The sequence below is a fragment of the Cupriavidus pampae genome, from assembly GCF_914271485.1.
Taxonomy (GTDB): domain Bacteria; phylum Pseudomonadota; class Gammaproteobacteria; order Burkholderiales; family Burkholderiaceae; genus Cupriavidus; species Cupriavidus pampae.
Map to the genome: position 1 here is coordinate 517,623 of NZ_CAJZAG010000002.1, position 229,760 is coordinate 747,382.

Below are 229,760 nucleotides of genomic sequence, written 5' to 3' on the forward strand. Positions count from 1 at the left end.
GCGGCACGCAACCGTCGGCGATCATCGAAGGCACCACGGCGGCGAACACGCTCAACGGCAGCGCCGGCGATGACCGCATGTATGGCTATGCGGGCAACGACACGCTGAACGGCGGCGGCGGCAACGATCTGCTGCGCGGCGGCGCGGGTAACGACACGCTCAATGGCGGCGCGGGCAACGACATCCTGATCGGCGGCAGTGGCAACGACACGCTGACCGGTGGCACCGGTGGCGATGTGTTCCTGTGGGAGGTCGGCGCCGCCGACAACACCGGCGGAAACGGCAGCGACGTCATCACCGATTTCGTGGTGGCAACCGGACCCAACCAGCCCGGCGCGGACCGAATCGATATATCGGCACTGCTGGTCGGATACACGGCCGATGCCGATGGTCCCGCGCATTACGTCAACGGCGTGGCCACCATCGACGCCGGCGACTCGATCCGCAACTTCCTGAGCGTGACCAACGTCAACGGCAACACCGTCATCGCCATCGACCGCGACGGCACTGGCGCGGCCTTCGCGTCGCAGACGCTGGTCACGCTGAATAACGTGACGACCAACCTGGAGACACTACTGGCGAACCACCAACTGGTGGTGTGAGTGTGATTTGCTCCCCGCTCCGCGTGGGAACGGGCCACACCGGTGACGCATCAAACGCCGTCGGTTTGCTCCCCGCTCGGCGTGGGAACGGGCCACACCGGGGGGCGCGTCAAACGCCGTCGGTTTGCTCCCCGCTCCGCGTGGGAACGGGCCACACCGGTGACGCATCAAACGCCGTCGGTTTGCTCCCCGCTCCGCGTGGGAGTGGGCCACACCGGTGGCGCATCAAACGCGGTTGGTTTGCTCCCCTCTCCCCTTGGGGAGAGGGGCCGGGGGAGAGGGGTATTGATCTCACTCCAGTGTTTTCTCCCCTCTCCCCTTGGGGAGAGGGGCCGGGGGTGAGGGCAGCCACCCTTAACTAACCGATATCAACAAGACAATTGCCCAACATCCGTCCAACCGGTATCAACCCAAAACATGCAGCAATCTGCTGCGCGCTAGCGCTGGCATCGGCCACGGCAACCGCCGCCCCACCGGAGCTGATGCTATCGCCGCTGGCATCGCCCCCACCTTCCCCGATAGCCGACACCAGTGGCATGCGCCACATCCAGATGCAGGGCATCGGCATCCGTGAAGCCATCGGTCTCGCCATCTCCCGACACCCCGACATCAGCCGCGCCAACGCCGTGATCGCGCAAAGCAACTCGGAGATCGCCGTAGCCAAGGCCGCGTGGTACCCCAAGCTCGAATACGGCGTGCGCCCCGGCTACGGCGCCACCTACGGCACTGGCGGCAATCTCGCCGGCGTCCGCGGTTCGCTCGGCGTGAGCCAGCTCGTGTACGACTTCGGCAAGACCCAGAGCCGCATCGCGGCAGCCGATGCCCAATTGAACCGCAACCGGCATCTGCTCACCGACACCATGGAAACCATCGCGCAAAACACCGCCGCGACGTTCGTCGAGCTGGCCGCCAGCCAGGAGATCGTGGCCGCGGCACAAAGGCAGGTAGACGCCCTCACCGCCACGCGCAGCAAGATCGGCGATCGCGTCCGCGCGGGCCTGTCCGTCAACTCGGACCGCAATATGGCCGACATCGCGATCCAGCGCGCGAAATCCGACCAGCTCCGCGCGCGCAGCCGTTTCGACGTGGCGGCCTCGCGTCTGGCCGAGCTCATCGGCATCAAGCCCGAGCAGGTCGAAGACCTCACCGGCACTAACGGCGACATCAACCAGCTCGGCGACGAGATGGGTACCGTAGAGCAAACGCCCGCGGTACTGGCCGCAGGCGCAGCCGTCGAAGCCGCCCAGGCCCACGTCTCGCAGGCCCAGGCCGAGCAGTACCCCTCGGTGAGCGTGGGCGTCAGCCGCACGGTCTCAACCGGTCCCTCCAGCGCGTACGACGACACCTGGGTTGGCGTGTCGATCTCCGGCGACTTCTCGCTGGGCCGCCTCAACCAGCACCGCATCGCCGCCGCGCAGGCCGAACGCCGCGCCGCGCTCGACGCGCTCGACAATCAGCGCCTGATCGCCCGCACCGCCTTGCGCGCGTCGTCCACCGAAGCCGCCGGCGCGATTGCGCGCAAGGACAGCTACGAGCAGATGATCACCCTGCTGCGCGCCTCGCGCGATCTGTACTGGCAGGAATACATCCTCAACAAACGTACCCTGACCGACGTCCTGAACCCCGAGCGCGAGATCTTTATCGCCGAGCAGGAATGGGTCAGCGCCATGGCCGACGCCACCGTCGCACGCGTGCGCGCGCACGTCGCAGTCGGCCGCTTCGTCGATCTGCTGCGCGAGCAGGAACTGGGAGTCGACACCGCCCCAGAAACGAGAGCGAGAGCCAAACCATGAGCGCCATTCCCGAACCGACGCCAGCGGAGACGCCAGAAGCAGACGGCGCCCCCCTCGAACGCTGGACCGAGGCCATCCTGATGGCCGCGCGCCATCTTGGCCTCACCAATTCGCCCGAACTGATCCGCGGTGCCTCCGCCTGGGCCGACCGCGCCGACGGCGAGCGCACGGTGATCGAAATGGCCGCCGCCGCCGGCATCACCGCGCAGTTCGCCGACGTGAGGCCACAAGACCTGTCGGACGTCCTGCTGCCCGCATTGGTGCCCATCGACGACCGCCACGTCGGCCTGATCGTCTCGGTATCGCACGGCAAGGCGATGGTGCAACTCGCCACCGATGGCGGCAGCGTCGAACGCACGCCGTTGCTCGAATCGCTCCTGCGCCCCGGTCACCAAGGAAAACTCCGCGTTCTGCTGCTACGCGAGCGCGAAACCCAACGCAGCGACCGCCTCGACGCGTATATCGCCATGCAGCCCAAATCGTGGCTGGCCGGCGCATTCACCGCCAACTGGCGCACCATGCTCGAACTCGGCCTCGGTTCGCTGTTCGGCAACCTGCTCGCGGTCGCCACCTCGCTATTCGCCATGCAGGTATGGGACCGTGTGGTCCCGGCACGTTCGACCAACACACTGTGGGTACTGACCGCCGGCGTCGCGCTCGCATTAGTGCTGGAACTCGCCATCCGTACCGCACGCGTAGCCATCGCCGATCATTTCGGCAAACAGGTCGACCTCAAGCTGTCCGCCATGTTCTTCGCCCGCGTGCTCGATATCCGCAACGACGCGCGCCCGCAATCCCCCGGCACGCTGATCTCGCAACTACGCGACCTCGAGCAACTGCGCGAACTGCTCACGTCGAGCTCGCTAGGCGTGTTGATCGACCTGCCCTTCGTGGTCGCGTTCCTGTTCATCATCTGGCTGCTGGGCGGCTGGCTCGTGCTGGTGCCATTGGTGGCCATTCCGCTGCTGATCCTGCCCGGCCTGCTCGCGCAGTTTCCACTCGCGCGCCTGTCCACCGAGGGCATGGCCGAATCCGCGCTACGCAACGCGATTCTGATGGAATCGATCTACCGCGCCGAGGACATCAAGTCCCTGCAGGCGGAACCCCGCTTTCGCAAGCTGTGGCAACACGTCAACGAGGTCAATGGCGAGATCGGACTCAAGCAACGCTTTATCGCCGGAATGCTCGTCAACTTCTCGCAAACCATCCAGCAGGTGGCGTATATCGGCGTGATCGTGGGCGGCGTGTATGGCATTCTCGACGGCAACCTGTCGTTCGGCGCGGTGCTGGCATGCTCGATCCTCACCAGCCGCACCATCGCCCCGCTCTCGCAGATTCCAGCCGTGCTGGGCCGCATCCAGAACGCGCGCGTCGGCAAGAAGGCGTTGGACAAACTACTCGATCTGCCACTCGACCATGAACCCGGCAACGATGCCTACCATCGTCCCGCGCTGGTCGGCCGCTATCGCTTCGAAAGCGTGGTCTACGGTTTCGACCCACAAGAGAAGCCCGCGCTCGTGATTCCGCAGTTGCGCATCGAACCGGGCGAACGCATCGCGATTCTCGGCCGCGTGGGCGCCGGCAAATCGACCCTGCTGCGGCTGATGGCCGGTCTGGCCACGCCGGTGCAAGGGCGCGTGATGTTCAACGAAACGCCGATGGGCCTGATCGACACCGCCGACATCCGCCGCGATGTCGGCGTGGTCATGCAGGAATCGAACCTGTTCTACGGCACGCTGCGCGACAACCTGCGCATCGCCGATCCGCTCGCTACCGACGAGGCATTGCTGGAAGCGCTGCATCTCGCCTGCGCGGACCAGATGCTGTTGAACCAGCCGCATGGGCTCGACCTGCGCATCCGCGAGAATGGCGTGGGTCTCTCGGGCGGCCAGCGTCAGGCGGTGGTACTGGCACGCACGCTGCTGCGCGCACCCAATGTGCTGCTGCTCGACGAACCGACCGCATCGCTCGATGAAGCCACCGAACACAGCATCATCGAACGCGTGGGCGGCTGGCTTGGCAATCGCACGCTGGTAGTGGCGACGCATCGCTACGCAGTGCTGGCTCTGGTCGATCGCATGATCGTGCTGGACGGCGGCCGCATTGTGCGCGACGGCCCCAAGGATGACGTGCTGGCCAGCCTGCGGCGCAACGCCGCCTCGCCCGCCGCGCATATGCGGCCGGCATCGGCTACGGGAGGTGCGATATGAACACGTACACGATGTGGATGCGTACAGGCCGCCACCATGCCAGCGGCCCTCGCTACCTGCTGTGGCTGATCATCGGCGCGCTGGCCATCTTCCTGATCTGGGCCGGTTTCGCGCAGCTCGATGAGGTAGCGGTCGGCGAAGGCAAGGTGACGCCAGCGTCGAAGGGCCAGATCATCCAAAGCCTTGAAGGCGGCATCGTGTCGGACCTCGCCGTGCGCGAGGGCGATGTGGTGCAGGCCGGCCAGCAACTGGCCACGCTCGATCCGGTGCTGGCACGCTCGTCGATGGAAGAAGCCCTCGAGAAGATCGTCGCGCTTCAGGCACGCGCGGCGAGGTTGCAGGCCGAAATGAACGATGCACCGAGCGTGAAATTCCCGGCCGAACTGGCGAAGGAGCAGGCGGTCGTCGAACGCGAACGACAGGCCTTCGACACCAACCGCCGCGCGTTTCGCGACAACGTCGGGAATTTGCAGAAGCAGTTGAAGCTGGCGCAGGACGAGTTGCAGATTGCATTGCCGCTGCTGCGCACGGGCGCCACCAACGAGGTGGAAATCCTGCGTCTGCGGCAGAAGGTGGCCGAACTCTCGACCAAGCTGTCGGCCACCTCGAGCGAGTACTACGTCGCGCTGAAATCCGACTACGCCACCACGATGGGAGATCTCGGCCCGCTGCTCAAGGTGCGCGAGGGCCGCGCCGACCTGCTGCGGCGCACGGCCATCACGTCGCCATCGCGCGGCATCGTCAAGGACATCCGCATCTCGACCATCGGGGGCGTGGTGAGTCCGGGCGGTGTGCTGATGGAAATCGTGCCCCTCGGTGACCAATTGCTTGTGGAAGCACGGCTGAGCCCGCGCGACATTGCCTTTATCCATCCGGGCCAGGCCGCCACGGTCAAGATTTCGGCGTACGAGTCATCGGTGTACGGCACGCTGCCCGCCAAGGTGGACCGCATCTCGCCAGACACGATCGAAGACCAGGTCGACAAGCGCGTCTACTATTACCGTGTGTACGTGCTGACTGATCACGCCTATCTGGAAACGAGCGATGGCAAGCGGCACCCGATCCTGCCGGGGATGGTCGCCACCGCTGAAATCCAGACCGGTCACCGCACGGTGTTGCAGTACCTGTTGAAACCGCTGAACCGCGCGGCCGAAGCCTTGCGCGAGCGGTGAGTTGCCTCACCCCCAACCCGCCAACACCTTGTCCAGCGTAATCGGATACTCCCGCACCCGTACGCCACACGCGTTGTACACCGCGTTGGCTACGGCGGCCCCGACCCCGCAGATACCCAGTTCGCCAACGCCCTTGGCCTTCATCGGCGACGACATCGGGTCCACCTCATCGAGGAAAATCACCTCCTGGTGAGGAATGTCTGCATGCACGGGCACCTCGTATCCGGCGAGGTCGTGGTTGACGAAGAACCCGCGTCGCTTGTCGATCGCCAGTTCTTCCATCAGCGCCGCTCCCACCCCCATCGTCATCGCGCCAATTACCTGACTGCGCGCCGACTTCGGATTGAGGATCCGCCCCGCCGCGCAGACCGCGAGCATCCTCCGTACCCGAATCTCACCGGTGGCGGAATCCACGCCGACCTCGACAAAGTGCCCGCCGAACGTTGACTGCTGATACTTCTTGCCGAGGTCGCCATACTCCATCGTGTCCTCGCCAACGAGCTCGCCATCGGAAGCCACGGAAGTCAGCGGCACCGTGCGACCACCGGACGACACCTGCCCATTGGCAAACACCGCATCGCCCGCATTGAGCCCCGCGCGCTTCGCCACCGCCTCACGCAACTTGACGCACGCCGCGTACACGCCGGCCGTCGAGCTATTGCCGCCCCACTGACCACCCGACCCAGCGGACACCGGATAAGACGAATCCCCAAGCCGCACCGCCACTTTCTCGATCGGCACACCCAGCATTTCCGCCGCGGTCTGCGCGATGATCGTGTAGCTGCCGGTGCCGATGTCGGTCATATCGGTCTCGACGATCACCATGCCCGAACGATCGAGCTTCACGCGCGCGCCGGACTTCATCACGAGGTTGTTGCGAAACGCCGCCGCCACGCCCATACCGACCAACCACTGCCCGTCGCGCACCGACCCCGGCTGCGCCTTGCGCGCGCTCCAGCCAAAGCGCTCCGCACCCCGGCGCAGGCATTCATTGAGCTGGCGTTGCGAGTACGGCCGCTGCGGATGTTCCGGATCGACCTGCGTGTCATTGGCCACGCGCAGCGCGATCGGATCCATCTTGAGTTTCTCGGCCAGCTCATCCATGGCGATCTCCAGCGCCATCAAACCCGGCGCCTCGCCGGGGGCGCGCATCGCGTTGCCCTCTGGCAGATCGAGCGTCGCGAGCCGCATTGCCGTCATGCGATCCGCGCCCGCATACAGCAGACGGGTCTGTTGCACGGCCGTCTCTGGCCCACCGCCGGGCAGATCGCCCGACCAGCTCTCGTGCCCGATGGCCGTGATCTTGCCGTCCGGCGTGGTCCCAATGCGAATGCGCTGAATCGTCGCGGGCCGGTGCGTGGTGTTGTTCATCATCATCGGCCGGGTCAGCGCGACCTTCACCGGTCGCTTGGCCGCCCGCGCGCCCAACACCGCAAGCAGGCATTCCGCGCGAAGAAACAGCTTGCCGCCAAACCCGCCGCCGATAAACGGCGAGATGATGCGCACTTTCTCTTTGGGAATGTTCAACGTGGCGGCCATATCCTGCACGCCCCAGTCGACCATCTGGTTCGCAGTCCAGATCGTCACCTTGTCGCCCTCCCATGCGGCCAGCGAGGCATGCGGTTCCATCATCGCGTGCGACTGGTCGGGCGTGGTGTAGATCGCGTCGAGCTTGACCGGTGCCTTGGCAAAGGCCTCGACGAAATTGCCCACCGCGGTGTCAGGTTCGTCGGACTTGGGCTTGACCGCGTTGGTGCGCGCATTGTGCAGATCGAATGCACCGGGCTTGGCGTCGTACTGCACGCGTACGAGGTTGGCCGCCGCCCGGGCCTGCTCGAAGGTATCGGCCACCACCAGTGCCACCGCCTGATGGTAGTGCTGGATCTCGGGTCCGCCGAGCAGCGCGGCGGTATTGCGCTTGCCCTTGCCAAGCTTGCCGGCGTTCTCGGCCGTAACGATCGTGATCACGCCCGGAGCACGGCGGGCCTCGGCGAGGTCCATCGACACGATGCGACCCTTGGCGATACCGGCATGCACGACGTAGCCGTAAGCGGGATGCGCCGCCACATCGTGGCGTTCATACGCATACGGCGCCGTGCCGCACGCTTTCATCGGTCCGTCGATGCGATCGAGTGGCTGGCCAACTACCTGCAGGCGGTCGATCGGATTGTCGGTAGCGGGGGAATCGAATTTCATGGCTCAGCTCCTCGCTTGCGTCAGGACGGCCGCCAGCGTGCGCTGGGCCAGCAGGATCTTGAAGCGGTTCTCTTCGGTCGGCATCGCCTCAGCGAACAGGCGGTCGCTTACCACCTTTGCCCCGCGCGGCAACTCCGCCTCGGCGGCCTCCACGCGCCAGGGCTTGGGTGCCACCCCGCCGAGCGCCACGCGCCCGGTGCCATCGCGCTGCACGATCGCGGCCACCGATACCAGCGCAAACGCATACGATGCGCGGTCGCGTACCTTGCGATAGATCTGCGCCCCACCGAGCGGCGCGGGCAGTGTCACCGCAGTGATCAGCTCGCCCGGTACCAGCGTGGTCTCGGCCTGCGGCGTGTTGCCTGGCAGGCGATGCAGATCCACGATAGGAATCACGCGCCGCGTGCCATCGGCACGCACCGTCTCTACGCTGGCGTCGAGCACGCGCATGGCCACCGCCATATCGCTGGGATGCGTGGCGATGCACGACTGGCTGCCGCCGACGACCGCCAGTTGCCGGCTTACGCCGCCCAGCGCGCTACACCCGCTGCCGGGCTGGCGCTTGTTGCACGGCTGATTGGTGTCATAGAAATACGGGCAACGCGTGCGCTGGAGCAGATTGCCAGCGGTAGTCGCCCGGTTGCGCAATTGTCCGGATGCGCCGGCCAGCAACGCGCGCGACAGCACGCCGTAGTCGCGCCGCACACGCGAGTCCGCGGCCAGATCGGTATTGCGCACCAGCGCGCCGATGCGTAGCCCGCCCTGCGGCGTCGCTTCGATCTTGTCGAGGCCGAGCCCATTCACGTCGATCAGATGCGCGGGCTGTTCGATCTCGAGCTTCATCAGGTCAAGCAGATTAGTGCCGCCAGCGATAAAGCGCGCGCCCGGCGTACGCTCGGCGGCCGCGGCCGCTGCGGCGGGACTCTGCGCGCGTTCGTAGGTAAAGGCTTTCATGTGCGGCTCCCTCCGGTCGTGACCGGGGTTGCGTTCGCAGCCTCCACGATCGCTTCGATGATGTTCGAGTACGCGCCACAGCGGCAGATATTGCCGCTCATACGCTCGCGGATCTCGGCCTCGGTCAGTTGCGGGCGCGCGGTCAGGCTGGCGCTGACATGGCTGGGGATGCCGGCGCGAATCTCGTCGAGCACCGCCACCGCCGAACAGACCTGCCCGGGCGTGCAGTAGCCACATTGATAACCGTCATGCCTGACGAACGCGCGCTGCATCGGGTGCATGCGCTGCGGCGTGCCGAGACCTTCGACGGTCGTCACCTTCGCGCCCTCATGCATGATGGCCAGCGTGAGGCACGAGTTGATGCGCCGCCCATCGAGGTGCACCGTGCAGGCACCGCACTGGCCGTGGTCGCAGCCTTTCTTGGTACCGGTCAGATGCAGATGCTCGCGCAGTGCGTCGAGCAGCGTGGTACGGGTATCGAGGTCGAGCGTAACGCGCTGCCCGTTGACCTCGAGCGTGACTTGAGACATTGAGGGTTGACTCCTGATGGCGGGGGCGGCTGGCGCGGCGGGCGTGCCCTGAGCGGAAGCCAAAGGCGGAATCGCCGCTGCGGTTGCCGCCGTGGCACTCGCCTTCAGCAGGTCACGCCGCGTAAGCGTGAAAACGTTGACGTCGTCCATTGTTCGTATCCTTCTTCCAGACGGAGATCGATCGGAACAGATGGCTTGCCGGGCGTTTGTGGGGAGGGAGATCAGGCGGACAGTCCTGGCCGGCAAGGCCAAAACATGGAGATACGCAAGAAGCGTGCGGGGACGAACATCACCGCGATTGGGGGGAGAGGGCCTCCCCCCGTCGGTAAAAATTACTGCGCCGTACGATGAATCGACAACGGCCCAAACGACTGCGTCACCGGCATCAACTCGATCACGTTGATATTCACACGCGCCGGCAGCGTCGTCGCCCAGAACACGGTTTCCGCAATATCGTCAGGCGTCAGCGCATCGGCGCCCTCATACACCTTGGACACCCGCGACTCATCGCCGCCAAACCGCACGGCCGAAAACTCAGTGCCACCCACCAAACCCGGCGCCACGTCCGTCACGCGCACCTTCGTGCCCGTCAAATCCGCGCGCAGGTTCAGCGAGAACTGGCGCACAAACGCCTTGGTACCGCCGTAAGCATTGCCACCCGGATACGGATACTCACCGGCGGTCGAGCCAATATTGACCACATGCCCGCGATTGCGCGACACCATGCCCGGCAGCACCGCGCGCGTCATGTACATCACGCCCTTGATATTGGTGTCGACCATCTGATCCCACTTGTCGAGATCCGCCGCCTGCGCGGGCTCCAGCCCAAGCGCGAGGCCCGCGTTGTTCACCAGCAGATCGATCTCGGCAAACGGCGCCGGCAGCGCGTCGATCGCGGCCTGCACCGCATCGCGGTCACGCACGTCGAGCACCAGCGGCAACACCTTGTCGCGGCCAAGCTCGTCCGCCAGTGCATCGAGTCGTTCCTGACGCCGGCCCGCGGCGATCACGCGATGACCCGCGGCAACGAAGCGTCGTGCGATGGCGATGCCGAATCCTGCCGTGGCGCCCGTGACTAGTACATTCATATCCGTTTCCTGCTGTGCTTGTAGTGGTGGAAATTCACGCATCGCCCTCCTTCACGTACTGCGCGATGCCGTTACCGAACGACCAGTCCTCGCGGCCATTCGGCGACAACTGGATCTGGACGTCCTCCCGCCGCAGTCCCGGGCTGCGCGCGAGGCGATCAGCCACGGCCCGATACAGCGCCTGCTTGGTCTGCGTGTCCCGCCAGTTGCTCTGCAGGATATTGATGAAGACCACGTCGTCGCTGCGGTGTACGCCGAGATAGTCGGCATCGTAGATGAATTCGTCACGATCGTGCTGATGGATCAACTGAAAGCGGTCGTCGACGGGCACATGGAAGGTCTCGACCAGCGCCTCGTGGACGCCGTCGGCGATGGCGCGGACATAGGCGGGCGACTTGCCCTTGAGCAGGGAGATGCGAACGAGCGGCATGGTGGACTCCTTGATGGACGTGGTTGACGTTCCCAAGATAGCCGCCAATAATGGTTCTGAAAATCAGAAATATTCAAAGCATCACTTTCGTTTTATCGAATCATTCCTACGTGCCACCATCCCATCATGACGCGCACCAACCTCGACATGGATGTTCTGCGGACGTTCGTCACCGGCTTCGAACTCGGCAGCTTCGCGCGGGCGGCGGACCGACTGGGCCGCTCACAGTCGGCCATCAGCACGCAGCTCCGCAAGCTCGAAGACCAGATCGGCCTGCCGCTGGTGCGGAAATCGGGCCGCGGGCTGGCGCTGACGCCCGCGGGCGAGGCGCTGCTCAGCTACGCGCGGCGCATGCTCGAGCTCAACGACGAGGCCGTGGACACCGTGCGCGGCGCCGATCTGGAAGGCTGGGTGCGACTGGGCTTGCCACAGGATTTCGCCGACTCGCTGCTACCGGCGGTGCTGGGTCGCTTTGCCCGCGCCCATCCGAAGGTCCGCGTCGAGGTTCAGGTCGATCGCAGCGTGCCGCTGGCCGAAAAGACCTTGCGCGGCGAACTGGACATGGCGCTGGTGTGGGGCGATGGCATCGACATGCCGAACTTCCCGAATGGCGAGCGCGTCGCCGACGTGCCGATCGTGTGGGCAGGCACGCCTGAGTGGGTCACGCACCGGCTCGCGGCGCCAGCCGAACCATTGCCGCTGATCGCCTTCGTACCGCCCTGCACGTTCCGGGCAGCCGGCATTGCCGCGCTCGATGCCGCCGGCATGCCCTGGCGACTGGCGTTCACGAGCCCAAGCCTGTCCGGCCTATGGGCCGCCGCCGAAGCCGGCCTCGGCGTCACGCCACGCACCCGCGTCAGCCTGCCGCCCAACCTGACCGCCCTGGACCCCCGCGCGACGGGCCTGCCGCCACTCCCCACCGCCCCCCTCTCCCTACACCGCGCCGAAGCCGACCCCAGCGCCGCCGTACAACGGCTAACCACCATCGTCCTCGAAACCGTCCACGAAGCCCTGAGCAGCCCAGCAGCCGCGTTCGCCCAGCTCCCTTGAGGGAAACGCCGCAGGTCAACGCCGGCGCAAACGCATCGCATGCCAGCAGATTCCCCTCTCCCTTGAGGGAAACGCCGCAGGCCAACGCCGGCGTAAACGCATCGCATGCCAGCGGTTTGCTCCCCTCTCCCTTGAGGGAGACGCCGCAGATCAACGCCGGCGTAAACGCATCGCATGCCAGCGGATTCCCCTCTCCCTTGAGGGAAACGCCGCAGGTCAACGCCGGCGCAAACGCATCGCATGCCACCGGATTCCCCTCTCCCTTGAGGGAAACGCCGCAGGTCAACGCCGGCGCAAACGCATCGCATGCCACCGGTTTGCTCCCCTCTCCCTTGAGGGAGAGGGGTCGGGGGAGAGGGTGAATCAAATCCCTATTGTTTTCTCCCCTCTCCCTCAGGGAGAGGGGCCGGGGGAGAGGGTCTCCGGCGCATCAAATCGCCCAATCAGCCAGCAGCAAACCGATCCGTAGCCGCAATCAACTGATCCAAAATCCCCGGCTCCGTCCACGCATGCCCAGCGCCCTCGATCACATGCAACGCCGCCCCCGGCCACGCCGCCTGCAAGGCGTACGCATACCGCACCGGGCACGGCATGTCATACCGCCCATGCACGATCACGCCCGGAATCTCCCCCAGCCGATGCGCATCGCGCAGTAACTGCCCATCCTCGAGCCAGCACCGATGCGTGAAGTAATGGTTCTCGAGCCGCGCGAACGCCAGCGCGAAATGGCCATCGTCGTGCTTGGCCGTGTTATCCGGGTTCGGCAACAGCGTAATGGTCTCCCCCTCCCAGACGCTCCACGCCCGCGCGGCTTCAACCTGCTTCGCAACGTCATCCCCAGTCAGCAGCTTGCGATACGCGGCAATCATGTTGCCCCGCTCCGCCTCCGGCACCGGCGCCTGAAAACGCGCCCACTTCTCCGGATGCATCTCGGAGACGCCGTATTGGTAGTACCAATCCAGCTCCGCCTGCGACACCGTATAGACCCCACGCAGCACCAGCTCAGTCGTCCGCTCGGGAAACTTCTCCGCATAGGCCAGCGCCAGCGTGGAACCCCACGACCCGCCGAACACCAGCCAGCGCTCCACCCCGGCCAGCACGCGCAACCGTTCGATGTCATCGACCAGATGCCACGTGGTATTGGCCTCCAGCCCGGCATGCGGCGTGGAGCGACCACAACCACGCTGGTCGAACAGCAACACGTCGTAGCGCGCCGGATCGAACAGGCGCCGATGATCGGGCGAGATACCACCGCCCGGCCCCCCATGCAGGAACACCGCCGGTTTGGCGCCCGGCGTGCCCACGCGCTCGTAATAGATCGTATGGCCGTCCCCGACATCGAGCATGCCGGCGTCATAGGGTTCGATGGCGGGATAGAGCGTACGCATGGTCATGGCGGTTCAGATCTCCGTGGCAATCGCCGGTGGCAACCCCAAAATTCTACGCCGGCCAACGATTTCAGCGATTCTTACAGCGTTGCTTACACGTATTAACATCTGCTCACCATCGCATAACCCACTGTAAGGATTAGTGGTGCATCATGAACTCCATCAACAAAGGCCAGCGAATCTGGCCGACCACAGCCCCGAAGGAGCTCACGATGCGCAAGTCCATCCGATTCACAGGCATTGCCCTGCTCAGTGCCGCGCTGCTCGCCGCCGGCCCGGCGTCGGCGCGTGACTATGATCGCGGTCACGGGCGCTATCACGGTGGTGGCCATGGCGGCGGTGGTGGCGGTGGCGTAGCGCTGGCCATCGGCGCGCTCGCGGGCCTGGCGATCGGTGCCGCGGTCCTCAGCAGCAGCGCGGCAGTCGCCGCGCCCGCGCCGGTCTACGCGGCCCCGCCGCAAGGGGTCACCTACGTCGAACAGGGCTACTCGTCGTATGAACAACCGTATCAGCAGCAATACCAGCAGCCCTATCAGCAACCGTACCAGCAACAGGCCCAGCCGTACGCGCAGGTGCCCCCGGGCTACTGCTACCGCGCCAGCGACCGTGCCTACGTCCCGTGCGCCCAGCCGGCGCAGGTCAACTACTATGGGTACTGATCCCTGCTGACTGTTCCAATTCGCACGACATCATGAGCGCGCGCCGCATCGCAATGTTGCTACGGCGCGCGCATACACATTGAGATACATCGAATCGGCACCGGCGACATATCGGCGATACATCGTCAGGGACAAATGGGCACTGCACCCCGTCCCCGTAGGAAACAACGATGAAAACCGTCCTCGCCGTCTCGCTCGCCCTGGCAGCCGCCTCCGCGCTGTTCACGCTTCCCGCTCTCTCCGCTGACAAGGCCGCGGCCAAATCCGCGCCCCAAGCCAACCCCGATGCCTCGCCGATCTACGGCGTAACGATCCCCAAGGGCTATCGCCAATGGGAATTCGTCGCGCCCGCGCTCGAGAAAGAACCGCTCAACGAATTGCGCACCGTGGTCGGCAACAAGATCGCGATGGACGCCTACAAGAAGGGCAAGCTGCCCTTCCCCGACGGCTCGATTCTCGTGAAGCTCGCGTACAAGTACACGCAGTCGCCGGATTTCGAATCTGCGCTCGTACCGGACCACCCGACCACAGTCCAGGTGATGGTCAAGGACTCGAAGAAATACGCGGCCTCGGGCGGCTGGGGCTACGGCCGCTTCATCAACGGGAAACCCGTCGACGAGGCCCAGCACCAGACCTGTTTCGCCTGCCACGCGGCACGCGTGAAGGATCGCGATTACGTGTTCACGCGACTGGCGCCATAAGTACCGTCAGACCGCTGTGCAGCATGTAAAAACGACAATTTTTACCTGCTGCTACGTGCAACCGTCCGCGCCGCGCATCCTGTAACATACGAGTTCTCCGCAGCCTTCCGACACCCGTCGGCGGCTGCGTTTTGCCTCGCTATTACGTGTTTATCGCGCTTATTTGCGTAGCTAAATTGCGTTGATCAATTTGCGGACATTGCGTGACTGGACAACCGACTCACCTCGAGACCCCCCATGACGTGCTGGCCGCGCTGCGCGGCGCCACCGCCGCGCGGCACGCCACACTCGATCGCTCGATGCCGCTCTCGCAGCCGGAGCCGGCGCTGCGCGATTACCGCGATCATCTGCTGCTGATCCGCGCCTGGCTCGCGCCGCTCGAAGCGTGGCTCGCACAATTCCACGATGGCCCGCAAGACCCCTCCGTGCTGCCCGTCGTGCGACGCCTGCCCGCGCTCGATGCCGACCTCAACCATGCCGCGGTCCCGCCCGGCGGAACTGAAGTCCCGTCGATAGACGCCAGCACGCTCCCCACCGACGCCGCCTATCGCTGGGGCCTGTGCTACGTCATCGAAGGCTCGCAGCTCGGCGGTGCTGTGCTCTATCGCCAACTGGCCGAACGCTTCGCGCCACACCCGCTTCAATACCTGGGCCCGCAATCGCCGGGACCGCGCTGGAAACAATTCCTCGATGCACTGCGCGCCAACGTGCGCAGCGAGGCCGACATCGCCGCCGCATGCGCGGGCGCATGCCGCGCGTTTGACGACCTGCTGGCGCGCGTCAGCGCCGTGGACGGAATCGCCTCGTGAGCAGCGCGTTCGATAACGCCGAACCGAACCCGACCCACCGCGCGGCCAACGACGCCACGCGCACCAACACCCCCCACGCGCCCGTCGACACCGCGTATCTGTTCGAGGTACTACCCGACGCCTACCTGATTCTCGACGCGCGCAATATTGTGCTGCACGCCAACGCCCGGTACCGCGCGATGACGGGCCGCACGCTTGCCGAAGTCGTCGGCAAGTCGGTCTACGACATCAATCAGGACGGCTCCGCCGCGCAACGGCAGGCCCGCGCCGAGTGGCTCGATGCCACGTTGCGCGACCTCGCCCCCGGCGAAGAGCGTCTGTCGTCGCTGATCCGTTACGACATGAGCACGCACGGCAAGTTTGTCGAGCACTACTGGCAGGTCCGTGCATCGCGCGTGGAGGCCTCGGCGGCCGGCGACGCGCTACTGTTGCTTCAGGTGATGGACGTCACGAAAGAGGTGGCCGAGGGCGAGGAGAACCGCCGCGAGCGGGCCAAGCTGCGTTCGCAGGCGCGGCTACGCCAGGTGCTCGTGGAAGAAGCCAATGCGGAACTGCGCCAGAATCAGGCGCAGCTCGCCGAGGTGCTGTCGTTTGCGCGCGTGGGCGCGTGGGAACTGGACCTCGCCACGGGCTATATGGTCTGCACCGATCAGTGCAAGGCCAACATGGGCCTGCAGCCCTCGGACGTGCTCGACCAAGGGCGGCTGTTCAGCGAACTGATCCAGGCGGACGATCGCGAACGTGTGCGCGCGGCCATCGATGCCAGCGTCGCCGCGCGTGCGCATTTCGAGGTGGAATACCGCGTCACGTGGGCCGACGGCAGCGTGCACTGGCTGATGTCGCGCGGCGCGGGCCGCCACCTCGGCGACGGCTCGGCGCAGACGCTGATCGGTTTCACCATCGACATCACCGCGCGCAAGACCAGCGAACTGCGCAGCCAGGCCTTTGCCGCCGAGCAGCAACGCGCGCGCGAGCAAAGCGACCGCGCGGTGCGAGCGATGGATCATTTCGTGGCGGCAGTCAGCCACGAACTGCGCTCGCCGCTGCATGCGATTCTCTGGTGGACCACGCTGCTGCAGCGCGCCAAGGACATGGCGCATGTGGAACGCGCCACCGAGGTCATCGAACGCAATACCAACCAGCTTGCGCGCATGGTGGACGACCTGCTGGACAGCGGCGCCATCGCCACCGGCAAGCTCTCGGTGGAACTGCGCGCGCTCGACCTCGCCGCGCTCGCCAGCTCGGTGGTCGAGGACATTCGCGTCGGCGCAGAATCGAAGGGGCTGATCGTACGCGCGGAAGCGCTGACGCCGGTTCTGGTCATGGCCGATCAGAATCGCATGCGTCAGGTCATGTGGAACCTGATGACCAATGCGGTCAAGTTCACCGAACGCGGCACGGTGGAATTGGTCGTGGCCACGGATGGCGCGCACGCGGTAGTGACCGTGCGTGACACCGGCACGGGCATCGAGGAAGCCGCGCTACACCGGATCTTCGAACGCTTCGAGCAGGCGCGCGGCGAAGGCACCGGTCGCACCGCGGGGCTTGGACTCGGGCTATGGATGGTGCGGAATCTGGTGCAGGTGCACCGTGGCACCGTCACCGCGCACAGCGATGGCCCCGGCAAGGGCGCGCTGTTTCGCGTGGAGCTGCCGCTGGCCGGCCCGGACGACCTCCGGCGCGCGGCCCTGCAGGACGACGGCCAGCGCTAGATCGCTAACCTTCGTTTCAGCCCTCGATCAAGCCTTGTAAGGCGGCGGCTCGTTGAGCACCGCCCAGAACACGCCAAGGTCGTTGATTGCAGCCATAAAGTCGTCGAACTCCACAGGCTTGACCACATACGCGTTGACGCCGAGGTCGTAGCTGCGCAGCAGGTCGCTCTCCTCGCGCGAGGACGTGAGCATGACCACAGGAATGCGCCGCAGCCGCTCGTCGTCGCGCACGGCCTTGAGCACCTCGTGGCCATCGATCTTCGGCAACTTCTTGTCGAGCAGGATCACCGCGGGATTTTCTTCCACGCGCCTGGCGTACTTGCCCTCGCGGCGCAGGAAATCAAGCGCCTCGGCACCGTCGCGCACCGACACCACCGGGTTGGCGAGTCGGGACCGCTCGAGTGCGATCAACGTCAGTTCAATATCGTCGGGATTATCTTCAACCAGCAGGATCGGCCTCAGCACGATCGTCCTCCACTTTCTTCGTATCTTTGAAAACCGGTCGGTACGGCTGCCCGGATGATACCGCAGCCAGTCGTGCCGCCGCCTCGATGACCGTCTCGTGCACCGGCGCGGCCTCGGACGCCTGTTCGCGCGGTAGCGAGAACGAGATCGAGGCACCGCGCTCGAGCTCGCCTTCCGCCCAGGTCTCGCCGCCATGGCGTTCGATGATACGACGCACGCTGGCCAGTCCGATCCCCGTACCGGGAAACTCCTCGAACCGGTGAAGCCGCTGGAACACGCCAAATAGCTTGTCCGCATAGCGCATATCGAATCCCACGCCGTTGTCGCGCACTGTAATCACATCCTGACCGGCGAATTTGCCTTCGCCCGGCGTACGCGTGATCGCGATAAACGCAACCGTCGCACCATCGACACCAGTACGCGTGCCCGTGAACTTTATCGCGTTCGAGATCAGGTTTCGCAACACCACGATCAGCAGCACCGGATCGGCATTTACCATACCAAGCTTGCTGTTGCCCCACTCGATCGGACGGTCGCCCAGCTCGCGCGTCTCGTCGGCCACCACCCGCGCGACCAGATCGTCGAGGTCGATGGCCTGCACGCGCAGCGCGGCGCGGCCCATCTGCGAGAACGACAGCAGGTCATCGACGAGCTTGCCGCCAAAACGCGCCTGCGCGATGATGCGCTCGACGAAATGCTTGCCGCGGTCCGACAGCCGTGACAGCTCCATTTCCCGCAGCAGGTCCGCGTAGCCCACGATATGGCGCAGCGGCGCGCGCAGGTCATGCGAGACCGTGTACGAAAACCCTTCCAGTTCGCGGTTCACGCGGCCCAGTTCCAGCGCCAGTTGCGCCAGTTCCTCGGCGCGGCGCAGCACGAGGTTCAGCAGCGCGCCGCGGAAGTCGCTGGCGATCTCGACCTCGGCCGGGCGCCATGGCGCCGAGCGCTGACGCACGGTCTGCGTCCACACGTCGAAGCTTTCGCGTGGCGACAGCGATGGTGACAGCCCGGATAGCTTGGCGCGCGGATCGCCGGCCCAGCGGATCGAGCGCACTACCTCGGGCCGGAACCAGATCACGTAGTTACGGAACAGGCGCGACAGCGATACCACCAGCATGCCCGCGGTGGAGGAAGATCCTTCGCCAAGAAAGTCGTTGTACTCAGGCCAGGTCTCGGCGAGGTTGTCGGTGGCGAACACATCCTCGGTGCGCGTGTCGAACCAGCTTACGAGGCGCTCAATAACGCTGGCCTCGGGCGCGTCGCCCAGGCGTACCACGCGACCTTCGAAGACGATGGCGGCGCCAGTCGCGCCGGGCAGGTCCAGCAGATCGCGCGGATCAGCCGCGATCGCATCGATAAAGTCGTCCGCATTGGCCATTGCCGCGAGCAGCCGCGCCTGACGCCGGCGCAGTTCCAGCCGATAGTCGGCTTCCGCGTGATCTTCCTTCGCTTCGATCTGCAGCGACAGCACCTGCGCGATATGTTCGCACGCGGTGCGCACCTCGAACGGCGGCACGCGCGCGCTGTCGTGATGGCACGAGATCAGGCCCCACAGCCGGCCCCGCACGACGATCGACATCGACATCGACGACCATGTGCCCATGTTCTTCATGTACTGCACGTGCACGGGGGAGATGCTGCGCAGGGAAGCGAATGTCAGGTCCGTGGTGCGGCCCGTGGCTGGATGTCGCGCCGGTACCAGCGGTGCTGCCACGTAGTCCGCGTCCGCGATCAGCCGGATGCGATTGCGCACGTACAGCGCGCGGGCCTGCGGGGGAATATCGGAAGCGGGGAAGCGTTGACCGAGATAACCGGCATAGCCCGGCGAGAGCGATTCGGCAATGACATGGCCGTGACCCTCGTCATCGAACGAATACACCATGGTGCGACCGAAACCGGTGATGCGATGCACCTCGCGCGCGGCCAGCACCGCCAGCGCGTCGGTATTCTCCACTTCCTGCAGGCTGTTGATGAAGGTGCGTACCAACGGGTACATCGATGCGAACACATCCGCGGTGCCCCGCGCGGGCTCGAGTTCGACGATGGCCACGCCATCGTATCGGTGGACGACGAGCGCCAGCGGCGAATGCCCGCCACCACGCGGATCGTCGATCGATCCCGCATAGAGTGGAATGCCTTCGGTATCGAGCTCGCTCAATGCCTGCAGCACGAGTCCGGCAGCGCGCTCGCCAAGCACCACCTCGAGCGGCTGACCCAGCAGCGCCTCTGCGCCACCACCCGTCAGCGCGCCAGCATTCGCGCTGACCTGCACCACATGCCCCGCCGCATCCACGCTCAGTAGAAAACCATGCGGCTGAATACCACCTGGAATATGAATCGGCTCGCGCGCGCAATCCGCTTCAATGGCATGCGTCTCCTGCGTCGGGCTTTGCGTCGGGGTTTGCGTCGGGGTGTGCGTCGGGGTGTGCGTCAACTCATCGGCCATGTCTGCTCCGTCAGAGAACTGCCGATTCTCTCACAGGGTCTCTTCCCCCGCGCATTGCAAAAATTGCACATGCGCCGGCACAGGGCAACCCCCGTTTGAGCCATTCCTGCCATTGGACTATGCTCGGAGACTATCGCGTCACGAAAACGAGAACAACATGATGAACACGAACCTATCGCCCTGGCGCCGTCTCCTGCTGCGCGCTGCCGCCACGATCGTCGCCCTCGCCGCCACCGGCCTGCTGGCCGCCTGCGTCACCGACGACGATGACGACAACCTGCCGCCCGCCAACACCCCCGGCGGCGTCCAGCTGCAGATCGTGTCGTTCGGCGACAGCCTGTCCGACGTCGGCACCTACGCCCCTTTCGCCAGCACCCTCGGCGGTGGCCGCTTTACCACCAATCCGGGTCAGGTGTGGACCCAGCTGGTCGCCACCTATTACGGCGATACCCTCATAGCCGCCCAGACCGGCGGCTATTCCATACCCGTGGTGAACAATCCCAATGGCTATGGTTATGGACAGGGCGGCGCGCTTGTCACGAATCCCCAGGGCAACGGCTGGGCGCCCAACGGCACCGCCGCGCTGACCGTGCCCGTGGCGACGCAGTTGCAGAATTACCTGTCTGGCCACGGCAACTTCCGCAACAACCAGCTCGTGCTGATCCAGGGCGGCCCCAATGACGTGATCCAGGCCGCCAACAGCATCGTTGCCAATCCCGCCAATACCGCCGCCGCAACCTCGAACGTCCAGGCCGCCGGCGTGGCGCTGGCCAAGTTGGCACAGAACGCCGTGCAGAGCGGCGCCCGCTACGTGGTGGTGGTGAACGCGCCCAACCTCGCCGACACCCCGCTGACCATGTTGTCGGTGAACCCATCGGTCACCGGCACCCTGTTCAATTCGTTGACGCAGGCCTTCAACACCGCGCTCGCCAATCAGCTCATCAATGACGGCGTCATGCGACTGGTGGTGTTTATCGACGCGGCAACGTGGTTCCACAATGCGCTGGCCAGTTACCAGTCGCAAGGCTTTACGGTGTCGAACACCGGCACCGCCTGCAACCTCACCGCCATGGCCCTGAGTCCGCCGCCGGCATTCCAGTCGAATCCGCTCGGGTACGCGACGTCGCTGTTCTGCTCGTCGGCCAATTTCACGGTAGCGGGAGCGGACCAGACCTACATGTTCGCGGACCTGGTCCATCCGACCACGCATCTGCACGCGCTGTTCGCACAGACCGTGGAACGCGCGATCGCGGCCTCGGGCGTGGGCCACTAAGCCAGGCGGCTCAGCCCGTCTCCCACGCGGCTTCCGCGCGCAGCACGGGCCGCGCCTTGACGTAGGTCTTCAGCAGCGCGTGCTGGCTCGCGGGAATCTCGTATTCCCAGCCGAACATGCCAAGCTGCAGGCTGCTTGCGATGCGCAACGCCGGCCGCACGAACTCGGCCGCCACCACGTCATCGAAGGTCTCGTGCGCGGTGGCCACGAACAGTTCGATCCAGCGATCGAAATGCCTGCCTTCGACGCCGGCCAGCGTCAGATGCTTGGCCAGCACGTGGCCACGATAGCGTTTGGTCCCCAGCACGATGCTCGACCAGAAGTCGTCCATCTTGCCAAGGTGCGCATCCCACGCGCCCGCCAGCGCGCGTTCGAACAGCGGGCCAATCAGCGCATCGCCACGCACGCGGCCATAGAATGCCCGCACGAACGCGGCCACGGCTTCCTCGCCAGGCAAGGCGGGGCGATACGTCGAAGGAGGAAATTCAGGGGAACGAGAGACGTCACTCATGGCACGGTCCGGCGTTTAAACATGTAGAAACTATACACCTTTTAACACCCTTATGGCGCCCCGCGGTTTACGCCCCCGCGCGAGACGAGATGGTCTTGATCGGAATGCGCGCCAGCGCGGCATGGTCGTCCAGCACCCGCTGCAGCGCGTTGGGCTTGCGGATCAGATCCTCGAGCGTGTGCTGGTCCAGCACATCGAAGTAGGCCTGCAGGGCGTCGCGCAGCACCCCCTTCAGCCCGCACACCGGTGTAATCAGGCATTCGTTGCCGGTGCGGAAGCATTCCACCATGCCGAAATCCGGTTCCATGGTGCGAATCACGTCCCCTACCCCGATCTTCGAGGCCGGCCGGTTCAGCTGGATCCCACCCGAGCGGCCGCGCAGCGTATGCAGAAACCCTTCCTGCCCAAGCCGGTGAACGATCTTGACCAGGTGATTCTTGGGAATCCCGAAGCTGTCGGCGATTTGCTGGATGGTCGCGAGCCGGTCCGGGTGCACCGCGATATAGATCAGCGTGCGCAGCGCGTAGTCGGTGTAGTCGGTGAGTTTCATCGTCGCAGCCAGCAGGTGGTCATTTAATGTACGCGTAGCATACATGTTTTGAGGAGACCTTTCCCGCCGCGCCGCGATATGCAACCCAATGTCCACCGCACGCGCCAATAACGTGCATTGTCCAGCACTGCGAACACTATGTTTCGCGCTGCACATTTCACGTACCTTCGCGGCGCACACTCCCTATACTGCAGGCTGTCCTCGCAAAAACCACGAGTCCGGGACCGACCCGGCTAGGAGTGTCCTCATGGTGAATGTCAGCCGCCGACAGTTCCTGAAGATCACGGGAGCTTCGCTGGCGGGTTCCAGCCTCGCACTACTTGGGGTCGCCCCCGAGACCGCGCTGGCCGAGGTGCGCACGTACAAGCTCGCGCGCACCACCGAGACCCGCAATACCTGTCCCTACTGCTCCGTCGCCTGTGGGCTGCTGATGTACAGCCTTGGGGACGGTGCCAAGAACGCGCATGCCTCCGTCATCCACATCGAGGGAGACCCCGATCATCCGGTCAATCGCGGCACGCTGTGCCCGAAGGGTGCCGGCCTGATCGACTTCATCCACAGTCCGCAACGCCTGCAGTACCCCGAGTACCGCGCGCCCGGTTCGGACAAATGGCAACGCATCAGCTGGGACGACGCGCTCGACCGCATCTCCAAGCTGCTCAAGCAGGACCGCGACGCGAACTTCATCGAGAAAAACGAGAAGGGAGAAACGGTCAATCGCTGGACGAGCACGGGCATGCTGGCGGCTTCGGCCGCGAGCAATGAAGTTGGCTATATCACGCACAAGACTGTCCGCAGTCTTGGCATGCTGGGATTCGACAATCAGGCACGTGTCTGACATGGCCCGACGGTGGCAGGTCTTGCCCCGACGTTTGGCCGTGGAGCGATGACGAACCATTGGGTCGACATCAAGAACGCGGACGTCATCCTGATCATGGGCGGCAATGCCGCCGAAGCACACCCGTGCGGCTTCAAGTGGGTGACCGAAGCCAAGGCACACAACAAGGCGCGACTGATCGTGGTCGATCCGCGCTTCACGCGCTCGGCTTCGATCGCCGATGTGTACGTGCCGATTCGCACCGGCACCGATATCGCGTTCCTGGGCGGCGTGATCAGCTACCTGCTGGCCAACGACAAGATCCAGCACGAGTATGTGAAGTCGTACACCGACTTCTCGTTTATCGTGCGCGAGGACTTTGCGTTCGAAGACGGTCTGTTCTCCGGCTACGACGCGGAGAAGCGCTTCTATGACAAGTCCACGTGGGACTACGAGCGCGGCGACGACGGTTACGTAAAAACCGATCCGACCCTCGCCCACCCGCGCTGCGTCTACAACCTGATGAAGGCGCATTACGCGCGCTATACGCCCGAGATGGTCGAGCGTATCTGCGGCACGCCGCGCGACAAGTTCCTCAAGGTATGCGAGATGATGGCCTCCACGGCCACGCCGACGCGCGCCATGACGATCATGTATGCGCTCGGCTGGACGCAGCACTCGATCGGCTCGCAGAACGTGCGTTCCGGCGCGATGGTGCAGTTGCTGCTGGGCAATATCGGTGTGGCGGGCGGCGGCATGAACGCGCTGCGCGGCCACTCGAACATCCAGGGCCTGACCGACCTCGGGTTGCTGTCCAACTCGCTGCCGGGCTATCTGACGCTGCCCGGCGAGGCGGAGCAGGACTACCAGAAGTACATCGAGTCGCGCTCGCCCAAGCCTCTGCGCCCCAACCAGCTCAGTTACTGGCAGAACTATCCCAAGTTCCATGTCAGCCTGATGAAGGCATGGTGGGGCAACGCCGCCACGGCCGAGAACAACTGGGCCTACGACTATCTGCCCAAGCTCGACAAGCCGTACGACATGCTGCAGATGTACGAGCTGATGACGCAGGGCAAGATCAACGGCTATATCGCCCAGGGCTTCAACCCGCTCGCCGCCGCGCCCAACAAGAACAAGGTGCTGCGCGCGTTCTCGAGCCTGAAGTTCATGGTGATCATGGACCCGCTGGCGACCGAGACCTCGGAGTTCTGGCGCAATGCCGGCGAGAGCAACGACGTGGAGAGCGCCAAGATCCAGACCGAGGTGTTCCGGCTGCCGACCACCTGCTTCGCCGAGGAGAACGGCGCGCTCGTGAACTCGTCGCGCTGGCTCCAGTGGCACTGGCAGGGGGCGGATCCACCGGGCGAGGCGCGCAGCGACATCGAGATCATGTCGGCGCTGTGGCTGCGCATGCGCAAGATGTACCAGACCGAAGGCGGCAAGTATCCGGACCCGATCGTCAACCTGACGTGGCCGTACGCGGTACCGCACTCGCCAACACCAGAGGAACTCGCCAAGGAGTATTCGGGCCGCGCGATCACGGACCTGGTCGATCCCAAGGATTCGACCAAGGTCATCCGCAAGGCCGGCGAGCAGCTCGACAGCTTTGGCCAGTTGCAGGCCGACGGCAGCACCAGTAGCGGCTGCTGGATCTTTTGCGGCGCATGGACGCAGGCCGGCAACCAGATGGCCAAGCGCGACAGTTCGGATCCCACCGGCATCGGCCAGACGCTCAACTGGGCGTGGGCATGGCCAGCCAACCGGCGGGTGCTGTACAACCGCGCCTCGTGCGATGTCAGCGGCAAGCCGTTCAATCCGGACCGCAAACTGATCGCCTGGAACGGCAAGAGCTGGACCGGTTTCGACACGCCGGACTACAAGCTGGACGAGGATCCCGCCCATGGCATGGGCCCGTTCATCATGCAGCCGGAAGGCGTCGCGCGTTTCTTCGCGCGCGCCAATATGGTCGAGGGGCCGTTCCCCGAGCACTACGAGCCGTTCGAGAATCCGCTCGGGCGCAACCTGCTGCACAAGTCGCAGCAGGCGGTCAGCAATCCGGCCGCGCGCGTGTTCAAGGGCGACTGGGAGCAGTTCGGCAAGGCCGATGCGTTCCCGCATATGGCCACCACGTACCGGCTGACCGAGCACTTCCACTTCTGGACCAAGCACGCGCGCATCAACGCGGTGCTCCAGCCACAGCAGTTCGTGGAGATCGGCGAGGACCTTGCGAAGCAGGTCGGCGTAAAGGCCGGCGACCGCGTCAAGGTGTCGTCCATGCGCGGCTATATCAAGGCCGTGGCGCTGGTGACCAAGCGCATCAAGCCGTTCGTGATCGACGGCAAGCCCGTCCATCTGGTCGGGGTGCCGCTGCACTGGGGCTTCACGGGGCTGACGAAACCGGGGTTCATCACCAACACGCTGACGCCATTCGTTGGCGACGGCAATACCCAGACGCCGGAGTTCAAATCGTTCATGGTCAAGGTTGAAAGGGCATAGGGGGCGCGATGGCACTACAGTCTCTCGATATCGTGCGGCTATCGGCCACCACCACGCCCATGCCAAGCGTGCGGCAGCCGATCACCGGCAGCGTCGCCAAGCTGATCGACACCACCAAATGCATCGGCTGCAAGGCTTGCCAGGCCGCGTGCATGGAATGGAACGACCTGCGGGGCGATGTGGGCGTGAACGTCGGGGTGTACGACAACCCGGCGGACCTCGACGAACATACGTGGACGCTGATGCGGTTCTCGGAGTACGAGAATCCCAACGGCAACTTCGAATGGCTGATCCGCAAGGACGGCTGCATGCACTGCGAGGATCCGGGCTGCCTCAAGGCGTGTCCGTCGCCGGGCGCGATCGTGCAGTACGCGAACGGCATCGTCGATTTTCACGAGGAAGCGTGCATCGGCTGCGGCTATTGCGTGGCCGGCTGCCCGTTCAATATTCCTCGTATCTCCAAGACCGATCACAAGGCCTACAAGTGCACGCTGTGCTCTGACCGTGTGGCGGTGGGGCAGGAACCCGCGTGCGTGAAAACGTGCCCGACCGGCGCAATCGTGTTCGGCACCAAGACCGACATGATCCAGCACGCGGAGGAACGCATCGTCGACCTCAAGTCGCGTGGCTTCGAAAAGGCGGGGCTGTACGATCCGACCGGCGTCGGCGGTACCCACGTCATGTACGTATTGCACCACGCCGACCAGCCACAGCTCTACCACAACCTGGCCGAAGATCCGCATATCAGTCCGCTGGTAAGCCTGTGGAAAGGCATCGCCAAGCCACTCGCGGTAGCGGGCATGGCGGTGGCGGCGATCGCTGGGTTCTTCCACTACATCCGTGTGGGTCCGAACGAGACCGGTCCCGAGGACGAAGCGGCGGCCGAGGACGAGATCGTGCGCTGGGGCCGCGACAATCCGAAGCCGCAAGGCATGCCTGCCGGCGCCACGCCACCCGAGGAGGAGGTCCGCGATGAGGAACGCAGATAGACAAGGAGACAAGCGCCGGCCCGCGATGATTCACCGCTACAACGCCGGGGAACGCACCAACCACTGGATCGTCGCGTTCACGTTCGTGTTGCTGGCACTGTCCGGGCTCGCCTTGTTCCATCCGTCGATGTTCTGGCTGACCAACCTGTTCGGCGGCGGCACGTGGACACGCATCCTGCATCCGTTCGTCGGGGTGGTGATGTTCGTCTCCTTCGTGGTGCTTGCGCTGCGGTTCTGGCAGCACAACCTGCTGACGCGCAGCGATGCCGAATGGCTGCGCCACGCTGACGATGTGGTCAACAACCGGGAAGAGAACCTGCCCGAAGTGGGCCGCTACAACGCGGGACAGAAGCTGCTGTTCTTCCTGATGATCGGCTGCCTGCTGTTCCTGCTGCTGAGCGGTATCGTGATCTGGCGCGCGTACTTCGCGATGTACTTCCCGATCTGGGCGATCCGGCTCGCGGCGGTGGTCCACGCCATTTGCGCGTGGGGTCTGATTTGCGGCATCATTGTGCATATCTATGCCGCCGTCTGGATCAAGGGTTCCGTGCAGGCCATGACGCGCGGCACCGTGACGCCGGGCTGGGCGTGGAAACATCACCGCGCCTGGTTCCGCGAGACCTTCCGGCCAGGCGACAAGGGCTAGGACCGCAACAACAGGACCATCGATGGTGCAACGCATTCTGCAGCCGCAGGAAATTGAATCGACCGATCACGTCACCATCGCGCGCCTGAGGTTGCCTGAACGAACCGCGGTCTTCGGCACGCGCGCGCAGCGTTTGCGCGCGCTGTCGATCGATAACCCGCTCGGGGCATCGTTCGGTCCGTACCTCGCGCTGATGGCCGACGTGGTGCAGGCTCAGCAGACCATTGCCAGCACACTCGAACTTCCCCCGCCCACCGAAGCCGCGATCGAACGCGCGCGCGCGCATCGCATGCCGTTGTTCGCGGCGATGGACGACGACGCGCGCGAGGGCTGGCTCGCCCCCGCCAATGCACTGATCGCGCATCTGATTGCGCTCGGCACCCTGCCCGCCGACGCGTTGGCCGCGCTGCAGACGCTTACGCCCGAACGGCTCGAGGAACAGGCACACGCATTGCTCGGCTTGGGCGATCTGCCTGTCGATGCCATCGCGGCGCCCTTCGTCATGGCCGCGCTGCAACTGCATCGCACCGTGCTCGCTTCGCAGTTGCGCGAGTCGGATGTGCCCGCGCTCGACGTCGCCACGGTCTGCCCGTGCTGCGGCTCGCTTCCGGTGGCCAGCATCGTGCGCATCGGCGGCCGTTATCAGGGCCTGCGTTATCTGCAATGCGGACTCTGTGCCACCGAATGGCATATGGTGCGCGTCAAGTGCAGTCATTGCGAATCGACCGAAGGCATCAGCTATCACGTCGTGCAAGACCACTTCGAGGCCCTTAAGGCCGAGACGTGCGAGCAGTGCCACAGCTATCGCAAGATCGTCTACATGGAGAAGGACGCCACGGTGGAACCGTTGGCCGACGACCTCGCCTCGCTCGCGCTCGACGTGATGATGGCCGAGGCCGGCTATGGACGCGCCAGCGGCAATCCGCTGTTGTGGTTCCCCGATGAGGATGACGGTGGCGACAGCATCGATGACGAGCATGGCGACCTGGCGCCATGAACGATAGCGTCTCGACGGCGGCTCGCCCCGCCGATATTCCATCGGTCGATCGCCTGCTGAACCAGCCCTTCCTGCAGCCATTGATCGTGCAACACGGCCGCGCGCTCGCCACGGCTGCCTTGCGCCGACTGCTTGACGGCCTGCGCGCGGAAGCGGTGGCCGGCCGCCTGACGCAACAGGCACTGGCCGATACGGCCCTGCACGAGGCACTGGCCGAAGCGCTGGCGCGCGACAGTGCGCCGCGCCTGCGCGCGGTCTTCAACCTGACCGGCACCGTGCTGCACACCAACCTCGGCCGCGCGTTGCTGCCCGACAGTGCGGTGCAGGCCGTGGTGCGCGCAATGACCAGTGCGGCCAATCTCGAGTTCGACCTCGACGATGGCAGCCGCGGCGATCGCGACGACCTGATCGACGATCTGCTGTGCGAGCTTACAGGCGCGGAAGCGGCCACCGTCGTCAACAACAATGCCGCGGCGGTGCTGCTGATGCTCAATACGCTCGCGCAGCGCCGCGAGGTGGTGGTGTCGCGCGGCGAGCTCGTCGAGATCGGCGGCGCGTTCCGCATTCCGGACATCATGCAGCGCGCGGGCGCCAAGCTCGTCGAGATCGGCACCACCAATCGCACGCATCCGCACGACTACGCCAACGCGATTGGCGACCGTACCGCGATGCTGATGAAGGTCCATTGCAGCAATTACGAAATTACGGGCTTCACGCGCAGCGTGGACGTGGCCGAAGTGGTCGGCATCGCGCGACCGCATGGCGTGCCCGTGGTGGTGGACCTCGGCAGCGGTACGCTGTGCGACCTCACGCAGTGGGGCCTGCCGCGCGAGACCACGGTGCGCGAGACCATCGCGGCCGGCGCGGATCTGGTCACGTTCAGCGGCGACAAGCTGCTGGGCGGGCCACAGGCCGGACTGATCGTGGGCCGCGCGGATCTGATCAAGAAGATCAAGAAGAACCCGCTCAAGCGCGCGCTGCGCGTGGGCAAGCTCACGCTGGCGGCACTCGAGCCGGTGCTGCGCCTGTATCGCGATCCCGATACGCTTGCACAGACGCTGCCCACGCTGCGGCTGCTCACGCGTCCCGCGGCTGCCATGGCGAGCATGGCGGAGCGTCTGCTGCCGCAACTGCAACCGGTGCTCGGCGATGCATGGCGAATCGACGCGGTGCCGACCGTGAGCCAGATCGGCAGCGGCGCGCTGCCTGGCGGCCAGTTGCCGAGCTTCGGACTGGTGATGGCGCCAGTCGCAGCGGCCACTGGCAAACGTGGCGGCGGCCGGCAATTGCAGCGGCTGGAAGCCGCGTTGCGCGCGCTGCCACGGCCTGTCATCGGCCGCGTCGGCGAGCAGGCACTGTGGCTCGACCTGCGCTGCCTCGAGGAAGCCGACGAAGCGGACTTCATCGCCCAATGGACGCAGCTCTCTGACGCACTCAGACAATGATCGTCGGCACCGCCGGGCATATCGATCACGGCAAGACCACGCTGGTCCGCACGTTGACCGGCGTGGATACCGATCGCCTGAAGGAAGAAAAGGCGCGTGGGATTTCGATCGAACTCGGCTATGCGTACACGCCGCTATCCAACGGTGACGTGCTTGGCTATATCGATGTGCCGGGGCACGAGAAGCTGATCCATACCATGGCCGCCGGGGCGAGCGGCATCGACCTTGCCCTGTTGGTGATCGCCGCCGACGATGGGGTCATGCCGCAGACACGCGAACATCTTGCAATCGTGCAGCGGCTGGGCGTGCCGCGCGCGGCCGTGGCACTGACCAAGGCGGACCGCGCGGACGCCGCGCGGCTGGCGGCGGTGGAGCAGGAGGTGGCGGCGCTGCTGGCGGACACGGTCTACGCCGAGGCACCCCGCTTCGCGCTCGATGGCACCGATGCCGCGCATCCGGGTGTGGTCGCGTTACGCGCGTATCTGCACGATGCCGCGATGCAATTGCCCGCGCGACACGAGGCCGGGCTGTTTCGTCTGGCGGTGGACCGCGTGTTCACGCTGGCCGGCCACGGCACGGTGGTCACCGGGACGGTTTTCAACGGGCGCGTGCAGGTGGGCGACACCATGCGGCTCGCCCCGGTCGGACTGCCGGTGCGCATACGCAGCATCCACGCCCAGCAGCGCGCGGCGGAGGTCGGCGTGGCGGGCCAGCGTTGCGCGCTCAATCTTGCGGGCATCGACAAAGATGCGATTCGCCGTGGCGACTGGATCATGGACGCGGCGCTGCTGCCACCCACACCCGTCACGCGGCTCGACGTTGCGCTCGAGGTTGCATCAACCGTGAGCCCCGACGCGGACATCCGTCTGGCGCACTGGACGCCGGTGCACGTGCACCTCGGCGCCACCCATCGCACCGCCAACGTGGTACTGCTCGATCGTGAGACGCTGGTGCCGGGTCGATCCGACCAGCGCGACAGTCGCGACAGCACCGCCCTCGCCCAACTGGTTTTCACCGCGCCCGTCTGCGCGCAGGCTGGCGACCGGCTGATTCTGCGCAATGCGCAGGCCACGCAGACCATTGGCGGCGGTATCGTGCTCGACAACGTCGCGCCCGAACGTCACCGCCGCACGCCCGCGCGACTGGAATGGTTACGCGCCATCGAAGCGATGCTCGCCGGTGCGGGACTCGCACCGCTGCTGATACAGGCGCCCTACGGCATCGCGCATGCGCGGCTGGTGCGGCTGACCGGGCTGCCGCCAGAGGCGTGGGACGTGCCCGCCGACGCATTGTCGTTCGGGCACGCAGGCCACGAACAATGCCTGATCCTCGCGCCAAACCTGCTGGCGCTGCGCCGGAAGGTCCTCGACACCATGGCCGCGTTCCACGCGCGGCTGCCTGACGAACCGGGCCTCAACGCCGGCTCGCTGCGTCGCCTCGCATTCGCGGGTACCACGGTCCCCGACGCGCTATGGTCCGCGCTGCTCGAAGCGCTGCTCGCGGATGGCGAGCTCGAACGCCATGGCGGCTGGTTGCGGCTGCCCACGCACGAGATCGTGCTCACCGCTGCCGAGCGCGCGCTGGCGGACAGGCTGCTGCCGCGCGTGCTGGCCGGTGGCTTTGACCCGCCATGGGTGCGCGACCATGCGACCGCGCTGAACGTGCCCGAAAGCGAGGTCCGCACACTGCTGCGCAAGCTCGCGCGCCAGGGTGCGATTCATCAGGTGGTGCGCGATCTGTTCTACGCGGCCCCCACCATCGATACGCTCGCCGCGCAGGTGGCCACACTGGTGCACGCGCATACGCGCGTCGAAGCCGTGCATTTTCGCGATGCAGTGGGCCTGGGGAGAAAGCGAGCGATCCAGATTCTGGAATTCTTCGACCGCGCGGGATACACTCGGCGCGTGGGAAATGGGCGCATGCTGCGCCCGGACAGTGAATGGAGCCATCCAAAGGAAGGCACGCGCATCCGGTGATGCGGCCGGACTTCAAATCCGGTTGGGGGCGTCAGACGTTCCCAGGTAGGTTCGACTCCTGCTGCTTTCCGCCAGTCTTTGGCAACACTTGCATTGCGATTCTCCCGCCAGACCTTGCCCGCGCGACCTACCATGCATGAGCAGCGGTTAGGCATGTTTCGAGTTTCGAACAAAGGGATCATCATGGATCGACGCGCTTTCCTGCGGCTCGGCGCCGCATTACCTGTCTCCGTCGGCGCAGCCGGCATTCTTCCCGCCCACGCGGCCACCCCTCCCAGCGCGTCATCCGGTGCGCTGCCCGGCGTCCGCGCGGGCGATGTGCAAAGCGCCGCGGGCTGGCGCGTCTATGAGATGACCACCGAGGTCACGCTGCCACCCAGCGCGGCACCGGCCCGGATCTGGTTACCCGTTACCGCGCAGCAGGTCGGCGACTATCAGCGTACGCTCGCCACCGAGTGGAATGCGCCCGGCGCCCTCACCCGCGCGGCCACGGTCAGCGGCTATGACGTGCGCATGGTCGCCATCGAATGGCCCTCGGCGCCCGATGGCGGACCGCTCAAGGCTTCGCTACTGAACAAGGTGGCAATCCGCGATCGCGACGTCGATCTCGGTGCCGCACCATCGCCTCGCGCACCGCGCGAGTCCGCCGCCACGCTACGCGAATATCTCCGCCCGACGCAACTGATGCCGACCGACGGTATCGTGCGCGACACCGCGCTCAAGATCACTGCCGGGCTCGACGACGACATGACGCGCGCGCGGGCCATCTACCAATGGGTGGTCGACAACACCTGCCGCGAAGCCAGCGTGCGGGGCTGCGGCACCGGCGACGTGGTGGCGATGCTCAACCATACCGTCAAGACCGGCGGCATCATGAACGGCAAGTGCGCGGACATCAACGGCCTGTTCGTCGCACTGTCGCGTGCCGCTGGCATTCCCGCGCGCGATGCGTATGGCGTGCGCGTCGACACCTCGGCGCTGGGCTTCAAGGCCCTCGGCAAGGCCGGCGATATTTCCAAGGCGCAGCACTGCCGCTCCGAGTTCTATACCGCGGGCTATGGCTGGATTCCGGCCGACCCGGCCGACGTGCGCAAGGTCGCCCTTGAAGAAGTGCCAGGTGGCCTGCCGATGACCGACAGCAAGGTGCGCGCCGCGCGCGCGATGCTGCTGGGCGCGTGGGAAGGCAACTGGGTCGTGTACAACCACGGGCATGACGTAGCGCTGCCTGGCGGCACGCTGGCTCCCGTGCCATTCCTGATGTATCCGAACGGCCAGACCGTGGCGGGCACGCTCGACAGCCTCGATCCCGACAAGTTCGGCTATCGCATTTCTTCGAAGAGGGTCGCATAAATGGCGGAGGCATCAATGCGCGACGGGCAGCCCCGACTGACGTCGCTGGCGCACGGTGGGGGCTGCGGTTGCAAGATCGCGCCCGCCGTGCTGTCGGAAATCCTGCGCAATGCACGGCATTTTCCGGCACCGCCGGCGCTGCTGGTCGGCATCGAGACCAGTGACGACGCCGCGGTGTATCGGCTCAACGATACCCAGGCGCTCGTCGCGACCACGGACTTCTTTATGCCCGTGGTCGATGACCCGTTCGACTTCGGCCGCATCGCGGCGACCAACGCGATCTCCGACGTGTATGCGATGGGCGGCACGCCGATCCTCGCGCTCGCGCTCGTTGGCATGCCCGTCGACAAACTCTCGCCCGAGGTCATCGGCAAGATTCTCGAGGGCGGCGAGTCGGTCTGCGCGCAAGCCGGCATCGCCATCGGCGGCGGTCACACCATCGATTCCGTAGAGCCGATCTATGGCCTCGTGGTGATGGGCCTTGTGCATCCGGACCGCATCAAGCGCAACCGCGACGCGCGCGCGGGCGACGTGCTGATCCTCGGCAAGCCGCTTGGCGTAGGCGTGTATTCGGCAGCCATCAAGAAAGACCTGCTCGACGCCGACGGCTATCGCGAGATGATCGCCAACACGACCCAGCTCAACACGCCGGGCAAGACGCTCGGCGACCTCCCCGGCGTGCATGCGATGACCGACGTCACGGGTTTCGGCCTGCTCGGGCACCTGCTCGAGTTGTGCCGTGGCAGCCAGCTCGCGGCCCACGTCGACCTGTCGCGCGTGCCGCTGCTGCGCGGCGTGGCCGCGCTCGCCGAGGCGGGCGCGATCACGGGCGCATCGAAGCGCAACTGGGCCAGCTACGGGCACGAGGTGTCGCTATCGCCGGGTATCTCCACGGTTCAACAGGCGCTGTTGACCGATCCGCAGACCAGCGGCGGCCTGCTCGTGGCGTGCGCGCCCGATGCGGCCGAGGACGTGCTGGCATTGTTCCGCCGCGAAGGTTTCGCCAACGCCGCGGTGATTGGCGAGATGGCCGAGGGCTCGCCGCAGGTCGTGGTGCGCTGAGCTTTTTTTCAAATTCGCACCGTTTCGGTCAACGCTTTCGCGCTTTGTACGTGCGTCGATACAAAACCGAAAGAACCGGACACAAACCAGACAACGCCTCCCTTCAGAATCTTGCCCAGGGCCCATGCGGGCTTGTCTTGCCCGCATGTCACGACTTTGTACATCCCCTGGAGAACACGATGGAGACCTCACAAGAAAGTGGAGGCGGCGGCTGGACGCGCCTGCTTCTGCTGCTCCCCTATGTCGCGCTGCTGTGGCTGCCGTTCTATAACGACACGCAACCGGCGTTGTTCGGCTTTCCGTTCTTTTACTGGTACCAGTTCCTCTGGGTGCCGATTACCTCGTTGATCCTGTTTATTGTGTATCGGAGCATGAAATGAGCGAGCCGAGCGCAATCAACAGCACCGCAATGGCGGTCTTTATTTTCTTCTTCGCACTCGTGACGGTGCTCGGCTTTGTGGCCGCGCGCTGGAAACGCGGCGATCTGACGCAACTGCACGAGTGGGGCCTGGGTGGCCGCCAGTTCGGCACGCTGATCTCGTGGTTCCTGGTCGGTGGTGACTTCTATACGGCGTACACCGTCATTGCCGTGCCCGCGCTGGTGTACTCGGTTGGAGCGTATGGCTTCTTCGCGCTGCCGTACACGATCATCGTCTATCCATTCGTGTTCGCGGTCATGCCCAAGCTGTGGGAGGTGTGTCATCGCAAGAACCACATCACCGCGGCGGATTACGTGCAGGGCGAGTTCGGCGGCAAGTGGCTGCCCGCGGCGGTGGCACTGACCGGCATCATCGCCACGCTGCCGTATATCGCGCTGCAGCTGGTGGGTATGCAGGTGGTGATCAAGAGCCTGGGCGTCACCGGCGAACTGCCGCTGGTGGTGGCGTTCGCGATCCTGGCCGTGTACACGTACTCGAGCGGCCTGCGCGCGCCGGCGATGATCGCGTTCGTCAAGGACATCATGATCTACATCGTCGTGATCGTCGCGGTGTCGATCATCCCGAGCAAGCTTGGCGGCTACGCCTCTCTGTTCGACGCCGCGGACAAGTTCTTCCAGACCAAGGGCGGCACCACCGGCATCATCCTGCATCCGTCGCAGTTCATGGCCTATGCCACGCTCGCGCTTGGTTCGGCGCTCGCGGCCTTTATGTATCCGCACACGATGACCGCGGTGCTGTCCTCGTCGTCGGCGAAGACCGTGCGCAAGAACGCGATCATCCTGCCGGCTTACACGCTGCTGCTGGGCCTGATCGCGGTGCTCGGCTATATGGCCATTGCCGCCAACGTGCACGTGACCTCGGCGTCTGACGTGGTGCCTACGCTGTTCCTCACGCTGTTCCCGTCGTGGTTCGTTGGCTTTGCCGCCGCGGCCATCGCGATCAGCGCGCTGGTGCCGGCGGCCATCATGTCGATCGGTGCGGCCAACCTGTTCACGCGTAATCTGTACAAGCCCCTGTTCGCACCGAACGTGACGCCCGAGAAGGAAGCGAAGAGCGCCAAGCTCTTCTCGCTGGTGGTGAAGTTCGGCGCGCTGCTGTTCATCATCGTGCTGCCCACGCAGTACGCGATCGATCTGCAACTGCTCGGTGGCGTCTGGATTCTCCAGATCTTCCCCGCCGTGGTGTTCTCGCTGTACACGCGTCGCCTGACCACTACCGGTCTGTTCGCGGGCTGGATCGTCGGCATCGTGCTCGGCACCGGTCTGGCCGCGGTGATGGGTCTCAAGCCCGTGTACACGCTGCATATCGGCGGTGGCGCGTATCCGACGTACATCGGCCTGATCGCGCTGGCGGCGAACATCGTCGTGTCGTTTGTCGTGTCGGCGCTGACGCAAAGTCAGCGCGTGGTGGCACGCGCCGCGCATTAAGGCGGCGTAGCACCGTTGCCCCCTCTCCCAAACGGAGAGGGGGGCGCCGCGAAGTGCATTCGCGCGCAATCCCGGCCGGTCTTAAAACACACCGGCCCGGCCTCCCCTACAGTTCACCTTTTGCTCGCCAATAACAAGAGGGGAACCACCATGCCGCAGCTTCGCATTCATCCGCGCATCAAACCGCTGCTCGCCGCCGTCGTCATGATGGCCGCGGCGCATGCCGCCAACGCACTCGAACGTTGGCAAACCCTGCCGCCCACACCCGCGCCGGTCAAATGGACCCAGGAACGTCACAGCGAACTGCGTGGCATCCGCCTCTACAACGCCGAAGTCGGCCGCGGCTCGCCGGTGATCGTGCTGCACGGCGGCCTCGCCAACTCGGATTACCTGGCCAATCAGGTCCGCACGCTGAGCCGCAACCATCGCGTGATCGTCGTCGACTCCCGCGGCCACGGCCGCAGCACGCGCGACGCCACGCCCTATGGCTACGACCTGATGGCCGACGACGTGATCGCGCTGATGGACCAACTGAAGATTCCCCGCGCCGATATCGTCGGCTGGAGCGACGGCGCGATTCAGGCGTTCGATATCGCCATTCGCCATCCAGAGCGCGTCGGCAAGATCGTCGCCTTCGGCGTCAACACAAAGACCGACGGCCTGATCCCGGACTTCGACAAGAACCCGGTGTTCGCGGCCTATATCGAACGCGCCGGCAAAGAATACGCGAAGCTTTCGCCCACGCCGAACGACTACGACGCCTTCGTCGCGCAGATTGGAAAGATGTGGGAGACGGAGCCGAACTGGACCGATGCGCAACTGAAGACCATCCGATCACAGGTGCTTGTGATGGACGGCGACCACGACGAAGGTATCCAGCGCACGCACACGGAATACATCGCAAAAACGATTCCCCACGCGCGCATGCTGATCCTGCCGAACGCCAGCCATTTTGCGTTCATTCAGGATCCGAAGAGCTTCGACGCGGCGATCGTGAAGTTCCTCGACGGCACGCGCTAGAGGCTAGCAGCTACTTCTTGAGCGGCGGCTCGCCTGTGCTGGGATCCGGCGTGGCAGCCACCGGCGGTGTGTAGGCACCCGGATTGGCGCAGGCGGCAGCCTGCGCTGGCGGGCGTACGTCCTTGCCGCGTGCCTTCATGTCGCTGAAGTAATGCGCGGCAACCTTGTCCTGCGCATTGCAGAGCTGATACGCCGCCACCTTGTCAGCCCACGCGGCGCGTGCCTTGGTGTCTTCCGCCTTGGCCTTCTGCGCGTCGGTTGGCGGGGGCAGCTTGGCAAGTACCGTCTGGGCGCTGCCGCACGCCGCGGCCAGGACGATGAGCATCGCGATGCATTTCATGGTCGGGCTCCATCATGGAGACGTGATCGGGGGGACGCGATTGGGGGGGAAGTCGGCGATCCGAGCATCTCAAGCCTCACCGGGTCGGGGCCGACGCGAAGGCTCCGCACCCGGCGGGGTCGATCGCTGAGCCGGAATCTTGCCGGCCTTGATATCGTCGTACCACAATTCGTGATGCTCCTTGGCCCACGCCTCGTCCACCCAGCCGTGGCGCATGGCGCGATACGCGCCCTCCATGCCGATGGTGCCCATATAGATATGGCCGAGCGACATGGCCATCATCAACACGGCGGCAATACCGTGCACGACGTTTGCAATCTGCATGGTGGCGCGGTAGTAATCGAGCCCCGGCACGATCATGTCCAGCACCCACCCCGATGCGGACAGGATGAGTCCAAAGAACACCAGACCGCCCCAGAACCACAGCTTTTCGCCGGCATTGAAGCGGCGGCTCGGCACATGCTCGCCGCTCACCATGCCGCCCATGCTCTTGAGCCAGCGGATGTCCTCGCGCCCGGGGAAGTTGTCGCGCACAAAGAACACGAATCCAACAATGATCGCAAACGTGAAGATCGGGCCGACGAGGTTGTGAACGTTCTTCAGCAGATACGTCAGCCAGCCGAACAACGTATGCCCCATGATCGGCAGCAGGAAATGCTTGCCGAACAGCATGATGATGCCCGAGACCGCGAGCAGCACAAACGAGATCGCCATGGTCCAGTGGACGATGCGTTCGATCGGCGTAAAGCGCTCGATCAGCCGTCCCGTGCGCGGCTCCCGCAGCGGGATGGTGCCCCGCCATGCGAAGAACGCGAGAATGGCCAGCGGCACGACCACCAGCAGCCAGCCACCCCATACGGTAATCACGCCATTGCGAAACAGGCGCCATTGCTGACCCGTGCGCTGGATCAGCACGCCGGCTTCCTTGGCCGGCAGGCTGCTGTAGTGGGCCTGGTCGGAGTTGACCTCACGCCAGACCGGCGCGTTGTTGCCGGGCTGGGTCACCGAACGTTGTTGCTGGCTGCGCGCTTCGTCGGCAATATCGCGGCGCGGCACATTGAAGATATTCTCCGATGCCACGCCGGCGAACGGCTGCACGGGATGGGTGGCCGGATTGTTCGCATCCGCCGCTGGGGCGGCCTGCGGCGCGGAGGCCGGCGCCTGCGCGGCAACGCCACCGCTGGCCAGTGCCAACACAGCCAGCGCGGCGGCGGCAAACCATGCTCGCCAGCCATACGTATTCTGCGTGGGGCTCATATACGTTCCTCCGAATCGCTCCGACCGGTTTGCCACGACCTCATGGCGAGCGGACGTATTCGTTCTGGTACTGGTTGCGCTCGCGGATCTGATTCTGCCAACTGGTCTTGTCACCCGGCGTCCACCCCTTGGCAACGAACGGATCGCCGGGCGCACCCTCGTAGGCGGGCGTATCCGCCTTCGCGTGCGAGCCACCGATGGTCTGCGGCTTCTCCCCACAGGCGACCAGCAGCGCGCCCGCCACAACCAGCGTGGCCACCGTCGAAATGCGCGTCATGATGGTTTTCCTCCATTGGCTGGCTTGGGACCCGCAGGCGCGGCCGGAGCGACCGGCGCCGCCGCCTGGCCACCGTTCTTGCCATAGGCGGTCCCCCAGCCAAACACATCCGCGCCCGCACCGCGTTTGATCACGCGGTTGCGCAGGATGTCGGCAATCACATCCCCATCGCCGCCCAACAGCGCCTTGGTGGAGCACATCTCCGCGCACAACGGCAGCTTGCCTTCAGCCAGGCGGTTGCGCCCATACTTCTCGAACTCCGCCTCGGAGCCGTTCTTCTCCGGCCCGCCCGCGCAGAAGGTGCACTTGTCCATCTTGCCGCGTGCGCCGAAGGTACCCGTGGATGGGAACTGCGGCGCGCCGAATGGGCAGGCATACGAGCAGTAGCCACAGCCGATGCAGACGTCCTTGTCGTGCAGGACTACCCCGTCGTCGGTGCGATAGAAGCAGTCGACCGGGCAGACCGCCATGCAAGGCGCGTCCGAGCAGTGCATGCAGGCCACGGAGATCGATTTCTCCGCGCCTTCGATGCCATCGTTGACGGTGACGACACGGCGCCGGTTCACGCCCCACGGCACCTCGTGCTCGTTCTTGCAGGCAGTGACGCAGCTATTGCACTCGATGCAGCGCTCGGCGTCACAGATGAATTTCATGCGGGCCATGATGTCGTCCTGGTGTTAGATGTCGAGCGTTCAGGCAAAGCGTTCGATCTGGCAGATCGTGGTCTTGGTTTCCTGCATCATCGTCACCGAGTCGTAGCCGTAGGTAGTCGCAGTGTTGACCGCCTCGCCGCGCACGATGGGCATCGCGCCCGCCGGGTAATAGTCCTTCAGATCCTTGCCTTCCCACCATCCCGAGAAGTGGAACGGGATGAAAGCGGTGTCCGGGCCCACGCGCTCGGTCACCAGCGCGCGCACCTTGATGCGGGCACCGGTCGGTGTCTTCACCCAGCAGAAGTCACCATTGCGGATACCGCGATCGGATGCCGCGCGCGGATTGATCTCCACGAAGTTCTCCTGCTGCAGTTCGGCCAGCCAGGGGTTGGAGCGGGTTTCCTCGCCACCGCCCTCGTACTCCACCAGTCGGCCGGATGTCAGGATGATTGGGAACCTCTCGTAAACCTTGTTCTCGATATTGCGCTGCTGAACGGTCTTGTACAGCGTAGGCAGGCGCCAGAACGCCATCTTGTCGTCATGGGTCGGGTATTTGGCCACCATGTCGGGACGCGTGGAATACAGCGGCTCGCGATGCAGCGGAATCGGGTCCGGGAAGTTCCATACCACCGCGCGCGCCTTGGCGTTGCCGAACGGATGGCAGCCATGGTTTTTCATCACCACGCGCTGGATGCCGCCGGACAGGTCGGTCTTCCAGTTCTTGCCTTCGGCCGCCGTCTTCTCCTCGGCGGTCAGTTCATCCCACCAGTTCAGCTTCTTGAGCAGCACGTGGTCGAACTCGGGATAGCCCATCGTAATTTCCGCACCGAGCGAGCAGGAACCGTCTTCGGCCAATAGATTGACGCCATCGCGCTCCACGCCGAAATTGGCACGGAAGTTACCGCCTCCGTCCATCACATGCTTGCCGGTGTCATACAGGTTCGGCGAACCCGGGTGCTTCAGTTCCGGGTTGCCATAACATGGCCATGGCAGGCCGAAGTAGTCGCCGGTCAGGTCATAGCCGGTGGCGGCATCCTTGCCGCCCTCGCAGCGCAATGTCTTGGCGTTGAACTTCTCCATATTGCGCATGTGGGCCTTGAGCCGTTCCGGCGACTGCCCGGTGTAGCCGATGGTCCAGTGGCTGCGGTTGATCTCGCGCAGAATGGACTCGGGCTCCGGCTCCATCCACGTGCGGCCCGCGCGCTTGACCTCGATCATCTTGTAGTTTTTCGACAGCTCCTTGCCGAAGCCCAGCCTGTCGGCAAACGCCTGCATGAGCGTATGGTCGGGCATCGATTCAAAGAGCGGCTCGATGACCTTCTCGCGCCATTGCAGCGAGCGGTTGGAGGCCGTGCACGACCCTGACGTCTCGAACTGCGTGCAGGCGGGCAGCAGATAGACCGCGCGGTTGGGGTTGACCTTCTCGCCCTCGGCCGGTGGCATGTTGGCCATCGCCGCGGTTGCCGACGGATAGGGGTCGACCACCACCAGCAAGTCCAGCTTGTCCAGCGCCGTTTTCATCTCCAGCCCGCGTGTCTGGGAGTTCGGCGCATGGCCCCAGAAGAACACGCCGCGCACGTTGTTGTCCTGATCGATCAGGTCGTTCTTCTCGGTGACGGTATCAATCCAGCGGGACACGGTGGCGCCCGACTTCTCCATCATCGCCTGCGAGGCGAACTGTTTCTTGATCCATTCATAATCCACGCCCCAGACGGCCGCGTAGTGCTTCCATGCACCCGTGGCCAGCCCGTAGTAGCCCGGCAGCGAATCGGGATTTGGCCCCACGTCGGTGGCGCCCTGCACATTGTCGTGCCCGCGGAAGATATTGGCGCCACCACCGGACACCCCGATATTGCCCAGCGCCAGCTGGACGATGCACGAGGCGCGCACGATGGCATTGCCGATGGTGTGCTGGGTCTGGCCCATGCACCAGACCAGCGTGCTGGGCCGGTTTTCCGCCATGACCTGGGCGACCATCTTTACCTGTGCCTCCGGCACACCGCACACCTCCTCCACCTTGTCCGGCGTCCAGTTGGCGAGCACGTTCTCCTTGACCTTGTCCATGCCATACACGCGATCGTGCAGGTACTTGGGATCTTCCCAGCCGTTCTGGAAGATGTGGTACAGCACGCCGAACAGGAAGGCGATATCGGTGCCCGAGCGGATGCGCACATAGTGCTCGGCCTTGGCGGCGGTGCGCGTATAGCGCGGGTCCACCACAATGATCTTGCAGCCGTTCTCCTTGGCATGCAGCAGATGCAGCATCGACACCGGGTGGGCCTCGGCCGCGTTGGAGCCGATATACAGCGCCGCTTTCGCGTGCTGCATATCGTTGTACGAGTTGGTCATCGCCCCGTACCCCCAGGTGTTCGCCACGCCTGCCACCGTAGTGGAGTGGCAGATGCGCGCCTGATGGTCGGTATTGTTGGTGCCGAAGAACGACACCCATTTGCGAAGCAGGTATGCCTGCTCGTTGCTGTGCTTGGAGGAGCCGACGAAGAACATCGAATCGGGTCCGCTCTGCTGGCGAATCTCCTTCATCTTTGCGGTGACCTCGTCGAGCGCCTGATCCCACGTGATGCGCTGGTACTTGCCATTGACGAGTTTCATCGGGTACTTCAGACGGTATTCGCCGTGGCCATGCTCACGCAGCGCAGCGCCCTTGGCGCAGTGCGCGCCCATGTTGATGGGCGAATCGAACACCGGGTTTTGCCGTACCCACACGCCGTTCTGCACCACCGCATCGACCGCGCAGCCGACCGAACAGTGGCCGCAGACGGTGCGCTTTACCACGATGCTGCCGTCGCCCTTCCCGGCCGCCGCGGCTCCGGCTTTCTCATCGGCCGCGTCCGCCTTGCGCAGCAGCGCCAATTGCGAGACCGCGAGGCCGGTCCCGACGCCGATACCGGAGCGTTTCAGGAAGCTGCGCCGGTCCATGGTCGGCATGGCGCCGGCCAGGCCCGCCGCGAGCCGCATGGATAGGCGGCCGGACGTCGCCGCTGCTTTCGCCTGTGTGGTGCCGTCAGCCAGCCGGGTCGATGCGCCCTGTGCCGCGCGCTTGCGGGTCAAGATCATGTCTCACCTCGAAAGAGGAAAGCGGAACTTCAGCAAAAACCGGAGACGCGAACGCGCCTATACCAGCGTCGACCGGTAGTACTTGCGAATATGCTCGGAAACCCGATAACCCTTGTGGTCCGAGGATACGTCGGTGGACTCGGGAATGGCGGCGTTCCGGGGTGAGGTCACCGGACTACGCGCGGTAAGCGCCGCGGCGCCGGCAGCCGCCGTAACAACACCAGCACCGGCGAGAAAGTTCCGGCGCGCGACCTTGGGTTGCGTCTCTTTCATGTGGGGCACCCGTCTGTTCGGCATTGGCATGCCGGTGTGTGAGTTTCTTATGCGTTGTTACGCATATTCTAGGAACAAAGCGGCGGGAAGAACATGACAATTGCGGGTTAATCCGGACGCGCATCTGCAAATTCAGTGCATTTCCAGCGCTACGGCTTCGATTTCCGCAAAGGCCCGCATCAGGTCGGCCACGCCTCGATAGAAGCGCGCTTGCGGATGACCATTTAATGCATCGCACAATTTCCCGACCCAAGGCTGCAGGTGCTGCGCGAAGAAACGTTGCTGCTCGCCCAGATTGGATACGCCAGGGTCTTCGCCGGCCACGAGGAACCGCATGACCTCGCACAGCGTGGCGATGTGATCCTCGGTTTCGCTGACGTCTTCGTGTCGGACCAGTCCGTAGCGCGCGAGGTTGTCGCGCAAGGCGATCAGGGGGCGCTCGTTCATGAAGCCGGTCAGGTAAAACGACCCATAAAGAATGACTTCGGGGCGGCCCACCCCAACGAAGAGCTCGCGGTACTCCTCGCCCGTCTCCGCCTCAGTGGCGACCGATGCGGCGTCGCACAATGCATTCCATGCGCGGCCCAGCACGGTCTCCGCGTCTTCGCCGTGTGCACGGCCGGCCGCGATATGCCGTAGCAACGCCGCGTCCGGGGCGCGGTAGAACAGCGTGGCCAGCAGGCCGTACAAGTCGGCGCGGGCAATATCTTCGTCGTCGTCAGGTACGGCGGCGCTCAGCTGAATGGGCTGGAAATCTGTCATGTCGCGATGGTTATCGTCTGGCCGGTTACCGGAGGGTGGCGCCGCTGACAGTCCCCGGGTCGCGTTCCATCATATCGACCACGCGGCAATCGGCACACATCTTCAAACGCTCGGCGGCCGCGCCAGCAAACGCCGGATGCCCGGCCAGGCGGACCAGCATCGACTCCACCAGCTGCGCAGTACCGAACGGCTTGTTGCAGCGCACGCAGTGGAACGGGCGTGTCTCAGCCAGCGTGACGGGTCGTCGTACCGAGTCCTCAGTCAGCAGGCGCGGCACGAGCGTGATCGCATCCTCCGGGCAGGTCTTTTCGCACAAGCCGCATTGCACGCAGTTGCGCTCGACAAAACTCAGCACCGGTTGCTCGGGGTTATCACGCAGCGCCTGACTTGGGCAGGTCCCCACGCAGGCCATGCACAAGGTGCACCTTGCCGTGTCCACCATCACCGCGCCGAGGGGCGCCGCGGCCGGCAGCGGCACCACGCCAGTCGGCATCGGTGCATGCCGCACCAGATGATCGAGTGTGAAATCCAGCATCTCGCGCTTGGCGGCGATGGCACCGAACGCCGCCGGCGGCAATGCATGACGGGTGGGCCGCAGCGCCGCGAGACGAGCGTCGAGGGCGTCCGCATCGCCGGCCTCGATCACGCACACCGCATCGCCGTCGTAGCCGAGGCCGGCCAGCAGCGTGTTGGCCACGTCCATCTGCTCACGCAGCGCAATGCGATACTGCGGTGCCTCGTCGCCGGTAAGCAGCACCGCCACGCGCGACGCGCCCCAGCACAGCGCCGCCAGCCAAAGCTCCAGCCCCACCGCCGCCGGATGAAACACCGATACCGGCATCACGTTCGGCGGCATGCCTTGCGCCTGACCGGCGCGCGCCGCGCGGCCGAGCGCCAGGATAGGCGGCGTACCGGAAGCTTCGCCGTGCAGCAACACTACGGCATCGCGACCACCCGCCGAACGATAGGCCGACAGCAGCGTGCGCAAGCGCTTGCCCAGTTCCTCGGGCCCCGGATACGCGTAGCTGATGGCGCCGCTCGGGCACACCGTGGTACACGCACCGCAGCCCATGCAGAGATTCGGCGTGACCTCGATGCGGCCCTTGCCGTCATGCCATTTAGAGACTATCGCCTGCGTCGAGCAGATATCGATACAAGCCGTGCAGCCGGTGGTCTGGTTGCGCCCGTGGGCACACAGGTTCTCCTTGTAGCGGAAGAACTTCGGCTTCTCGAACTCGCCCACCAGCTGGCTCAGCGCCAGCGCCTGTTGTTGCTGACGCAAGGCATCCCCCGCCGCGTGCAGGTAACCCTGCGGAGGCTGGTGCATGGTGAAGGCTGCCGCATCGTTGAGGTCGAAGATCAGATCGAAGCGACCTTCGGCAGTTGCCAGCGGCCGGTCGAAATCGATGGCCGCCGCCGCGCCACAGGCACGCACGCAATCGCGATGTGCGCGGCAGCGGTCCATGTCGATCTGATAACTGAAGTCGATCGCGTTTTCCGGACAGGCTTCGATACACGCGTTGCACCGCGTGCAGAGGTCCAGATCGATAGGATTGCCGTGCCCTGCTCCGGTGTCCCACGTGGCGTCGAACGCGCCGAGCCAGCCCGTCAGCGTGCGTAGCGTGCCGCTGTGCACCGGGTACGCGCGCGCGGCGGGCGCGGCGCCAGCTGTCACGCGCGTATCGCCGGCGGACAGCAGGACCGTGACTTCGAGCGACATGGCGGCGAAGTGCTCGGCCCACGGCAACGCGCGATCGGCTGGGCCCATCACGAGCACTGCGCCATCGGAACGGTAGTCCACCACCGGCACGGGCTCCGGTTCGGGCAACGCCGCTACGGCCAGCAGCGCGGCGATCTTGGCATTCGCGGTCTTGGGATCGCGCCGCGCGCCCTGCGACCAGCCGCCGGTCTCGCGTATGTTCACGAAGCGCACGGGCGCGGCGACCATGGGTCGGCCATTGCTGCCGCTGGCGGTCTGCGAGGCGACCTCGGCAAACAGGTGCTGCTCCTGCGTGCAGGCGACGATCACGTCGTCCACCCCGTCGAGGGCGGCCGTGAAGTCGCCGATCTCCCTGCGGCACAGCAGCCGATGAACCTTCAAGGGCCCACCATGGGCCTGCGACAACGCTGCGCCATCCAGCGGCATCGTGTCATTGCAATTGCAAATCAGCGTGGGCATGGCGAAGGTAGCTGACCGGTCCGAATACCCTTCTTTGAGGGTTGCGGGCCGGCGATTTGTGGGGAGTTTTTATTGTAGGCCCAGCATATCCGCCGGCCTACGCGTAGTTATCCGGGTGTTGTCCCGCCATCTTGCCCTGTTCGTTCGGGCTTGCTGGCATCGTCCTGCGTTGCATCGGGGATCGCTGCGGTCTGCACGAGGGGCTCCGGTAGCGCAACCGCTTCCATCGTTTCGTTTGTTTCCGCGCTCTCTTCGACATCGAAAAGTTTGAGCGTCTCGGACTGTCGCAGCCGGCGCAGGATGTCCGGAGGAATCGGGTCCGGCTTGCCGTAGTCGTCGATATAGGTATCGAGGCCGTCCATCACATTGAAGTGCGGGTCGGCAAACAGTGTCCTGAGTGCGGCGCGCTTGACGCTCTCGTCCACGCCGCGCGCGACAAAACGCGCGACATTGTCGCCTGGCTGCAATAGCGCCACGTCAGCCATGGTCGGCAGATCGGCCGGCGCTTCCGTGACCGCTGGGGTCTCTGGCGCGACGGCGATCGGTGATTGAGCGAGCGGGACCGGTGCGGGAGCGGCTGGCTCGTCGGGCACAGTGGCGCCCTCTCGCACCGCAGTCTTGCGGCGCGACCAGCGCGACAGGAAGGACGAATCGCTCATGGTTGCCCGCCCTCGTCAGTAACGCGCGCGATCTTCCGGCGCCTTGAACGACTCCGGCCGGCGGCGCTGTTTGGGTTCAGGGCGGTAGTTCTGGTCAACGTAGGCCTGTAGCCAGATGCGCTGGTCAGGTGCCAGCGGTACGTTTTCCACCGTTTCGCCGGCGTCGAGCCAGCGTCCGGCCTCGTTGTACGACAGTGAGACTGTGATGGGGACCGGTCGTGCCTCGTCCGCGGGAACGTCTTCCTGCATGCGCCACTGCACGAACCAGCAGGGCTGCACCGAGGTGAGATTGAGGTAGTAGCCTTCGCCCTGGTCGCGAAAAAGCGCGACCTCGAAGCCGGGATAAAGCCAGCGCGCGCCATGCTCGTCCTGCTCCAGGCGCATGGGCGCGATGCCAAACTCGCCCAGGTCTGGCCAGACCGCCTCGAGCTCCCATTTCCATGGCTGCCAGCGGCTCGCCAGCGCGACCCTGCGCATGACCACCGCCACGGTAACCGCCGGACGGACCTGCGACACTGACTCGGCACTAGGATTCACGGCAGACTCCGTTTATTCCCGCGTACATGGATGTTGCTGAGCGTATCACACGTCCGGAATCGCCGATAATCCACGCCATGAAACCGACGCTCACCACTTCGTCCGTGGACGAGAAAGCCCGCTTTCGGGTCGAAATCAAGCACGCCATCGCCATCGGCCCCGGCAAGGCCGATGTGCTCCAGGGGATCGCCGAAACGGGATCGATCGCCGAAACGGGCAGAAGACTGGGTATGAGCTACCAGAAGATCTGGACCCTCGTCTCGGCCATGAATGTCGACTTCGTCGAGCCACTGGTGCTCAAGCAACGTGGCGGCGCATCCGGCGGCGGAGCACAACTTACCGAGACAGGCGAGCAGGTGCTCAGGGTCTATCGGGCCATCGAACAGGAGGCGCAGCGGGCTATCGCCAAGCGTTTACCCGAACTACTTATGCTGATCCGACCCGACAGCCGCGAGGCGAATCGCGACTAAAGCCATTTCGGCGCAAAAGTACATATTTACGCATGTCCCTGCCTTTCGTTATATTAAAAAAAAGATATCGGTCCCACCCCCACAACTATCTGTAAGCGGCACGCATAAGTACGCCTTGTGCAGCGCCCGCGAAGCAGCGGAGACGCATGACCATGAGTCAGCACGAGCAAACGATCCGGATTTTCGAGCATCCGGGCGCGGGACGGCGCAAGGCCAAAGCCATGCCAAAAGGCCGCGGCATCGACCCACAAGCGGCTCATGACATTGCCCTGCTGCTCGGCGACAGTCCGCGGCGACGCGATCTGCTGATCGAGCATCTGCATCGCATACAAGACACCTACAAGCAGATCTCGGCCGCGCATCTGGCTGCGCTGGCCGACGAGATGAAGCTGGCGTTCTCCGAGGTGTTCGAGACCGCCACGTTCTATGCGCACTTCGACGTGGTCAAGGAAGGCGACCCGGCGATTCCACCACTGACGATTCGCGTGTGCGACTCGCTGACTTGCGCCATGCTCGGCGCGGAGAAGCTGCTGGGAGAGCTGCAGGAAGCATCCGGGCCCGGAGTACGCGTGGTGCGTGCGCCGTGCGTCGGGCGCTGCGACACGGCCCCCGTGGCGGAAGTCGGACACAACTTCATCGATCACGCGAATGCTCATAACGTGATGGATGCAGTGGAGCAGGAAGACACACATGTGCAGCTGCCCGACTACGTCGAGTACGAACAGTATGTCGCCGAGGGCGGGTACAAGTTGCTGAACAGCCTTCGTGCCGGGACTTTCGCCACGGAAGACCTGCTCAAGGTGCTCGACGACTCGAGTTTGCGCGGTCTGGGTGGCGCGGGCTTTCCTACCGGTCGCAAATGGCGCTCGGTGCTGAGCATGCCGGGCCCGCGCCTGATGGCGATCAACGGCGATGAGGGCGAACCCGGCACCTTCAAGGACCGCTATTACCTGGAACGCGATCCGCACCGTTTCCTGGAAGGCACGTTGATCGGCGCCCACGTCGTCGAAGCCGACGAGGTCTATATCTACATCCGGGACGAGTATCCGGCCGTGCGCGAGATCCTGGCGCGAGAGATCGACAAGCTCCCACCCGACGGGCCGACCCTGCATCTTCGGCGCGGTGCCGGCGCCTATATCTGTGGCGAAGAATCGGCGCTTCTGGAAAGTATCGAAGGCAAGCGCGGGTATCCGCGCCACAAGCCGCCCTATCCTTTTCAGGTGGGCCTGTTCGGCCGCCCCACGCTGATCAATAACGTCGAGACGCTGTTCTGGGTCCGCGATCTCGTCGAGAAAGGCGCGGACTGGTGGAAGTCTCAGGGCCGCAACGATCGTCAGGGCCTGCGTAGCTATTCGGTGTCTGGCCGCGTCAAGAATCCTGGCGTCAAGCTGGCCCCTGCCGGCCTCACCATTCGCGAGCTGATCGAAGAGTACTGCGGTGGCATGGCGGATGGCCACACGTTCCGCGCGTATCTGCCCGGCGGTGCCTCTGGCGGCATGCTGCCGGCGTCGATGGACGATATCCCGCTCGATTTCGGTACGCTGGAGAAATACGGCTGCTTTATTGGCTCCGCAGCGGTAATCGTTCTGTCCGATCAGGACGACATCAGGCAGGCCGCGCTCAATCTCATGCGCTTCTTCGAGGACGAGAGCTGCGGTCAGTGCACGCCCTGCCGCGTCGGCACGCAAAAGGCCGCGCTGCTGATGACCGAGGACGTCTGGGACCAGGAGTTACTGGGCGAGTTGAGTCAGGCGATGCGGGACGCATCCATCTGTGGCCTGGGCCAGGCGGCGTCCAATCCATTGACGAGCGTCCTCAAATACTTCACTGAATTGTTTCCGGCACAGGGGCGCGCGCAATGAACTCCATCCAGTTCGAACTAGACGGACAGACGGTCGAGGCGGCCCCCGGGGAAACGATCTGGCAGGTCGCCAAACGCGTTGGCACCGAGATTCCGCATCTGTGTTATTCGCCGGAGCCCGACTATCGCGCGGACGGCAACTGCCGCGCCTGTATGGTCGAAATCGAGGGCGAGCGCGTGCTGGCGGCATCATGCAAACGCACCCCCGCCGTCGGTATGAAGGTGAAGTCCGAAAGCGCACGCGCGGTATCAGCCCGCAAGATGGTGATGGAGCTGCTGGTCGCCGATCAGCCGGCGCGTGCCACGTCGCACGATCCGGACTCGAAATTCTGGCAATGGGCCGACAAGACCGGTGTCACCGAGAGCCGGTTTCCGGCCGCGGAGCGCTGGGAGGCAGATACCAGTCACAATGCGATGCGCGTCAACCTCGATGCCTGCATCCAGTGCGGCTTGTGCGTACGCGGTTGCCGTGAAGTGCAGGCGAACGATGTCATCGGCATGGCCTATCGGGGCCATGAGGCGAAGATCGTTTTCGACTTCGACGATCCGATGGGCGAGTCCACGTGCGTGGCCTGCGGTGAATGTGTGCAGGCATGCCCGACCGGTGCATTGATGCCTTCCGCCCTGCTCGACGAAAACCAGACCCGCGTCAACTATCCGGACAAGCAGGTCGACTCGCTGTGCCCGTTCTGCGGCGTCGGCTGCCAGGTGACTTACCAGGTCAAGGACAACAAGATCCTGTACGCGGACGGCAAGGATGGCCCCGCCAACCATAACCGTCTTTGCGTCAAGGGTCGCTTCGGCTTCGACTATATTCATCACCCGCATCGCCTGACCACACCGCTGATCCGTCTGCCGAATGCGAAGAAGGATTGGACCGATCAGGTGGATCCGGCCAACCCCTACACGCACTTCCGCGAGGCTACGTGGGAAGAGGCGCTCGATGTCGCCGCGCGCGGCCTCGCCGGTATTCGCGACACGCAGGGCGTCAAGGCGCTGGCGGGCTTCGGATCGGCCAAGGGTTCCAACGAAGAGGCGTACCTGTTCCAGAAACTGGTGCGCGCGGGCTTTGGATCTAACAACGTCGATCACTGCACGCGACTCTGCCATGCGTCCTCGGTGGCGGCGTTGATGGAGGGGCTGAATTCCGGCGCTGTATCGGCGCCGTTCGAAGCGGCACTCGACGCGGAAGTCATCATCGTGATCGGCGCCAACCCGACCGTGAACCATCCGGTGGCGGCCACGTACATCAAGAACGCCGCCCGCCGCGGTGCCAAGCTCATCGTGATCGACCCGCGGCGGCAAAGCCTGTCGCGGCATGCGCATATGCATCTGGCTTTCAAGCCCGGCAGTGATGTAGCGCTGCTCAATGCCATGCTGCACACGATCATCACGGAGGGGCTGACCGACGACCAGTACATCGCCGATCACACCGAAGGCTACGAGGAACTCAAGGATCGGATCCTCGACTTCTCGCCCGAGAAGATGGAGCCGATCTGCGGCGTACCGGCGGCGGCGCTGCGTGAAGTGGCGCGTCTCTATGCCAAGTCGAAGGCTTCGCTGATCTTCTGGGGCATGGGTATCAGCCAGCATGTGCACGGCACGGACAATGCCCGCTGCCTGATCGCGCTGGCGCTGGTCACCGGTCAGGTGGGTCGTCCGGGCACCGGTCTGCATCCACTGCGTGGGCAGAACAATGTGCAGGGCGCATCCGATGCGGGGCTGATCCCGATGTTCCTGCCGGATTACCAGTCCGTAAAACGCACCGATCTGCGCGCGCCGTTCGAGCATGTCTGGCAGCAGGACATCGACCCGGTGCCCGGCTTGACCGTGGTCGAGATCATGGGCGCCATTCACGCCGGTACCATCACCGGCATGTACATCGAGGGCGAGAATCCGGCGATGTCCGATCCGGATCTTCAGCATGCGCGGCAAGCGCTTGCCATGCTCGAGTTCCTCGTCGTGCAGGATTTGTTCGTGACCGAGACCGCGTTCCATGCGGACGTGATTCTGCCGGCTTCCGCATTTGCCGAGAAAGTTGGCAGCTTCACCAATACCGATCGCCGCGTGCAGCTTGCGCGCCAGGTCATCGAGCCGCCCGGTGACGCGCGTCAGGATCTCTGGATCATCCAGGAGATCGCAAAGCGTATGGGACTCGACTGGAACTATCGTGGCCCGGCCGACGTGTTTGCGGAAATGACTCAGGTCATGCCGTCCCTGAAGAACATCACGTGGGAACGCCTTGAGCGCGAAGGCGCGGTGACGTACCCCGTGGCGGGACCCGAGGTGCCAGGCGACGACATTATCTTCACCGGTGGATTCCCGACGGCCAACGGTCGCGCGAAGATCGTGCCCGCGCATATCCGGCCACCGGACGAAATTCCGGATGCCGACTACCCGATGGTGCTGTCCACTGGCCGCATTCTCGAGCACTGGCACACGGGCTCGATGACGCGCCGCTCGACGGTGCTCGATGGTATCGAGCCGGAAGCCGTCGCGCTGATGTCGCCGAAGGACATGCACCGCCTGGGATTGCGGCCGGGCGAGTTTGCGCGCCTGTGGACGCGCCGTGGCGCGGTCGAGGTCAAGGTCCGTTCAGATAGGGATGTCCCTGAGAACATGATCTTCATGCCCTTCTGCTATGCTGAGGCGGCCGCCAACCTCTTGACGAATCCCGCGCTCGACCCTATGGGCAAGATCCCCGAGTTCAAATTCTGTGCAGTACGCGCCGAGCGCGCTGACACTCCAGCGACCGTGACCTGATGCGTGTGATCGGACTTGCGGGATGGAGCGGCGCGGGCAAGACCACCTTGATCGCGAAGCTTATTCCCGAACTGAGAAAGCGAGGCTTCACCGTGTCCACGCTGAAGCATGCGCACCATGAGTTCGATTTCGACCAGCCGGGCAAGGACTCGTACGTCCATCGCGATGCCGGCGCGACGGAGGTCCTTGTCGCGTCGCGCATGCGGTGGGCCATCATGCACGAGCTACGCGACGCATCGGAACCCAGGCTTGGCGAACTCCTGCAACGCCTGAGTCCCGTTGACCTCGTGCTGGTCGAAGGCTTCAAGTCGGAGCGCCATGCGAAGATCGAAGTCCATCGCAGCGCCAATGCAAAGGGTTGGCTTCACCCGCAAGACCCCACTATCGTGGCGGTCATCAGCGACATCACGCCATCGACGTCGTTGCCTTACGTGCATCTGGATTGCGCGGGCGAGGCCGCGGAACTGGTGCTCAGGTTTGCGAGTCCGCTAAAAGAGACAATCGATCGTCTGGCCTGAACCCGTGGTTCCGTGGTGTATCGTATAGGCAATATTCGATACAACACGGGGGACTGCAGAATGACAAGCCTGAAGACACGCGTCGTCGTCTTTGCGATGGCATTGGGACTCTCGACGATGGCCGTGCCAGCCATGGCGCAACAGGTCATCAAGCTGTCCACCACGACGAGTACGGACAATTCAGGCTTGCTGAAGTATCTCCTCCCCATTTTTGAAGCAAAAACGAATACCAAGGTCAACGTCATTTCCGTCGGCACTGGCAAGGCGCTCGAGCTGGCCAAGAATGGCGATGTCGATGTCACCCTGGTACACGCGCGCCCTTCCGAAGATAAATTCATGGCCGAAGGCCATGGTGTCAATCGGCGCGATGTCATGTACAACGACTTCATCATCGTCGGGCCATCCAGCGATCCGGCCGGCATCAAGGGCAGCAAGGACGTGATTGCCGCGATGAAGAAAATCGTGGATAAGAAGGCGAAATTCATCTCGCGCGGCGACAATTCCGGCACCGACCAGATGGAAAAGAATTACTGGAAGGACGTTGGTACGAAGCCAGAAGGAAGCGCTTATATTTCGGCCGGAATGGGCATGGGTGAAGTGCTCAATATGGCGGCGGAAATGCAGGCCTACACGCTGACCGACCGGGCGACCTACGGCGCCTACCGTGCCAAGACCGGCCTGGTGATTGCCGTCGAGGGCGACTCCAGGATGTTCAATCCGTACGGCATCATCGCGGTCAATCCCGCCAAGTACAAGGACATCAACTACAAAGGTGCGATGCAGTTGATCGACTGGATCACCTCGACCGAAGGCCAGAAGAAAATCGCCGAATTCAAGGTGGATGGCGAGCAGCTCTTTTTCCCGAGCGCAAAGGCTGGCAATTAATTCTCATGCATCTGATAGAAGCGATCCGCGGCGCCTTTGCCCTGCTTTTTTCAGGCGACGCGGCCCTTTGGCAGATCATCTGGGTATCTGTGAAGACGTCGACCGTCGCGCTGTTGATCGCGACGCCGGTTGCCATTCTGATCGGCTATGCCATTGCCGCGCACAAGTTTCGGGGCAAGCGGATCGTCATCTGGCTGACGCAGGCGAGCCTCTCGCTTCCCACCGTGATGATTGGGCTGTTGCTGTACCTGCTGTTGTCCCGACAGGGCCCGCTCGGCAGCCTGCAATGGCTCTTTACGCAGTCCGGCGTCGTCTTTGGACAAGCTCTGATCGCCACGCCTGTTCTGGTTGCCTTTACGCTCGCGGCCGTTCAGGCGGCCGATGTACGCATCGCGGAGACCGCCATCACATTGGGCGCCTCGCGCTGGCGCACCATGTTCACCGTCCTGCATGAAGTGAGGTTCGGGGTCATGGCGGCCATCATCAATGGCTTTGGGCGCGTCATTGCGGAGGTCGGCAGCGCGATTATGGTCGGCGGCAATATCGAAGGCCAGACGCGGACCATCACGACAGCCATTGCCCTGGAAACCAGCAAGGGCGAGTTTGCGCAAGGCATCGCGCTTGGCATCGTGCTGCTCGCCATTGCGCTGATCATCAATGCGCTGCTGATGGTGCTGCAGGGCGATGTACAGAGCGCGACGGGGGCGTGATGACGGCACTATTGGTCGTGCAGGGTCTGCGCAAACGCTTTGGCGCGAGATTACTTTTCGATATCGAAACGCTGACAATCGACGCCGGCAGTGCCTATGTGCTGACCGGCTCGAATGGCGTGGGCAAAAGCACGATTCTGCGCATATTGGCCGGACTCGAAGCAGCCGAGGCGGCTGGGCTGACGTTCCTTGGCCAGCCGCTCGGGCTCTCGCCCTATCCAAAGACCCTGCGTCAGTCGGTGGCGTACGTGCACCAGCATCCGGTGATGTTTTCCACTACCGTGGTCAAGAATATCGGTTACGGGTTGGTGGCGCGAAAAGTACCGGCGCCCGAGATAGCAAGGCGCGTGGAAGCCGCCATGGAATGGGCCGGCGTGACGCATCTGGCTGCCAGACACCCACAGCATCTTTCAGGCGGCGAGAAACAGCGCGTCGCCCTGGCGCGTGCAAAAGTCCTGGAGCCAAAACTCCTGCTGCTGGATGAGCCCACCTCCAACCTGGACGGTTTCGCCAGGGAGCAAGTCATCGGATTGATCCCGGACATGACCCACGCAGGCAGCAGCGTCATCATGGCCTGCCACGACAAGGACCTGATCGGCATGCCCGGCGCCCACCGCATGAAACTGCGCGACGGCCGCCTGCAGATACGCGAAGCCTGAACTTTCCGCTGGTGTGGATCCTGCTGCTTGGCTCTTGTTAACGACGAGGCAAACAAGGCCAGCGCCTCATGTTCCATTATTTCGTACAATATTTGCTTTGGACGAAATTATGGAACATACTCCGGGTCATGCATTCTGGCACCCAAACTCAGCGCGTTCTCGATCTGGTTCGGCAGAAGGGACTGCTGCGCGCCAGTGATCTCGATGCCATCGATGTGCCTCGGGTCATTCTGACGCGGCTGACAAAAGCGGGCCTGCTCGAGAAAATTGGACGTAGTCTCTATCGCCTGCCCGACGCTCAGGCGTCGGAATTCGAGAGTCTCGGCACGGTTGCAACGATAGTGCCGCAAGCCGTGTTCTGCCTGCTGACAGCACTACAATTTCATGAGCTGACTACCCAGCTACCACGCCAGATCTGGATTGCCATGCCGCGTGGCAGCCACCCGCCTCGTATCGACTATCCGCCTGTCAAGATGGTGCAATTCAGAGACGATACCTACTCGGCTGGCGTGGAGGTCGTAGAGCGCGACGGTATCAACCTCAGGGTGTATAGCGCAGCAAAAACCGTTGCGGATTGCTTCAAGTTCCGTAACAAGATCGGGCTGGACGTGGCACTGGACGCGCTGAAAGACGCCCGGGCTCACGGGAAAGCCTCTGTCGATGACATCTGGCATTTCGCAAAGATCTGCCGTGTCGCCAACGTGATGCGCCCCTACCTGGAGAGTGTCGGATGAGCGTAATCACAACCAACAAAGCAGCATCTGTCCGTGCGCGCCTGCTCAATGTCGCCAAGGCACAAGGCCTGGATTTCAATCAGGTACTGGTGCGCTACGCCTTGGAGCGCATCCTCTATCGCCTGACCCAATCTCGGCACGCGGACCGCTTTCTGCTCAAAGGCGCGCTGCTATTCACGCTCTGGTATGACATGCCACACAGAGCCACGCGCGATGTCGACCTGCTAGGCTTCGGTGCCAGCGATCTCGACTCGGTGGAAGATGTCTTCCGAGACATCGCAGCCGTCTCGGCCGACGACGGCATTGTGTTCGATCCTGCCTCGGTAAAGGTCCAGCAAATCCGCAAGGAAGCGGGATACGGCGGCGTTCGCGTGATCATCACGGGCGATCTGGCCAAAGCCCGCTGCAGGACGCAGATCGACGTCGGCTTTGGGGACGCCGTCACGCCGGCACCGGTGGATTCGGTCTACCCAGTGCTACTGGACGACATGCCCGCCCCTCGGTTGCGCGCCTATCCGACTTACACCGTCATCGCGGAGAAACTTCATGCCATTGCCTTGCTCGGCATGACCAACACCCGCCTGAAGGACTACTTCGATCTATCGGTCGTGCTAGAGCGAGAGAATCTCGACCTAACTCTGCTGACCGCGGCGATCAAGGCCACCTTCGAAAGACGAGGCATGGCGATTCCTGAAACGCTCCCGATCGGCCTGACAGACGAGTTTGCGCACGACGTCTCCCGACAGGCACTGTGGTTGGCATTTCTCAAAATGAATGACCTCCCACCAGAACCACTGCCAGCCGTCATTGCTCGCTTGAGCACGGCCCTGGCTCCCGCGTTGAGCGTTGAGCGTTGAGCGTTGAGCGTTGAGCGTTGATTAATGGTTGCCTACGGCGCTGCGTCCTGGCCGCTAGTGACCACGGCTTTTGTGACCGAGTAGGTCGTCTCGACGGCGGTCGAAGCTACGCTTACAGCTGCGGAGCCCGCGGTGGTGGCCGCGGACACGGCCGCGCTACCCACGGCTGCCGTCGCACTGATAACGGTGCATCCGACCATCATCAACGCAGCCGCGACGACAACGAACCGAGTGACGGACCACTGCCCACGTCCAAATCTGCTCTCACCTACATCCATGACATTCTTCCAATCGAACAGCTCATCCGGCCAGCGTCGGTTAGTCTTGCTTGCCCGGCGGAAATCCATTTCGATTTCCCGAGCGTGGAATATACCTCTCCCCGCCTCGAGAAACAAAAAATGACACGTCGCCAGGAGAAGGCCGAACGGTGTGCGTGGTGACAGAGAGCGGAAAATTGTCTTTGCCGGAGATCAATCCACTTATTTCCCCGCCTGTACCGCCGACACTGTCGTGCCCGCCGCGTCGCCGGACTTGGCGGCGTCCGGGCTCGGCTTATCGACCGAAGTAAAGTTCGGATCCTGCTCCGTGGCTTCCGTGATGCTCACTATCCTCCGATCGAAGATGCTCACGCCCGCAAAGACGTTCACATCGCCGATGTGCGGAGTGAATGCGATGTAGTCGGGATCCTCTACGACGGGGTTGCTTTTGAGCTTGAGCGGCTGCTTGACGAAAACATACTGCCCGCTCACATACATCCATTTGGTCGCGTTGCGCGATGTCTTTCCACTTACGTCGCTCAGCATCACATCAACGCTTCGCTTCAGCGATTGCGACAATGCGAGCTTCAGCGAGCTCCCGTCATCCTTGTACCAGCCGTTGTCGCCGCCAAATGGACGTGCCTCGGCCGAAGCCGAAATATAGCGGCTGCTCCAGACCTCCTTGCCCGTCGCATCCTTCAAGGTCGTGCGCACAATCACGTACGGACGCACGTCGGTTTCATTGATGTAGCTGAGTACAGCAAACGGCAACAACTCCAGTTGCGAGGCTCCGGCACCAGCGTTGCCGAACTTCAGGTTGGTGTTAGGATCCGCGGCGAGCCCGTCCTTCACGAAGCCTTCCGTCGCGGCAGCCAAATCCTGCTTCGCCACGGCACTGCCATCACCGACAAGATTCTTCCCGCGCTCGGCATTGATGGCGCTACCCAAGAGCACGCCGACCGGGCCCAGCAGCAACCCGACGGCCTGCGCGCTCTGATGCCCACTCACAAACAAGCGCGAATTCGGAACCGCATAAACGCCAGTTGGCATCTCCGTCCAAGTGGACGGCAATTCTTGACTGACGCGAATGGACACGTCCTTCTGCGCCTGCGGAAATGGCTCCGTGTTGCGGAACGTGGCACAACCCGCCATCGTGGCGACACACACAGCGACCGGAAAAATCCTGAATATTGCGACCCTGAGCATTTTTTATTTGTATGAAAGAGTATGAATTGACCGTCGAATGGTAGCGCGTCAAGTTAGCACTCTGTTGCTATGCCGTAATTCGGAAAATAGAGGGGTATGTCGCGGCGGTGCAACGCACTTGCACGATGGTCATGAGGGCCGGTGGGATGTCAGCCCACTCGGTGCCAGCCGCGCGATGTCACGCGCGTGCGCCGGGTATGACTGCTGTAGCGCGGCGATCTGCGCCGCGTCCGCGAGTTCGAACTCCGAGAACTCGAAGCCGGGTGCCACCGTGCATCCCGCCAACGCGAAGCCCTGCTCTTCTCCAACGCGTTCCGCCGCGAACCAGCATCCTGCCGGTACTACCGCTTGAAACGACGTGCCCGGGTGCAGCAGTGGATTACCCAGCCGATGCGTCGTCATAACGCCATCGTCACCAAGTACATATAAGTTTATCGGTGTGCCAGCATAAAAGTGCCAAGCCTCATCCGAGCGAATACGATGCCACGCTGAATAGGCGTTATCCGACAACATGTAATAAATGCCAGTGGACGCTGAGCGCTCCACCCCATCAGGCCGCTTCACGCGCATCGCATCGCGCCACGTCTCGCGATAAAAACCCCCTTCCGGATGCGGCACCAGCCCAAGCTCGCGAATCAATCGCGTCTGCAAATCGTATGTCGTTGTCATGAATGATTGTCTCGCAATGTCATCACGATATTAGGGGAAAGCGGACACGAACTGGTCACAGTGGCGACAAATAATGGGCACCGTCGTCGGGCATACCAAACATGCCCCGCGCGAAAACTCAAAAATATAAACACGATTTTGCCCACACGGAATAAAGAAATGGATCGCCGTCAGTTTCTCAAATGGGGGAGCTTCATCACCGTCTCCGTTGCCACCACCGGTCTCGCCGCATGCGGTGGCTCGGATGACAACCCCGCCTCGTCCCCCACGTCCAATACGCCCCCCGCCACCGGTACTGGCCCGGGTACCACGCCGCAGGCGTTCAGCTTCGCCCATGGCGTGGCATCGGGTGACCCCAAGCCCGACAGCGTCATGCTGTGGACGCGCGTCAACGGCGCCAACGGCACCGAGACCGTCAACGTCACGCTGCAGGTGTCGGCCACGAAAGACTTTGCCACGCTGCTCGTCAACGACGTGCATCAGGTCGTGCCCGACTGGGACTACACGCTTCGCACCAAGGTCGCGAGCCTGACGGCATCGACCACGTACTACTATCGCTACATCGTCAACGGCGTTACCAGCATCACGGGCCGCACGCGCACCGCGCCGGCACCGGGCACGCCGGTGTCGCAGCTCAAGTTCGCGTTCATGACGTGCCAGGACTGGAGCGTCAACCACTGGGGCGGCATGGCCGAGCTCGCCGCGATGGATCTCGATTTCGTGATCCACATGGGCGACTACATCTACGAGAGCGTTGGCGCCAGCTTCCAGACCGGCAAGGCCGAAGCGTCCCACACCGCGCTGACGCTGCCCAACGGCACGCGCCTGGCCGACAACTCCGTGTACGCCACCACGCTCGCGGACTATCGCTACCTGTACAAGACCTACCGCACGGACCCGCGCCTGCAGGCACTGCACGCGGCCTTCCCTGTTATCTCGATCTGGGACGATCACGAGTTCTCCGACGACTGCTGGCAGGATCATCAGACCTACACCATCACGGACGACCAGACCGAGCAGGTCTCGCGCCGCCGCAGCGCCAATCAGGCATGGTTCGAATTCATGCCGGCCGATGTCTCGCTCGATCTCGGCAACCCGTCGTTCCAGAACATCCAGATCTATCGCCAGTTCCAGTTCGGCGACCTCGCCACGCTGGTGATGACCGACGAGCGCCTCTATCGCGCCGACCACGTCATTCCGGAATCGGTCGCAGGCAGCGAAATCGGTAGCCGCTACTTCGTGCCCAAGACCGCGCTCGACGCGGCCTCGGCACTGAAGCAGACCAACGCCGGTGGCGCGCTCACGCCGGTCTCGATGCTCGGCGATACCCAGCGCGCATGGTGGAAGAGCGCGATGAGCAATGCCACCACCAAGTGGAAGCTGTGGGGCAACGAAGTGTCGCTGCTGCGCATGAAGGTGGATGGCACCGCGAGCATCATCGGGTCGATCACTGCCTCGCTGCTCGCGGCAGGTGGCGCCACCGGCAACACCGCGCTGGAGAACGCGGTCAAGGCCGCCGTGACGGCCGACCTTACCGCGGGCAAGGCCAACCCGGCCTATCCGACGCTGCCGTGGACCACGCTGGGCAACCTGCTGGTCAACACGCTGGGCCTGCTGGATCAGAACGAATTCGACAACGAGTGGGCGCCTTCGCTCAATCAAGGGCTGCCCCCGCGCAACCTGCTCGATTCGTTCATCCTGAATGCCGATATGTGGGACGGCTATAACGCCGAACGTAACGACCTGATGGCCCACCTGAAGGGCAACGCCATCGGCAACGTGGTGGCGCTGACCGGCGACATCCACGCGTTCTTCGCGGGCGTGGTGATGGACGATCACGATGCCGGTACCCCGGCACCGGTGATGGTGGACCTGGTGTCCGCCGGCGTGTCGAGCAACTCGTTCTGGAGCTTCCTGAAGCAGGTGGTGGACTTCAACCCTTCGTTCGCCGCAGTGCGTCCGCTGGTCTACACCACGCCGATCAGCGCCGTGATCAACACGCTGAACGACACGCTGAAGACCAACAATCCCACCACGGTGAAGTACGCCGACACGGATGCGCAAGGCTATGCCGTGGTCGCGCTGACGCCGGCCTCGCTGACCTGTACGTTCCACAAGATGGGCAAGCTGGTCAACGGCGCCGCGCCCGCCACCGCGACGGCAAGCATGCAGTCGATCCAGGTGCTGGCCGACGTGACACCGGCCGTGACGGTAGTACCGAGCTAAGTTAAGCCAGGCAAGCCGGGTAAGACCGCGCCAGCGAGCGCGGACTCACCCGGCGTCGAGGATGGCGGCGGATACGGCGACGACAACATCGCGCGCACGTCGAACGCCGGCGCTTCCAGTCGGCGCACGAGTTCGTCGAACGCAACCGGCCGGCTGAACAGATAGCCCTGCCCGATATCGCAGCCGAAGTCTTTCAGCACCGCCACCTGCCACGGGTGCTCCACGCCCTCGGCCACCACCCGCAGCCCCAGCATCTGCGCCATGCCGATCATCGCCAGCACCAGTTGCTTGTCGCTGTGCGACGCCTGCATGTCGTGAATGAACGAGCGGTCGATCTTGAGCTCGCTCACTGGCAGATGCTTGAGTGTCGACAGATTGCTGTAGCCAGTGCCGAAGTCATCGACCGAAATCGCCACACCGGCCGCGCCGAGTTCGCGCACGAACTCCGCCATGCCTTCCCTGTTGAGGAACAGCGAGTTCTCGGTCAGCTCGATCTTGAAGCGACGGCAGTCCAGCCCATGCTCATTGATCGTGCGCAGAACAGACTTCTCCCTGTGCCAGCGCAGCTGCATCGGCGAGAAATTGACAGCGATACGGAAATCGCACGCGAGCGGCAACCCTTCCAGCCGCGCCGCGTGACGGCAGGTCTCATGCAGGACCCAATCGCCGATCGCGCCGATCATGCCGGTTTCCTCGGCAATCGGTATAAATTCCGCGGGCGACACCGCCTTCACGCCATCGCGATTCCAGCGCAGAAGCACCTCGGCCCCGACGATCACACCGGTGGTCAGCGATACCTGCGGCTGCCAGACCAGTGAGAACTCCTCGCGCTCAAGCGCGCGGTGCAGCGCGTTAGAGATATCGAGGCGGTTCAGCATGCGGTCGTGCAGCTTCGGCGAATAGAAATGGCACGCGCCGATACCGTCTTCCTTGGCGCGATACATCGCCGCATCGGCGTTCATGACCAGCGCTTCCGCCGTCACGCCATCGGCCGGATAGCGGCTGACACCAATGCTCGCCGACACATAGCTCTGGATGCCGTCGAGCGCGATCGGCTCCGCCAGCTCGTCGAAGATGCGCCGCGCGGTGGCATTGACGTGTTCCACGTCGACGGTGTCATGCAGGATGAACGTGAACTCGTCGCCGCCAAGGCGCGCCACGAGGTCAGGATCGCTGACGAGCTTGCTGAAGCGCTCGGCGACGACCTTGAGCAACCGGTCACCGAACGAGTGGCCAAGCGTATCGTTGACGTCCTTGAAGCGGTTCAGATCGAGGAACAGCAGCGAGAACTCGGTGCCGCGCCGCGACGACTGCCCGATCGCATGATTGAGGCGCTCCTGAAACAGCTGTCGATTGGGCAGGCCGGTAAGGCTGTCGTAGTAGGCGAGGTGCAGGTATTGCGCGCGCAGGCTCTCGCGCTCGGCCTCGAGCTGCGCCACCAGGACTTCGCGCTCCTGACGGTAGATCTCCGCGCGCCGCACCAGCTCCGCCAGTACGCTCTGCACCGAGATCACGCCAAGATAGCTGCCGTCGCGCTCGAGCACCGGCAGGTGAGCCTGCACAGCCACGCGCATGCGATGCAGCGCGCGCACGGCATCGTCGTCGGCCTGCAGCGCTTCCACCTGCCGCCGCGCGAGCAGATCGCCGAAGCGACGCGATGGGAAAAGCGTGGCCTGACGATCGGTCACGAGGCCGACAAAACCACCGTCCTCCGCAAACACCGCAAATGCGTGCATGCCCTCGGCATCGGCTCCCGCCAGGTCTCGATATCGCTCATCGACGCGTACGCGACGGGCGGAGGGATCGAGACAATCCCCGACTTGCAACGTTTGCATATACACCCAACACGGAATCGACCTTCGCGGCGTGTTTCTAACAGAAATGCGGCGAATTAGCCACCCCGCCTAAGGGTGGCATGCATCACCCCCGGCATCCGTTCTCCTGCTGCACGATTCCTGATCAAATCGAACGACCGCCACTGTTGTATGCATATCGGCGTCACGTGTGGCCCATAGGGCTGCCATTACGATAGCGGCTGCATGTCCTATCGGTCCTGCCCGACCGTCGGCCCTGCTTGTCGGCATGATGCCGGCGCCGTTCATCTGACCGATTACCGCCCGTTCATCGGCACCATTGCCCGCCCCCATGCGCGCACGTCTTCGTTTCCTCGTCCTGTGCGCGCTGCTGTGGTGCGCCGGCATCGCTGGAATCGCCAGCACGGCCGGCCATGCCCACGCCGCGCCGGTGCGCTATCGCTCGATCGCGGTCGATGGCATCAGCATCGCGTATCGCGAGGCCGGCTCGCCCGATCGCCCCACCCTGCTGCTGCTCCATGGCCTGCCGTCGTCGTCGCGCATGTACGACGATCTGATGCGCGCGCTGGGCGACTCCTATCATCTGATCGCGCCCGATTACCCCGGCTTTGGCAACAGCGCCGCGCCGCCTGCCACGCAATTCCGCTATTCGTACGACCGCCTGGCCAGCATGATGCTCGGCTTTGCCGACACGCTTAAGCTAGATCGATACGTGCTGTTCATGCAGGGCGACGGCGCGCCGGTGGGCATGCGCATGGCGCTCGCACGCCCCAATGCGGTGCTCGGCACGATCTTCCAGAACGGCAATATCTACGAGGAAGGATTGGCCCCAGCGTGGGAAGCGCGCCGCCGCTACTGGGTCAACCGCGGCGCGCACGAGCCGGACGTCCGCGCCGCGTTGCTGTCGTTTGCCGCGGTGCGCGGCCGCCATGTCGGCGGCGACCCCGATGTGGATGCCTACGATCCCGACTTGTGGATCGACGAACTCGCATTCCTGCGCCGTCCGGGCACGCTCGATATCCAGACCGATCTCGCGTTCGACTACCGCGACAACCTGTACCGGTATCCGCAGTGGCAGACGTGGCTGCGCACGCGGCAGCCACCCACGCTCGTGTTGTGGGGCCGCTACGATGGCACGTTCACCGAGGCCGGTGCGCGCGCCTTCCGGCGCGATCTGCCCAATGCCTCCATCCGCATTCTCGACGGCGGGCACTTCGTCATGGACACCCGACTCGACGACGTGGCCGTGCTAACGCGCAAGTTCATGGCGGAGAAGATCGCCGCGCGGGCCGCCAGACCCGAGTGATGCAACCGCATTGCGTATAATCCCCTCGTTCGTGGGGAGCACCCTGCTCTCCGCCCAGACTATCCACGCGATTCCATGAGCAAATTCTCGAAATTTGCGCTGAACCTCGTGCTGATTGCTCTGTGTCACCTCCCGCCCGCGATGGCGGCCGAAGGTGGAACGGATGCCAGTGCGCCGCAAGCGCAAGTGCTGTCCCCCGGCGACATTGCCGCCGAACTCAAACGCCTGCAGACCTCGCAGGACCGCATCAAGCAGCAGGCCTCGGCTCCCGATGGCAAGACCCGTCTCGATGGCCTCGACGACGCGCTGCAGGACCTCAATACGGACGTCGACAAGCTGACGGCCGCGCTCACGCCCCAGCTCGCGCAACTGCAGGCTCAGCTCGACGTGCTGGGTCCGCCTCCCGCGCCCGGCACCACACCGGAAGCCGCCGCGGTGGCACGCAAGCGCGCGGACCTCAATACGCGCAAAACGCAGCTCGACGCGGCCGTCAAGCAGGCGGCCGAATCACGCGACAACATCGCGCACCTCAACGATCAGCTCGACAAGCTCAAGCGCAGCCGCCTCAAGGACCAGCTCGCGCTGCGTTCGGAGAGCATTCTCAATCCGCATTTCTGGGCGCCGCTGTTCGACCCCGCCGATGAGGACCGTCGCCGCTTTGGTGCCTTCCTCGACCAGGTGGTGCCGATGGGTCAGCTTGCATGGCAGCCGGGCGCACGCACCGGCACCGTACTGCTGCTCGTGTTCGCGGCACTGCTGTGGACCCTCGGGCGGCGTCTGCTGGAGCGCGGCGTTGCGTGGTACTGCCTGACGTATCTGCCCGCCACGCGGCTGCGGCGCAGCGCGCTGGCACTGGGCACTGCGCTCACTACCGTGGTGACTACCGCCATCGCGGTGCATATGGTGTTTATCGCGTTCACGCGCCTGTACGAGCCGCCGCCCGATCTGGAAGGCCTGCTCAGCGAGATGGCCAAGCTGATGATGACCTGCGCGCTGATCGCGGGTCTCGGCCGCGCGTTGCTGTGCACGCGGCATCCGTCGTGGCGGCTGCCCGCGCTGGCCGATGCGGTGGCCATCGCCATGCGTCCGTTTCCGTCGATCCTGGCCGGCCTGCTGCTGGTGGCCGGTACGCTCGAGCAGCTCAATCGCACCGTCGACACCAGCGTGCCGTTCACGCTGCTGGGGCGTGGGCTGGTCTCGCTCGTGGTGGTCGTGGTCATCGGTGCGGCACTGCTGCGCGCCAATCGCGTACGCAGCGAGCTGGTCGCCGCGGGCGAGCAACCCGAGGCGCGCGCGACACTGGCGGGCCTGATCCACGCGGCCGTCACGCTGGCCACCGTGATCTCGCTCGGTGCGCTGTTGATCGGCTATATCACCGTGGCGCGCTTTCTCACGTACGAACTGGTGTGGTTCGATATCGTGCTGTGCAGCTTCTATCTGCTCACGCAGCTCACGCGCGATGTATGCGAGAGCCTGTTCGCGCCGCAGTACGCCAGCGGGCGCGTGATCAAGCAATTGTTCGGCGTGGGCGACCACCACCTCGAGCAGACCTCGACGGTGCTGTCGGGCATCGGCGTGAGCCTGCTGCTGGTCATCGCCGCCATCGCGCTGATGACGGGCGGCTTCGGTACGACGCCGGCAGAACTCGTCGATAGCGTGCTGCGCGTGCTGGGCGGTGAACGGCTGCGCAGCCTGAACATCATGCCGGACCGCATCCTGAACGCGGTCATCGCGCTCACGGTGGGCGTGTGGCTGCTGCGCTCCGTGCGTCGCTGGCTCGACGCCGAGATGCTGCCCAAGCTCGGCATGGACCCTGGCCTGCGCGCGTCGCTGACGACACTGTTCAGCAACGTCGGGTATGTACTGCTGGTACTGCTGGCGCTGTCGCTGCTCGGTGTGCGCTGGGAAAACCTGGCGTGGATCGTCAGTGCGCTGTCGGTGGGGATCGGCTTTGGCCTGCAGGAGATCGTCAAGAACTTCGTGTCGGGGCTGATTCTTTTGACCGAGCGTCCGGTGAAGGTGGGCGACATGGTCAGCATCGGCGGGGTCGAGGGCGATATCCGCCGCATCAACGTGCGCGCCACCGAGATCCAGCTCGGCGACCGCTCGACCATGATCGTGCCCAACTCGCAGCTGATCTCGCAGAACGTGCGTAACGTGACGATGAGCAACAGCACGCAGGGCGTGGCCACGCTGCAGCTTACGTTCCCGCTCAACACCGACCCCGAGGAGGTGCGGGACCTGCTGCTGGACGCCTACCGCGACAACGAGACCATCCTCGACGTGCCGGCGCCTTCGGTGACGTTCAACCAACTGGCGCCAAACGGCATCACGCTGAGCGTAACCGGTTACGTCGCGAGCCCCCGCGTGACCGGCAACACGAAGAGCGACCTCCTGTTCGAGATCCTCAAGCGCCTGCGCGGCGCCAACATCTCGCTGTCGATGCCGCAGACGCTACGCGTGGAAAACTTCCCGGTACCCGGCAACGAACCGATCGAACGCGCGGCCAGCTGATTTGCCGCTGGTGAGAACTGCAAGCCCATCGCATGCCAACGGTTTTCTCCCCTCTCCCTGGAGGGAGAGGGGCCGGGGGAGAGGGCCCAAGCTTTTGCCAGGCGGGAGTTTTTACAAACAAGCGGTAAAGCCCACACCCAAAGGCTCGCCTTCGCCACACAACCACGCGGGCTCCAGCGCGGGTCCGGAATTTGCGCTGCGAGCGGTTGCCATGACAACCGCCCCTGCCCCCATCCTCAAACCCGGCCACAACTGCTGGCGCCAGGAACATTGCGACCGCTTTGCCATGCTCGTCGATGGCGAAGCGTATTTCTCCGCGTTGCGCGAAGCCCTGCTGCACGCCCGGCACTCCGTGTTTATCCTCGGCTGGGACATAGACAGCCGCATGGAGCTCGTACCTGGCGGTAACCACGATGGCTACCCCGCCCCGCTGCGCGACTTCCTGAACGAGCTCGCGCGCCGCCGCCCGGGCCTGCGCGTCTACGTACTCAGCTGGGACTTCTCGATGGTGTTCGCGCTCGAACGCGAATGGCTGCCCGCCGCACAGGCCCACTGGCAAACCCACCGCCGCCTGTCGTTCCAGCTCGACGGCAATCACCCGCCCGGCGCCTCGCACCACCAGAAGGTGGTCGTCATCGACCATCAGGTCGCATTCGCCGGTGGCCTCGACCTGACCATCCGCCGCTGGGACCGCCATCACCACATGGCCGACGACCCCTTGCGTCGCGACCCCGACGGCAAGCCCTACGCCCCGTTCCACGACGTGCAGTGCATGTTCGACGGCGACGCCGCCGCCGCGCTCGGCGACCTCGCGGCCGAACGCTGGCGCAATGCCACCGGTCGCCCGCCGCGCACGCCCGGCGCCGCCGACCGCCTGCTCGAGGATGCATGGCCTGTTAGCGTGACCCCGGACATCACCGACGTACGCATCGGCATCAGCCGCACCGCCCCCCCGCGCGACGACAGCCCCGGTGTGACCGAAATCCGCGCGCTCCATCTGGACGCCATTGCCGCCGCGCGCGACAACCTCTATCTCGAGAATCAATACTTCACCTCGGGCCTGATCGCCGACGCGCTGCGCGCCCGCCTCGACGAAGACGGCGGCCCCGATATCGCGCTGGTCTCGCGACGCGTGGAGAGCGGCTGGCTCGAGGAATACAGCATGGGCGTATTGCGCGCGCGCCTCTACCGCAAGTTGCGCGCGGCCGATCGCGACAACCGCTTCGCACTGTTCTGCCCGCAGGTGCCGGGCCTCGGCGACGATTGCGTCAACGTGCACAGCAAGGTCATGGTGGTCGACGACACGTTGCTGACGATCGGCTCCGCCAACCTCAGCAATCGCTCGTTCGGCCTCGACACCGAATGCAACATCGTGCTCGAAGCCGCCGGCGATGCACGCATCGCCACCGCCATCCGCACGATGCGCGACCGCCTGCTATGCGAGCATCTGGCCGTGACCCCACGCGAGTTCGACCTCGCCTACCGGCAGAGCGGACGATTGCTCGAAACCTGCGCACTACTGCATCGCCACGAAGGCCGCACGCTCGAACCGTTCGCCCCCGATGTCCCCGAGGACCTCGACGCCGCCTCGCCGTCGGCCGATCTGCTCGACCCGATCGAACCCATCGACAGCGACCAGGTGGTCGAGCAGTTCGTCAGCCACGAAGCCCGCCCACGCGTGGTGAGCCGTGTCGGCATGCTGGTGTTGCTGCTGATCGTGCTCGCCGGCCTCGCATTCGCGTGGCGCTACACGCCATTGCGCGAATGGGCCGATTTCCGCGCGGTACTCGCGCTGGTCCAGCGCGTCGACGACATGCCATGGGCCCCGCTCGCGATGGTGGCCGCGTTTGTACTCGGCGGCCTCGTGCTGATGCCCGTGACGGTGTTGATCGTGGTGACAGTTGTGGTATTCGGCCCGCTCTACGGCGGCGCACTCGCGCTATGCGGCACCGTACTGAGTGCCGCCACCGGCTTCGGCATCGGCCACCTGCTCGGACGCAACGCGGTACGCCGCTTTGGTGGCAATCGTCTCAATCGATTGAGCCAGCAGGTGGGCGATCACGGCATCCTCGCGATGGTGGTCATGCGACTCGTGCCCGTGGCACCGTTCACGCTGGTGAACCTCGTGGTCGGGGCCTCGCGCATCCGGCTGCGCGACTGCCTGATCGGCACCATGATCGGCATGACGCCCGGCATCCTGATTTCGGCCTCGCTGGTCGATCGCATCGCGGCCGCGGCCCGCAATCCGGGCCCGCTGACCTTTGCGCTGGTGCTCGCGGTGCTGCTGCTGCCCGCTTCGGTTCTGCTGTTGCTGCGCCGGCGCAAGCGTAGACGCGAAGCCCACGCGCACGCGGCGGCATAGCGCACAAACTGACGCATGACCTGCGCATGACATGAACGCCCCCGAGCGCCACGCCTCGCAAACGCTGCCCCCTTCGTTCCACGCGGGGCGAGCACTCTCGCCATCGTCCCAGCCGCTGCAAGCGCACACCACGGTGGTCAGCTACAACATTCACGGCGGCATCGGCACCGACGGGCACTTCGTGCCGAACCGCATCGCCGGTGTGCTGGCCGAACTCTCGGCCGACATCGTCGCGTTGCAGGAAGTCGAGACCCGCGCCACCGGTTTCGACATGTTGCAGTTTCTATGCTTGCATAGCGGCCATCATGCGATTCCGGGCCCCACACTCGTACGTGCCGATGGCGACTATGGCAACGCCCTGCTGACCCGTCATCGGCCACTGAGCGTGCGACATATCGACCTCAGCGTGAAGGGACGCGAGCCGCGCGGCGCTATCGATGCGCTGCTGTCCTGCCATGCCGAAGATGCAGGACCCAACGAACGCTTCACGTTACGCGTGATCGCCACCCACCTCGGCCTACGTCCGAGCGAACGACGCTGGCAGGTGCAACGCCTGCTTACCGCGCTCGCGGAAACGCCCGCGCAACCCACAATGCTGCTCGGCGATGTCAACGAGTGGTTCCTGTGGGGCCGACCGCTACGCTGGCTGCACGCGTACTTCGAACGCACACCACATGTGTCGACCTTTCCCTCGCGCTGGCCAGTGCTCGCGCTCGATCGCATCTGGACCTCGCCGCGCGCGCATCTCGTCAAGGTGAACCGTCACGCCACACCGCTCGCGCGCATCGCATCCGACCACCTGCCATTGCGCGCGGTGCTGCACCTGACCGGCGCGACACGCGCCTGAACATCGATGCTGTGATGTCCCACATCGCCTGCATTGCCGCGCCGCGCACCGCAATACGGGTATTTCGCTAGGCTTGCGCGCTTTGTCCGGCCTTGGGCCGCTGCCTATACTGCCTAGGCAATCTGCGCATTGCGAGTGGCCTGATGCGCGCGTCACAAACGAAAAGGAAAAGTGGAGACGGGATGACCAGCGAACAATTCCTTGCCACCCAGGAAACCCGCAAACTGGGCTTGCGCGCGCTACGCGCCGCATTGCTCCAGGTGCATAAGGAAGTCATCGGCTACGATCGCGATCAATACGAACGCGTGCACGGCCCGATACCGGCTGGACAATTTGTGCAACTCGTTACGGAAGAGTCCTTTTTTCGCTGGCTCGATCCGCTATCGCGACTGATCATCGAGATCGATGAGGAGCTCGAGGGCGAGCATCACGACGACACCTGCCGCGCCGTAGCCGGCGCCGCGCAGAAGCTGTTCAGCGAACGTGGCGATGCAGGGTTCCGCAAGCGCTATCAGGAAGCGCTGCAGGATGAGACCGCTGTCACCGTCGCGCACGGACGACTGATGTCCGTGATCGGACAGTTGCGTCAGCTTCCCTGACTGACCGCCTGACCGACCGCGCGCGCGTGGCCGGGCTTGCGCCGCTCCGGCGCATGCGGCAACCGGGGATCGATCGAAACCGGATCGCTCGCTGGAAACGTATCTTCCAGCGCTTCGTCCAATTCGTCCTCCAGCTTCTCGTCCTGACTGCGCGGGTCCGCTTCTGTCGGCTTGGTGGGCTTAGCAGGCTTGGTGGGTTTCGTCATGGCGAGCAATCTCCGGCGGACAGGCATCCGTGAGTGCGATGGTAATGCCACCATGCAAACTCTGCCATTGAAGTGTCAGCGGCCACGGCCTCCACCGCCCCCACCGCCACGCGAGGCGCCATAGCCGCCTCGATAGCCGCCGCGATAACCGCCCCGGTAGCCACCACCGTATCCACCGTGATACCCGCCGTAATATCCGCCACGATATCCACCACGATATCCACCGTAGTACCCACCGCGATAGCCACCGTAGTACCCGCGTCCGTAGCCGCCCCAGTACCCGCCCCAGCCGAAGCGCACACCGCCGTAGTACCCGCCATAGCCGTACGATGGGCCATACCACCACCCGGGGTAATAGGCCGGGTACGCGGGATACGACGCGTATGGATAGCCGCCGTAGTACGTATAGGACGTGCCGTAACTACCGTAGTAACCCGAGGGATAACCGGCGGCATCGACCGTGCCGGACGTCACCGTGCCCGACGAGATGTAGCCGGGATAGCTGCCGTAATAGTTGTTGTAGCCGTAGTAATCCGGATAGGCGACGCACCCGCTCAGCATCAACGCGCCGCCGGCCGCCGTCATCCGCCACCATCCACGCATATCTCGCATCGCCGCCTCCCGTCCGCGCGTGACCCGATGCCACGCGGCAATGAACGTTAGACACTCTAGTTTCGTAGATATCCGATTCCCGAGTGAGATTTGTCTCATTACAGTTTGATTTGTCTCCGCGCCGCACGCGGAGGCCCCATAGAAGTCGAGGTCACCCCTCCCTCGGCTTCCCCCCCTTAGTCCACGCCGGTCCCCGCCGGCGTGGCATTTTTTTGGCCGGTTCTTGTCATTTCGCCCTGCCCGCAGGCTCAGAGACCCTTCTCCACCATCTCCAGCAAACGCTGCGCCAGTGCATCCACCTGCGCCGATGGCCGGCCCTGCAACGGCCCATCGAGCGCCAGCATCGCCAGGCCATGCACGGCGGCCCACGCCAGATACTCGGCGCCGGGACGACGGTCGTCGGCCAGCAGGCCCGCCGCGACCAACCCGTCGAGCGCGGCCGCGAGCAGTTGAAATGGATTGAGTCCACTATGGCCAGCCTTGGCCGGATCGGCGTCTTGCTCGATCTGCTGAATCTGCTCGCGCACCGAAAACGCGGTGCGGAACAAGCCCGTCTCACGCGAGGCAAAACGCAGGTAGCCGCGCCCGACCGCGCGCAGTGTCGCACGCGCGCGCGTGGCGGCATCGGCCTCAGGCGGAATGGCCATCAGGTCGGTGGCCATGGCAGCTTCCATTTCCATGGCCAGCCGCGACAGCGCGGCCGCGCGCACCGCTTCAAGCAGATCCTGCCGATTGGCGAAATGCCGGTACGCCGCATTCGGGACCACGCCGGCGCGGCGCGTCGCTTCCCGCAGCACGATCGCGTCCGGACCGCCCGCCTGTGCGAGATCGATGCCGGCGTCCAGCAACGCACGGCGCAGGTCACCGTGACGATAGGTAGTGCGTGCCGGCGGCTCCGCTACCGTCGGGGTCATACGGGTCATGCCGCCTCCCATGCGAATGCCGTCTGTCACGCTCCGATTGAGCGTGTGTTGATAGTAGACAGTGTACACAACGCATCCGAAAAGCGCCCTTGTAGTGGCACACGCGCGCGTGCTTTCCGGACAGGCTCGGTATTACAGGATCGGCGCGAACAGCTTGGCCACGTGCATGGCCACCCGCATGAGTACCGGCGACGCCAGAAACTCGTCGCGGCCCACTTGTTTGGCCTGCGCGAAGTCGGCCTCGAGCATGCGCGCGACGTCGGCCGCAAAGCCCCGGTCGGCGGTCATCACCATCATCTCGAAATTGAGCCGGAACGAGCGATTGTCGAGGTTGGCGGTGCCCACGGCCGCGGCCTCGTCGTCGATGAGGATGACCTTCTGGTGCAGGAACCCCGGCTGGTAGCGATAGATCTTCACGCCGGCACTGATCGCCTGGTACGCATAGATCGTGGACGCCGCGAATACCACGAGGTGATCGGGCCGGGCGGGGATGAGGATGCGTACGTCCACGCCGCGCAGCACGGCCAGCCGCAGCATGGCGAACACGGCCTCGTCGGGGACGAAGTATGGCGACGTGATCCACAGCCGCTTGCGCGCGGACTGGATCGCTTCGACAAAGAACAGCGAGCAGGTTTCCTGGTTGTCGGCCGGCCCGCTTGGTACCACCTGGCAGATCATGTCCCCCACGGACTGCGCGGGCGGCAGCAGCAGGTGCGGCACCTCGCGCGCGGCCCAGTACCAGTCTTCGGCAAACGCCATCTGCAGACCCAGTACGGCGGGGCCGCGGATCTCGATATGCGTGTCGCGCCAGGGCGCGAGCGGGGGCCGCGTGCCCAGGTATTCGTTGCCGACATTGTGTCCACCCACGTAGGCGCACGCGCCATCGACGACCACCAGCTTGCGATGGTTGCGGAAGTTGAGCTGGAAGCGGTTGACGAAACCGGGATGGGTGGAGAACGCGCGCGCCTCCACACCGGCCTGTTGCAACTCGCGCACGTAGGGTCGTCCCAGCGCGTGGCAGCCGATGCTGTCGTAGAGAAAGTAGACCTTGACGCCGGCGGCCGCGCGCGCGCACAGACGCCGATGCAGCTCGCGCCCCAGTGCGTCGTCATGAACGATGAAGAACTGGATCAGCACCACCTCGCGCGCGGCGTCGATCGCCGCGAAGATCGCCGCGAACGTATCGGATCCATTGATCAGCAGCCGCACCGCATTGCCGGACACGCATGGCATGCCGGTCAGGCGCGGTAGCGCGCGCAGGCATACGGGCACCGGCTCGTGCACGATGCGCGCGCCGAACGCATCGCGCTCGCGCATGCTCATGCCATGCCGAATCTCGCGTAGCCGGTCGTTGTTGAAGCGCCGCGCATTGACGTACCCGGCGAACTGACTTCGCCCGAAGATCAGGTAAGGGATCAGCGCGAAGTACGGCATCATCACGAGCGAGCCCGCCCACGCGATTGCACCCGGTGCGGTGCGCACCGTCATGACCGCGTGCAGCGCCGCGACCACCCCTACCGCGTGGAAGCCGGCGACGATCGCTGCAACGATGCTGGGACTCAACATAGGCGGGGTGCGCCATGACTGGCCGGGACTCGATGACCGCTATTCTGGCATAGGAAAACCACCGCCTGCCGCGCGCCATGCGCGTTGTCGTTCGGGGCGCGTGCAAATCCAGAAATCTACGACGTTCCGAACCCACTCTCGGAAATTTCAGATTTCCCTGATTGTTGGGGTCAGTCTGGGCCTTTAGTCTCCCTCGGAATCATCTCAGTCCCGTCCCAGTTCTCCTCGCCTTTCAAGAGATTCCGCATGCCGCCCTCCCCCAATGTCGCGTTGCTCTCCAGCGGTTCCACACGCCCGCAGACCATCGAAGCCCTGCTGTCGGTGGCCGGTTTCCGCTGCTGCGTCTTCCACGCGGGCCGCGATCTGATTCACGGCATCAGCCACGACACGTACGACATGCTGCTGATCGACCGCGAATTGCCGGACATCCCCGCCATCGACGTCATCCGCGCGGTACGCGCCGCTCGTGCGCGCGATGTGCCCATCGTGATGCTGTCGGAGGTATCGAACGACGATGCCCTGGTGGAAGCGCTCGACGCAGGCGCTGACGACTACCTCGTGCAACCGATGTCCGAGCGCGTGCTGCTGGCGCGCATCGCGGCGTTACGGCGCCGGGTCATGACCACGAGCGGACGTATCGGGCTGAGCGTGCGCGCGGGTCCGTACGAGCTCAACAGCGCCGGTCGTTACGCGCTGCTCCGTGGCAAACGCATTGCCATGACGCCGAAGGAATTCGACCTGGCCACACTGATGTTCGCCAATGCCGGTTGCATGCTGAGCAACAACCGCATCGAGCGCGTGGTCTGGGGACGGGAGTTGTCGCCGCTGTCGCGCGCGCTGGCGCAACTGGTCTCACGCATGCGCCGTACGCTCGCCCTCGGTCCGGAGAACGGCGTCACCGTCAGCGTGGTCTATGCGCAGGGTTACCGGCTCGACGTACTGGACAACGCCCGCGCCGATGACGTCGTTACGCCAGTCGTCCCGGTGGCCCCACGCGATCCGTCGCAGGTCATGGCGCGCCACGTCGAGCAGTTGATGTCGGCCTGATTGGCGGCCAGCAATGTGCGAGTGCCGCCGGTGGCGTCGGGGCGGCCGAGAAAATAGCCTTGGGCCGCAATCACGCCGAGCTTGCGCACCGCCGCCAGTGCGCCGCCATCCTCGATCCCCTCGGCGATCACGGTGCCGCCGATGGCCCGCATCATCCGCAGCATCGCCCGCAGGATTTCGCGGCGCCGCGCGCAACTCTCAATGCCGCGCACCAGCGACTTGTCGATCTTCACGAACTGCGGGCTCAGCGCTACCAGCAGATCCAGATTGGCGTGCCCGGTGCCAAAATCGTCGAGCGCGAATTGCACGCCGCGCTCGGTCAGCATCTCCATCGCACGCGCGAACGAGTCGATGTCCCCCGTCGCGGTCTGCTCGGTCAACTCGATCACGATGCGTTCCGGCGCGACCGGCTCTCCCGCCACGGTCAGCACCTCCACCATGCCCTCTGCCGCACCGCACAATAAGCTTCGCAACGTCAGCGCGCTGAAGTTGAGGAACAGCTTGCCCGGCAGTGCCAGCGCGTGCCACGCCGCCAGCGCGACGCGAGCCGCCTCGCATTCGAGCGCGACCGTCGCGCCAATCTCGCGTGCGTGTCGGAACAGCGCGTCCGGCTGCGCAAGCGGCGAGCCCCGCGGTCCGCGAATCAGGGCCTCATAGCCAAGGATCGAATCGTCGTGGAGCCGCACGATGGGCTGGAACACCGCGTGTAGCGGTGGGAACAGCGGCGAGCGCAGCGGCGCTGCGGGTAATGACGATATGGCCGGCTGAGCAGAGGGGGGGCGATACATGGCGTTGCGGCGCGAGGCGAAAATTCTGACCCGTCATTTCATGACCGCGACATGACCCCGGTATGACAAACCACGAATGGCCGTGCAATGTCTCTACATTGGCCTTACATCGCCCATACATCGACCATACATCGCCCCTACATCGACCGTATATCGCGCATGCCATTGCACCGCATATGGTTATGCGCAAGTTGTGCGGGCTCGCATCCGTAAACACCCTGATCAGATGGCGTCAACCGATGACGGCGCAGAGCCGTTTCGGGTGACATTGGGCGGGCATCCGCGCCCCGCTATAAAGCTCCAGAGGGCAGTTGTGTCGGAGCGAAACAAATGACATTGCGGGGTAACCGGGATTTACGACTTCCACGACCAAGTTACAGAACTGTTGCACTTGGAGGCGCGCCACGGCACGCCGAACGCGGAATTGCCGGTTACGCTTGATTCATCGCAACACGTAGAACACACAGGGAAATCATGTCTGAACGCCTCATCATGCTGGACGTCCCCGGCGTCTTGTACTCGGATCGCTCGGCGGCTCGCCTGGGCGGCACGCCCACTACCGGTACCCTGCGCGACGTGAGGTTTTTCGATCCGATCGCGCTCGGCTTTCTGCGCCGCCTGTTCGGCATCGCCGGCGCCCGTGTGGTCGTCTCCGACGCCTGGCGTCGTGGCACGCCCGCCGCGATCCTGCAGCAGCTCGACCTTCAGATCGAAGGCATGACGCCGGCTGCCGCTGGCTTGGTGACGTCAACCCATGGCCAGCAGATCGAGGCGTACTTCGCGGAGCGTCCGGCACCGTCGGCGTGGGTCATCATTTCGACCGCCGCGCCCGAGACGATGTCCGCCGCGCAGCGCGAGCGTCTGGTCCGCGTGGATCCGGCCGAAGGGCTGACGGTCGAGAATTTCCGCCAGGCGCTGGACATCCTCGGCGTGGCCTGCCCGTCCACCGTGACGCCCGACTCGCGCGTCGATGCGGACCTGCGTGCCAAGCTGCGTGACCTGCAGCAACTGGCCCGCGTGGCGCCGTCGCGCTTCACGCCGGTCACGGTCGATCTGGCCGGAACCGTGATTGCCGATCCGATCCGCACCGCGGTCGCGCATTGAATTGAAGGTTGGCTAAAGGCGGCCCGGCGACACCGGGTCCGCCATCAGCACTCGCCCACGGGCAGCGATTTTTCGCTGCCCGTTTTCTTTTCCGCGCCATTTCAATAATTCTGCATTGCAGAATTTGCATTCCACAATGCAGTTGACAGGTTCAGCCGATCAGTGGGACGATCGCCGCCATCGATGTTCGGCGGACGCACGCCGGGCACAGCAACATGGAGACCTGCATGCGCAGCCACGCATCCCCGGCCGCCGCCCCTGGCGCGACCCACCCTTCGTCTATTCCCCCTTTTATTCCGCCGTTCCGCCGGTTGCATGAAGCCATCGCGCCATGGGCCGCCAGCGCGCCCGAACGTATCGCGCTGATGGACGCGCATCGCGCGCTGCGTTACGGCGAGCTCGATGCCGCGGTGCAGCACACCGCGAGCACGCTCGCGAGCCTCGGCGTGCAGGGTGGCGACCGCGTGGTGCTCGTGACCGAGAACAGCGTGGGCTGCTCGGTCATCCTGCTGGCGCTGAGCCAGCTCGACGCCTGGTCGGTGCCGGTGAACGCGCGGTTGTCGCCGCGCGAGGTCGGCAATATCGTCGAGCACGCCGATGCGCGGCTCACGCTTTATCTGGACAGCGACTTCCCCGAAGCGCGCGAGCATGGCCTTGCACGGGGCGCGCGCTGGGCCGAATGGCCGCATGTGGGCCGCCTGCTGATTGGCCCGCTGAACGCCGGCGCCGCGCGCGAACCGGTGGCGGACGACCCCGCGGAACAGGTGGCCGCACTGATCTACACGACGGGCACGACTGGCGCGTCCAAGGGCGTGATGCTCACGCACGCGAACCTGATGTTCATCGGTCATTCCAACCGCATGCAGGCGCGCGTGCAGCCCGGCGACCGCATCTATGGTGTGCTGCCGATCTCGCATGTGTACGGTTTGTCCGTGTTGCTGGTCGGCCCGATATCGAACGGCGCAACCGTCTACTACGAGCCGCGCTTCCGTCCCGATCAGCTCGCGCGCATGTTGCGCGAGGAAGCGCTGACCGTGCTGCATGGCGTGCCCGCGATGTACGCCAAGACCATCGAATGGAGCCGCGCAAACCGTCAGTCGATGCGTACGCCGTCGCTGCGCGTCGCGCAGTGCGGCGGCGCGCCGCTGACGATGACGCTCAAGGCTGCATTCGAGGACACGTTCGGTATTCCGCTGCAGAACGGCTATGGCATGACCGAGACCTCGCCGACCGTGTGCCAGACACGTGTGGAGTCGCCACGCAGCGACTGCTCGGTGGGCCCCGCCGTGCCGCACGTGGAGCTGCGCCTCGGCAATGTGCAGGCCGACGGCAGCGGCGAGTTGCAGGTGCGCGGCCCCAACGTGATGAAGGGCTACTATCGCCGCCCCGACCTGACCGCCATCGCGATCGATGCCGAAGGCTGGCTGCATACCGGTGACCTGGCGCGCATCGACCCCGATGGGGCGGTCTCGATCGTCGGCCGCGCGAAAGAGATCATCATCCATTCGGGCTTCAACGTGTATCCCGAGGAAGTCGAGCAATCGATCAACGCGCATCCGGCCGTACTGCAGTCGGCCGTGGTGGGCCGCGCGATCGAGGGTAACGAGGAAGTGATCGCGTTCATCGAAGTGCGCGCGGGCATGACGCTCGATGAAGCGGAATTGCGCACGTTCCTGCGCGAGCGGCTGTCGCCGTACAAGATGCCCGCGGAAGTTCGTGTCATGGCGCAATTGCCGGCGGCACCGTCGGGCAAGATCCTGAAAGCGAAGCTGCGCGAGGCACTCGGCGCGGCCTGATAACAAGACCACGAGGATGACAGCATGAATGCAACCGATGAGAATCCGGACCGTGCCCGCGACGGCTCGCGCAAGGAAGACCGGCATTTTGTGACCGCGCTCGCGCGCGGGCTCGATGTACTCGCGTGCTTCCGCGCGTTCGATGTGGAGCTTGGCAACGCGGAACTCGCGCAACGGTGCGGCCTGCCCAAGTCCACGATCTCGCGGCTCACGCATACGCTGACCGAACTCGGCTATCTGCAGGCGCTGACTGACCCAGTGCGGTACCGGCTGGGCAGCTCCGCGCTGGGCATGGCGCCGGTCGCGCGCGAAGGGACCGATGTGCTGGCCGTGGTGCGGCCTCACATGCAGGAACTCGCGGATCTGTCGCAAGGTGTGGCATCGCTGATCGTGCGCGATCGCGGCCGCATGCTGATCTACGAGAACTGCCATGCGGAGTCGTATCTGACGCTGCGCGTGAACGTCGGTAGCCGCGTGTCGGGACTGACCACCGCGGCCGGCCGCGCGTATCTGATGGCGCTGTCACCCAACGAACAACGCCAGGCGCTGGCGGCGTTCCGGGCCGACGATCAGACCAGCGCCGCGCAAGCGGACGACGTGCTGGTGCGCGCACGCGAAGAGAAGCAGCGACTTGGCTGCACCACCTCGTTCGGTGAATGGCTGCCCGATATCAACTCGATCGCGCTCGCGTTCCGGCCCGGCCCATCGCTGCCGCCGATGACGCTGAGCTGCAGCGGCCCCAATGCCATCGTGCCGCCCGCGCATCTGCTCGACGCGGTGCGTCCGCATCTGCATGATCGCATCGGCCGCATCGAGGCGGCGCTCGGCACGCGCTGAGAGCACTGCGCGCGCGCGAATACGTCCGCCACGTCCGCCGCGTCCGCCGCGTCCGCCGGGGCGGGTATCATGCCCGTTCCGCCTCATCAATCTGCCCGGTCACTCCGCGCCGACACGAAAGCCACCATGCCGCACCTCGTCATCGAACTCACCGAGAACATCCGCCTGAACTGCTCGCAGGAAGAGCTGCTCGACGAAGCCAATGCGGCACTGCTGGCCACCGGCCACTTTCAGGAACCGGACATCAAGTCGCGCTGCGTTACGCTTGAGGTCTACCGCCAAGGCACCGACGTGGCAGACCGCGCGTTCGTGCACGCCACGCTATCCGTTCTGGACGGCCGCGATCAGGCCACGCGCCGCCAGCTCGGCCAGACCGTCTGCGACGCGCTGTCCGAACAGGTGCGCGCGGGCGAAGGTCAGTCCGTGCAGATCAGCGTGAACGTGGTGGAGATGGAACGCGCGATCTACGCCAAGACGATCATTGGGCAATAGGCTCCGCCACGTCGCCGCGGGCGAACGTCGAGCCCTCGAACTTGCACAGGTAGCTCATCACCATATCGCAGATATGTTGCAGCCTGGCCTCGACGCGATCTTTCGCGCCGAGGTCCACATCGAGCACGAAGGACAACGTGTACCGGTTGGAGATCGCATACGACCCCAGTCCGGAGATCGAAACATAAAGATCGACCCAGTCCGCATCCGGACGAAACACGCCCTGCGCCTTGCCACGCTCAAGGATTTGCGCCAGCGCGCTGCGTAGCGGATTGAACATTGCCGGTATCACCTTGGACTTGCGGATATGTTCCGCCTTGTGCAGGTTCTCGGTGCTCAGCAGCTGGATAAACTCCGGATGGTCGATGAAGTGACGGATGGTCTGGACGATCAGCGTCCGCATGTCCTCCACCGGGTTCTCGCCTAGCTCGCCGAACTGATTCTGCCGTTCGCGCATGGACGCGTACGCGCGCTCCATGACTTCGATGAAGAGGGCTTCCTTGCTGTCGAAGTAGTGATAGACGAGGTTTTTGCTGATCTTGCTGCGCGCGACGATGCTGTCCACGCGCGCGCCGTCATACCCCTTCGTCGCAAATTCCTTCGCTGCCATCTGCAGGATCTTCTCGCGCGTCGCGGCCGCGTCACGCGGCTTGGGCTTTCCGCTGGTCTTTGTCGCTGGCATATGCCTTGCCTTTCTCTTTGATCGTTATGGCGCTGGTCGCCACGCTGGTGCAAAACCTAACTAGTTGGTTAGTCTACACGGCTTTGGCTGCACTGCAAGGATGCCGGTAACCCAGCTGGGGCGCCGATTTCGGCGCCATTGTGGTGCTACGTATTAACCCGAGTTGGCAGGCTGCAATCCGACCACTATTGTACTGACTAGTTAGTTAATCACAGGGCACCGGCAGCAGTCGCCAAGGCCTCTTTTCTGGAGTTGGACAATGCAATCAGCCAGCAACGCGGGCGCCCGGGTCGGGTGCGATATCGGCGGGACCTTCACGGACATCGTTCTGGCGTTGCCGGACGGCCGCCTCTTCGTGAACAAGACGTCCACGACGCCGCACGACCTGGGCGAGGCGATCGTCACCGGCCTCAAGGCGTTGATCGATCAATCTGGCATTGCCCCGGGCGACATCACCGAGATCGTCCATGGCACCACCACCGCATCCAACACGATCCTGCAGAAGGTAGGCGCGCGCACCGGCGTGCTGACCACGGCCGGATTCCGCGACATCCTGGAGATCGGCCGCATCCGCACCCCCACGATGTTCGACCTCGGCTGGCAGAAGCCGCAGCCACTTGCCGCGCGGCGCTATCGCCGCGGCGTCAGTGAACGTATCGATGCACGCGGGAATATCGTCGTACCGCTGAATCCCGAAGAGGTGCTGAACATTGCGCGTGGCCTCGTTGACGAAGGCGTGGAAGCGCTGGCGATCTGCTTTCTTAACAGCTACATCAACCCGGTGCATGAGCTGGAGACGAAGGCGCATCTCGAACGCGAGTTCCCCGGCCTGCTGGTGACGGCGTCCTGCGATGTGCTGCCCGAGATCAAAGAGTACGAGCGCACCAGTACGACCGTGGTCAATGCCTACATCCTTCCCGCGATGCGCACATACCTGCGCCGCCTGAAAGACGACCTCGGCCGCATGGGGGTCACCGCCTCGCTGCAGGTCATGGCGTCGAACGGCGGCATGATGGGGGTCGATAGCGCGAGTGAGAAGCCTGTTTTCGCGGTGGCGTCGGGCCCCGCCGGTGGTGTGGCGGGCGCCGCGCAGATCGGTGCCCTCAGCGGCGGCAACGACCTGATCGTGTTCGACATGGGCGGCACCACCGCCAAAGCTTCCATCATCACAGACGGCATTCCATCGCTGACGAACGAGTACGAGTTCCGCGACGGCATCAGCGCGCCGAGCCGCTTTGTCAAGGGCGGCGGCTACGTGCTCAAGGTACCGGCCATCGATATCGCCGAAGTTGGCGCTGGCGGCGGCTCGCTGGCCGGCATCGATGCGGGGGGCCTGCTGTTCGTTGGCCCGGAATCGGCGGGCGCGAATCCGGGCCCGGCCTGCTATGGCCGCGGCAACGATCGCCCGACCGTGACCGACGCCAATATGGCGCTCGGCTTTCTGAACCCCAGCGCGCTTGCCGGTGGCAGCCTCAAGGTCGATCCGGCGCAGTCGCGGCGCGCGATCGACGTTCATATCGGCAAGCCGCTCGGACTGGATACGCTTGCCGCCGCGCACGGCATCCGCCATGTGGCCAACGTCAGCATGGCACGCGCACTGCGCGCGGTGACCGTGGAACGCGGCCGCGATCCGCGTGACATGACGATGATCGCGTTCGGCGGCGGTGGCCCGCTGCATGCGGTTGCGGTAGCCAGACTGCTCGGCATCAAACGCGTGATCGCGCCGGTCATGGCGGGGGTGTTCTGTTCGGCCGGCATGCTCGGCGCGGATGCGGAACACAACTTCGTCAAGGCCGTGCTGCGGCCGCTTGCCGCGTGCGACGCGGCAAGCATCGGCAGGGTCATCGACGAACTGCACGCACAGGGGCTGGCAGTGCTCGCGCAGGAGGGCTATGCGCGGGATGTCGTGGATGTCGCAGTCGGTCTGGACCTGCGTTATCTGGGCCAGAGTTCCGAACTGACGATTCCATTGCGCGTGGCCGTCGGTCAAACCATTGACGCCGCCGCCATGGCCGCGCTGATCGAGGACTTCGCCGGCCAATATCGCCAGACCTTCGGCTACAGCAACGACGAGCCGCTGGAACTGGTGAACGTGCGGCTGAGTGCTTATGGCCGTAGCGATCAGCGGCTGAAGTTCAACGACATCCGCGTCGATGCCAGCGCACTGCAAGGCGTGTCCGGCACGCGGCAGGTCAGCTTCGAACGCGACCAGCCGCCCTGCGAGACGCAATTGGTGCCGCGCGCGGCCATCACCGAGATGCCGCGCCACGGGCCGCTCATCATCGAGTCGTACGACACCACCATTGTCGTGCCGCCCGGGGCCACCGCACGCACGGACAAGATCGGCAACATCATCATCGACATCGCCCAGGAGCAAGCATGACATCGGATATCAACCCCACGCAGTTCGATCCCGTGACGTTCGCGGTCGTGAAGAATGCGATGGATTCCATCGTCGATGAGGTCGCCTACACGGTGATCCGCACCGCCCGCTCCGAGATCGTCAAGGACGTAATGGATTACTCGGCCGCGATCTGCGATCGCCACGGGCGCATGGTGGCGCAGGCCAAGACGATCGCGCTGCATCTCGGCGCCATCCCGGAAGCAATGGCGGCCGTGCAGCAGCGCTATGGCGACACGTTGCAGCCCGGCGATGCCATCGTCGTGAACGATCCCTATGAAGGTGGCATGCACCTCCCGGACATCTTCATGTTCGTGCCCTTCTTTTATCAGAGCGAGCTCGAAGGCTTCTGCGTGGTGATCTGCCACCACACCGACGTGGGCGGCCGCGTGCCCGGTTCCAATGCCAGCGACTCCACCGAGATCTATCAGGAAGGCCTGCGCATTCCGGTACTGAAGCTCTACGAAGCCGGCAAGGTCAACGAAACACTCGAACGCATCATCGCGCAGAACGTGCGCGTGCCGGACCGCGTGCTCGGCGATCTGAAGGCCCAGTATGCCGCGTCGCAGATCGGCGTGCGCGAGCTGACCGCCCTGTTCGACCGCTACGGCCGCGCGGACTCGCGCGCCTATCTGAACGAACTGCTCGACTACGCCGAGCGCCTGACGCGCGAGGAGATCCGCCACTGGCCGAAGGGCACGTTCCGCTTCGTGGACTATATCGACGACGACGGCATGTCGCCGGAGCCGATCCGTATCGAGGTGGCACTCACCGTGCACGACGATCATGTCTCGGCCGACTACACGGGCTCGGCGCCGCAGGTGCGGGCCGCCATCAACTCGACGCTGTCATATACCAAGTCCTGCACGTACCTCAGCGTCCGCTGCGCGCTGCTCGGCGATGTGCCGAATAACGCCGGTGTGTTCCGCTGCATCGATGTGCATGTGCCCGAGGGTTCGGTGCTGAATCCCCTGCCCCCAAGCGCCGTGGCAGCCCGCGCGCTGACCGGCTATCGCGTGTTCGATGCCATGCTCGGCGCGCTCGCGCAAATCGTCCCGCATCGCATCCCGGCTGCGGGCGAAGGCGGCAACACTGTGGTCTGCCTGTCCGGCAAGAGCGATGAAGGCAAGCCGTACATCATTGTCGACATGATCTGCGGCGCGTGGGGCGGCCGCCCGGCCAGCGATGGTATCGAAGCCATCACCAATGCCTCGCAGAACCTGTCGAACACACCGATCGAAACGCTGGAGGCGCAGCATCCCGTGCGCGTGGAAGCGTATGAACTGGTGGAGGATTCCTGCGGTGCCGGGCAATACCGCGGGGGACTCGGCATTCGCCGCAGCTATCGTGTGCTCGCGCCCGATGCCCTGCTGCAACTACGTGCCGATCGCATGAAGTTCTCGCCGTACGGCCTGGCCGGCGGCGAGCCCGCAAGCCCTGCCCGCAACCTGCTTCAGCATGGCAAGGACGTGACCGATCTGCCCAGCAAGGTGGGCATGACGATCGCGCGCAACGACGTGGTGACGCACATTCAGCCCGGCGGCGGCGGCTTTGGCGATCCGATGGACCGCGATCTGGAGCGGATTCGCGAAGACGTATGGAACCACAAGGTGACGGCGGCATACGTACGCGAACACTACAAGGTCGTGGTCGATCCGCATACCGGCGAAGTGAACCACGAAGCGACGGCGGCACTGCGCCGTGGCGCGCTGGCTCAGGCCGCATAGACGGTACGTCGCGATCCGGTTCACCTGATATCACCCACACATGCCCCACGAGGAATACAAGATGCGTTCGTCGTTCATGAACCCGATTCGCCGCAGCGTCATTGCGGCGTGCACACTCGCCGCCTTCGCCTCTCTGTCCGCGACGAGTGCCCACGCGGCCGACAAGCTGCTGGTGCGGATGGACTTTTCAGCGTGGGGCATGCATGCCGCCATGCATCTGGCCAAGCAAAAGGGATGGTTCCAGGAAGCCGGACTCGATGTGGAGATCCAGGATGGCACCGGCACCATCAATACTTTGCAGTTGCTTGCCGCGGGCCAGGTGGATGTCGGACAGGTGCAGCTTGGCACGATGGCCATCGCCAAGGAAAACGGTCTGGACCTGATGTCGATCGCCGGCTTCGCGCGCAAGGGGGACCTTGCCGTGCTGGTCGATGAGAAGCTCGACGTGAAATCCGCAGCGGATCTGGTCGGCAAGAAGCTCGTGTGCTTTACGACGAGTCCGTGGGCGCCGTTCATCGATCCGTATCTCAAGGCGATCAACGTGCCCAAGTCGAAGACCAATGTCGTGATGGTGTCGCCCAGCGCGATGATCTCGACCTACGCGTCGGGCAACAGCGACGGCTTCCTCTCCCAGGCACCGTTCGGCCAACCGATGGTCGCGAAGGTCCGTCCCGCCAAAGTATTCCTGCTGGCGGACAGCGGCATCAACTTTCCGAGCTATGGATTGGTGACGACACCGAAGAAGCTGTCCGAACGTGGCGCCGCCATAAAAAAGCTGACGCAGGTGCAGGTCAAGGCGTGGGAGTACATCTACGCGGGACATGAGGACGAAGCCGTAGCGGCCCTCGTGGCGCAGCGTCCCAACGCCAAGCTCGATCCGGAGGTGCTGAAGGCGCAGATCGTGGCGTATCGCCAGTTCTTCGAGAGCCCGACGCAGAAAGCGGCACCAATCGGCAAGCAGAACGACGCCGACTGGGTGGCCGCGATTCAGTCGATGGAACGCGTCGGTGCGATCAAGCCGGGCCGCAAGCCCGCCGACTACTACACCAACGCCATGCTGGCGAACTAGCGCGACGGAGGACGAGCATGTCGGCATTCCTGCAGATTGGCCAACTCAACAAGATCTATCGATCGCAGCGCGACCCGTTGTACGCGCTCAAGGACGTCAGTCTCGATATCGAGGAAGGCGAATTCGTCAGCATCGTCGGCCCCAGCGGCTGCGGCAAGAGCACGCTGCTGAAATGCGTCGCCGGCCTGGAACCGATTTCCAGTGGCCATCTCGCGTTGCAAGGCGATCCGATTTCCGGTCCGCCCTCGAACATGGGCGTGGTATTCCAGCGCGACCTGCTGCTCGACTGGCGCACCATTCTCGACAACGTGCTGATTGCGGCCGAGTTTCACGACCTCGATCGTGGCGACTACGAAGAACGCGCGCGAGCGGTACTCAATCTCTTCGGCCTTGGCTCCTTTGCCAACCGCTTTCCGTGGGAGCTGTCGGGCGGCATGCGGCAGCGCGCATCGATCTGCCGCGCGCTGCTGGTTGACCCGCAGTTATTGCTGATGGACGAACCATTTGGCGCGCTGGACCCCTTTACGCGCGACGAACTGAACGTGGAGCTCCAGCGCACATGGATGGATACCGGCAAGACCGTGCTGTTCATCACGCATTCGATCTCCGAAGCGGTGTATCTGAGCGACCGCGTCGTCGTGATGTCGCGCAATCCCGGCGGCGTCGCGGCCGTCATTCCGATCGAACTCGAGCGACCACGTGGACTAGCGGTGCGCGAAACGAAGGCCTTCGCCGATTACGTGTCCCAGATCCGCGGCATCTTCCGCGATCTCGGTATCTACAAGGGGTAACGACATGAAGTTCCTGTGGAAACGTTCCGAAAACAGCCGGCTTGCGGTTCTCACGATGGTGATCCTCCTGCTGGTGTGGGAAGGCGCGGTGCGCTTCTTCGCCGTGCGGGAGTTCCTGCTGCCGACGCCGGGCAAGATCTTCACCGAGTTCATGGCGCAACCGGGTTTTCTGCTGCTGCAAAGCCTGGACACGCTGCAGACGACGCTGGCGGGCTTTGCGTTAGCCGTGCTGCTTGGCGTCGGCGCGGCCATCGGCATCGTCTACTCGCGCTTTCTGGACCGCACGCTCTATGCGCTGATGGTTGCATTGAATGCGGTGCCAAAGGTCGCGCTTGCGCCGCTGTTCGTGATCTGGCTGGGCACGGGCTCAGCACCGAAGATCGCCATCGCCATGCTGATTGCGATCTTCCCGATCCTGATCGACACCGTGCTCGGCCTCAAGTCGATCGACCCCGAAATGCTGAACATGGCGCGCGCGAATCAAGCCTCGCGCAGCAAGGTGCTATGGAAGATCCGTTTTCCGAATGCGCTGCCCAGCATCTTTGCGGGCATGAAGGTTGGCATCTCGTTCGCATTGGTCGGCACCATCGTCGGCGAGTTCGTGGCGGGCGAGACCGGCCTCGGTCACGTGATTCTGGTGGCACAAGGCAGTTTCAACACGCCCACCGTCTTCGTGGCATTGGCACTGCTGTGCGTGCTGGGCGTGATCCTGTTCAAGGGATTGGAGCTGGCCGAGGAACGCCTGCTGCCGTGGCATGCGTCGCAACGCGGGAAACCGACGGCGGAGCCGGCGCCCTCGGTGCAATCCGACAAACCCTTACAGATGTTTGCCGGCGCCAAGCGGTAGTCGATCAGACCAGCACCGCACGGCGCGCGCGCGATGGATTGGCGGTTCCGCCGATCGGATTCCCGGATGCAGGCACCGCGCGATCGCGACCCCAGGCCCGGATGGATTCGATCTGTTCGGGGCTGGTCTTCGACAGCGGCACCAGGTTCTGGAAGCTGCGACGAAACAGCTCGTTCGAGACCGCGGCGTCGCCATTCAGGTACGCCTCCTTGACGACTTCGCGGACAGCGGACTCAAGGTCCGAGCCAGCAAAGCCGTCTGACAGATCGACCAGCTCGTTCATCAGGTCGGTATCGACACTGCGCTTCAGACCGCGTTGCGCGTAGATCCCGATGATCTCGCGCCGCTCCTCGGGCGTGGGCAGGTCCACGAAGAACAATTCATCGAAGCGCCCACGACGCAGCAATTCTGGCGGCAGACGCGAGACATCGTTAGCCGTTGCCACCACGAACACGCGCGAGCGTGCCTCCTGCAGCCAGTACAGAAACTGGCCCACCAGCCGCGTGGACGTACCGCCATCGCCCGCGCCCTGCGTGGCACCGGCCAGGCCCTTCTCGATTTCATCGATCCACAGTACGCACGGTGCCACATGGTCCGCCGTGCTCAGTGCGTCCTTGAGTCGGCTTTCGCTCTGACCAAGGTATTGGCCGTGAATGGTGGCCAGATCGAGCCGATACAACGGCAGCTTCCAGTTGTGAGCAATGGCCTTGGCGGAGAGCGACTTGCCGCAGCCGGGTACCCCTACCAGCAGCACACCGCGCGGAGGCCGGATGCCGCGCTCGCGCAAGTCGGCCGTCAGCAGCGGGCGCTCCTTGTCGAGCCAGCGCTTGAGCCCGCCCAGACCGCCTACATCGAGTTCCGCACCGCGTACCTGCACTCGCTCGATACCGGAGATATCCGCGAAAATGCGGTCCTTGGCATGTGTCAGTTGCGCGAGGTCGGCCTTGACGATGCTGCCATTGGCCAGCAGCGTGGCAATGATGTTCTCCGCCTCGATACGCGAGACGCCTGTCAGAATGGCGGCGGCTTCGCGCTCGTCGGCATCGTCCCATTCGATTTGATAGTCGGCCCGATAGGCACCAATCTGCTCGTGGATGATCTCGAGCATCTCGTCTTCATTCGGCGCGGACAACACCAGCGACATCCCCAATCGCTGCAGCTGACTCCAGACCGGCTTGGTCGTGATCACGGCGATGGCACCGCCGTTCTCCGCGGCAAGCATCACCGCATCCTGCAATTGCCGCGCAAATGCGGAATCCGCTTCGATATCGTCGACTTCGGTCAGCACGAACGTCAGGTTCTGGCGCTGTGCAATCTGCTGACCGGCGAAATCGAGCGCGCCGTGCACGGAACGGTCATCATTGGCGGAGCGGCTGCTCACCAGTTCGCGCATCCCTTGCGACAGCGTGTGCACGTACATCGGCGCGTTGTTCAGTCCCTGCGCGATGTCCTTGAGAATGTCGAGCACGCGTGCGCGCTCGGCGCTGCGAATCGAGATAAACGGGACACGTGCCTTCAGATAACGCGTCAGGGTGCTGCGGAATTCCTTGGTATCACTCATTAGCTTAGAAAGGTTCTACGCCGGCGATTGCCGGCGGTGTCCGTTGCATTGGCGCGCTGGGCAACCGCGCGATCGACCACGGGTTGACTGGCGGTCGTTTGGTCCGCATAGCGCAGCAGGCTGTTGTTGCGCACGATCGTCGCCAACTGACCACTCCGATCGCTGCGCGCCGTGTCTTCCAGCGATTGCTGTGCCTGTTCGGCATAGCCACGTACCTGCGACTGCACGAGCTCGCTCAACGCTTGCGGAAACGGCGCACAACGCGAGAACCGATGCAGCAGCGCCAGCTTGTGGCGCGCGTTGAGCATTGCATTGGCGAGAACGCCATGATCGCCGGCAAATCGCAGATCGCGCGAGATGTCATTGGCGATGCGCGTCAGTCGTTGATTGACGACGCCACTCACGCGCTCCGAGAACAGATTTGCCACGCCACCGGTCCAGCTCAGCGAACCCGCATTCATGGCCTGCATCACCGCTTCATCCTCGCTCGCGCGTTCGAACACTTCAAGACACGTCGACCAACCGGCGTAGGTGTCTGGAGGCGTCATCGCACGCGACGCAGAAATGGCGTGGCCGGCAGCAGGTCCCACTGCGGGAAGGCGCCGGCAAGTACCTCGCTGGCCGGCTGCGGTACGGGCGTTCCGCGTGCCACAGTCAGGCCTTGCGCCGCGTCAGCCACGGGTTGATCAGCCGAGGCAGTCGTATTGGCGCCGGCGTCCGTCATCAAATTGCGAGCCATGGTGGCGATCCTATGCAGCTTGCGTCATCACGCGACGGGACTTGTCGTGCGTGCTTGACGTGTATTGTTCAGGGGAGATGCTATCCAGCAAGTGGCCAACATGCGACGCAAACGCATCGCGTGCCGCCAGATCGCGACGCCACTCGACCACTTCCGCCAGCGCCGCCTTGAGTGCGGCGCTACATTGCTCCTTCTTCTTTGCCGCCGCTTCGATGACCTTGGCCTTTGTCTTGGTCACGTCCGACTTCGCCTTGAAGAACCAGCCGATAGCCAATGCGGCAACTAGCAGCGCGAACCATCCCGCGCTGAACGCAAACAGTACCGCAAGCACGCCGACTGTCAGCGCCGCATAGTGCTTGAAGCCGAGCTTGAGCGTGGCGAGCGTGTTGTCGCGCTCCTGGTCCAGATGCTGGCCGAGTGCGGCCAGCAATGGCGCTTCGTTGTCGCCATGGCGCGTCGTGCCCTGCCACCCTTCGATGGCGAATTCAATGTCGGTGGGTACCTGATTGCGGAACGACGCCGTGAGGTCGTCATGCGCATTGCGCACCCATGCACGCGAGAGCGCAATCGCATAGCGTTGTGTGGCGCGCGTGGCATGACTGAGCTCGGGGTTCATCGCGGCGTTGGTCAGCAACTGCGTGAAGCTGACCTTCTCCTCCAACGCAGCCGTCTCCAGTGCGTGCTTGCGCTCCGCGGCAGGCCGGTCGCCCGAATGATTGATGATCAGCTGATTGAGATGATCCTCGCGGCGCAGCGGCAACTCCTCGTCGTCGAAGCGTGACACGAGCTTGTCCAGCAGCCCGTCCACAGCCGCCTCGACGCTACGTGCCACCTCGAGCGAGCCCTCGAAGATGCCACGGAAATGCTCGAGCACGTCCTTGTGCAGGCCCGCGTCGTTGAGCGACTGGTTCAGGCGCTCCCACGTCGGGCTAAAGCGCGACAGATGTGAATACCTTCCGGCATGGTCCGTCTCCCTGAGCTTGCCACGCAAGCCCGCTTCCCACTGCCCGCGCTGCGTTTCGACGAAGCCCGCCGCTTCGCTCAGCTCATCGACCCATTGCTCCACCTGACGCGTGCAATGCATGCGGACCTCGCCACCGAACACGCTGCTGGCCAGGGCATCGACCAGCACCACGGTCTGACGATCGAGGCTTGCCGGGTTCTGCATGCCGAAATAGCGCTCCAGCCAGGTGCGGCACGCGTCGATACGGCCCGCGCGGCGGCACACCAGCGCGAACAACAGCGAGGTCTTCTCGTCGTCGCGCCTGAGCGCTTCCGCCAATGCGCGTCGCGCCAGATCTTCCTGATCGTTGAGCCACGCGGCGAGTGCCACCAGCGCCGGCGCCAGCCAGTAGCGCGGCGCCTGCAGCATCAATTCCTCGGTGGCGGACTTCATGGTCTCCCCACGCACCACGCTCAGGTCTGCCGCCTGCAGGATGCCGGTGGCCTGACGGCGCACCTCGGCGTAGTAACCATAGGTGGTCTCCAGCGCCTGGCGAACCTTGACCTGCCGGGTCTCGGCCAGCGCGAGTTCCTTCGCCTTGAGGTCCGCCTCGACAAAGCGCATGAACGCTTCTTCCAGACGAGCGAGCTCGGAGCGTGTATTGGTAAGCTCGTTACCGACGACCGAGACCTGCGACGAGACAGACTCGATATCGCGATTGATGCTCGCCAGGCTGCGCGTGATCAACGTCAGGTCCGCAACCTGAATGATTCTTTCGGTGGTACTCATGGTCAATCCCTGACGATGGACACGTCACCGCTCTCTGCAACGGCGATGACTTTGTCGGTGTAGATCTCTACGAATGCGTACTGGCCACTGGCGGCCAACACCCTGCCACGCGCGAGCAGCGGCGGCAGCGGTTCGAAACGCTTGTAGTGATGGATGATGTTGCCGAGCCGGTCCAGCGTATGGACCTCGTAGGGCTCTCCCAGATAGCACTGGGACACGATGCCGACCGGATGCTGGTCAATGGTGATATCAGGCAGTTCGTCGCGAAGCGCGGCCACGAAGGCTTCCACCGTCTGTCGATCATGCGTATGGCCGCCCGCGTCGAGCTTGCGAAGGGTCTCGATATACGCCGAAGATCGCTTCATCCGCAACCGCGCCTCGAGCTTCGCGCCGGACAGGCCCAGCGTGGGCGCCGTACGCGCCGAGGCCAGCGTGGTGACAACCGGGGCTGGCCCCGCACTCAATAACTTCCTTGCCATTCGTCGTGATTCCGCTCTTGAACCTGCTGGTCAGATTGGCATGATCACATGAATGACGGCGCTTGCGTCACTTCTCGTCACCCCACAAAGGTTGGGTCGTACCGCCGATCTACGCTGGGCTGACTACCGCCACTCGCCGAGTTACTCAAGGGTGCGCCGTGCCCAGCGCATTCAATATCTTCCACGCCGCCTCAATGCGCGCTGGCACCGGATAGTTACGGTTCGCCAGTAACACGACACCGATCCGGCGGGCCGGAATGAACGCCGCGTAGCTGCCGAAGCCGTTGGTCGATCCTGTCTTGTTGATCAGCACGTCCGGCGTCGATGCTTCTGGTGGTTCAATCCGTTGCGCGGGGCTGCCATCGAGCACCATGCGCGCGTCGTTGCCAGCGAGCAGATCGTCCACCGTGGTGGGCCAGCGATAGCGCTCCCAGCCGAGCGCCTGAGTCATGACGCCGGCACGGACGTACCCCGCATGCGTGGCGGACAAGGCCTGCCGCAGCGCGGCGTCATCGATGCTGCTGGCATCGATGTTCAGTTCGACGAAGCGGATCATATCGGTGGCCGTGGTCTTGATGCCATAGGCCTGCGCGTCGAACACGCCAGGTGTGACCCGCACCGGCTTGTCATGTTTGTCGTATCCCCACGCGTAGTCACCCATGCGAGCGCTCGGCACCTCGAGCCACGTGTGCATCAGGCCAAGTTTCGGCAGCAATTGTTGCGATAGCGCGGTTCGAAACGGCGTATTCATCGCCTTCGCCGCAAGATAGCCGAACAAGCCGATGCTCACGTTCGAATAGCGACGATAGCTGCCAGGCGCGTGTTCCGGCTGCCACTGTCGCAGCCACTCGATCATTTGCGGCATGTCGGCGACAGTGTCGGGCACCTGCAGCGGCAGGCCACCGGCCGTGTACGTTGCGAGGTCGCGCAGCGTGGTGCCACCCAACGCACTGCCGGCCAGCGCGGGCAGATACCTCACGGCCGGATCGTCCAGCGACAATGCCCCGCGCGCCTGCGCATAAGCGCCGAGCGTGGCCGTGAAGGTCTTGCTGACCGATCCGATCTCGAAGACGGTGTCGCCGGTCACCGGCTTGTTGGTCGCGCGGGACGCCACGCCGAAGCTGTAGACGCGATGCTTGCCGTCAACGGTGACCGCGACGGCCATGCCAGGGATCTGGTATTGCTTCATGACCGGATCAATGGCGGCGGCCACGGCCTGCTCCACCGCGTCCGTCTGCGCGTGCGACGCGCCGATCGACGTGGCAAGTACAACCATTGCGAAGCAGGAAGCAAGTCGTCGGCTCATGTCGTTTGCCCGGAGAGCCGGCCAGACCGGCGGATGTGGCGGGGGTGCCGATTCTACCCTCCCGAAGGAAGAACCTCCTCAACGTGATAGACCGTCGGCTCCTCCGAAAAGTATTCCTCTATTCCAGCCATGAACATCCGGTGGTCTTCGCTTGGCTCGAAGCCCAACCTATGATCGTCGAGCGATTGCCATCGCACGATGAGATGGAAGACCTCGGGAGTTTCGACTCCTTGCGCAAGCATATGGCCGATATAGCCCGTGGCCCGAGCCAGCAACGGCGCAACCTTGGCAAAGGCGTCGGCGAACGATTCGATGGATTCCCTTCGGACGGGGAGCAGCGCAATCTCATAGATCATGACGTTCCCTTACGATGCCACTGCAATCGCGATTTTTCCCTGAAGGCCTTGGTTAGGCTGCTCCAGCCGCGCATGGGCGAGCGGAATCTCGGCGAGCGAATAAACGGCGCCAACGTGTGGCCGCAATTGGCCGCGCTCAACCAATGCGCTCAGCTCATCGAGCTTGCCGCGGTGTTGTCGGGTAAAGACGAAGTGGTAGCTCGCGTTCTTGCCCCAGGCTTGAATGACGTTCTGTGGCTGCGCCGTGTCCACGATCGAGACGATGCGGCCGAGTTGTGCGAGTGCGTCGGGGCTGCGTGACAATGCGTCGCCGCCAATCGTGTCGAACACGACATCGACCCCGCGGCCACCGGTCTCGCGCATGATGGCGTCCACGTAATCCTCTTTCCGGTAGTCGATGACCATGTCCGCTCCCATGCTTCGCGCGAACTGGGCATTGGCCTCGCGCACGGTGGTGAACACGCGTGCGCCCATGGCTTTCGCGAGTTGGATCGCGACATGCCCGACGCCTCCCGCGCCGCCATGAATGAGGATGCTCTCCCCCACGCGTAACGCCGCGCGCGCGACCATTGCCTCCCACACGGTTCCGCCCACCAGACTCAAGCTTGCCGCCTCGAGGTGACTCAGCGACGAAGGCTTCTTTCCGATGATGCTTTCGGACGCGACGTGATACTCGGCGTAGCTGCCCGGCCCGTCAAAGATTTGCGGGGTGTACCAGACCTCGTCGCCGGGAGCGAATGCCGTCACGCCCGGCCCGACGGCTTCGACCACGCCAGAAACGTCGTGTCCGGTAATGGCTGGCAGTGGCACATAGTCGGCATAGTCGCCACGTCGCACCTGATAGTCGAGCGGATTGATCGAGGTCGCGTGGACCCGAACCAGAACTTGTCCCGCGTGGGGCACTGGGGTGGGGACGTCGACGAGCTCGAACGATTCCGGGCCTCCGAACGACTTCAGTACTAGCGCTTTCATTGCTGCTTTCATTCCATACCTCCGCTTCGATAAAAAGGGATATCGAGATTTATCGATATATCCGAGCAAAAAATTTACAGGTCTTTGCCGACGATCTCGGCAAGCGCGCTGATGGCGGCTTCGTTCCGCTTGTAATAGGTCCACTGCCCGATGCGCCGAACTTCGACCAGGCCCGCGCGTTGCAGCGTGGCGAGATAGTCCGACACCGTCGATTGCGACAGTCCTACGCCTTCCTGAATACTGCTGACGCATACGCCCACGACATTCACGTCACCCTCATCCTGCGGCGGAAAGTGCTTGGCGGGATTCTTCAAGCCTCGCAAGATATCGAGGCGAGTACGGTTCGAGAGGGCTTTGAAAACTTCGAGCAGATCCATGGCCCGAAGTATATCGGCTTTTCTCGATATGTCAATGTACGCCCCTCCTCCCCGCTATCAGTGCACCCGAAAGGCCGCCGTCGTCAGATCGAGCTGATGCGCCAGATCCTCGAGCGACGTCGCGGCAGCTGCCGCCTCTTCCACCAGCGCCGCATTCTGCTGCGTCGCTTCATCCATCATCGTCACCGCGCGGTTGACCTGTTCGATGCCGCTGCTTTGCTCGCTCGATGCCGCGGCGATCTCGCCCATGATGTCCGTCACCCGGCGGATCGCGCGCACGACTTCCTCCATCGTGCTGGCCGCGTTGCTTGCCAACCCGCTGCCCGTCTCCACATGCGTGAGCGAGGTTTCGATCATCGATTTGATCTCGCGCGCCGCGTTGGCGCTGCGCTGGGCAAGGCTGCGCACCTCCCCTGCCACCACGGCGAAGCCGCGGCCCTGTTCGCCCGCGCGCGCCGCTTCGACGGCCGCGTTGAGCGCGAGGATATTGGTCTGGAAGGCAATGCCGTCGATCACGCCAATCACTTCGGCCACGGTCTTCGCAGCGCTGCTGATATCGGCCATCGTCGTCATCACCTGCCCGACCACGGCGCCGCCCTGGTGAGCCACATCCACCGCGCTTACTGCGAGCTGACTGGCCTGTCGTGCGTTATCGGCGTTCTGGCGCACGGTCGACGTCATCTGCTCCATGCTGGCCGCAGTCTGCTCCAGCGAGGCCGCCTGCGCGCCGGTGCGCGCCGATAGGTCGGCATTGCCGGCGGCGATCTGCCGCGCCGCGGCCGAGATCGATTCGGAGCCCTGACGCACGCGTCCAACGGTGTCGGCGAGACTATGCTGCATGCGGGCAAGACCTTCCAGCAGGCGCCCCATTTCGTCGTGGCGCACCACGTGGACCTCATGCGTCAGGTCGCCGTCGGCGATGCGATCGAACTGCTCCAGCGCACCATCGAGCGGCACGATGATCGCGCGCAGCAGCGACACGCCGCACACCACGGCCACGATCAACGACACCACCATCGCCGCCATCATGCCGTTGCGAAACGCGTGATACGCCTGCTGCGACGATTCAAAGTTCTGCTTCGCGCGATCCATCTGATACTGCGCGAGCTTGCCGCCGGTTTCATTGGCATCGCGGAACAGCTTCGATACCTTGCCCTGCATGACCTGATCCGCCAACGCGCGGTCGTTCGCGCGCAGCGCCGCGATGATCGCCGCCAGGCCATCGCGCCATGCGGCGTCGCGCTTATTGGCCACCTCGGTCGCGAGCCGATTCTCCTCATCATCGCGCGGCAACGTCAGGTACTGTTTCCACGCCTCGTCGGCACGCTTCGCGAGCTCTTCGGTACGGTCCAGCAGCTTCGACGCGTCCTTGGCTTCGGGATACAGCATCGCGCGGTCGAGCGCGGTGCGCGCGCGCGTCATGCTCAGATCCGATTCCGCCAGCGCGAGCGCGGACGCGAGTTGATTGGCGTATGTGGACTCATGCGCGCGCGTGGCGGCTTGCAGGCCGAGCAGGCCGGCAATGCCGACGCCAAGCGCGAGCAGGAACAGGATGGACACCGTCACGATCAGACGGGTCCGGATGGTCAGGGTCTTGGGCATGATCGAGAGCAAAGCGGATGAACACCGGACAAACTCCGCTTGGCTAACGGTGCGGTGCAACATTACTTGAGCCCCGACTCGCTCCTTATTGCATGCCTATCGCATGCACGTCTTGTCTACTCATCCTGTCATCAAACCGACACCACCAGGAACGCAATCACCGTCATGATGCCAAAGCTCGCCACCGCATACGGCAGCAGGAACCGGTAGACCGCGCGCTCCTCCCCCTTGCCGTCCGACAACGTCGCGGCGATGGTCATGCGCACTGGCGAGAAGAAACCCAGCGACATCCCCGATACGTGCTGGACCGCCGCCACGGCGGCCACGCTCAGACCCGCCTGCACTGCCAACGCCTGCAGCGATGGCAGGAACAGGCTGTTCGGCGGCGTGCCGCTGTTCGCCAGAATGCTGAACGAGCCCGAGACCAGCGGTACCAGCAGCACGGCATTCTGATGCAGGCTGTCCATCAGCCCGCTGGCAATGGCACCGGCGATGCCGGCACGCGTAGTGACCTCCGCCATCATGGCGAACAGGAACGCCGTGATAATGGCCTGATGTCCCGTGCGCCACGCACCGCGCACCTCGACGCCCAACAGGTTGGTCTGTCGCGTGACCACCGCCGTGATCAACGCGCCGACGATCAGCCAGATGCCCGCATGCAGCAGCAGATGCAGCGGCGGCAGGTCGGCAAACGGCGAGAGCGTTGCCAGCGATGCCAGTGCGCCACGGATACCCGGATGCAGCCGGATCAGCGCCAGTCCGGCAATCAGCAATATGTACGGCAACACCTTGCGGCAGGCGAGCGTGAGCTCATCCTTGCCAGGGCGTTGCGTCAGCAGGTAGTACGCCGCTATCAGCACGCCGTATGCCGCCAGCAGCGCGGTCTCGGGTCCGATCGTGGCGTTGGCGGCCGCCAGCAGCAGCATGCCCACCGCGATCCACGACGCTTCCCTGACGCAGTCACCGACCGACCCCGCGAAGCCCGCGCCCTTGGCGGTGCGCCAGAACATGGTCAGCCAGACCGGCATCAGTAGCGCCACGGGGACCGTCGAGTAGAGGCCCAGCGTGGCCGCCGGAATGCGCGCATAGGCTGCGGCGAGCGCCGTGCCACTGCTCATCGCACCCCACGGGATCATGGTCTGGCTCAGCAGTCCGAAGACCATCAGATGCCGAGGTGCGATGGAGAAATTCCTGAGCATACCGACCGTGCCCAGCATGCCTACGCCAAAGCCGGTGGCGGATTCCGCGAAGGGGCCAATCAGAAAGCTGGCGAAGAACAGATGCCGACGTTTTTTCGGGGCGGTGTCGGGGACGTTCGACGGCAACGACGATCGCGTGTCGACGGTCGACCCATACCGCGCCGCAACCTGCCAGAACAGCAGCCCGCCAAAGACATAAGGCGCAATGGTCAGGCCGATCCATGTTCCTCTCGCCAGCGCAAACGCCACGTCGCGATAGCCAAACGGCGTGGCGCCATAGAAGACCGCCACCGGCACCGATGCCAGAAGCCCCAGCACGGCCGCCTTGGCCACGGACAGACGCCCGCTGACAATCGCCGCAACCACGAGCATGGCCGGGGTTGCCCAGACAAGATATTGCACGGATCGCTCATCCCGGAAAAATGACCCGTGTTTTTAGCACAAAAAGCACTTTGCGGCTAAACACCCTCTTCTGGATTCGGCCGGTCGAAGAATCTCCCAATGCCGTCGTCAATGACGACCTGCCCGGTTCGAACGGAGCTGCAACGGAACAGCGCGGCACCGTCCTCATGCCAGACCTCCGTTCGCAATGTATCGCCGGGATAGAACACGTCGGCGTATCGCGCGCCGATGCTACGAAGCTGCGGTAATCCCCCGCGCCAGTTTTTCCCGGTTGCCGTTGCCGCAATGCCAAGGTTGCAAAGCCCGTGAAGGATCGGCGTCCGCAAGCCCGCCGCGCGCGCGATCTCGGGGTCGGCGTGGAGTGGATTCAGGTCCCCGCTCAAGCGATAGAGCAGCGCCTGATTCGCATGCGTCGTCGATGCGGTGACATGGTCAGCGGGTCGCGACGGAAAGCCGGCATGACGTCTGCGGATGGGCGCGTCACCGCCAAAGCCCCCATTAGCGCGTGCAAGGGCCTGACCATTGACGGAGCCGATCTCCTGTCCGCTGTGCGCGTCCACCACAACGCGGCGCCAGTGAATGATCGCGCCCCGCTCCGGGCCTCTGTCGAAGACGGCTTCCACCCTGGTCCGCGCGCGCACGGTTCCCGACGAAGCCAGAGGCTTCGCCAGATGGATGTCATGCGACAGCGCGACCAGATGCTCCCAGCGGATGCCGGTCCGCGGGTCGCGCATCCAGTCTGAGGACGCGGCCAATACCGCCAGTTGCGTCGGTATGGCGATCAGGTCGCGCTCGTAGACATAGCTGAGATCGCAGGCGCTCGTTGCCTCGTATCCGAATCCGAGCCCCAGCGCATAGAGGATGCAATCCTTCGGGCCGTACGCCTGCCGTTGCTCCGGAATCTCGAAGTCCACCAGACGCCGAAGATCGGGCTGACTCACGACTGCGCTCCGAGTATCGCTTCGGTATGCTCCCCGAGCCGGGGCGGACCGTATCGAATATCAGGCGGCGTTGCCGACAACTGCATCGCATTGCGCGGCATCAGAAGTTGCCCTTCCGACGCGTGATCGAACACCTGGAAGAAGTCTGTCTCCGCCAGATGCGGATCGGCGCGGACGTCTTCCATCTCGTTGGCCGGCCCTGCGGGCACCTCCGCCGCGGCGAACGCTTCCAGCCACGCCTCCCTCGTCTTCGCGGCAAGCGCGGCTTCCACGATGTCGTACAGCGCCACGACATTGACGATGCGTTGCCCGATGGTGGCGAAACGTACATCGTCGCGCAGATCGCTCCTGCCAATCAGCTCAAACAGGCGATGCCATTGCCCATCGGTATTGGCAACGATGCACAGCGGCTTGTCGAGGGTACTGAGCGGACGATGGACCGCGCTGAAGACCCGGCCATACCCGATCGGTGCGGCGGTCTGCCCGGGCTCTGGCACGAACACATGGTCCGCCATATGCTCGAGCAGGTTGAAGCCGACCATGGTCTCGAGCATCGGTACTTGCACCTCCTGTCCGATACCGGCGCGCTCGCGGTGCAGCAGCGCGGTGGTGATGGCGGAGTACAGGTAGACACCGCAGAGCTTGTCGGCCAACAGCATCGGGATATAGCCGGACTGACCCGTCATGCGCCGATTCAATCCGGGCACGCCACTCAAGCCCTGAATGACGTCGTCGTACGCCGGTCGATCGAAATACTGCCCGCCCTTGCCAAACCCCTGTGCCGTGGCGTGGATCAAACGGGGGTACCGTGCCGAGAGACTCGCGTAGTCGACACCAAGCCGCTGCGCCGCGCCCGCGCGCATGTTGTGCACCACGACGTCGGCACCGGCAATCAGGGACAAAAGCTGCTCGCGTCCGGACGGTTGCTTCAGGTCAAGCACCACACTGCGCTTGTTGCGATTGAGGTTGAGAAAGAACGAGCCCATGCCGGGCGATCGCTTCTGCCCGATACCGCGGGTGGGGTCGCCTTCGGGCGGCTCCACCTTGATCACATCGGCACCCATATCGCCGAGCATCTGCGTGGCCACCGGTCCCATCAGGAACGTGGTGATGTCGATGACGCGAATTCCTTCGAGAGCACCTGCCATATGTCTGTCTCCTGTATCGGTGTCGTTGTTGTTGTCGTTGCTGTTGACGTCGATATCGGTCGTTATACCCGGTGGGCCTTGACGATGCCACTGCCGATGATCAGTCGCTGCACCTCGCTGGCGCCCTCGTAGATGCGCAGCGCGCGTACGTCGCGATAGAGTGCTTCGACTTCCTCGCCCACGCGGACCCCGGCCCCGCCCCAGAGCTGCACCGCGGCATCCACTACCCGTTGCGCGGACTCCGTGGCGACCAGCTTGGCCATGGCGGCCTCGCGCGGCGTCGGCTTGCCCTGATCGCGCATCCATGCGGCACGATAGACCAGCAATGCGGACGACTCCACCGCTGTGGCCATATCCGCCAGCATGGCCTGAGTCAGTTGCATATCGGCCAGCACACTGCCGAACATCTCGCGCGAGAGCGCGCGCTCGACGCCAAGCCGCAGGGCCTTTCTGGCAAACCCCAAGGCCGCGGCAGCCACCGATGTGCGGAAGATGTCGAGCGTGCGCATCGCCAGCTTGAACCCCGCGCCCTCCTCTCCCAGTCGCATGCTGGCATCGACATGGCAATCGCGGAAGCGCAGTCTTGCCAGCGGGTGCGGCGAGATGACGTCGATGCGCTCGGCAATCTCCAGACCCGGGTTGTCGGCATCGACGATGAATGCGGACACGCCCGCGGATCTCGCGGTGCCCGGCTCTCGGGCAAAGACGACATAGAAATCCGCGATGCCGCCGTTGGAGATCCACATTTTCTCGCCATTGAGCACGTAACCGCCCTGCCGTCGCGCGGCTTCGCAGCACATGCCACCCACGTCCGAACCGGCGTTGGGTTCGGATAGCGCGAAGGCCGCAATCTTCCGGCCTTGCGCCACGTCGTCGAGATAGCTCGCCTTCTGCTCGGGCGACCCCGCCAACGAGATTGCGCCCGACCCCAGGCCCTGCATCGCAAAGCTGAAATCGGCAAGCGGACTGGTTTGCGCCAGCAGCTCGCGCGCCAGGCATAGCGCGCGCGAGTCGAGACTGGCGTTGCCCGATGCATCGATGCGCGGCACGCACAGCGCAAGGATGTCCGCCTCACCAAGGCTGCGCACCAGCGTCCTGCAGTGCTGATCGATCTCGCCCGTCGTCCTGGGCGGCGGAAGCGATGCAAACGCGGATGTGGTCCATGCAAGGATCTGTTCGGCGGCCGCGTGGTGCCTGCTTTCAAAGAATGGAAGATCAAGGTGGTCCAGCGGCGTAGGGGATGGCTTCATTGGTCGCATATGGCTCGTGCGGAGGGCGAGGAATCCGCGCGGTGTAGAACCGAACGCAATCGATGCGAATCGGGCTTGACCAAAAACATACTACTGCGTAGCATTATTTTCAAGCACAAGACCAACATACGGAGACACGATGGCATTGCCCCTCGAAGGATTACTCGTAGTGGCCGTCGAACAGGCCGCCGCGGCCCCCTACGCTTCGTCCCGCCTGGCAGACGCCGGCGCGCGCGTCATCAAGATCGAGCGCGTCGAGGGCGACTTTGCGCGTGGCTACGATTCCGCGGTCAACGGCGACAGCACCTACTTCGTCTGGCTCAACCGGGGCAAGGAGTCGATCGTGCTGGACTTTGCCAATCCGGACGATGCCGCGTTGTTGCAGCGCATGATCGGCGAGGCCGACGTGCTGATTCAGAACCTCGGCCCCGGCGCGGCGAAGCGTGCAGGGTTCGGCTGGGAAGACATGCGCGCGCGTCATCCCCGACTGGTTACATGCGATATCACCGGTTATGGCGAGGACGGTCCTTACGCCGGCATGCGCGCGTATGACCTGCTCGTGCAGGCGGAGAGCGGTATCGCCTCGGTGACCGGCACCCCCGATGCGCCCGGCCGCATCGGTATTTCCGCGTGCGATATCGCCACCGGCATGTACGCGCACGCGGCCATCCTCGAAGCATTGTTGCAACGCGAACGCACGGGCGCGGGTAGTGCCATCCATGTGTCGCTGTTCGATGCGATGAGCGACTGGATGACCGTGCCGCTACTGCATTACGAATACGCGGGGATGATCTGGCCGCGCGTTGGATTGTCCCATCCGACCATCGCACCTTATGGCGCGTTCCCGGTCGGCGGTGCCGTTGGTGCTGAAGAAACCGTGCTGATCGGCATCCAGAACGACGGGGAATGGAAGCGACTCGCGCAGGATGTGCTCAAGCGTCCCGAGCTGCTGGAGAAGCCGGAGTACGTCAGCAATCTTTCGCGCGTCGAGCATCGCACGGTCCTCGATCGGGAGATCAAGACGACGCTGGCAACGATGACCAAGGCGGAAGTCATCGCAGCGCTACAGGCGGCACGGATTGCCTTCGCCTCGGTCAACGACGTCACCCAGCTTTCCACCCATCCGCAACTGCGACGCGTCACGGTGCCTACCGTGCACGGGGAAGCCAGGCTCGTGGCGCCACCGGCGAAGTTCCGCGGCGAAGAGCGTGTACTGGGCCATGTGCCTGGCCTCGGGCAACACAGCACCGCGCTCCGCGACGAATTCGCCGGGCAAGCCTCCTGATCCCACACTACAAGACACCGCAGCCATGAGCGACAAGATCCTGACCGAGAAGAACGGCGCAGTCACCACCATCATCATCAACCGGCCCGCGGTACGCAACGCGCTCGATCGCGAAGCGACCGCCGCGCTGGGGGCCGCGCTGCGTGCGTTCGAGGACGATGACGAAGCGAAGGTCGCCGTGCTGTGCGGCGCGGGAGGTGCCTTTTGCGCGGGCGCGGACCTCAAGGAGCTGGCGGGTGGCGCGGAGTACGACGCGTGGGCCGGCACCGATGGCCCGCTTTCCCGGCCGGCACGCAAACCGGTGATTGCCGCCGTGGCCGGTCATGCGTGCGCGGGTGGCCTTGGGCTCGCGTTGTGGTGCGACATCCGCATCGCCGAGGAATCGGCCGCCTTTGCCGTGCTCTCCCGCCGCTGGGGCGTGCCGATGAGCGACGGCACCACGGTGCGACTGCCGCGACTGGTCGGCACCAGCGTGGCGTTGGACATGTTGCTGACCGCGCGTACGGTTTCGGCGCAGGAAGCGCTGCAGATGGGTCTGGCCACGCGCGTGGTGCCAGATGGTACGGCGCGCGCGGCTGCGGAAAGCCTGGCGGCCACCATGGCCGCGTTCCCGCAGATCGCCATGAATTCCGATCGTGAATCCGTGTACCGGCAGGACGGTGAGCCCATGCATGCCGCGCTCGCTATCGAAGCGGATCTCGCCGAGCGTGCCAAGCGTGTGGAGGCGCAGGCGGGAGCCAGTCGCTTTGCCGCAGGCATGGGCCGGCATGGAGCCGTCGCATGAAGGCCGTCGTCTGTCGCCAGCTCGGGCTAGCGCATACGGAATACGCTGACGTCGCCCCGCCGGTCCTCCGGCCTGATGGTATCCGCATCCGAGTGCATGCCGCGGGGGTGAGCTTTGCCAATCTGCTGGTACTCGAAGGCAAGCACCAGAACCGTTGGGAGCCACCGTTCACGCCCGGCACCGAGGTGGCCGGTGTGGTGCTGGCGTGCGGCGACCAGACTTCCCTCTTCAAACCGGGCGATCGCGTGGTCGCGGGGGTGCGGATTGGTGGCTATGCCGAGGAAGTCGTTGCGCCGGAGTCCACGGTGTTTGCCTTGCCCGACGCGGTCGACTTCGACGCCGCGGTGCAATTCCCCACGATCTACGCCACGGCATATGGCGCGCTCAAGTGGCGCGCGGCCCTTGCACCCGGCGAGACGTTGCTGGTGCACGGCGCCGCGGGCGGCAGTGGCCTGGCGGCGATCGAGATCGGCAAGATGCTCGGCGCGCGCGTGATTGCCACGGCAGGCGATGCCTCCAAGCTCGAGGCGGCGCGGCGTCACGGTGCCGATATTGCGATCAACTACCGCGAGGAGGACTTCCGCGACGTGGTCCTGCGCGAAACCGCTCAGCGCGGTGCGGATGTCATCTTCGATCCTGTGGGTGGCGACACGTTCAGCGAGTCGCTCCGATGCATTGCGCCGGACGGGCGAATCATCCCGATGGGTTTTGCCGGCGGAACGATTCCGCAGATTCCCGCCAACCTGGTGCTGGTCAAGAACGTCACCGTCATCGGAATCTATTGGGGCTACTACATGGGATGGGGCAAGCAACTGCCGCCGGCATCAGTGGTGAAGCGTGTGCGCGGTGCATTCGATGAAATGCTGGGCTGGGCCGCGGCGGGACGGCTTAGCCCCGAGACCTTTGCTGCGTTCCCGCTCGAACGATACCGGGACGCACTGGATGCGATTACAGAACGCAAGGTAATCGGCCGCGTGGTCCTGCATCCCGACACCACGATCTGAGAACGACAAAACTATTACCCGAAGAGGAGACAAACATGAAGCAGTACATCGCAGCAATGGCCTTGCTTGGTGTCGGCATGTCGCTAACGCCAGGGCTGGCAGTCGCCCAGGCCGACTATCCCGACCGTCCGATCAAGCTGGTGGTGCCCTACCCGCCCGGTTCCGGAACCGATACCGTCGCTCGCTATGCCGCGCGACGCATGGAAGCGGTACTCGGCAAGGCGGTCGTCATCGAGAATAAACCCGGCGGCAACGCGATCATCGCGGCGCAAACCGTGATCAACGCGCCGGCCGATGGGTATACGCTGCTGTGGGCAGCCAACGGCCCCGTCACCACCAACGTGGCGCTCTACGAGAAGCTGCCCTACAACCCTCTCACAGATCTGGAACCGGTCGCGCGTCTGGCGTACTCGCCGATGGGCTTGTACGTTCCTGCCGATTCTCCTTACAAGACTGCGGGAGATCTGTTCGCCGATGCCAGAAAGCGGCCGGGTAAGCTGAACTATGGAAGCGGCAGTGCCACCTACAACATCGCTACCGAGTGGCTGATGTCACTGGTAGGCGCCAAGGCCAATGCCATTTCTTACAAGGGCAGCAGTCCCACGCTGACCGATCTTGCTGGCAAGCAGGTGGACTTCGCCATCGCGGAATACAGCGCGGGGCTGCCTTTGGTGAAAGGCGGAAAGCTCCGCATGCTTGCCCTCACGTCCGATCGCCGGATGAAATCCGAACCGGAGATGCCGACACTGCAGGAACTCGGATACAAGGAGTTCTTCCAGGTGGCATGGTGGGGCGTCTTTGCCCCCAAAGGCACGCCCAAACAGGTGGTGGCGCGGCTGGAAAACACGCTGCTGACCGTCTTCAAGGACGCCGAGACGGCGCAGTATCTGGATCAGAACAACTTCAGCGCTTTCCCGGGTACCGCCGATCAACTTCGCACGTTCCAGAAATCCGAGATCGAGCGCGAGTCGAAGCTGGTGGATCGTTTCAATATTCCCAAGCTGTAACGCCAGGGCTGGCGGTGCCGCGCTGGCAAGTAATTCTGATATCTTTGCACCCCTCCGCTAACAAGACCGCATCAGCAAAGAAGAGCAAGAGAGCACAGGTATGGGACGAAAACGTCAGATCGGCACCCCGGAAGGCGACGAGAAGCAGTTGGCTATCCTCGACGCCGCGGCTTCGATCTTCATGAAGCTTGGCTTTGCCGCCACGTCGCTGGACGATATCAGCGACAGCTATGGGGCGACCAAGGGGATCATCTACTACCACTTCCGTAGCAAGACGATCCTGTTCTTCGCGGTGCAGCGCCGCGCCATGGAACTGACCCGCGCCGCCATCGAACCCGCCGCGGCGTCGGACGCACCGGCGCGCCAACGCCTGGAGGCGATGGCCTTCGCGCATGCGCTGCTGATGATGGAACATCTCGACTACCTGCGCGTGGCCGCGCAAGGTCTGGAACTGCAACTGGGCGGACGCACGACGGAAGAAGAACGAGCCGAGATCAAACGCATCACCGCCCTGCGCGACGGCAACGAGCGGCTCTACCTTCAGGTGCTGGAGGAAGGCGTCGCCAGCGGCGAGTTCCGCGAGATGGACGTACGCATCGTGGTCAAGGCACTGCTGGGGGCGTTGAACTGGACGTCGCGCTGGTATCAGCCCCGCAAGAGCGAAACCAAGAAGGATCGCGAGAATATTGCCGCGGAGATTGCGAGGTATGCGGTGAATGGGTTGAATCGGTAGCTGGTGAATTTTCAGCACAATGCATTTAGAAAATCAATGTGCGATATTTATTTATATGACTTTCAGAAAGCCTTCAGTTTATCCCTCATTTTATCGGTTGATTAACCGATAGCGCGATGGATGTCCGGTGCGGTGCCGACGCCCTCCCCAGCACCGACCGTCATCACCCAGTTACCTCCTTTGCCGCGCCACCGCGTCATCTCCGCGCTTTCCGCACAAGTTTCCCAACGCTTCCGCCTCCCGTGTCGGCGCCTCGCGAGCGGCTTTGCGCCGCTTCGGATTGCGCCCCCCTTCCTTGACGCACTTCGGGGTGCCCGGGCATAGTATCCGCAATATTTTAATTGACGTTCCATGTCAGCGACCTCGGTAATTTATTTATCGACGACAAATTAAATAATGCGGACTGCTATTTATGATTAATAATTACGAGGCCGATTGGGAAGGTCGAATCTTTTCGGATGGCTGGCATATTGGCTCGGGACATGTCGCCGAGGTTATCGAACCTGCCACAGGCGAAAAGCTCGCCACGATCGGCACAGGCCTTCGGGAGGACATCGACCGCGCGGCAGATCTGGCCAGCGCGGCACAGCCGGTCTGGAGCGCGATGAGCTTCGACCTTCGCGCGGAAGTCATCCGCGAAGCAGCCCGTCTGTTGAAATCTCGCGCGGACGAGATCAACACATGGAATGTCCGCGAGTGTGGCTCCACGCTTGCAAAGGCGCAGTGGGAGCTGCAGGCGTCATACGAGCAATTGCAGATGGCGGCCGCCATGCCGCTGCAGCCGGCGGGTGCCATGTACGCATCGTCGATACCGGGTCGGCTCAATCTATCTCGGCAGTTGCCAATCGGCGTGGTTGGCGTGATCGCCCCGTGGAATTTTCCACTTCTCCTCGCGATCCGGTCCGTCGCTCCGGCCCTGGCCATGGGCAACGCTGTCATCCTGAAGCCCGCCCAGCAAAGCGCCGTCACCGGTGGTCTGGTGTTGGCCAAGGTGTTCGAAGATGCGGGTCTCCCGTCCGGGGTCCTGCATGTCATCCCCGGCGGCCCCGTGGCCGGCGACGCCCTCGTGCGACACCCCAACGTCGGCATGATCTCATTTACCGGCTCGACCGCCGTGGGGCGCTCCATCGGAGAGACCTGCGGCCGGATGCTGAAGAAGGTCGTGCTCGAACTGGGCGGCAACAACGCCATGATCGTCCTGGACGATGCCGATATCGATGCCGCTGCGTCCAATGGCGCCTGGGGATCGTTTCTGCATCAAGGGCAGGTCTGCATTCAGACCGGCCGTCATCTGGTCCATCGTTCGATCGCCGATCTGTATGCCACCAAACTAACGCGGCGCGCGCAAAGCCTGAAGGTAGGTGACCCCCATCGGCAAGCCGTGCATCTGGGCCCGCTGATCAATCAACCGCAACTCAGCCGCGTCGATGGCATCGTCAAACAAAGCATCGCGGCTGGCGCCACGCTGCTGGCCGGCGGCCGTCATGACGGCCTGCTCTACGAAGCGACGGTCCTGTCCGACGTCACGCCCGTGATGCCGGCATTCTCGGAGGAGATCTTCGGTCCCGTCGCGCCACTCACCGTGTTCGACGATGACGACGAAGCCATCGCGCTCGCCAATGGCACCCCTTACGGTCTGGCCGCCGCCATTCACACCAGATCGCTGGCGCGGGGCCTTGCGCTCTCGTCGCGCCTCCGGGCCGGAATGGTGCACATCAACGATCAGACCGTGAATAACGAGTTCCACGTGCCGTTTGGCGGCGTGGGCGCATCGGGCAACGGCGGCAGATTCGGTGGACCCGCGAACTTCCATGCGTTCACCCAGACCCAGTGGGTAAGCGCCCGCGACGAACCGATCGTCTATCCGTTCTGACCGCGCATCCCAGTTTCGCTTTTTGACTCACGATGAACCACAACACAGGCCGCAGACGCTATCTGCTTCGCGTCTTCGACGCCGTGAAGGCGCTTGCCTTTATCGGCGACCTCAGCATGGGACAGCCAACCGATCATTCACCGCGCACAGCATGGCTGGCCATGCGCCTCGCGCAAAGCGCGCGCCTGGACGCATCGATGCAAGGCACCGTATGCGAGGCAGCGCTGCTGCGGTGGTCCGGCTGCACCGCCAACGCCGGCGGTTTTGCCGAGATTTTTGGCGACGATATTGCGATCCGAATGGCGATGCTCGAAGGCCGTTCGGCAGCGATCAAGCCGCTGACGGAAGTCGGGAATATGAACACGGCGCTGCGGCCGCTCGCGCAGATCCACTGCGAGGTGTCGGCAGCGGTGAGCGACATGCTCGGGCTGGCGCCGGCGACCGAAGCCGCATTGCGCCATATTCTGGAAGCATGGGACGGTAGTGGACAGCCAAGGCATATCGAGGGAGATGCGCTGCCGCTTGCCGTGTGCGTGGTGGCACTGGCCGGCGATCTGGAAGTGCTAGGCCGCACGTTCGGGGTGAACGTCGCGCTCGGGCTGATCGCGGAACGCGCGGATCGGCGGTATCCCGCGTGGCTGGTCTCGATTGTGACGAGCCATGCGGCCAGTTGGCTGGCTGAGCTGGAAGCTACCTCCGCGGCCAGGCTCGACATGGCGCTGCGCACACCGCATATGGAGTTCAAGACTTCGGCCGGGCTGATCGCCGATGTCATCGATCTGAAGCTGCCCTGGATGACGGGGTTCTCGCGCACGGTCGCCGCTACCGCAGCTGGCGCGTTTGCCCGCCTTTCCTCCGATAAAGCCGCGCAGGCCCACGTCTACCACGCGGGATTGATCCACGGGATTGGGCGCGCCGCCGTGCCAAACGAGGTATGGGAGATGACGACGTCCCTGCCCGAGAGCGCATGGGAGCAGGTGCGGCTGGTGCCCTACTGGACCTCGCGCGCAGGTCAATGGCCCGGACCGCTTGGAGAGGCGGCCACGCTCGCGTCGTTCGCGTACGAGCGGCTCGACGGTTCCGGCTACTTCCGCGGTGCGCGAGATCAGGCGTTATCGCTCGAAGCTCGCGTACTCGCAGCCGCGGTGGCCTGGGCGGCAATGCGCTCGCCGCGGCCATGGCGCGCGCCGTTGTCGGCGGAAGCCGCCGCAAGAGAACTGCGTGACGAGGTAGCCCGGGGACGACTCTGCGCCGAAGCCGTCGACGCACTGATATCGAACGGCACCCGGATCGCGCGCTCGCCACCCCTTTGCTCGCCTGAAGACAGTCCGCTTTCACCGCGTGAAATGGACGTGCTGCGCGCAGTCTCGCGCGGTGCCACCAACAAGGGCGCGGCGAGAGAACTCAAGCTGAGCCCCAGCACCGTGGGCACGCACCTCGAGAGCGTATACCGCAAACTCGGTTGCACCACCCGAGCCGCCGCCACACTCAAGGCATCGGCCATGGGACTGCTTTAACAGAGCAAACGGACGATCCAGCCGCGCTGCGCCAAAAGCGCAGCGCGCGCCATCGGCCATCAGAATCATTACTGGAGCAATCATGGAAGAATCATTCACAGATTCTCTTCTACAAGAGGCATTTCTGAGATCCATCCTTTACCTGCGGTCCCTCAGAAACCGGGCGAGAGTCGCCTACCCGAAGGCCATTCAGCGCCTTGATGAATTGAGACATCCATTGCCGCGGAAGGGGCTCGATGGGATGGCCATCCTCAGTCGCCTCGACGAGATTGGCTCTCCGGCGACGGACGTGGCCACGCGCGGGAGCCGGCCGGGCCACGCGGCCAAGGTCGCGCCATCGGCGACGATTGCGGCGAGCTGGCTCGCAGCGGTCTGGGGGCAGCATGCATTTCGCGCAAACGCATCGGTCGGGTCCACGCTGGAGGACGTATCGCTGCAGTGGCTAGGCGATCTGTTACGCATGCCGGAGAACACAGCCGGCGCCCTGGTCAATGGCATGCCCATGGCAACCTTCACCGCACTGGCGTCGGCCCGGCACGCCCTGCTCGCGCGGGTGGGATGGGATATCGAAGCAAACGGCCTCCATGGCGCCCCGGAGCTTCGGGTCGTGGCAAGTGAGGACATCCCCGCTACGGTGCTCGGCGCGTTATCGCTGTTGGGTCTGGGAAGGCATCGAATCGTTACTGTGCCAACGGACAGGCGCGGGCGGATACAGCCGGAGTGTCTGCCAGAACTCGACCCTCTGACCATCGTCTGCATCCAGGCCGGAAATCCGAGTACTGGTGATTTCGATCCAGCCGCTGAAGTCTGCCGCCTTGCGAGAAATGCGGGGGCGTGGGTACATGTCGAAGGTGGCCTGGGTCTCTGGGCGCTCGCGCATCGCGATTTCGACACCCTGACATATGGCCTCAACGAGGCGGATTCCTGGGCGACGGATATTCGAGTATGGCTCGATCTGCCTCAAGAGAGCGGCATCGTACTAGTCCGAGATACTTCCTGTCTGCAAGCCGCGATGTCGGGGACTGCCGTGCTCGCCGCGGATGTATGGGCCGCGCTGCTGTCACTGGGGCGCGACGGCATCGCGGATCGGATCGAACAGTCAAGTTTGTATGCCCGCACGCTCGCGGAGGGCCTCGCGAAGGCCGGATACGAGGTACTCAACGAGGTCGTGCTCGACGTCGTACTGATCTCGTTAGGATCTGTCGAGACCACTCGCGCGGTCATCAACATGCTGCGGGCCGATGGTGCCACGTGGTGTGACGAAACCACGTGGCAAGGTCGCGTGGCCATGCGTATCAGCGTAGCAGGCCTGGCGTCTGGCAAGGGGGACAAGGGCCTCACCGGTGACGTCGAGGGCGGGGTGCGGATGATCGTGCGCGCCGCCGAGAAAGTTCGCTGCGACACGAGCCCCCTGTCGATCTTCAATCTCATGGAGGGCCCGTGACACCGATGCGCTACAGCGTGCCGTGCAGGCGCCGCAGCCCACGACTGAAGGCCGCGCCCATGATCGACTCGTGGCTTTCTTCAGGGTACATATGCGCCTCGACGGAGAAGCCGTCGTTCTGCCATCTCTGCAGGATCTGTTTCATCACGAACATGTCGCCTGGCATGTCAACGCTGCCCAACGCGGTCTGCACGACGTCCTTGATGGCATCGGGCATTGGCGCGCCAAACTGCTGAGCGAACCTTGCTCGATGCTCGAGTTCGCCAACACACATGTACACGCGGGCCGCGGGAGCGGGGTTTTCTTCGACAATGCGCGCGGCGACATCGAGCAATGCATGGTCGTGCCACCACAACGATGGGCTGACCGCGAGATATCGTCGGAATGCATCGGGGCGATGCAACAACGCGTACAGAACGAAGAGACCGCCGAAAGACTGCCCGGTCAGCGTTGCCTGGTCCGGGTCGATGGGGAAGGCTTCCGCAAGCGCTGGTTTCAGTTCATCCGCGAGGAAAGCGAGAAACGCATCCGCCCCGCCGGTCGGGGCCATACCAGCCATGCCGAAGAGAGCGGGCGTCACCGGTTCGAAGGCAGGCCACGACGTGGTCAGGTCCCGGTTTCGCTTGATGACAAACGGGGGATTGGCGTCAATCGGATAGCCAACACTGGCCCCATAGATCAGGGGCAGGTCCAGACCAACGGCACAACTCCTGATCGTACTGATCAGCGACCCCGCACTCAATTCGGCATCGGTCGCGATCACCAGCGCGCCACGCTCTCCTGCCGGTGGCACGCGATTGGCTGTCACGCACACGCGCAGGACGTCATCGATATGTTGCGGTCGGACCAGCCAGACTTCCGATCCCGCTATCAAGGCATCCTGGCGCTTCTCAAGAATTTCCATATTGCACTCCAATATTTCAAGTTGATGATTTGGATGTTGTGCAATATGTATATCGCTCGTTCGCGACGCGCTGGATCGGTTGATTAGCCGATCCAGCGCGGGCGTGGATAACCGCGCATCAAGTCACCGGCGCCGGATTGAACAGCGCCAGCGAGTTGTACAGCTTGTGATGCTCCGCCCAGGTCTTCTTGCGACCACTGGCGACGTCGATCATCAGCTGGAACAACTCCCAACCCACGTCCTCGATCGTCGCTTCGCCGGTGGCGATGCGACCGGCGTTCACGTCCATCAGGTCGTGCCAGCGGCGTGCGAGATCGTTGCGGGTCGCTACCTTGATCACTGGCACTTCGGCCAGGCCATACGGCGTGCCGCGGCCCGTGGTGAAGATGTGCAGGTTCATGCCGGCGGCCAGTTGCAGCGTGCCGCAGATAAAATCGCTGGCAGGCGTGGCTGCGTAGATCAGGCCCTTCTGCTTGAGCTTCTCGCCCGGCGACAGTACGCCGGTGATCGGTGCGCTGCCGGACTTCACGATCGAGCCCATCGCCTTTTCGACGATGTTCGACAGGCCGCCCTTCTTGTTGCCCGGCGACGTGTTCGCGCTGCGGTCCACGCGGCCACGGTCGAGGTATTTGTCGTACCAGTCCATCTCGCGAATCATGGCCTCGGCCACTTCCGGCGTGGCCGCGCGCGCGGTCAGCTGGTCGATGCCGTCGCGGACTTCGGTCACTTCCGAGAACATCACGGCAGCGCCCGCGCGCACCAGCAGGTCGGTGGCAAAGCCGACCGCCGGATTCGCGGTCACACCCGAGAACGCATCGCTGCCGCCGCACTGCACGCCGACCACGAGGTCCGACACCGGGCACGTTTCACGGCGACGCTGGTCCAGTTGCTTAAGGTGGCTCTCGGCCATGGTCATGATCGAGTCGATCATCGAACCAAAGCCCACGTGCTGATCATCCTGCAGGCACACCACGCCCACCTGCACTTCACCGGCACCGGTCTGGATCGGAATCGTGCCCGGCGGCATCAGGCGGTCCGGCTGCAGCTTCTCGCAGCCCAGGCTCACCATCATCGCGGTACCACCGAAGTTCGGATTCAGCGCGATATTGCGCAGCGTGCGAATCGGCACCACCGCGTCGGGCGCGTCGATCGCCACGCCGCAGCCATACGTATGTTCGAGGCCGATCACGTCATCGACGTTCGGATACTTCGGCAGCAGCTCGTCCTTGATCCGGCGCACCGCATGCTCGACCACACCGGACACGCACTGCACGGTGGTGGTGATCGCGAGAATATTGCGCGTACCAACCGAACCGTCCGGATTGCGGAAACCCTCGAACGTGTAGCCTTCCAGCGGCGGCATGGGCGCGGGCAGGCGCGTGCCGATCGGCAGATCGGTCAGTCCCGGCGCCACCGGCATATCCATCACGCGCTCCCAGACCCAGCTGCCACGCGGCAGGTCCTTCTGCGCGTAGCCGATCACCACGTTGTAGCGGATGATCGCATCGCCCTGCTTGAGGTCGGTCAGCGCCACCTTGTGGCCCTGCGGTACGCGCTCGCGCAGCGCCAGGCCATCGGCGAACACCGCGCCTTCGGTCAGGCCGCCGTCATTGGCAACGATGGCGACGTTGTCATTCTCGTGGATACGGATGTAGAGCGGCGGAAGCGCCGGCGTTTGTTCGATGGTCTGTGGGGACGTGACCGACATGATGGTTCTTCCTCTGCTTAATTGGGGTGCTTCAGTTCTACCCGGCGGATGTCCTTGACGATCACCAGATAGGCCAGCACCGTCACCAGCGCGTTGATCCCCACGAACACGAGCGCACCGTTGAACGAGCCCGTGACGCTGAGGATATAGCCAATCACGATCGGCGTCACGATACCCGCGATGTTGCCGAACGTGTTGAAAATGCTGCCTGCAAGACCGATGACTTCCTTCGGTGCGGTGTCCGCGACCACGGCCCAGCCGAGTGCGCCAATGCCCTTGCCAAAGAACGCCAGCGCCATGATGCCGACCACGAGCCAGTCCGCATCGACGTAGTTGCAGCCGATCATGCTGACCGACAGCAGCATGCCCGCCACGATCGGCACCTTGCGCGCCACCGTCAGCGTATAGCCGCGGCGCAGCAGCGCGTCGGAAATCACGCCGCCGAGCACACCACCCAGGAAACCGCAGATTGCTGGCAGCGAGGCCACGAAGCCGGCCTTGAGAATCGTCATGCCGCGCGCCTGGACCAGATACACCGGGAACCAGGTGAGGAAGAAGTACGTGAGCACGTTGATGCTGTACTGGCCCAGATACACGCCGGCGAGCATGCGGTTGGTCAGCAGCTGGCGTGCATAGAACCAGCCGGCGGGCGCGGCCTGATCGGCCTTGTCAGCCTTGCTCGATTTGCCCTTCTCCTGCCCTTCGTTCATGTGGATCAGACCGCCACCCTGCTCGATATGCTCGAGCTCGGCGCGGTTGATCGACGGATGCGTGGCCGGGCTGTGCATGACCTTGAGCCATACCAGCGCCAGCAACATGCCGAGGCCGCCCATCCACAGGTACACGTGGTGCCAGCCAATCTCATGCGTGAGCCACGCCATCAGCGGCGTGAACACGACCGCGGCAAAGTACTGCGCGGCGTTGAAGATGGCCGAGGCCGTACCGCGCTCGACGGTCGGGAACCAGCTCGCCACCACCTTCGCGTTGGCCGGGAAAGCCGGCGACTCGGCCAGGCCTACGGCAAAACGCAGCACGAACAGCACGACCATCGCCGACGCGAACGTGGCGAAGATGCCGAGCCAGCCCTGCAGCAGCGTGAAGAACGACCATGCGAAAATGCTGGCCGCGTAGATCTTGCGCGCGCCAAAGCGGTCGAGCAGCCAGCCGCCCGGCAGCTGCGCGAGCACATAGGCCCAGCTGAAGGCGGAGAAGATAAAGCCCATCTGGACGGCGTCGACGCCGAACTCCTGGCGCATCGCCGGGCCGGTGATGGAGAGCGTGGCGCGATCGGCGTAGTTGACCGTGGTCACCACGAAGATCAGCAGAAGAATCCAGTAGCGGACGTTGGTACGGCGCGCGCCGGAGTCGGCATGCGCGGCGGGGATGGTGTTGGCGGGGTTGATGCTCATCGGGTCTCCTCACAGCCGGGACCCCAGGGGCGGAATGCAGCGGGATCGGCTTGTGATCTGTCGTCGTACGACATCGATTATAGAGACGCGGTTCGTGCACCAGTATCTCGCGTATACCCTATGATGCGGTGCACACATGCACTGTAAAGGGTTGTCAGCATTGGGTTTCCTTTCAGTTAGCTTGCACCGTGACGGCCTCCGCGCACCCCTGCTCCACCTCGGTGCTTACCCTGAGAGTCGTGGTTCGTGCTTGCTTCCCGAAAGGCTTGGTTGTACGATGACTTATCTCGACGCACCACTACCACCCTCTTATTCGCCATGTGGCGATCAGGAACAGCGACATGACTACACCGCAAGAACTCAAGCAGATCATCTCCGAAGGCCTGCTGTCGTTCCCCGTGACCGACTTCGACGCGCAAGGCAACTTCCGCGCTGACACCTATGCAGCCCGCCTGGAATGGCTCGCGCCGTACGGTGCGTCGGCCCTGTTTGCCGCAGGCGGCACTGGCGAGTTCTTCTCGCTGACGCAACAGGACTATTCGAACGTGATCCGCACTGCGGTGGAAACCTGCCGTGGCAAGGTGCCCATCCTGGCCGGTGCCGGTGGCCCGACCCGCGTGGCAATCGAATACGCGAAGGAAGCGGAACGTCTGGGCGCGCACGGCATTCTGCTGATGCCGCATTACCTGACCGAAGCGAGCGAAGACGGCATTGCCAACCACATCGAAGAGGTTTGCAAGGCCACCAAGTGCGGCGTGATCGTCTACAACCGCGCCAACTCGCGCATTGGTGCCGATCTGCTGGCCAAGGTCGTGGACAAGTGCCCGAACCTGATTGGCTTCAAGGACGGTGTGGGTGATATCGAGGCGATGGTGCGCGTGCGCCGCAAGCTCGGTGACCGCCTCGCCTATCTGGGTGGCCTGCCGACCGCCGAAGTCTACGCCGCTGCCTACAAGGCCCTGGGCGTGCCCGTGTACTCGTCGGCCGTGTTCAACTTCGTGCCGAAGACCGCGATGGACTTCTACCGCGCCATCGCCGCGGACGATCATGAGACCGTCGGCAAGCTGATCGACTCGTTCTTCCTGCCGTACCTGGACATCCGTAACCGCAAGCATGGCTACGCAGTGTCGATCGTCAAGGCTGGCGCGAAGCTGGTTGGCCACGATGCGGGCCCGGTGCGCGCACCGCTGACGGACCTGAAGGAAGAAGAACTGGCACAGCTGGACGCGCTGATCAAGAAGCTCGGACCGCAGTAAGAGTTTGACGCCCTCTCCTCACCGGGAGAGGAAGCGAAAAAGCAGTGGCACTCGCGTGCCACTGCTTTTTTTATTGCCGCTCAGTCAATCACTGCACGCCAAAGCGCGCGGCAGGCTTGCTGCGCGACAGGTTCGGGCCAAGCGCCGCGCGCGCCGATTCGAACGCGTTCCAGTCCGACAACTCCGGCAGCGACGGCACGGTGGCCACTTCGCCCTGATCGAAGCCGGCCAGCGCCGCATCGACCAGATCGTCGCCGCTCATCACCCATTCCGGCGGCAGCGCGTCCACCGAGTGCCCCGCGACGTCCCAGAACTCGGTGCGCGTCGCGCCCGGCAGCACGGCCTGCACACGCACGCCCTTGTCGCCCAGTTCGTGCTGCAGCGATTGCGTGAACGCCAGCACGAACGCCTTGGAACCGCCGTACACGCCGTTGAGGATGGTCGGCGCCACCGCGACGATCGACGCAATATTGATGATGCTGCCATGGCCGCGCGCCACGAACGCCGGCGCCACCGCGTAGGTCAGGCGCGTCAGCGCGGTCACGTTGACGTCGATCATCGATTGCATCTTGTCCACGTCCGCCTGCAACAGCGGTGCCGCGGCGCCGACGCCGGCGTTGTTGACGAGCACCGTGATGGCCGCGTCGTCACGCAGCACCTGCTCCACGCGCTTCATGTCTTCCAGCTTGGTCAGGTCCGCGACGATGATCTCCGCGGTGCGACCGGTGTCGCGCTGAATGCGTGCGGCCAGTTGCTCGAGACGAGCCTGATTGCGTGCCACAAGGATCAGATCGTGGCCGCGGCGAGCGAGACGATCCGCATAGATGGCGCCGATGCCCGACGATGCGCCCGTGATGACTGCCTTGCCTGCGTTGTTTTGGTTGCTCATGATGAAACTCCGATTCCAGTGCCTTGGGGGCTACCTTGAGGATTACCTTCGAGGGCGGTATTGAGGATTTGCCCGCTTGTGGCTTGCAATACCGCCTGCCTGGAATGAAGATTAGTGCCATAATGCAATGGCACCAATGTCATAGAAACAACCTTTTCTGCCATCGCAGCCAACCGCGTTTGCCACTTTTCCTGCCATGCACAAGATCGCTATCGCGCTGTACCCGGGCTTTCAGGTGTTGAACCTTGCGGTCTGCACCGTGCTCGAGTTCGCCAACAAGGAGTTGCCGGAACCGCTCTACGCGGTGCATCTGCTATCGGAGCACGGTGGACCTGTGATGTGTTCGGGTGGGTTCACGGTGAACACGGAGCCATTCGGCCGCCGACGCTACGACACCGTGCTGGTGGTCGGCGACAACGACGTCCTGCCGACGCCGCCCGCGCTGGTCGACTTCCTGCGGCGCTCGGCAAAGAGCGCGCGCCGCATCGGCGCCACGTGCACGGGCGCGTTCAACCTCGCGGAGGCCGGTGTGCTGGCCGGCAAGCGCGTGACCACGCACTGGTATCACGCCGACTTGCTGCGTGAGCGCTATCCCGATATCGAAGTCGAGGACGATCGCATCTTCAGCATCGACGGATCGGTGTGGACGTCGGCAGGCATGACGGCGTGCATCGACCTGACGCTGGCCATCGTCGAACGCGACTGCGGTGCCGAGGTGGCACGCGATGTCGCCAAGAAGCTCGTGGTCTACCACCGGCGCACCGGCGGTCAGTCACAGTATTCGAAGATGCTGGACCTGCAGCCGCGCTCGGACCGCATCCAGGCCGCGCTGGACTTCGCCCGCTCGAATCTGCACGAGGAGTTGTCGGTGGATCAGTTGGCCGAGGCCGCGCATCTGAGCCCGCGGCAGTTCGCACGCGCGTTTCGCGACGAAACCGGCGAGACGCCGGCCAAGGCGGTGGAGCATCTGCGGGTGGAGGCCGCGCGCGTGATGATGGAATCGGGCCGGCATTCGATCGACGTCATTGCGCGCGAGACTGGCTTTGGCGATCGCGAACGCATGCGTCGCTCGTTCCTGCGCGCCTACGGTCAGCCGCCGCAGGCGATTCGGCGTATGGTGCGCGGCACGATACCGATCGAGGCGGAAGCCGACGCGTGAGCCGGAGGCATGCGCCAATCGAATCGATCGCACAAAAAATAAGGCCCTCCGTAAGGAGGGCCTTCGGCAAGACTGGCACCGGTGAACTGGTGCCAGATACCAGGCGCACTTATCAGGCCGCCGCGTCCTTCAGCTTCTTCAGCGGGCGGACCTTGACCTTGACGCTGGCCGGCTTGGCCGGGAACCAACGCTCTTCACCGGTGAACGGGTCCTTGCCGAAGCGCTTCTTCTTCGCCGGCACTTGCTGCGCGGTCACCTTCAGCAGGCCCGGCAGCGTGAATTCGCCAGCGCCCTTCTTGTTCAGCGCGCCAACGATCGTGGTTTCCAGATGGGCCAGCACCGTCTTCACGGCCTTCGGCTCCAGCTGAGTCTGCGCCACCAGGTGAGCAACCAGGCTCGACTTGTTGAAGGTGTCCTTCAGCGGACGCGCTACGGGCGTCGCCGCGGGAGCAGCCTTCTTGGCCGGAGCGGCCTTCTTGGCAGCGGTCTTGGGCGCCGCAGCCTTCTTGGCAGCGGTCTTGGTAGCAGCCGGCTTGGCTGCAGTCTTCGCGGTCGGTTTCGCTTTGGTCGCCATATTCGATTAACAAGAGTTGAACAAACGTCCGACGCCAATCTCAACGTCCCGTTGCAAAACTTCCGCAGTACTACACGGAGATCATTTTGCAACGTTCGACACGCTGTCGATCCTGGGCGCCGGTACGCACTGAATCATAGCGGAAAGCGCCGCAAGTCAAGGGGTTTTCGTCAGCGAGATTTGTGAAACCAAGTAAAAACCCCGTGTTTTGTCGCTGCTTTGCGTCAGCAAAACGCATCGGAGGGGTACGTCCCCCCGTTTTCGACGCCGACGTATGTCGATATTCAGTGCGTATGCGCGCCCATCGCAGCGCGCGTCCGCTGCGCGAGGCCGAGCGCAAACGCGGTTTCGGCCACCAGAAACAGCGGTCCGATCAGCAGGCCGACGAGGTCGTCGACGAATGCCGGCTTGCGGCCTTCGTAATGGTGACCGATGAACTGGATGACCCAGCCGATGACGAACAGCCCGATGCCGGCGCCGAGCCAGATCGCATCCGGCATGGCGGCAAGCCACGCCCCCACGGCCACGAAAACCGCGAGAAGCACCACCATCGCCGCACCGAATGCACGCGACAGCCGCAGGTAGAACGCGCACGACAGTGCGTACACGATGATTGCCGGCGTCAGAAATGTGGGGCCATTGCCGAGCGGGATGAAGGGGCGCGCGAGTAGCGTGGTGACAGCCAGCACGATCATCGGAATGCCGATGAAGTGCGTGAACACATTGCGCGGGTTGCGATGGTAGGCCGCGTACTGGCCAAGATGATCGATCAGGGTTTTCACGGGCATCTCCTCTTTGTTTCTGCGCAGACAGGCAAGCCACTGCGACAGTTTTGTTGTGATGCCATGGTAGTCACGAATGGTGCCGTGGGCGAGCCATGCCGGGCGGAATCGCCTCGAGCATGTCCTCTAAACGGACGGCCGTACGTGTCATGCATCGCGTGAATTGCTCGCAGACAGTTTTCTGATAGCGTTACCCGCGCGCGCTGACGGTCCCCATAATGGCTACCGCAAACACAACGACAACAGGAGACGCCATGTCATTGTTCGACCTGACCGGCAAGGTCGCGGTCATCACCGGATCGTCGCGCGGCATCGGTCGCGCGATTGCGGAGCAAATGGCGGTACAGGGTGCCAAAGTGGTGATTTCTTCGCGCAAGCTGGAAGCGTGCGAAGAGGTGGTGGCCGCGATCAATGCACGGCACGGCGACGGCACCGCGATCGCGGTGGCCGCGAGCATTTCCTCGAAGACCGATCTGCAGCGCCTGGTCGATGAGACCAATCGCCAGTTCGGCCGCATCGACGTGCTGGTCTGCAACGCCGCGTCGAACCCCTACTACGGTCCGATGAGCGGCGTCAGTGACGAGCAGTTCCGCAAGGTGCTCGACAACAACGTGATTGCCAATCACTGGCTGATCCAGATGGTGGCGCCCCAGATGATTGCGCGGCGCGATGGCTCGATCGTGATCGTGTCGTCGATCGGCGGACTGCGTGGCTCGCCGACGATTGGCGTCTACAACGTATCGAAAGCGGCGGACTTCCAGCTGGCGCGCAATCTCGCGGTGGAGTTCGGTCCGCACAACGTGCGCGTCAACTGCATTGCGCCGGGGCTGATCAAGACCGATTTCGCGCGCGCGCTGTGGGAAGATCCCGAGCGCTACCGCCAGTCGACCGAAGGCGCGCCGCTGCGGCGTATCGGTGAGCCGATCGAGATTGCCGGCGCGGCGTGCTTTCTGGCGTCGGCAGCAAGCTCGTTTATGACCGGGCAGGCGATGGTGGTGGACGGTGGGGTAACGATCTGAAACCGCAGCAACGTCGTTACTTGACGGGGATAACGGTTTCGGCGGGCACTGGTACCGCCGTGACCGCGTTCTGCGGGCTGCCACTGACGATGCGGTCCGAGTAGGTCAGGTACACGAGCGTATTGCGCTTGCGATCGACCGCACGCACCACGTGCAGAGTCTTGAACAGGACCGACATGCGCTCGGAGAACACATCCTCCTGCGCGCGCAGCGGACCCTTGAAAGCGATCGGGCCGACCTGCCGGCAGGCGATCGATGCCTCGGGCGGGTCTTCGGCCATGCCGAGCGAACCCTTGATGCCACCTGTGCGGGCGCGCGAGACGTAGCACGTCACGCCCTGCACCTGCGGGTCGTCATACGCCTCGATGACGACCTTGTCCGAACCGGTCACGCGAAAATTCGTGCTCACGCTGCCGATTTCCTCGGCAGCAGCCACCGCGCATGCGGCCATGAGTGCCGCTGCGAACGCCCATCGTGTGCCTTGCATGCCCACTCCGCTCAGCTGACCGAACGCTGCTTGATATCGTCGTGACGCTTTTCCATTTCCTGGCGCAACGCGCGACGCTGCTGCGCGGCCTCGAAGCGCTGGCGCTCTTCCTCATCGCGCGGCTGCAGCGACGGCACCTCGGCCGGCTGGCCGTTATCGTCCACCGCGACCATCGTGAAGTAGCAGCTATTGGTATGGCGCACGAGCTTGCTGCGGATATTCTCGGTAATCACCTTGATACCGATTTCCATCGAGCTGCGGCCGGTGTAATTCACCGAGGCGAGAAAGGTCACGAGTTCGCCCACATGAATCGGCTGGCGGAACATGACCTGATCCACGGACAGCGTGACCACGTAGCGGCCCGCATAACGGCTCGCGCAGGCATACGCGACCATGTCCAGGTATTTGAGAATGGTGCCCCCGTGCACGTTGCCGGAGAAGTTGGCCATGTCCGGCGTCATCAGCACGGTCATGGAAAGCTGGTGGGACAGTTCGTTCATCGCGGGTATTCCATAAACAGGCCAGAAGCGAGCCGTGCTCGCGCGCGCAGTTTAACCCGTCGTCGCCTTGCGATGAATGCCGCGCGCCAAAAAGAAAAGCGGCCCTGAAGGCCGCTTTGCGACTTGTCGAACGCGAACGACTTACTTCTTCTTGTTCACTGCGTCCTTGAAGCCTTGGCCTGCCGAGAACTTCACCGTCTTGGCGGCCGGGATCTTGATGGTCTCGCCGGTACGCGGGTTGCGACCGGTACGTGCGGCGCGCTTGCCCGAGCTGAAGCTGCCGAAGCCCACGAGCGTCACCGAATCACCCTTTGCAACTGCCTTCTTGATACTGTCCAGCGCTGCGTTCAACGCGCGCTCGGCGGCGGCGTTGCTCAGTTCTGCGTCCGCGGCGATGGCCGATACCAGTTCACCTTTATTCATGGCTGATTTCCCTTGTTTGGTCGTCGTCACCGATGTATCTGCCAGGCGGCAAATCACCGATCGGCGCAGTCTAATCTGCCCTTTGCGCCCAACGCAATCCCAAGTGGCACCGATGCAACGAAAATCGCCGCAAATCGTTCCCTGACAAGACTTAGCGGGGGTTTTACCCCTCTTTTCCCGCAATCGACTCGCCGCGTCTAGCCCACAGGTTCGGGGGGCACGCTCTCGGGCAGTCGGGATGGACGGCCCTGTCACGGAGGGCCGCCCGGTCCAGCTGCCGGCAGTCACCAGAACGCCCGAACATGGTGCATCGCACCGATTTGCAGCATGAAGTGGTGCCGTCATGCCTCATTTCGATGCATGAACATCGCGCCGTGGCCGACGAGATCTTCGGGTATCCACCCTTCCGGGTGGCGCCCCTCACGCCTTGCCCGACGCCGGAACGCCATCACGGTGCACCACGCACCGTGATCGAGCGATTTGCGCCCCGTTTTCGCTCATTCTGGAATGCTTCTTGCGTACTCGCGCTCCCATTTTGCGCATGAGGTCACAATGGAAAACTGGAAGTCTGGCACGGATGCCCTGTTCATCCTGCTCGGGGCGATCATGGTGCTGGCCATGCACGCCGGATTCGCATTCCTCGAACTAGGAACGGTCCGAAAGAAAAACCAGGTCAATGCACTCGTGAAAATCCTCGTGGATTTTGCCGTCTCGACGATTGCATACTTTTTTATTGGTTATACGGTCGCCTATGGCGTGCAATTCATGTCGAGCGCGGAGGTTTTGGCGCAACGGAACGGCTATGAATTGGTCAAATTCTTCTTTCTCGCGACGTTTGCCGCCGCGATTCCCGCAATTATCTCCGGCGGTATCGCGGAGCGCTCGCGCTTCGGCCCGCAACTGATTGCCACTTTCGTGCTGGTCGGCTTTGTCTATCCGTTCTTCGAGGGCATCGTGTGGAACGGGCATTTTGGCGTGCAGGACTGGATCGCCCGCGTGGCTGGCGCGCCGTTCCATGACTTTGCCGGATCGGTGGTAGTCCATGCCGTGGGCGGCTGGATCGCGCTGCCGGCCATCCTGCTGCTGGGCGCGCGCCGCGGCCGCTATCAGAAGGATGGCCGCATCAGCGCGCATCCGCCCTCGAACATTCCGTTCCTCGCGCTCGGCGCCTGGGTGCTGGCGGTGGGCTGGTTCGGCTTCAACGTGATGAGCGCGCAGAGCATCGACAAGATCAGCGGGCTGGTGGCCATCAATTCGCTGATGGCCATGGCCGGCGGCACGCTGTCGGCCTGGTGGGCCGGCCGCAACGATCCGGGCTTTGCCTACAACGGTCCGCTAGCCGGCCTCGTTGCGGTTTGCGCGGGCTCCGACCTCATGCATCCGCTGGGCGCGCTCGTGACGGGCGCGATCGCGGGCGTGCTGTTCGTCTATCTGTTTACGCTGGCCCAAAACAAATGGCGGATCGATGATGTGCTGGGCGTGTGGCCGCTGCACGGCCTGTGCGGTGCCTGGGGTGGCATTGCCGCCGGCATCTTCGGTACGCGCGCGCTGGGCGGTCTGGGCGGCGTGTCGATCGGCGCGCAGCTGATTGGCACCGCGCTTGGCATCGTCATCGCCTTGGTTGGTGGCACCGTGGTGTACGGCACGCTTCGCAAGTTCGTCGGCATCCGGCTCGATCCCGAGGCCGAGTTCAACGGTGCCGACCTGACGCTGCACCGCATCTCCGCCACACCGGAACGCGAGACCAACTGGTAATTCCCGCTCGGGAGTCCGCTCTGGAGCCACCTTCGGGTGGCTTTTTTCATTCAGTGCTAAGGATTGTTTACTTGAACTTCCGCTTTCGCAGGGCCAATAATGCCTTGCCCGCTTCTCGCATTTCTGCCAATTTGCGGCGCCGCGGGGCGCGTTTTTCCTGGTGTCCGACCCAGCTTCCCATCACTGGAGAATGCCCATGGATTCCCAATCGCTGCTCAGTTTCCGCGATATCGTCATCGGCTATGCCACTGTCTTCGGCGTCAAAATCCTTGCCGCGCTCGCGTTCTGGATCGTTGGCCGCTGGCTGATCCATTTCGTGGTGCGCATGTTGCAGAAGGCTTTGGGCCGCCAGCAGGTGGATCCGACGCTGTTGCGCTACGTCGGCTCGATCGTCACGGTGATGCTCAATATCGTGCTGGTCATCGGCATCCTCGGATACTTCGGCATCCAGACCACAACGTTCGCGGCATTGATCGCGGCGGCGGGCGTGGCCATCGGCATGGCCTGGTCGGGGCTGATGTCGAACTTCGCGGCCGGGGCGTTTCTGATCGTGCTGCGGCCATTCAAGGTCGGGGACTTCGTGACCATTGGCGGCGTCACGGGCACGGTGCGCGAGGTCGGGTTGTTCGCCACCACCCTCGACACGCCCGACAACGTGCTGACCGTGGTCGGTAACAACAAGATCTTTTCCGACACGATTCAGAATTTCTCGGCGAATGCGTTCCGGCGCGTCGAGCTCAAGGCCCAGTTGGCCGGCACTACCGATGCCGCAGCCGCGGTGGCACTGTTGAAGGAACGCGTCGCGGCGATTCCGAACGTGCTGACCGAACCGCCGGTGGACGTCGAGATCCTCGAGTTCACGCTCGTGGGACCGGTGCTGGCGGTCAGACCTTACTGCCATAACGATCATTACTGGCAGGTTTACTTCGACACCAATCGCGTGATTCGCGAAAGCTTCGGCGAGGCGGGTTATGCCGCGCCGATGCCTGCGCAGATGATCGTCATGCAGGGCGCGCCAGCGATGCCGATGGCACCGGCGCAGTCGGCGAACGAAGCGGCTTGAGCTTCAGGTTGCCGGTCTGCGCGCCAGACCGGCATGGCCATACCACCGCATCAGCACCGCTGCCGCGCCGCACACCGCCATCACCACGGCCAGCGGCAACGCGGTGCCGTCATGCCAGAAGCTGACCGCGGCGCCCGCGAGGGTGCCGAGGCTGAATTGCAGCGTGCCCATCAACGCCGACGCCGTGCCGGCGCGATGGCCCTGATGCGCAAGCGCGAGTGCCGACGCGTTCGGCAGGATGCAGCCCATGCCGGACAGGCAGACGAAGAAGCAGGCCAGCAGCACCGGTAGCGTGGCGGTGCCGGTGAGCGCCGCCACCGCGAGCACGGCGCCCGCGAGGCACGGCGCGAACAACGCCGCGCGCAGTACGCTGTCGAGCGGGCGCGCGCGCACTAGCCGCGCATTCACCTGCGCCATGAAGATCAGCCCGAACGCATTGGCGCCGAACACAAAGCCGTAGTACGAAGGATCGATACCGTGGAGCTCGATGAGCACGAACGGCGAGCCGGCAATGTATGCAAACATGCCTGCCTGCGAGCAGCCGGCCGCCAGCGAGTAGCCGACGAACTCGCGCGCGCGCAGCAGTTCGCCGTAGCTGCGCAGCACCGACACCGGATGCAGCGGCTGCACGCGCCGCGGATCGAGCGACTCCTCCATGCGGCGATGCACCAGCAGCAGGATCAGCAGCGCCGCGCCGCAATGCACCCAGAAGATCGAACGCCAGCCAAACGCGGCGAGCAGCACGCCGCCGATAATCGGCGCCAGGATCGGCGCGAGGCCCATCACGAGCATCAGCGACGAAAACGCGCGCGCCGATTCGCGCGCCTCGAGCCGGTCGCGGATGACCGCGCGCGACACCACGATACCCGCGCAACCGCCCAGCGCTTCGAGGAAACGCCACCACATCAGCGACTCCACGCTGCCCGCGAGCGCGCAGCCGGCCGCCGCCGCCGCGTACAGCAGCAACCCGATATAGAGCGGCGGCTTGCGGCCGAAGCGGTCGCTGATCGGCCCGTAGAACGCCTGCCCGATCGCCAGGCCAACCAGAAACGCGCCGAGCGTCAGCTGTACGCGACTGATATCGACACGCAGGTCCGCCGCCAGCGCCGGAAAGCTGGGCAGATACATGTCGATGGACAGCGGCGCGAGCGCGGTGAGCGATGCGCAGATCAGCAGCCAGAGGGGAAAGCGCGGAGATGCGTCCGGGGCGTGGGTAGCCGCGCGGTCGGGAGCCGTCATGAGGTGTCCGGTGATGCCGTGGATGGTGCCGCGCGCGATCCGTCATCGGCCGCCCGCAGCCCGGCAAACGGCGATTGTTACACAACCGTGCGTCGCGAGCGCGTGCCGGCACGCGCGTCAAGTGGTGGCTTTCCCCGTATCCACGATTCTGTCGCAAACCGCGCAACGGTCCGAATGCCATATGTGGCGCGGCTTTCGCGTACAGCGAGGTGGAGGGTACAATGCCTCCCTGTCGGTGCGCGTGACGTACCGACCGCGCAGCCATACGCACCGCGGGCGACGGATCACGGGAGCCGTGCCCGGCAACGTTATCCTGCATGACCAGACCCTATTCGCCGTTGATTGCCACGCTGAGCCTGGCCGCGTTCGCGACCTGGCTGCCGCCTTTGCCCGTGCAGGCGGCACCAGTGCGCGGCGGCCCGCCGCTCGCGCAACCTGCTCCTCCACCGGTGCCCCCCGTGGACGAAGCTGACGCGTTGTCGCGCATGCTCAAGGGCGCCGCCACCGGACAGAACACCGGCGCGGCCGGCGTGCCTGAATTCCTCCGCAATACCAATCGCCCAGACAGCGTGCTCGCGCGCGCCTGCCGTCAGCTCAACGACGTGCTGCCGATGGACATCGACGCCGAGACGCGGCTACGCCGCTGCCAGTCGGTACCGGGCAAGCATGTGTTGTTTCAGTTGGAGCTCACCAACTATCGCGGTCCGATGCTCGACCTCGCGAGTTTCGAGGTCAACTATGCGGCGCCGCTGCAGCGCAATATCTGCGCGAACCGTGACGTGGAAATCCTGACCAAGCTCGGGGTCAGCATGATGTTTCGCTACATGACGCGAAACGACCGCGGCGAACGCCGCGTCGGCGACGTGTACATCAACGCGCCAATCTGCGTCTCGGCCCTGCGGTAGTCATAAAAAAAGCCCCGCCTCTTTCGAGACGGGGCTGATCTTGTCAGCACGCGACCGTTCAGGCCGGCCGCGGGCGTAGCGGCAGCACGTTGGCCGCGCGACGCATCAGCACGCGCGTTTCCTTCCATGCCGCGTCAGCCAGCGGCGATGCCCACACCAGCTCATGCAGGCGCGACAGCGCGAACGGATCGCCCAGCAGCAGATGCTTCTGCGACGCGCTGAGCGCGCCCGGTCCATGCGTCAACGCGTGCTGCACCAGCGAGCTGTGCTGCATGCGCGTCGGCTCCGGCTGCACGCGGCGCGCGCTGGCGGTGGCGCACATCAGCGCATTGGTCACCGGATCCACCACGGCATCGACGAAGCCTGGCACCTCGTGCGCGGACTCCACGTGCTGCTGCGTTTCCACGACTTCACGCGGCACCTGTGTTTCTTCCGGAATGATGAACAACCCCGCGCGACGCGCGGCGCGGCCCAGCGGTACTCGCGAAAGGAACACCGACAGCGGAATCGACAACGCCAGCGAACCGACGATCGGCAGCAGCCACCAGAGGAAGCCCGGGCTCAGCCAATACACGCCACCACCCCACACCAATCCCAGCAGCGTGTGGCCACCGTGACGGCGGAAGGCTTCGCCCCATGTGGTTTCCGCATCTTCCCGCGGCGGCGATTTCCACGAAATGCCCCAGCCGCTGTACGCCGCCACCACGAACTTGGTATGGAACAGCATGCGCGTGGGTGCCAGCAACGCGGAGAGCGTGACCTCGATCAACATGCTGAGCACCAGCCGCACCGGACCGCCATAGTTGCGCGCGTCTTTCATCAGCAGCAGCACGCTCAGGATCTTCGGCAGGAACAACAGCGTGGCCGTGGCCGAGAACAGCGCGAGCGCCTTCTCCGGATGCCACTCGGGCCAGGTCGGGAAGAACTGATACGGTTGCGAGAAATACGTCGGCGGCACGAGCGCGTGCTTGGCCAGCATGGCCGTCGACAACAGCAGGAACAGGAACCACAGCGGCGCCGACAGATAGGCCATGATGCCGGTGAGGAATACCGCGCGGTGCACCGCATGGAAGCCCTGCTTCATCCACAGCCGGAAGTTCATCAGGTTGCCCTGGCACCAGCGGCGATCGCGCTTGACCTCATCGAGCAGGTTCGGCGGCATTTCCTCGAACGAGCCAGGCAGATCGTAGGCAATCCACACGCCCCACCCCGCGCGCCGCATCAGCGCGGCCTCGACGAAATCGTGCGAGAGGATTTCGCCCGAGAGCGGCCCCTTGCCCGGCAGCGGCGCCAGCGCGCAATGCTCCATGAACGGCTTGATGCGGATGATCGCGTTATGGCCCCAGTAGTGGGACTCGCCCAACTGCCAGTAATGCAGGCCGGCCGTGAACAGCGGACCGTACACGCGCGTGGAAAATTGCTGCACGCGCGCATAGAGCGTGTCGCGCCCCACCGCGATCGGCGCGGTCTGGATAATGCCGGCGCCCGGATTGGCTTCCATCAGGCGCGTCAACGTGGCCAGGCACTCGCCGCTCATCACACTGTCGGCATCGAGCACGATCATGTAGCGATACTTGCTGCCCCAGCGGCGGCAGAAGTCGGCCACATTACCGGTCTTGCGCTTGACGCGATGACGGCGCCAGCGATAGAAGATGCGGCCGAAACCGCCAACGGCGCGGCACACTTCCATCCACGCGTCATGCTCGGCCGTGCGCAGGTCCGGATTGCCGCTGTCCGACAGCACGAAGAAGTCAAACGGCGCCATCTGGCCGGTACGCTCGAGCGATTCGTACGTGGCGCGCAAACCCGCGAACACGCGCGTCACGTCCTCGTTGCAGATCGGCATGATCACCGCTGTGCGTGCCTTGGGATCGATCGGCGCATCGCTCGCGGCCGAGCGCGAGATCAGATGCTTGTCGCCGCCCTTGGCCAACACGAGGAAACCCATCATCGCGGTCCAGAAGCCCGCGGATACCCACGAGAACAGCACCGCGAACAGCACGAGGATCGCCACTTCGAGCGGGTCCGCGCCCTTGTAGGGCAGCACGTTGGTCATGGCGTACGTCGCCGCCGCCGTCTGCGCGACCACCAGGCCGAGCAGGAACCAGCGTCGATGCGAGCCAGCCGGATGCCACTTGCCTTCCGCGTCCGGGCCGTCGTGGATGGTGTCCCACGTCTCGGGCACGGGCGGTCGGCCCAGCATGCGGCGCCAGGTGTTACGCACCCAGCCACTCACCACATGCGGCGGCCACTGGCGCGGCACCATCGAGGCGCGCTCGGGCTTGGGGCCGGTGTCCACATGCACGGTGCCGTCGGCGCGACGCTCCAGCAGCGACTCGCCGTCGATCTGCGGATTGCCATAGGCCATGCCGAAGCGGCGGCCCACCGAAGCATAGGTGGCGCCGCCCGGTGTGGTGGCGTCAGGCCTCAATGCGTCCGGTGAGGGGGGGCGTGGGCCTTCCTTCAACGGTTCGCGCAGACCGGCCAGGCGCGTCTGCAGTTCGATCATGGCCGCGGGCGTTTCAGTGCCGTCAACCGGGACGCTCGTCACCGGGGTCGGTTGGGCGTCGGCGAGCAGCTCGCTGCGCAACTCCGGAGAGGCTGGCAGGCGATCGACATATCGCTCGCATGCTGCCGCCAGGGCCGGGCGCTGCTTTAGCCGGGGGGTAAGATGTAGCTCCATGTCTCGGAAAGGGTCGTATTGCCGTTGCGAAGATAGCCGCGCAACTCAACCGGCTTGTTTTCGTCCTTGCGGCGCAGGAACATCGTCATGCGCCAGCCACCCGTCGCCTCGTTGCGCACCACCGACGTCTTCAGCAGTTCGCCGTTGGCATCGGCCGAGATCACGGGCTCCAGCTTCGTTTCTTCTGGCAGCTTCTTGAAGGCCGGGCCTTCGAAGTCCACCGTGAGGGAGAAGCTCGTATCTTCGGGCTTGCGCGTGAGGCCCTGCCCGCGTCGGGTCTGCGTGACCCACGACAGCGGCGGCAGGTTGGCGGTGTCCTTCTGCCACAGCAGGCGGTATTCGTAGTCGAAGGCCTGCTTGGGCTTGGGCGGATTGTCGGGAATCCAGTACGCGACGATGTTGTCGTTGGTTTCGTCCGGCGTCGGAATCTGCACGAGTTCCACGCGGCCCGAGCCCCAGTTGCCCCGCGGCTCCACCCAGCCGCTGGGCCGGCGCTCGTACCAGGAGCCGATCTCCTGATAGTTGTCGAAGCTGCGATCGCGTTGCATGAGGCCGAACCCCTGCGGATTGTTCGAGGCGAACGACGTCACGAGCAGGCGCTTCGGATTCACGAGCGGGCGCCAGACCCATTCGCCCGTGCCGAGGTGAATCGACAGGCCGTCCGAGTCGTGCACTTCAGGGCGGAAGTCGTTCGTGCCCGACGGCTGATTCTCGCCAAACAGATACATGCTGGTCAGCGGAGCAAGGCCGAGCTTGGTGACGTTCTCTCGCAAGAATAGTCGCGCCTTGACCTCCATGACAGTTTCACTGCCGGGCTTGATGATGAAGCGATACGCACCCGACAGGCGACGCGAGTCCATCAGCGCATAGAGCGTGATCTGCTTGTCGTTAGGGTCCGGACGCTCGATCCAGAATTCGGTGAATCGCGGAAACTCCTCGCCGGAGTTGAGACCGGTGTCCACCGCCAGGCCACGTGCCGACAGCCCGTACCACTGGTCGCGACCGAGCGCGCGGAAATAGCTTGCGCCGAGGAACGAGGCCAGCTCGTCCTTCTTGCCCTTGCTACCTTGATTGACCGGGTACATCAGGCGGAACCCGGCAAAGCCGAGTCCCTTGAGCTTGGCCGGATCGACCTTGTGCGGACCATAGTTGAACGCCGACGGGTCGAAGCGGAATTCACGCACGCTACCACCGACGACTTCGTTGATGCGCACGGGCTGGTCGAACACCATGCCTTCATGGAAGAACGACAACTCGAACGGAAGCCGCGCGTTGCGCCAGGCAAACCGCTCGGGCTTGTATTCAATGTCTTTATAGCGTTCGTACGAAAGCTCGGCGAGCTCACGTGGCAGATTTTGCTGCGCAGGCTTGTAAGGCGAGCTGGCCAGCTGACGCGCGCGCGCGGAGACGGTCTCGAAGTCGAACGCATGCGCGGCGGGCATCGCCAGCAGCGTCGTCACCATGATCGCGCCGCCGCCGAGCCACTTTGCAAGCGAGCCACCGAGAGGTCCAAGGGACGAACGGACGCGGGCAGCGAGCATCTGGCAGGTTGAGCGAGGCAGCAATTTCGGCGAAATCAGCGTTAGCGAGGCGGTCATGAAGGCCGGTTGAATCTTGCAGTGGAAGGTAGCAGGGAGAGCGTAACCGGAAGAGCAAAGGGGGAGAGCAAAAGCCGGACCACATCTGTCCGCACATCGGAAAAATCCGACCTAGCTGCCTCCGCACCATTGCCGTGCGAGGGCAGACCTTAACAATTCAAGCCTAAAAAGTCACGTTTCCTGCACGCAAGGTTTGCAACAAAATGAAACCCCTGTCGGCTGAAAGCCGCTCCACGCAAGCGTTTGCGGGCGATGCCCCACTTTTTACAAAGACTGGCTCTTTCCGGTGCCGACTGTATGCGACCGTAACGCGGCATGGCTGAGTAGCGCCTGCCGTGCCTACAATGAACGCGGCGCCACTTCGGAAATGTCGGCGCCCCCTCCCATCCGCCATCATCAGGAGTCGTCATGCAGACACGGCAGTCGATTCGGTCCGCGAAGTTTCGATCCACCCTTCTTGCGGGCCTGCTCCCCACTTTGATGCTAGGCGTTAGCGCGCCCGCGCTGGCGTACTTCGACAACTACCTTTCCGGCAGCATCATCGGTACGTTGAATCAGAAGGAAGCTGCCGCGCTGCAGCAAGTCGTGCGCAAGGCGCTGGTGGACACCGCGGACGATACGGCGGTGGAATGGCACTACCCGGCGACGGGGCGGCGGCAGGCGATCGACGGCACGATCACGCCGGTGCAGAGCAAGACCGACAAGGGTCAGTCCTGCCGCCGGCTCAAGTCCGATCTCAAGCGCGGCAGCGCGAGCGAAGCGTGGTCGGGCTGGTTCTGCAAGCAGTCGAACGGCCAGTGGAAGGCGCGTCAGGTCTCGAACTGAGGGTTGGGATCAACTGAAGGGGCTCAACTGAAGGCGCTCAACCTCGGACTCGACCGAAGACGCTCAGCGACAGAGCCTGGCGACCAGTTCGCCGGCGATGGTGCCGGACTGCGCGCGCTGCGGCGTGCCGAGCTGCGGCGAGTGGATCGTATAGATGGACTCGCCGCGGGCAAAGCGCTTGCTATATAGCGTCTGCTCGACCACTGCATACATCGAATTGGCGCAGTTCAGCACCATGCGCTTGAGCGACGAGCGAATGGTCTCGCCGTTGGTGGTGCGAATGACGCCAGCTGGTGAATTGCGCACCACGATCACGCCTACTTCGGTGCCACGACGGCGCACGGCGGTCTGGTCGAAATAGGACACCATGCCGCTGGTGCCGAGCAATGGCAGCCAGCGCTGTGGGTCCGGTGGCGCGGCTTCGATCGCGGCAGTGGCAGGCGCGGGCACGGCATTGGGGGCTTCCATGCCGTCATCGGCATGGGCCGCGACGGAGAAGCCGGTGGCCGCGACAGCTAACGTGGCGAGCGCGGCAAATCGAATAGCAGGACGAACAAAGCGAGACATGGGGGCTGCCCTCGTGCGGACGGGAGAAAAAGCAGGGCCCGATTGTCGCACACGCATGCAGGGGCTCAGCCCCCTGCGATGCGTATTGTTTCAATTTTATGGCGCGTCGGGTTGAGACTCGCGCCACGCGACGAGGTCCGCGATGGTCAGCACGGGCAGCCCATGCTGTTGCGCGAAGACCAGTGCCTCCGGCCGGCGCGCCATGGTGCCGTCCGGATTCATCAGCTCGCACAGCACCGCGGCCGGGGACAGCCCCGCCAGGCGCGCGAGGTCGACCGAACCCTCGGTATGACCACGGCGCGCGAGCACGCCGCCATCGCGCGCCACCAGCGGAAACACGTGGCCGGGGCTGACGATCGCATCGGCCGGGCCCGCCAGTGCCGCGCGAATCGTGGTGATGCGATCTACCGCGCTGACGCCGGTGGTCACGCCTTCGCGCGCTTCGATCGAGACCGTGAACGCGGTGCCGTACTGGCTGCGATTGTTCTCGACCATCGGACGCAGGCCGAGCTCGCGCACGCGTTCGGTCGTCAGGCACAGGCACACGATGCCGCTGCACTCGCGAATCATCATCGCCATGTTGGCCGGTGTGAGTTGCTCGGCGGCGAGGATCAGATCGGCTTCGTTCTCGCGATCGTCATCGTCGAGCAGCACTACGGGACGACCTTCGCGCATGACGTCGAGTGCCTGCGCGATGCGTTCGGCGAGGGAATCGATAACGGGGGTGGTAACGGAAACTGCGGTGTCTGCTGCAAGAGTCAGCATTGAAACGCTCCATATAGATAACGGACTGTGGGCGTTTCAGGGGAGGACAGGCGGCCGCGCGCGATGCAATGCGATGCAACATATACGCGCGCGAAAACACGCGCGCGGTCGCCCACGCGAGGTTGCCCCATCTTCTCTCATCCGGACTATGACCGTCGGCTCTGGCTTCTCACCAGATCTGCTGACCCCGCATTCGCATGCGGGCGCTCGCGGGCTCACCGCCGCGCCATGGAATGGCTGCTGCGACATACCGCCGGTGGGGACTTGCACCCCGCCCTGAAGACGTAATGTGCCGCCACGAAGTCACCAGCAAGTTAACAGCAAGGTAAGCCGCGGCGGCGCTGCGATGTTAACACGACCGCGCCGGACGCGTAGGCGGCCCAGCCGATTTGCGCGACCCACGTCACACGCGGGTGGTATGCTTGGCCTTCTTCTTCAATACCCGCACGCGCAAGGGCGTGCACCCTGATGGAAATTGCCATACTGCTGGCGCTGATTCTTCTCAACGGATTGTTCGCGATGTCGGAGATCGCGCTCGTTACCGCGCGCAAGGCGCGGCTGCAACGGGCGATCGAAGATGGCGACCGTGGCGCGATTGCCGCGGTCAAGCTCGGCGAGGATCCCACGCGCTTCCTCTCCACCGTCCAGATCGGCATTACGTCGATCGGCGTGCTCAACGGCGTGGTCGGCGAATCGACGCTGGCGGCACCGCTTGGCGTGTGGCTGCAACAGTTCGGTCTTACTCCCACTACAGCGGGCTATATCGCGACCGCGATCGTGGTGGCGGCCCTGACCTATTTCTCGATCGTGCTCGGCGAGCTGGTGCCCAAGCGGCTCGGGCAGATGGCGCCCGAAACCATCGCGCGGATGGTCGCGCGCCCGATCTCGTTTCTTTCAGTCGCTTCGAAACCGTTCGTCAAGCTGTTGTCCGGTTCCACGCTGCTGGTGCTGCGTCTGCTCGGCGTGAAATCGGACCGCGGCCCCCTGGTGACCGAGGAGGAAATCCACGCGTTGCTGGTGGAAGGCTCCGAGGCCGGCGTGATCGAACACCATGAACACACGATGGTGCGCAATGTGTTCCGGCTGGACGATCGCCAGATCGCATCGCTGATGGTGCCGCGCGGCGACGTCATCGCGCTCGACGTCGACGCCAGCGAGGATGAAAACCTGCGCCGCATCGAGGAGTCCGACCACTCGCGCTTTCCGGTGGTGCGTGGCGGCATGCACGACATCCTTGGCGTGGTGAGCGCGCGCCAGCTGCTGGCGCGCCGGTTGCGCGGCGAAAAGGCGGAGCTCACGGCGGTACTGCAGGCCGCGGTATTCGTGCCCGAGAGCGTTACCGGCATGGAGCTGCTCGAGAACTTCCGCTCGTCGGGTGGTCAGATGGCGTTCGTCATCGACGAGTACGGCGAGGTGCTTGGTCTCGTGACGCTGCAGGATCTGGTCGAAGCCATCACCGGCGAGTTCAAGACCGAGACCGCCGGCGAGGAATGGGCGGTGCAGCGCGACGACGGCTCGTGGCTGCTCGATGGCCTGATTCCGGTGCCCGAACTCAAGGATCGCACCGGCATCCGCGTCGTGCCCGAGGAAGACAAGGAGCGTTACCACACGCTGTCGGGCATGCTCTTGCTGCTGCTCGGCCGCCTGCCGCAGACCGCGGATACCGTGGAGTGGGACGGCTGGAAGTTCGAAATCATCGACATGGACGGCAAGCGCATCGACAAGGTGCTGGCTTCGCGCGTCCCGCCCGAGGACGGCCCCGAGGCCGAAACCACTGGCTGAGCGGGCGGGTTGATCGGACGGACTGAGCGGACGGACTGAGCGGACGGACTGAACGTCCCGATTTCACGGGGAGGGGAAAACCTCGCCCTCCCCCATTACTGCATGCATCGTCCCCGGGTCAATACGACCAACGGTAGGACATTCCCGCTGATTGACGAGAAACAACAGCAAGCGGCGGCGAACGCACGTCAATTGACACGCTTCCGCTTGTTCCGTCACGCCCTGCCGTATGATGCGGCCTGCAGCAATCTAGCTGTCGCCGCATCACCACGCACCATGCAGCCCGCCGCCTTTATCGCCGCGCTCGACGCGCATCGCGCCGCCGTCGGTACCGCGCATCCGCTCGCGGTGCTCGTCATCCGCCTCGACCGCTTTCAGAACGTCTGCGAGACGATTGGCCTCGAACGGGCGCAGCGGTTACGTGCCTGCGTCGAGGCGCGCGTGGCGGGCGTCGCCTCGATGCCGGCCGCGATGCTCTGGCTCGGCCCCGCCGATCTCGGCGCCGCCTGCGTGCTGTCCGATGCTAACGACGCTAACGACGCCGCGCCGGATGCGACCGCGATCAGCGGCAGCATCGCCGCCGCGCTTGGCCGGCCGTTCGTGATCGACGGCTATGAACTGTTCCTGTCCTGCAGCATCGGCACGGCGCTCGACCATCCGGAGAGCGCGACCGAGCGCAACCTGCAACTGGCATTCGACGCCATGCTGCAGGTCTATCGCCGCGGCGGCGACGGCATCGGCAATGCGACCACACCGTCGGCGCCACGCCTGGCCGCCCTGCTGGCGGCCCTGCCCGAGGCGATGGCGCGTGGCGAGCTCAGTCTGCAATTGCAACCGCGCGCGATGTTCGGGACTGCCGAGGTGTCCGGGTACACGGTGCGTTCGCGCTGGCAACATGCGCTGTTCGGCCGCGTGGCGCCGCAGGACTTTCTTCCCGTTGCCGAGGCGCTCGGCATGATGCACGAGATGGGCCGCTGGCTGCTGCAGACCCTGCTGCCGCTGTTGAGCGCGACCGAGGCTGTGGCGCCGGTCCAGTTCACGTTACTGGCATCGAGCGCGCAACTGCATGGCAACGAGACCGTGGACCTGCTGCGCCGCAGTGTGGAAGCGTTCAACGTGCCACGCGGACGCCTTTGCATCGAGGTCCCCGCGGACATGGTGCCCGACGACCCGATGGCCGCGCGCAAGGCCGCGCTGTTGCGCGAGTTCGGCGTGCACGTGGCGCTCGGGGACTTCACCAACACACCTGCGGCGCTGCGCGCGCTGGAACGGCTGCGGCCTGATGCCGTCACGCTCGATGCCAGACACGTGGGACCCACGGCGCACGGCAACGCGGAGGATGCGGAGTCGCTGCGCGCGGCCTGCGCACTGGCCCGTCAGTCGGGCGCGGTGGTGTGGGCCAAGGGGGTGGAGACGCGCAGGCAGCTCGAGCTCGTGCGTGACTGGGGTTGCCACGGCATGCAGGGTTATCTGCTGGCGCAGCCGTTTCCCGCGCACTGGCTTGCGCAGACGCATGGCGCGATTGCCGCGCGCGCGCGGCAGTTGCTCGGGCCCGCCGGAAGCTGAGTTGGACGCGTGTCAGAGGAACTCGCACACGCGTGTCAGACGTTGTCCAATTTACATGCGGGCATCCATCGTCCATCGTTACGGTCAGGGCAGCCGGTAATTTCTGCCCGGCGCACACTATCCCGTTTAAAGGAGTCGGACGATGAAAAAAGCATGGATCCTTGGCCTGATGGTTGCCACGCTCCTGGCCGGTTGCAATACGATGGCCGGTGTTGGGCAGGATGTACAGAAGGGTGGCCAGAAACTCGAGAACTCGGCTGAGAAGGCGAAGTAAGTCGCGAAGTAAATCGCGAAGTAAATCGTCAAGTAAGGCGTTGAGGTAACACGCAACGACGCTTCAAAGCAGCAACGCTTCAAAGAAAAACGGGCGCCCGACGGCGCCCGTTTTTCGTTTCCACGCTTCCGGCTTTACGCCTTCAGCTTCGCCGCTTCCTGCGCGAGGCTACGGATGCGCGCCCAGTCCTTGCCCGCCACCGCATCCTTCGGCACCACCCACGAGCCCCCTACGCACACCACATTGGGCAACGCCAGATAGGTCGGTGCCTTGGCCGCATCGATGCCGCCAGTCGGGCAGAACTTCAGCTGCGCGAGCGGGCCGTATAGCGACTTCAGCATCGGCACGCCGCCTGCGGCTTCGGCCGGAAAGAACTTCAGGAACGTGAACCCGTTCTCGAGCGCGAACATGGCTTCGCTCGCGGTGGCCACGCCCGGCAGCAGCGACACGCCGGCATCGCGCGCGCCATCGGCGAGCGTCTGCGTCAGGCCCGGCGAGACCGCGAACTGCGCGCCGGCATCGCGTACCGCATGCAGTTGCCCGGCGTTCAGCACCGTGCCCGCGCCGACCACGGCCTGCGGCAGCGCCTTGGCCACCGCGCGAATGGCCTCGAGCGCGACGGGCGTACGCAGCGTGATCTCGAGCCACGGCAGGCCGCCGCTGACCAGTGCCTCGCTGACGTGCAGGGCCTCCTCCACCGAGTGGTACTCGAGCACCGGGATGACCGGCACGTTGGAGAGGCGTTCAAGCAGGGAAGTCGAAGGAGTTGTCATGGCATTAAACGTTGGTGTCGGGCCGGATATGGCCCGACATGAAGATCAGGCAATCACGGAAACCGATTGTTCCAGGCGCGCGAGCACCGCTTCGGCCCGCGGGATCGGCGCGACCGCGCCATAGCCCGTGGTGGACAGCGCTGCGGCCACATTGGCGTAGCGCGCGGCTTCGAACGGATCGACGCCGGCCGCCAGCCGCGCGATAAAGCTGCCGCCGAAGCAGTCGCCGGCACCGGTGGCATCCAGTGGCTGTACCGGAAACGGCGGCACCAGCGTGCGCGCTTCGGGCGTGGCCACATAGCTGCCCTCCTCGCCGAGCTTGAGCGCGATCAGGCCGATGCCGCAGCCCAGCAGGTAGTCGACGATCGCATCGCGGTCGTCGAGACCGGTGAGCACGGTGATGTCATCCCAGCTCGGCAGGCAGATATCGGTCAGCCCGAACGCCTCGCGCATGATGCCGCGCGCGCGGGCCAGCGACCACAGCCGCAGGCGCAGGTTGGTATCGAGCGAGACCTGCACGCCGGCTTTGCGCGCGTGCTCCATCGCGGCCAGCCCGGCATCGCACGCGCAGGTACTGATGGCCAGGCTGATGCCCGACACATGCAGGTAGCGCGCCTGGGCGATGGCCGCGAGCGGCAGTTGCTCGTGATGGTAGCGCGCGGCCGCGGAGCCTTCGCGCAGGTAATCGAAGCGATGGCCGTGGCTGTCGTGCGAGACGAAATACACGCCGGTGGGCGCGGAGGCGTGCACGCTCACATGGCGGGTGTCGACGCGCTCGCGCGTCCATAGCTCGCGCAGGCGTTCGCCAAAGCTGTCGGCCCCGACGGCGGTGATGTACCCCGCGCTGGCGCCCTGGCGCGCGGCCGCGATGCAGAAGTTGGAGGTGTCGCCGCCGAACCCCTGCAGGTAGCGCGCGGGATCGTCGGGCTGCTGGTTGAATTCGACCAGCGGTTCCCCGTAGGCAAGAATGTCGATGCTCATGTCGCCGTCGCTCCCTCAGAAGAAGGTCTGCACGATATCGATGACGCGGAACTGACGATCGAGCACCGGGATATGGCGCCACTTGTCGAAGGTCAGGCATGGATGCGAGATATCGAAGGCAATCATATCGCCGACTCGCAGGTCATCGCCAGCGCCAATCTCGAGATAGGCATGCTGATCCATCATGCCGGTGATCCGCCAATGCGCCGGGGTGTCCACCGGGGTCGGGCTGGCGCCCTGCGGGCGGTAGTGGCTGGCCGGAATGGGGAGGCCCGCGTCGAACGCGGCATCGCGCTTGCCTAGGCCGATGATCGCGCGGGTGGGCTCGGGAATCGATTGCACGTAGGCCCAGAGTTGCAGCGCGGGTAGCAGCCCTTCGCGCATTTTCTGTGCCACGGGATTGCCGGCGAGGATGCGGTCCTGCGCGGCGCGGTAGATGCCGACGTCGTGCGTGAGGTAACAGCCGGGGCGCAGCACCACCTCGATGGGGGCGCCAATGTTCGCCTGCGAGAACTCTTCGGCTACCACGTCGTACCACGCGGAACCGGCACCGGACAGGATCACGGGTTGACGGCCGAAGGCACCTGCCGTGGCCAGTTCGCGCGTGATCGACACGGTGCGGCGCAGGAACGCGCGGATGTCTGCTTCCTGCTGCAGCACGCCCTCGTAGACTTCCACGCCCGCGAGCGACAGCGCGCCGGGCCAGCGTTGCAGCGCGGCGAGTACCGCGGCCTGTTGCGCGGCGTCGCGCACGCCGGTGCGGCCACCGGTCACGCCGATTTCCAGCAGCACCTGCAGGGTCTGGCCGCGCTGACGGAAGAATGCGCCGAGCTGATCGACGAGCTCGGCCGAATCCACCAGCGTGAAAAATTCAAAGTCGGGGTCCTGCAGGAGGTCCGCCACGATTTCCATATTGCGGCGGCCCACGAGCTGGTTGGCCATCAGCACGCGCCTGACACCGTGCGCGTGCGCGGCGGCGGTCTGGTGCGCGGTGGCAAGCGTGATGCCCCAGGCGCCCTCGGCCAGCTGGCGCGCGAACAGCTTGGGCGCCATGGTGGTCTTGCCATGCGGCGCGAGGTGCACGTGGTATTCGCCCATGAAGCGGCGCATCCAGTCGAGATTGTGCGCCAGGCGATCTTCATAGAGCACCGCGGCGGGCAAGCTCAGATCTTCGTCGAGCAGCCGCCAGCCCACTTCCCTGGCCGCATCCGGCGCGAGCGGCGCCGCCAGACGGCCCATGGCCTTGTTCAACGGGTCGATCATGCCTCGGGCATTCTGCGCCTCGGGGTGCGCTTGATACTTTGTCTCATGCATCGTTGGAGAGCAGCTGTTGTAAGGGGCGTACAAACGCGGGTTGACGTAATAATAGCGGGAAATTACCATGCGCCACCGTTTGTTAGAAAGTAACACGCACTTGTCATGACCGCACCCTTCGACATCCTGACGCGCATCGCCGAGCGCGGCCCCGCCTTGCGGCTGGCCGAGCAAAAGGTGGCGCAGGTCATCCTCGAGGATGTGGCCGCGGCGGCGGCGGCGAGTATCAATGAGCTGGCCCGCAAAGCGGGCGTCAGTGAAGCCAGTGTGACGCGGCTGGCCAAGGCGCTCGGTTGCCGCGATGTGCGCGACCTCAAGCTGCGGCTGGCGCAGGCGACCGCGGTGGGATCACGCTTTCTGCCGAGTGGGGCGGCGCATGCAGGCGGCGCGCACGAACCGGCCGCGCCGGCCACGCTCGCCGATCGCATTCACGCGGACGCGGTGGCCGCGCTCGACGTCAATCGCAAGCTGATCGACCCCGAGCGTATCGAAGCCGCCGCGCGCCTGTTGCGCGATGCGCGCATGGTCTACGCTTTCGGCATGGGTGGCGGTTCGACGATGCTGGCCGACGAGGCTTGCCAGCGGCTCGCGCGGCTTGGGCATCCGGCCGCGAGCTATCACGATGCGCTGCTGCAGAAGATGATGGCCGCCACGCTCGTGCGCGATGACGTGGTGCTGGCGTTCTCAGCAAGCGGCAACGTGCCCGAGATGCTCGCCAGCTGCGAGATCGCGCGCGAATACGGCGCGAAGCTCATCGCCGTGACGGCACTCGGCTCGCCACTGGCCGCGTGCGCGGACGTGCTGCTGCCGGTGCGCACGCTCGAGACCGACTTTATCTTCATGCCTTCGGCATCGCGCTACGCGATGCTGTTCGTGCTCGACGTGCTGGCCACCCAGCTCGCGCTGCTGCGCCAGGACCAGAGCCAGGAACGTCTGCGCCGCATCAAGTATGTGCTGGACGACCATCGCGGCACGCATGCCGACAGTCGCCAGCCGCTGGGAGACTGACATGCCCCATCTGTTCGACACCCTGATTCGCTGCGTGCTGCTGCTAGACGGGTCCGGCGCGGCCGCGCGCATGGCCGACGTGGGCGTACGCGATGGGCGCATCGCACGCATCGCGTGGCTCGACGAGGACGCGCCGCTCGACCCCGGCAGCGCCGCGCATGTGGTCGAGGGCCATGGCCTGGCACTCGCCCCGGGCTTTATCGACGTGCACACGCACGACGACACCAACGTCGTGCGCGAACCGGCCATGACGCCAAAGCTGTCGCAGGGTGTGACCACCGTGATCGTCGGCAACTGCGGCATCAGCGCGGCCCCAGTCACGCTGGCCGGCGATCCGCCCGACCCGATGAACCTGCTCGGCCATGCCGACGCGTTCCGCTACCCCGATTTCCGCAGCTACGTGGCCGCCGTCAATGCCGCGCAACCGTCCGTCAATGTGGCCGCGCTGGTGGGCCACACCGCGCTGCGCAGCAATCATATGGATCGTTTCGACCGCGCCGCCAGCGCCGACGAAATCACGGCGATGCGCGCGCAGTTGCAGGAGGCGCTCGACGCCGGCGCGCTGGGCCTGTCCACCGGCCTCGCCTACGCCAACGCGTTCTCGGCCCCCACCGAGGAAGTGCTGGCACTGGCAGCACCGCTCGCCGACGCGGGCGGCCTCTACGCGACCCATCTGCGCAGCGAATTCGCCGAAATCCTCGAAGCGATGGACGAAGCGTTCCGCATCGGCCGCCATGCGCGCGTACCGGTGGTGATCTCGCATCTGAAATGCGCGGGCGTGGCCAACTGGGGCCGCAGCGGCGAAGTGCTCGACGCGCTCGAGCATGCGCAACGCTGGCAGCAGGTGGGCTGCGACTGCTATCCCTACGCGGCCAGCTCGTCGACGCTGGACCTCAAGCAGGTGACCGGGGATTTCGACATCCTGGTCACGTGGTCCGAACCGGAGCCCGCGATGGGCGGCCGCCTGCTGGCCGATATCGCCAATGAATGGGGCGTGGATCTGCACACCGCGGCGCGGCGTCTGCAACCGGCGGGCGCGGTGTATCACGGCATGGAAGAGGCCGATGTCGACCGCATCCTGCGCCATCCGGCCACGGTGATCGGCTCCGACGGCCTGCCCAACGATCCGCTGCCGCATCCGCGCCTGTGGGGCGCGTTTCCGCGCGTGCTCGGCCACTACGCGCGCGATCGCGAACTGTTTCCGCTCGCGGTGGCCGTCAACAAGATGACTGGCCTGTCCGCCGAGCGTTTCGGCCTGGCCGAACGCGGCTTTGTACGCGAAGGCTACTGGGCCGACCTCGTGCTGTTCGACCCCGCCACGATCCGCGACGCGGCCACGTTCACCGAACCGGTGGCGCCGGCTGAAGGCATCGCGGCGGTGTGGGTCAACGGCGAACTCTCATGGCAGCAGCGCGCGCCCACGGGCCTGCGCGCGGGCCGCTTTATTCCGCGTGCGCCTGCGGCGCGCGCATAGACACCCTACTTCTTCACGGAATATTCATGGACATCAAACGATACGGCGTGGAAGGCGGCACCGGCAGCGGTGGCTCGCACATGCCTTTCTCCCGCGCGGTCAGCGCCGATGGCTGGCTCTATGTCTCGGGCCAGGTCCCGATGGTCGATGGCGAGGTCATCGATGGCGGCATCGTGCCGCAGACCCATCAGGCCATCCGCAACGTGCTCGCGATCCTCACCGAGGCGGGCTACGGCCCCGAGCACATCGTGCGCTGTGGCGTATGGCTGGACGACGCGCGCGACTTCGCGTCGTTCAACAAGATCTTCAAAGAGTACTTCGGCGCCAACCCACCGGCCCGCGCCTGCGTGCAGTCGTCGATGGTGGTCGACTGCAAGGTCGAGATCGACTGCATCGCATTCAAGCGCTAAGACATCCCCCGTGCTTCACCGAGCCAATTCAACACACATCCGCAAAGGAGACAACATGGGCACCGTAACCGGAACCACGCTATTGATTTACGCGCTGATCGCGGTGATCGCGCTGGTGATCCTGATCGCCAAATTCAAGCTCAACCCGTTCATCACGCTCGTCGTGGTGTCGGTGCTGCTCGGCTTTGCCTCGGGCATGCCGATGGGCGATATCGTCAAGTCGTTCGAAGCCGGCGTGGGCGGCACACTGGGGCATATCGCACTGGTGATCGGGCTGGGCACGATGCTCGGCAAGATGATGGCGGAGTCCGGCGGTGCCGAGCGCGTGGCGCTCACGCTGATCGACTTCTTCGGAGAAAAGAACGTGCACTGGGCCATGGTGACCATCGCGTTCATCGTCGGTCTGCCTGTGTTCTTCGAAGTGGGCTTCGTGCTGCTGGTACCGATCGCGTTCAACGTGGCCAAGCGCACCGGCACGTCGATGGTGCTGGTCGGCATTCCGATGGTGGCGGGCCTGTCGGTGGTTCACGGCCTGATTCCGCCGCACCCGGCCGCGCTGCTCGCGGTGTCCGCCTACGGCGCCGATATGGGCCGCACGATCATGTACGCGCTGATCGTCGGCATTCCCACCGCGGCCATCGCCGGCCCGATGTTCGCGCGCCTGATGGACCGCTACGTCGACCTGCCCGCGATCAACCCGCTGGCCGAGCAACTGACCGAAGAAGCCAAAGAGAAGCACGAACTGCCGAGCTTCGGCATTACGGTGTTCACGATCCTGCTGCCGGTGATCCTGATGCTGATCGGCAGCTGGGCGGATCTGTTCACCACGCCCAAGACGTTTGCCAACGACTTCCTGAAGTGGATCGGTAACTCGGTGATGGCGCTGCTGATCGGCACGCTCGTGAGCTTCTTCACGTTCGGCAAGGCCCGTGGCTTCAACCGCGAGACCATCCTGAAGTTCACCAACGAGTGCGTGGCGCCGACGGCAATCATCACGCTGGTGGTGGGCGCGGGTGGTGGCTTTGGCCGCGTGCTGCGCGACTCGGGCATCTCGAACGCGATCGTCGATGTGGCCACCAGCGCCCACGTGTCGGTGCTCGTGCTTGGCTGGCTGGTGGCGGTGATGATCCGCATTGCCACGGGTTCCGCCACGGTGGCGATGACCACGGCGGCCGGCATCGTGGCGCCGATCGCGGCAAGCATTCCGGGCACGCGTCCGGAACTGCTGGTGCTGACCACCGGCGCCGGCTCGCTGATCCTGTCGCATGTGAACGACGCGGGCTTCTGGCTGGTCAAGGAGTACTTCAACATGACCGTCGCGCAGACCTTCAAGACCTGGTCGGTCGCGGAGACCTTGATCTCCGTGGTCGCGTTGTTGTTGACGCTGGGACTGGCGACGATCGTCTGATCGCCGCCATCCGCGAACACGGTCGCTGTGGCTTAACCCGTCACGGCGACCTTGCTGCGCCAGCGGTACGGCGTATCGCCCACGAAGCGGCGGAACACCGTGGTGAAGTGCGCCTGCGAGCGGAAGCCGCAACGCAGCGCCACATCCAGCACACTCCCCTTGTCGTCGCGCAGCAGATCCTGCGCATGCTCGATCCGGCGGCGCAGCAGGTACTCATGCGGGCGCAGGCCCGTGGCCAGACGGAATTGCGCGGCAAAGTGCATGCGCGTCAGGCCGGCGCTCTCCGCGATATCGGCCAGGCCGATCGCTTCGGACAGATGCGCATCGATGTACTCCACCACGCGGCGCAGACGCCAGGCCGGCAGGCCCGACACATGACGCGATTGCGTCGCCACCCGGTTGAAGTGATTGCTGACCAGCCGCGAGACAATCGCCAGGCTCACGCTATCGATGAACAACCGGCCAAGGCTCGGGTCCTGCGTATGCGCCATCGCCAGCGCCTGGCCCAGGCGCTCCATCGTCGTATCGGTAATCAGGCGCGGGTCCGACAGCACGATGTCGCCGTTATGCGCGCGGCCGAACAGGTCCTGATGGCAATCCGCGAGCACGCCCTGCGGCACGAACAGGTGCAGCACGTCGCTGGCCGACTCGAACGTGGCGTTGACCGACACGCGCGGTGCCGTGATCTGTACCGCGCCCGCCGCCACGCGGCCCTGCACGATCAGGCGGCCCGCCGACTGGAACGTGCAATTGAGGCTGCGCAGGCTCAGGCCGATACAGTGATGCGCGTCGAAGCCGTCGTGACTGACCTCGAGCGGACCGGCGTCGGGACGAATCCAGCGTGCCACAGGGACATGCCGGGAGCGCACAGCCGTCGCGTCCAGCCCCGACGAATGCTCACGCCAGGTGACCTCTTCCCCAATCGGGGATTCGGAGAATGCGGGACGTACGGGGGTGGAGAGATCAGGGCTGATATCGGTGCTAAAGGCGGTCGTTCCAGTCATGTCAAACACCTGCTGTCGTGGGGTTGGCAAGGCAGTGCATCCATGCACTGCCAACATGCCATCCAAGGTATATCAGCCGCTTGCCAACAACCAGACAGACATCCGTTTACGCACGCCGTGATTAAGTTTGTAGACCTTATACCTTTGTATAGGGTCACGCCCGGTTTTTGCCGAATTGCCCGACCCCACCCTATCCCTCCACGCCGCGCCAGCCCAAATGCGACCGGGCCCGCGGGCCGCCTCGATGCATGGCGGCTGCGGGCCCGGTCGTCGGTGAGCCTGGGCTGGGCGTCAGTGACGGACGTCGTTGGCGGGTGCCACGCCGAGCGCTTCGGCCTTCAGCACGAGGTCCGCGAGCGAGCGCGCAGCCATCTTGCGCATGGCCTGGCCACGATGCAGCTTGACCGTGATCTCGCTGAGGCTCATCTCCGAAGCGATCTGCTTGTTCATGAGCCCGCGCGTGACCAGCGCCATCACCTCGCGCTCGCGTGGCGTGAGCGAGTCGTATCGCCGTCGCAACTCCGATAGCGAGCGATCGGAATTGCGTCGCTCCTCGTCGCGCGCGAGCGCATCGGCCACCGCGTCCAGCATGTCCTGGTCGCGAAACGGCTTGGCCAGGAAATCGGTCGCGCCAGCCTTCATGGCTTTCACCGACATCGCGATATCGCCGTGCGCGGTCATGAAGATGATCGGGATGGGTACCCGCTCTTCCATGATCTGCTGTTGCACAGCAAGCCCGCTCTGCCCTTTCAGGCGAACGTCGAGTATGAGGCAGCTGGGCGCATCCTCAAGTTCCTGCTCCAGGAACTCCGCGGCCGTGGCAAACACCTCGACGCGAAATCCCACGGACCGCAGCAGCATGCGCACCGCGTTGCGCATGGATTCGTCGTCATCGACGACGTAGACGATCGCGCTCCCCGCGGCACCGTCCGTCCCGTGACTCATTGGAGTACCTCCTCATGCAACGGAAGTTCCACCCGTAGCGTCGCACCTCTCTCCGGAGGCGATTCGGCCCATATTCTTCCTCCATGGGCTTCGACGATCGAGCGGCAGATAGACAACCCCATTCCCATGCCGTCCTTTTTTGTGGAATAAAACGCGTTGAACAGCTTGTCCGCATCGGCCGGTGGAAATCCGCAACCGGCATCCCGTACCGTGATCGCCGCGTAGCGCACCCCCTGCACGCGCTCCGTGACGACCCACAAATCCCTGCGGCGATCGCGGATCGACGCCATCGCCTGCACCGCGTTCACCAACAGGTTGATCAACACCTGATGGAGCTGTACGCGGTCTCCCGACACGTAGAGTGCCGTCGGCGCGAGCCGGATGTCCGGCTCCACGCGGTTGGCCTGGAATTCTCGCCGCACCAGGCTGGCGGCCTCTGTCACCAACACGTTCAGATCCAGGCGTTCGTACACCGGATCCCGTTTTTTCGCCATCGAACGGATCTGATGAATGATGTCCGTCGCGCGCCGCGCATCCCTTACCATCTGCCCGATCGACAGCTGCGCCTCCGCGATATCGGGCGGCTCGCGGTCGAGCCAGCGCACCGCCGAGTCGCCACAGGTCACGATCGCGGCCAGCGGCTGGCTGACTTCATGCGCAATCGAGGCGGCCAACTCGCCGAGTGTTGTGACGCGCGTCACGTGCGCGAGTTCCGCCTGCGAACGCTGTAACGCTTCCTGAGTGACAGCCGCATCGGTGACGTCCATCAGCGCGCCCACATACTCCGGAAGCAGCGGCGCGGCGTTGCTTCGCCGCGCCACGAAGTGTACATAGCGAATACCGCCGTCCGGCATCAGCAGGCGGTGTTCGAGATCGATATAGGGTCTGCCCTCGCGCAACATCTGGCGCGCGGCGCTGACCCGGGCGAGGTCGTCCGGGTGCGTGCGCGCGGCAATTAATTCCGGCGAGGGTGTGACATCGCGATCGTAACCGAGAATCCGATAGGCTTCAGGGGACCACGTCATCTCCGAATAGGGTGGCTGCAGCGCCATGCTGCCGGTCTTGCTGAGCCGCTGGGCCTCGGAGAGGAACGCCTCGCTGCGGGCGAGCGCGGCTTCGGCGCGCTTGCGGTCGGTAATATCGTTGCTGGTGGCGACAATGGCGACCGGATTGCCGCGCGCGTCGCGCCACAATGCCCAGCGGCTCGAGATCGTCAGCAGCTGGCCATCCTTGCGCACGCGCTGCACTTCGCCGTCCCAGTGGCCGCTGCGCAACAGCTCGTCGTGGATATGCTCGATCGGAATCGGGAACGTGGTGCGCGTGAGCGCGTGAATCGACTGCCCGACGGCCTCCGCCGCGCTCCAGCCATAGACTTCATGCGCGCCCCGGTTCCAGAACGTGATGATGTCGTCCATGTCGTGCACGACAATCGCGTCGTGCGTCAGGTTGAGCATCTGGATCTGCTCGCGCAGGCGCGCGGTATTGCCAAGTCCGCGCAGCGCGAGCAGCGTGGCCGTGCTATTGGCCAGCAGGCTGACGAAGCAGCGCGCGAGCGGCGCGGCGCCGGCCGCGGTCATGTAACCGGGGGGCGTGGAGATCAGATAGCCGAGCACCGTCAGCACCGCGCAGATCGCGCTCGCGGTGATGGTGGCCTTGCGCGAGCCGGTGGAGGCCACCAGCAGCACGACAACGACGTAGAGCACCGCAATCGCGATGTCCAGGGGAGTCAATGCGTCGACCAGGAAAATGGCCAACGCTAAGACCCCGGCGATGATCGACAGCATACGGGAGTTGGGATGCATGGGGGAGCCGATTATCCGGCGTGGCAATCCGCTCCCGCTGCCACGGTGCCGCGGACATACAAACCTCTAGACGACAGATTGCGTCGCGATGATGTGCGCCGCGATTGTGCCACGGCGGACGCGCGTGACAAACCTCAGGGCAAATTCGCAACTACCGTGCGACGGCTAGCCCGCGTTGAGTGCTACGCGCTCCAGGCAGGCTTTGACCGAGGCACCATCCACGGGTTTGGGCAACACCGACATCGCGCCGCTGTCGAGCGCCTGCCGCCGCACTGCGTCGGTGCAGTAGGCAGTGATGAAGATGACCGGCACCGAATAATGGCGCTCGGTCAATGTGCGCTGCATTTCCAGCCCGGTCATGCCAGGCATCTGGAAATCCGTGATGACACAGTCCGCTTCGCCGATCCTGCCCGAGTCGAGGAACGCGCGGGCCGAATCGTACGGACGCACCTCCCAACCCAGAGAACGGACCAGCCTGGACGTCGCCAGGCGAACGGATTCGTCATCATCGACGATTGCAACTATCAGCGTGTTCTGCAAGCGAGTACCCCAGCCTCGTGAGCATGCGGCGGTCTGCAACCCGATCGTCGCAGCACCCGTGGGCCCAATGGTGGGCCCCTATGCGGACCCGTTTGTGGACGAGATCATAGGGGCGGGCCTTCGCACGGATAACTATATGTTCGTATAGGCGAGCGAAGGATGACCCCACGCCCGTGTCCGTGCGATTTGCAGAAAACGTGATCGACTACGCAACGTCGACGGACGCATTGTCTGCCAATGCGAAGAAAAGCGAAACCCTGCGAACGCGACAAAATGCCGCAGCGCGGCATGGACGGAATTGGGGTCTTGCCGGCCACCGCGCGGCCGATCGGTTTGCGGTCCGCGTCGATCTCTTTTCATCGCCGCGCTGTGCTTGTGCATCGGGGCGCCCATACGCCCGGATAGGCCGCCGAGACCTATGCGCGGTCCTGGCGTCCGCATGGATGGCTGCGCACGCGTCGCGCGCTCCCTAGGATTCAGGCACGACTGCGGTGCATCCGGGGCGGCGCCACGGTCGGGACGCTTGATTCATCGCCCCTCGACAAGGGTTCTGGCTGGGGAGCAGACCACGAGCCCATTGACTCTCTGCGGAGTTCGACATGACGCATCGCATCACTCGCCTTACGCTGGCCACCCTGCTTGCCGGCGCTGCCTCACTCGCCAACGCTGCCGCCTCGGAGCCGCGCACCAGCGCGTCGGCTGGCGACCGCTATGGTTACACGTTTCATAATGGTCCCCGGGACCCGTACACCGAAGGGGCGCGCGGTCGTGGCGACATGGACGGTTACGGCTCGATCAGCCGCATGACCGACTGGTCGCCGGATGGCTCGAGTCATACGGCGGCCCTGCCGTTCGATCAGCAACTGGCCGGGATGGACCGGACCGGGGTTTCGGCGCCGCCGGACCAGGATGGAAAGCGCGCGGCCGGTTAAGGCCGCAATAAAGACTGCGGCGGCCGGCTCAGCCGGCTCCCTCTCCCGGGCCCCTATACCTAGATATAGGGGCCCGCGGCATCTGCTTCTGGAAATCGAGCTTTCCACCGCACAAAAGTTTGTCCTAAGCTCTTTCCTGTCATACCCGTCGTGTCACACCCCGCCAGGCAGGGGATCCGGGCGAACGCGGTCGACGTTCCGTCGGATGGTTGTTCCTTTTGCAGTCGCGGGCTCAAAAGCAAACAAAACCTCCGGAGACATCACACATGGGCTACCTTCCCAGGCTCTTGCCATTGGCCGCCGTCTCGCTGGCCGCTGCCATCATGGTCACCCCCGCCATCGGGGCCGACAACAATCTCGGCAAGCTGCAGCAGTTCAAGCCGACCGGCACGCCCACCCCCGAAAGCGTGCCGCAGACCGGCACCAAGGCCGACGCGCTGCGCGAGAACCTCAAGCAGATCAAGCTGCCGCAGGGTTTCAAGATCGAGCTCTATGCGATCGTGCCCGACGCCCGCCATATGGCCGTGGAACCGTCGACCGGCGTGGTGTTCGCCGGCACGCGCAAGAATCGCGTGTGGCAGATCACGGACCGCACCAAGCGGCGCGTGGCCGATGACGTGGTGGCGTTTGCCACCTCGATCGCGTTCAAGGTGCCCAACGGCGTCTGCTTCTCCCCCAATGGCGTGCTGTACGTGGCCGAGCAGAACCGCGTGCTGGCCTTCCCCGCCGCGCAGTTCTTCGGCGAAGGTGGCCCGGACGTGGCCGCTGGCATCGTCGTGCCGCAGGGCAAGCTGATCCCGACCGAGTTCGAAAGCTTCAATCACGGTGCGCGCACCTGCCGCATCGGGCCGGACAACAAGCTCTACATCACGCTGGGCCAGCCGTGGAACGTGCCACCCAAGGACAAGCTGGCCGCGCTCGACAAGAACGGGCTCGCCGGCATCGTCCGCATGGACCAGGACGGGAAGAATCGCGAGGTCTACGCGTTGGGCGTGCGCAATTCGGTCGGCATGGACTTCAATCCGGCGGACAAGACGCTGTGGTTCACCGATAACCAGGTGGACGGGATGGGCGACGACCAGCCCCCGGGCGAACTGAATCGCGCCACCAAGGCCGGCCAGAACTTCGGCTTCCCGTGGTACGGCGGCGGCAAGGTCCGCACGGTCGAGTACAAGGACGCCAAGGTGCCCGCGGGCGTGGTGTTCCCTGAAGTCGAGTATGCCGCCCACGCGGCCGACCTCGGCATGATGTTCTACACGGGCAGCATGTTCCCGGCCAAGTACAAGGGCGGCGTGTTCGCGGCGGAGCACGGTTCGTGGAACCGCAGCAAGCCGATCGGAGCGCGCATCATGTATACGGCGGTCAAGCCCGACGGCACTGCGGGCGAGACCGAGGTCTTTGCCGAGGGTTGGCTTACGCCCAACGGCGAATACATGGGTCGCCCGGTCGACGTGCAGGCGTTGCAGGACGGCTCGTTGCTGGTCTCCGACGATTACGCCGGGGCGATTTATCGCATTTCCTACTCGGGGGCCAAATGACGGCAGTGTCTGGGACGATGGCGCATTTATCCATGTCGGTATCCACGCTGGTCGCCACGGCAGGTCTTGCGCTCGTGCTGACCGTGGCGCCGGCGCGGGCCGCCGACGCGCAGGCCGGCCGCGCCAAGGCCGTGCAATGCCAGGCATGCCACGGACTGGACGGCATGTCCAAGCTGCCGGAGGCGCCGAACCTCGCCGGGCAGAACGAGCAGTACCTGATCAAGTCACTGAAGGACTACCGCTCGGGCAAGCGCAAGGACGAGATGATGTCGATGATGGCAAAGCCGTTGACCGATGCCGACATCGCCAACCTCGCCGCGTTCTATCACGGCCTCAAGCCTCAGTAGCAATAAACCGGACGACCCTTGCGGGTCGTCCGGCCCCTTAGGACACCGTCACCACGCCAGCCCGCGTATTAAAGGCGGGATCGTGAAGTCCGATGTGTCGCGGCAAGTCATGCGATACATGCAGGGTTCTCCTTTCTGAGTCCAAGGTTCACATTGCGTGTCCCTCACGCAATCATCGCCACGATGCGGCGACAAGGCTATTCTTCGCATTGACCTTCCCAGCGTATATGGGACGTTTCTCAAAATGTCCTAGCCTAACTCAGAAATTTCCGACTCCCTCCTGACTCTTTCATGACTGAACTCACGCGGACGTTCAACCGGCTTCGGTCCCGATTGCAGGGCATCGCCTACCGCATGCTGGGCTCGGTCGCCGAGGCCGAGGACGCCGTGCAGGATGCCTGGCTGCGGTGGCACGGTGCCAACCGTGAAGAGGTCGAGAACCCGGAGGCATGGCTGGTGGCCGTGACCACGCGCATCGCGATCGACCGTCTGCGCGCGGCCAAGCTGCAGCGCGAACATTACGCGGGTATCTGGCTGCCGGAACCGCTGCTCGATGCCTCCCCACCGACGCCCGAAGAGCTGCACGAGCGCGCGGACGACCTCTCGGTGGCGTTCCTCAAGGTGCTGGAGCGACTGACACCCGAGGCGCGCGCGGCGTTCCTGCTGCGCGAGGTATTCGATGTCGATTACGCCGAGGTGGCCGCCATTGTCGGCAAGAGCGAAGCGGCGTGCCGCCAGCTCGTGAGCCGCGCCCGCGCGCAGGTGCGCGACGGGCAGCCACGCTTTGCGGTGCCGCGCGAGATGCATCGCAAGCTACTGCAGGCGTTTGCGCACGCGATGGAGCGCGGAGACTTCACCACGCTCAGCGGCATGCTGGCCGCGGACGCCGAACTGATCGGCGATGGCGGCGGCAAGGTGCAGAGTTTCCCGGAGCCGCTCACCGGCGGGCGCCGTATCGCGCAACTGTTTTATGCCGGTTACCGGCGCTTTGGGGACACCGCGCGCGTGGAACTCGTGCAGCTCAACGGCACATGGGCGTTGCTGCGATTCGTCGATGACCGGCTGGAGTCGGCGCAGGCATACGAGACCGACGGCGAACGCATCGTGCGCATTCTCGTGCAGCGCAACCCGGACAAGCTCGCGCGCATCGCCGCAGCACGCGGGGTAGCACTGGCCTCCTGAGCCCGGCGGCGCGGGTTGACATGCACGATTGGTGTTCGTCGATCAACAATATGAGGCCTTCCACGTGCCTACCGGAGCGCGCATTCGCTCCCTAAGATTCCTTCTGAGCGGCGGCCTTCGGCCGCTACGGCACCCCGGCCCTCCCGCCGGGACCCTTACCCTCAGATCTCCAGGAGTCATCGTGACGCAACGCCTCAACTACATCGAGCAGTCCCCCGAATTGTTCAAGAAGTTTGCCGAGTTCAGTGTGGCACTCGGCAAGATCTCCAAGATCGAGGGTTCGATCCAGCACCTGATCGAGGTGCGTGCCTCGCAGCTCAATGGCTGCGCGTTCTGCCTCGATATGCACGTCAAACAGTCCAAGATCCACGGCGAGCGCGAACTGCGCCTGTACCACGTGGCCATCTGGCGCGAGTCCACGCTGTTCGCGCCGCGCGAACGCGCCGCCCTCGCCTGGACCGAAGCGCTGACGCAGATTCCCCCTCACGGCGTGCCCGACGACGTGTATGAACGCGTGCGCACCCAGTTCTCCGAGCAGGAACTCGTGGAACTGACCTACCACGTGATGTCCATCAACGCCTGGAACCGCATCAACGTCGCATTCCAGACCGTGCCGGGCTCGCAGGACAAGATGTTTGGGCTGGGCAAGGCCAACCTGGAGTAAAGCCATGACCAAGACACGATTCGGCTTGCGGCAGTTGGGCATGTTGCTGTGCCTGGCCGGCGCGCTCGTGGTGGCGCGCCCGGCGCCCGCCGCGGGCATCGAGCACGATGGCGTGACCGTCACGCCGGTGATGACGCAGGAGCTGCCCGATTATCCCGGCAAGGAAGCCGTGATGATCACGGTGGAATACGCGCCCGGCGCCGCCGATCCGGTGCATCGCCACGACGCGCACGGTTTTATCTACGTGCTCGAAGGGTCGATCATCATGGGTGTCAAGGGCGGCAAGGAAGTCACGCTGCTGCCGGGCCAGACGTTCCATGAAGGTCCCAAGGACATTCATACTGTGGGCCGCAATGCCAGCAAGACCAAGCCCGCGAAGTTCCTGGTGCTGCTGCTCAAGGAAAAGGGCGCGCCGATCCTGACGCCGGTGAAGTAACGGCTTCGACCGGTTGGTCCGGTCAGCAGGGACGAAGGTTTCGAGTGCCGCTGTCACAAACGGCGGCCCTCGCTCGTCTATGGGGGTATGGATACCCTTGCCCGCCCCCCTGCTTCCGCTCGGGACGAACCCGCCACCGAGGCGGCGTCCAGCCCCGCCCCCAACCGCTCCTCCGTCGTCACACTATCCGACCCGCGTCAGGACCCGCTGGCAACCAGCTTTGCCACGAGTTATGCGGGCGTGGTCGCGTTCCTTGCCGTGGTCAGCGAGGGCAGCTTTGCACGGGCCGGCGATCGGCTTGGTATCGGCCGCTCCGCGGTCAGCCGGAATGTGCAGAAGCTCGAGGCGCAACTTGGCGCACGACTGTTTGTACGCACCACGCGCAGCACCTCGCTGACGCGCGAGGGCGAGCTGTTTTACGAGAACTGCAGCCCAGGCATGGAACGCATTTCACAGGCGATCGAGGAGATGCACGAGTTGCGGAGTGGCCCGCCGCGCGGACATCTGCGCGTTCGCGCGAGCACCGGCTTTGGGCGACGCGTGATTGCACCGCTGCTGGCCGACTTTTACACGCGCTATCCGGACATCTCGCTCGAGTTTCAGCTCGATGACCGGCCCGCGGACTTTACGAGCGATCGGGTCGACGTGGCGTTTCGCGACGGTCGCATGGAGGACAGTCAGGTCATCGCCAAGCAGCTGATTCCGATGCAACTGGTCACGTGCGCGTCGCCTGCCTATGCGCGCGCGCATGGCTTGCCAGTGGACCTGGACGAATTGAGCGCGCATCGCTGCATCAATTACCGTGGCGCCAACGGGCGCGTCAGCGAATGGGAGTTTCGGGTCGCGGGCCAGCCACGGGTGCTGACACCGGAGTCGCGACAGACGTTCAACGATGCCGAGCTTGTGCTGCAGGCGGTGCTCGGTGGACACGGGATTGCGCAACTGGCGGCGTATCAGGTCTGCGAACTGTTGCGCGAGGGGCGGCTGGTGGCCTGTCTTGGGTGCTATGCGCCGAGCGATCATGGGCACTATGTCTGCTATCTGAGCCGCAGGCAGTTGCCGGCGCGGATTCGTGTATTCATCGACGAGATGACCGAGCGGACGCGGGCGTTGGACCTGACGCTGCCGTTTCCGCTCTAGATCAGCGCACTGACACACGCCATTGGTGCGTAAACGGCAACACGCTGCGTCCGCTGACGTCGCTTCCGGCTGGCATGCGCGCTGGCTAACATGGGGCATTTCCACCGTTGGGGGAGTACGCCATGAAACTAGTCGTCGTTGGAGGCACCGGCCTGATCGGTAGCAAGGTTGTGGCGCTGCTGCGCGCACGTGGCCATGATGCAGTGCCCGCATCGCCAGGATCGGGCGTCAACACCCTTACGGGCGAAGGGCTGGCGCAGGCGCTGGCCGGGGCGGACGTCGTGGTTGACGTGGCCAATTCCCCATCGTTCGAAGACAAGGCCGTGCTCGAGTTCTTCGAGACGTCGGGCCGCAATCTGCTGGCTGCCGAAAAGGAAGCCGGCGTGAAGCACCATGTCGCGCTGTCGGTCGTCGGCACCGACAAGCTTGCGGAGAGCGGTTACTTCCGCGCCAAGATCGCGCAGGAGGCGCTGATCCGCAAAGGCGGTGTGCCTTACACCATCGTTCAGGCCACGCAGTTTTTCGAGTTTCTCGGCGCGATTGCGCAGGCAGGCGCGCAAGGCGACACGGTGCATCTGTCATCCGCATTCATTCAGCCGATCGCTTCGGATGACGTGGCCGAAGCCGTGGCCGACGCCGCACTGGCCGCGCCCATCAATGGCGTGGTCGAGACCGCGGGACCGGACCGTCTGCGCATGTCGGACCTGATGACGCGCTATTTCGCGCTGACCCACGACACGCGCAAGATCGTCAGCGACCCCGCGGCGGGCTATTTCGGCGCGAAGCTCGCCGACGACACGCTGGTGCCGGCGGGACAGGCGCGGCTCGGCAAGATCGACCTCGAGACGTGGCTGGCGAAATCGCAGACGAAGCGTTAGCCCCGGGGTTAGCCCACCGTTAGCCCGCTGTCATCCCCCAAGAGAGCGCCCATGACCGAACTCCGCCCGCCGTCCACCGCGCTGCTGGACAAGTACACCGGCAGAGATTTCCTGCCGCTCTACCACGCCACCGTCATGGTGACGGGCGGGGAAACCGGCCACGGCCGCGCCTCGGGCATCGCCTGCTCCCAGGAGGGCGATCTCGCGGTGGATCTGCGCATGCCGAAGGACCTCGAAGGTCCCGGCGGCGGTCCCAATCCCGAACAGTTGTTTGCGGCCGGCTATGCCGCGTGCTTCCACGGCGCGATGTTTCTGCTGGCGACGCGCGCCGGTATTCCGATCACCGATGCCAAGGTGGAGGCCCACGTGGAGTTCGGGCGCGATCCGATCGATGGGCTCTACATGCTGACCGCCGAGTTGCGCGTGCATCTGCCGGGGCTCGACGACGCGCTCGCCGAGGAACTGATTCGCCAGACCGAACGCGTCTGCCCGTACTCCAAGATGGTGCGGCAGGGCATCCGGCATATCACGCTGAAGGCCGATTGAGGCGGACTGAGGTGAACTGAGGCAGGACACCGGCGCCAGTCACCGGCGGCGGTGATGTTTACAAGCGGCGCCCAAAGCGCTAAGGTCACCGGACCCGACGCTTGAGGACGCTGCCATGTCATGTGACCGCCGCACGTTTCTTGGTCTTGCCGCCGCGCTGGCACTACCCGCCACCGGTGCGGCTGGTATCGGCGGCGCGCACGCCGCCACGGCTGCCGCCGCAACCGTGGCCGCGCCGCTGCGCCGCACCATTCCCGGCACCACCGAAGCGCTGCCCGTCATCGGCATGGGGACGTCCGGCACGTTCGACGTGGGCAAGGCGGCCGACGAACGCGCGCCGCTGGTCGAGGTTCTCTCGCTGCTGCTGCGCGACGCCAATAATGCGGTGGTCGATACCGCGCCCAGCTACGGCAACTCCGAAGCAGTCACGGGCGATCTGATCGAAGCCGCGCACGCGCGCCGGCATGTGTTCCTCGCCACCAAGATCTCCACCAGCCATACCAACGCGCCGGCCCAGTTCGCCAGGTCGCTCGCCGACCTGCGCACCGATACCGTCGATCTGCTGCAGGTCCACAACCTCGTCGACTGGCGCGAGAACCTGCGCTGGCTGCGCCAGCTCAAGGAGCAGCGCAAGGTCCGCTACATCGGCATTACGCACTACCGCGACGAGGCGCACGACCAGCTGGCGCAGATTCTGCGCAGCGAGAAGGTCGACTTCCTCCAGGTCAACTACTCGGCCGGCGATCGCAACGCGGAGAACGTACTGCTACCGCTCGCGCGGGATCGCGGTGTGGCGGTGCTGATCAACCGCCCGTTCCAGGATGGCAATATCTTCGCGGCGGTCAAGGGACGGCCCCTGCCCGACTGGGCCGGCGAGATCGACTGCAACTCGTGGGGCCAGTTGTTCCTCAAATTTGTCATCAGCAATCCGGCCGTGACCTCGGCGATTCCGGCCACATCGAAGCCGCGCAATATGGCGGACAATCTCGCGGCCGGACACGGCCGCATGCCCGATACGCGCGAACGCGCGCGCATCGCGGCGCTGCTGGCCTGACGCCCCGATGGTCAACGACATGATGGCTGACAACATGATGCGCGGCCACCAATGACCGGCGCTCAAACGCCCGACGGCCAGCCCAACCGGATCCTGCGCGGGTTCGGTCTCCGGCCCGGCGAGACCGGCGCGGTCGTGGCCGCGTTCCTGTTCTTCTTCTGCCTGTTCGCCAGCTACTTCATGCTGCGCCCCGTGCGCGAGACCATGGGCATCGCGGGCGGCGTGCGCAATCTGCAATGGCTGTTCACGGCGACGTTCGTCGTCATGCTGGTGGCCATTCCGATCTACGGCGCGGTGTGCGCATGGCTGCCGCGCCGGCGCTTCGTGCCCTGGGTCTATGCGTTCTTTATCGCCAACCTGCTGGGGTTTGCGTTCGCCACCCAGCAGGCGCCGGACAACGTGTGGCTGGCGCGCGTGTTCTACGTATGGCTATCGGTCTTCAATCTTTTTGTAGTGTCGGTGGCATGGAGCCTGATGGCCGACGTGTTCCGCCCCTCGCAGGCGCGGCGGCTGTTCGCGCTGATCGCGGCCGGGGCCAGTGCCGGCGGCCTCGCGGGCCCGGTGCTCGGTGGCTGGCTGGTCGAACGTATCGGCCTGACCGGTCTGATGCTGTTATCCGCGGCATTGCTCGCGGCAACGTTGCCCGGCGTGGGCTATCTGTTCGGCTGGCGGGGTCGCGCGGGCGCCGGCGTGGTGGCGACGGACGATCCGCTGCCGGGCGGTCGTTCGGCCGATCCCTCCCATGCGGTCGGCGGCGGGCTGTGGGCGGGTCTGACGCTCGTGGTGCGCTCGCGCTATCTGCTCGGCATCAGCCTGTTCGTGATCCTGCTGGCCACCGCCAGCACGTTCCTGTACTTCGAGCAGGCGCGGCTGGTGGCCGAGGCCTACCCGTCGCGCGCGCAGCAGACGCAGGTGTTCAGCGCGCTCGACGCCATCGTGCAGGCGCTGACGATCGTCGTGCAGCTGTTCTTCTCGGGCCGCGTGGCGCGACGCTATGGCGTGACCGCGCTGCTGACCTCGGTGCCGGTGCTCGTCACCGTGGGCTTTGTCGTGCTGGCGTTGCACCCGACCTTCGCGGTGCTGGCGGGCGCGATGATCGTGCGACGCGTGGGCGAGTATGCGATGTTGCGGCCGGGCCGCGAGATGCTGTTCACGGTCGTCGATCCGGAAACCAAGTACAAGGCCAAGAACGTCATCGACACCGCCGTGTACCGTGCCGGCGATGCGGTCAGTGCGTGGGTGAAGACCGCGATCGATGCCTTGTCGGGCCATCCGGCGGCGGTAGCGCTTGCGGGCGCGGTGCTGGCGATCGCATGGGCCGTGCTCGGCTGGTGGCTGGGCCGTCATCACGAAGGCCAGTTGCCGCACGAGGCCCAGTCTGCCGAGGCGCCGCTCACGCGGTCGATGCCATCGCGGCAGTAGCCGATAATCGCGCGCCCGCTGGCCGGCGCGTGGGGTTTCGCCGTATAGTCTTGGCCTGTTCGCGGGGGTCTGTTGCACACCCGCCTCGCATCCGTATCGCATTCGCCAAGGAGTCGACCATGAAGACCAAAGCCGCCATCGCCTGGAAAGCCGGCGCCCCGCTGACCATCGAAGACGTGGAACTCGACGGCCCGCGCGCGGGAGAAGTGCTGGTCGAAGTCAAGGCCACGGGCATCTGCCACACCGACTACTACACGCTGTCCGGCGCCGATCCGGAAGGTATTTTCCCGGCGATTCTCGGCCATGAAGGCGCGGGCATCGTCACCGATGTCGGCCCCGGCGTGACCTCGCTGAAACCCGGCGATCACGTGATTCCGCTCTACACGCCCGAGTGCCGCCAGTGCAAGTTCTGCCTGTCGCGCAAGACCAACCTGTGCCAGGCGATTCGATCCACGCAGGGCAAGGGCCTGATGCCGGACGGCACCTCGCGCTTTTCGATCGGCGGCAAGCCCATTTTCCACTACATGGGCACGTCCACGTTCGCCAACCATATCGTGGTGCCCGAGATTGCACTAGCCAAGGTGCGTCCGGACGCGCCGTTCGACAAGATCTGCTACATCGGCTGCGGCGTGACCACCGGCGTTGGCGCCGTGCTGTTCACGGCCAAGGTGGAAGCCGGTGCCAACGTGGTGGTGTTCGGCCTCGGTGGGATTGGCCTGAATGTCATCCAGGCCGCCAAGATGGTGGGCGCGGACAAGATCATCGGCGTCGACCTGAACCCCGCGCGCGAAGCGATGGCACGCAAGTTCGGCATGACCCATTTCATCAACCCGAGCGAAGTCGAGAACGTGGTGGACCACATCGTGCAACTGACCGATGGCGGCGCGGACTACTCGTTCGAGTGCATCGGCAACACCAAGGTCATGCGTCAGGCGCTCGAGTGCTGCCACAAGGGCTGGGGCAAGTCGATCATCATCGGCGTGGCCGAGGCCGGCGCGGAGATCTCGACGCGTCCGTTCCAGCTGGTGACGGGTCGCGAATGGAAGGGCTCCGCTTTCGGTGGCGCGCGTGGCCGCACCGATGTGCCGAAGATCGTCGACTGGTACATGGAAGGCAAGATCAATATCGACGACCTGATCACGCATACGCTGCCGCTCGAGCGCATCAACGAGGGCTTCGACCTCATGAAGCGCGGCGAGTCGATCCGCTCGGTGGTGCTCTACTAAGGCAATCGCCATGGAACTGCTGTCCGAACACGGCTGCCACGGCGGCGTCCAGCGCTTTTACCGGCATCAGTCGTCGGCGATCGGCCTGCCGATGCGCTTTTCGATTTTCCTGCCGCCGCAGGCGCTCGCCGCCGGCGCGGCGCCGGTGCCCGGGCTCTTCTACCTCGCGGGCCTCACCTGCACGGAAGAGACCTTCGCGATCAAGGCGGGCGCGCAGCGCTATGCAGCCGAACATGGTCTTGCGCTCGTTGCGCCGGACACGAGCCCGCGCGGCGCGAACGTGCCGGGCGAGGCCGATGCGTGGGACTTCGGCGTTGGCGCCGGGTTCTACGTGGATGCCACCGAAGCACCTTGGCGCATGCACTGGCGCATGGAGAGCTACGTGGCCGACGAACTGTTCGACCTCGTCACCACGTCGCTACCCGTCGATCGCAACCGCGTAGGCGTGTTCGGCCACTCGATGGGCGGGCATGGCGCGCTCGTGCTCGCGCAGCGGCATCCGCGTCGGTATCGCTCGGTCTCGGCGTTTGCGCCGATCGCCGCGCCGTCGCAATGCCCGTGGGGAAAGAAGGCCTTTACCGGCTATCTCGGCAACGATCACACACGCTGGGCGCAGCACGATGCCAGCGCATTGATGGCCGCGCAACCGTCGGCACCGTTCCCGAATGGCATCCTGATCGATCAGGGCCTCGACGACAAGTTTCTCGCCGAGCAGCTGCATCCGGAAGCGTTCGAGGCCGCGTGCCAGACGGTGGGTCAGCCGCTCACGCTGCGCCGTCACGCGGGTTATGACCACGGGTACTACTTTATCTCGACGTTTATCGAAGACCATATCCGGCATCACGCGGCTCAGCTCTGAGGCGGGAGCGCCGACCGATGGAATGGAGCGACATCCGGATCTTCCTGGCCATCGCGCGCGCGGGCACGCTGCAAGGCGCCGCGCGCGCGATCGGGCAGACCCAGCCGACCATGGGACGCCGGCTGCGGGCCCTGGAAGAGAGCGTCGGCCACGCGCTGTTTCAACGTACCGCTGACGGGCTGGTCCTCACCGACGAAGGGGCGGCGATGCTCGGTCACGCCGAGCGCATGGAACAGGAAGCGCTCGCGCTCGAACGCGCGCTGGCGGGTCAGGACGACGCGCTGGAAGGCTCGGTGCGGATCTCCTCCTCCGACTGGTTCGGCGTACACGTGCTGGCGCCGGTGATTGCCGCGTTTATTCACGCTCATCCACGCGTGAGCGTGGAGCTGCTGACCGATACCCGCCTGCTGGACCTGGCACGACGCGAGGCGGACCTCGTATTCCGCATTCGTCCGTTCGACGAGCCCGATATCGTGCAGCGCAAACTAATGCACATGGAGTACGCGCTGTACGGCGCGCGCGATGTCACGCCCCCGGTGCTGGGCGATGGCACGGGCTGCGGGCTGGTCACCATGGATGCCGCCTTCGCGGAGATGCCCGACGTGCAGTGGTTGCGCGACCTGCTGCCCAACGCGCATCAGGTGTTCGGCAGCAATCACCGCGAAGCGCAGGCACGGCTCTGCGCCGCCGGGGTGGGGGTGGCGGTGTTGCCCTGCCTGCTGGCCGACCGCATCGACGGCCTGCAACGCATCGTCACCGACACGGCGCCGCCCGGGCGCGACGTCTGGGTCGGCTATCACAAGGATCTGCGGCGCGTGCCGCGCTTGCGCGCGCTGCTGGATGCCACCATTGCCACACTCAGCACGGTGGCCTGACGGCGCAACGCTCAGGGGCTTCACTGGTGGTTTCGCACATGCCTGGGTGAGGCATCTCGATGGGTCGGCTTGACAAGCAGGATGTCACGCGCGTGGTTGCCGCGCGCACGCCGTCAACCCAAGCCGCTCGGGCCTAGGTACGTTTGAGCAAAGACGCGACCAGCGCGTGGCTGTTGAAGTGCGATAGCAGTCGGCTTTTCTGCTGCTCGGTCAGCAGCGACTGCGCGATCATGTCCGGCCAGTTGGCGACCGCGGCCGCGACAGTCTCTCGTACCACCTTCGCGGCGGGCTTCTCTGGGAGGGACAACTCCGCGCAAAACCTGCGCACGATAGCCGGGCTGACGCTGGGCTTGGCCGCCCGTCCGGCGTCGTCACGCTTTGGTTTCGGCATCATGTCCGAGGGCAGGATGTGGAGCGCATGTCCGTTGCGCTTGTTGTACGCGGCATAGGCCACGATATCGTAAGCCGGCGGCAACTCTGGCGTCATGCCATCGGGGTACCACAGCCCGATGTTCTTCAAATGCATATCGGGGTTACCCAGCATTTCGTTGATCACGAGGCGACGGAGCAACTCATGCACCGCTGGCTCCCCAAGGGACTCGAATCCCATCAACACAGCGGCTACATCGAGATACGTGCCTCCGACATACTTCTGCTCGGGGGCGACGCCCAGGACCTGCGCGAAGTCCTCGGTATGGATGCGCCGCTGGCCGGGTTCCCGGTCATAACGAACCACCGCGAGGAAGTTTGTCTTTTGGTCTGCATCGCCCAGGTCATAGCCATGTTCGACTGCGAGCTTCTCGAGAGGCTCCAGATGTGCAGCGGTAACGCTTGCTCCGGCGGCGCCCGCCAATCGCAGCGAGAGGTCTTCCAACTCGGGAAGCCGCGGCTGCCCAACTACTGGCAACTTGGCAATGATGTGGGTGTCCTGCATCTTGGTGCGCCCCACATAGCGGCCGGCTTCGTAGATGACCCCAACTTTTGGCTGGACGCCGGAAAGGGACACCCCCTCTTCCATCGGATCCGCCGTCACAGACATCTCCAGTGAGTCGGCATCCTGCGTGACGTAATGCGCCAGCTCATCGCGGGTCAGCTCCAGCGGCATGGCGAAGACGTTGCCCGGCAGGTCGAGGCCACAAGCGGCGAGCATCTCGAAGTGGTCCTTCGGGTCGCACTTGCGGAGCGCCGCGACGTGGTCTCGAAATACGCCTTCCGGTAGCAGATTCTGGAAGAAGGCAGGAAGCAGCCAACCGTTTGCCGGGCTGTAAGCGCCGTTGAACAACGTCGAACGGATATCGCTCCAGAGTGCCTTCTGAGCGCCCGGGTCTTCCGCTTTCATGGAAAGCGACAGGGTGGGCGCAGGAGACAGATTGCTGAAGCCGTCGTCCGCCACGAACCGATTGACGACCTGCGCACCCATTGCATATTGAAACAGGACACCGACGCGCAAACCGCGGCCGATGAAAATCCCGAGCGCTCGAACGTTCATTTCGGCTTCTTGGAGGATGGATTCTTATCGAGGCGCTCGCGAGCGGCATCGACAACCGACTTCACATTGGGGGCGCTGGGCTCGAACGAGCCATCGTTGGCAAGACCTGCCGCTGCGCTCTTGGGAACGATCGCTAGCTCGCAACCTAATCGATCCAACACCGCCAACAGGGTGCTGACCTTGTAGTCGGCATCTCCACTGAGGACGCCAGTGAGTGTTCGGCGTGCAATGCCGGCGTGCTCACCGAGCTCGCGTTGCGAAAGCTTGTTGCTCGTCAGCCTCTTCCGGAGAAAGGATGCGATTTCCGTCAAGCTTGTCATGGCAGTAAAGTAGGATAATTTACGCTTATCCTACTTTATTGCTCACCTAGATTCAAGAAAAATTGAGCAGTAAAGTAGGACAAATCGCAAAAATCCTACTTTGCTGCTCATTTTTCCCGTGGACAATCCGGTCAGCGTGCGTCGTGCGAGTGCACCTGCAGCGCTTCCAGGAAGCGCGAGACCATGTTGTACGCCGCCACGGTTGCGGTCAGTTCGATCAGGTGACGGTGCGAGAAATGCTTGCCGACTTCCGCGGACACCGCCGGATCGACCTGGATCTCGCGCGTCATGGCATCGGTGTACGCCAGCACCGCGCGTTCGGTGTCGTTGAACAGCCTGCTCTCGCGCCATGACGGCAACGCATCGAGCTGGGCCTGGGTGACGCCTTCCTTCAGTGCGATCGGCGCATGCTGGTCCGCTTCATACGGCGCGCCATTGAGCGCCGCCACGCGCATGATCACGAGTTCGCGCAGCGCGCCCGGCAGCGTCGATTGCTGGCGGATGGCCGTGAGGTAGGTAAGCCAGCCCTGCGCCACGGGCGGCGAATGCAGCAGCATCTGGTACAGATGCAGCACGCTGCCGCGTTCCGCCACGATGCGATCGACGATGGGCTTGACCTCGGGGGCGTTGAGGTCCGCGTAGGGAATATTTGCCATGTTCTCTGAGTTCCTGTTTTTCGGTCGCGCTTATTCGGCCACACTTATTCGGCCACACTTATTCGGTCACGCTTATTCCGCCACAATGACCTTGCGGCGCACGAGGTCCGCCATCACGTCGGAGTCCTGTTTCACGCGCGCGGCAAAGGCTTCGGGGCTATTGTTGACGATATCGAATGCGTTGTCGGCGAAGCGCTTGGCCACCTCGGGATCGCGCATCACGGTGCGCGTGGCAGCGAGGATTTTCTCACGTACGTCCGCCGGCAAACCCTTCGGTGCGACCAGCCCGATCCACGTCGGATACTCGAAGCCGGGAATCGTTTCGCTCATGGTTGGCACGTTCGGCAGCATCGCCGAGCGCTTGGGCGAGCTAACCGCGATTGCTCGGATCTTGCCGGCCTGGATATGCGGCAGCATCACGGACAGCCCCGCGAACGCATACTGGATATGGCCGCCGAGCAGATCGGTCAGCAGCGGGCCCGCGCCCTTGTACGGGATATGCTGCGTGGACAGTTGCCGCGCGATCGACAACTGCGCGCTGTTCACGTGACCGGCCGAGGCCGTGCCCGCCGACCCATATGACGTGTTCGGATGGGCTTTCAGATACGTCACCAGTTGCTCGAGGTCTTTGGCCGGAACGTCGTTGTTCGTCACCAGCACCTGCGGCGTCGTGACCAGCAGGCTCAGGTAGTCGAACGACTTGAACGTGTCGAACGGCAGGTTGCGCACGGTGTAGTGATTCACGGCCTGCGAGTCGAGCGCGAGCATCAGCGTGTAGCCATCGGGCTTGGCGCGCGAAAGATCGGTCGCGCCAAGCGAACCGCTCGCGCCGGGCTTGTTCTCGATCACGATGGTCTGGCCGAGCTGCTTGCCAAGCGCGTTGGAGATCGTGCGCGCGGTCTGATCCACCGCGCCGCCGGGCGCGAATGGCACGATCAGGCGAATCGGCTGCGCCGGCCAGTTCTGACTGAACGCCGGCGTGGCCGCCAGCGCGAGCAGTGGCATGGACAGGCGCAACAGCAGCCGGCCTAATCGACCCAAGCGACCCAATCGACCCAAGCGACCCAAGCGACCCAAGCCGCCGGACGGGCGTGATGATACGTATGGCATGGTGGTCTCCTCTTGTTATGTGTGTTCTTATCGGGTGGCCGCCACCAGCCCGCCATCCACAATGATCTCGGTGCCCGTGACATAGCGGCTCTCGTCCGCGGCCAGGAACAGCACGGCATGCGCGGTGTCCCACCCTTCGCCCATATGCCGCATCGGCACCTGATTGTTGCGATGCGCGATAAAGCCATCGGTATCGCCATTGGCGTACTTGCTGGCCAGCCCCTCGATCAGCGGCGTATGCATCAGCCCCGGCACCACGCAGTTCAGCCGGATATTGTCCGGCGCGTGAATCACGGCTGTCGTGCGCGTGAAATGCATCAGTCCGGCCTTCGCCGCGGCATAGGCCACCTGCGGCTTGCCAACGTAGCGCAACCCCGCCACCGATGACACGTTGACCACCGCGCCCCCACCCTGCTGCTTCATGATCGGCAGCACGTACTTGCACGTGAGGAACGCACCCTTGAGATTGACCTGCATCTGCGCGTCCCACACCGCTTCGTCCATATCGATGGGACCGCCGGGCTGCGACAGGCCAACGTTGTTGACGAGGATATCGATGCGGCCATGACGCGCCATGCAGGCCTCGACGGTGCGCTGCACCTGATCGGCCTTGGTGCTATCACACGCGACCACGTCGGCCTCGTAACCCTCTTGCGCGAGCACACGCTGGGTTTCCTGCGCGTTCTCCAGCACGAGGTCGGTGCCAAATACGCGCGCGCCCTGCCGGGCCATCAGCATGGCCGTGGCGCGTCCATTGCCCCAACCTTGCGCCACCGCGCCACAGCCCATGATCAGGGCGACCTTGCCTTGCAGGTCCAGCATCTCGTCTCCTTGTTTTTTTGCTGGCCCATTCTAGTCAGTGCTACATTTTTCCCTGAAATTCAAAATATCTATATGTTGATCGGTCCCACGAATGAATATCGCTCCGCGTCAGCTCCGCATCTTTCTCTCGCTCGCCGAATCGCTGAACTTCAGCCGCACCGCACAGCAGTTTTTCATCACGCAGCCATCGCTGAGCAAGGCCGTAAAGGATCTGGAAACGGAACTGGGTGTCGCACTGTTCGAGCGGTCGACGCGCAGCGTGCGCCTGACGCCCGCCGGTGAAGAACTGGTGCCGATGGCGCGACGCGTGATCGGCGAGTACGACACGGGGCTGCGGCATCTGCGCGATCGTGCCGAACACGAGGCGCATCGCATCGCGATGGCCGCGCTACCGTCGCTTGCCAGCGTGCTGCTGCCCGGCGTCTGCGCGGCACTCGAACAACACTATCCGCATGCGCAGATCTCGCTGTTCGACTGCGCCGATCAGGCTGCGGTGCAGCGCGTGATTCGCTATCAGGTGGATTTCGCGCTGGCCTCGGCCTCGCCATCGAATGCCGATCTGCAGTTCGAGGAAGTCCTGCGCGATCGCTTTGTATTGTTGACGCCAGCCGGCTGGCACCGGCGCGTGCGCAAGCAGATGCGCATGGAAGAATTGGTCGATCTGCCACTGATCAGCATGACCGATGCGAGCACGGCGAAGAAATACATGAGCGCCGCGTTCCTGCAGCGCGGCCTGATCTTCCAGCCGCGCCTGCAGCTGGATCAGATCGGCACCATCGCGGGCTTCGTCAAGCAGGGGCTCGGCATCGCCGTGCTGCCCTATCTCGGCATTCTGCCGCTGCTGTCGTTCAAGGGCATGCGCGTGGCCGAGATCGTCGATGGGCCGGTGCGATCGGTCGGCATCGTGCGCCGCAAGGCGTCGCCGCTATCGCCCATCGCCGAGTACGCGGAACAGCAGGTGCGCGTGGTGGCGGACGCGCTGATCGACAAGATGCCCGAATGGATCTGGCCACCCGCGACGGACCGCCACTAACGTCAGGAAGATTTTCTGCTGGCCCTGCCGGCCTGCGCCAGTGGCAACGTTGCCAGCCGATCGGTGATCACGTCGCGGATGGCCTGCGGCGCGTCCAGCGTCTCCAGCAGCCCGGGCCAATGACCGTGCGCGAGCGCCACGGCCTCCTTGACCGCCGCCGTCGCGATGCGTTTCGGGACGCCGGCGCGCTCCGCGATCGCCTCGTACACGTCGAGCGTCTCCTTGCGCTGTCGCTCGTCGATCGCCACGTTCTGGCCGTATGACGTGAAGTTCGGCAGCGCGGCCACGCACACGATGTCGTAGGCGGGCGAGAGCTCGGGCAGGCGACCGTTGTGGTAGATCACCGAGAAGTTCTTCAGATGCGCGTCGCTGTTGCCGATCAGAGTATTGACCGCCTGCCGCAGGAAAAACTGGCGCACGTTCTGCACGCCGCTTGGGCTCAGGCGATACAGGACGGCCACGAGCCGGACATAAGCGTCCACGCCGGCGTACTTCTTGTTGGGCATGCGGCCCAGCATCTGGCAGCCGTCCTCGGCGTGAACGCGGCCGCCGGGGCCGCGATCGAAACGATCCACGGCCAGATAATGCAACCCTTCGCCGAACGACTCGGCCAGCCCTTCGACGTCGATGCTCGACATCGGCAGCACCCGCACCGGGGCGATGTTCACCCCGGCCGCCGCGGCAAGCTGCATCGAGACGAACTCGTTGAATACCTGCGCATCGTCGTGTTGCGCTGGCAGCTTGGCGATGATGTCGGACACCTTGCCGTGGGTCGGCAGCGTGTACCGCTCCCCTCTGCGCACGGTGGAAAGCGCCAGCTTGTTCTGCACGCCCGAGACCGATGCCGCGCCTTCCGTGGCGCCCTCCACCACGGCGATCTCGAGGTTGTCCGCGCCACCGGTCACGCCGTAGGTACGCACGTATTCGGGAAGGGTATCGATGTCGGCCGGCACCACGACGACAGCGCCCGGCAGATCGTTGCCCGCGGAGGCGAGCACGCCGAAGTCATCCTTGTCCTCGGGGTTCTTGCGCGTGGACTCCAGCCGTTGGCGCAGCACCCCTTCCGGCAGCAAGCCCGCAAAGTACGGTGGTAGCTCGGCGCCGATGTTGTAGATCGCCGGGTGGAACGCGTTGTCCAGCACCTCGGACGTCGCCGCCCGACCAGCCTCGGTGGGGACCGTGATGGAGAGGCTCAGCGTGGGACGATCGGCATCACCGCGGAATGCCTCCGAGGGAACAAAGCGGGTGTTGCCACCGGCTTCGCACAGGTAGCCGCAGAGTTGGTCGTAAAGGCGAATCTCCAGATAGCGGGGACGCAGTTCGAAGCTCATTCGTGATGGCTCAGGAACACGTCGAGCGAGGAACGGGCGGCGCGGTCCGGGCCGCTGCCCTTGCCTTCGAGAATCTGTCGTACCTCCATCAGGCGCTCTTTGGGCACCAGCACCCATTCGGCCTCCATGGCGGCCGCCAGCGATTCGAAGGTAGAGGCGCGGCTGTCCTTCTTGCCCTGCAGGATGGCCGATAGATTCTGCGCGGCCATGCCGACGACACGACTCAAGTCGGCGATGGTGATTTTCCGCTGGCGCCTCATGGCCTGGGACTGCGAAAGTAATGTCATAGCATGATTTTACTAGCAAAAAGCTACTATAGTATGCTCCATGACCTCTCTACAAGCAAGGTTGAAAAAGCAATGCTATCGCATTGCTATGCCACAAAAACAATACGATCGCATTATACAAAAAGGCCTAATGCGCCGCAAATAATATTTTACGATGCCACATTGACCACGATCTTGCCCTGCGCGGAGCGGGTTTCGATCGCCGCGTGGGCAGCATTGGCGTCCTCGAACGTGAATTGGCGGGAGTCCATCAGCACACTCAGCTTGCCGTCCGCCGCCAGGCGCGCCGCCTCGCGCAGGATCTCGCCATGATGCGCGTGCCCGCGCCCCGTCAGCAGCGGCAGCAGCGTGAACACCCCGGAGTATGTCGCCGCGCGGAACGACAGTGGCGCCAGCGCGTGCGTGCCCCAGCCCAGGCAACTGACGACATGCCCACCATACGTACGCGCCGCCGCGAACGAGGCATCGAGCACCGCGCCGCCCACCGTGTCGTAGATCACGTCGAAGCCTTCGCCCGCTGTGTACTGCTGGACGTAGTCGGCCACCGTGGTTTCCCGATCGATATACGTGGCCCCCAGCCGCTCGATGACCGCACGCTGCGACGCCTTGCCCGTGGCATACACCTGCGCGCCGGCCGCGCGCGCCAGTTGCACCGCGATGTGCCCCACGCCACCGGCACCGCCGTGCACCAGCACCTTGTGCGACGCCTGCACGCGCGCCCGGTCAACCAGCCCTTCCCACGCCGTGATCACGATCAGCGGCAGCGCGGCCGCCTCGCGCATCGACAGGCTGGCGGGCTTGTGCGCCAGCAGCGCGGCATCCACCGCTGCATACTCGGCCAGCGACCCTTGCAGACCACCGACGCCGCCCGTCATGCCAAACACGGCATCGCCTGGCTTGAACGCGCTCACCCCCTCGCCCACTGCCTCGACGATGCCCGCCAGATCGAGCCCCAGCACCGCCGGCAATGGCTGCCGCGCATGCGCGGCGGCACCCGCGCGAATCTTGGTATCGAGCGGATTCACCCCACTCGCCGCAATCCGTACCAGCACCTGCCCTGGCCCCGCCACGGGCCGCGCCATGGCAACCTTGCGCATCAGGGCCCCAGCCTGATCGACGACCAGCGCCTGCATGGTGATATCCGACATGTTCCACTCCTTGCTGCCATCCGGCATTCGGTTGCGTATATTTGCTTGCACGTCTCCATTGTTGGCGCCACACCCCGCAGCGTAAATCGACGTTAACGCATGCCGGTCATGCGGAATTGTTTAGGGGCGCGCGCCGTGCTTGCCCCCATCAGTCATTCGGCGGCATGATCCTCGCTGTCGATCCCCCCATTCGATACCTTCAGCACATCATGACTCGCCCCCTTTCTCTCGATCCCATCGTTGCACTGTCCGCGCGTGAGCTGTCGCGCGAGATTCATCGTGGCGCGCTCTCGTGCCGCGAGGTCATGCGGGCGTATCTCGCGCACATCGATGCGTATAACCCGCAGGTCAACGCGATCGTCGCGTTGCGCGAGGCGGAGGCGTTGATGGGCGAAGCGGCGGCCGCGGACGAAGCGCTGGCCGCGGGCAAATCGATGGGCTGGATGCATGGCATGCCGCAGGCGCCGAAGGATCTCGCGATGACGCGGGGGTTGCGCACGACGTTCGGCTCGCCGATCTTTCGCGACAACGTGCCGACCACCGACACCGTGGTGGTCGAGCGTGCGCGCCGCGCCGGGGCACTGTTCATAGGCAAGACCAATACACCTGAGTTTGGGCTTGGCTCGCACACGTTCAACGAGGTGTACGGCGCCACATGCAATCCGTACGATGCCACGCGCTCGGCCGGTGGCAGCAGTGGCGGCGCGGCGGCCGCGCTGGCGATGCGCATGCTGCCGGTTGCCGATGGCAGCGACTTTGGCGGTTCGCTGCGCAATCCCGCGGCCTTCTGCAATGTGTATGGCTATCGGCCATCGGCGGGTCGTGTGCCATACGGTCCGACGCCGGAGACCTTCCTGCCGCAGCTCGGCTGCGAAGGACCGATGGCGCGCAACGTGGCGGACCTCGCACTGCTGCTGGCCACGCAGGCCGGGCCCGATGTGCGTACACCGCAGGCACTGCCAACCGATCCGCAACTGAGCACGCTGACGCCGGACAACGTGGAAGCAACGCTCACGGCAGATCTGGCCGGCGCGCGCATTGCGTGGCTCGGCGACTGGAATGGGTACCTGCCGATCGAGGACGGCATTCTCGCGCTATGCGAGGAAGCCCTCTCATCGATGTCCGCGTTCGGCGTGGAGGTGGAAGCGATCGCGCCGCCGTTTCCCGCCGAGCGCATCTGGAAGACGTGGCTCGTGCACCGGCACTTTCTCACCGGCAACGCACGCATGGCGCTCTATCGCAATGCGGACACGCGCGCGCAACTGAAGCCCGAGGCGATCTGGGAAATCGAGGGCGCGCTGCCGCTCACGGCCACCGACCTCTATGCGGCCAGCACCGATCGCACCGCGTGGTATCAGGCCTTGCAACGGCTGTTCGCGAAGTTCGACTACGTGGCCGTACCGACCGCGCAGGTGTTTCCGTTCGATATCAACGAACGCTGGCCCACGACGATCGCGGGCCGCGCCATGGATACCTATCACCGCTGGATGGAAGTCGTGGTGCCATGGACGCTGGCCGGCTCGCCGGTGGTCAGTGTGCCGGTAGGCTTCGGTGCGAATGGGCTACCGATGGGGATGCAGTTGATCGGACGTCCGCGCGAGGATCTGTCGGTTCTGCGACTGGCGGCGGCCTACGAACGCGAGCGCGACTGGGTAGGCAGATACTTGCCCCCTGCAATCGCGTGATGCATGCACTATCCTGAATCGGTTTTCCCGAATGCCGTTATGTCACGACAGGAGATCGAAAATGCGTACCTCTACTCACATTCTCGCTGCGCTCGTGCTGTTGAGCGCCAGCGGCATCGCGCTCGCGCACAACTGTCCCAACGAAATGAAGGCCATCGACGCCAAGCTGGCCACCAAACCGGCGCTATCGCCGGAGGACAGTGCCAAGGTCACCAAGCTGCGCGCCGATGGCGAAGCCCAGCACAAGGCCGGCAATCACGATGCCTCGATGAAGTCGCTGGGAGATGCGAAGAAGATTCTCGGCATTTAAGCTGGAATCTTCCCGCGATCAGGATGGCTTACGCCACGCGCCGCAGCGGCTGGCGCGCGGCGTCGGCAAACAGCGGTGCGGCACGCTCGGCCGCCAGGCGGATGCGTTCCCGCAGCGCGGGACTGCCCACTTCGTAGCCATTGAAATCCGCCGTCGACGCGTACACGCCGATCGGCAGCGACAGCGCCTGCAGGAAACCGAACAGCGGACGGAACTGATGCTCGAGGACCAGCGCATGGCGATCGCTACCGCCAGTCGCGGCCAGCAGTACCGGCTTGTCGATCAGCGCATCCATGCCGACCAGATCGAACAAATGCTTGAAGTGGCCCGGGAACGAGCCGCGATACACAGGCGCCGCGGCAATGATCAGGTCTGCGGCCTCGATGGCCACGATCTGCGCCTCGATCTCGGCCGGCAGTTCGTCCCGTGACAGTGCCGCGCCCAGCGGCCGCGCGATCTCCGCGAGATCCACGACATGCGTCTCCAGCACAAGGCTCTGCGAAAGTTCGGCCAGCAAGGCCTCGACCAGCACGCGCGTACGCGACGGTTGATAGGCACTGCCGTTTACGGCAACGACTTTGAGCGGCTTAGCCACAGATTTCTCCGAATTCGGCATCAAGGTGATCTACCTTAACTTAGCGCGCCGGTCGGATGAACGAAGCAAAACGACTAACTATAGACGCTACCGGAGGGACGCTACCGGAGGGACGCTACAGGATGGACGCTAGGGCTGCGACAGCGTGAACTCGTGGTGCGCCGTGTTGAGCTTGGAGACCCGATACTCGACACGTTCGTCGTGGTACGAGTACGCGGTACGCAGCACCTGCAGCAACGCGCTGCCGGCCGGCACCTCCATCAGATCCGCATCGTCGTCATTCGCGAGCGTCGCGCGCAGGCGTTCCTCGGTGCGAATGATATTGATGCCAAACCCATCCTGATAGAAGTTGTAGAGCGTGTTCGGACGCTCGCGCAATTGCACTTCGGTCAGCGTCGGGAAGCGTTCCACCGGCACCGTGATCGCGTCGATCATGACCGGCGTCTTCTCCAGCGACAGGACATTGGTGAACCGCAACACCGCATCGCCGACGGACAGGCCGAGCGCCACGGCTTCGGACTTGTCCGCCTTGCCACGCCGGAAGCGGACCAGGCGCACGGTGGGGTACTCACGGTAGCCATCCTGACGCACGACGCGAAAGAACCGGAAGAAATGATCCTCCATGCGGTGCGTGGCAACGAAGGTGCCGCGGCCCTGATGGCGGATCAGGAGGTTCTCCGCGACCAGCTCATCGATCGCCTTCCGCAGCGTGCCGATGGAAACGCCGAACCGCTCGATCAGCTTGCGCTCCGAAGGTATCGCTTCCGCGGGCTTCCACTCGCCTTCCGCAAGGGCGGCAAGCATGGCGCGCTTCACGTCCTTGTACAGCACGCCACCAATCGCGGCACCGGCGTCGAATCTGGTCCCCACAGCCAGGAATCCTCTGGTTACGCGGCCCATGAGGTAGTCATGGGCCGCAAGGTCATATAGATAACGCACATGATACTGAAAAGCGTTGGCGAGACCGGATTTACTCGACCCGGATGCGCTTTTCCTCGATCACCTTCGCCCACCGCGTCACCTCGATGCCGAAGTACTCGGCGAACGGCGGCCCCGCCTGTGGTGCGGGCGTGAAGCCCGCCGTTGTAATGCGTTGCCGCACTGCTTCCGACGCCAGCATGCGCGCCACCGAAGCTGCCATCTTGTCGACGATGGGCCGCGGTGTCCCCGCCGGCACCATCAGCCCCGTCCAGTTCTCGACGATCAGGTCCGGATACCCGGCCTCGGCCACCGTCGGGACATCGGGCAGCAACGGGTGCCGCTCGCGCGTGGTCACGGCCAGGGCCCGCAGCTTGCCGGCCTTCACATAGGCCAGCGATTCCGGGAAATTGGAGAACACCACATCGATCTGGCCACCGATGAGATCGGTCATCGAGGGCGCTCCGCCCTTGTATGGCACATGTGTCAGGTTAGCGTTGCTCTGGCTTTCGAACAGCGCAAGCGTCAGATGTGGCGGCGTGCCATTGCCGCTCGATCCCGCATTCAAGGTCGTCTTCTGCGCGGCGGCCGCCAGATCCTTCATCGACTTGATCGGCGAGTTGGCCGGGACCACGACTACCATCGGCGACGAGGCGATGCGCACGACTGGCAGCAGATCCTTCTGCATATTGAACGGCAACGAGGGGAACAGCGTCACGTTGGACGCGTGCGTCAGGGTAACCGCCAGCCAGGTGTAGCCATCGGCGGGCGCCTTCGCGACCTGATCGGCGCCGATGTTCGCGTTTCCACCCGGTTTGTTGTCGACGACGATGGGCTTCTTCCATTCCTCCGACAACTGCTGCGCGACGGTACGCGCCATAAGATCGGTGAGCCCGCCCGCGGCAAACGGCACCACGTATCGGATCGGCTTGTCGGGATAGTTCGCCACGCCATCCTGCGGCGCCCCTGCTGCCGCGGGTGTCGGACCCGCGAGGGTGGTGACCACTGCCAACGTAGCAAACGCAAGGCAAAAGCCTCTACGCGCGCTACGGTTCAAGCGCTGATACATGGTTTGTCTCCTTTTGTTGCCGTCAGCCCGTCTGACGCGGGCTAGCCGATGCACGAATGGGGGTGTACGTTATGCCTCGATCGATTCCCCCGCCAAAGACTTCAGATCACTCCATAACGCTTCCGGAATCTCCACACCTTGCGCCGCCGCGTCCGCCTGCGCGCGCTGCCGCCGCGCGCCCGGCAGACGCGCACCGGCGTCGTCCAGCAGCGTATGCACGAGCGCTTCCACGCGTTCGGCGTAGATATCGCTACCCGCAAACGCGCCGGGATCGAGCACGAGGAACAACTGACCGATACGCGGACGATTGCCCGCGTCATCGAAGAACGAATCGGCCTCGGCACCGAACTGCGCGCCCGCTAGCGACGTCACCAGCAACTCCACCATGAGCGCGAGCATCGCGCCCTTGACGCCACCCGCCGGCAGCATCGATCCGCGCAGGGCCGCGCTGGCATCCGTGGTGGGTTGCCCGGCTTCGTCGAGCGCCCACCCCAGCGGTATCGCCTTGCCCTGCTTTGCCGCCACCATGATCTTGCCGCGCGCCACTTCGGACAGCGACAGATCAATCACCACGGGCGCCGCATCGCGGCGTGGGAATACGGCCGCGATGGGGTTGGTGCCGAACAGCGGACGCTTGCCGCCCCAGGCCGGCATCGCTGCCGGCGAGTTGCCCATGGCAATCCCGATCATCCCCGCGCTGGCCACCGCCTCCAGCGGCAGCGCCGCCGCCCCGAAGTGGTGGCTGTTGGTCACGGCCGCAACGCCGACGCCCGTCGTACGGGCCAGGCGCATCGCCTCGGCAATGGCAACGTCGCATGCGGCAAACGCAAAGCCGCAGCCCGCGTCGACCACCACCGCACTGGCGCGCGTGCTTCGCGCGACGGGCTCGGCATGACCAACGACCCGATCGTGACGCAGGTGCGCCACGTACATCGGCACGCGCGACACGCCATGCGAGGGCAGCCCTACCGCGTCGGCACGCGCCAGCGCGGCGGCCGTCGCCGCAGCCTGCCGCGCGCTGGCCCCCGCGCGACGGAGCGCCGATGCGGCAATACGTTCCAGCTCATCGAGCGCGACACGCGTCATGAATTCGCCTCCAGGGTTGCGCGAACGGCCTGCGCGATCATCATCGACACGCGCGCATTGGCCTCTTGCGTGACGCCACCGATATGCGGCGTCAGGATCAGGTTGGGTGCTTCGGCCAGCGGGCTGCCGACAGGTAGCGGCTCTTCGGTAAAGACGTCCAGCGCCGCGCCGCCGAGATGTCCCGCGCGCAAGGCGTCAGCCAGCGCCGCCTCATCCACGACGCCGCCGCGCGCGGTGTTGATCAGCACGGCCCCCGACTTCATCGCTGCAAGCCGGCCGACATCGATCAGATGCCGCGTGGCGGGCACGAGCGGTACATGCAGACTGACGGCATCGGCCTGGGCCAACAGCTCATCGAAGCCTACGCCGCGCACGCCGCTGGTTGCCCAGACCGGATCGTCGGCAGCCAGCATCGGATCATGCGCGATGACCTCCATGCCGAACGCCCTGGCCAGCGCGGCGGTGCGCCGGCCGATATCGCCGAAGCCCACCAGTCCGAGGGTCTTGCCCAGCGCCTCGCGGCCATCTGACAGCCGCGCGCGCGGCCATTTGCCGGCCGACATTTCCGCGCCCGACAGATAGGCCCCACGCAGCAGCACCGCGGCCGTCGTCACCACGTACTCGGCGACGGAGCGCGCATTGGCACCGAGTGCCGGAATCACACGGATACCGCGCCGCTGACAGGCCTCGACGTCGATATTGTCCAGCCCGACCCCAAGCCGCCCGACCACCCGCAGGCGAGACGCCGCAGCCAGCAACGCCGCATCGACCTGCGTCCGGTTGCGCACGATCAGTGCGTGCGCACCGTCGAGGACGCCCATCAGGTCCGCACGCCGGTCCACCCACCCCGGTTCGTATTGCACGTCGAAGCCGGGGGTGAGGGCCTGCACCGCGACCGGATCCATAAACTCGCTGATGCAGATGGTTTTCATCATGCGGACTCGTGGATACGGGTCAGAACGAATTCGCGATGACCGAGTGCCTCGGCAGCCGTCCAGCGACCGTTGATGGTGGCCATCATGCATTCGAGCAGCTTGTCGCCGGTCTGGTCCAGGGTCTGCTCGCGCTGCAGCAGGCCGGAACAATCGACGTCCATGTGTTCGCTCATCAGGCGCACCGTACGCGGATTCGCGCAAAGCTTGATAACGGGGACGATCGGGTTGCCGATCACGTTGCCCTGACCGGTCGGGAAGAAGTGCACAACGTAACCGGCCGCCGCGCACAGCGTCACCATCTCCGCTGCGGCGGACGACGAATCCATAAACCAGAGGCCCGGATGCGTCGGCTCCTCGGCCTTGTCGAGCACGCCGTCGACCGTGCACTTCTTGCCGATCTTCTGAATATTGCCGAGCGCCTTCTCCTCGATGGTGGTGAGGCCACCGGCAATATTGCCCTTGGTGGGCTGCGACTCCGATAGATCCGAGGTCTTCCAGCGATCGATCATGCCCTGATAGCGCTCGAACATCGCCATGAACTTGTGACGCACGTCGTCGTTGGCGCAACGGGCCGCAACGATTTGCTCGCCGCCGGTCAGCTCGGAGGTCTCGCCGAATACGAGCGTGGTGCCCAGCGGATGCAGCTTGTCGAACGCGTTGCCGACTGTGGGATTGGCCCCGCAACCCGACGTGGTGTCAGATTCGCCGCACTTGGTCGAGATCCAGAGTTCGTTGAGCGGACACTCGACGCGATGGAGCGTCGTGGCGTACTGCACGAACTGCTTCGCCGCCTTCGAGGCGCGCATGATGGTCTCATGGTCGCCATGGCCCTCGATGCCGAAACCCACCACCGGCTTGCCAGTCTTGGCGATGCCATCGACCACCTTCTTGGTCCAGCCGTCTTCGATGCCGATCACCACCACAGCGGCAACGTTGGGGTTGCTCCCCGCACCGATCAGCGTGCGGAAATGCAGATCCAGATCCGGGCCGAACTGCAGCCGCCCATACGGATGGGGGATGGCCATGGTGCCCTTGATCGCAGCGGCAACCGCTTCCGCAGCGGCATTGGAGAGATCGTCCAGCGGCAGGATAACGACATGATTGCGGACGCCCACGCGGCCGTTGTCGCGACGATATCCCCAGAAGGTGGTGTTTTGATCGATGACAGACATGACAAGGTCCTCAGTGCTTGGATGCTTGGAAAAGGAAGTGGCTTCGGTAGCGCTGCGCAGACTGCGCGCCTTACCAGCGCTTGGTCTTGATGTTGTGCACGTGGGCGTGCTGCCCCGCCTTGATCGGTGCCACCACCTTGCCGATGTCGATACCGTACTTGTAGACCGTCTCGTTCACGTCCATGTCACACAACGCCACCTTGTGCCCGATTGGAATCGGTTGCAGCGCGGTAACCGTCACCACCTTGTCTTCATCCATGATCCAGGCATTCAGCTTCGTGCCCGCCTCGATTCCCTCGACTACCGCCACCGCAACGGTGTCCCGGGCGTCATGCAGTACCACGTGAATCATCTTTGTCTCCTCTTTGTGGGTCAGTGTGGAAACCATCGTAGGCGCTGGAATCATCCATGTCAACTAGCTCATATATATGAATTTAGAGAGGGTAAAAAAAGCGACTCCCGGGGGAGTCGTCTGGTGGACGCCGTATCCGAAGGATCAGTTCCGGGCTGAATCCTTATCCAGCGGGAACACCGGCCGAGCCACGTTGCGGAACGGAAATTTCTCGTAGCGCGAGCTAGTTACGCCATCTCCGTCGCATTCGACCACGGCCTTGGCGATCGGTACGAACACCGGCCGGCAGTACATGCGCGACTTCAGCAACACGAATCGTGCGGCGTGGGGATCGACGCCGATATGGGTAAAGATGCCAAGGTCCCAATGCTCCTGGGGCGTTTCCGTGACGATGACTTTCGCCGCCCCGATATCGAGCAGCGCCGTGCGGCCCATGCGAATCCGTTGGCCGGTATAGGTCGGTCCCGAGATCACGTACTCGCCGTCGCTGATGGCGGCAACGGTGCCGGACAGCGATTTCGACTCGGGATACAGGCCGAGCTGCGGCATGGCGACCTTGTCCCCCACCTTGAGCGTGACCTGCGCCCCAACCCCTGCCGCAATCAGGGTTGCCACGGCTTCCGGGTCGCACACCGGGCCGACCGCGATGTCCTCGAGCCCCTGTGCCAACGCCTCGTGCAGCACGGCCATGTTGTCGCACGTGCCGCCCGACATGCAGTTGTCGCCGTGGTCGAGCAGTAGCACCGGCCCACGTTTGTCGCCAGCTCGTGTATCCGATTCGGCTGCCCGCGCCGCGGTGGCGATCGAATCCGCCAGAGGCTCGGAGTCATAGACAAAATCGGCCCGCTCTGCCCAGATCTGCGCGGCAATGCGGTCGGCCACGGCCTCCGCGGCGTTCTGATCGCCGTTGCCGACGACGATCACGCTGAGGCAAGGCGCTGGGATATCGGCCAGACCGAAGCCCGCGAGCACCGACACGGCAAGCATGCCGTCCCGCTCGGCTTCCTTCGCGCGGGCCACCGCGCGCGCCATGGCGCCCTCATCGGTCCGGCTGCGCAGGGTATGGGTAATGAGCGGCGGCCGGCGCCATGCCATGACGGGACGGACTCGTTGCGCCACCATGTCCAGCAGCAGACGACCGGCATGCTCGCCCGTCTCGTACATATCGACATGGGGATACGTCTTGAAACTGACGGCAATGTCCGCGTGATCGATCAGCGTTTGCGTGATATTGCCGTGAAGATCGAGCGCCACGGCGATCGGTACGTTGGGCACGACCTCGCGCAGGCGCGCGAGCAGATCGCCCTCCCCGTCGTCGCTGTTCTCCGCCACCATCGCACCATGGAGATCGAGCAAGAGCGCGTCGCAACCTCGCGCCGCCGCCACGATCGTATCGGTGAGGTGTGTGTAGGCCGCGGCCGCCACGCGCCCGCTCGGGTTGGCGCCCGCGATCACTGGTACGACGATCTCCGCGCCCGCAGCCTCGGCGAGGTCGATAAAGGCGCCGGCGGCGGTCCGCGACCCCTTCGCGGCACGGTAGCCCTGCTCGCCGTACTGCGGGTCGAACGATTCCAGCGGCGTGGCGACCGGCGAGAACGTGTTGGTTTCGTGGTTCAGCCTGGCAATCAGAATCTTCATGGACTTATTGGCTTATGGGTTTCGCAACATCGAGCATCGCGTGCAGCAGCACGTTGCAGCCGGCTTCCAGGTGTTCGGGCTTCGCGTCCTCGATCTCGTTATGACTGATGCCATCCTTGCACGGCACGAAGATCATCGCGGTCGGCGCGACGCGCGCGAGATAGACCGCATCGTGGCCCGCGCCGCTGATCACGTCCATCTCCGAGAAACCAAGCCGCGTGGCCCCCGCGCGCACTGCCTCGACCAACGACGCATCGAACGGCTGCGGTGGAAAATACACTACCTGCCGTACATCGATGGCCACCCCATGGCGCGCCGCGAGTGCTTCCACTCGGCTCTGCAACGCATCATGCATGGCCGATAACTGCGCATCGTCGGCCGCGCGCAGATCCACCGTCATGGCGACGCGCCCCGGAATGACGTTGCGCGAATCGGGATGGACCGTGAGGCAGCCCACCGTGCCGCGCCCATGCGGCGCATGGTCCAGCGCGATCTGGTTGACGATACCTACCAGCTCCGCGGCAGAAAGCAACGCATCCTTGCGCAGCGCCATCGGCGTCGGCCCGGCATGCGCTTCCATACCCGTCACCGTGACGTCGTACCAACGCTGCCCCAGCGCGCCGGTGACCACGCCGATGGTCGTGTCGTGCGCCTCCAGCACCGGCCCTTGTTCGATATGCGCTTCGAAGTAGGCGCGCGGCTTCCCTTCGCCAAGCGGTGCGGCACCGGCATAGCCGATCGCGTCGAGTGCCTCGCCGACCGACACGCCATCCCGATCGGTCTGCGCGAGCAGGCCCTCGAGCGCGAACTCTCCGATGTAAGCACCGGAGCCCATCATGACGGGCACGAAGCGCGAGCCCTCTTCATTGGTCCAGACCACGACCTCGAGCGGCGCCTCGGTGACGATGCCATGGTCATTGAGCGTCCTGATGACTTCAATACCAGCGAACACGCCGTAGTTCCCATCGAACTTTCCGCCCGTGGGTTGCGTGTCGATATGGCTGCCGGTCATGACAGGCGGCAGGCTGTCGTTACGCCCTGCCCTGCGCGCGAAGATATTGCCGATGGCATCGACGCGCACCGCGCATCCCGCTGCCTTCGCCTCGTTCACGAAGAAGTCCCGGCCCTGCCGGTCGAGGTCGGTCAGCGCGAGGCGGCAGACGCCGCCCTTGGGCGTCGCGCCGATCTCGGCAAGACGCATCAGCGTCTTCCATAGCCGAGCGCCATCGATCGTTAATGCCTCTCCTGTCTTGCCCATGCGTGTCTCCAATGCCATGACGTACATGCCGAATCACCCAGCGAGGCCGACGCCGAGATACAGGTCCTTCACGGCGTCGTCGTGGCGGAACGCTTCGTTGGTGCCCGTGTAGACCACCTTGCCCTGCTCGATCAGGACATGCCGGTTAGCCAGCTGCATGCAGACTTCCAGATTCTGCTCCACGAGCAGAATCGGCACGCCCGCGGCCTTGATCACCTTGAGCTGCGCGACGATCTCCTCGACGATGACCGGTGCCAGACCTTCCACCGGTTCATCGAGCATCAGCAGGCGCGGATGATTCATCAGCGCACGACCGATCGCGAGCATCTGCTGCTCTCCACCCGAGAGTTGCGCCCCGCCATTGCGCCGCCGCTCGTGCAGGCGCGGAAAGATGCGGTAGACATCCTCGAGCTGCCACGGTGACGCCTTTCTTGCCGCGAGCTTCAGGTTCTCCTCGACCGTCAGCAGCTTGAAAATGCCCCGGTGCTCCGGAACGAAACACAAGCCTTCCGACGCCGTACGAAACGCCGGCTTGCCCGTGACATCCTTGCCGCGAAACATCACACGCCCGCCGCGCGGCGCCACGATCCCGGCGATCGCCTTCAGCGTTGTGGATTTGCCAGCGCCGTTTCGACCGAGCAGCGTGACGAGCTCGCCGTCGCCGACCGACAGCGAGACACCCTGTAGCACATGGCTCTTGCCGTAATAGCCGTGAAGATCCTGCACATCGAGCATCATGCTTTGCCTCCGGTGATCATGTTGCCCAGATAGGCGGCCCGGACACGCGGATCGCCGCGCACGATCGCGGGCGCGCCTTCCATCAGCACCTTGCCCTGCTGCATGACCGTGATGGTGTCGGAGATATCCATCACGATATCCATGTTGTGCTCGATCAGGACAACCGTATGGTCCTGCACCAGACCGCGAATCAGCCGCTTCATCGCGCCGAGATCATCGACGCCCATGCCGGAGGTCGGCTCGTCGAGAAACACGGCGCGCGGGCGCGCGGCGAGTGCCATGCCCACCTCGAGCCGACGCTGCTGGCCATGCGAGAGCGCACCGGCCGCCGTATGCGCCACGCGCGACAGCTCCAGTCGGTCGAGCACCTGATCGACGATATCGGTACAGGCAAGATCTCCGGTCGGCAGACGCCAGCCGCTCATGGCTTTTCTGGGTGCGGTGCCGAGCGCGGCCAGCCGCAGGTTCTCCCGCACGGGCAGGCTCGGAAACAGGCTGGTCACCTGAAACGAGCGCGCGATGCCGCGCTGGACGCGCTGGTAATCGGTTTCCCCGGTGACATCCCTGCCCTCGAACACGATGCGCCCGGCACTGACCGGCCGCGTGCCGGTGAGCATATGGAACAGCGTGGTCTTGCCCGCACCGTTGGGGCCGATGACCGAATGGATCGTCTTCGGCATGACGCGCAGATCCACACCACCAAGTGCCATGAACTTGCCGTACTGCTTGACGATGCCGGTTGCTTCCAGGATGGGTGTCGTCATGCGCGCTCCTCGTGAGTGGATGCGCTGCCTCGCAGGCCGCGCAAACGTGCCGCAATGGTCGAGCAGAGGCCCCACAGGCCGCGCTGCATGAAAAGGCTGACGGCGATCAGCAGGAACCCCAGCAGCATCAGCCACCGCGGCCAGAGCGTCGACAGCCAGTCGGCGAGCAGGACATAGAATGCCGCGCCCAGCACCGAGGCAAAGATGTTGCCGGTGCCACCGATCACCGTCATGATCAGGATCATCTCGCTGGCGTGATAGTCGATATTGGCCAGCGGCGCGATTCCCGTCAGCATCGCGTGCAACGCGCCGGCCAGTCCCGTGACCGCGCCGGAAATCACGAATGCCAGCAGCTTGAACGCGCGAACGTTGTAGCCCACGGCGAGCGCGCGCTCTTCGTTGTCGCGAATGGCCAGCAGCGTCCGGCCGAGCACCGATTCCGTGACGCGCAGGACCAGCGCGAAGACGATCAGGAACAGCACCGCGACAAAGCCATAGAACCTCCATGAGGAGGTCAGATCGACCAGCGAGTGGCCGCCGACAGCAATCGGTGGGCGCGGAATATCGAGCAAGCCGTTATCGCCGCCGGTGAGTGCCGGTACCGTGTACGCGATGAAGTAGAACATCTGCGCGAACGCCAGCGTCAGCATCACGAAGTACGTGCCGCGCTGACGAATGGAGAACCATCCCACCAGCGCCGCGGCCAGCGCGCCGATCACCGCCGCCCCAACGAGCGCAAGCGGCATCGGCAGGCCGCCAAAGCGTGTCAAGGCAATCCCCACGGCATAGCTGCCGAGCCCAAAGAAGATGCCCTGGCCAAAGGACAGCAGGCCCGTGTAACCCAGCAACAGATTGCAGGCCATCGCCGCCATCGCGTAGATAAGGACTTCCGTCGCGAGCGTCCCCGAACGGATCAGCAGCGGGAGCAGCAACGTGACACCGAGAGCAAGCCACCAGTAGCGGTATCGAAAGAGCCAATTCGTGCCGGACATCGTCATCCCCTCCCCAGCAGACCATGCGGGCGCAGCAGCAGCACCGCGGCCATCGCCACATAAATCATCAGCCGCGCGCCTTCCGGCCAGAGCGTGCTCATCAGGCTCTGCACGATGCCGACGAGCAGCCCGCCCACCAATGCGCCGGTGAAGCTGCCCATCCCACCCACGACCACCACGATAAATGCGACGCCAAGCGCTTCCACGCCCATAAACGGCTCCGCGCCGCGAATGGGCGCGGCGAGCACGCCAGCGATGGCCGCAGTGCCAGCGCCCAGCGCGAACATCAGGCTGAACAGGCGAAACACGTTGATGCCGAGCAGCGAGACCATCTCGGTGGATTCGCTGCCCGCGCGCACGGCACTGCCGATACGCGTGCCTTCGAGCAGCCACCACAGCGCCACCGCCAGCAGCGCCGTAAAGCCGATCACGAAGAGTCGATACTTCGGGTAGACGAAGTCGCCCCACATCACGACCCCTTGCAGAGCGTCGGGCGGCGGGACATCCACGCCCAGCGGACCCCATCCCACGATGATGAGTTCCTGAACGGCAAGGGCAAGACCCACCGTGATGAGGATATGGAACTCGTGGGGCTGCGCGTAGACGTGGCGCAGCAAGACGATCTCGATAAGCCAGGCCAGGGCGCCGATGATTAGCGGCGCCAGCACAAGCGCCGCCCAGAAGTTCAGGCCGAACTGCAGCGCCTGGAAGCAGAGGTAGGCCCCCAGCGCGTAGAACGCGCCGTGCGCGAAGTTCACGAAGCGCAAGAGGCCGAAGACGATCGACAGCCCTACTGCCAGCAGGAAGTAGAGCATGCCGATGCCGACGCCGTTGATCACCTGCAGCAGATAAACGTTCATAAGCCGTACGGACGAATGAGGCCGCCGGACTGCCGGGGTACGATCCGCGCGGCCCGGTGCATCGGATTTGACGGGGAAGGCCCGCGGTCAGAACGACCGCGGCTTCGCTCGGCTTAGGCCATCTTGCACTGCGTCTGGTCGAGCGGCAGGAACGCCTTGCCCACGCTCACGACTTCAGCGTAGTCGTCTTTGTCCTTCATCGCCGACTTCGCTTTGCCTTTCAGCAGGTAGTAGTTTTTCAGGACCTGATGGTCGCCGGCCCGGATTTCCTCGGGGCCGGTCAGGCCCTCGTATTTCAGGCCTTCCAGTGCGGCAACGACGGCTTTGGGGTCGGCCGTGCCGGCCTTGATCATGCCGTCGATCAGAATCTTCGTGCAGATGTACGAGCCCGCGAGGCTGTAGTTCGGGTTGGCCTTGAACTTGTCCTTCGCGCGCTTGACCAGGTCGCGGTTCAGCGGCGTATCCACATCGTGCCAGTACTGCGCGCCAAAGTAGACGCCTTCGCACAGGTCTGCGCCCAGCGACTCGAATTGCTCCAGTCCCGACGCCCACGCCACGAGGATCGTGGTGTTCTTCTTCATGCCGAAGCTCACGGCCTGCCGCAGCGTGTCCGACGATTGCGAGCCGAAATTCAGGATCAGCAGCACGTCCGGCTTGGCCGCCAGCGCATTGGTGAGGTATCCGCTGAACTCCTTCTCGGCCAGCGCGTGGTAGCTGTTGCCCACGTGCTCGATGCCCTTTTCCTTGAAGATGTTCTTGGCCGCGGAAAGCAGCCCGTCACCGAACACGTATTGCGGCGTGATCGTGTACCAGCGCTTTGCCTTCGGCATGGCTTCGATCAACGGACGCACGGTGCGCTCGATCGCCCCGTAGGTCGGCACGGACCAGCGGAATGTCGCGCGGTTGCAGTCCTTGCCGGTGATCTCGTCGGCGCCCGCGGTGGTAATGAAGACGCCACCGAGCTTTTCTGCTTCCTTGCCCATGGCAAGCGATTCCGAGGAGAGGATGCCGCCCGCGAAATAGCGCGCCGACTTCTGCTGCGCCAGTTCCTGGACTTTTCTGACCGCCGTGGCTGGCTTGCCTTCGGTGTCGAGCACGCTGTATTGCAGCGGACGGCCAAGCACCTTGCCGTACTGCTCCACCGCCAGCTTCATTCCCAGGTCTGCGAACTTGCCGTTCGCGGCGAAGGCACCGGACATCGGTACCGGACAGCCAAGCTCGATGGCTTCGTTTGCGGCAAAGGCGATGCGGGAGGTCACTACGCCTGGGACTGCCGACAGCGCAGCCAACTTCAGCAAATCACGACGGTGCACGGCTCACTCCTCGATAGATGGGGGGATCGCGGGGTTTATCCTATTTATCATGATAAATAGAATAGAATCATCTTAGGAGTGCTGGAAAGCGGTTGTCAATCAACCCGGTCTCAGGGTTTACGCACAGCCCTGAGCGGCCTACGCTCAACGCCACCCTCAACGAGGATTGACCATGTCGACGATGTTTCGTGAGGCAAAGCAAGGCGCCATCGGCATCCGCAAGCAAAAGCGCGCGGATCTGGTTGCCGAAGAGCTGAAGCGATTGATTACGCAGCGCAACCTGCGGCCCGGGGACAAGCTGCCCCACGAGGTCAAGCTGCAGCAGATGTTTTCCGTCAGCAAGAGCACGATCCGGGAGGCCCTGAAGTCGCTCGAGGTACAGGGACTGATCAGCGTCTCCACCGGACCGGGCGGCGGCGGCACGATCGTGGAAGTGCCGCTGGATCGCACGTTCCAGCTCATGCAGAACTACCTGTTCTTCAAGGACGTCGGCATCGCCGACGTCTACACCATTCGGCGACTGCTGGAACCGGAACTGGCCGCCGGGGCCGTGGCCCATCTGACCGAGGACGATTTCGCGGCGCTCGAACACACGATCGACCTCTGCGATCCGGCATCGAAGGCAGCGGCCGAGTCGAAGATGCTCGACCAACGCCAGGAAGACCTGACGTTCCACGACATCCTGGCGGCGGCTAATCCGAATCCGATGCTGCGGTTCTGCTGCGAACTGATCAACGAGATGCTGCGCCAGCTGGTGGTCTTCGGCAACGAAACCCCTGCCTGCGAACACGAGCGTTTCGGGGCCGCGAACGTTTCCTTCCACCGCCGCATCCTCGAAGCGGCGCGCGCGCGAGATGCCGGCGAAGTACGAGCACTGATGTCCGCGCACATGGAAGAGTGCACGCATTACGTCACGCGCATGAACGGCCGGGTCCATGGCCGACTGGTGCTCGACTCGGAGATGACCCGACGGACCTGGCTAAAGCCGAAAGAGTCCGACGAGTCTTAGCAGGAAACGCTCAATCCTTATCCGCGATCTTGTGCTCTTCGATCTTGGGCGGATTCTGCCAGCCGCCGCCCAGTGCGAGGAACAGGTTGATCTGGTCCATCGCCACCTGCGCGTCGGAGGCCGCCAGATTGGCGTCGTTGTTGGCCAGCGTGCGGTCGGCATCCAGGCTTTGGAGGTACGGCGAGCGGCCGGCTTGCCAGAGTTGGCGGTTCTGCCCTGCCGCGGCTTCTGACTTGTCGCGCGCGTTGCGCAGCGCGTCGTTGCGTTCGAGTTCGCGCGAGTACGACGACAGCGCGGTCTGGGTTTCGCGCAGGGCCTTCAATACCACGCCGTCGAATTTGGCGAGCGAGCCATCGGCACCAGCTTCCGCGCCGTGGATGCGCGCGCGTACGCCGTTGGTCGGCAGGTTCCACGTGACGCCCGGGCCGACGCTCCAGTGCGCGGTCTGCCCTTGACCCAGATGGTCGAGAATGCCCGAGAAGCCGGCCGACGCGCCGATGCTGATCGACGGATAGAGATCGGCAGTGGCCACACCGATACGCGCCGTGGCATACGCGAGTTCGCGTTCGGCCTGACGTACGTCGGGGCGGCGCTTGAGCAGTGCCGCGCCATCGCCGATCGGCAGCGGCTGGCGCAGCTTCGGAATGGCCGTACAAGCCACTGCCGACGCATCGAGCGCGGTCGGCGGCTTGCCGATCATCACGGCAAGGCGATACGCCGACACTTCCTGCATGTCCTTGAACTTCGGCAGCGCGGCGCGCAAGGCATCGGCCTGCGCCTGCGCGCGCAGCACGTCGACCGGCTGGCCGCGGCCGGCATCCGACAGTCTCTTCGCCAGCTCGACGCCGCGCTCCTGCAGCGCCAGCTGATACTCGGCGACATGGAGTTCATGCGTGGCGGTGCAGCCCTGCACATAAGCGCGCACGGTTTCGGCCACCACGCCCACGCGGGCCTGATCGAGCGCGGCCTGGCTGGCCTGTGCATTGGCCAACGCGGCTTCGTCTGCGCGCGCGAGCTTGCCGAAGAAGTCGATCAGGTACGACACCTGAAAGCCCGTATCGCCGAAATTGAAGACCGGCACCTTGTCTTCATGCAGCAGCGGCTCCGCCGCGATGAGCCCGCGGGCCACGTCGGCGTGCACCGAACCCTGCACGAGATTCTCGGATTCCACCTCGTGATAGAGCGCGATCGCGCGGCGCAGGTTGGCCGCAGCCACGCGCAGATCCGTATTGGCGACCAGCGCCTGCTTCACGAAATCGTCGATGCGCGGATCGTCATAGAGACGCCACCAGTCATCGGGCACTGGTGCGATGGCAACCGCGGGGCTGTCGACGTCGAACGGACCGTTGGCGTTGGTATTGTTGACGACCGCGTTTTCCGGCACCTTGTAATCGGGGCCTACGGTCATGCATGCTGCCAGCATCGACGACAGCAACACCGAGGCCAGAACATGAACGACGGGTTTCACTTCGAGACTCCTGTTGCAGCCGGTTCGCGCGTGGCGACCTCGGCATTGTGACCATCGCGTATCGTCACCGTGACGGTGCGCCCCGCGATCAGGCGAATATCTTCCGGCATCGGCTCGAACACCACGCGTACCGGCACGCGCTGCGCCAGCCGCACCCAGTTGAAGGTCGGGTTCACGTTGGGCAGCAGATTGGCGCCCGTGGTGCGGTCGCGATCCTCGATACCGGCGGCAATGCTGAGCACGCGGCCATGCAGCACGCGCGACTCGCCCATGATGCGCATATCGACGGGCGAGCCGATATGGATGCCATGCAGCTTGGTTTCCTCGAAATACCCTTCCACGTGGTACGAGTTCACGTCGACCATGGCCAGCACCGGACGGCCGATGGTCGCGTAGTCGCCAAGGCGCGGCAGCTTGTCGTTGACGTAGCCATCCACCGGGCTGATCACGCGTGTGCGCTGCAGATTCAGCTTGGCCACGCCGATCGCGGCTTCCGCCTGCGCAAGGTTGGCTTCGTACTGCGCCACCTTGGCAAAGCCCTCTTCGACGACTTCCTTCGACACCACGTCCGACAGCGTCTGGCTACGCTTGGCTTCGCGACGCGCCTGCGCCAGGTTTGCGCGGATCGACGCGGCAGTGGCCTGGGACTGTTGCAGCGCCAGCGCAAAGCGGTCGGTATCGATCTCGAACAGCACGTCGCCCTGCTTCACGCGCTGATTGTCCTTGACGTTCACGCGCGTGATCAGCCCGGACACATCGGGTGCCACCTGCACGACGTCCGCGCGGATATGCCCGTCGCGCGTCCATGGCGCAATCGTGTAGTAGTCCCACAGATGCTTGGCGACGACCGCGCCGACCGCGACTACGATCAACGTGAGCACAACCGGACCGATGGAGGAGATTTTCAGTTTCATAGTTGGAACAACGGCGCGAAATAGACCACCCCACCGAGGATGATCACGTAGAGCGCAAGATTGAACAGGGACCTGTGCCACACCAGCCTATAGAAGCCCACGCGCACGAACACCGCGCGCAACACCGACATGACGGCGAACGCGATCAGCATCCAGAGCAGCAGGACGGGCACGAACACACCGTAGACGTTGATTTCACCGGGATTCATGGCTTTGCGGGAATGGGGGCCGGCAGCACCGCCGGCGGAAACATCGATACATGCATCTCGACCAGCGCGGACAGCGCTATCGGCGAGCGGACCAGCGATTGCGCGCGCGACAGTCGCGTGCAGAGCGCGGGCGGCGGCGCATCGAGCTTGCCCTTGAGGCGCGCCTCGTAGTACCCGGCCACGCTGCGCAACACGCGGCGCACCGCGTGCTGCTGATTGGCCTCGAGGCTGGGCAGCTCGCGCTGCAACGCCAGCGTGCTGAGTTCCACGCGCACTTCGTTGAAACCGTCGGACGACACCTCGCTGGCACTGGCCGCGAGCCGCGGCACGAGCTGCGCTACGCGATCGAGCATGCGCGAGCGCAACTGTGTGTGATGGTGCGTGTGGCTCCGGGCGTCGGTCACCTGCGCGTGGTCGGCGATATCGCTCCAGCTCGCCCGCACGAGGCGACGCACCGCGGCCTGCGTGCCGAACGGCCGCATCGCGAGCGTCCACAGCAGCGCAAACAGAATGCCGGCCACGCCCGCGATATTGCTGTTGAAGAACGTCGTGAAGTCCGCGCTGTACACGCCCTGGATGCCGATGTCGCTGGCGGTCACCACGCCCAGCGCGAGGCCGATCGGCGCAAAACGCGGCTGCGCGATCAGCAAGCCGATCGCCAGGAACGGTAGCGCGAACGAGAGCACCAGCAGTTCGTAGTTCTGCGCAATCGGCAGCACCGCGAACAACAGCACCATCGCCATCACCACCGCCACCACGTTGGCGTTGAAGAAGCTTTGAATCATCGGCGCCGGCTCGTCCGCCGCCGCGAAGAAGCAGCATGCCACCGCGCCCAGCGCCACGGCGCTAGCGCCGTCGGCCCAGCCACTCCAGATCCAGAGCATGCCCATCAGGAAGATGCCGAGCGCGACCGTGCTCGTGGAGAACAACATCATGCCGTAGTCATAGTGGCGCGCCGCGCCCACGTCCCAGCGGCGGAACATCGGTGTCCAGCCGGCCATCGGCTCGTCCGCGCCCTTCTCGCGATTGCAGATCGCGCGGCACAGCGTCACGCAGTCCTGCCACAACGCCACCATCTGCTGCAGCCGGTCGGTGGCCGCGGTCAGCATGGCGGCATCCCAGCGGTCTGCGCCGGCGGCGCCAGAGTCGGCGTCTTGCGTTGCCTCCTCGACGGCTTCAACGCTGTTGGCCGCAGTCATGTCCACCGTCATGTCAACCGTCATGTCGACATTCGGCGGCGGCGTCACCGCGCCCGCCTGGATCCAGTCCGAAACTTCGCGCATGCGCGCGGTCAGCACCTGGGGAACGCCATGGTGCGCCTGCATCGATTCCACGATGGCGGCAAGCGACGACAGCACCGGCAGCAGCATCGTCATGCGCCCGCGCAGCTCACGCGCCGCGCGCACGCGGCCAGCGCTGTCGGTGTCGTACGACAACTGGGTAATCAATTGGTCGAGCGCGATAATGTCGGCCGCCAGCTTGTGCCGGCTTTTGTGCCGCGTGGCCCGTGCCTGCGGGTTCTGGGACAGCATGTCGGTGGCCCATACGGTGGCATCGGCCATCCACTGGCGCGTGCGATCACCAAACACGGCGGTGACGCTGGTCGGAAACAAGACCGCGCCGACCACGCTCGCGCACAGGATGCCCACGCAGATTTCCTCGGAACGCGCGATCGCGATATCGAAGATGCCGCCCGGATTGTCGACGGCAGGCAACGCCACCAGCGCGAGCGTATAAGCCGCCAGCATGAAAACATAGCTGCGCGGCGTACGGTCCAGCAGCGAGAAGTACAGCAGCACGCCTGCCCACAGCGCCACGATCGCCATCAGCAAAGGCGGCGCGTTGACGAACATCGGCACCAGTGCGACCGATGCGCATGCGCCGATCAGCGTGCCCGCCACGCGGTACAGCGCTTTCGAGCGCGTCGCGCCGGTCAGCGGATGGGCGACCACATAGACCGTCGCCATCGCCCAGTACGGCCGCGGCAATCCCATATAAAGCGCGATCCAGAGCGCGAGCATCGAGGCGATAAACGCCTTGACCGAGAACAGCCAGTCGCGCGCGGATGGCCAATTTGGCATGACGCTCAGGCCTCCGCCTTGCCGGGGTTCAGGCGGGACGGGGTGCCAGCGCCCGCATGGCTGCCGGTGCCGCCTACCGCCGAAGCCGCGCGCGCGACCGCTTCCAGCACACGCAGCGTCGCGGCCATGTCCTCGGCGCTGATGCCGGCGAACACATCGGCACGCAGGCTACGCAGCGCCTCCTCGATCTCGATCGCGGCGGCCTCTCCGGCTTCCGTCAGCGACAGGCTGTTGGCGCGCCGGTCATGCGGATCGACCTCGCGCTTCGCGAGTCCGGCCGCGCACAACTGATCCACCAGCCGTACCAGCGTTGCGCCCTCCACGCCGACATAGTCGGCCAGCGTCACCTGCCGCACGCCCCCGCCAAGCCGACGGATAAACAGCAACGGCGCAGCCGCGGCCGCCGACACACTGTGGTGGGCCAGCGCGTGGTGGCTGATCTGTCGCCATTGACGACCGGCCAGCATCAGCTGACCGGTGAAGGCGAAACGAAGGGCGTCTATCTGTTTCATGGGCAGAATGATAGGCGCACAATAATTAGAATGCAAACTATTTCATTTGGAATAGTTTGAATACACATACTATCTATGGTATTGATGTGAGGTTTGATCGACTTTTCCACCGTCTTCGCGGCCCGTGCGTGAGGCCGTGCAAATCGGTCGTCCACGATGAATTCTGGGCGCGCGATCGCACGGTAACGAAACACAGATGCCGAAAAAAAGGGCGGCTACAGTGGCCGCCCTTTCAGGTTAGTGGAATCGGAAAAATTACGTGCGCAGATTGCGCAGCATGTCCTCGACCATGGCGTCGAGGTTGAATTCGGGCCTCCAGCCCCAGTCGGCGCGCGCGGCGCTGTCGTCAATCGAATCGGGCCAGCCGGAGGCGATGGCCTGCCGATAATCGGGCGCGTAGCGGATCTCGAAGCGGGGGTCGCGGGCCTGGATGGCGGCGGCGATCTCGGCCGGCGTGAAGCTCATGCCGGCCAGGTTGTAGCTGCCGCGTTCGCGCACGGCCTCACGCGGCGCTTCCATCAACTCGAGCGTGGCGCGGATCGCGTCGGGCATGTACATCATCGGCAGGCGCGCATCGGGCTCCAGAAAGCACGTGTACGGTTCGTCCTTGACCGCCGAATGGAAGATATCCACCGCGTAGTCGGTCGTCCCGCCGCCGGGCGGCGTCTTGTGCGAGATCAGGCCCGGGTAGCGCACGCTGCGGACATCGACGCCGTGGTTCTCGAAATACCAGCGGCACCAGCCCTCCCCGGCCAGCTTGGAGATGCCGTACACCGTGGTCGGCTCCATCACGGTTTTCTGCGGCGTATTGACCGCGGGCGTGGTGGGGCCGAAGGCGGCGATGGAGCTGGGCCAGAACACGCGCTCGATACCGTGCTGGCGCGCGAGCTCGAGCACGTTCAGCAGCCCGGTCATATTGAGATTCCACGCCCACTGCGGCGCCTTCTCGCCGGTGGCCGAGAGCGCGGCCGCCAACAGATAGATCTGCGTAATGCCGTGCCGCTCGACCACCGTGAGCAGTTCGCCGCGGTCGGTCACGTTGAGCATCTCGTGCGTGAGGTGCAGGTGGCGCCCCGTGGGCACCACGTCCGACGTAATCACGTTTTCGCGGCCATGCCGCTCCGCGAGCGCCTCCGCGAGTTCCGAGCCGAGCTGCCCGTTGGCGCCGATGATCAGGATTTTCGGCGGTTTGGAGGTTGCAACTTCCGACATCAGATCAGCTCCAGTTCGCGGCCAGCCTGCGCAAACGCGTCGAGCGCGCGCTGCAGCGTCGCTTCGTCGTGGCTGGCGCTCATCTGTACGCGAATGCGCGCCTGCCCCCGGGGTACCACCGGAAAGAAGAAGCCGACCACATAGACGCCGAGCTCAAGCAGCCGCTGCGCCAGCGCCTGCGCGCGTTCGGCGTCGTACACCATGATCGGAATGATCGGGTGATCGCCGGGCTTGATATCAAAGCCGAGCTTGCCGAGCCCCGCACGGAAGAACGCGGTATTGCGCTCAAGCCGGTCGCGCAGCTCGGTGCTGGCTTCGAGAATATTCAACACTTCAAGACTGCCGCCGACGATCGCCGGCGCCACCGTATTCGAGAACAGGTAAGGCCGCGAGCGCTGGCGCAGCAGCTCGACCACTTCCTTGCGGCCGCTGGTGAAACCGCCCGAAGCGCCCCCCAGCGCCTTGCCCAGCGTGCCCGTGATGATGTCGATCTTGCCGAAAACGCCGCGCGCCTCATGGGTGCCGCGCCCGCGCTTGCCAAGGAAGCCGCTCGCATGACATTCGTCGATGCCAAGCAGCGCACCGAATTCGTCGCAGATCGCGCGAATTTCATCGAGCCGCGCCACGGTGCCATCCATCGAGAACGCGCCATCGGTAAACACGAGCTTGTGACGCGCGCCCTCGGCATCGGCCTGCGCCAACTGCGCGCGCAGGTCGTCGAGGTCGTTGTGCTTGTAGCGATAGCGGCGTGCTTTCGATAGGCGAATGCCATCGATGATCGATGCGTGATTCAGTTCATCGCTGATCACCGCGTCGTCCGCGCCCAGCAGCGTTTCGAACAGTCCGCCGTTGGCATCGAACGCCGAGCCGTAGAGGATGGTGTCCTCGGTGCCGAGAAAGCGCGCGAGCCGCGCTTCCAGTTCCTTGTGCAGATCCTGCGTGCCGCAGATAAAACGCACCGAACTCATGCCGTAACCGTGCGTGCGCAATGCTTCGTGCGCCGCCGCGAGCACGCGTGGATCGGACGACAGCCCCAGATAATTGTTCGCGCACAGGTTGATGACTTCGCGCTGGTCGGTGGTGCGCACCACGGCGCCCTGCGGCGTGGCAATGATGCGCTCGGACTTGAACAGTCCCGCGCTGCGGATGGCATCCAGCTCGGCACGCACAGACGCGTAGAAAGCCTCGGCACTCGACGGTGTACTCGACATGAGCCGACTCCTGATGGTAGTGTCTCGGTCGTTCGATCGATAAATCGAACGAGTTTCATATAACGAACGATTCGTGCACTATACAGAACGAAAAGTGGCCGCGCAACCTCCCCTGTCTTCCAAGACACCTTCCGTGGCATCCCACGCCGCCGATGGCCCGCCAGCCGTGGGCACGGCGCTGCAGACGCTGCGGCAAAGCCAGCAGTTATCGCTGGACGAGCTGTCGCGCCGCGCCGGTGTCTCCAAGTCTATGCTGTCGCAGATCGAACGGAATCTCGCCAATCCGACCGTGGCGGTACTTTGGCGGCTGGCCAACGCGCTGGGCGTGAGCCTGACGGATTTTCTGGAGAATGGCGGTGCCGAACGCCCTGTACCATCGATTACCGTGGTGCAGCAACACGCGATTCCGGCGCTGAAGAGCCCCGATACGCGCTGTGAATTGCGGATTCTGGGTCCGATCGAGCTCGCCGGCCGCTTCGAATGGTATGAATTGACGATCCAGCCCGGTGGCGTGCTGGCGTCGGACCCGCACGAGGCAGGCACGCAGGAGCACCTGTCGGTGCTGTCAGGCGCGATGACGGTGCGCGCCGGCGACGATGAAAAGAAGCTGCGGCACGGCGAGACCGCGCGCTATGGCGCGGACCTGCCGCATGCGATCTCGAACCCCGGCAAGACCCCCGCCACCGCGATGCTCGTGGTGATGCACCCCTGAGCGCCTTCCGCGGTCAGATCTCGTCGATCGGCGTCGATACCGCCGGTTTGCCGGCATCCCGCTCGAGCGAGAAGCGATCCCGCGTGGTCACGTAGAAGCTCGCGCCAAAGCGGCCCACCGGGAAGTAGTCCTGCAGCCGCACGCGCCAGGTCTCGGTGTCGATCAGGCCATCGCGCGCATGCAGGCGCAGCACGCGGCCGATAAAGATCTGGCGGCTTTCCGTGGCCAGCGTTTCCCATAGCTTGCATTCGAACGCGACCGGCGCCTCGACGATACGCGGTGGCGCCACCGACGTGCTCGGTGCCGACGTCAGCCCGACATGCGCCAGCTCGCTGACATGCGGTGGCAGCCGTTCGCCGCAGCGATGCATCTTCTCCGCCATCGGCTCGTCGCTCAGGTGCACCACGAATTCGCCCGTACGCTCGATATTGGCTGCAGTGTCCTTCTGCGCGCCGTCGCCCAACCGGTTGATGCTGATCATCACGATCGGCGGCTCTTCGCCCAGCATGTTGAACATCGAGAATGGCGCCGCATTGGCAGTGCCGTCGGGCCCGAGTGTGGTGACCAGCGCGATCGGGCGTGGCACGATCAGGCTCGCCATCAGCTTGTAGCGCTGGTATTCGGTGATCTGCTCGAAGTCGACTTCCATGTCAGCCTCCGAGTCCGAGCATCTGCGCCAGGCTCTTCTCGCCCTGCATGCGCGAGGTCTCGATGCGCTGCTCGAGGTCGTTCAGATGCGCTTCCATCAGCGCGACCGCCCCGGCCGCGTCGCGCGCCTCGATACACGCGACAATCGCCGCATGCTCGTCGTGCTCGCACGGCGCGTGGCCCGGCGGTTCGTACAGCCCTACGATCAGCGAGCAGCGCGAGACCAGTTCCGTCAGGTAGCGCTGCAGCACCGGATTGCGCGCGAGCGCGGCAATGCGCAGATGAAAGCCGCTGGCCAGGCGCGCCCACGAGGGCTGGTCGAAGCGGTGCATCGCGTCGTGCTCTTCATCGAGCTGGCGGCGCAGATCGCGCAGATCAGCCGCGGTCACGCGCTGCACCGCGAGCTCCACCAGCACCCGTTCGAGCGCGCGGCGCGCTTCGAAGATCTGGCTGGTTTCCTCGGGCGTCGGCTCCGCAATCACCGCACCGCGATTGGGACGCAGCGCCACGATGCCGTCATGCGCAAGCTTCTCCAGCACGCGCCGCACCACCGCGCGACCCACGCCGAACAACTGGCACAGTTCGGGCTCCGGGAGCTTGGTGCCGGGCGTCAGGCGATGATTGAGCACACCGTCGAACACCGCGCGGTAGATGCGGGCGTCGACACTGCCGTCGCTCCCGCTCTCGTCGTCATCGTGATGGTCGATCTCGTCGGCATCCACCGCCGGTATTGGCATGCGTGCGCTCACAGGCTTCTTGCCTGCCTTCGTGGCAGAGCGCGGGGCGGGCTTGGCGGCAGGCGTCGTGGAGACTCGGGAAGGCATGGAAGGCATCGGGAATGCAGTGGCCATGATATTAGCGTGAAGCGGTCAGGGCAGTCTCCGCGCGCACGAGCGGGTACTGCTGGTCCATCGCGTCGCAGATCGCGCCCGGCGTGGTCATCCACACCTCGCCGTGGGAGCGGCGCGCGGCGATATGCGCGAGCGCGCGGCGCAGGTGCCGCAGCCGATAGGGTTGCCCCACGAGGTACGGATGCAAGGCGATGCCCATCACGAGCGGTTGCGGATGCTGCGGGTGGTTCGCCTGCATCAGCATCTCGTCGAACTGGTCGATGATCATGTCGGCGAACGCGGCGGCATCCATCTGCCGCGCCATGATCATCGGGATATCGTTGAGCTCCTGCGGATATGGGATGGACCACAACGGGCCGCCGCGCGTCTCCATGCGCACGGGCCGGTCGTCGTGACACCAGTTGAGCGTGTAGCGATAGCCGGTCTCCGTCAGCAGGTCGGGCGTGTGCAGCGTTTCCGAGATCCACGGAGAGAGCCAGCCATCCGGCGCCACGCCCGCATGCGCGCGAATGCGCGCGCGGCAGTGCTCCAGCAGCGCGCGCTCGCCGGCTTCGTCGAACTCGCTCTGGCGATGCGCGTTGGTGTGGCCATGGCCGATCAGCTCGTCGCCGCGCGCGACGCAGGCGTCGATGACTTCCGGGCAATGGTCGTACAGCGCGGTATTGAGCAACACGCCCGCCGGCATCTCGAGCTGATCAAACAACTCCAGGCAACGCCAGACCCCGACGCGGTTGCCATATTCGCGCCAGCTGTAGTTGAGCACGTCCGGTTGCGGCGAGACTGGACCGAGATTGGCGCCAAGACCTTCGCCGAACGCGAAGTGCTCGATATTGAAGCCAAGGTAGACAGCCAGGTTGGCCCCATTGGGCCAGCGAAACCGATCCACATCGGTGATGGGCCGGTACGGAAAGCGGCCGTGCGTGCGGAGCGGACCGAACGCCGGACTGGACGGATGCGTCATGGACGATTGCCTTGATTGGTCGGAGAAATGTTGCATTGATGGGCATGCCCGCCCCGTTCTGGCTCATCGCGCACCAGCAACGTGCGAACACATAAGCCGAATCTTCGTCTGCAACATGCTGGGCAAATCGTTCGCAAAAACCAAGCCAGATCGTCTACGTGTTGATGGGGCACGTGTTTCCGGTTGAGCGAGCGTTTTGCGTACGCGTGTGGCATGGCTCTTGCAATCCGCAAGCTCGCCAGTTTTTTTTGCTACCCACGTTTGCGCCTGCTTCCAACCGCCCTCACGGAGATTCGTCATGTCCCAGCCCCATCGTCCCGCCCGCCGCGCCATGCTTTCGGTCGCCGCCGCCGCCTGCGTGCTCTGCGCGCTGCCCGCCCACGCCGCCGACACTATCAAGATCGGCCTGATCACCGCGCTTTCAGGCCAGTCCGCGCGCGCCGGTGAAGCGCTGACGCGTGGCATGACGATCGCCATCGACGAGATCAACGCCAAGGGCGGCCTGCTCGGCGGCCGCAAGCTCGAGCTCGTGCGTCGTGACGACGAGGGCAATCCGGCCAAGGGCGTGCTGGCCGCGCGCGAGCTGATCTACAAGGAGAAGGTGGCGGTGCTGTTCGGCGGCCTCGACACGCCGGTGTCGATGGCGATCGTGCCGATCGCGAATCAGGAGAAGGTACCGTTCATGGGCCCGTGGGCCGCGGGCACGGCGATCACGCACAACGGCGCCAATCCGAACTACGTGTTCCGCGTGTCGGCCGTTGACGAGGTGGTGGACAAGGCCATGCTCCAGTACGCACAGAAGGCGTTCAGCGCGAGCAAGGTGGGCCTGATCCTCGTCAACAATCCGTGGGGCGAGTCGAACGAGAAGGGAATCGTCGCCGCGCTGACGGCCAAGGGCATGAAGCCGGCCGGCATCGAGAAGTTCGAGGCCAACGATGTCGACGTGGTGCCGCAACTGGGCCGTCTGAAGGCCGCCGGTGCCGACGTACTGCTGATGGTCGGCAACGTGGGCCCGTCCGCGCAGGTGGTCAAGTCACTCGACCGTATGGGCTGGAAGGTGCCGGTGGTCTCGCACTGGGGTCCGGCCGGTGGCCGCTTTACCGAACTGGCGGGGCCTAACGCGAAGAACGTCCACTTCGTGCAGACCTACAGCTTCTTCGGCCAGCAGACGCCGGTCAGCACGCGCGTGGTCAACGAGCTCAAGGCCAAGTACAGCGACGTCAAGGGTCCGGACGACATTACGCCGGCAGTCGGCGTGGCCAACGCCTACGACGCCACGCAGCTGGCGGCGCTGGCGATCGCACAGGCCGGCAGCACCAAGGGCGAGGCGATTCGCGAGGGCTTCTACAAGATCGATCGCTACGAGGGGCTGATCAAGACCTACGTCAAGCCGTTCAACGCGCAGGCGCATGACGCGCTGAGCGAGAACGACTATGTGTGGGCACAGTTCATCGACAACCGCATCGTTCCGGTTGGCAGCACGAAGTAACTCGCAACACCGAAGAAGGATTCACCATGCTTTGGATTTCCGCGCTGATCAGCGGGCTGGGCCTGGGCAGCATGTATGGGCTCATGGCACTCGGCTTCCACATTACCTACGCGGTCTCCGCGACGGTCAACTTCGCGCAGGGCAGCTCGATGATGCTCGGCGCGGTGCTGACCTACACGTTCGCGCAGACGTTCGGCTGGCCAATGCCGCTTGCGATCCTGCTCGCGCTGGCCTTGTGCGCGCTGTATGGACTGGCCGTCGAATTTCTCGCGGTGCGGCCGTTCGCCAGCCGCGGATCCAATGCATGGCTGATGGCCACGGTCGCGCTCGGCATCGTGCTCGATAACGTGGTGATGCTTGCGTTCGGCACCGAGCCACGCAGCCTGCCGTCGCCGCTGGCGATGTCTTCCATGCAGCTTGGTGACACCGGCGTGGGCGTCTATCCGCTGCAGCTTGTGATTCCCGTGGTCGGCCTCGCGCTCGCCGCGGTGCTGCATTACGTGCTGCGCCGCTCGCGCTGGGGTGTGGCGATGCTGGCCGTGGTGCAGAACCGCGATGCCGCGCGCCTGATGGGCATTCCGATTCGCCGCACGATCGCCGTTGCCTTCGCGCTGTCGACACTGCTCGCGGGCGTGGCCGGCGTGCTGATCGCGCCGCTGTTCAACGTGCAGGCCGACATGGGTACCGTGTTCGGCCTCAAGGCGTTCGCGGTCGCAATTCTCGGCGGCCTGTCGAGTGCCTGGGGCGTGATGATCGCGGGTCTGATCTTCGGCGTGGCGGAAGCGCTCGTGACCGCGTCGCTCGGCTCCAGCTACACGCAGATCATCACGTTCTCGCTCGTGATCGCGCTGCTGGCGCTGAAGCCCGATGGCCTGTTCGGCCGCGCGGAGGTACGTAAAGTATGAATGCCCCGGTCTCCAACTCTCCCGTTCCTGACGTCATGACAGGTACGACGTCCACAGCATCTCTCCCCGGGCACGCCACGCAGGCCCTCGCTACCGTGCCCCGTGCCCCACTGCTTGGTCTCGGCTCGGCCTGGCAGATCGGCGCGGTGGGCGTGTCGTTGCTCGCCGCAGCAGCGCTCGCGTTGACACTCAATGGCTATTTCGTCTTCGTCATCGCTGGCGTGGCGATGCTCGCGCTGTGCGGCGTGGGCCTGAACCTGCTGCTGGGCCTGACGGGCCAGGTGTCGTTCGGCCACGTCGGCTTCTATGCGATCGGTGCCTATACCGTGGCCATCCTCACCGGTCAGTTCGGCTGGTCGTTCTGGGCCGCATGGCCCGTGGCCACACTGCTCGCGGCGGTGCTGGGCGCGTTGCTGGCACTACCCGCACTGCGCGTAAAGGGCCCAGGCCTTGCGATGGTCACTATCGCGTTCGGCTTTATCGTCGAACACGGCGCGGTGGAATGGCGCGCGATTACCGGCGGCCAGAATGGCCTGATGGGAATTGCCCAGCCTTCGCTGCCCGGCGTCGACGGCGGTGAACGCGCGATCGCATTGATCGCCATCGTCGCGCTTGGCATTGCCGTGGCCGCCTATGCGCGCATTTCACGCGGCAGCTGGGGCGCCGCGATGCGCGCGGTACGCGACAGCGAAACCGCGGCCGCCTCGATCGGCATCGATCCGCTCGTCGTCAAGACCGTTGGCTTTGCCTGCTCCGCCGCGCTCGCCGGTCTGGCGGGCGGGCTGTTCGCGCCGCTGCAGGGCATGATCACGCCGGGCATGTTCTCGTTCCTGCAATCGATCCTGTTCGTGCTGGTCGTGATGATCGGCGGCGCGGGCACGGTCGCCGGGCCGCTGGTCGGCGCGGTGGTGGTCGGCCTGCTACCGGAAATGCTGTCGAGCCTCGAGAACCTGCGGCTGCTGTGCTTCGGCCTGCTGCTGCTCGTGGTGCTGTGGGTCGCGCCAAGCGGCATCGTCGGCGTGGTGGTCGATCTATTCCAGCGCCTGCGGGGCAATGCGGCCGCACGTGCCGAAGGATCTGTCGCCGACAACGATGGCAGTCATGGCGCCCTCGCCTCGTTGCCGTCACGCGCACCCGAGACGCGGCGCGGACTGTCCGCACTCGGCCTGTCGATGGTGTTCGGCGGCGTGCGCGCGGTGGACAATCTGTCGTTCGATCTGCCTGCCGCCAGTGTCACCAGCCTGATCGGCCCCAATGGCGCAGGCAAATCGACCGTGCTCAACATGCTGTCGGGCTACTACCGTCCCCGCGAAGGCGGGCGCCGCCTCGGCGTGGCACCGCTGGATTCGCGCGGCGCCTGCCATAGCGCGCGTCAGGGCATCGCGCGCACCTATCAGACCACGCAACTGTTCGCGGGCATGAGCGCGCTCGACAACGTCGCGCTCGCACTGGCCGGTGGCCGTCTTGGCACGCTGTTCGGCATCGCGCGCTTTACCGCGCCCACGGTGCGCGAACAGGCGCGCGCGCTGTTGCGTGCCTGCGGTTATGCGGGCGACCCCGATACCAGCGCGGCGGACCTCGCGCACGTCGATCGCCGCCTGGTCGAGATTGCGCGCGCGTTGGCGACACAACCGTCGGTGCTGCTGCTCGACGAACCCGCGGCGGGATTGTCGCGCGAAGACAAGGCCACCCTCGGCGCGCTGCTGCGCCGCATCGCCGACAGCGGTGTGGCGGTGGGCCTGGTCGAACACGATATGTCGCTCGTGATGGACGTCTCCGATGGCATCGTCGTGATCGATGCGGGCCAGCGGCTCGCAATGGGCACGCCGGTCGAGATTCGCAACGATCCGGCCGTGCGGCGCGCCTACCTCGGTGACGCCGCTGCGGCACCGGTGCGTGCGCGCACGCGTACGAGTGCGACTGCGCCCGATCTGCTGCCACCCGAAGTCATCGGCGTGAATGCGCTGCGCGCTGGCTATGGGGCCGCGCCGGTACTGCACGACGTCGATCTGCAGGTGCGCGAGGGCGAGATGGTGGCGCTGCTCGGCGCCAATGGCGCGGGCAAGTCCACGCTGATGCGCGCACTGGCGGGCCTGCACCGGCCCGTCTCCGGCGGCATCACGTTCGACGGCACCGACCTCGCGCGCCTCGATGCGGCGCGCATCGCCGAGATGGGTGTGGTACTGGTACCCGAGGGACGGCAGGTGTTTCCCGAACTCTCCGTGCTCGACAATCTGCGTCTGGGCGCGTTTCCGTCGGGCCCGATCTCGCGCGTCGAGATGATGCAGCGCGTGGAAGCGATGTTCGCGCGCTGGCCGCGTCTGCGCGAGCGACAGCACCAACGCGCCGGCTTGCTGTCGGGCGGCGAGCAGCAGATGCTCGCGGTGGCACGCGGGTTGATGTCGCGGCCGACGGTCATGCTGCTCGATGAACCATCGCTCGGCCTCGCGCCGAAGGTCATCGCCGAACTGTTCGCATCGCTGGACATGCTGCGCGAATCGTCGATGACCATCCTGCTGGTCGACCAGATGGCGGCACTCGCGCTGTCGCTGGCCGATCGGGCCTACGTGCTGGAAGAAGGCCGCGTGGTAGCGAGCGGTTCCGCCGAGGCGCTCGCGCGCGATCCGGCGCTGGTGCAGGCTTATCTTGGAGGACACGACGCATGACAGGGACTCTCGCCCACTCCACCACGGGCATGGTCACCAGCCCCCACGCGCTGGCGAGCGAGGCGGGCGCGGAGATCCTGCGCGCGGGTGGCAATGCGATCGAGGCCGCGATTGCGATGGGCGCAACGCTGGCCGTCACTTATCCGCACTTCACGGGCCTTGGCGGCGACGCGTTCTGGATCGTCAGCGATCGAGACGGCAATGTGCAGGGCCTGTCGGGCATCGGTCAGGCCGCGGCCGCGCCGCCGGCCTATAACGGGACGATTCCCGTACGCGGGCCCGGTTCCGCGCTGACCACCGCGGCGACGGTCGATACGTGGGATCGTGCCTTCGCGTTGAGCCGCGATCGCTGGGGTGGCACCCTCGCGTGGTCGCGTCTGTTCGAACGCGCGATCGTGCATGCGGCGGCGGGCTTTCCGGTCACGCCGTCGCAGCGCTTCTGGCAAGAGTTCCGCTCAGAGGAACTTCGTACGCATCCCGAACAATGGCCCGGTTTCGCTGATACCTTCATGCCCGGTGGGCGCATGCCCGAAGTCGGCGAGACACTTCGACAGCCCGCGCTCGCGCGCAGTCTGGCGCGGATTGCCACGCATGGCGCGCGCGAATTCTACGAAGGCGAACTGGCGCAACGCATCGTCGCGGGCCTGCAGGCCGCGGGATCGCCGCTGACGATGGCCGATCTCGCGGCCACGCGCGCGCGCGAGGAAGCGCCACTGCGCGTGCCGTATCGCGGTGGCGAGCTGCTGAGTCTGGCACCGCCCACGCAGGGCGTTACCACGCTGCAGATCATGGGTATTCTCGATCGCTTCGATGTCGCGAGTGTGACCGAAGGTAGCGCGGATTATTACCATCTGCTCGTGGAGGCCGTGAAACAGGCCTTTATCGAGCGCAATCGGTACGTGGCCGACCCCGAGTTTGTCGACGTGCCGGTGGCGGCCATGCTGTCACGCGAGCGCCTCGATGCGCTGGCCGCGCGCGTTGATCACTCGCACGCGCTGCCGTGGCCTCATGTGTATCAGCACGGCGATACGGTGTATCTGGCCGCCGCCGACAGCGCGGGCCGCTGCGTCAGCGTGTTGCAGACGGTGTACTTCGACTGGGGTAGCGGCGTCGTGGCGGGCGACACCGGTATCCTGTGGCACAACCGCGGCGCGGCCTTCAGCCTCGAGGCCGGCCACCACAACGTGCTTGCGCCGGGCAAGCGGCCGTTCCATACGCTCAATCCGGGCATGTATCTCAGGCAGGGCCACCCTCGCCTGCTCTATGGCACGCAAGGTGCGGACGGTCAGCCGCAGACGCTGTCGACGGTGCTCACACGGCTGATCGATTACGGCATGGATCCCCTGCAGGCACTGGCGCGGCCACGATTCCTGCTGGGCCGCACGTTCTCCGACTCGCGCGACACGCTCAAGCTGGAAGCGGATGCCGGTGAGGATGTGATGACGGCGCTCACGCGGCGCGGACACGAGATCAGCACGATTGCCGCGCAAAGTCCGCTGGCCGGTCATCCTGGCGTCATCGCCATCATGCACGATGACTACCGGCTTGCCGGTGCGCACGATCCGCGCAGTGACGGGCTGGCGATCGGTCTTTGAGGATGCAGAATTTTCCTTAAAGGCCCTTCGTTTTGTAGCGGTTTTGTACTTCGGCGGAACCCGACCCGGATGCCCTCGTCAAAGCAATGACACTGACTGCGGCCAAGATGCGCTGCAGCATGACAGCGCTGTCATGAACCTCACGTTGTGATACGCGCGCTGTGACACCCCCGGTGACACCCTTCAGTGATCATTGTTTTTCTTCGTTGTTTATTCGCTGCTTTTTTTCGCTGCTTGTTTGTTTCCTGTTCGTTGATCGGTTTCCGCTGGCAGACGCTCGCATCGATGAAGCGTCGCCGAGTCCCCAGCAACCGCTCCCCTCTCGCCAAGGAGAACACTGTGCTGAGCCCACATGAATTTGCCACGCTGATGCTGATCAGCAGTGGCCCGCATACCCGCACCGACACATCCTCCGACACCTCGTCGGATCACCCCGAGATCGACCCGGTCGACCTCGACGCCCTGATCGCGCGCCAGCTCGTCAGCTACGAATCGTCGGATGAACGATCGCGGCCGCAAATCACCGATCATGGCCGTTCGATGCTCAAGGCCGTAGGCCGGGACTGCTGATCGGGCATACTGCGCGTTATCGGTACCCGGTTGCGGTACCCAAACCCGCGGGAGATGCTGATTCAGGAGCCCTCCACATCCGGTAGGCAATCCGCTGGTCGACAGTCCGCTGGTCGTCAGTCCGATATTCCGGCCCGCCTCGACCGCCTGCCATGGTCACCATGGCACTGGCGTGTCGCGATCGCCCTGGGCATCGCATGGGTACTCGACGGCCTGGAGGTCACACTGGTTGGCTCTGTCGGCGCGGTGCTCGAGCGCTCCGATACGCTGGCGCTCACTGCGGCAGAGGTTGGCTGGAGCGGATCGCTCTATATTCTCGGCGCCGTCGTCGGCGCACTCGTCTTTGGCCGCATGGCCGATCGCCTCGGTCGCAAGCGGTTGTTTCTTGCCACGCTTTTCGTGTACATGGGCGCGACGCTGGCCACCGCGTTCTCGCCCGATTTCGCTTTCTTCGCGTTCTGCCGGTTTCTCACCGGCCTCGGTATCGGAGGCGAGTACGCGGCCATCAATTCCGCGATCGATGAGTTGATTCCGGCGCGTGTGCGCGGGCGTGTGAACCTTGCCATCAATGGCAGTTTCTGGCTTGGCGCCGCGCTCGGTGCGGGACTGAGTCTCGTGGTACTGGATCCGCGCGTGCTCGGACCAGTATGGGGCTGGCGCGCTTGCTTCGCGCTGGGCGCGTTGCTGGCGGTGGCGATCGTGCTGATCCGCCGGCATGTGCCGGAGAGCCCGCGCTGGCTGGCCACGCATGGTCGGCACGAAGAGGCCGAGCGGGTCATCGCGGGGATCGAGGCCGAGGTGGCGCAGTGGCAGGCGAGGCGTGACGCGCGACGCCCGTCTTCGCTCCCCTCTCCCTCCGCGACAGGGGCCAGCGGTGAGGGCAGTGGCGCGCCGCGATCCACCACCACAACCACCACCGCCACCGCCACCGTGACCTACGCAAACCGAGCCGCGCCGTCGCTGCGCGAAGTGGTCGGCATCCTGCTGCGCCGTTACCGCACGCGCAGCATGGTCACGTTCGCGCTGATGGTGGCGCAGGCGTTCTTCTACAACGCGATCTTCTTCACCTACGCACTGGTGCTCACGCGCTTCGAGGGCGTGGCCGAGGAACGCGTGGCGCTGTACATCTTTCCGTTCGCGCTCGGCAATGCGGCCGGACCGCTGATCCTCGGACCGCTGTTCGACCGCGTCGGCCGCCGCAAGATGATCGCGCTCACCTACGTGCTGTCCGGCGTGGGCCTGGCCGCGACGGGGTACGCGTTCATGCACGACCTGCTCGACGCGCGTTCGCTCGCGCTGTGCTGGTCGGCGGTGTTCTTCCTGGCATCGGCCGCGGCGAGTTCGGCGTACCTGACCGCCAGCGAACTGTTCCCACTGGAGATGCGCGCGCTTGCGATCTCGGTGTTCTACGCGGTGGGCACCGGCACGGGCGGCTTTGTCGCGCCGGTGCTGTTCGGCATGCTGATCGAAACCGGCAGTCGTGAAGCGGTAGCGGCAGGCTACGGCGTCGGCGCGCTGCTGGTGATCGTGGCCGGGCTGCTGGCACTACGCTACGGCGTGGACGCGGAACGCCGCTCGCTCGAGGATATCGCACCGCCATTGCAGTGAAGCAACGCGAATCGCAAAAGCTTTAATAACGTAGCGGCATTTTGAGACGCGTCTCATATACGACGGATCCGGTTTCTCCAAAAATGAGGTTGTCCGCTGATTGGCGGGCAAATCATTGATCAACGGAGAACCTGATATGCATACGACTACCGAAAGCTTGAAGTCGCCGAAGCATCAGCACACGACCACGATCCCTACATGCAACTGCAGAACGCGGCGGTGGACCATCGAAGAGTTGCGCGCGATCGCAGCGGAAGCTATCCGAGAAGACGGCGAGGAGCCTACTGAGGAGAGCATCGACCGGTTGGTCCAGCGAAAGGCAGGTGGTCGCGAAGAACTCGCTGCGCTATCTGGAATTTTCTATGATCCCAGACGGCGTCCTGTGACTATCGAGGAGATGAATGAATCCATTGCGCAATGCGCTGTGGCATCGGGCCTCGGACTATGATCGGCGTTGACACCAACATTCTCGTGCGCTACTTCGCGAGAGACGTGCCAGAACAGTGGAGCCGGGCAGACAGGCTCGTCAACTCCTTCTCGTCGGAATGCCCTGGCTATATCAGTCAGGTGGCGCTCGTGGAGACGGTGTGGGTGCTGACGCGTACGTATGGTGTCAAGCGTCCCGGGATTGCCGCTGCAGTCAATCATCTCCTGTCAAGCCGACACCTTGTATTGGAATGTGGTGACGTCGTCGTGAGAGCATTGCGGATGTTTGAAACAGTGCCCTCCGACTTTTCGGACTGCCTAATCTACAAATCCGGTGTCAAGGCAGCGTGCCGGTACACGCTGACGTTCGACAAGGCGGCGGCGCAGCGGCTTGGGTTCAAGCTGCTGCACTAATATTTCGCGGCTCCCACGCCGCCTTGCCTCCCCAATTTCGATTCAACTCAATCCATCCAGCACCACGTGCTGCCCGTGCATGGCCTGGGCGCCGTCAGAGGCGAGGAAGGCTGCGACGCGGGCCACTGTGCCGGTCGAGACCCAGTGTGTGTGGTCGGCCGATGGCATGCTGGCACGATTGGCGGGGGTGTCGAGAATGCTCGGCGCAATGCTGTTGACGTTGATGCCGGCCTCACGAACTTCATGCGAGAGGCTTTCCACCAATCGTTGCAACGCGCTCTTGGAAGCGATATAGGCACCCATGGTCGCCGCGCCCGCTGACGCCGCGCGTGCGCTCACCGCAATGACCTTGCCGCTGCGCTGGAACATCATCGCGGGAATGAAATGGCCGGCCACGGCGATAAACGACCACGCGTTCAGATCCATCATGCGCATCCACGATTCGCGGCTCAGCGTGTGCGTGGCTTCGCCCATCTCGAAGCCGCCCGCGACATGCACCAGGACATCGACCGAGCCGAAGGCGTCCAGAATCGCCGCGGCGACCGGTGCCATGGCCGCGTCCGACGTCACGTCCGCCGCATGCAGCAGATGACCGCCATGATCGGGCTCCGGGTGGGCGAACACGCTCTGCAGGTGCTGGAGGTCACGGTCGATCAGCGCCAGGCGCGCGCCTTCACCGGCGAAACGGCTGGCCACCGCGCGGCCCAGCGCGCCGGCGGCGCCGGTAATGACGACATGGCGCACGGGGCGGGATTGGGTCGCAGGGCGCGGCGAGTTGGCTTCCGAAGCAGCTTCCATCGCAATCTCCATGGCAGGGGGTTCCTACACCATAGAACCCGTAACGCCCGCCTGCCAGCCCGGTCGGCACAAGCTACCCGCCGACGGCACCACGACGGCACCACAACTGTGCAGCGGCGAAAACCCAAAAGTGTGTATGGCCCACTCGCCGCCACTCGGCGATGATGCGGCTCCCCTATACCCCGAACAGGATCCGAAGTGTCCCAGAGCCGCGCCAGCCAGAGCGCCACGCTGATTGCCGTCCTTGCGCTGATCGGATCGATGGCATCGCTATGTGTCGGCACCTCGTTCGCGAAAAGCCTGTTCACCGAAGTGGGCGCGCAAGGCACCACCGCGCTGCGCGTGGGGTTTTCGGCTTTGATCCTGCTGGCGGTCTGGCGGCCGTGGCGTTTTCCGCTATCCGGCCAGCATGCGCGCGCCATCGCGTTCTATGGTGTGTCGCTCGGCGCCACCAACCTGCTGTTCTATATGGCGCTGCGCAGCATTCCGCTCGGCCTGTGCATCGCCATCGAGTTTATGGGCCCGCTGACCGTGGCCGTGCTGTCGTCGCGCCGCGCCATCGATTTCCTGTGGATCGCGTTTGCCGTGCTCGGCCTGCTGCTCCTGCTACCGATCGGCGAGACGGCCACCCATCTGGACCCGGTGGGCATCGGTTACGCGGTAGCGGCCGGCGTGGGTTGGGCACTGTATATCGTGTTCGGCCAGATGGCCGGCAGCGCGCACGGCGGCCAGGCGACCTCGCTCGGCCTGACCATGGCGGCGATCGTGGTCATGCCGTTCGGGCTCGCCCATGCAGGCACCACGATGTTTTCACCAGCTTTGCTGATCTCGGGACTGGCGGTTGGCATCCTCTCCAGCGCAATTCCGTACTCGCTGGAGATGGTCTCGCTCAAGCGCCTGCCGCGCCGCACGTTTGGCATTCTGCTCAGCATGGAGCCCGCGATGGGCGCGCTGGCCGGTCTGGTGTTCCTGCACGAACAGCTGAGCCTGATCCAGTGGCTCGCCATCGGCAGCATCATCGTGGCGTCGATCGGCTGCACTCTGACGGCGCGCGGCAAGCGCCACGTCGCCGATGAAGGTGTACCAGCCTAAGGGGGCTTGCTTAACCCCGAAACCAGTCGCGTTCGAGCCAACCTTCGCGCTGCGCCGTCGCTAGCGGCAGACTGACCTCATGCACGTAGGCGTCACCGGGAATGCGGCGCGTGGTGAAGCCAAGCTCGCGCATGATCGCCAGCATGCGGCGATTCTCGCTGAGCACGTCGCCGCGCAACCCACGCAGACCTTCGGCACACGCCCGTTGCCGGAGGTGCTCGATCAGCCGACGCCCGAGACCCTGCCCCTGCCATGCATCGGCGACCACAACGGCGAACTCCGCCTCGTTGGCATCGTTGACCACATAGACCGCGTTGGCGACCACTTCGTCATCGACCGTGACCACCAGCGCGGTATCGCGGCCGCCATGGCGGCCCAGCACGTTTTGAATCACGACATCGGCAACCTGACCGCCGGACAGAAAGCGGTAATAGCGCGACTCCCGCGACAGCCCATCAATAAAGCGCCGCAGTGCCGGCACGTCATCGGCCCGCGCGCCGCGCACAGTTACCTCGCGCTGGCCGCGCACGGGCCAGGAAAGCGCGTCAAGGTTGGCGTTGCGGTTGGCGGAAGCGGTGGGATTCGGGTCATTGCGTGCCATTTCAAAACCTGACTATTTAATTCGTAGTCAGGAGTATAGGCGCCATCCTGACTTTTGCAAATGAAGTCAGCGTGCTATTGTGCAAGCATCATGTCTTCTTCGCCCTCCTCTCCCGCCCCCGCTGCCGCGCCCGTGGCACCGCTGCCGCCGCCGATCGATCTGAGCCAGTGCTCGATCGCCGCCGCGCTGTCGTTGGTCGGCGAAAAGTGGACCATTCTGATCCTGCGGGACGTCTTTTCAGGCGTTCGGCGTTTCGACGACTTTCTCGCGCGGTTGCAGTGCTCACCTGCGGTCCTGTCCGCGCGGCTCAAGACGCTGACCGAAGCCGGCCTGCTCCGCAAGGTGAGCTACAAGGAACCGGGCGAACGCGAACGGTTTGGCTACCAGCCCACGCGGTCGGCCGTCGAGCTGCTGCCGGTGCTGGTCGGCCTGATGCAATGGGGCGATGCGCACCTCACGACGTGTGGCCAGGGCCCCGCCGAGATTCGCGCGCGCTCCAGCGGCCGCAAGGTCCACGTTGCCTTGATCGACGACAACGGCAATCCAGTCGCACCGAACGACATGGTGCTGCTGCACGTGGCCAAACCCGCGGTCTGATCTCTCCGCCGCCCGCACGTCCATCCCCCTGCCCCAAAACGCTGCACTGCACCATGACCGTGCGCCCGCCCCAAGGTGGCGCGGTGATTACGGTGCATCGGCGCGATCTTAAGGCCACATTCCCGCCCCATAAGTAATCTATAAAGCATATTTTGGCTTGGCACACCGCTTGCGATATAGGGAGCGGGCCGGTCAACGGCGATCCGCCCACCCCACATCGCACGTCGGCTATCCCATGTAGCCGGCGGTAGGACAACGGCGTCCCCAGAACTGGTCACTGATCAGCCTCTCGGGACGCCTTTTGTTTTTGGAGCCAACGAATGATCGGCAAAGCCACCCGAATCGACCTGCTGAGCATGAAGACGCCGCAGATGCGAGCCTTCCACCTGACCTGGATGGCGTTCTTCGTCTCGTTCTTCGCGTGGTTTGCCTGCGCGCCGCTGATGCCGGTGCTCAAGGGCGAATTCGGCCTGACGCCGAACCAGATCGCCAATATCAATATCGCGGCGGTCGCCGTCACCATCCTCGTGCGTCTGGTCATCGGCCCGATGTGCGATCGCTTCGGCCCGCGCAAGACCTACACCGCCCTGCTCGCGGTTGGCGCGCTGCCCGTGCTCGGCGTGGCAATGGCCCAGAACTACGAAACCTTCCTGTTCTTCCGCCTGCTGATCGGCGCGGTGGGCGCGAGCTTCGTGATCACGCAGTACCACACGTCCGTGATGTTCGCCCCCAACGTGGTCGGCACCGCCAACGCGGCCGCTGCCGGCTGGGGCAATGCGGGCGGCGGCGTGGCACAGGGCCTGATGCCGCTGCTGCTCGGCGCGGTGCTGTTCCTCGGCGTGGACCATACGCTCGGCTGGCGCATTGCGCTGATCGTGCCCGGCGTGCTGATGTTGATCATGGCAGCGGTGTACTGGCGCTTTACGCAAGACTCGCCCGAAGGCAATTTCTCCGACCTGCGCGCCCGCGGCATCGCGGTGTCGGGTGGCAAGGGCGGTGGCGGCTGGGCCAGCTTCAAATCGGCCAGCGCCAACTATCGCGTGTGGATGCTGTTCATTACCTATGGCGCGTGCTTTGGCGTGGAACTGTTCATCCACAACGTGGCGGCCACCTACTACGTTGATCACTTCGGTCTGTCGCTCAAGTCCGCCGGCCTCGCCGCGGCCAGCTTCGGTCTGCTCGCGCTGTTCGCCCGCGCCCTGGGCGGCTGGCTGTCGGACAAGGCCGCGCAACGCCGTGGCCTCGATGCGCGCTCGATGCTGCTGTTCGTATTCATCCTCGGCGAAGGCCTGGGCCTGCTGTGGTTCGCACAGGCATCGAGCGTGACGCTCGCAATCGTCGCGATGCTGCTGTTCGGCCTGTTCACGCATATGGCCTGCGGCGCGACGTATGCGCTGGTGCCGTTCATCGATCGCAAGGCACTGGGCGGCGTAGCCGGCATCATCGGCGCAGGCGGCAATGTCGGCGCGGTGGCGGCCGGCTTCCTGATGAAGGGCCTCGGCGATCTGCACCAGACGCTCACCTGGCTCGGCATCACGGCCACGCTGGCGGCGGTGTGCGCGATCGCGGTGCGCTTCAGCGCCGAGCACAAGGCCCGCGAGCAGGCGCTCTACGACAGCGCACTCGGCACGCAACCCTGAACAACATCCCTATCCCCAGGACAGCCATCATGAAAATCGTTATCGTCGGGCACGGCATGGTCGGCCATAAATTCCTCGAGGTCCTTGCCGACGCAGGCGCGGCCGATCTTGAGGTGACCGTGCTCTGTGAAGAGCCGCGCCCCGCATATGACCGCGTGCACCTGTCCGAATTCTTCGCGGGCAAGTCAGCGGACGATCTGTCGCTGGTGCCCGAAGGCTTCTTTGAGCAGAACGGCAACATGCTGCTGCGCCTGAACGCGAAGGCGACTTCCATCGACACCACCGCGAAGACCGTCACCGCGTCCACCGGCGAGACGCTGCCCTACGACAAGCTGGTGCTGGCCACCGGTTCGTATCCGTTCGTGCCGCCCGTGCCGGGCAAGGAGCGCAAGGACTGCTTCGTCTATCGCACCATCGAAGACCTCGAGGCGATGCAGGAATGCGGCACCCGCGCCAAGCGCGGCGTGGTGATCGGCGGTGGACTGCTCGGCCTCGAATGCGCCAAGGCACTGCGCGATATGAACCTCGAGACCCATGTGGTCGAGTTCGCCCCGCGCCTGATGGCCGTGCAGGTGGATGACGGCGGCGGCCGCATGCTGCGCCAGAAGATCGAATCGCTCGGCGTGACCGTGCACACCGGCAAGAACACCGTCGAGATCGTCGATGGCGAGACGTCCACGCATCGCATGAATTTTGCCGATGGCTCGCACCTCGAAGTGGACATGATCGTGTTCTCCGCCGGCATTCGTCCGCGCGACGAACTTGCGCGCGCCAGCGGCCTGGCGGTGGGCGAGCGCGGCGGCATCGTGGTGGACAACAACTGCCTGACGTCCAACCCGGACGTGTACGCGATCGGCGAATGCGCGCTGTGGCAGGGCAAGATCTTCGGTCTCGTCGCGCCCGGCTACGACATGGCCCGCGTGGCCGCGAAACACCTGCGCGGTGACGCTACCGAATTCGCTGGCGCGGACATGAGCACCAAGCTCAAGCTGATGGGCGTGGACGTGGCCAGCATCGGCGACCCCCACGGCAATGTGGCTGGCAGCCGTTCGTACCAGTTCACCGACGAACGCAAGCAGATCTACAAGAAGCTGGTGGTATCCGACTGCGGCAAGTATCTGCTGGGTGGCGTGCTGATCGGCGATGCGTCCGAGTACGGCACGCTGTTGCAGATGATGCTGAACCGCATCGAGTTGCCCGAGTCGCCGGAGTTCCTGATCCTGCCGTCGTCCGACGGCCAGGCCCGCCCCGCGCTCGGCGCCGACGCACTGCCGGATACCGCGCAGATCTGCTCGTGCAACAACGTCAGCAAGGGCCAGATCTGCGCGGCCGTGACGGACGGCGCCACCAGCATCGGCGCGCTGAAGTCGTGCACCAAGGCCGGTACCGCGTGCGGCGGCTGCGTGCCGCTGGTGACGCAGATCATGAAGGCGGAGATGAAGAAGCAGGGCATGGCGGTGAACAACCACCTGTGCGAGCACTTCCCCTACTCCCGCCAGGAGCTCTATCACCTCGTGCGCGTGGGCAAGTTCCAGTCGTTCGACGACCTGCTGGCCGCGCATGGCAAGGGCGCGGGCTGCGATATCTGCAAGCCGACGGTCGCCAATATCCTCGCGTCGTGCTGGAACGATTTCGTGCTCAAGAGCGAGCACGCGAGCCTGCAGGACTCCAACGACTACTTCCTCGGCAATATCCAGAAGGACGGCACGTATTCGGTGGTGCCGCGCATGCCGGCCGGCGAAGTGACACCCGATGGCCTGATCGCGGTGGGCCAGGTGGCCAAGAAGTACGGCCTCTATACCAAGATCACCGGCGGCGCGCGCGTGGACATGTTCGGCGCGCGCCTGGAACAGCTGCCGCTGATCTGGGAAGAACTGATTGCGGCCGGCTTCGAGTCGGGCCACGCGTACGGCAAGTCGCTGCGCACGGTGAAATCGTGCGTGGGTTCGACGTGGTGCCGCTATGGCGTGGACGATTCGATCGGCCTCGCGATCGAAATCGAAAACCGCTACAAGGGCCTGCGCGCGCCGCACAAGATCAAGTTCGGCGTGTCCGGCTGCACGCGCGAATGCGCCGAGGCGCAAGGCAAGGACGTGGGCGTGATCGCCACGGAAAAGGGCTGGAACCTCTACGTCTGCGGCAATGGCGGCATGAAGCCGCGTCATGCGGAACTCATCGCCAGCGACCTCGACCGCGCCACGCTGCTGCGCTACATCGATCGTTTCCTGATGTTCTACATCCGCACCGCGGACCGTCTGCAACGCACGAGCGTGTGGCGCGACAACCTCGGAGGCGGTCTCGATTACCTCAAGTCGGTGGTCATCGACGACCGGCTCGGGATTGCCGCCGAACTCGAATCCGAGATGCAGCACGTGGTGAACACCTACGAAGACGAGTGGAAGCGCGCGGTCACCGATCCGGAAACGCGCCAGCGCTTCCGCCATTTCGTGAACAGCGACCAGCAGGACAACAACGTCGTGTTCATGGAAGAGCGCGGCCAGGTACGCCCGGCCACGCCGGAGGAACGGAAATTGCAGCACGCGACACTGCGCCACATTCCCGTGGTGGCCGTGCCCGCAAACGCAGCATAAGCGCCAGATCGGCGCTGAAAACGAACGGAGAACGTGATGAGCCCTACGCATCAGAACGAAACCTGGACTGCCATCTGCACCTTGCGCGATATCGTGCCCAATACTGGTGTGTGCGCATTGGTCGACGCGCAGCAGGTTGCGGTGTTCCGCATCGGCCGCGGTGAAGAGGTGTACGCGATTGCCAACTTCGATCCGAACTCGCAGGCAGCGGTGCTGTCGCGCGGGCTGGTCGGCAGCCTCGGCGACCGTCTGGTGGTGGCGTCGCCGATCTACAAGCAGCATTTCGACCTGCGTACCGGCGAGTGCCTGGAAGTGCCGGAGTGCTCGGTGCAGGCGTATGCCGCCCGCGTCTATGACGGCAAGGTCTGGGTGGCTTCGGTCGCCACCGCGGTAGCACTGGAAGAAGCTGAGGAACTGGCAGCATGACCAGCACGCCAGCTTCCAGCAAGCCCCGCCTCGTCGTGGTCGGCAACGGCATGGCCGGCATGCGCACGGTCGAGGAACTGCTGAAGCTGGCACCTGACCTGTATGACATCACCGTGTTCGGCGCGGAGCCGCACGGCAACTACAACCGCATCCTGCTGTCGCCGGTGCTCGCGGGCGAGAAGACCGTCGACGACATCATGCTCAACACGCGCGAATGGTACGCGCAGAACGGCATCGAGCTGTTTGCCGGCGATCCGGTGGTGGCGATCGACCGTCCGCGCCGCATCGTGCGCGCGCAGTCGGGGCGCGAGGTGCGCTACGACCGCCTGCTGCTCGCCACCGGTTCCACGCCCTTCATCCTTCCGGTACCGGGACACACGCTCGATGGCGTGATCGCCTTCCGCGATATCCAGGACGTCGAGAAGATGCTGGCGGCCGCGCGCGACCATCGCCATGCGGTGGTCATCGGCGGCGGCCTGCTCGGACTCGAGGCTGCCAACGGGCTGCTGCGCCAGGGTATGCAGGTGACCGTCGTGCATATCGCCGACAGCCTGATGGAGCGCCAGCTCGACAAGCCCGCGGCGGCGCTGCTCAAGCTCGCGCTCGAGCGCAAGGGCCTGCGCTTTCTGCTGGGCGCGCAGACCGAGGCGGTTCTCGGCGATGTCAGCGAGTCCCCGCGCGTGATCGGCGTCCGCTTCAAGGATGGCAGCGAGATTCCGGCGGACCTCGTGGTGATGACCGCGGGCGTGCGTCCCAATATCGCGCTGGCGGCCAGCGCCGGCCTGCGCTGCGAACGCGCGATCGTGGTTGACGACACGCTGCAGACCTTCGATCCGCGCATCTACGCGGTGGGCGAATGCGTGCAGCATCGTCAGGCCACCTTCGGCCTGGTGGCGCCCATCTGGGATCAGGCGCGTGTCTGTGCCGCACACCTCGCGGGCGCGGGCCATCGCCGTTACGTGCAGCAGGCGACCGCGACCAAGCTCAAGGTCACCGGCGTCGATCTGTATTCGGCCGGCGACTTCATTGGCGGCGAAGGCAGCGAGGATCTCGTGCTGCGCGATGCGCGCCGCGGCATCTACAAGCGCCTGGTGCTGCAGGATGGCAAGCTCGTCGGCGCGGTGCTGTACGGGGACGTCAAGGACGGCCCCTGGTATTTCGATTTGATCCAGAACGGACAACCTGTGCACGCGCTGCGTCAGCGTCTGCTGTTCGGCAAGGCCCAGTGCGAGGCATTGCTGGCCGCCTGAAGACACCTGCTTCGAGAGACACCGCGTGAATCTATCCGATATTGCAGTGGTATCTGCAACCCCTACCACCACGACCTCCACCACGTGCCCGTACTGTGGCGTCGGCTGCGGCGTGCGTGCGACCGTGCGTGCCGACGGTCAGGTGGAGATCCAGGGCGATGCCGATCACGCGTCCAACCACGGCCGGCTTTGCGTCAAGGGTTCGGCGCTTGGCGATACGGTCTCCCTCGACGGACGGCTGCTGCATCCGCAGATGCGCGAAGCCGACGGCTCGCTGCAACGCGTGTCGTGGGATACCGCACTCGACGCGGTGGCGCAAGGTTTCTCGAAGATCGTCGCGGAGCACGGCCCCGATGCCGTGGCGTTGTATGTATCGGGCCAGATCCTGACCGAGGACTACTACGTCGCCAACAAGCTCATGAAGGGCTTTATCGGATCGGCGAACATTGATACCAACTCGCGCCTGTGCATGTCGTCGGCGGTGGCCGGTCACAAGCGCGCGTTCGGCGAAGACCTCGTACCGTGCAGTTACGAGGACCTTGAACTGGCCGACCTCGTGGTGCTGGTGGGCTCGAACACCGCGTGGTGCCATCCGATCCTGTTCCAGCGCCTGTTGAAGGCTCGCGAAGCGCGGCCCGAGATGAAGATCGTGGTCATCGATCCACGCCGCACCGCCACCTGCGAGATGGCGGACCTGCATCTGCCGTTGCGCGTGGGCAGCGACGTGACGTTGTTCAACGGCCTGCTCGCCTATCTGGCGCGCCATGGCCATGCCGACGAGGCTTTCGTCGCCGCGCATACCTCGGGGCTCGACGACACGTTGCGCGCGGCGGATGCCGAGGGCATGGATGTCGCGGCGGTGGCCCGCGCCTGCCGGCTCGATCCGCGTGACCTCGAAGCGTTCTACAAGCTGTTCGCGGATACACGCAAGGTTGTCACCGCGTTCTCGATGGGCGTGAATCAATCGTCGGCAGGTACCGACAAGGTCAACAGCATCATCAACTGCCATCTGCTGACGGGCCGCATCGGCGCGCCGGCGATGGGGCCGTTTTCGCTGACGGGCCAGCCCAACGCCATGGGCGGCCGCGAAGTCGGCGGTCTGGCCAATATGCTGGCCGCGCATATGGAGCTGGCCGACCCGCTGCACCGCGATATCGTGCAGACGTTCTGGCAATCGCCGGCGATGGCCGACCGTCCAGGCCTCAAGGCGGTGGACCTGTTTCAGGCCATCGAATCGGGCCGCGTCAAGGCGGTGTGGGTCATGGCGACCAATCCGCTGGTGAGCCTGCCCGATGCGGATCAGGCCCGGCGCGCGCTGGCCAAGTGCGAACTGGTGGTGGCGTCCGACATCGTGGTGAGTACCGATACCAATGACGCCGCCCGCATCCTGCTGCCCGCGCTCGGCTGGGGCGAGAAGGACGGCACGGTGACCAACTCCGAACGTCGCATCTCGCGCCAGCGCGCGTTCCTGCCGGCGCCGGGCGAGGCGCGCGCGGACTGGGACATCATCAGCGATGTGGCGCGCCGCATGGGCTTCGCCGGCTTCGACTACACCGCGCCGCACGAGATCTTCGACGAGCACGCGCGGCTGTCCGCGTTCCGTAACGGCACCGCCGACGACGGCGACGCCTGGCGCGCATTCGATATCGGCGGTCTCACAGGCCTGGACAAGAACGACTACGACACGCTGGCACCGGTGCAATGGCCCCTGCCCCGGGATGCGAAGGCCGGCACGCAGCGGCTGTTCGCCGATGGCCACTACGCCACGGCGGATGGTCGCGCACGCTTCGTACCGACGCCGCCACGCGCGCCCATGCATGCGCCCGATGACGACTATCCGCTTGTGCTCAACACCGGCCGTGTTCGCGATCAGTGGCACACCATGACCCGCACCGGTCGTTCGGCACGTCTTGGCGAACATATGCCCGAGCCGATCGTCGATATGCATCCACAGGATGCGCTGCTGTGCGGCGTCAGCGAGGGCCGTCTCGCACGCATCAGCAGCCAGTGGGGGGCGATGGTCGCGCGCGTACGCCACGGGGGTGGCATTGCGCGCGGCACGGTGTTCGTACCGATCCACTGGAACGATCAGTTCAGTTCCGACGCGCGCGTCGGCGCGGTGGTGAATCCGGTGGTCGATCCGGTCTCGGGCGAACCCGAGTTCAAGCACACGCCCGTGCGCATCGAGGAATTTCGCGTGTCGTGGCACGGCTTTGTGCTGGCGCGCGATGGCGTGGATCTGGAACGCCTGACGTGGTGGACGCGCGTGCAGGGACGCCAGTTCCACCGCTACGAGTTCGCGGGACGCGAGGCGATTAGCGACCGCTCGGCATGGGCGCGCGATCTGCTCGGCGTGACGGATGCCGATGCGGACTGGATCGAGTACGAGGATCGTACCGCCGGCGTGTATCACGCGGGGTATGTGGTGGACGACCGGCTCGTGGCCTGCGTGTATGTGTCCACGCGCCCCGACCTGCCTTCGCGTACGTGGCTGTCGCAACTGTTCGCGCATGAGCGGCTCGAAGATGCGGACCGTATCGGCCTGCTGCTCGGGCAGCCGATGGAAAAGGTGGCGGATGCCGGTCCAACCGTCTGCTCGTGCTTCGGCGTCGGGCGCAATACGATCTGCGACGCGGTGCGCAAGCACGACCTCAAGACACCAGCCGAGATTACCGCGTGCGTGAAGGCTGGCGGCAATTGCGGCTCGTGCGTGCCGGAGCTCAAGAAGCTGCTGGTGGAGATTCGCGTGGAAGAGACCGCTTGAGAAAGCGGCCTCAGCTCCCGACGCGATAGCGCTCGATCATCTGCCGCACCGCGCTGACATAGCGCTGCGTTTCGGCGTACGGCGGCACCCCGCCGTATCGCTCCACCGCCGCCTCGCCCGCATTGAAGCCCGCCAGCGCGAGGTCGACGCTGCCGCTGAAGCGTGCCAGCAGCCATGCGTAGTAGCGGACCCCACCGCGGATATTCTGCGTCGTGTCGAACGCATCCCTCACGCCGAAACGCAGCGCGGTGCCCGGCATCAACTGCATCAGGCCTTGCGCACCCGCGCGCGATATCGCGCGTGGATTGAAAGCCGACTCGACATGGATGATCGCGCGCACGGTCGCCTCGTCGATACCAGACTCGCGCGCGCTGGTCTCGATCTCGCGCGCGTAGGACGCCGTATCGAGTGGTCGTGGCAGATAGGGCTGCGCGGGTTCGCGGCGGGGTAATGGGGCCACGTAGATGCCCGGTAGCCGGCGGCATTGCATGCCGGGCACTGGCTGGCTGACGTAGCGCTTTGCCCCCGCCCCCTCTTCGCAGGCGAACATGGCCTGCGCGGGCGCGGCGGCAAGCAACGCGCAGAGTGCGATGCCCATCGCCACCCCGCGTGGATTGACGAGCGTGACCGTGAACATGGCGCGCCTCGCGCAACCGGCTACTTGGTGTTGTCCTCGACGATCTGGCCGTTGTATTCGACCTTGCCGCGGAAATAGTAGTCCGTGCACTTCTGGTAGTCGCCCGGAATGACGAGCGAGAACGGCATCTGGTAATCGACGAGCTTGCAGCCGATTGCCGGCTTGCCGTCGCGCCACGACCAGTCCTTGTCCAGATACGCCTTGACCGCCGCGGCCGAGCCTTCCACAAAGCCGCGCATGTCGGCGCAGCCGAGCGGCTCCTCGGGCACGATCGGCACGCCGAGTTCTTCCGCCATCGCGCGATACGCGGCAATGCGGTTGACCACCTGCGACTTCTCCGCGCCGCCTCCACCGCATTCGATACCGCCGTTGATGATGTACACGGTGGCGCCAAAGCCGGGCTTCATATTGTTGCCGAGGTCCACCGCATTGGGCTTCCACGTGCCATCGACCACCCACGTCATCGGCGGCTTGGGCGTCTGCGGGGTCACCGCGAACCACACCGCCGACGCGAAGTTCAGCCAGGTGTCCGCGACCTTGCCTGGATTATCGAGCAGCAGGTTCACATCGCCGTAGAGCGCCTGCGAGAATGGTCCGAAGTTGTAGTTCCATGACAGTTGCTTGGACCCGCGCCCGAAGTAGTCGAGGAACTGTCCGCTGGCGTTCTTCGCGCATGCATAGAAGATCCAGTTCGTCGCGTGCGAGCCCGGTGCGCATTGCTGGTAGGACCCGACCGACGACCCTTCCTCGTAGCCCGACTCGCGCAGGAACCAGAGGCCCTGGCGCCAGCTCTCGATCGGCGCATCTTGCGGCATTCTCGCGAGCACCGCGTTGTTGTGGTCGGGGTATCCCGAGCGCGCCTGCGCCGGCGTGAGCGATGGCCAGTTGGCGCCGGTCTCCTGCACGAAGTGCGCGAACGATGTGGCCAGCAGCTTCTTGCAGATCGCCACCGCATCGCGGCCATCCGCGTAATCGCCGCAGTACGCCGGGAACTTGGCGATGCCGCGCAGCAGGTTCACATACGAATACTTCGTATGCCTGATGGGAAAGATGGCATCGAACTTCGCTTCGGGAAGGATCTGCTCCACGCGCCGCACGTTGGGCGGATTCTCGGCGCGACCTGGCTGGACCGATTCCACCTCGGCGTCGGGCAGCACGCGCAGCGCATCGCGAATCAGCGCGATCTGGCCGGCGGTCTGGTCGACCATCGCTTTCTCCGTCTGGGCAAGTTCCGCCCCCGATGGGTAGCCCGCGGGCGCGGCAATGTAGATGACCTTCGGCTTGTACGCGGCCGGCGCGGGAGCGGGAGCCGGGGTTGGCGATGGTGCCGGCGCGGGCGATGGCGCGGGCACCGGTGCTGGTGCTGGTGCTGGTGCTGGTGCTGGTGTTGGCGCGGGTGCTGGTGCTGGCGCGGGTGCCGGTACCGGTGCCGGTGCTGGTGCTGGTGCTGGTGCTGGTGCGGGCGCCGGTGCCGGTGCCCCCGAACACGCGCCCAGATCCTCCCATACACCCCACGACCCCGATTGCGCGGGATTGTCACCCTGCGTCCACCACTTGTTGCGATAGTTGCGGCCGTTGTACGTCACGCGCGAACCGGCCTCGGCATAGGCCTGCCCCGGCGCCCATGCCGCAAAGCACCCGCCCGCCGGTGCCGGTGACGGTGCCGGAGCAGGCGTGGGCGAGGGAGCGGGCGAAGGTGCTGGTGCTGGTGCTGGCGACGGTTGCGGAGACGGCGCAGGTGCGGGTGCGGGCGCGGGTGCTGGTGTGCCCGACGCCGGCCCCACATCGCGCCACAGCGTCGGCGATGCCGCCGGATTCCATCCCGCGCCCACGAACGCCGTATGCGCCTGCAGCGCCTGGTAGAGGCGACCGTTGTACGTCACCTGCACACCCGGCGCGTAGGTCGCGCCCTCGCGCCACGCTTCCTGCGCGAGCGCCGCGCCCGTGACAATCGCCAATGCCGCGGAGATCAACGGCAGAGTCCTGTGAGCGAAGGCCATGACCATTCTCCTTGTCGCGGCGTTCTCAACGCCGCATCATGCTGCTGCTCGGGTAATGCGCAAACTTCCACTCGCTGTAGCTCTTCTGCAGAGCGAAGCTCGCGTACTCGTCAGGAAATCCGTCCTGCTTGAGCGGTGTGCCAGCCGCGCCGCTATACACGCCGTACAGTTCGCCCGCCGGACCACGTATCTCCTTCCAGTCAGCCCCCGTGCCGGGGTCCGCCATCGGATCCCGATAGCGCGCGCGCAAATGCCGCCGCGCGAACGACGCGCGCGGATCCGACAATAGATCGTTGAAATCGCGCGGATAAGCGCCGCTCGCATCCGCCGCCACAAAGCTGCGGATCGCCGCGTGGATCGCATGGCCGTTGCGCAGCAGTTCTTCCTCGCGCGAGCGCTGCGCGAGGGTGCTCCACATGTCGCCGACACGCGCCAGATAGATGCCCATCAGCGCGACGCACATGAGTGCCCAGATAATGCCGAAGCCGCGCGCACGTGCGTCCGTGCCGGCGCGCCTACCACGAGCTGTAGTCCGTGCCATCTTTCGCCTTTCCGCTCGCGCCACTGCGCACGTCATACACGCCCGGCTTGCCATCAGGCGACGTCACGGTCTTCCATGTCGTACGACTCTGCGTCACGGTATCCAGCGGGATCTCGCGCAGGTAACGCTTCTGCACGAGTTCGTCCAGCGCGCCCGGATAGCGGCCTTCGTCCGCGCGAAATCGATCGATCGATTCGCGCATGGCAGTCAGGTTCTCGCGCAGCACGGTCTCGCGCGCCTTGTCGGTCTGGCCGAAATAACGCGGCACGACCAGCGTCAACAGCGTCGCCATGATCGCCAGCACCACCAGCAGTTCAATCAGGGTGAAGGCCTTGCAGACCGCCCTCACGAATATGGCCGGTGCGCGCATGGTGTTCACCATTGCCGGTAGGGAACGCCGTTGAGCCCGACATCCGTCGACTGCGAATACACGTCGTAGACATCGGTCCCTTCACGCGGCGCATCGGCCGGGCTCGCATAGCTGCGCCGGCCCCAGGTCTTGTCATCGGCCGTGCTGGGGCAATCGCACATCGGATCGCGCGGAATACGCCGCAGGAAGTAGATGCCCGCCTTGGTCGGACTGGTCTTGTCCGGTACGCCCTTGACCAGCGTCTCCAGCGTGGCCGGATAGCCGCTATCACCGATGGTCCGCTCGATCTTGCCCGCCTCCACGGCGGCCTTGTACGCGTCGATGGCATCCCGGATTTTCCACAGCACGCGCTTGAGTTCCTCCTCCTTGGCGCGTTGCGCGGCCACCTGCGTCAGAGGTAATGCCACAGCGGCGAGCATGCCGACGATGGCCAGCGTCACCAGCATCTCGATCAGCGTGAACGCGCGCACGCGTGGGAGGAGGTGTGACATCCCAGCGCTCCTATGGTCCCGCCGGCTTCGGCCCCGGCGCGGTTGCCGGAGCCGGGGCCGGCGCCATCGGCGGCGGTGCCGAGGGTGGCGGCGCTCCACCGCCTCGCGGCGGCGGCATGCGAATGACCTGATCGCTCGAGATGACGTCGCGCTCGGTCGTAATACGCCCCTCGGTACCCGAGTCGAACACGACGATATTGCTAGCCGGAATCTCCTGATTCCTCACTACGCGCGGCGTCAGCAGCAGAATCAGCTCAGTCTGGCTTGCATCATTGGAGCGCGTGCCAAAGATGCGATCGAGGATCGGGATGCGGCTCAGCCCCGGCAGCCCCTGTCCCGAATTGTGCTCGCCGCGCTGGAGCAGCCCCGCGAGCACCTGGGTCTGGTTGTTGCGCACGCTCATCACGGTCTCCGCCGAGCGCGTGCCGATCTGGTACACGATCAAGCCACTGCTGGTGCGGATGGTGTCGGTGACGTTCGATACTTCGAGCCGCATCTTCACCTGCACGTCGCTGCTGCCAACGATCACGGGCGCCACTTCAAGCGTCAGGCCGACGTCCTGATAGTTCACGCTCTCGGAACTGAAATTGCTCGACAGCGTGGTAGTCACCACGGGCAGCCGGTCGCCGATCAGCACCTTGGCCTTCTCGCGATTGCGCACGCGAATTCGTGGCGACGCCAGCGTCTTGGTCTTGCCCTGCTTCTGCAGCATATTGAGCGTGATCGAGGGCTCGCCGAGTCGCACCAGAATGTCGCTGCCGTTCAGGTGACGCAGTTGATCGAACGTGAGAAACCCGGGGGGACGCACCGTGGGATCGTTGCTGTCTGGCAGCGGCTGCGGCGTAAAGCTGACCTGCTCCGGATACAGGATGCCAAACTGCAGCAGATCCGAAGCTGTCACCTCCAGGATCTGCGCCTCGATCACCACCTCGGCCGGCATCACGTCGAGCGCGGCCACCAGTCGCTCCGCCACCTTGATCGCCTCGGGCGTGTCGCGTATGACAATCGCGTTGGTGCGCTCGTCGAGAACCAGGTCCTTCGACTTGACCATCTGCTTGAGCATCGCCAGCACCTGCGGCGCCTGCGCGTTCTGCAGATAGAACGTGCGCACCACGAGGTCCCGATACTCGGCCTCCTTGTCCTGCCGCTTCGGATAGATCAGCAGCGAGTTGCCGCTCACGATCTTGCTGGCAAGCTGGTTGGCCTGCAGCACCAGCGTCAGGACCTGGCGCACCGGCGTATTGGTCGCGTAGATGGTAGTGGGCACAGTGGCGACCACCTCGCGATCGAAGGTGAAATTGAGGCCGGTGATATTGGAGACGAGTTCGAAGATGCTGATCAGCGGCTGGTCGCGGAACTGCACCGTGATCGGCTGGCTGAGGTCGCGCGACAGCTGAGGCCCGAGGTCCCGCCCTTTCGGCGCGCTGAGTTCGTTGCGCAATCGTGCCGCGCGCGCATTGCCAGGCTGTTTGGCCAACACGTCGCTGACGATGGCAAGGGCCTCTTCGGGACGCTCGGCGCGCACCGCCTCCGCGTGCGCCACCGCCATGTCGAGTGGCGCCTGCCGATCGATCCACTCGATCATCGAGGTCGGGTTGTCATCGCCGGGCGCGGCCTGCTGCGCGCGTTGCGCAAAGTTGCGCGCCTGCGCGGCATCGCCCGCTTCATAAGCCACCACCGCGCGCGTCAGATAGTCGTCCATGACCTGACGGCGCCGTTGCAGGTAGCGGCTGCGGATATCGAGGTCGTCCGGATACTGCGCGGACGTCTGCGCCAGCACCTGCAAGGCCTCGTCGGGCGGCAGGCCCGCGAGCTTCGTATCCAGTTCGCGGTAGCGCATGTCGGCTGCGCAGGAACTCAGCAGGAGCAGCGCCACCGTCACGCGCGTCACGACCATACCAAGCCGGTTCATTTTCCGCCTCCCAGGGATATCGACTGCAGTCGCTTCATCGGCAGGTAAGTCAGCTGTACGGCGTCGCGCGTCACCTGTTCGATGCGATACGCGCCCAGCAGCGTCCCACCCGCGCGCAGGAAACCCTTCTTCTGGCACGCCGCGCATAGCCGGAACTCCTGCGCGCCCATCGTAAGCACCACGTAGACGTCGCCATCGGGGTCCAGCCATAACGAGCGCACCGCGAATGGCAACGGCGGCGGGTCCTTCGGTGGCGGCGGGGGCGGTGGCGGCGGGGGTGGGGGCGGTGGAGGCGGCAGCCATGTCTGGCTCGGGAACAAGTCGATCATGCCAGTGGGCGCGGCGGGTCCGGGTGCCCCGGACGGACCCATCTGCGCTGCCACGCGCGGACTCGCCAGCGCGAGCAGCGCTGCTACGTGCCATGCCACCGTGGTGGTGCGGACGCGCATGCGGTTCACGGCGACGTCTCCACCAGAAACGAGCATTTGATGCGCGCGTCGAGTTGCGTCTTGTCGATGCCCGTCCGCGACAGCGCCACGCGCTCGATGCGCACGCCGCGCAGCAGCCGCAGGTCGGCGACGAACGTCCGGACCTGCAGATAGCTGCCCGTGAACGTGCCTTCGACAAGATAGCGACGCAGCGACGCTTCGTCCTCGGCCACGGCCTGATAGGTAACCTGCGGTACCGACAGGCCGTGCTGGCCGGCGATGGCATGGAAGCTGTGCAGAAACACCGAGAAGCGCTGGTCGGCGGTCATCGCACGCCCCACCACATCGGGCGCCGGGGGCGGCGCGTGCACGAGTTGCGCTTCGCGCCTGGACAACTCCGCCGTCCGCCGCGCGAGGTCCGCGCGCATCGGCAGGATCTCCGAGACGGCTACGCCCGCTGCCATCATCATCAGCAGCAGCGCAAGCCAGCCGAACGTCCCGAAGCGCCAGCGCGCCCGGCGCAGTTCCCATATCCATCGCGTCACGGTGCCCCCTCTTTGGCTGGCGGCGGCGCGGCCGCGGCCGAGGCCCCCGACGGCGGGGCATCGTTAGGAGCCGCCGCGTCCGACGTGGCGGGCATGCCCTTGTACGCGCGCCAGATCACCTGCAACGCGGTTTCCACCGACTTCACGGGTGGCCCCGGCTTCTCGACCTGCCGCTTGACCACCATTCGTTCCGTGTTTGGTTGCGACTCGAGGTAGTCGGCAAACGACAGTGCCTCCTGCGCGGTGCGGGTTTCAAATACGAGGTTGATCTCGCGCGTGGCCGTCGCCACCTCCAGCGAGAGCAGCGCGATATTGGGCCGCCACCCGCGCTCGATCAAATGCCGCGCCGGCTCCGTCGCGTAGCGCTGCATCGCCATCAGTTCCGCGGCGCGCGGGTTCTCGAGATCGCGATGCGCCCGGCTGACGGCCTGGCGCTCGCGTTCCTGCTGCGCCATCGCATCGTCGCGCGCGTCGAGTTCGCGACCATGCTCCTGCAAAATCGCAAGGTACTGCAGCGCGCCGACCAGCAGCGCGATGCCGACCGCGATCGCCATCAATCCCGGGCCCGCCGGCGGACGATTGCCCCTGATGAAATCGACGGGCGCGGTCTTCATAGCGGGATGTCCCAGGGTGCCCGCAACCATTGCGCCATCGGGGCGCGGCCCGCCTCGGCGCGGTCCCGGCGATCGCGGCCCTCGGCCCGCGTCGAGCCAATCACGTACGTGCGCTCGGGCTCGGGCACCGCGCACAACACCATTGCATCGCGCATGGCCTCATCGATCGCTCCCGCCACCGGCAGCGTGACGAACGCCGTCCATTGGCCCTGCTCGCGGAAGCCGCAATGCGCGATCGCGCCATCGGCATCGATGTCCTCGAGCTCCACCACCGCGATGCGGCCATCTTCGATGCGCGCCGCACAGTCCGTGCACGCCCGCACATAGCCAGGCTCGATCGACGGTGCGCGCAGCTTGCGCGCGCCGCACATCCGCTCGATGCCCGCGCACAGCGCCTCCGGCATCGCCGCCGCCAGGCGCGACTTGCCCCATGCGGCATCGGGCACGATAAAGCGCCAGCCGGCCGGATTGCCAAAGCCGCTGCGCGCGAAGTGCACGCGCGCCTGCGCGACCCAGTCGGTCGGTGTCGGCAATGGACGCCACGGCAGCGAAAAATAGCAGACAAACGGCGCGCCAACGATGACGCGCAAGGTGTGCAGGCCCGGTTTGGCGGGACGCGGCGCCAGCGCTTCCAGCACTGCCATGGCGGCGGTCACATCGCCGCTGCTCGTGAGCGGGAGCGCACGCTCGCCCGCGCCTGACACCCCCAGCACGCAACCCCGCTCGCCGTCGATCCATAGCGCGGCGCGGCTGTGCCACGCCGACGCGGTTGACATGCCCGAACGCGCCCGTGCCCGGCTCAGAAACGACTTCAGCCACAACGACTTCGCCATCCGTTCGCGCCATTGGCGTCCGGCAGAACTGGCGCGATCGAGCAGGGACCGCGACGGATTGAGCCACTGGGACATGTCTGTCTCCTCGTGCGCCTACGGCAGCGCGGCCTCTACCACCGTGACCCGATTCACCTCGGCGAGCGTGGTCCTGCCGTCGGCCACCGCGCGCATTGCCACCTGTCGGATCGGGATAAAACCGTTGTCGTGCGCTACCCGCTTGAGTTCGGCCGCCGGACGCCGCTCGACGAAGCACTGCTTGACGGCGTCGTTGAAGCGCAGCACCTCGGCAATGGGCTGCCGCCCCAGATAACCGGTCCTGCGGCATGCATCGCAGCCCGCGCCGCGCCGGAAGCGCCAGCCGGCCACGTCCGCGCGCGTCAGGTTCGATGCCATCAGCAGCGCATCGTCAGGGGCCGCATCATCGATCCCGCAGTGCGGACAGATCTGGCGCATCAGCCGCTGTGCCACGGCCCCTAGCATCGCGTCTACAAAGCTGTGGATATCGACGTCCATATGCAGAAAGCGGTCTAGCACCGAGAACACGTTGTTGGCATGGACCGAGGTCAGCACCAGGTGCCCCGTGAGCGCGGCCTGCACCGCGATGCCGGCGGTCTCGCCATCGCGAATCTCGCCGACCAGGATCTTGTCCGGATCGTGCCGCAGAATCGAACGCAGGCCGCGCGCGAACGTCAGCCCTTTCTTGTCGTTGATCGGAATCTGCAACACACCAGCCAGCTCGTATTCGACCGGGTCCTCGATCGTGATGATCTTCTCCTCGCCGGTGTTGATCTCCGACAGCGTCGCGTACAGCGTGGTGGACTTGCCCGAACCGGTCGGGCCGGTGACGAGGATCAACCCGTACGGCTCATGCGCGATCGACCGGATCGCCGCGACGATGTCCTCCTCATGGCCAATCGCGTCGAGGCGCATCGGCGCTTCCTCCTTGCCGCCCCGCTGCTTGTCGAGCACCCGCAGCACCGCATCCTCGCCGTGCACCGACGGCATGATCGAGACGCGGAAGTCGATCTCGCGATGGTTGATGCGTGCCTTGAAGCGACCGTCCTGCGGCACGCGCCGCTCGCCGATATCGAGCTCCGACATGACCTTGATGCGCGACATCACTTGCTCGGCCACCTCGGCACCGCTGGCGCGGCCCGTGGTCTGCAGCACGCCGTCGATGCGGTATTTGATGACGAGGCCGCCCGCCATGCTTTCGATATGGATATCCGACGCGCGGAACTTGAGCGCGTCGTAGAGCGAGGAGTTCACCAGCCGCACCACCGGGTGGGTGTCGGCGGCAAGCGTGGCAAGCGTGATCTCGAGGCCGGCCTCGCCGACACGCATGTCCTCGATGCCGCTGCTGACCTGCGCCAGCGTATGATGCTCGGCCTCATGCATGGCCAGATAGTTCGACAGATCCCCCGGCACGCAGAACGCGAACGAGAAACGCATGCGCAACCGTTGCAGCGCCCACGCGCGATGCTCGGGCAGAAACGGATTGCCGAGTATCAGCAGCAGATGCCCCTCGCCGTTACCGCCGGGATACGGTTCGCGCGCCAGCAGGCAATCGTGTCCCATGGCCTCGGCGAACGGCAGCAGGTCGAAGCACGGGGTCAGCGCATCCAGCGTTTCCGCGTCGATGCCGCGCAGCCCGATCGTGTCATGCACGCGCCGCAGATACCTGGTGGCGTCCTGGTCCGACTCCTCCCACAGCCGCGCCTGCATCGACGCGGGCGAGCGCTGTTCGGTCGGATCCGTGGCGGGGGCGACAGTGAGCGCCGCGCGGCCATTTGCAGTTGCCATGATTCACCCCACACTACCCGCAAGCTGGAAGATTGGCATGTACAGCAGAAAGATGACCGTGCCCACGATGCCGCCGACCAGAAGCATTAGCACCGGCTCGAACACGCGCATCAGCGTATCGATCGCGCGGTCGAGTTCCTCGTCGCAGAACTCGGCCGAGCGCGCCACCATCGTCGCCAGCTCGCCGCTCTGCTCGCCCACGCGGATCAGCCGCTCGGCCACCGGCGTGGTCAATCCCGCGGCGGGCAATGCCGCCGACAGGGACTTGCCCGCATGCACGTCCTCCAGCGCCCGCTTCAGCGACGGCTGCATCGCCGTGGGCAGCAACTGCGCCGACATCTCCATCGATGCCACCACCGGCATGCCGCCGGACAGCAGCAGGCCCATCGTGCGATAGAAACGCGTCAGCGCGAACAGATGCTGATAGCTGGCAAGCTTCGGCAACCGCGTGAGCATGCCCATGAGCCGCGCGCGCACCGCCTGCGTGCGCAGCGCGAACACCACGCCCGCGATGGTCGCGACG

General features: G+C 64.6%; 210 protein-coding genes, 1 tRNA gene, 1 pseudogene and 1 riboswitch (2 of these 213 cut by a window edge). Of the genes and pseudogenes, 102 read left to right on the forward strand and 110 right to left on the reverse strand.

The features are described 5' to 3' along the window. The 4 genes from LDO41_RS06550 to LDO41_RS06565 form a co-directional block, all read left to right on the forward strand. A protein-coding gene (locus LDO41_RS06550) for an Ig-like domain-containing protein (protein ID WP_223983458.1) crosses the window boundary here: on the forward strand, positions 1-602 show its 3' portion. 10,519 nt of this gene lie to the left of the window's left edge; only the last 602 of its 11,121 coding nucleotides appear in the window; the start codon falls outside the window, past its left edge; it ends in the stop codon at positions 600-602. Positions 603-1,138: 536 nt separating this feature from the next. Next, positions 1,139-2,395: a TolC family protein gene (locus LDO41_RS06555; RefSeq protein ID WP_223983460.1), complete on the forward strand. Its 1,257-nt coding sequence runs from the start codon at positions 1,139-1,141 to the stop codon at positions 2,393-2,395. Beyond that, on the forward strand, positions 2,392-4,605 hold the full coding sequence (locus tag LDO41_RS06560; protein WP_223983463.1) for a type I secretion system permease/ATPase: 2,214 nt from the start codon (positions 2,392-2,394) through the stop codon (positions 4,603-4,605). The genes LDO41_RS06555 and LDO41_RS06560 overlap by 4 nt, the downstream gene beginning before the upstream one ends. Next, positions 4,602-5,777, forward strand: a complete 1,176-nt coding sequence (locus tag LDO41_RS06565) for an HlyD family efflux transporter periplasmic adaptor subunit (protein ID WP_223983466.1) — start codon at positions 4,602-4,604, stop codon at positions 5,775-5,777. The genes LDO41_RS06560 and LDO41_RS06565 overlap by 4 nt, the downstream gene beginning before the upstream one ends. 6 nt (positions 5,778-5,783) lie before the next feature. On the opposite strand, the gene paoC is transcribed toward LDO41_RS06565, so the two are convergent. The 5 genes from paoC to LDO41_RS06590 all read right to left on the reverse strand — a co-directional run bounded on the left by paoC (position 5,784) and on the right by LDO41_RS06590 (position 10,975). Further along, positions 5,784-7,973 (reverse strand): aldehyde oxidoreductase molybdenum-binding subunit PaoC, encoded by a 2,190-nt coding sequence (gene paoC / locus LDO41_RS06570; protein WP_223983467.1) that lies wholly within the window; start codon positions 7,971-7,973, stop codon positions 5,784-5,786. Positions 7,974-7,976: 3 nt separating this feature from the next. After that, positions 7,977-8,927 carry an FAD binding domain-containing protein gene (locus tag LDO41_RS06575; protein ID WP_223983469.1) on the reverse strand — a complete coding sequence of 317 codons (951 nt, stop codon included), beginning with the start codon at positions 8,925-8,927 and terminating at the stop codon, positions 7,977-7,979. Further along, positions 8,924-9,607 (reverse strand): aldehyde dehydrogenase iron-sulfur subunit PaoA, encoded by a 684-nt coding sequence (gene paoA / locus LDO41_RS06580; RefSeq protein WP_223983471.1) that lies wholly within the window; start codon positions 9,605-9,607, stop codon positions 8,924-8,926. Before paoA ends, LDO41_RS06575 begins: the two co-directional genes overlap by 4 nt. A gap of 182 nt (positions 9,608-9,789) precedes the next feature. Then, entirely contained in the window at positions 9,790-10,545 is a 756-nt protein-coding gene (locus LDO41_RS06585; RefSeq protein ID WP_223983473.1) for an SDR family NAD(P)-dependent oxidoreductase, read from the reverse strand. Between the two features lie 34 nt (positions 10,546-10,579). Then, a complete protein-coding gene (locus LDO41_RS06590) occupies positions 10,580-10,975 on the reverse strand; it encodes a tautomerase family protein (RefSeq protein ID WP_223983475.1) in 396 nt (131 codons plus the stop codon). 126 nt (positions 10,976-11,101) lie between these two features. Between LDO41_RS06590 and LDO41_RS06595 the strand changes: the two genes are divergently transcribed. Next, positions 11,102-12,025 carry a LysR substrate-binding domain-containing protein gene (locus tag LDO41_RS06595; protein WP_223983477.1) on the forward strand — a complete coding sequence of 308 codons (924 nt, stop codon included), beginning with the start codon at positions 11,102-11,104 and terminating at the stop codon, positions 12,023-12,025. 443 nt (positions 12,026-12,468) lie between these two features. Here LDO41_RS06595 and pip read toward each other — a convergent pair whose 3' ends face one another. Next, positions 12,469-13,419 (reverse strand): prolyl aminopeptidase, encoded by a 951-nt coding sequence (gene pip / locus LDO41_RS06600; RefSeq protein WP_223983479.1) that lies wholly within the window; start codon positions 13,417-13,419, stop codon positions 12,469-12,471. Positions 13,420-13,565: 146 nt separating this feature from the next. Here pip and LDO41_RS06605 point away from each other — a divergent pair, with 146 nt between their 5' ends. The 4 genes from LDO41_RS06605 (at position 13,566) to LDO41_RS06620 (ending at position 17,294) form a co-directional block, all read left to right on the forward strand. Continuing rightward, entirely contained in the window at positions 13,566-14,072 is a 507-nt protein-coding gene (locus tag LDO41_RS06605; RefSeq protein WP_318036277.1) for a mechanosensitive ion channel protein MscS, read from the forward strand. Positions 14,073-14,242: 170 nt separating this feature from the next. Further along, complete coding sequence (locus LDO41_RS06610; protein ID WP_223983481.1) at positions 14,243-14,773, forward strand: cytochrome P460 family protein; 531 nt, start codon at positions 14,243-14,245, stop codon at positions 14,771-14,773. Between the two features lie 203 nt (positions 14,774-14,976). Next, positions 14,977-15,582: a biliverdin-producing heme oxygenase gene (locus LDO41_RS06615; protein WP_223983483.1), complete on the forward strand. Its 606-nt coding sequence runs from the start codon at positions 14,977-14,979 to the stop codon at positions 15,580-15,582. Then, positions 15,579-17,294, forward strand: coding sequence for a sensor histidine kinase (locus LDO41_RS06620; RefSeq protein ID WP_223983486.1), 1,716 nt, complete (start codon positions 15,579-15,581; stop codon positions 17,292-17,294). The genes LDO41_RS06615 and LDO41_RS06620 overlap by 4 nt, the downstream gene beginning before the upstream one ends. Positions 17,295-17,321: 27 nt before the next feature. On the opposite strand, the gene LDO41_RS06625 is transcribed toward LDO41_RS06620, so the two are convergent. Together LDO41_RS06625 and LDO41_RS06630 are read right to left on the reverse strand one after the other, a co-directional pair. Beyond that, positions 17,322-17,759 (reverse strand): response regulator, encoded by a 438-nt coding sequence (locus LDO41_RS06625; RefSeq protein ID WP_223983488.1) that lies wholly within the window; start codon positions 17,757-17,759, stop codon positions 17,322-17,324. Beyond that, positions 17,734-20,205: an ATP-binding protein gene (locus tag LDO41_RS06630; protein ID WP_223983490.1), complete on the reverse strand. Its 2,472-nt coding sequence runs from the start codon at positions 20,203-20,205 to the stop codon at positions 17,734-17,736. The genes LDO41_RS06625 and LDO41_RS06630 overlap by 26 nt, the downstream gene beginning before the upstream one ends. A 157-nt stretch (positions 20,206-20,362) precedes the next feature. Here LDO41_RS06630 and LDO41_RS06635 point away from each other — a divergent pair, with 157 nt between their 5' ends. Beyond that, the gene (locus LDO41_RS06635; RefSeq protein WP_223983492.1) at positions 20,363-21,478 is read left to right on the forward strand and encodes an SGNH/GDSL hydrolase family protein; all 1,116 of its coding nucleotides are present in this window, start codon (positions 20,363-20,365) and stop codon (positions 21,476-21,478) included. Positions 21,479-21,488: 10 nt separating this feature from the next. On the opposite strand, the gene LDO41_RS06640 is transcribed toward LDO41_RS06635, so the two are convergent. Together LDO41_RS06640 and LDO41_RS06645 are read right to left on the reverse strand one after the other, a co-directional pair. Beyond that, entirely contained in the window at positions 21,489-21,989 is a 501-nt protein-coding gene (locus tag LDO41_RS06640) for a group III truncated hemoglobin (protein WP_223983493.1), read from the reverse strand. A gap of 67 nt (positions 21,990-22,056) precedes the next feature. Further along, positions 22,057-22,539 carry an Rrf2 family transcriptional regulator gene (locus tag LDO41_RS06645; protein ID WP_223983496.1) on the reverse strand — a complete coding sequence of 161 codons (483 nt, stop codon included), beginning with the start codon at positions 22,537-22,539 and terminating at the stop codon, positions 22,057-22,059. Positions 22,540-22,786: 247 nt separating this feature from the next. On the opposite strand from LDO41_RS06645, the gene fdnG reads away from it, so the two are divergent. The 12 genes from fdnG (at position 22,787) to LDO41_RS06705 (ending at position 37,204) form a co-directional block, all read left to right on the forward strand. Beyond that, the gene (gene fdnG / locus LDO41_RS06650; RefSeq protein WP_223983498.1) at positions 22,787-25,852 is read left to right on the forward strand and encodes a formate dehydrogenase-N subunit alpha; all 3,066 of its coding nucleotides are present in this window, start codon (positions 22,787-22,789) and stop codon (positions 25,850-25,852) included. Positions 25,853-25,860: 8 nt separating this feature from the next. Further along, entirely contained in the window at positions 25,861-26,841 is a 981-nt protein-coding gene (gene fdxH / locus LDO41_RS06655) for a formate dehydrogenase subunit beta (RefSeq protein WP_223983500.1), read from the forward strand. Beyond that, a complete protein-coding gene (locus LDO41_RS06660) occupies positions 26,825-27,487 on the forward strand; it encodes a formate dehydrogenase subunit gamma (RefSeq protein WP_377741273.1) in 663 nt (220 codons plus the stop codon). Before fdxH ends, LDO41_RS06660 begins: the two co-directional genes overlap by 17 nt. A 22-nt stretch (positions 27,488-27,509) precedes the next feature. Continuing rightward, on the forward strand, positions 27,510-28,484 hold the full coding sequence (gene fdhE / locus LDO41_RS06665; RefSeq protein WP_223983502.1) for a formate dehydrogenase accessory protein FdhE: 975 nt from the start codon (positions 27,510-27,512) through the stop codon (positions 28,482-28,484). After that, positions 28,481-29,929 (forward strand): L-seryl-tRNA(Sec) selenium transferase, encoded by a 1,449-nt coding sequence (gene selA / locus LDO41_RS06670; protein ID WP_223983504.1) that lies wholly within the window; start codon positions 28,481-28,483, stop codon positions 29,927-29,929. Before fdhE ends, selA begins: the two co-directional genes overlap by 4 nt. Then, a complete protein-coding gene (gene selB / locus LDO41_RS06675) occupies positions 29,926-31,905 on the forward strand; it encodes a selenocysteine-specific translation elongation factor (RefSeq protein WP_223983506.1) in 1,980 nt (659 codons plus the stop codon). Before selA ends, selB begins: the two co-directional genes overlap by 4 nt. Continuing rightward, a tRNA-Sec gene (locus LDO41_RS06680) sits at positions 31,884-31,979 on the forward strand. Before selB ends, LDO41_RS06680 begins: the two co-directional genes overlap by 22 nt. 109 nt (positions 31,980-32,088) lie before the next feature. After that, positions 32,089-33,255 carry a transglutaminase-like domain-containing protein gene (locus LDO41_RS06685; RefSeq protein WP_223983508.1) on the forward strand — a complete coding sequence of 389 codons (1,167 nt, stop codon included), beginning with the start codon at positions 32,089-32,091 and terminating at the stop codon, positions 33,253-33,255. 15 nt (positions 33,256-33,270) lie between these two features. Next, the gene (gene selD, locus LDO41_RS06690) at positions 33,271-34,317 is read left to right on the forward strand and encodes a selenide, water dikinase SelD (RefSeq protein ID WP_223983510.1); all 1,047 of its coding nucleotides are present in this window, start codon (positions 33,271-33,273) and stop codon (positions 34,315-34,317) included. 179 nt (positions 34,318-34,496) lie between these two features. Beyond that, positions 34,497-34,697: a DUF3311 domain-containing protein gene (locus LDO41_RS06695; RefSeq protein WP_223983512.1), complete on the forward strand. Its 201-nt coding sequence runs from the start codon at positions 34,497-34,499 to the stop codon at positions 34,695-34,697. Next, complete coding sequence (mctP, locus tag LDO41_RS06700) at positions 34,694-36,184, forward strand: monocarboxylate uptake permease MctP (protein ID WP_223983515.1); 1,491 nt, start codon at positions 34,694-34,696, stop codon at positions 36,182-36,184. Before LDO41_RS06695 ends, mctP begins: the two co-directional genes overlap by 4 nt. A 150-nt stretch (positions 36,185-36,334) precedes the next feature. After that, the gene (locus LDO41_RS06705; protein WP_223983518.1) at positions 36,335-37,204 is read left to right on the forward strand and encodes an alpha/beta fold hydrolase; all 870 of its coding nucleotides are present in this window, start codon (positions 36,335-36,337) and stop codon (positions 37,202-37,204) included. A 10-nt stretch (positions 37,205-37,214) separates the two neighbouring features. Here the strand turns inward: LDO41_RS06705 and LDO41_RS06710 are convergent, their stop codons facing one another. From LDO41_RS06710 to LDO41_RS06755, 10 genes are all read right to left on the reverse strand, one after another. Beyond that, complete coding sequence (locus LDO41_RS06710) at positions 37,215-37,544, reverse strand: hypothetical protein (RefSeq protein WP_223983520.1); 330 nt, start codon at positions 37,542-37,544, stop codon at positions 37,215-37,217. A 69-nt stretch (positions 37,545-37,613) separates the two neighbouring features. Next, positions 37,614-38,801 (reverse strand): formate dehydrogenase subunit gamma, encoded by a 1,188-nt coding sequence (locus LDO41_RS06715; protein WP_223983523.1) that lies wholly within the window; start codon positions 38,799-38,801, stop codon positions 37,614-37,616. Positions 38,802-38,841: 40 nt separating this feature from the next. After that, complete coding sequence (locus LDO41_RS06720; protein WP_223983525.1) at positions 38,842-39,078, reverse strand: hypothetical protein; 237 nt, start codon at positions 39,076-39,078, stop codon at positions 38,842-38,844. After that, complete coding sequence (gene fdh3B / locus LDO41_RS06725) at positions 39,075-39,740, reverse strand: formate dehydrogenase FDH3 subunit beta (protein ID WP_223983527.1); 666 nt, start codon at positions 39,738-39,740, stop codon at positions 39,075-39,077. The genes LDO41_RS06720 and fdh3B overlap by 4 nt, the downstream gene beginning before the upstream one ends. Positions 39,741-39,770: 30 nt before the next feature. Beyond that, positions 39,771-42,806: a formate dehydrogenase subunit alpha gene (locus LDO41_RS06730; protein WP_223983529.1), complete on the reverse strand. Its 3,036-nt coding sequence runs from the start codon at positions 42,804-42,806 to the stop codon at positions 39,771-39,773. A 57-nt stretch (positions 42,807-42,863) separates the two neighbouring features. Beyond that, entirely contained in the window at positions 42,864-43,079 is a 216-nt protein-coding gene (locus LDO41_RS06735; protein WP_223983531.1) for a twin-arginine translocation signal domain-containing protein, read from the reverse strand. A 132-nt stretch (positions 43,080-43,211) separates the two neighbouring features. After that, positions 43,212-43,841, reverse strand: a complete 630-nt coding sequence (locus LDO41_RS06740) for a TorD/DmsD family molecular chaperone (RefSeq protein ID WP_223983534.1) — start codon at positions 43,839-43,841, stop codon at positions 43,212-43,214. A gap of 25 nt (positions 43,842-43,866) precedes the next feature. Then, positions 43,867-46,020: a 4Fe-4S binding protein gene (locus LDO41_RS06745; protein WP_223983537.1), complete on the reverse strand. Its 2,154-nt coding sequence runs from the start codon at positions 46,018-46,020 to the stop codon at positions 43,867-43,869. A 107-nt stretch (positions 46,021-46,127) separates the two neighbouring features. Then, positions 46,128-46,679, reverse strand: a complete 552-nt coding sequence (locus LDO41_RS06750; RefSeq protein WP_223983540.1) for a DUF3306 domain-containing protein — start codon at positions 46,677-46,679, stop codon at positions 46,128-46,130. A gap of 15 nt (positions 46,680-46,694) precedes the next feature. Then, complete coding sequence (locus LDO41_RS06755) at positions 46,695-47,156, reverse strand: DUF3305 domain-containing protein (protein ID WP_223984280.1); 462 nt, start codon at positions 47,154-47,156, stop codon at positions 46,695-46,697. Between the two features lie 137 nt (positions 47,157-47,293). Here LDO41_RS06755 and LDO41_RS06760 point away from each other — a divergent pair, with 137 nt between their 5' ends. From LDO41_RS06760 to LDO41_RS06800, 9 genes are all read left to right on the forward strand, one after another. Further along, complete coding sequence (locus LDO41_RS06760) at positions 47,294-47,686, forward strand: winged helix-turn-helix domain-containing protein (RefSeq protein WP_223983543.1); 393 nt, start codon at positions 47,294-47,296, stop codon at positions 47,684-47,686. Positions 47,687-47,832: 146 nt separating this feature from the next. Continuing rightward, a complete protein-coding gene (locus tag LDO41_RS06765) occupies positions 47,833-49,548 on the forward strand; it encodes an NADH-ubiquinone oxidoreductase-F iron-sulfur binding region domain-containing protein (protein WP_223983545.1) in 1,716 nt (571 codons plus the stop codon). Beyond that, positions 49,545-52,310, forward strand: a complete 2,766-nt coding sequence (gene fdhF / locus LDO41_RS06770) for a formate dehydrogenase subunit alpha (protein ID WP_223983548.1) — start codon at positions 49,545-49,547, stop codon at positions 52,308-52,310. The genes LDO41_RS06765 and fdhF overlap by 4 nt, the downstream gene beginning before the upstream one ends. Continuing rightward, positions 52,307-52,828 carry a molybdopterin-guanine dinucleotide biosynthesis protein B gene (gene mobB / locus LDO41_RS06775; RefSeq protein ID WP_318036278.1) on the forward strand — a complete coding sequence of 174 codons (522 nt, stop codon included), beginning with the start codon at positions 52,307-52,309 and terminating at the stop codon, positions 52,826-52,828. Before fdhF ends, mobB begins: the two co-directional genes overlap by 4 nt. Positions 52,829-52,924: 96 nt before the next feature. Beyond that, on the forward strand, positions 52,925-53,713 hold the full coding sequence (locus LDO41_RS06780) for a substrate-binding domain-containing protein (protein WP_223984283.1): 789 nt from the start codon (positions 52,925-52,927) through the stop codon (positions 53,711-53,713). Positions 53,714-53,718: 5 nt separating this feature from the next. Then, positions 53,719-54,423 carry an ABC transporter permease gene (locus LDO41_RS06785; RefSeq protein WP_223983553.1) on the forward strand — a complete coding sequence of 235 codons (705 nt, stop codon included), beginning with the start codon at positions 53,719-53,721 and terminating at the stop codon, positions 54,421-54,423. After that, positions 54,423-55,082: an energy-coupling factor ABC transporter ATP-binding protein gene (locus LDO41_RS06790; protein WP_223983556.1), complete on the forward strand. Its 660-nt coding sequence runs from the start codon at positions 54,423-54,425 to the stop codon at positions 55,080-55,082. The genes LDO41_RS06785 and LDO41_RS06790 overlap by 1 nt, the downstream gene beginning before the upstream one ends. A gap of 128 nt (positions 55,083-55,210) precedes the next feature. Beyond that, positions 55,211-55,816 carry a type IV toxin-antitoxin system AbiEi family antitoxin domain-containing protein gene (locus LDO41_RS06795; RefSeq protein WP_223984286.1) on the forward strand — a complete coding sequence of 202 codons (606 nt, stop codon included), beginning with the start codon at positions 55,211-55,213 and terminating at the stop codon, positions 55,814-55,816. Next, on the forward strand, positions 55,813-56,673 hold the full coding sequence (locus LDO41_RS06800) for a nucleotidyl transferase AbiEii/AbiGii toxin family protein (protein ID WP_223983559.1): 861 nt from the start codon (positions 55,813-55,815) through the stop codon (positions 56,671-56,673). The genes LDO41_RS06795 and LDO41_RS06800 overlap by 4 nt, the downstream gene beginning before the upstream one ends. A 479-nt stretch (positions 56,674-57,152) precedes the next feature. Here the strand turns inward: LDO41_RS06800 and LDO41_RS06805 are convergent, their stop codons facing one another. Together LDO41_RS06805 and LDO41_RS06810 are read right to left on the reverse strand one after the other, a co-directional pair. Next, positions 57,153-58,025 (reverse strand): hypothetical protein, encoded by an 873-nt coding sequence (locus LDO41_RS06805; protein ID WP_223983563.1) that lies wholly within the window; start codon positions 58,023-58,025, stop codon positions 57,153-57,155. A 240-nt stretch (positions 58,026-58,265) separates the two neighbouring features. Then, on the reverse strand, positions 58,266-58,805 hold the full coding sequence (locus LDO41_RS06810) for a cupin domain-containing protein (RefSeq protein ID WP_223983566.1): 540 nt from the start codon (positions 58,803-58,805) through the stop codon (positions 58,266-58,268). A gap of 159 nt (positions 58,806-58,964) precedes the next feature. On the opposite strand from LDO41_RS06810, the gene LDO41_RS06815 reads away from it, so the two are divergent. Further along, complete coding sequence (locus LDO41_RS06815; protein ID WP_223983567.1) at positions 58,965-61,031, forward strand: alkaline phosphatase D family protein; 2,067 nt, start codon at positions 58,965-58,967, stop codon at positions 61,029-61,031. On the opposite strand, the gene LDO41_RS06820 is transcribed toward LDO41_RS06815, so the two are convergent. Beyond that, positions 61,028-62,866 carry a putative bifunctional diguanylate cyclase/phosphodiesterase gene (locus LDO41_RS06820; RefSeq protein ID WP_223983570.1) on the reverse strand — a complete coding sequence of 613 codons (1,839 nt, stop codon included), beginning with the start codon at positions 62,864-62,866 and terminating at the stop codon, positions 61,028-61,030. The two genes, LDO41_RS06815 and LDO41_RS06820, sit on opposite strands and share 4 nt — an antisense overlap. Before the next feature lie 310 nt (positions 62,867-63,176). Between LDO41_RS06820 and LDO41_RS06825 the strand changes: the two genes are divergently transcribed. The 5 genes from LDO41_RS06825 to LDO41_RS06845 all read left to right on the forward strand — a co-directional run bounded on the left by LDO41_RS06825 (position 63,177) and on the right by LDO41_RS06845 (position 70,473). Further along, complete coding sequence (locus LDO41_RS06825; protein ID WP_223983573.1) at positions 63,177-64,151, forward strand: alpha/beta fold hydrolase; 975 nt, start codon at positions 63,177-63,179, stop codon at positions 64,149-64,151. Positions 64,152-64,226: 75 nt separating this feature from the next. Further along, entirely contained in the window at positions 64,227-66,665 is a 2,439-nt protein-coding gene (locus LDO41_RS06830) for a DUF3772 domain-containing protein (RefSeq protein WP_223983574.1), read from the forward strand. A 211-nt stretch (positions 66,666-66,876) separates the two neighbouring features. Next, positions 66,877-69,027 (forward strand): VTT domain-containing protein, encoded by a 2,151-nt coding sequence (locus tag LDO41_RS06835; protein ID WP_223983578.1) that lies wholly within the window; start codon positions 66,877-66,879, stop codon positions 69,025-69,027. Positions 69,028-69,058: 31 nt separating this feature from the next. After that, the gene (locus LDO41_RS06840; protein WP_223983581.1) at positions 69,059-69,874 is read left to right on the forward strand and encodes an endonuclease/exonuclease/phosphatase family protein; all 816 of its coding nucleotides are present in this window, start codon (positions 69,059-69,061) and stop codon (positions 69,872-69,874) included. Positions 69,875-70,056: 182 nt separating this feature from the next. Beyond that, a complete protein-coding gene (locus tag LDO41_RS06845; RefSeq protein ID WP_223983584.1) occupies positions 70,057-70,473 on the forward strand; it encodes a hypothetical protein in 417 nt (138 codons plus the stop codon). On the opposite strand, the gene LDO41_RS06850 is transcribed toward LDO41_RS06845, so the two are convergent. The 4 genes from LDO41_RS06850 to cls all read right to left on the reverse strand — a co-directional run bounded on the left by LDO41_RS06850 (position 70,461) and on the right by cls (position 73,780). Continuing rightward, entirely contained in the window at positions 70,461-70,679 is a 219-nt protein-coding gene (locus tag LDO41_RS06850) for a hypothetical protein (protein WP_223983587.1), read from the reverse strand. The genes LDO41_RS06845 and LDO41_RS06850 overlap by 13 nt on opposite strands. Before the next feature lie 75 nt (positions 70,680-70,754). Beyond that, entirely contained in the window at positions 70,755-71,291 is a 537-nt protein-coding gene (locus LDO41_RS06855; protein ID WP_223983591.1) for a hypothetical protein, read from the reverse strand. A 248-nt stretch (positions 71,292-71,539) separates the two neighbouring features. Continuing rightward, positions 71,540-72,205 (reverse strand): TetR/AcrR family transcriptional regulator, encoded by a 666-nt coding sequence (locus LDO41_RS06860; RefSeq protein WP_223984289.1) that lies wholly within the window; start codon positions 72,203-72,205, stop codon positions 71,540-71,542. A gap of 141 nt (positions 72,206-72,346) precedes the next feature. Continuing rightward, positions 72,347-73,780 (reverse strand): cardiolipin synthase, encoded by a 1,434-nt coding sequence (gene cls, locus LDO41_RS06865; RefSeq protein WP_223983594.1) that lies wholly within the window; start codon positions 73,778-73,780, stop codon positions 72,347-72,349. 246 nt (positions 73,781-74,026) lie between these two features. On the opposite strand from cls, the gene LDO41_RS06870 reads away from it, so the two are divergent. Beyond that, positions 74,027-74,827, forward strand: coding sequence for a response regulator transcription factor (locus LDO41_RS06870; protein ID WP_223983597.1), 801 nt, complete (start codon positions 74,027-74,029; stop codon positions 74,825-74,827). A gap of 98 nt (positions 74,828-74,925) precedes the next feature. Here LDO41_RS06870 and LDO41_RS06875 read toward each other — a convergent pair. Next, positions 74,926-75,615 (reverse strand): annotated as a pseudogene (locus LDO41_RS06875) (EAL domain-containing protein); the annotation flags it as partial. Between the two features lie 474 nt (positions 75,616-76,089). Between LDO41_RS06875 and LDO41_RS06880 the strand changes: the two are divergent. From LDO41_RS06880 to LDO41_RS06895, 4 genes are all read left to right on the forward strand, one after another. Further along, complete coding sequence (locus LDO41_RS06880; protein ID WP_223983599.1) at positions 76,090-76,719, forward strand: HAD domain-containing protein; 630 nt, start codon at positions 76,090-76,092, stop codon at positions 76,717-76,719. Between the two features lie 227 nt (positions 76,720-76,946). Further along, entirely contained in the window at positions 76,947-78,515 is a 1,569-nt protein-coding gene (locus LDO41_RS06885) for a class I adenylate-forming enzyme family protein (protein ID WP_223983602.1), read from the forward strand. A gap of 24 nt (positions 78,516-78,539) precedes the next feature. Then, positions 78,540-79,352, forward strand: a complete 813-nt coding sequence (locus LDO41_RS06890; RefSeq protein ID WP_223983605.1) for an IclR family transcriptional regulator — start codon at positions 78,540-78,542, stop codon at positions 79,350-79,352. Between the two features lie 126 nt (positions 79,353-79,478). After that, on the forward strand, positions 79,479-79,844 hold the full coding sequence (locus tag LDO41_RS06895) for a 5-carboxymethyl-2-hydroxymuconate Delta-isomerase (protein WP_223983607.1): 366 nt from the start codon (positions 79,479-79,481) through the stop codon (positions 79,842-79,844). Here LDO41_RS06895 and LDO41_RS06900 read toward each other — a convergent pair. Continuing rightward, a complete protein-coding gene (locus LDO41_RS06900) occupies positions 79,831-80,526 on the reverse strand; it encodes a TetR/AcrR family transcriptional regulator (protein WP_223983609.1) in 696 nt (231 codons plus the stop codon). The two genes, LDO41_RS06895 and LDO41_RS06900, sit on opposite strands and share 14 nt — an antisense overlap. Before the next feature lie 259 nt (positions 80,527-80,785). On the opposite strand from LDO41_RS06900, the gene LDO41_RS06905 reads away from it, so the two are divergent. The 5 genes from LDO41_RS06905 (at position 80,786) to LDO41_RS06925 (ending at position 87,361) form a co-directional block, all read left to right on the forward strand. Next, positions 80,786-82,909 (forward strand): hydantoinase/oxoprolinase family protein, encoded by a 2,124-nt coding sequence (locus LDO41_RS06905; protein WP_223983611.1) that lies wholly within the window; start codon positions 80,786-80,788, stop codon positions 82,907-82,909. Further along, positions 82,906-84,654, forward strand: coding sequence for a hydantoinase B/oxoprolinase family protein (locus LDO41_RS06910; protein ID WP_223983613.1), 1,749 nt, complete (start codon positions 82,906-82,908; stop codon positions 84,652-84,654). The genes LDO41_RS06905 and LDO41_RS06910 overlap by 4 nt, the downstream gene beginning before the upstream one ends. 61 nt (positions 84,655-84,715) lie before the next feature. Then, complete coding sequence (locus LDO41_RS06915) at positions 84,716-85,723, forward strand: ABC transporter substrate-binding protein (protein WP_223983615.1); 1,008 nt, start codon at positions 84,716-84,718, stop codon at positions 85,721-85,723. Positions 85,724-85,740: 17 nt separating this feature from the next. After that, positions 85,741-86,514 carry an ABC transporter ATP-binding protein gene (locus LDO41_RS06920; protein ID WP_223983617.1) on the forward strand — a complete coding sequence of 258 codons (774 nt, stop codon included), beginning with the start codon at positions 85,741-85,743 and terminating at the stop codon, positions 86,512-86,514. A 4-nt stretch (positions 86,515-86,518) separates the two neighbouring features. Then, complete coding sequence (locus tag LDO41_RS06925) at positions 86,519-87,361, forward strand: ABC transporter permease (protein ID WP_223983620.1); 843 nt, start codon at positions 86,519-86,521, stop codon at positions 87,359-87,361. Between the two features lie 4 nt (positions 87,362-87,365). On the opposite strand, the gene LDO41_RS06930 is transcribed toward LDO41_RS06925, so the two are convergent. The 14 genes from LDO41_RS06930 to LDO41_RS06995 form a co-directional block, all read right to left on the reverse strand. Further along, positions 87,366-88,922 carry an AAA family ATPase gene (locus LDO41_RS06930; protein WP_223983623.1) on the reverse strand — a complete coding sequence of 519 codons (1,557 nt, stop codon included), beginning with the start codon at positions 88,920-88,922 and terminating at the stop codon, positions 87,366-87,368. After that, a complete protein-coding gene (locus LDO41_RS06935; protein WP_223983625.1) occupies positions 88,922-89,470 on the reverse strand; it encodes a hypothetical protein in 549 nt (182 codons plus the stop codon). Before LDO41_RS06935 ends, LDO41_RS06930 begins: the two co-directional genes overlap by 1 nt. Beyond that, on the reverse strand, positions 89,467-89,661 hold the full coding sequence (locus tag LDO41_RS06940) for a hypothetical protein (RefSeq protein ID WP_223983627.1): 195 nt from the start codon (positions 89,659-89,661) through the stop codon (positions 89,467-89,469). Before LDO41_RS06940 ends, LDO41_RS06935 begins: the two co-directional genes overlap by 4 nt. Before the next feature lie 10 nt (positions 89,662-89,671). Beyond that, positions 89,672-91,393, reverse strand: coding sequence for a hypothetical protein (locus LDO41_RS06945; protein ID WP_223983629.1), 1,722 nt, complete (start codon positions 91,391-91,393; stop codon positions 89,672-89,674). Between the two features lie 2 nt (positions 91,394-91,395). Next, positions 91,396-91,872 carry a nuclear transport factor 2 family protein gene (locus LDO41_RS06950; RefSeq protein ID WP_223983631.1) on the reverse strand — a complete coding sequence of 159 codons (477 nt, stop codon included), beginning with the start codon at positions 91,870-91,872 and terminating at the stop codon, positions 91,396-91,398. A 145-nt stretch (positions 91,873-92,017) separates the two neighbouring features. After that, positions 92,018-93,178 (reverse strand): class C beta-lactamase, encoded by a 1,161-nt coding sequence (gene ampC / locus LDO41_RS06955; RefSeq protein ID WP_223983633.1) that lies wholly within the window; start codon positions 93,176-93,178, stop codon positions 92,018-92,020. 53 nt (positions 93,179-93,231) lie between these two features. After that, a complete protein-coding gene (locus tag LDO41_RS06960) occupies positions 93,232-93,534 on the reverse strand; it encodes an antibiotic biosynthesis monooxygenase family protein (RefSeq protein WP_223983635.1) in 303 nt (100 codons plus the stop codon). Between the two features lie 9 nt (positions 93,535-93,543). Next, positions 93,544-94,506, reverse strand: a complete 963-nt coding sequence (locus LDO41_RS06965) for a zinc-dependent alcohol dehydrogenase family protein (protein WP_223984292.1) — start codon at positions 94,504-94,506, stop codon at positions 93,544-93,546. A 74-nt stretch (positions 94,507-94,580) separates the two neighbouring features. Next, positions 94,581-94,883, reverse strand: coding sequence for an ArsR/SmtB family transcription factor (locus tag LDO41_RS06970; RefSeq protein WP_223983636.1), 303 nt, complete (start codon positions 94,881-94,883; stop codon positions 94,581-94,583). Positions 94,884-94,940: 57 nt separating this feature from the next. After that, positions 94,941-96,485, reverse strand: a complete 1,545-nt coding sequence (locus LDO41_RS06975) for a methyl-accepting chemotaxis protein (protein WP_223983639.1) — start codon at positions 96,483-96,485, stop codon at positions 94,941-94,943. 131 nt (positions 96,486-96,616) lie between these two features. Next, on the reverse strand, positions 96,617-98,086 hold the full coding sequence (locus LDO41_RS06980; RefSeq protein ID WP_223983642.1) for a lactate permease LctP family transporter: 1,470 nt from the start codon (positions 98,084-98,086) through the stop codon (positions 96,617-96,619). Positions 98,087-98,142: 56 nt separating this feature from the next. Beyond that, positions 98,143-99,027: a MaoC/PaaZ C-terminal domain-containing protein gene (locus LDO41_RS06985; RefSeq protein WP_223983645.1), complete on the reverse strand. Its 885-nt coding sequence runs from the start codon at positions 99,025-99,027 to the stop codon at positions 98,143-98,145. After that, complete coding sequence (locus LDO41_RS06990; RefSeq protein WP_223983648.1) at positions 99,024-100,175, reverse strand: CaiB/BaiF CoA transferase family protein; 1,152 nt, start codon at positions 100,173-100,175, stop codon at positions 99,024-99,026. Before LDO41_RS06990 ends, LDO41_RS06985 begins: the two co-directional genes overlap by 4 nt. A 62-nt stretch (positions 100,176-100,237) precedes the next feature. Further along, complete coding sequence (locus tag LDO41_RS06995; protein ID WP_223983669.1) at positions 100,238-101,425, reverse strand: acyl-CoA dehydrogenase family protein; 1,188 nt, start codon at positions 101,423-101,425, stop codon at positions 100,238-100,240. A gap of 139 nt (positions 101,426-101,564) precedes the next feature. Between LDO41_RS06995 and LDO41_RS07000 the strand changes: the two genes are divergently transcribed. The 8 genes from LDO41_RS07000 (at position 101,565) to LDO41_RS07035 (ending at position 111,072) form a co-directional block, all read left to right on the forward strand. Beyond that, positions 101,565-102,710, forward strand: coding sequence for a CaiB/BaiF CoA transferase family protein (locus LDO41_RS07000; RefSeq protein WP_223983672.1), 1,146 nt, complete (start codon positions 101,565-101,567; stop codon positions 102,708-102,710). A gap of 25 nt (positions 102,711-102,735) precedes the next feature. After that, a complete protein-coding gene (locus LDO41_RS07005; RefSeq protein WP_223983675.1) occupies positions 102,736-103,494 on the forward strand; it encodes a crotonase/enoyl-CoA hydratase family protein in 759 nt (252 codons plus the stop codon). Then, on the forward strand, positions 103,491-104,498 hold the full coding sequence (locus tag LDO41_RS07010; RefSeq protein WP_223983685.1) for an NADPH:quinone oxidoreductase family protein: 1,008 nt from the start codon (positions 103,491-103,493) through the stop codon (positions 104,496-104,498). The genes LDO41_RS07005 and LDO41_RS07010 overlap by 4 nt, the downstream gene beginning before the upstream one ends. A gap of 35 nt (positions 104,499-104,533) precedes the next feature. Next, positions 104,534-105,505 (forward strand): Bug family tripartite tricarboxylate transporter substrate binding protein, encoded by a 972-nt coding sequence (locus tag LDO41_RS07015; protein ID WP_223983687.1) that lies wholly within the window; start codon positions 104,534-104,536, stop codon positions 105,503-105,505. Positions 105,506-105,605: 100 nt separating this feature from the next. Continuing rightward, positions 105,606-106,238: a TetR/AcrR family transcriptional regulator gene (locus LDO41_RS07020; protein ID WP_223983690.1), complete on the forward strand. Its 633-nt coding sequence runs from the start codon at positions 105,606-105,608 to the stop codon at positions 106,236-106,238. Between the two features lie 412 nt (positions 106,239-106,650). Next, positions 106,651-108,111, forward strand: a complete 1,461-nt coding sequence (locus LDO41_RS07025) for a benzaldehyde dehydrogenase (protein WP_223983693.1) — start codon at positions 106,651-106,653, stop codon at positions 108,109-108,111. 32 nt (positions 108,112-108,143) lie between these two features. Continuing rightward, complete coding sequence (locus LDO41_RS07030; protein WP_223983695.1) at positions 108,144-109,628, forward strand: HD domain-containing phosphohydrolase; 1,485 nt, start codon at positions 108,144-108,146, stop codon at positions 109,626-109,628. Positions 109,629-109,710: 82 nt separating this feature from the next. Continuing rightward, entirely contained in the window at positions 109,711-111,072 is a 1,362-nt protein-coding gene (locus tag LDO41_RS07035; RefSeq protein ID WP_223983697.1) for a pyridoxal phosphate-dependent decarboxylase family protein, read from the forward strand. Between the two features lie 10 nt (positions 111,073-111,082). Here LDO41_RS07035 and LDO41_RS07040 read toward each other — a convergent pair whose 3' ends face one another. The 3 genes from LDO41_RS07040 to LDO41_RS07050 form a co-directional block, all read right to left on the reverse strand. Then, the gene (locus LDO41_RS07040) at positions 111,083-111,976 is read right to left on the reverse strand and encodes an alpha/beta hydrolase (protein ID WP_223983699.1); all 894 of its coding nucleotides are present in this window, start codon (positions 111,974-111,976) and stop codon (positions 111,083-111,085) included. A gap of 118 nt (positions 111,977-112,094) precedes the next feature. Beyond that, on the reverse strand, positions 112,095-113,684 hold the full coding sequence (gene garD / locus LDO41_RS07045) for a galactarate dehydratase (RefSeq protein ID WP_223983701.1): 1,590 nt from the start codon (positions 113,682-113,684) through the stop codon (positions 112,095-112,097). A 17-nt stretch (positions 113,685-113,701) separates the two neighbouring features. Further along, positions 113,702-115,093, reverse strand: coding sequence for an MFS transporter (locus LDO41_RS07050; RefSeq protein WP_223983715.1), 1,392 nt, complete (start codon positions 115,091-115,093; stop codon positions 113,702-113,704). Positions 115,094-115,434: 341 nt separating this feature from the next. On the opposite strand from LDO41_RS07050, the gene kdgD reads away from it, so the two are divergent. After that, on the forward strand, positions 115,435-116,349 hold the full coding sequence (gene kdgD / locus LDO41_RS07055; RefSeq protein WP_223983717.1) for a 5-dehydro-4-deoxyglucarate dehydratase: 915 nt from the start codon (positions 115,435-115,437) through the stop codon (positions 116,347-116,349). Positions 116,350-116,437: 88 nt separating this feature from the next. Here kdgD and LDO41_RS07060 read toward each other — a convergent pair whose 3' ends face one another. Beyond that, positions 116,438-117,238 carry an SDR family NAD(P)-dependent oxidoreductase gene (locus LDO41_RS07060; protein ID WP_223983720.1) on the reverse strand — a complete coding sequence of 267 codons (801 nt, stop codon included), beginning with the start codon at positions 117,236-117,238 and terminating at the stop codon, positions 116,438-116,440. 196 nt (positions 117,239-117,434) lie between these two features. On the opposite strand from LDO41_RS07060, the gene LDO41_RS07065 reads away from it, so the two are divergent. Continuing rightward, complete coding sequence (locus LDO41_RS07065; RefSeq protein ID WP_223983724.1) at positions 117,435-118,397, forward strand: GlxA family transcriptional regulator; 963 nt, start codon at positions 117,435-117,437, stop codon at positions 118,395-118,397. 112 nt (positions 118,398-118,509) lie between these two features. On the opposite strand, the gene LDO41_RS07070 is transcribed toward LDO41_RS07065, so the two are convergent. Together LDO41_RS07070 and LDO41_RS07075 are read right to left on the reverse strand one after the other, a co-directional pair. Further along, entirely contained in the window at positions 118,510-118,971 is a 462-nt protein-coding gene (locus LDO41_RS07070) for an HU family DNA-binding protein (protein WP_223983726.1), read from the reverse strand. 284 nt (positions 118,972-119,255) lie between these two features. Continuing rightward, on the reverse strand, positions 119,256-119,753 hold the full coding sequence (locus tag LDO41_RS07075; RefSeq protein ID WP_223983728.1) for an Mpo1 family 2-hydroxy fatty acid dioxygenase: 498 nt from the start codon (positions 119,751-119,753) through the stop codon (positions 119,256-119,258). A gap of 254 nt (positions 119,754-120,007) precedes the next feature. On the opposite strand from LDO41_RS07075, the gene LDO41_RS07080 reads away from it, so the two are divergent. Then, positions 120,008-120,772: an SDR family oxidoreductase gene (locus LDO41_RS07080; RefSeq protein ID WP_223983730.1), complete on the forward strand. Its 765-nt coding sequence runs from the start codon at positions 120,008-120,010 to the stop codon at positions 120,770-120,772. A gap of 16 nt (positions 120,773-120,788) precedes the next feature. On the opposite strand, the gene LDO41_RS07085 is transcribed toward LDO41_RS07080, so the two are convergent. The 3 genes from LDO41_RS07085 to LDO41_RS07095 all read right to left on the reverse strand — a co-directional run bounded on the left by LDO41_RS07085 (position 120,789) and on the right by LDO41_RS07095 (position 122,182). Continuing rightward, positions 120,789-121,259, reverse strand: coding sequence for a CreA family protein (locus LDO41_RS07085; RefSeq protein ID WP_223983732.1), 471 nt, complete (start codon positions 121,257-121,259; stop codon positions 120,789-120,791). Between the two features lie 11 nt (positions 121,260-121,270). Continuing rightward, complete coding sequence (locus LDO41_RS07090; RefSeq protein WP_223983741.1) at positions 121,271-121,759, reverse strand: acyl-CoA thioesterase; 489 nt, start codon at positions 121,757-121,759, stop codon at positions 121,271-121,273. Between the two features lie 141 nt (positions 121,760-121,900). Next, positions 121,901-122,182 (reverse strand): HU family DNA-binding protein, encoded by a 282-nt coding sequence (locus tag LDO41_RS07095; RefSeq protein WP_109583182.1) that lies wholly within the window; start codon positions 122,180-122,182, stop codon positions 121,901-121,903. A gap of 552 nt (positions 122,183-122,734) precedes the next feature. Between LDO41_RS07095 and LDO41_RS07100 the strand changes: the two genes are divergently transcribed. Next, positions 122,735-123,937 carry an ammonium transporter gene (locus tag LDO41_RS07100; RefSeq protein WP_223983743.1) on the forward strand — a complete coding sequence of 401 codons (1,203 nt, stop codon included), beginning with the start codon at positions 122,735-122,737 and terminating at the stop codon, positions 123,935-123,937. 196 nt (positions 123,938-124,133) lie between these two features. After that, positions 124,134-125,000, forward strand: a complete 867-nt coding sequence (locus tag LDO41_RS07105) for a mechanosensitive ion channel family protein (protein WP_223983751.1) — start codon at positions 124,134-124,136, stop codon at positions 124,998-125,000. Between the two features lie 3 nt (positions 125,001-125,003). Here LDO41_RS07105 and LDO41_RS07110 read toward each other — a convergent pair whose 3' ends face one another. Beyond that, a complete protein-coding gene (locus LDO41_RS07110) occupies positions 125,004-126,239 on the reverse strand; it encodes a Bcr/CflA family multidrug efflux MFS transporter (RefSeq protein ID WP_223983753.1) in 1,236 nt (411 codons plus the stop codon). Positions 126,240-126,556: 317 nt separating this feature from the next. Here LDO41_RS07110 and LDO41_RS07115 point away from each other — a divergent pair, with 317 nt between their 5' ends. Continuing rightward, the gene (locus LDO41_RS07115) at positions 126,557-127,144 is read left to right on the forward strand and encodes a hypothetical protein (RefSeq protein WP_223983756.1); all 588 of its coding nucleotides are present in this window, start codon (positions 126,557-126,559) and stop codon (positions 127,142-127,144) included. A gap of 58 nt (positions 127,145-127,202) precedes the next feature. On the opposite strand, the gene mdoH is transcribed toward LDO41_RS07115, so the two are convergent. Further along, positions 127,203-129,827 carry a glucans biosynthesis glucosyltransferase MdoH gene (gene mdoH / locus LDO41_RS07120; protein WP_223983759.1) on the reverse strand — a complete coding sequence of 875 codons (2,625 nt, stop codon included), beginning with the start codon at positions 129,825-129,827 and terminating at the stop codon, positions 127,203-127,205. Beyond that, positions 129,800-131,368 (reverse strand): glucan biosynthesis protein G, encoded by a 1,569-nt coding sequence (locus LDO41_RS07125; RefSeq protein WP_223984302.1) that lies wholly within the window; start codon positions 131,366-131,368, stop codon positions 129,800-129,802. Before LDO41_RS07125 ends, mdoH begins: the two co-directional genes overlap by 28 nt. Before the next feature lie 537 nt (positions 131,369-131,905). Between LDO41_RS07125 and LDO41_RS07130 the strand changes: the two genes are divergently transcribed. Further along, positions 131,906-132,250, forward strand: coding sequence for an RT0821/Lpp0805 family surface protein (locus tag LDO41_RS07130; protein ID WP_223984304.1), 345 nt, complete (start codon positions 131,906-131,908; stop codon positions 132,248-132,250). A gap of 63 nt (positions 132,251-132,313) precedes the next feature. On the opposite strand, the gene LDO41_RS07135 is transcribed toward LDO41_RS07130, so the two are convergent. Beyond that, complete coding sequence (locus LDO41_RS07135; protein ID WP_223983762.1) at positions 132,314-132,817, reverse strand: surface-adhesin E family protein; 504 nt, start codon at positions 132,815-132,817, stop codon at positions 132,314-132,316. 96 nt (positions 132,818-132,913) lie between these two features. Next, a complete protein-coding gene (gene ribB / locus LDO41_RS07140) occupies positions 132,914-133,582 on the reverse strand; it encodes a 3,4-dihydroxy-2-butanone-4-phosphate synthase (protein ID WP_223983778.1) in 669 nt (222 codons plus the stop codon). A 125-nt stretch (positions 133,583-133,707) separates the two neighbouring features. Then, positions 133,708-133,870: riboswitch (FMN riboswitch) on the reverse strand. A 180-nt stretch (positions 133,871-134,050) separates the two neighbouring features. Here ribB and LDO41_RS07145 point away from each other — a divergent pair. The 3 genes from LDO41_RS07145 to LDO41_RS07155 all read left to right on the forward strand — a co-directional run bounded on the left by LDO41_RS07145 (position 134,051) and on the right by LDO41_RS07155 (position 137,204). Beyond that, on the forward strand, positions 134,051-135,364 hold the full coding sequence (locus LDO41_RS07145; RefSeq protein ID WP_223983780.1) for a hemolysin family protein: 1,314 nt from the start codon (positions 134,051-134,053) through the stop codon (positions 135,362-135,364). Positions 135,365-135,466: 102 nt separating this feature from the next. Then, on the forward strand, positions 135,467-136,930 hold the full coding sequence (locus LDO41_RS07150; RefSeq protein ID WP_223983782.1) for a GGDEF domain-containing phosphodiesterase: 1,464 nt from the start codon (positions 135,467-135,469) through the stop codon (positions 136,928-136,930). A 142-nt stretch (positions 136,931-137,072) separates the two neighbouring features. Continuing rightward, the gene (locus LDO41_RS07155) at positions 137,073-137,204 is read left to right on the forward strand and encodes an entericidin A/B family lipoprotein (RefSeq protein WP_223983785.1); all 132 of its coding nucleotides are present in this window, start codon (positions 137,073-137,075) and stop codon (positions 137,202-137,204) included. 134 nt (positions 137,205-137,338) lie between these two features. Here LDO41_RS07155 and LDO41_RS07160 read toward each other — a convergent pair whose 3' ends face one another. Genes LDO41_RS07160 through LDO41_RS07170 form a run of 3 tightly spaced genes read right to left on the reverse strand, consistent with a single transcriptional unit; the run spans position 137,339 to position 140,272 of the window. After that, positions 137,339-137,977, reverse strand: coding sequence for a bifunctional 4-hydroxy-2-oxoglutarate aldolase/2-dehydro-3-deoxy-phosphogluconate aldolase (locus LDO41_RS07160; RefSeq protein WP_223983794.1), 639 nt, complete (start codon positions 137,975-137,977; stop codon positions 137,339-137,341). Between the two features lie 45 nt (positions 137,978-138,022). Continuing rightward, a complete protein-coding gene (locus LDO41_RS07165; RefSeq protein WP_223983797.1) occupies positions 138,023-138,958 on the reverse strand; it encodes a sugar kinase in 936 nt (311 codons plus the stop codon). Positions 138,959-138,973: 15 nt separating this feature from the next. Further along, positions 138,974-140,272: an amino acid deaminase gene (locus LDO41_RS07170; RefSeq protein ID WP_223983800.1), complete on the reverse strand. Its 1,299-nt coding sequence runs from the start codon at positions 140,270-140,272 to the stop codon at positions 138,974-138,976. 105 nt (positions 140,273-140,377) lie between these two features. Between LDO41_RS07170 and LDO41_RS07175 the strand changes: the two genes are divergently transcribed. The 4 genes from LDO41_RS07175 to LDO41_RS07190 are packed head-to-tail and all read left to right on the forward strand — an operon-like array spanning position 140,378 to position 144,572. Next, the gene (locus LDO41_RS07175; protein ID WP_223983803.1) at positions 140,378-141,280 is read left to right on the forward strand and encodes a MurR/RpiR family transcriptional regulator; all 903 of its coding nucleotides are present in this window, start codon (positions 140,378-140,380) and stop codon (positions 141,278-141,280) included. Between the two features lies 1 nt (position 141,281). Continuing rightward, on the forward strand, positions 141,282-142,754 hold the full coding sequence (locus LDO41_RS07180) for an N-acyl-D-amino-acid deacylase family protein (protein WP_223983805.1): 1,473 nt from the start codon (positions 141,282-141,284) through the stop codon (positions 142,752-142,754). A 26-nt stretch (positions 142,755-142,780) separates the two neighbouring features. Further along, on the forward strand, positions 142,781-143,164 hold the full coding sequence (locus LDO41_RS07185) for a RidA family protein (RefSeq protein WP_223983807.1): 384 nt from the start codon (positions 142,781-142,783) through the stop codon (positions 143,162-143,164). 55 nt (positions 143,165-143,219) lie between these two features. Further along, entirely contained in the window at positions 143,220-144,572 is a 1,353-nt protein-coding gene (locus tag LDO41_RS07190) for a GntP family permease (protein ID WP_223983816.1), read from the forward strand. Between the two features lie 32 nt (positions 144,573-144,604). Here LDO41_RS07190 and LDO41_RS07195 read toward each other — a convergent pair whose 3' ends face one another. The 4 genes from LDO41_RS07195 to LDO41_RS07210 form a co-directional block, all read right to left on the reverse strand. After that, positions 144,605-145,576 carry a helix-turn-helix domain-containing protein gene (locus tag LDO41_RS07195; protein WP_223983818.1) on the reverse strand — a complete coding sequence of 324 codons (972 nt, stop codon included), beginning with the start codon at positions 145,574-145,576 and terminating at the stop codon, positions 144,605-144,607. Between the two features lie 291 nt (positions 145,577-145,867). Beyond that, positions 145,868-146,521 carry a response regulator transcription factor gene (locus LDO41_RS07200; RefSeq protein ID WP_223983821.1) on the reverse strand — a complete coding sequence of 218 codons (654 nt, stop codon included), beginning with the start codon at positions 146,519-146,521 and terminating at the stop codon, positions 145,868-145,870. Next, on the reverse strand, positions 146,518-148,323 hold the full coding sequence (locus tag LDO41_RS07205) for a PAS domain-containing sensor histidine kinase (RefSeq protein ID WP_223983824.1): 1,806 nt from the start codon (positions 148,321-148,323) through the stop codon (positions 146,518-146,520). Before LDO41_RS07205 ends, LDO41_RS07200 begins: the two co-directional genes overlap by 4 nt. Before the next feature lie 165 nt (positions 148,324-148,488). Then, a complete protein-coding gene (locus tag LDO41_RS07210; RefSeq protein WP_223983827.1) occupies positions 148,489-148,863 on the reverse strand; it encodes a response regulator transcription factor in 375 nt (124 codons plus the stop codon). Positions 148,864-149,462: 599 nt separating this feature from the next. Here LDO41_RS07210 and LDO41_RS07215 point away from each other — a divergent pair. From LDO41_RS07215 to LDO41_RS07280, 14 genes are all read left to right on the forward strand, one after another. Next, a complete protein-coding gene (locus tag LDO41_RS07215) occupies positions 149,463-149,795 on the forward strand; it encodes a hypothetical protein (RefSeq protein WP_223983830.1) in 333 nt (110 codons plus the stop codon). 323 nt (positions 149,796-150,118) lie between these two features. Next, on the forward strand, positions 150,119-151,333 hold the full coding sequence (locus LDO41_RS07220; RefSeq protein WP_377741441.1) for a PQQ-dependent sugar dehydrogenase: 1,215 nt from the start codon (positions 150,119-150,121) through the stop codon (positions 151,331-151,333). Between the two features lie 32 nt (positions 151,334-151,365). After that, the gene (locus tag LDO41_RS07225; RefSeq protein WP_223983836.1) at positions 151,366-151,680 is read left to right on the forward strand and encodes a c-type cytochrome; all 315 of its coding nucleotides are present in this window, start codon (positions 151,366-151,368) and stop codon (positions 151,678-151,680) included. Between the two features lie 291 nt (positions 151,681-151,971). Then, the gene (locus LDO41_RS07230; protein ID WP_223983839.1) at positions 151,972-152,862 is read left to right on the forward strand and encodes an RNA polymerase sigma-70 factor; all 891 of its coding nucleotides are present in this window, start codon (positions 151,972-151,974) and stop codon (positions 152,860-152,862) included. 181 nt (positions 152,863-153,043) lie between these two features. Continuing rightward, on the forward strand, positions 153,044-153,526 hold the full coding sequence (locus LDO41_RS07235; RefSeq protein ID WP_223983842.1) for a carboxymuconolactone decarboxylase family protein: 483 nt from the start codon (positions 153,044-153,046) through the stop codon (positions 153,524-153,526). 4 nt (positions 153,527-153,530) lie between these two features. After that, positions 153,531-153,962, forward strand: coding sequence for a cupin domain-containing protein (locus LDO41_RS07240; protein WP_223983844.1), 432 nt, complete (start codon positions 153,531-153,533; stop codon positions 153,960-153,962). An 87-nt stretch (positions 153,963-154,049) separates the two neighbouring features. Next, positions 154,050-155,102, forward strand: a complete 1,053-nt coding sequence (locus LDO41_RS07245; protein ID WP_223983847.1) for a LysR family transcriptional regulator — start codon at positions 154,050-154,052, stop codon at positions 155,100-155,102. Positions 155,103-155,224: 122 nt separating this feature from the next. Next, positions 155,225-155,980, forward strand: a complete 756-nt coding sequence (locus LDO41_RS07250) for an SDR family oxidoreductase (RefSeq protein ID WP_223983849.1) — start codon at positions 155,225-155,227, stop codon at positions 155,978-155,980. 51 nt (positions 155,981-156,031) lie between these two features. Next, positions 156,032-156,526 carry an Ohr family peroxiredoxin gene (locus LDO41_RS07255; RefSeq protein ID WP_223983859.1) on the forward strand — a complete coding sequence of 165 codons (495 nt, stop codon included), beginning with the start codon at positions 156,032-156,034 and terminating at the stop codon, positions 156,524-156,526. Positions 156,527-156,641: 115 nt separating this feature from the next. After that, positions 156,642-157,580, forward strand: coding sequence for an aldo/keto reductase (locus LDO41_RS07260; protein WP_223983861.1), 939 nt, complete (start codon positions 156,642-156,644; stop codon positions 157,578-157,580). Positions 157,581-157,631: 51 nt separating this feature from the next. Beyond that, the gene (locus LDO41_RS07265) at positions 157,632-159,002 is read left to right on the forward strand and encodes an NTP/NDP exchange transporter (RefSeq protein WP_223983864.1); all 1,371 of its coding nucleotides are present in this window, start codon (positions 157,632-157,634) and stop codon (positions 159,000-159,002) included. A gap of 119 nt (positions 159,003-159,121) precedes the next feature. Then, positions 159,122-160,228 carry an S-(hydroxymethyl)glutathione dehydrogenase/class III alcohol dehydrogenase gene (locus LDO41_RS07270; RefSeq protein ID WP_223983867.1) on the forward strand — a complete coding sequence of 369 codons (1,107 nt, stop codon included), beginning with the start codon at positions 159,122-159,124 and terminating at the stop codon, positions 160,226-160,228. Positions 160,229-160,238: 10 nt separating this feature from the next. Further along, on the forward strand, positions 160,239-161,087 hold the full coding sequence (fghA, locus tag LDO41_RS07275; RefSeq protein ID WP_223983870.1) for an S-formylglutathione hydrolase: 849 nt from the start codon (positions 160,239-160,241) through the stop codon (positions 161,085-161,087). Positions 161,088-161,104: 17 nt separating this feature from the next. Then, positions 161,105-161,962: a LysR family transcriptional regulator gene (locus tag LDO41_RS07280; RefSeq protein WP_223983872.1), complete on the forward strand. Its 858-nt coding sequence runs from the start codon at positions 161,105-161,107 to the stop codon at positions 161,960-161,962. Positions 161,963-162,095: 133 nt separating this feature from the next. On the opposite strand, the gene LDO41_RS07285 is transcribed toward LDO41_RS07280, so the two are convergent. The 5 genes from LDO41_RS07285 to LDO41_RS07305 all read right to left on the reverse strand — a co-directional run bounded on the left by LDO41_RS07285 (position 162,096) and on the right by LDO41_RS07305 (position 166,359). After that, on the reverse strand, positions 162,096-163,451 hold the full coding sequence (locus LDO41_RS07285; protein ID WP_223983874.1) for a type II toxin-antitoxin system HipA family toxin: 1,356 nt from the start codon (positions 163,449-163,451) through the stop codon (positions 162,096-162,098). After that, positions 163,448-163,762 (reverse strand): helix-turn-helix domain-containing protein, encoded by a 315-nt coding sequence (locus tag LDO41_RS07290; protein WP_223983877.1) that lies wholly within the window; start codon positions 163,760-163,762, stop codon positions 163,448-163,450. The genes LDO41_RS07285 and LDO41_RS07290 overlap by 4 nt, the downstream gene beginning before the upstream one ends. Before the next feature lie 140 nt (positions 163,763-163,902). After that, positions 163,903-164,427, reverse strand: a complete 525-nt coding sequence (locus tag LDO41_RS07295; protein ID WP_223983878.1) for a carboxymuconolactone decarboxylase family protein — start codon at positions 164,425-164,427, stop codon at positions 163,903-163,905. Between the two features lie 72 nt (positions 164,428-164,499). Further along, on the reverse strand, positions 164,500-165,468 hold the full coding sequence (locus tag LDO41_RS07300) for a Bug family tripartite tricarboxylate transporter substrate binding protein (RefSeq protein WP_223983879.1): 969 nt from the start codon (positions 165,466-165,468) through the stop codon (positions 164,500-164,502). Between the two features lie 96 nt (positions 165,469-165,564). Further along, positions 165,565-166,359, reverse strand: a complete 795-nt coding sequence (locus tag LDO41_RS07305; RefSeq protein ID WP_223983881.1) for an SDR family NAD(P)-dependent oxidoreductase — start codon at positions 166,357-166,359, stop codon at positions 165,565-165,567. Positions 166,360-166,450: 91 nt separating this feature from the next. Between LDO41_RS07305 and LDO41_RS07310 the strand changes: the two genes are divergently transcribed. Next, positions 166,451-167,392, forward strand: coding sequence for a LysR family transcriptional regulator (locus tag LDO41_RS07310; RefSeq protein ID WP_223983882.1), 942 nt, complete (start codon positions 166,451-166,453; stop codon positions 167,390-167,392). 2 nt (positions 167,393-167,394) lie between these two features. Here the strand turns inward: LDO41_RS07310 and LDO41_RS07315 are convergent, their stop codons facing one another. The 3 genes from LDO41_RS07315 to LDO41_RS07325 form a co-directional block, all read right to left on the reverse strand. Beyond that, positions 167,395-168,723, reverse strand: a complete 1,329-nt coding sequence (locus tag LDO41_RS07315) for a type II toxin-antitoxin system HipA family toxin (protein ID WP_223983883.1) — start codon at positions 168,721-168,723, stop codon at positions 167,395-167,397. Further along, entirely contained in the window at positions 168,720-168,983 is a 264-nt protein-coding gene (locus tag LDO41_RS07320) for a helix-turn-helix domain-containing protein (protein WP_223983884.1), read from the reverse strand. Before LDO41_RS07320 ends, LDO41_RS07315 begins: the two co-directional genes overlap by 4 nt. A 176-nt stretch (positions 168,984-169,159) precedes the next feature. After that, positions 169,160-170,158, reverse strand: coding sequence for a zinc-dependent alcohol dehydrogenase family protein (locus LDO41_RS07325; protein ID WP_223983885.1), 999 nt, complete (start codon positions 170,156-170,158; stop codon positions 169,160-169,162). 209 nt (positions 170,159-170,367) lie between these two features. Here LDO41_RS07325 and LDO41_RS07330 point away from each other — a divergent pair, with 209 nt between their 5' ends. Together LDO41_RS07330 and LDO41_RS07335 are read left to right on the forward strand one after the other, a co-directional pair. Beyond that, on the forward strand, positions 170,368-171,843 hold the full coding sequence (locus tag LDO41_RS07330; RefSeq protein WP_223983887.1) for an amidase: 1,476 nt from the start codon (positions 170,368-170,370) through the stop codon (positions 171,841-171,843). 61 nt (positions 171,844-171,904) lie between these two features. Continuing rightward, positions 171,905-172,153 carry a hypothetical protein gene (locus LDO41_RS07335; protein WP_223983889.1) on the forward strand — a complete coding sequence of 83 codons (249 nt, stop codon included), beginning with the start codon at positions 171,905-171,907 and terminating at the stop codon, positions 172,151-172,153. 28 nt (positions 172,154-172,181) lie between these two features. Here the strand turns inward: LDO41_RS07335 and msuE are convergent, their stop codons facing one another. From msuE to LDO41_RS07405, 14 genes are all read right to left on the reverse strand, one after another. Further along, on the reverse strand, positions 172,182-172,748 hold the full coding sequence (msuE, locus tag LDO41_RS07340) for an FMN reductase (RefSeq protein WP_223983891.1): 567 nt from the start codon (positions 172,746-172,748) through the stop codon (positions 172,182-172,184). Positions 172,749-172,877: 129 nt separating this feature from the next. Next, entirely contained in the window at positions 172,878-173,618 is a 741-nt protein-coding gene (locus tag LDO41_RS07345) for a GntR family transcriptional regulator (RefSeq protein ID WP_223983894.1), read from the reverse strand. A 100-nt stretch (positions 173,619-173,718) separates the two neighbouring features. Next, on the reverse strand, positions 173,719-174,735 hold the full coding sequence (locus LDO41_RS07350) for a Bug family tripartite tricarboxylate transporter substrate binding protein (protein WP_223983896.1): 1,017 nt from the start codon (positions 174,733-174,735) through the stop codon (positions 173,719-173,721). Between the two features lie 69 nt (positions 174,736-174,804). Next, complete coding sequence (locus LDO41_RS07355) at positions 174,805-175,821, reverse strand: Ldh family oxidoreductase (protein WP_223983898.1); 1,017 nt, start codon at positions 175,819-175,821, stop codon at positions 174,805-174,807. After that, positions 175,818-176,753 carry a hydroxyacid dehydrogenase gene (locus tag LDO41_RS07360; RefSeq protein ID WP_223984307.1) on the reverse strand — a complete coding sequence of 312 codons (936 nt, stop codon included), beginning with the start codon at positions 176,751-176,753 and terminating at the stop codon, positions 175,818-175,820. The genes LDO41_RS07355 and LDO41_RS07360 overlap by 4 nt, the downstream gene beginning before the upstream one ends. Beyond that, a complete protein-coding gene (locus LDO41_RS07365; RefSeq protein ID WP_223983901.1) occupies positions 176,753-177,928 on the reverse strand; it encodes a UxaA family hydrolase in 1,176 nt (391 codons plus the stop codon). The genes LDO41_RS07360 and LDO41_RS07365 overlap by 1 nt, the downstream gene beginning before the upstream one ends. A gap of 70 nt (positions 177,929-177,998) precedes the next feature. Beyond that, positions 177,999-178,280, reverse strand: a complete 282-nt coding sequence (locus tag LDO41_RS07370) for a UxaA family hydrolase (protein WP_223983903.1) — start codon at positions 178,278-178,280, stop codon at positions 177,999-178,001. A gap of 144 nt (positions 178,281-178,424) precedes the next feature. Continuing rightward, a complete protein-coding gene (locus LDO41_RS07375; protein ID WP_223983912.1) occupies positions 178,425-179,918 on the reverse strand; it encodes a M81 family metallopeptidase in 1,494 nt (497 codons plus the stop codon). 4 nt (positions 179,919-179,922) lie between these two features. After that, positions 179,923-181,176 carry a Zn-dependent hydrolase gene (locus tag LDO41_RS07380; RefSeq protein ID WP_223983915.1) on the reverse strand — a complete coding sequence of 418 codons (1,254 nt, stop codon included), beginning with the start codon at positions 181,174-181,176 and terminating at the stop codon, positions 179,923-179,925. Between the two features lie 33 nt (positions 181,177-181,209). Next, on the reverse strand, positions 181,210-181,914 hold the full coding sequence (locus LDO41_RS07385; protein ID WP_223983918.1) for an ABC transporter ATP-binding protein: 705 nt from the start codon (positions 181,912-181,914) through the stop codon (positions 181,210-181,212). Next, positions 181,911-182,678, reverse strand: a complete 768-nt coding sequence (locus LDO41_RS07390) for an ABC transporter ATP-binding protein (RefSeq protein WP_223983921.1) — start codon at positions 182,676-182,678, stop codon at positions 181,911-181,913. The genes LDO41_RS07385 and LDO41_RS07390 overlap by 4 nt, the downstream gene beginning before the upstream one ends. Further along, complete coding sequence (locus tag LDO41_RS07395) at positions 182,675-183,676, reverse strand: branched-chain amino acid ABC transporter permease (protein WP_377741227.1); 1,002 nt, start codon at positions 183,674-183,676, stop codon at positions 182,675-182,677. Before LDO41_RS07395 ends, LDO41_RS07390 begins: the two co-directional genes overlap by 4 nt. Beyond that, the gene (locus LDO41_RS07400) at positions 183,673-184,530 is read right to left on the reverse strand and encodes a branched-chain amino acid ABC transporter permease (RefSeq protein WP_223983927.1); all 858 of its coding nucleotides are present in this window, start codon (positions 184,528-184,530) and stop codon (positions 183,673-183,675) included. Before LDO41_RS07400 ends, LDO41_RS07395 begins: the two co-directional genes overlap by 4 nt. 113 nt (positions 184,531-184,643) lie before the next feature. Then, on the reverse strand, positions 184,644-185,843 hold the full coding sequence (locus LDO41_RS07405; RefSeq protein WP_223983930.1) for an ABC transporter substrate-binding protein: 1,200 nt from the start codon (positions 185,841-185,843) through the stop codon (positions 184,644-184,646). A gap of 172 nt (positions 185,844-186,015) precedes the next feature. On the opposite strand from LDO41_RS07405, the gene LDO41_RS07410 reads away from it, so the two are divergent. Further along, a complete protein-coding gene (locus tag LDO41_RS07410) occupies positions 186,016-186,852 on the forward strand; it encodes a FadR/GntR family transcriptional regulator (protein WP_223983933.1) in 837 nt (278 codons plus the stop codon). A gap of 10 nt (positions 186,853-186,862) precedes the next feature. Here the strand turns inward: LDO41_RS07410 and LDO41_RS07415 are convergent, their stop codons facing one another. The 7 genes from LDO41_RS07415 to kbl all read right to left on the reverse strand — a co-directional run bounded on the left by LDO41_RS07415 (position 186,863) and on the right by kbl (position 194,459). After that, on the reverse strand, positions 186,863-188,275 hold the full coding sequence (locus LDO41_RS07415) for an efflux transporter outer membrane subunit (RefSeq protein WP_223984310.1): 1,413 nt from the start codon (positions 188,273-188,275) through the stop codon (positions 186,863-186,865). 41 nt (positions 188,276-188,316) lie between these two features. Beyond that, complete coding sequence (locus LDO41_RS07420) at positions 188,317-189,234, reverse strand: efflux RND transporter periplasmic adaptor subunit (protein WP_223983936.1); 918 nt, start codon at positions 189,232-189,234, stop codon at positions 188,317-188,319. Further along, positions 189,231-189,443, reverse strand: coding sequence for a DUF1656 domain-containing protein (locus LDO41_RS07425; protein WP_223983939.1), 213 nt, complete (start codon positions 189,441-189,443; stop codon positions 189,231-189,233). Before LDO41_RS07425 ends, LDO41_RS07420 begins: the two co-directional genes overlap by 4 nt. Further along, the gene (locus tag LDO41_RS07430) at positions 189,440-191,524 is read right to left on the reverse strand and encodes an FUSC family protein (RefSeq protein WP_223983942.1); all 2,085 of its coding nucleotides are present in this window, start codon (positions 191,522-191,524) and stop codon (positions 189,440-189,442) included. Before LDO41_RS07430 ends, LDO41_RS07425 begins: the two co-directional genes overlap by 4 nt. A gap of 5 nt (positions 191,525-191,529) precedes the next feature. Further along, positions 191,530-192,036 carry a MarR family winged helix-turn-helix transcriptional regulator gene (locus tag LDO41_RS07435; protein WP_223983945.1) on the reverse strand — a complete coding sequence of 169 codons (507 nt, stop codon included), beginning with the start codon at positions 192,034-192,036 and terminating at the stop codon, positions 191,530-191,532. Between the two features lie 255 nt (positions 192,037-192,291). Continuing rightward, positions 192,292-193,248 carry an L-threonine 3-dehydrogenase gene (locus LDO41_RS07440; RefSeq protein WP_223983949.1) on the reverse strand — a complete coding sequence of 319 codons (957 nt, stop codon included), beginning with the start codon at positions 193,246-193,248 and terminating at the stop codon, positions 192,292-192,294. Then, complete coding sequence (kbl, locus tag LDO41_RS07445; RefSeq protein ID WP_223983962.1) at positions 193,248-194,459, reverse strand: glycine C-acetyltransferase; 1,212 nt, start codon at positions 194,457-194,459, stop codon at positions 193,248-193,250. Before kbl ends, LDO41_RS07440 begins: the two co-directional genes overlap by 1 nt. A gap of 133 nt (positions 194,460-194,592) precedes the next feature. Between kbl and LDO41_RS07450 the strand changes: the two genes are divergently transcribed. Next, on the forward strand, positions 194,593-195,171 hold the full coding sequence (locus LDO41_RS07450) for a helix-turn-helix domain-containing protein (protein WP_223983964.1): 579 nt from the start codon (positions 194,593-194,595) through the stop codon (positions 195,169-195,171). A gap of 13 nt (positions 195,172-195,184) precedes the next feature. Here LDO41_RS07450 and LDO41_RS07455 read toward each other — a convergent pair whose 3' ends face one another. Genes LDO41_RS07455 through LDO41_RS07465 form a run of 3 tightly spaced genes read right to left on the reverse strand, consistent with a single transcriptional unit; the run spans position 195,185 to position 197,631 of the window. Beyond that, a complete protein-coding gene (locus LDO41_RS07455) occupies positions 195,185-195,820 on the reverse strand; it encodes a flavin reductase family protein (protein ID WP_223983966.1) in 636 nt (211 codons plus the stop codon). Position 195,821: 1 nt separating this feature from the next. Beyond that, entirely contained in the window at positions 195,822-196,670 is an 849-nt protein-coding gene (locus LDO41_RS07460; protein ID WP_223983968.1) for a GntR family transcriptional regulator, read from the reverse strand. Between the two features lie 4 nt (positions 196,671-196,674). Next, positions 196,675-197,631 (reverse strand): polysaccharide deacetylase family protein, encoded by a 957-nt coding sequence (locus LDO41_RS07465; protein WP_223983970.1) that lies wholly within the window; start codon positions 197,629-197,631, stop codon positions 196,675-196,677. Positions 197,632-197,962: 331 nt separating this feature from the next. Between LDO41_RS07465 and LDO41_RS07470 the strand changes: the two genes are divergently transcribed. The 7 genes from LDO41_RS07470 to LDO41_RS07500 all read left to right on the forward strand — a co-directional run bounded on the left by LDO41_RS07470 (position 197,963) and on the right by LDO41_RS07500 (position 207,304). Further along, positions 197,963-199,120: an ABC transporter substrate-binding protein gene (locus tag LDO41_RS07470; protein WP_377741440.1), complete on the forward strand. Its 1,158-nt coding sequence runs from the start codon at positions 197,963-197,965 to the stop codon at positions 199,118-199,120. A 26-nt stretch (positions 199,121-199,146) separates the two neighbouring features. After that, positions 199,147-200,025: a branched-chain amino acid ABC transporter permease gene (locus tag LDO41_RS07475; protein ID WP_223983987.1), complete on the forward strand. Its 879-nt coding sequence runs from the start codon at positions 199,147-199,149 to the stop codon at positions 200,023-200,025. Positions 200,026-200,060: 35 nt separating this feature from the next. Next, positions 200,061-202,691, forward strand: a complete 2,631-nt coding sequence (locus LDO41_RS07480) for a branched-chain amino acid ABC transporter ATP-binding protein/permease (RefSeq protein WP_223983988.1) — start codon at positions 200,061-200,063, stop codon at positions 202,689-202,691. Beyond that, positions 202,688-204,286, forward strand: coding sequence for a gamma-glutamyltransferase (ggt, locus tag LDO41_RS07485; RefSeq protein ID WP_223983990.1), 1,599 nt, complete (start codon positions 202,688-202,690; stop codon positions 204,284-204,286). The genes LDO41_RS07480 and ggt overlap by 4 nt, the downstream gene beginning before the upstream one ends. Before the next feature lie 339 nt (positions 204,287-204,625). Then, positions 204,626-204,856 carry a hypothetical protein gene (locus LDO41_RS07490; RefSeq protein ID WP_223983992.1) on the forward strand — a complete coding sequence of 77 codons (231 nt, stop codon included), beginning with the start codon at positions 204,626-204,628 and terminating at the stop codon, positions 204,854-204,856. A 54-nt stretch (positions 204,857-204,910) separates the two neighbouring features. Continuing rightward, the gene (locus LDO41_RS07495) at positions 204,911-206,464 is read left to right on the forward strand and encodes an MFS transporter (RefSeq protein ID WP_223983994.1); all 1,554 of its coding nucleotides are present in this window, start codon (positions 204,911-204,913) and stop codon (positions 206,462-206,464) included. A gap of 444 nt (positions 206,465-206,908) precedes the next feature. After that, positions 206,909-207,304: a PIN domain-containing protein gene (locus LDO41_RS07500; RefSeq protein WP_223983996.1), complete on the forward strand. Its 396-nt coding sequence runs from the start codon at positions 206,909-206,911 to the stop codon at positions 207,302-207,304. Positions 207,305-207,346: 42 nt separating this feature from the next. Here LDO41_RS07500 and LDO41_RS07505 read toward each other — a convergent pair whose 3' ends face one another. Next, the gene (locus LDO41_RS07505) at positions 207,347-208,102 is read right to left on the reverse strand and encodes an SDR family NAD(P)-dependent oxidoreductase (protein ID WP_223984005.1); all 756 of its coding nucleotides are present in this window, start codon (positions 208,100-208,102) and stop codon (positions 207,347-207,349) included. A gap of 261 nt (positions 208,103-208,363) precedes the next feature. Here LDO41_RS07505 and LDO41_RS07510 point away from each other — a divergent pair, with 261 nt between their 5' ends. Next, positions 208,364-209,194, forward strand: a complete 831-nt coding sequence (locus LDO41_RS07510) for an EamA family transporter (RefSeq protein ID WP_377741438.1) — start codon at positions 208,364-208,366, stop codon at positions 209,192-209,194. Positions 209,195-209,204: 10 nt separating this feature from the next. Here LDO41_RS07510 and LDO41_RS07515 read toward each other — a convergent pair whose 3' ends face one another. Then, on the reverse strand, positions 209,205-209,795 hold the full coding sequence (locus LDO41_RS07515) for a GNAT family N-acetyltransferase (RefSeq protein ID WP_223984010.1): 591 nt from the start codon (positions 209,793-209,795) through the stop codon (positions 209,205-209,207). 90 nt (positions 209,796-209,885) lie between these two features. On the opposite strand from LDO41_RS07515, the gene LDO41_RS07520 reads away from it, so the two are divergent. The 6 genes from LDO41_RS07520 to LDO41_RS07545 all read left to right on the forward strand — a co-directional run bounded on the left by LDO41_RS07520 (position 209,886) and on the right by LDO41_RS07545 (position 219,063). Continuing rightward, positions 209,886-210,392: a winged helix-turn-helix transcriptional regulator gene (locus LDO41_RS07520; protein WP_223984013.1), complete on the forward strand. Its 507-nt coding sequence runs from the start codon at positions 209,886-209,888 to the stop codon at positions 210,390-210,392. Positions 210,393-210,712: 320 nt separating this feature from the next. Continuing rightward, complete coding sequence (locus tag LDO41_RS07525; protein ID WP_223984016.1) at positions 210,713-212,032, forward strand: MFS transporter; 1,320 nt, start codon at positions 210,713-210,715, stop codon at positions 212,030-212,032. A gap of 29 nt (positions 212,033-212,061) precedes the next feature. Next, the gene (gene nirB / locus LDO41_RS07530; protein WP_223984019.1) at positions 212,062-214,623 is read left to right on the forward strand and encodes a nitrite reductase large subunit NirB; all 2,562 of its coding nucleotides are present in this window, start codon (positions 212,062-212,064) and stop codon (positions 214,621-214,623) included. A gap of 36 nt (positions 214,624-214,659) precedes the next feature. Then, positions 214,660-215,049 (forward strand): nitrite reductase small subunit NirD, encoded by a 390-nt coding sequence (gene nirD / locus LDO41_RS07535; RefSeq protein WP_223984022.1) that lies wholly within the window; start codon positions 214,660-214,662, stop codon positions 215,047-215,049. Beyond that, positions 215,046-216,299, forward strand: coding sequence for an NAD(P)/FAD-dependent oxidoreductase (locus LDO41_RS07540; protein WP_223984023.1), 1,254 nt, complete (start codon positions 215,046-215,048; stop codon positions 216,297-216,299). The genes nirD and LDO41_RS07540 overlap by 4 nt, the downstream gene beginning before the upstream one ends. 25 nt (positions 216,300-216,324) lie before the next feature. Further along, on the forward strand, positions 216,325-219,063 hold the full coding sequence (locus LDO41_RS07545; RefSeq protein ID WP_223984026.1) for a nitrate reductase: 2,739 nt from the start codon (positions 216,325-216,327) through the stop codon (positions 219,061-219,063). A gap of 10 nt (positions 219,064-219,073) precedes the next feature. Here the strand turns inward: LDO41_RS07545 and LDO41_RS07550 are convergent, their stop codons facing one another. The 12 genes in view from LDO41_RS07550 to LDO41_RS07605 are tightly spaced (at most 25 nt apart) and all read right to left on the reverse strand, a layout consistent with a single transcriptional unit that may run on beyond the window. Further along, positions 219,074-219,700: a lytic transglycosylase domain-containing protein gene (locus LDO41_RS07550; RefSeq protein WP_223984030.1), complete on the reverse strand. Its 627-nt coding sequence runs from the start codon at positions 219,698-219,700 to the stop codon at positions 219,074-219,076. 20 nt (positions 219,701-219,720) lie between these two features. Then, a complete protein-coding gene (locus LDO41_RS07555) occupies positions 219,721-221,700 on the reverse strand; it encodes a glycoside hydrolase family 19 protein (RefSeq protein WP_223984039.1) in 1,980 nt (659 codons plus the stop codon). Positions 221,701-221,725: 25 nt separating this feature from the next. Next, positions 221,726-222,241, reverse strand: a complete 516-nt coding sequence (locus LDO41_RS07560) for a type II secretion system protein (RefSeq protein ID WP_223984042.1) — start codon at positions 222,239-222,241, stop codon at positions 221,726-221,728. Further along, positions 222,216-222,611 carry a type II secretion system protein gene (locus tag LDO41_RS07565; protein WP_223984045.1) on the reverse strand — a complete coding sequence of 132 codons (396 nt, stop codon included), beginning with the start codon at positions 222,609-222,611 and terminating at the stop codon, positions 222,216-222,218. The genes LDO41_RS07560 and LDO41_RS07565 overlap by 26 nt, the downstream gene beginning before the upstream one ends. A gap of 5 nt (positions 222,612-222,616) precedes the next feature. Then, a complete protein-coding gene (locus LDO41_RS07570; RefSeq protein ID WP_223984048.1) occupies positions 222,617-223,102 on the reverse strand; it encodes a type II secretion system protein in 486 nt (161 codons plus the stop codon). Between the two features lie 10 nt (positions 223,103-223,112). Next, positions 223,113-225,014: a secretin N-terminal domain-containing protein gene (locus LDO41_RS07575; protein WP_223984052.1), complete on the reverse strand. Its 1,902-nt coding sequence runs from the start codon at positions 225,012-225,014 to the stop codon at positions 223,113-223,115. Beyond that, a complete protein-coding gene (locus LDO41_RS07580) occupies positions 225,011-225,463 on the reverse strand; it encodes a hypothetical protein (RefSeq protein ID WP_223984313.1) in 453 nt (150 codons plus the stop codon). The genes LDO41_RS07575 and LDO41_RS07580 overlap by 4 nt, the downstream gene beginning before the upstream one ends. Positions 225,464-225,468: 5 nt before the next feature. Further along, positions 225,469-225,987 (reverse strand): hypothetical protein, encoded by a 519-nt coding sequence (locus tag LDO41_RS07585; protein WP_223984055.1) that lies wholly within the window; start codon positions 225,985-225,987, stop codon positions 225,469-225,471. Then, positions 225,984-226,601 carry a hypothetical protein gene (locus LDO41_RS07590; protein ID WP_223984058.1) on the reverse strand — a complete coding sequence of 206 codons (618 nt, stop codon included), beginning with the start codon at positions 226,599-226,601 and terminating at the stop codon, positions 225,984-225,986. The genes LDO41_RS07585 and LDO41_RS07590 overlap by 4 nt, the downstream gene beginning before the upstream one ends. Further along, positions 226,598-227,509 carry a hypothetical protein gene (locus LDO41_RS07595; protein ID WP_223984060.1) on the reverse strand — a complete coding sequence of 304 codons (912 nt, stop codon included), beginning with the start codon at positions 227,507-227,509 and terminating at the stop codon, positions 226,598-226,600. Before LDO41_RS07595 ends, LDO41_RS07590 begins: the two co-directional genes overlap by 4 nt. 18 nt (positions 227,510-227,527) lie before the next feature. Continuing rightward, a complete protein-coding gene (locus LDO41_RS07600) occupies positions 227,528-229,237 on the reverse strand; it encodes a GspE/PulE family protein (protein ID WP_223984062.1) in 1,710 nt (569 codons plus the stop codon). A gap of 3 nt (positions 229,238-229,240) precedes the next feature. Beyond that, positions 229,241-229,760, reverse strand: the end of a protein-coding gene (locus LDO41_RS07605) for a type II secretion system F family protein (protein ID WP_223984064.1). The gene runs 665 nt beyond the window's last position; only the last 520 of its 1,185 coding nucleotides appear in the window; its start codon lies beyond the right edge, outside the window; its stop codon occupies positions 229,241-229,243.

Excerpts from the sequence above, each read along its gene's own strand:
- pip (WP_223983479.1), bottom strand. The coding sequence starts at position 13,419 with ATGACCATGCGTACGCTCTATCCCGCCATCGAACCCTATGACGCCGGC.
- nirB (WP_223984019.1), top strand. The coding sequence starts at position 212,062 with ATGAAAATCGTTATCGTCGGGCACGGCATGGTCGGCCATAAATTCCTC.
- LDO41_RS07265 (WP_223983864.1), top strand. The coding sequence starts at position 157,632 with ATGACCGGCGCTCAAACGCCCGACGGCCAGCCCAACCGGATCCTGCGC.
- LDO41_RS06795 (WP_223984286.1), top strand. The coding sequence starts at position 55,211 with ATGCATTCTGGCACCCAAACTCAGCGCGTTCTCGATCTGGTTCGGCAG.
- LDO41_RS07540 (WP_223984023.1), top strand. The coding sequence starts at position 215,046 with ATGACCAGCACGCCAGCTTCCAGCAAGCCCCGCCTCGTCGTGGTCGGC.
- LDO41_RS06695 (WP_223983512.1), top strand. The coding sequence starts at position 34,497 with ATGGAGACCTCACAAGAAAGTGGAGGCGGCGGCTGGACGCGCCTGCTT.
- LDO41_RS07415 (WP_223984310.1), bottom strand. The coding sequence starts at position 188,275 with ATGCTGGCAGCATGCATGACCGTAGGCCCCGATTACAAGGTGCCGGAA.
- LDO41_RS07330 (WP_223983887.1), top strand. The coding sequence starts at position 170,368 with ATGACTCGCCCCCTTTCTCTCGATCCCATCGTTGCACTGTCCGCGCGT.
- LDO41_RS06715 (WP_223983523.1), bottom strand. The coding sequence starts at position 38,801 with ATGAGCCCCACGCAGAATACGTATGGCTGGCGAGCATGGTTTGCCGCC.
- LDO41_RS07475 (WP_223983987.1), top strand. The coding sequence starts at position 199,147 with ATGCTTTGGATTTCCGCGCTGATCAGCGGGCTGGGCCTGGGCAGCATG.
- LDO41_RS07440 (WP_223983949.1), bottom strand. The coding sequence starts at position 193,248 with ATGTCGGAAGTTGCAACCTCCAAACCGCCGAAAATCCTGATCATCGGC.
- LDO41_RS07150 (WP_223983782.1), top strand. The coding sequence starts at position 135,467 with ATGCATCGTCCCCGGGTCAATACGACCAACGGTAGGACATTCCCGCTG.
- LDO41_RS06935 (WP_223983625.1), bottom strand. The coding sequence starts at position 89,470 with ATGACGCCTCCAGACACCTACGCCGGTTGGTCGACGTGTCTTGAAGTG.
- LDO41_RS07080 (WP_223983730.1), top strand. The coding sequence starts at position 120,008 with ATGTCATTGTTCGACCTGACCGGCAAGGTCGCGGTCATCACCGGATCG.
- LDO41_RS06890 (WP_223983605.1), top strand. The coding sequence starts at position 78,540 with ATGAATGCAACCGATGAGAATCCGGACCGTGCCCGCGACGGCTCGCGC.
- LDO41_RS07030 (WP_223983695.1), top strand. The coding sequence starts at position 108,144 with ATGAACCACAACACAGGCCGCAGACGCTATCTGCTTCGCGTCTTCGAC.
- LDO41_RS07365 (WP_223983901.1), bottom strand. The coding sequence starts at position 177,928 with ATGTCTGTCATCGATCAAAACACCACCTTCTGGGGATATCGTCGCGAC.
- ggt (WP_223983990.1), top strand. The coding sequence starts at position 202,688 with ATGACAGGGACTCTCGCCCACTCCACCACGGGCATGGTCACCAGCCCC.
- LDO41_RS07525 (WP_223984016.1), top strand. The coding sequence starts at position 210,713 with ATGATCGGCAAAGCCACCCGAATCGACCTGCTGAGCATGAAGACGCCG.
- LDO41_RS07015 (WP_223983687.1), top strand. The coding sequence starts at position 104,534 with ATGAAGCAGTACATCGCAGCAATGGCCTTGCTTGGTGTCGGCATGTCG.
- LDO41_RS07370 (WP_223983903.1), bottom strand. The coding sequence starts at position 178,280 with ATGATTCACGTGGTACTGCATGACGCCCGGGACACCGTTGCGGTGGCG.
- LDO41_RS06685 (WP_223983508.1), top strand. The coding sequence starts at position 32,089 with ATGGATCGACGCGCTTTCCTGCGGCTCGGCGCCGCATTACCTGTCTCC.
- LDO41_RS06660 (WP_377741273.1), top strand. The coding sequence starts at position 26,825 with ATGAGGAACGCAGATAGACAAGGAGACAAGCGCCGGCCCGCGATGATT.
- LDO41_RS07130 (WP_223984304.1), top strand. The coding sequence starts at position 131,906 with ATGCTAGGCGTTAGCGCGCCCGCGCTGGCGTACTTCGACAACTACCTT.
- LDO41_RS07380 (WP_223983915.1), bottom strand. The coding sequence starts at position 181,176 with ATGGGCAAGACAGGAGAGGCATTAACGATCGATGGCGCTCGGCTATGG.
- LDO41_RS07425 (WP_223983939.1), bottom strand. The coding sequence starts at position 189,443 with ATGAATCCCGGTGAAATCAACGTCTACGGTGTGTTCGTGCCCGTCCTG.
- LDO41_RS07190 (WP_223983816.1), top strand. The coding sequence starts at position 143,220 with ATGGGCACCGTAACCGGAACCACGCTATTGATTTACGCGCTGATCGCG.
- LDO41_RS06885 (WP_223983602.1), top strand. The coding sequence starts at position 76,947 with ATGCGCAGCCACGCATCCCCGGCCGCCGCCCCTGGCGCGACCCACCCT.
- cls (WP_223983594.1), bottom strand. The coding sequence starts at position 73,780 with ATGTTGAGTCCCAGCATCGTTGCAGCGATCGTCGCCGGCTTCCACGCG.
- LDO41_RS06585 (WP_223983473.1), bottom strand. The coding sequence starts at position 10,545 with ATGAATGTACTAGTCACGGGCGCCACGGCAGGATTCGGCATCGCCATC.
- LDO41_RS07395 (WP_377741227.1), bottom strand. The coding sequence starts at position 183,676 with ATGACGATGTCCGGCACGAATTGGCTCTTTCGATACCGCTACTGGTGG.
- LDO41_RS06860 (WP_223984289.1), bottom strand. The coding sequence starts at position 72,205 with ATGACCCCGACGGTAGCGGAGCCGCCGGCACGCACTACCTATCGTCAC.
- LDO41_RS07200 (WP_223983821.1), bottom strand. The coding sequence starts at position 146,521 with ATGAGTCACGGGACGGACGGTGCCGCGGGGAGCGCGATCGTCTACGTC.
- LDO41_RS07035 (WP_223983697.1), top strand. The coding sequence starts at position 109,711 with ATGGAAGAATCATTCACAGATTCTCTTCTACAAGAGGCATTTCTGAGA.
- LDO41_RS06790 (WP_223983556.1), top strand. The coding sequence starts at position 54,423 with ATGACGGCACTATTGGTCGTGCAGGGTCTGCGCAAACGCTTTGGCGCG.
- LDO41_RS07255 (WP_223983859.1), top strand. The coding sequence starts at position 156,032 with ATGACCGAACTCCGCCCGCCGTCCACCGCGCTGCTGGACAAGTACACC.
- LDO41_RS07520 (WP_223984013.1), top strand. The coding sequence starts at position 209,886 with ATGTCTTCTTCGCCCTCCTCTCCCGCCCCCGCTGCCGCGCCCGTGGCA.
- LDO41_RS06780 (WP_223984283.1), top strand. The coding sequence starts at position 52,925 with ATGGCATTGGGACTCTCGACGATGGCCGTGCCAGCCATGGCGCAACAG.
- fdhE (WP_223983502.1), top strand. The coding sequence starts at position 27,510 with ATGGTGCAACGCATTCTGCAGCCGCAGGAAATTGAATCGACCGATCAC.
- LDO41_RS07420 (WP_223983936.1), bottom strand. The coding sequence starts at position 189,234 with ATGAAACTGAAAATCTCCTCCATCGGTCCGGTTGTGCTCACGTTGATC.
- LDO41_RS06825 (WP_223983573.1), top strand. The coding sequence starts at position 63,177 with ATGCGCGCACGTCTTCGTTTCCTCGTCCTGTGCGCGCTGCTGTGGTGC.
- LDO41_RS07390 (WP_223983921.1), bottom strand. The coding sequence starts at position 182,678 with ATGACGACACCCATCCTGGAAGCAACCGGCATCGTCAAGCAGTACGGC.
- LDO41_RS07575 (WP_223984052.1), bottom strand. The coding sequence starts at position 225,014 with ATGAACCGGCTTGGTATGGTCGTGACGCGCGTGACGGTGGCGCTGCTC.
- LDO41_RS07050 (WP_223983715.1), bottom strand. The coding sequence starts at position 115,093 with ATGAGCATCAACCCCGCCAACACCATCCCCGCCGCGCATGCCGACTCC.
- LDO41_RS06575 (WP_223983469.1), bottom strand. The coding sequence starts at position 8,927 with ATGAAAGCCTTTACCTACGAACGCGCGCAGAGTCCCGCCGCAGCGGCC.
- fdhF (WP_223983548.1), top strand. The coding sequence starts at position 49,545 with ATGAACTCCATCCAGTTCGAACTAGACGGACAGACGGTCGAGGCGGCC.
- LDO41_RS07285 (WP_223983874.1), bottom strand. The coding sequence starts at position 163,451 with ATGAACGTTCGAGCGCTCGGGATTTTCATCGGCCGCGGTTTGCGCGTC.
- LDO41_RS07280 (WP_223983872.1), top strand. The coding sequence starts at position 161,105 with ATGGAATGGAGCGACATCCGGATCTTCCTGGCCATCGCGCGCGCGGGC.
- LDO41_RS07305 (WP_223983881.1), bottom strand. The coding sequence starts at position 166,359 with ATGCTGGACCTGCAAGGCAAGGTCGCCCTGATCATGGGCTGTGGCGCG.
- kdgD (WP_223983717.1), top strand. The coding sequence starts at position 115,435 with ATGACTACACCGCAAGAACTCAAGCAGATCATCTCCGAAGGCCTGCTG.
- LDO41_RS06815 (WP_223983567.1), top strand. The coding sequence starts at position 58,965 with ATGGATCGCCGTCAGTTTCTCAAATGGGGGAGCTTCATCACCGTCTCC.
- LDO41_RS07360 (WP_223984307.1), bottom strand. The coding sequence starts at position 176,753 with ATGAAAACCATCTGCATCAGCGAGTTTATGGATCCGGTCGCGGTGCAG.
- LDO41_RS06755 (WP_223984280.1), bottom strand. The coding sequence starts at position 47,156 with ATGCGCAGGGTCGCGCTGGCGAGCCGCTGGCAGCCATGGAAATGGGAG.
- LDO41_RS06635 (WP_223983492.1), top strand. The coding sequence starts at position 20,363 with ATGATGAACACGAACCTATCGCCCTGGCGCCGTCTCCTGCTGCGCGCT.
- LDO41_RS06855 (WP_223983591.1), bottom strand. The coding sequence starts at position 71,291 with ATGCGAGATATGCGTGGATGGTGGCGGATGACGGCGGCCGGCGGCGCG.
- LDO41_RS06740 (WP_223983534.1), bottom strand. The coding sequence starts at position 43,841 with ATGACAGATTTCCAGCCCATTCAGCTGAGCGCCGCCGTACCTGACGAC.
- LDO41_RS07335 (WP_223983889.1), top strand. The coding sequence starts at position 171,905 with ATGCGTACCTCTACTCACATTCTCGCTGCGCTCGTGCTGTTGAGCGCC.
- ampC (WP_223983633.1), bottom strand. The coding sequence starts at position 93,178 with ATGAGCCGACGACTTGCTTCCTGCTTCGCAATGGTTGTACTTGCCACG.
- LDO41_RS07375 (WP_223983912.1), bottom strand. The coding sequence starts at position 179,918 with ATGAAGATTCTGATTGCCAGGCTGAACCACGAAACCAACACGTTCTCG.
- LDO41_RS06995 (WP_223983669.1), bottom strand. The coding sequence starts at position 101,425 with ATGAAGCCATCCCCTACGCCGCTGGACCACCTTGATCTTCCATTCTTT.
- LDO41_RS06705 (WP_223983518.1), top strand. The coding sequence starts at position 36,335 with ATGCCGCAGCTTCGCATTCATCCGCGCATCAAACCGCTGCTCGCCGCC.
- LDO41_RS06760 (WP_223983543.1), top strand. The coding sequence starts at position 47,294 with ATGAAACCGACGCTCACCACTTCGTCCGTGGACGAGAAAGCCCGCTTT.
- LDO41_RS07260 (WP_223983861.1), top strand. The coding sequence starts at position 156,642 with ATGTCATGTGACCGCCGCACGTTTCTTGGTCTTGCCGCCGCGCTGGCA.
- LDO41_RS07060 (WP_223983720.1), bottom strand. The coding sequence starts at position 117,238 with ATGAGCAACCAAAACAACGCAGGCAAGGCAGTCATCACGGGCGCATCG.
- LDO41_RS06820 (WP_223983570.1), bottom strand. The coding sequence starts at position 62,866 with ATGCAAACGTTGCAAGTCGGGGATTGTCTCGATCCCTCCGCCCGTCGC.
- LDO41_RS06750 (WP_223983540.1), bottom strand. The coding sequence starts at position 46,679 with ATGAGCGATTCGTCCTTCCTGTCGCGCTGGTCGCGCCGCAAGACTGCG.
- kbl (WP_223983962.1), bottom strand. The coding sequence starts at position 194,459 with ATGTCGAGTACACCGTCGAGTGCCGAGGCTTTCTACGCGTCTGTGCGT.
- LDO41_RS07245 (WP_223983847.1), top strand. The coding sequence starts at position 154,050 with ATGGATACCCTTGCCCGCCCCCCTGCTTCCGCTCGGGACGAACCCGCC.
- LDO41_RS06930 (WP_223983623.1), bottom strand. The coding sequence starts at position 88,922 with ATGAGTGATACCAAGGAATTCCGCAGCACCCTGACGCGTTATCTGAAG.
- LDO41_RS07205 (WP_223983824.1), bottom strand. The coding sequence starts at position 148,323 with ATGCATCCCAACTCCCGTATGCTGTCGATCATCGCCGGGGTCTTAGCG.
- LDO41_RS07270 (WP_223983867.1), top strand. The coding sequence starts at position 159,122 with ATGAAGACCAAAGCCGCCATCGCCTGGAAAGCCGGCGCCCCGCTGACC.
- LDO41_RS06645 (WP_223983496.1), bottom strand. The coding sequence starts at position 22,539 with ATGAAACTCACCGACTACACCGACTACGCGCTGCGCACGCTGATCTAT.
- LDO41_RS06975 (WP_223983639.1), bottom strand. The coding sequence starts at position 96,485 with ATGCCCAAGACCCTGACCATCCGGACCCGTCTGATCGTGACGGTGTCC.
- LDO41_RS07125 (WP_223984302.1), bottom strand. The coding sequence starts at position 131,368 with ATGCTCGCTGCCCGCGTCCGTTCGTCCCTTGGACCTCTCGGTGGCTCG.
- LDO41_RS07510 (WP_377741438.1), top strand. The coding sequence starts at position 208,364 with ATGGCATCGCTATGTGTCGGCACCTCGTTCGCGAAAAGCCTGTTCACC.
- LDO41_RS07110 (WP_223983753.1), bottom strand. The coding sequence starts at position 126,239 with ATGACGGCTCCCGACCGCGCGGCTACCCACGCCCCGGACGCATCTCCG.
- LDO41_RS07115 (WP_223983756.1), top strand. The coding sequence starts at position 126,557 with ATGACCAGACCCTATTCGCCGTTGATTGCCACGCTGAGCCTGGCCGCG.
- LDO41_RS07455 (WP_223983966.1), bottom strand. The coding sequence starts at position 195,820 with ATGGAAGTCGACTTCGAGCAGATCACCGAATACCAGCGCTACAAGCTG.
- LDO41_RS06840 (WP_223983581.1), top strand. The coding sequence starts at position 69,059 with ATGAACGCCCCCGAGCGCCACGCCTCGCAAACGCTGCCCCCTTCGTTC.
- LDO41_RS06610 (WP_223983481.1), top strand. The coding sequence starts at position 14,243 with ATGAAAACCGTCCTCGCCGTCTCGCTCGCCCTGGCAGCCGCCTCCGCG.
- LDO41_RS06735 (WP_223983531.1), bottom strand. The coding sequence starts at position 43,079 with ATGAAAGAGACGCAACCCAAGGTCGCGCGCCGGAACTTTCTCGCCGGT.
- LDO41_RS07180 (WP_223983805.1), top strand. The coding sequence starts at position 141,282 with ATGCCCCATCTGTTCGACACCCTGATTCGCTGCGTGCTGCTGCTAGAC.
- LDO41_RS06555 (WP_223983460.1), top strand. The coding sequence starts at position 1,139 with ATGCGCCACATCCAGATGCAGGGCATCGGCATCCGTGAAGCCATCGGT.
- LDO41_RS07505 (WP_223984005.1), bottom strand. The coding sequence starts at position 208,102 with ATGGAAGCTGCTTCGGAAGCCAACTCGCCGCGCCCTGCGACCCAATCC.
- paoC (WP_223983467.1), bottom strand. The coding sequence starts at position 7,973 with ATGAAATTCGATTCCCCCGCTACCGACAATCCGATCGACCGCCTGCAG.
- LDO41_RS06960 (WP_223983635.1), bottom strand. The coding sequence starts at position 93,534 with ATGATCTATGAGATTGCGCTGCTCCCCGTCCGAAGGGAATCCATCGAA.
- LDO41_RS07310 (WP_223983882.1), top strand. The coding sequence starts at position 166,451 with ATGAATATCGCTCCGCGTCAGCTCCGCATCTTTCTCTCGCTCGCCGAA.
- LDO41_RS06565 (WP_223983466.1), top strand. The coding sequence starts at position 4,602 with ATGAACACGTACACGATGTGGATGCGTACAGGCCGCCACCATGCCAGC.
- LDO41_RS06765 (WP_223983545.1), top strand. The coding sequence starts at position 47,833 with ATGACCATGAGTCAGCACGAGCAAACGATCCGGATTTTCGAGCATCCG.
- LDO41_RS06895 (WP_223983607.1), top strand. The coding sequence starts at position 79,479 with ATGCCGCACCTCGTCATCGAACTCACCGAGAACATCCGCCTGAACTGC.
- LDO41_RS06940 (WP_223983627.1), bottom strand. The coding sequence starts at position 89,661 with ATGGCTCGCAATTTGATGACGGACGCCGGCGCCAATACGACTGCCTCG.
- LDO41_RS07155 (WP_223983785.1), top strand. The coding sequence starts at position 137,073 with ATGAAAAAAGCATGGATCCTTGGCCTGATGGTTGCCACGCTCCTGGCC.
- LDO41_RS06950 (WP_223983631.1), bottom strand. The coding sequence starts at position 91,872 with ATGGCAAGGAAGTTATTGAGTGCGGGGCCAGCCCCGGTTGTCACCACG.
- LDO41_RS07550 (WP_223984030.1), bottom strand. The coding sequence starts at position 219,700 with ATGTTCACGGTCACGCTCGTCAATCCACGCGGGGTGGCGATGGGCATC.
- LDO41_RS06785 (WP_223983553.1), top strand. The coding sequence starts at position 53,719 with ATGCATCTGATAGAAGCGATCCGCGGCGCCTTTGCCCTGCTTTTTTCA.
- LDO41_RS07195 (WP_223983818.1), bottom strand. The coding sequence starts at position 145,576 with ATGACTGGAACGACCGCCTTTAGCACCGATATCAGCCCTGATCTCTCC.
- LDO41_RS06945 (WP_223983629.1), bottom strand. The coding sequence starts at position 91,393 with ATGAGTACCACCGAAAGAATCATTCAGGTTGCGGACCTGACGTTGATC.
- LDO41_RS07430 (WP_223983942.1), bottom strand. The coding sequence starts at position 191,524 with ATGCCAAATTGGCCATCCGCGCGCGACTGGCTGTTCTCGGTCAAGGCG.
- LDO41_RS07170 (WP_223983800.1), bottom strand. The coding sequence starts at position 140,272 with ATGCATGAGACAAAGTATCAAGCGCACCCCGAGGCGCAGAATGCCCGA.
- LDO41_RS07600 (WP_223984062.1), bottom strand. The coding sequence starts at position 229,237 with ATGGCAACTGCAAATGGCCGCGCGGCGCTCACTGTCGCCCCCGCCACG.
- LDO41_RS06630 (WP_223983490.1), bottom strand. The coding sequence starts at position 20,205 with ATGGCCGATGAGTTGACGCACACCCCGACGCACACCCCGACGCAAACC.
- LDO41_RS07165 (WP_223983797.1), bottom strand. The coding sequence starts at position 138,958 with ATGAGCATCGACATTCTTGCCTACGGGGAACCGCTGGTCGAATTCAAC.
- paoA (WP_223983471.1), bottom strand. The coding sequence starts at position 9,607 with ATGGACGACGTCAACGTTTTCACGCTTACGCGGCGTGACCTGCTGAAG.
- LDO41_RS07460 (WP_223983968.1), bottom strand. The coding sequence starts at position 196,670 with ATGGCCACTGCATTCCCGATGCCTTCCATGCCTTCCCGAGTCTCCACG.
- LDO41_RS06920 (WP_223983617.1), top strand. The coding sequence starts at position 85,741 with ATGTCGGCATTCCTGCAGATTGGCCAACTCAACAAGATCTATCGATCG.
- mdoH (WP_223983759.1), bottom strand. The coding sequence starts at position 129,827 with ATGGAGCTACATCTTACCCCCCGGCTAAAGCAGCGCCCGGCCCTGGCG.
- LDO41_RS07105 (WP_223983751.1), top strand. The coding sequence starts at position 124,134 with ATGGATTCCCAATCGCTGCTCAGTTTCCGCGATATCGTCATCGGCTAT.
- LDO41_RS06745 (WP_223983537.1), bottom strand. The coding sequence starts at position 46,020 with ATGCCCACGCTGATTTGCAATTGCAATGACACGATGCCGCTGGATGGC.
- fghA (WP_223983870.1), top strand. The coding sequence starts at position 160,239 with ATGGAACTGCTGTCCGAACACGGCTGCCACGGCGGCGTCCAGCGCTTT.
- LDO41_RS07350 (WP_223983896.1), bottom strand. The coding sequence starts at position 174,735 with ATGTATCAGCGCTTGAACCGTAGCGCGCGTAGAGGCTTTTGCCTTGCG.
- LDO41_RS07385 (WP_223983918.1), bottom strand. The coding sequence starts at position 181,914 with ATGATGCTCGATGTGCAGGATCTTCACGGCTATTACGGCAAGAGCCAT.
- LDO41_RS07025 (WP_223983693.1), top strand. The coding sequence starts at position 106,651 with ATGATTAATAATTACGAGGCCGATTGGGAAGGTCGAATCTTTTCGGAT.
- fdxH (WP_223983500.1), top strand. The coding sequence starts at position 25,861 with ATGGCACTACAGTCTCTCGATATCGTGCGGCTATCGGCCACCACCACG.
- LDO41_RS06965 (WP_223984292.1), bottom strand. The coding sequence starts at position 94,506 with ATGAAAGCGCTAGTACTGAAGTCGTTCGGAGGCCCGGAATCGTTCGAG.
- LDO41_RS06970 (WP_223983636.1), bottom strand. The coding sequence starts at position 94,883 with ATGGATCTGCTCGAAGTTTTCAAAGCCCTCTCGAACCGTACTCGCCTC.
- selB (WP_223983506.1), top strand. The coding sequence starts at position 29,926 with ATGATCGTCGGCACCGCCGGGCATATCGATCACGGCAAGACCACGCTG.
- LDO41_RS07100 (WP_223983743.1), top strand. The coding sequence starts at position 122,735 with ATGGAAAACTGGAAGTCTGGCACGGATGCCCTGTTCATCCTGCTCGGG.
- LDO41_RS06870 (WP_223983597.1), top strand. The coding sequence starts at position 74,027 with ATGCCGCCCTCCCCCAATGTCGCGTTGCTCTCCAGCGGTTCCACACGC.
- LDO41_RS06810 (WP_223983566.1), bottom strand. The coding sequence starts at position 58,805 with ATGACAACGACATACGATTTGCAGACGCGATTGATTCGCGAGCTTGGG.
- LDO41_RS06835 (WP_223983578.1), top strand. The coding sequence starts at position 66,877 with ATGACAACCGCCCCTGCCCCCATCCTCAAACCCGGCCACAACTGCTGG.
- LDO41_RS07160 (WP_223983794.1), bottom strand. The coding sequence starts at position 137,977 with ATGACAACTCCTTCGACTTCCCTGCTTGAACGCCTCTCCAACGTGCCG.
- LDO41_RS07515 (WP_223984010.1), bottom strand. The coding sequence starts at position 209,795 with ATGGCACGCAATGACCCGAATCCCACCGCTTCCGCCAACCGCAACGCC.
- LDO41_RS07005 (WP_223983675.1), top strand. The coding sequence starts at position 102,736 with ATGAGCGACAAGATCCTGACCGAGAAGAACGGCGCAGTCACCACCATC.
- LDO41_RS07145 (WP_223983780.1), top strand. The coding sequence starts at position 134,051 with ATGGAAATTGCCATACTGCTGGCGCTGATTCTTCTCAACGGATTGTTC.
- LDO41_RS07465 (WP_223983970.1), bottom strand. The coding sequence starts at position 197,631 with ATGACGCATCCGTCCAGTCCGGCGTTCGGTCCGCTCCGCACGCACGGC.
- LDO41_RS06915 (WP_223983615.1), top strand. The coding sequence starts at position 84,716 with ATGCGTTCGTCGTTCATGAACCCGATTCGCCGCAGCGTCATTGCGGCG.
- LDO41_RS07095 (WP_109583182.1), bottom strand. The coding sequence starts at position 122,182 with ATGAATAAAGGTGAACTGGTATCGGCCATCGCCGCGGACGCAGAACTG.
- LDO41_RS07315 (WP_223983883.1), bottom strand. The coding sequence starts at position 168,723 with ATGAGCTTCGAACTGCGTCCCCGCTATCTGGAGATTCGCCTTTACGAC.
- LDO41_RS07580 (WP_223984313.1), bottom strand. The coding sequence starts at position 225,463 with ATGCGCGTCCGCACCACCACGGTGGCATGGCACGTAGCAGCGCTGCTC.
- LDO41_RS06560 (WP_223983463.1), top strand. The coding sequence starts at position 2,392 with ATGAGCGCCATTCCCGAACCGACGCCAGCGGAGACGCCAGAAGCAGAC.
- selA (WP_223983504.1), top strand. The coding sequence starts at position 28,481 with ATGAACGATAGCGTCTCGACGGCGGCTCGCCCCGCCGATATTCCATCG.
- LDO41_RS06925 (WP_223983620.1), top strand. The coding sequence starts at position 86,519 with ATGAAGTTCCTGTGGAAACGTTCCGAAAACAGCCGGCTTGCGGTTCTC.
- LDO41_RS06910 (WP_223983613.1), top strand. The coding sequence starts at position 82,906 with ATGACATCGGATATCAACCCCACGCAGTTCGATCCCGTGACGTTCGCG.
- LDO41_RS06845 (WP_223983584.1), top strand. The coding sequence starts at position 70,057 with ATGACCAGCGAACAATTCCTTGCCACCCAGGAAACCCGCAAACTGGGC.
- LDO41_RS07135 (WP_223983762.1), bottom strand. The coding sequence starts at position 132,817 with ATGTCTCGCTTTGTTCGTCCTGCTATTCGATTTGCCGCGCTCGCCACG.
- LDO41_RS06905 (WP_223983611.1), top strand. The coding sequence starts at position 80,786 with ATGCAATCAGCCAGCAACGCGGGCGCCCGGGTCGGGTGCGATATCGGC.
- LDO41_RS07480 (WP_223983988.1), top strand. The coding sequence starts at position 200,061 with ATGACAGGTACGACGTCCACAGCATCTCTCCCCGGGCACGCCACGCAG.
- LDO41_RS07355 (WP_223983898.1), bottom strand. The coding sequence starts at position 175,821 with ATGACGCGTGTCGCGCTCGATGAGCTGGAACGTATTGCCGCATCGGCG.
- LDO41_RS06595 (WP_223983477.1), top strand. The coding sequence starts at position 11,102 with ATGACGCGCACCAACCTCGACATGGATGTTCTGCGGACGTTCGTCACC.
- LDO41_RS07215 (WP_223983830.1), top strand. The coding sequence starts at position 149,463 with ATGACGCATCGCATCACTCGCCTTACGCTGGCCACCCTGCTTGCCGGC.
- LDO41_RS07570 (WP_223984048.1), bottom strand. The coding sequence starts at position 223,102 with ATGTCACACCTCCTCCCACGCGTGCGCGCGTTCACGCTGATCGAGATG.
- fdh3B (WP_223983527.1), bottom strand. The coding sequence starts at position 39,740 with ATGGCCCGCATGAAATTCATCTGTGACGCCGAGCGCTGCATCGAGTGC.
- LDO41_RS07240 (WP_223983844.1), top strand. The coding sequence starts at position 153,531 with ATGACCAAGACACGATTCGGCTTGCGGCAGTTGGGCATGTTGCTGTGC.
- nirD (WP_223984022.1), top strand. The coding sequence starts at position 214,660 with ATGAGCCCTACGCATCAGAACGAAACCTGGACTGCCATCTGCACCTTG.
- selD (WP_223983510.1), top strand. The coding sequence starts at position 33,271 with ATGCGCGACGGGCAGCCCCGACTGACGTCGCTGGCGCACGGTGGGGGC.
- LDO41_RS07500 (WP_223983996.1), top strand. The coding sequence starts at position 206,909 with ATGATCGGCGTTGACACCAACATTCTCGTGCGCTACTTCGCGAGAGAC.
- LDO41_RS07085 (WP_223983732.1), bottom strand. The coding sequence starts at position 121,259 with ATGCAAGGCACACGATGGGCGTTCGCAGCGGCACTCATGGCCGCATGC.
- LDO41_RS07295 (WP_223983878.1), bottom strand. The coding sequence starts at position 164,427 with ATGGCAAATATTCCCTACGCGGACCTCAACGCCCCCGAGGTCAAGCCC.
- LDO41_RS07325 (WP_223983885.1), bottom strand. The coding sequence starts at position 170,158 with ATGTCGGATATCACCATGCAGGCGCTGGTCGTCGATCAGGCTGGGGCC.
- LDO41_RS06830 (WP_223983574.1), top strand. The coding sequence starts at position 64,227 with ATGAGCAAATTCTCGAAATTTGCGCTGAACCTCGTGCTGATTGCTCTG.
- LDO41_RS07070 (WP_223983726.1), bottom strand. The coding sequence starts at position 118,971 with ATGGCGACCAAAGCGAAACCGACCGCGAAGACTGCAGCCAAGCCGGCT.
- LDO41_RS06605 (WP_318036277.1), top strand. The coding sequence starts at position 13,566 with ATGAACTCCATCAACAAAGGCCAGCGAATCTGGCCGACCACAGCCCCG.
- LDO41_RS06720 (WP_223983525.1), bottom strand. The coding sequence starts at position 39,078 with ATGACGCGCATTTCGACGGTGGCCACGCTGGTTGTGGCGGGCGCGCTG.
- LDO41_RS07435 (WP_223983945.1), bottom strand. The coding sequence starts at position 192,036 with ATGAAACAGATAGACGCCCTTCGTTTCGCCTTCACCGGTCAGCTGATG.
- ribB (WP_223983778.1), bottom strand. The coding sequence starts at position 133,582 with ATGCTGACTCTTGCAGCAGACACCGCAGTTTCCGTTACCACCCCCGTT.
- LDO41_RS07185 (WP_223983807.1), top strand. The coding sequence starts at position 142,781 with ATGGACATCAAACGATACGGCGTGGAAGGCGGCACCGGCAGCGGTGGC.
- LDO41_RS07230 (WP_223983839.1), top strand. The coding sequence starts at position 151,972 with ATGACTGAACTCACGCGGACGTTCAACCGGCTTCGGTCCCGATTGCAG.
- LDO41_RS06850 (WP_223983587.1), bottom strand. The coding sequence starts at position 70,679 with ATGACGAAACCCACCAAGCCTGCTAAGCCCACCAAGCCGACAGAAGCG.
- garD (WP_223983701.1), bottom strand. The coding sequence starts at position 113,684 with ATGTCGGTCACGTCCCCACAGACCATCGAACAAACGCCGGCGCTTCCG.
- LDO41_RS06990 (WP_223983648.1), bottom strand. The coding sequence starts at position 100,175 with ATGGCAGGTGCTCTCGAAGGAATTCGCGTCATCGACATCACCACGTTC.
- LDO41_RS07595 (WP_223984060.1), bottom strand. The coding sequence starts at position 227,509 with ATGTCCCAGTGGCTCAATCCGTCGCGGTCCCTGCTCGATCGCGCCAGT.
- LDO41_RS07225 (WP_223983836.1), top strand. The coding sequence starts at position 151,366 with ATGTCGGTATCCACGCTGGTCGCCACGGCAGGTCTTGCGCTCGTGCTG.
- LDO41_RS07320 (WP_223983884.1), bottom strand. The coding sequence starts at position 168,983 with ATGAGGCGCCAGCGGAAAATCACCATCGCCGACTTGAGTCGTGTCGTC.
- LDO41_RS07495 (WP_223983994.1), top strand. The coding sequence starts at position 204,911 with ATGCTGATTCAGGAGCCCTCCACATCCGGTAGGCAATCCGCTGGTCGA.
- LDO41_RS06800 (WP_223983559.1), top strand. The coding sequence starts at position 55,813 with ATGAGCGTAATCACAACCAACAAAGCAGCATCTGTCCGTGCGCGCCTG.
- LDO41_RS07555 (WP_223984039.1), bottom strand. The coding sequence starts at position 221,700 with ATGGCCTTCGCTCACAGGACTCTGCCGTTGATCTCCGCGGCATTGGCG.
- LDO41_RS07175 (WP_223983803.1), top strand. The coding sequence starts at position 140,378 with ATGACCGCACCCTTCGACATCCTGACGCGCATCGCCGAGCGCGGCCCC.
- LDO41_RS07040 (WP_223983699.1), bottom strand. The coding sequence starts at position 111,976 with ATGGAAATTCTTGAGAAGCGCCAGGATGCCTTGATAGCGGGATCGGAA.
- LDO41_RS07400 (WP_223983927.1), bottom strand. The coding sequence starts at position 184,530 with ATGAACGTTTATCTGCTGCAGGTGATCAACGGCGTCGGCATCGGCATG.
- LDO41_RS06900 (WP_223983609.1), bottom strand. The coding sequence starts at position 80,526 with ATGCCAGCGACAAAGACCAGCGGAAAGCCCAAGCCGCGTGACGCGGCC.
- LDO41_RS07590 (WP_223984058.1), bottom strand. The coding sequence starts at position 226,601 with ATGAAGACCGCGCCCGTCGATTTCATCAGGGGCAATCGTCCGCCGGCG.
- LDO41_RS07250 (WP_223983849.1), top strand. The coding sequence starts at position 155,225 with ATGAAACTAGTCGTCGTTGGAGGCACCGGCCTGATCGGTAGCAAGGTT.
- LDO41_RS07000 (WP_223983672.1), top strand. The coding sequence starts at position 101,565 with ATGGCATTGCCCCTCGAAGGATTACTCGTAGTGGCCGTCGAACAGGCC.
- LDO41_RS06710 (WP_223983520.1), bottom strand. The coding sequence starts at position 37,544 with ATGAAATGCATCGCGATGCTCATCGTCCTGGCCGCGGCGTGCGGCAGC.
- LDO41_RS07010 (WP_223983685.1), top strand. The coding sequence starts at position 103,491 with ATGAAGGCCGTCGTCTGTCGCCAGCTCGGGCTAGCGCATACGGAATAC.
- LDO41_RS07065 (WP_223983724.1), top strand. The coding sequence starts at position 117,435 with ATGCACAAGATCGCTATCGCGCTGTACCCGGGCTTTCAGGTGTTGAAC.
- LDO41_RS07090 (WP_223983741.1), bottom strand. The coding sequence starts at position 121,759 with ATGAACGAACTGTCCCACCAGCTTTCCATGACCGTGCTGATGACGCCG.
- LDO41_RS07220 (WP_377741441.1), top strand. The coding sequence starts at position 150,119 with ATGGTCACCCCCGCCATCGGGGCCGACAACAATCTCGGCAAGCTGCAG.
- LDO41_RS07470 (WP_377741440.1), top strand. The coding sequence starts at position 197,963 with ATGCTTTCGGTCGCCGCCGCCGCCTGCGTGCTCTGCGCGCTGCCCGCC.
- LDO41_RS06730 (WP_223983529.1), bottom strand. The coding sequence starts at position 42,806 with ATGATCTTGACCCGCAAGCGCGCGGCACAGGGCGCATCGACCCGGCTG.
- LDO41_RS06880 (WP_223983599.1), top strand. The coding sequence starts at position 76,090 with ATGTCTGAACGCCTCATCATGCTGGACGTCCCCGGCGTCTTGTACTCG.
- LDO41_RS06590 (WP_223983475.1), bottom strand. The coding sequence starts at position 10,975 with ATGCCGCTCGTTCGCATCTCCCTGCTCAAGGGCAAGTCGCCCGCCTAT.
- LDO41_RS07560 (WP_223984042.1), bottom strand. The coding sequence starts at position 222,241 with ATGGCACGGACTACAGCTCGTGGTAGGCGCGCCGGCACGGACGCACGT.
- mctP (WP_223983515.1), top strand. The coding sequence starts at position 34,694 with ATGAGCGAGCCGAGCGCAATCAACAGCACCGCAATGGCGGTCTTTATT.
- LDO41_RS07565 (WP_223984045.1), bottom strand. The coding sequence starts at position 222,611 with ATGCGCGCACCGGCCATATTCGTGAGGGCGGTCTGCAAGGCCTTCACC.
- LDO41_RS06640 (WP_223983493.1), bottom strand. The coding sequence starts at position 21,989 with ATGAGTGACGTCTCTCGTTCCCCTGAATTTCCTCCTTCGACGTATCGC.
- LDO41_RS07020 (WP_223983690.1), top strand. The coding sequence starts at position 105,606 with ATGGGACGAAAACGTCAGATCGGCACCCCGGAAGGCGACGAGAAGCAG.
- LDO41_RS07410 (WP_223983933.1), top strand. The coding sequence starts at position 186,016 with ATGTCGACGATGTTTCGTGAGGCAAAGCAAGGCGCCATCGGCATCCGC.